This is a genomic window from Acidiphilium iwatense (genome assembly GCF_021556475.1).
Taxonomy (GTDB): domain Bacteria; phylum Pseudomonadota; class Alphaproteobacteria; order Acetobacterales; family Acetobacteraceae; genus Acidiphilium; species Acidiphilium iwatense.
Genome location: NZ_JAKGBZ010000002.1, coordinates 1 through 180,607, shown reverse-complemented (window position 1 = coordinate 180,607; position 180,607 = coordinate 1). Strand labels below are relative to the sequence as shown.

Annotated in this window: 175 protein-coding genes, 3 tRNA genes and 2 pseudogenes; 124 read left to right on the top strand and 56 right to left on the bottom strand. The window is 65.5% G+C overall.

Annotated features, from left to right (window positions below):
* Positions 1 to 122, top strand: a 122-nt coding sequence (locus L2A60_RS02350) for a transposase (RefSeq protein WP_329603548.1), incomplete at its 5' end; no start/stop codon positions are given.
* Positions 123 to 545: 423 nt separating this feature from the next.
* Here L2A60_RS02350 and L2A60_RS02345 read toward each other — a convergent pair.
* A complete protein-coding gene (locus L2A60_RS02345; protein ID WP_235702758.1) occupies positions 546 to 2,318 on the bottom strand; it encodes an aminopeptidase P family protein in 1,773 nt (590 codons plus the stop codon).
* A gap of 30 nt (positions 2,319 to 2,348) precedes the next feature.
* Here L2A60_RS02345 and L2A60_RS02340 point away from each other — a divergent pair, with 30 nt between their 5' ends.
* Positions 2,349 to 2,753: a DUF1127 domain-containing protein gene (locus tag L2A60_RS02340; RefSeq protein WP_235702757.1), complete on the top strand. Its 405-nt coding sequence runs from the start codon at positions 2,349 to 2,351 to the stop codon at positions 2,751 to 2,753.
* A 41-nt stretch (positions 2,754 to 2,794) separates the two neighbouring features.
* On the opposite strand, the gene L2A60_RS02335 is transcribed toward L2A60_RS02340, so the two are convergent.
* From L2A60_RS02335 to metF, 3 genes are read right to left on the bottom strand one after another with little or no spacing between them, the layout of a single operon-like run.
* Positions 2,795 to 3,703, bottom strand: coding sequence for a 50S ribosomal protein L11 methyltransferase (locus L2A60_RS02335; protein ID WP_235702756.1), 909 nt, complete (start codon positions 3,701 to 3,703; stop codon positions 2,795 to 2,797).
* Positions 3,703 to 5,883, bottom strand: coding sequence for an ATP-dependent helicase (locus L2A60_RS02330; protein ID WP_235702755.1), 2,181 nt, complete (start codon positions 5,881 to 5,883; stop codon positions 3,703 to 3,705). Before L2A60_RS02330 ends, L2A60_RS02335 begins: the two co-directional genes overlap by 1 nt.
* On the bottom strand, positions 5,880 to 6,812 hold the full coding sequence (gene metF, locus L2A60_RS02325; RefSeq protein WP_235702754.1) for a methylenetetrahydrofolate reductase [NAD(P)H]: 933 nt from the start codon (positions 6,810 to 6,812) through the stop codon (positions 5,880 to 5,882). Before metF ends, L2A60_RS02330 begins: the two co-directional genes overlap by 4 nt.
* A 409-nt stretch (positions 6,813 to 7,221) precedes the next feature.
* Between metF and L2A60_RS02320 the strand changes: the two genes are divergently transcribed.
* The 8 genes from L2A60_RS02320 to L2A60_RS02285 all read left to right on the top strand — a co-directional run bounded on the left by L2A60_RS02320 (position 7,222) and on the right by L2A60_RS02285 (position 15,831).
* The gene (locus L2A60_RS02320) at positions 7,222 to 8,031 is read left to right on the top strand and encodes an MlaA family lipoprotein (protein ID WP_235702753.1); all 810 of its coding nucleotides are present in this window, start codon (positions 7,222 to 7,224) and stop codon (positions 8,029 to 8,031) included.
* Between the two features lie 13 nt (positions 8,032 to 8,044).
* Positions 8,045 to 8,668 carry an MlaC/ttg2D family ABC transporter substrate-binding protein gene (locus tag L2A60_RS02315; protein ID WP_235702752.1) on the top strand — a complete coding sequence of 208 codons (624 nt, stop codon included), beginning with the start codon at positions 8,045 to 8,047 and terminating at the stop codon, positions 8,666 to 8,668.
* A 257-nt stretch (positions 8,669 to 8,925) separates the two neighbouring features.
* Complete coding sequence (gene rimP, locus L2A60_RS02310) at positions 8,926 to 9,450, top strand: ribosome maturation factor RimP (protein ID WP_235702751.1); 525 nt, start codon at positions 8,926 to 8,928, stop codon at positions 9,448 to 9,450.
* 35 nt (positions 9,451 to 9,485) lie between these two features.
* A complete protein-coding gene (gene nusA / locus L2A60_RS02305) occupies positions 9,486 to 11,000 on the top strand; it encodes a transcription termination factor NusA (protein WP_235702766.1) in 1,515 nt (504 codons plus the stop codon).
* Positions 10,927 to 11,679 (top strand): RNA-binding protein, encoded by a 753-nt coding sequence (locus L2A60_RS02300; protein WP_235702750.1) that lies wholly within the window; start codon positions 10,927 to 10,929, stop codon positions 11,677 to 11,679. Before nusA ends, L2A60_RS02300 begins: the two co-directional genes overlap by 74 nt.
* Before the next feature lie 113 nt (positions 11,680 to 11,792).
* The gene (gene infB / locus L2A60_RS02295; protein WP_235702749.1) at positions 11,793 to 14,450 is read left to right on the top strand and encodes a translation initiation factor IF-2; all 2,658 of its coding nucleotides are present in this window, start codon (positions 11,793 to 11,795) and stop codon (positions 14,448 to 14,450) included.
* Positions 14,420 to 14,866 (top strand): 30S ribosome-binding factor RbfA, encoded by a 447-nt coding sequence (gene rbfA, locus L2A60_RS02290; protein ID WP_235702748.1) that lies wholly within the window; start codon positions 14,420 to 14,422, stop codon positions 14,864 to 14,866. Before infB ends, rbfA begins: the two co-directional genes overlap by 31 nt.
* Positions 14,867 to 14,868: 2 nt before the next feature.
* The gene (locus L2A60_RS02285; protein ID WP_235702747.1) at positions 14,869 to 15,831 is read left to right on the top strand and encodes an L-threonylcarbamoyladenylate synthase; all 963 of its coding nucleotides are present in this window, start codon (positions 14,869 to 14,871) and stop codon (positions 15,829 to 15,831) included.
* A 67-nt stretch (positions 15,832 to 15,898) separates the two neighbouring features.
* Here the strand turns inward: L2A60_RS02285 and L2A60_RS02280 are convergent, their stop codons facing one another.
* On the bottom strand, positions 15,899 to 16,747 hold the full coding sequence (locus L2A60_RS02280; protein ID WP_235702746.1) for a LysR substrate-binding domain-containing protein: 849 nt from the start codon (positions 16,745 to 16,747) through the stop codon (positions 15,899 to 15,901).
* A gap of 88 nt (positions 16,748 to 16,835) precedes the next feature.
* On the opposite strand from L2A60_RS02280, the gene L2A60_RS02275 reads away from it, so the two are divergent.
* Positions 16,836 to 17,768 (top strand): EamA family transporter, encoded by a 933-nt coding sequence (locus L2A60_RS02275; protein ID WP_235702745.1) that lies wholly within the window; start codon positions 16,836 to 16,838, stop codon positions 17,766 to 17,768.
* Between the two features lie 142 nt (positions 17,769 to 17,910).
* Here L2A60_RS02275 and L2A60_RS02270 read toward each other — a convergent pair.
* The 7 genes and pseudogenes from L2A60_RS02270 to dusB all read right to left on the bottom strand — a co-directional run.
* Positions 17,911 to 18,078: pseudogene (locus L2A60_RS02270) on the bottom strand (helix-turn-helix domain-containing protein); the annotation flags it as partial.
* Positions 18,079 to 18,124: 46 nt separating this feature from the next.
* Positions 18,125 to 18,493 carry a VOC family protein gene (locus L2A60_RS02265; protein WP_235702744.1) on the bottom strand — a complete coding sequence of 123 codons (369 nt, stop codon included), beginning with the start codon at positions 18,491 to 18,493 and terminating at the stop codon, positions 18,125 to 18,127.
* Positions 18,486 to 19,883 (bottom strand): nitrogen assimilation response regulator NtrX, encoded by a 1,398-nt coding sequence (gene ntrX, locus L2A60_RS02260; protein WP_235702743.1) that lies wholly within the window; start codon positions 19,881 to 19,883, stop codon positions 18,486 to 18,488. The genes L2A60_RS02265 and ntrX overlap by 8 nt, the downstream gene beginning before the upstream one ends.
* Positions 19,876 to 22,092, bottom strand: coding sequence for a sensor histidine kinase NtrY-like (locus L2A60_RS02255; RefSeq protein WP_235702742.1), 2,217 nt, complete (start codon positions 22,090 to 22,092; stop codon positions 19,876 to 19,878). Before L2A60_RS02255 ends, ntrX begins: the two co-directional genes overlap by 8 nt.
* A 21-nt stretch (positions 22,093 to 22,113) precedes the next feature.
* On the bottom strand, positions 22,114 to 23,577 hold the full coding sequence (ntrC, locus tag L2A60_RS02250) for a nitrogen regulation protein NR(I) (protein WP_235702741.1): 1,464 nt from the start codon (positions 23,575 to 23,577) through the stop codon (positions 22,114 to 22,116).
* Positions 23,574 to 24,725: a two-component system sensor histidine kinase NtrB gene (locus L2A60_RS02245; protein WP_235702740.1), complete on the bottom strand. Its 1,152-nt coding sequence runs from the start codon at positions 24,723 to 24,725 to the stop codon at positions 23,574 to 23,576. Before L2A60_RS02245 ends, ntrC begins: the two co-directional genes overlap by 4 nt.
* The gene (dusB, locus tag L2A60_RS02240; protein ID WP_235702739.1) at positions 24,722 to 25,771 is read right to left on the bottom strand and encodes a tRNA dihydrouridine synthase DusB; all 1,050 of its coding nucleotides are present in this window, start codon (positions 25,769 to 25,771) and stop codon (positions 24,722 to 24,724) included. Before dusB ends, L2A60_RS02245 begins: the two co-directional genes overlap by 4 nt.
* A gap of 119 nt (positions 25,772 to 25,890) precedes the next feature.
* Between dusB and ispF the strand changes: the two are divergent.
* The 3 genes and pseudogenes from ispF to L2A60_RS02225 all read left to right on the top strand — a co-directional run.
* Positions 25,891 to 26,376 (top strand): annotated as a pseudogene (gene ispF / locus L2A60_RS02235) (2-C-methyl-D-erythritol 2,4-cyclodiphosphate synthase); the annotation flags it as partial.
* A 67-nt stretch (positions 26,377 to 26,443) separates the two neighbouring features.
* Positions 26,444 to 26,716 carry a type II toxin-antitoxin system Phd/YefM family antitoxin gene (locus L2A60_RS02230; RefSeq protein WP_235702737.1) on the top strand — a complete coding sequence of 91 codons (273 nt, stop codon included), beginning with the start codon at positions 26,444 to 26,446 and terminating at the stop codon, positions 26,714 to 26,716.
* Positions 26,713 to 27,150, top strand: coding sequence for a type II toxin-antitoxin system VapC family toxin (locus L2A60_RS02225; protein WP_235702736.1), 438 nt, complete (start codon positions 26,713 to 26,715; stop codon positions 27,148 to 27,150). Before L2A60_RS02230 ends, L2A60_RS02225 begins: the two co-directional genes overlap by 4 nt.
* A 34-nt stretch (positions 27,151 to 27,184) precedes the next feature.
* Here the strand turns inward: L2A60_RS02225 and L2A60_RS02220 are convergent, their stop codons facing one another.
* The gene (locus L2A60_RS02220) at positions 27,185 to 27,631 is read right to left on the bottom strand and encodes an SRPBCC family protein (protein WP_235702735.1); all 447 of its coding nucleotides are present in this window, start codon (positions 27,629 to 27,631) and stop codon (positions 27,185 to 27,187) included.
* Positions 27,624 to 27,977 carry an ArsR/SmtB family transcription factor gene (locus L2A60_RS02215; RefSeq protein WP_235702734.1) on the bottom strand — a complete coding sequence of 118 codons (354 nt, stop codon included), beginning with the start codon at positions 27,975 to 27,977 and terminating at the stop codon, positions 27,624 to 27,626. Before L2A60_RS02215 ends, L2A60_RS02220 begins: the two co-directional genes overlap by 8 nt.
* A 183-nt stretch (positions 27,978 to 28,160) precedes the next feature.
* On the opposite strand from L2A60_RS02215, the gene L2A60_RS02210 reads away from it, so the two are divergent.
* The 3 genes from L2A60_RS02210 to L2A60_RS02200 all read left to right on the top strand — a co-directional run bounded on the left by L2A60_RS02210 (position 28,161) and on the right by L2A60_RS02200 (position 31,620).
* On the top strand, positions 28,161 to 29,618 hold the full coding sequence (locus L2A60_RS02210) for an NADP-dependent isocitrate dehydrogenase (protein ID WP_235702733.1): 1,458 nt from the start codon (positions 28,161 to 28,163) through the stop codon (positions 29,616 to 29,618).
* A 223-nt stretch (positions 29,619 to 29,841) separates the two neighbouring features.
* Positions 29,842 to 30,045, top strand: coding sequence for a hypothetical protein (locus L2A60_RS02205; RefSeq protein WP_235702732.1), 204 nt, complete (start codon positions 29,842 to 29,844; stop codon positions 30,043 to 30,045).
* Between the two features lie 285 nt (positions 30,046 to 30,330).
* Positions 30,331 to 31,620 (top strand): MFS transporter, encoded by a 1,290-nt coding sequence (locus L2A60_RS02200; protein WP_235702731.1) that lies wholly within the window; start codon positions 30,331 to 30,333, stop codon positions 31,618 to 31,620.
* Here the strand turns inward: L2A60_RS02200 and gshB are convergent.
* The 3 genes from gshB to L2A60_RS02185 are packed head-to-tail and all read right to left on the bottom strand — an operon-like array spanning position 31,559 to position 33,374.
* A complete protein-coding gene (gene gshB, locus L2A60_RS02195) occupies positions 31,559 to 32,506 on the bottom strand; it encodes a glutathione synthase (protein ID WP_235702730.1) in 948 nt (315 codons plus the stop codon). The genes L2A60_RS02200 and gshB overlap by 62 nt on opposite strands.
* Positions 32,507 to 32,539: 33 nt before the next feature.
* On the bottom strand, positions 32,540 to 32,890 hold the full coding sequence (locus tag L2A60_RS02190) for a hypothetical protein (RefSeq protein ID WP_235702729.1): 351 nt from the start codon (positions 32,888 to 32,890) through the stop codon (positions 32,540 to 32,542).
* Between the two features lie 28 nt (positions 32,891 to 32,918).
* Positions 32,919 to 33,374 carry a bactofilin family protein gene (locus L2A60_RS02185; protein ID WP_316044761.1) on the bottom strand — a complete coding sequence of 152 codons (456 nt, stop codon included), beginning with the start codon at positions 33,372 to 33,374 and terminating at the stop codon, positions 32,919 to 32,921.
* Between the two features lie 400 nt (positions 33,375 to 33,774).
* Between L2A60_RS02185 and L2A60_RS02180 the strand changes: the two genes are divergently transcribed.
* The 9 genes from L2A60_RS02180 (at position 33,775) to hpf (ending at position 42,753) form a co-directional block, all read left to right on the top strand.
* Complete coding sequence (locus L2A60_RS02180) at positions 33,775 to 34,755, top strand: adenosine kinase (protein WP_235702728.1); 981 nt, start codon at positions 33,775 to 33,777, stop codon at positions 34,753 to 34,755.
* A gap of 193 nt (positions 34,756 to 34,948) precedes the next feature.
* Positions 34,949 to 35,134, top strand: a complete 186-nt coding sequence (locus tag L2A60_RS02175) for a Flp family type IVb pilin (RefSeq protein WP_235702727.1) — start codon at positions 34,949 to 34,951, stop codon at positions 35,132 to 35,134.
* Between the two features lie 51 nt (positions 35,135 to 35,185).
* Positions 35,186 to 36,013, top strand: coding sequence for a Flp pilus assembly protein CpaB (cpaB, locus tag L2A60_RS02170; RefSeq protein WP_235702726.1), 828 nt, complete (start codon positions 35,186 to 35,188; stop codon positions 36,011 to 36,013).
* Positions 36,014 to 36,047: 34 nt separating this feature from the next.
* Positions 36,048 to 37,250: an AAA family ATPase gene (locus L2A60_RS02165; protein ID WP_235702725.1), complete on the top strand. Its 1,203-nt coding sequence runs from the start codon at positions 36,048 to 36,050 to the stop codon at positions 37,248 to 37,250.
* Complete coding sequence (locus L2A60_RS02160) at positions 37,250 to 38,602, top strand: CpaF family protein (protein ID WP_268920091.1); 1,353 nt, start codon at positions 37,250 to 37,252, stop codon at positions 38,600 to 38,602. Before L2A60_RS02165 ends, L2A60_RS02160 begins: the two co-directional genes overlap by 1 nt.
* Positions 38,599 to 39,555, top strand: coding sequence for a type II secretion system F family protein (locus L2A60_RS02155; protein ID WP_235702723.1), 957 nt, complete (start codon positions 38,599 to 38,601; stop codon positions 39,553 to 39,555). The genes L2A60_RS02160 and L2A60_RS02155 overlap by 4 nt, the downstream gene beginning before the upstream one ends.
* A 10-nt stretch (positions 39,556 to 39,565) precedes the next feature.
* Positions 39,566 to 40,483, top strand: a complete 918-nt coding sequence (locus L2A60_RS02150) for a type II secretion system F family protein (protein WP_235702722.1) — start codon at positions 39,566 to 39,568, stop codon at positions 40,481 to 40,483.
* A 98-nt stretch (positions 40,484 to 40,581) separates the two neighbouring features.
* Positions 40,582 to 42,129 carry an RNA polymerase factor sigma-54 gene (gene rpoN / locus L2A60_RS02145; protein WP_235702721.1) on the top strand — a complete coding sequence of 516 codons (1,548 nt, stop codon included), beginning with the start codon at positions 40,582 to 40,584 and terminating at the stop codon, positions 42,127 to 42,129.
* Positions 42,130 to 42,147: 18 nt separating this feature from the next.
* Positions 42,148 to 42,753: a ribosome hibernation-promoting factor, HPF/YfiA family gene (gene hpf / locus L2A60_RS02140; RefSeq protein WP_235702720.1), complete on the top strand. Its 606-nt coding sequence runs from the start codon at positions 42,148 to 42,150 to the stop codon at positions 42,751 to 42,753.
* A 3-nt stretch (positions 42,754 to 42,756) separates the two neighbouring features.
* Here the strand turns inward: hpf and L2A60_RS02135 are convergent, their stop codons facing one another.
* The 4 genes from L2A60_RS02135 to L2A60_RS02120 are packed head-to-tail and all read right to left on the bottom strand — an operon-like array spanning position 42,757 to position 48,226.
* Entirely contained in the window at positions 42,757 to 45,144 is a 2,388-nt protein-coding gene (locus L2A60_RS02135) for a 1-deoxy-D-xylulose-5-phosphate synthase N-terminal domain-containing protein (protein WP_235702719.1), read from the bottom strand.
* A gap of 56 nt (positions 45,145 to 45,200) precedes the next feature.
* Positions 45,201 to 47,534: a penicillin acylase family protein gene (locus L2A60_RS02130; RefSeq protein ID WP_235702718.1), complete on the bottom strand. Its 2,334-nt coding sequence runs from the start codon at positions 47,532 to 47,534 to the stop codon at positions 45,201 to 45,203.
* On the bottom strand, positions 47,515 to 47,928 hold the full coding sequence (locus L2A60_RS02125; protein ID WP_235702717.1) for an EVE domain-containing protein: 414 nt from the start codon (positions 47,926 to 47,928) through the stop codon (positions 47,515 to 47,517). Before L2A60_RS02125 ends, L2A60_RS02130 begins: the two co-directional genes overlap by 20 nt.
* 4 nt (positions 47,929 to 47,932) lie before the next feature.
* Positions 47,933 to 48,226, bottom strand: coding sequence for a YciI family protein (locus tag L2A60_RS02120; RefSeq protein ID WP_235702716.1), 294 nt, complete (start codon positions 48,224 to 48,226; stop codon positions 47,933 to 47,935).
* A 301-nt stretch (positions 48,227 to 48,527) separates the two neighbouring features.
* On the opposite strand from L2A60_RS02120, the gene L2A60_RS02115 reads away from it, so the two are divergent.
* The 10 genes from L2A60_RS02115 to L2A60_RS02070 all read left to right on the top strand — a co-directional run bounded on the left by L2A60_RS02115 (position 48,528) and on the right by L2A60_RS02070 (position 56,636).
* Positions 48,528 to 49,340 carry a heme ABC transporter permease gene (locus L2A60_RS02115; protein ID WP_235702715.1) on the top strand — a complete coding sequence of 271 codons (813 nt, stop codon included), beginning with the start codon at positions 48,528 to 48,530 and terminating at the stop codon, positions 49,338 to 49,340.
* Entirely contained in the window at positions 49,337 to 49,486 is a 150-nt protein-coding gene (gene ccmD, locus L2A60_RS02110; RefSeq protein ID WP_235702714.1) for a heme exporter protein CcmD, read from the top strand. Before L2A60_RS02115 ends, ccmD begins: the two co-directional genes overlap by 4 nt.
* Positions 49,483 to 50,004: a cytochrome c maturation protein CcmE gene (gene ccmE / locus L2A60_RS02105; protein WP_235702713.1), complete on the top strand. Its 522-nt coding sequence runs from the start codon at positions 49,483 to 49,485 to the stop codon at positions 50,002 to 50,004. Before ccmD ends, ccmE begins: the two co-directional genes overlap by 4 nt.
* The gene (locus L2A60_RS02100) at positions 50,001 to 51,974 is read left to right on the top strand and encodes a heme lyase CcmF/NrfE family subunit (protein ID WP_235702712.1); all 1,974 of its coding nucleotides are present in this window, start codon (positions 50,001 to 50,003) and stop codon (positions 51,972 to 51,974) included. The genes ccmE and L2A60_RS02100 overlap by 4 nt, the downstream gene beginning before the upstream one ends.
* Positions 51,975 to 51,982: 8 nt before the next feature.
* Entirely contained in the window at positions 51,983 to 52,546 is a 564-nt protein-coding gene (locus L2A60_RS02095) for a DsbE family thiol:disulfide interchange protein (RefSeq protein ID WP_235702711.1), read from the top strand.
* A gap of 9 nt (positions 52,547 to 52,555) precedes the next feature.
* Positions 52,556 to 53,023, top strand: a complete 468-nt coding sequence (locus tag L2A60_RS02090) for a cytochrome c-type biogenesis protein (RefSeq protein ID WP_235702710.1) — start codon at positions 52,556 to 52,558, stop codon at positions 53,021 to 53,023.
* Positions 53,020 to 53,787 carry a c-type cytochrome biogenesis protein CcmI gene (ccmI, locus tag L2A60_RS02085; protein ID WP_235702709.1) on the top strand — a complete coding sequence of 256 codons (768 nt, stop codon included), beginning with the start codon at positions 53,020 to 53,022 and terminating at the stop codon, positions 53,785 to 53,787. The genes L2A60_RS02090 and ccmI overlap by 4 nt, the downstream gene beginning before the upstream one ends.
* Complete coding sequence (locus L2A60_RS02080) at positions 53,784 to 53,933, top strand: DUF1674 domain-containing protein (protein WP_235702708.1); 150 nt, start codon at positions 53,784 to 53,786, stop codon at positions 53,931 to 53,933. The genes ccmI and L2A60_RS02080 overlap by 4 nt, the downstream gene beginning before the upstream one ends.
* Before the next feature lie 30 nt (positions 53,934 to 53,963).
* A complete protein-coding gene (locus L2A60_RS02075) occupies positions 53,964 to 54,740 on the top strand; it encodes an MBL fold metallo-hydrolase (RefSeq protein WP_235702707.1) in 777 nt (258 codons plus the stop codon).
* A gap of 276 nt (positions 54,741 to 55,016) precedes the next feature.
* Complete coding sequence (locus L2A60_RS02070; RefSeq protein ID WP_235702706.1) at positions 55,017 to 56,636, top strand: GMC family oxidoreductase; 1,620 nt, start codon at positions 55,017 to 55,019, stop codon at positions 56,634 to 56,636.
* Positions 56,637 to 56,642: 6 nt separating this feature from the next.
* Here the strand turns inward: L2A60_RS02070 and tldD are convergent, their stop codons facing one another.
* From tldD to L2A60_RS02035, 7 genes are all read right to left on the bottom strand, one after another.
* Positions 56,643 to 58,079, bottom strand: a complete 1,437-nt coding sequence (gene tldD / locus L2A60_RS02065; RefSeq protein ID WP_235702705.1) for a metalloprotease TldD — start codon at positions 58,077 to 58,079, stop codon at positions 56,643 to 56,645.
* On the bottom strand, positions 58,079 to 59,143 hold the full coding sequence (locus L2A60_RS02060; protein ID WP_235702704.1) for a COX15/CtaA family protein: 1,065 nt from the start codon (positions 59,141 to 59,143) through the stop codon (positions 58,079 to 58,081). The genes tldD and L2A60_RS02060 overlap by 1 nt, the downstream gene beginning before the upstream one ends.
* Positions 59,140 to 60,243: a COX15/CtaA family protein gene (locus L2A60_RS02055; RefSeq protein ID WP_235702703.1), complete on the bottom strand. Its 1,104-nt coding sequence runs from the start codon at positions 60,241 to 60,243 to the stop codon at positions 59,140 to 59,142. The genes L2A60_RS02060 and L2A60_RS02055 overlap by 4 nt, the downstream gene beginning before the upstream one ends.
* A 244-nt stretch (positions 60,244 to 60,487) precedes the next feature.
* On the bottom strand, positions 60,488 to 61,531 hold the full coding sequence (locus L2A60_RS02050; RefSeq protein ID WP_235702702.1) for a winged helix DNA-binding domain-containing protein: 1,044 nt from the start codon (positions 61,529 to 61,531) through the stop codon (positions 60,488 to 60,490).
* An 85-nt stretch (positions 61,532 to 61,616) separates the two neighbouring features.
* Complete coding sequence (locus tag L2A60_RS02045; RefSeq protein WP_235702701.1) at positions 61,617 to 62,348, bottom strand: SDR family oxidoreductase; 732 nt, start codon at positions 62,346 to 62,348, stop codon at positions 61,617 to 61,619.
* Positions 62,349 to 62,358: 10 nt separating this feature from the next.
* Positions 62,359 to 63,789 (bottom strand): NAD-dependent succinate-semialdehyde dehydrogenase, encoded by a 1,431-nt coding sequence (locus L2A60_RS02040; RefSeq protein WP_235702700.1) that lies wholly within the window; start codon positions 63,787 to 63,789, stop codon positions 62,359 to 62,361.
* Positions 63,790 to 63,818: 29 nt separating this feature from the next.
* Positions 63,819 to 65,144, bottom strand: coding sequence for an aspartate aminotransferase family protein (locus L2A60_RS02035; protein WP_235702699.1), 1,326 nt, complete (start codon positions 65,142 to 65,144; stop codon positions 63,819 to 63,821).
* A gap of 238 nt (positions 65,145 to 65,382) precedes the next feature.
* Between L2A60_RS02035 and L2A60_RS02030 the strand changes: the two genes are divergently transcribed.
* From L2A60_RS02030 to gltX, 7 genes are all read left to right on the top strand, one after another.
* Positions 65,383 to 66,051 carry an MT-A70 family methyltransferase gene (locus tag L2A60_RS02030; RefSeq protein ID WP_235702698.1) on the top strand — a complete coding sequence of 223 codons (669 nt, stop codon included), beginning with the start codon at positions 65,383 to 65,385 and terminating at the stop codon, positions 66,049 to 66,051.
* Between the two features lie 18 nt (positions 66,052 to 66,069).
* The gene (locus L2A60_RS02025) at positions 66,070 to 66,813 is read left to right on the top strand and encodes a BglII/BstYI family type II restriction endonuclease (RefSeq protein ID WP_235702697.1); all 744 of its coding nucleotides are present in this window, start codon (positions 66,070 to 66,072) and stop codon (positions 66,811 to 66,813) included.
* 84 nt (positions 66,814 to 66,897) lie between these two features.
* Positions 66,898 to 67,743, top strand: coding sequence for a fumarylacetoacetate hydrolase family protein (locus L2A60_RS02020; RefSeq protein ID WP_235702696.1), 846 nt, complete (start codon positions 66,898 to 66,900; stop codon positions 67,741 to 67,743).
* A 65-nt stretch (positions 67,744 to 67,808) separates the two neighbouring features.
* On the top strand, positions 67,809 to 68,252 hold the full coding sequence (locus tag L2A60_RS02015; RefSeq protein ID WP_235702695.1) for a hypothetical protein: 444 nt from the start codon (positions 67,809 to 67,811) through the stop codon (positions 68,250 to 68,252).
* 2 nt (positions 68,253 to 68,254) lie between these two features.
* Entirely contained in the window at positions 68,255 to 69,349 is a 1,095-nt protein-coding gene (locus L2A60_RS02010; RefSeq protein ID WP_235702694.1) for a quinone-dependent dihydroorotate dehydrogenase, read from the top strand.
* Positions 69,346 to 70,173: a TIGR01459 family HAD-type hydrolase gene (locus tag L2A60_RS02005; protein WP_235702693.1), complete on the top strand. Its 828-nt coding sequence runs from the start codon at positions 69,346 to 69,348 to the stop codon at positions 70,171 to 70,173. The genes L2A60_RS02010 and L2A60_RS02005 overlap by 4 nt, the downstream gene beginning before the upstream one ends.
* A gap of 39 nt (positions 70,174 to 70,212) precedes the next feature.
* On the top strand, positions 70,213 to 71,610 hold the full coding sequence (gene gltX, locus L2A60_RS02000) for a glutamate--tRNA ligase (RefSeq protein ID WP_235702692.1): 1,398 nt from the start codon (positions 70,213 to 70,215) through the stop codon (positions 71,608 to 71,610).
* Here the strand turns inward: gltX and L2A60_RS01995 are convergent.
* A complete protein-coding gene (locus L2A60_RS01995; protein ID WP_235702691.1) occupies positions 71,600 to 72,580 on the bottom strand; it encodes an aldo/keto reductase in 981 nt (326 codons plus the stop codon). The genes gltX and L2A60_RS01995 overlap by 11 nt on opposite strands.
* Positions 72,581 to 72,813: 233 nt before the next feature.
* On the opposite strand from L2A60_RS01995, the gene rplK reads away from it, so the two are divergent.
* The 37 genes from rplK (at position 72,814) to L2A60_RS01810 (ending at position 101,321) form a co-directional block, all read left to right on the top strand.
* Positions 72,814 to 73,248, top strand: coding sequence for a 50S ribosomal protein L11 (rplK, locus tag L2A60_RS01990; protein WP_235702690.1), 435 nt, complete (start codon positions 72,814 to 72,816; stop codon positions 73,246 to 73,248).
* A gap of 2 nt (positions 73,249 to 73,250) precedes the next feature.
* Entirely contained in the window at positions 73,251 to 73,943 is a 693-nt protein-coding gene (rplA, locus tag L2A60_RS01985; RefSeq protein ID WP_235702689.1) for a 50S ribosomal protein L1, read from the top strand.
* A gap of 325 nt (positions 73,944 to 74,268) precedes the next feature.
* The gene (rplJ, locus tag L2A60_RS01980; protein ID WP_235702688.1) at positions 74,269 to 74,787 is read left to right on the top strand and encodes a 50S ribosomal protein L10; all 519 of its coding nucleotides are present in this window, start codon (positions 74,269 to 74,271) and stop codon (positions 74,785 to 74,787) included.
* Positions 74,788 to 74,863: 76 nt separating this feature from the next.
* Positions 74,864 to 75,241, top strand: coding sequence for a 50S ribosomal protein L7/L12 (gene rplL / locus L2A60_RS01975; protein ID WP_235702687.1), 378 nt, complete (start codon positions 74,864 to 74,866; stop codon positions 75,239 to 75,241).
* Positions 75,242 to 75,468: 227 nt separating this feature from the next.
* On the top strand, positions 75,469 to 79,650 hold the full coding sequence (gene rpoB, locus L2A60_RS01970; protein ID WP_407932502.1) for a DNA-directed RNA polymerase subunit beta: 4,182 nt from the start codon (positions 75,469 to 75,471) through the stop codon (positions 79,648 to 79,650).
* Between the two features lie 82 nt (positions 79,651 to 79,732).
* Positions 79,733 to 83,899 carry a DNA-directed RNA polymerase subunit beta' gene (rpoC, locus tag L2A60_RS01965; RefSeq protein ID WP_235702685.1) on the top strand — a complete coding sequence of 1,389 codons (4,167 nt, stop codon included), beginning with the start codon at positions 79,733 to 79,735 and terminating at the stop codon, positions 83,897 to 83,899.
* 412 nt (positions 83,900 to 84,311) lie between these two features.
* Positions 84,312 to 84,683: a 30S ribosomal protein S12 gene (gene rpsL, locus L2A60_RS01960; RefSeq protein ID WP_235702684.1), complete on the top strand. Its 372-nt coding sequence runs from the start codon at positions 84,312 to 84,314 to the stop codon at positions 84,681 to 84,683.
* Positions 84,684 to 84,694: 11 nt separating this feature from the next.
* Positions 84,695 to 85,171, top strand: a complete 477-nt coding sequence (gene rpsG / locus L2A60_RS01955) for a 30S ribosomal protein S7 (RefSeq protein ID WP_235702683.1) — start codon at positions 84,695 to 84,697, stop codon at positions 85,169 to 85,171.
* Between the two features lie 65 nt (positions 85,172 to 85,236).
* Entirely contained in the window at positions 85,237 to 86,424 is a 1,188-nt protein-coding gene (gene tuf / locus L2A60_RS01950) for an elongation factor Tu (RefSeq protein ID WP_235702682.1), read from the top strand.
* Between the two features lie 72 nt (positions 86,425 to 86,496).
* Positions 86,497 to 86,805, top strand: a complete 309-nt coding sequence (gene rpsJ / locus L2A60_RS01945) for a 30S ribosomal protein S10 (RefSeq protein ID WP_235702681.1) — start codon at positions 86,497 to 86,499, stop codon at positions 86,803 to 86,805.
* A gap of 15 nt (positions 86,806 to 86,820) precedes the next feature.
* On the top strand, positions 86,821 to 87,495 hold the full coding sequence (rplC, locus tag L2A60_RS01940) for a 50S ribosomal protein L3 (RefSeq protein ID WP_235702680.1): 675 nt from the start codon (positions 86,821 to 86,823) through the stop codon (positions 87,493 to 87,495).
* A 10-nt stretch (positions 87,496 to 87,505) separates the two neighbouring features.
* A complete protein-coding gene (gene rplD / locus L2A60_RS01935) occupies positions 87,506 to 88,165 on the top strand; it encodes a 50S ribosomal protein L4 (protein WP_235702679.1) in 660 nt (219 codons plus the stop codon).
* Between the two features lie 41 nt (positions 88,166 to 88,206).
* Complete coding sequence (locus L2A60_RS01930; protein ID WP_235702764.1) at positions 88,207 to 88,503, top strand: 50S ribosomal protein L23; 297 nt, start codon at positions 88,207 to 88,209, stop codon at positions 88,501 to 88,503.
* A gap of 14 nt (positions 88,504 to 88,517) precedes the next feature.
* Positions 88,518 to 89,351, top strand: a complete 834-nt coding sequence (gene rplB, locus L2A60_RS01925) for a 50S ribosomal protein L2 (RefSeq protein WP_235702678.1) — start codon at positions 88,518 to 88,520, stop codon at positions 89,349 to 89,351.
* A gap of 3 nt (positions 89,352 to 89,354) precedes the next feature.
* On the top strand, positions 89,355 to 89,633 hold the full coding sequence (gene rpsS, locus L2A60_RS01920) for a 30S ribosomal protein S19 (protein ID WP_235702677.1): 279 nt from the start codon (positions 89,355 to 89,357) through the stop codon (positions 89,631 to 89,633).
* 1 nt (position 89,634) lies between these two features.
* Positions 89,635 to 90,108 carry a 50S ribosomal protein L22 gene (gene rplV / locus L2A60_RS01915; protein ID WP_235702676.1) on the top strand — a complete coding sequence of 158 codons (474 nt, stop codon included), beginning with the start codon at positions 89,635 to 89,637 and terminating at the stop codon, positions 90,106 to 90,108.
* Entirely contained in the window at positions 90,108 to 90,785 is a 678-nt protein-coding gene (rpsC, locus tag L2A60_RS01910; protein WP_235702675.1) for a 30S ribosomal protein S3, read from the top strand. Before rplV ends, rpsC begins: the two co-directional genes overlap by 1 nt.
* Before the next feature lie 17 nt (positions 90,786 to 90,802).
* Entirely contained in the window at positions 90,803 to 91,219 is a 417-nt protein-coding gene (gene rplP, locus L2A60_RS01905; RefSeq protein ID WP_235702674.1) for a 50S ribosomal protein L16, read from the top strand.
* 1 nt (position 91,220) lies between these two features.
* A complete protein-coding gene (gene rpmC, locus L2A60_RS01900; protein WP_235702673.1) occupies positions 91,221 to 91,427 on the top strand; it encodes a 50S ribosomal protein L29 in 207 nt (68 codons plus the stop codon).
* 13 nt (positions 91,428 to 91,440) lie between these two features.
* Positions 91,441 to 91,719: a 30S ribosomal protein S17 gene (gene rpsQ / locus L2A60_RS01895; protein ID WP_235702672.1), complete on the top strand. Its 279-nt coding sequence runs from the start codon at positions 91,441 to 91,443 to the stop codon at positions 91,717 to 91,719.
* Position 91,720: 1 nt separating this feature from the next.
* A complete protein-coding gene (rplN, locus tag L2A60_RS01890; protein ID WP_235702671.1) occupies positions 91,721 to 92,089 on the top strand; it encodes a 50S ribosomal protein L14 in 369 nt (122 codons plus the stop codon).
* A 2-nt stretch (positions 92,090 to 92,091) separates the two neighbouring features.
* Positions 92,092 to 92,412, top strand: coding sequence for a 50S ribosomal protein L24 (gene rplX / locus L2A60_RS01885; RefSeq protein ID WP_235702670.1), 321 nt, complete (start codon positions 92,092 to 92,094; stop codon positions 92,410 to 92,412).
* A 10-nt stretch (positions 92,413 to 92,422) separates the two neighbouring features.
* Positions 92,423 to 92,980 (top strand): 50S ribosomal protein L5, encoded by a 558-nt coding sequence (gene rplE, locus L2A60_RS01880; RefSeq protein ID WP_235702669.1) that lies wholly within the window; start codon positions 92,423 to 92,425, stop codon positions 92,978 to 92,980.
* A 77-nt stretch (positions 92,981 to 93,057) separates the two neighbouring features.
* Positions 93,058 to 93,363, top strand: coding sequence for a 30S ribosomal protein S14 (gene rpsN / locus L2A60_RS01875; protein ID WP_235702668.1), 306 nt, complete (start codon positions 93,058 to 93,060; stop codon positions 93,361 to 93,363).
* Between the two features lie 12 nt (positions 93,364 to 93,375).
* Complete coding sequence (rpsH, locus tag L2A60_RS01870) at positions 93,376 to 93,774, top strand: 30S ribosomal protein S8 (RefSeq protein ID WP_235702667.1); 399 nt, start codon at positions 93,376 to 93,378, stop codon at positions 93,772 to 93,774.
* 12 nt (positions 93,775 to 93,786) lie between these two features.
* Positions 93,787 to 94,320 (top strand): 50S ribosomal protein L6, encoded by a 534-nt coding sequence (gene rplF, locus L2A60_RS01865; RefSeq protein ID WP_235702666.1) that lies wholly within the window; start codon positions 93,787 to 93,789, stop codon positions 94,318 to 94,320.
* On the top strand, positions 94,320 to 94,682 hold the full coding sequence (gene rplR / locus L2A60_RS01860) for a 50S ribosomal protein L18 (protein WP_235702665.1): 363 nt from the start codon (positions 94,320 to 94,322) through the stop codon (positions 94,680 to 94,682). Before rplF ends, rplR begins: the two co-directional genes overlap by 1 nt.
* 10 nt (positions 94,683 to 94,692) lie before the next feature.
* A complete protein-coding gene (gene rpsE / locus L2A60_RS01855; RefSeq protein ID WP_235702664.1) occupies positions 94,693 to 95,265 on the top strand; it encodes a 30S ribosomal protein S5 in 573 nt (190 codons plus the stop codon).
* The gene (gene rpmD, locus L2A60_RS01850; protein WP_235702663.1) at positions 95,258 to 95,464 is read left to right on the top strand and encodes a 50S ribosomal protein L30; all 207 of its coding nucleotides are present in this window, start codon (positions 95,258 to 95,260) and stop codon (positions 95,462 to 95,464) included. The genes rpsE and rpmD overlap by 8 nt, the downstream gene beginning before the upstream one ends.
* Positions 95,465 to 95,950, top strand: a complete 486-nt coding sequence (rplO, locus tag L2A60_RS01845; RefSeq protein WP_235702662.1) for a 50S ribosomal protein L15 — start codon at positions 95,465 to 95,467, stop codon at positions 95,948 to 95,950. It abuts the gene before it with no gap.
* A gap of 135 nt (positions 95,951 to 96,085) precedes the next feature.
* A complete protein-coding gene (gene secY, locus L2A60_RS01840; RefSeq protein WP_235702661.1) occupies positions 96,086 to 97,435 on the top strand; it encodes a preprotein translocase subunit SecY in 1,350 nt (449 codons plus the stop codon).
* A complete protein-coding gene (locus L2A60_RS01835; RefSeq protein ID WP_235702660.1) occupies positions 97,432 to 98,115 on the top strand; it encodes an adenylate kinase in 684 nt (227 codons plus the stop codon). Before secY ends, L2A60_RS01835 begins: the two co-directional genes overlap by 4 nt.
* A 225-nt stretch (positions 98,116 to 98,340) precedes the next feature.
* Complete coding sequence (rpsM, locus tag L2A60_RS01830; protein WP_235702763.1) at positions 98,341 to 98,718, top strand: 30S ribosomal protein S13; 378 nt, start codon at positions 98,341 to 98,343, stop codon at positions 98,716 to 98,718.
* 101 nt (positions 98,719 to 98,819) lie between these two features.
* The gene (gene rpsK / locus L2A60_RS01825) at positions 98,820 to 99,212 is read left to right on the top strand and encodes a 30S ribosomal protein S11 (RefSeq protein WP_235702659.1); all 393 of its coding nucleotides are present in this window, start codon (positions 98,820 to 98,822) and stop codon (positions 99,210 to 99,212) included.
* 123 nt (positions 99,213 to 99,335) lie between these two features.
* Complete coding sequence (locus L2A60_RS01820) at positions 99,336 to 100,355, top strand: DNA-directed RNA polymerase subunit alpha (RefSeq protein WP_235702762.1); 1,020 nt, start codon at positions 99,336 to 99,338, stop codon at positions 100,353 to 100,355.
* Between the two features lie 56 nt (positions 100,356 to 100,411).
* Complete coding sequence (rplQ, locus tag L2A60_RS01815; RefSeq protein WP_235702658.1) at positions 100,412 to 100,849, top strand: 50S ribosomal protein L17; 438 nt, start codon at positions 100,412 to 100,414, stop codon at positions 100,847 to 100,849.
* 91 nt (positions 100,850 to 100,940) lie between these two features.
* Positions 100,941 to 101,321 carry a hypothetical protein gene (locus tag L2A60_RS01810; protein WP_235702657.1) on the top strand — a complete coding sequence of 127 codons (381 nt, stop codon included), beginning with the start codon at positions 100,941 to 100,943 and terminating at the stop codon, positions 101,319 to 101,321.
* A 304-nt stretch (positions 101,322 to 101,625) separates the two neighbouring features.
* On the opposite strand, the gene L2A60_RS01805 is transcribed toward L2A60_RS01810, so the two are convergent.
* Positions 101,626 to 101,701: transfer RNA gene (locus L2A60_RS01805), tRNA-Ala, on the bottom strand.
* 86 nt (positions 101,702 to 101,787) lie between these two features.
* Here L2A60_RS01805 and L2A60_RS01800 point away from each other — a divergent pair.
* Positions 101,788 to 101,862: transfer RNA gene (locus L2A60_RS01800), tRNA-Thr, on the top strand.
* A 1-nt stretch (position 101,863) separates the two neighbouring features.
* Here the strand turns inward: L2A60_RS01800 and L2A60_RS01795 are convergent.
* Complete coding sequence (locus L2A60_RS01795) at positions 101,864 to 102,661, bottom strand: IclR family transcriptional regulator (protein WP_235702656.1); 798 nt, start codon at positions 102,659 to 102,661, stop codon at positions 101,864 to 101,866.
* Positions 102,662 to 102,878: 217 nt separating this feature from the next.
* Between L2A60_RS01795 and L2A60_RS01790 the strand changes: the two genes are divergently transcribed.
* The 11 genes from L2A60_RS01790 (at position 102,879) to L2A60_RS01740 (ending at position 115,157) form a co-directional block, all read left to right on the top strand.
* Complete coding sequence (locus L2A60_RS01790; RefSeq protein ID WP_235702655.1) at positions 102,879 to 104,606, top strand: acyl-CoA dehydrogenase family protein; 1,728 nt, start codon at positions 102,879 to 102,881, stop codon at positions 104,604 to 104,606.
* Between the two features lie 76 nt (positions 104,607 to 104,682).
* On the top strand, positions 104,683 to 106,053 hold the full coding sequence (locus L2A60_RS01785) for an MFS transporter (protein ID WP_235702654.1): 1,371 nt from the start codon (positions 104,683 to 104,685) through the stop codon (positions 106,051 to 106,053).
* A gap of 109 nt (positions 106,054 to 106,162) precedes the next feature.
* Positions 106,163 to 106,543, top strand: a complete 381-nt coding sequence (locus L2A60_RS01780) for a Zn-ribbon domain-containing OB-fold protein (RefSeq protein ID WP_235702653.1) — start codon at positions 106,163 to 106,165, stop codon at positions 106,541 to 106,543.
* On the top strand, positions 106,544 to 107,701 hold the full coding sequence (locus L2A60_RS01775) for a thiolase (RefSeq protein ID WP_235702652.1): 1,158 nt from the start codon (positions 106,544 to 106,546) through the stop codon (positions 107,699 to 107,701).
* The gene (locus L2A60_RS01770) at positions 107,698 to 109,800 is read left to right on the top strand and encodes an acetate--CoA ligase family protein (protein WP_235702651.1); all 2,103 of its coding nucleotides are present in this window, start codon (positions 107,698 to 107,700) and stop codon (positions 109,798 to 109,800) included. The genes L2A60_RS01775 and L2A60_RS01770 overlap by 4 nt, the downstream gene beginning before the upstream one ends.
* Complete coding sequence (locus L2A60_RS01765; RefSeq protein WP_235702650.1) at positions 109,797 to 110,675, top strand: MaoC/PaaZ C-terminal domain-containing protein; 879 nt, start codon at positions 109,797 to 109,799, stop codon at positions 110,673 to 110,675. Before L2A60_RS01770 ends, L2A60_RS01765 begins: the two co-directional genes overlap by 4 nt.
* Entirely contained in the window at positions 110,672 to 111,742 is a 1,071-nt protein-coding gene (locus L2A60_RS01760; protein WP_235702649.1) for an acyl-CoA dehydrogenase family protein, read from the top strand. Before L2A60_RS01765 ends, L2A60_RS01760 begins: the two co-directional genes overlap by 4 nt.
* Entirely contained in the window at positions 111,735 to 112,880 is a 1,146-nt protein-coding gene (locus L2A60_RS01755; protein ID WP_235702648.1) for an acyl-CoA dehydrogenase family protein, read from the top strand. The genes L2A60_RS01760 and L2A60_RS01755 overlap by 8 nt, the downstream gene beginning before the upstream one ends.
* A 26-nt stretch (positions 112,881 to 112,906) precedes the next feature.
* Entirely contained in the window at positions 112,907 to 113,830 is a 924-nt protein-coding gene (locus L2A60_RS01750) for an SDR family NAD(P)-dependent oxidoreductase (RefSeq protein ID WP_456237160.1), read from the top strand.
* A gap of 186 nt (positions 113,831 to 114,016) precedes the next feature.
* Positions 114,017 to 114,289 carry a hypothetical protein gene (locus L2A60_RS01745; protein ID WP_235702647.1) on the top strand — a complete coding sequence of 91 codons (273 nt, stop codon included), beginning with the start codon at positions 114,017 to 114,019 and terminating at the stop codon, positions 114,287 to 114,289.
* Positions 114,290 to 114,383: 94 nt separating this feature from the next.
* Complete coding sequence (locus L2A60_RS01740) at positions 114,384 to 115,157, top strand: ferredoxin--NADP reductase (protein WP_235702646.1); 774 nt, start codon at positions 114,384 to 114,386, stop codon at positions 115,155 to 115,157.
* Positions 115,158 to 115,168: 11 nt separating this feature from the next.
* Here L2A60_RS01740 and L2A60_RS01735 read toward each other — a convergent pair whose 3' ends face one another.
* On the bottom strand, positions 115,169 to 116,524 hold the full coding sequence (locus tag L2A60_RS01735; protein ID WP_235702645.1) for an NAD(P)H-dependent oxidoreductase: 1,356 nt from the start codon (positions 116,522 to 116,524) through the stop codon (positions 115,169 to 115,171).
* A 6-nt stretch (positions 116,525 to 116,530) separates the two neighbouring features.
* The gene (locus tag L2A60_RS01730) at positions 116,531 to 117,331 is read right to left on the bottom strand and encodes a phytanoyl-CoA dioxygenase family protein (protein ID WP_235702644.1); all 801 of its coding nucleotides are present in this window, start codon (positions 117,329 to 117,331) and stop codon (positions 116,531 to 116,533) included.
* Positions 117,332 to 117,419: 88 nt separating this feature from the next.
* On the opposite strand from L2A60_RS01730, the gene L2A60_RS01725 reads away from it, so the two are divergent.
* Together L2A60_RS01725 and selD are read left to right on the top strand one after the other, a co-directional pair.
* Positions 117,420 to 118,793, top strand: a complete 1,374-nt coding sequence (locus tag L2A60_RS01725) for an FAD-containing oxidoreductase (RefSeq protein ID WP_235702643.1) — start codon at positions 117,420 to 117,422, stop codon at positions 118,791 to 118,793.
* A gap of 35 nt (positions 118,794 to 118,828) precedes the next feature.
* On the top strand, positions 118,829 to 121,096 hold the full coding sequence (selD, locus tag L2A60_RS01720; RefSeq protein WP_235702642.1) for a selenide, water dikinase SelD: 2,268 nt from the start codon (positions 118,829 to 118,831) through the stop codon (positions 121,094 to 121,096).
* On the opposite strand, the gene senB is transcribed toward selD, so the two are convergent.
* Positions 121,080 to 122,042, bottom strand: coding sequence for a selenoneine biosynthesis selenosugar synthase SenB (senB, locus tag L2A60_RS01715; protein ID WP_235702641.1), 963 nt, complete (start codon positions 122,040 to 122,042; stop codon positions 121,080 to 121,082). The genes selD and senB overlap by 17 nt on opposite strands.
* A 36-nt stretch (positions 122,043 to 122,078) precedes the next feature.
* Between senB and senA the strand changes: the two genes are divergently transcribed.
* Entirely contained in the window at positions 122,079 to 123,386 is a 1,308-nt protein-coding gene (senA, locus tag L2A60_RS01710) for a selenoneine synthase SenA (RefSeq protein WP_235702640.1), read from the top strand.
* A 7-nt stretch (positions 123,387 to 123,393) separates the two neighbouring features.
* On the opposite strand, the gene L2A60_RS01705 is transcribed toward senA, so the two are convergent.
* Both L2A60_RS01705 and L2A60_RS01700 read right to left on the bottom strand, forming a co-directional pair.
* Positions 123,394 to 124,077, bottom strand: a complete 684-nt coding sequence (locus tag L2A60_RS01705) for a hypothetical protein (protein ID WP_235702639.1) — start codon at positions 124,075 to 124,077, stop codon at positions 123,394 to 123,396.
* Positions 124,074 to 125,468 (bottom strand): selenium-binding family protein, encoded by a 1,395-nt coding sequence (locus L2A60_RS01700; RefSeq protein WP_235702638.1) that lies wholly within the window; start codon positions 125,466 to 125,468, stop codon positions 124,074 to 124,076. Before L2A60_RS01700 ends, L2A60_RS01705 begins: the two co-directional genes overlap by 4 nt.
* A gap of 270 nt (positions 125,469 to 125,738) precedes the next feature.
* On the opposite strand from L2A60_RS01700, the gene L2A60_RS01695 reads away from it, so the two are divergent.
* The 3 genes from L2A60_RS01695 (at position 125,739) to L2A60_RS01685 (ending at position 128,113) form a co-directional block, all read left to right on the top strand.
* On the top strand, positions 125,739 to 126,620 hold the full coding sequence (locus L2A60_RS01695; RefSeq protein ID WP_235702637.1) for an ABC transporter permease: 882 nt from the start codon (positions 125,739 to 125,741) through the stop codon (positions 126,618 to 126,620).
* 4 nt (positions 126,621 to 126,624) lie between these two features.
* Entirely contained in the window at positions 126,625 to 127,422 is a 798-nt protein-coding gene (locus L2A60_RS01690; RefSeq protein WP_235702636.1) for an ABC transporter ATP-binding protein, read from the top strand.
* A gap of 217 nt (positions 127,423 to 127,639) precedes the next feature.
* Positions 127,640 to 128,113 (top strand): M20/M25/M40 family metallo-hydrolase, encoded by a 474-nt coding sequence (locus tag L2A60_RS01685; protein WP_235702635.1) that lies wholly within the window; start codon positions 127,640 to 127,642, stop codon positions 128,111 to 128,113.
* Between the two features lie 118 nt (positions 128,114 to 128,231).
* On the opposite strand, the gene L2A60_RS01680 is transcribed toward L2A60_RS01685, so the two are convergent.
* A complete protein-coding gene (locus L2A60_RS01680; RefSeq protein WP_235702634.1) occupies positions 128,232 to 129,650 on the bottom strand; it encodes a hypothetical protein in 1,419 nt (472 codons plus the stop codon).
* 434 nt (positions 129,651 to 130,084) lie between these two features.
* On the opposite strand from L2A60_RS01680, the gene L2A60_RS01675 reads away from it, so the two are divergent.
* Complete coding sequence (locus tag L2A60_RS01675; protein ID WP_235702633.1) at positions 130,085 to 131,287, top strand: ROK family transcriptional regulator; 1,203 nt, start codon at positions 130,085 to 130,087, stop codon at positions 131,285 to 131,287.
* A gap of 426 nt (positions 131,288 to 131,713) precedes the next feature.
* Here L2A60_RS01675 and hpnE read toward each other — a convergent pair whose 3' ends face one another.
* The 5 genes from hpnE to hpnA are packed head-to-tail and all read right to left on the bottom strand — an operon-like array spanning position 131,714 to position 136,848.
* Positions 131,714 to 132,949: a hydroxysqualene dehydroxylase HpnE gene (gene hpnE / locus L2A60_RS01670; protein WP_235702760.1), complete on the bottom strand. Its 1,236-nt coding sequence runs from the start codon at positions 132,947 to 132,949 to the stop codon at positions 131,714 to 131,716.
* On the bottom strand, positions 132,949 to 133,818 hold the full coding sequence (hpnD, locus tag L2A60_RS01665) for a presqualene diphosphate synthase HpnD (protein ID WP_235702632.1): 870 nt from the start codon (positions 133,816 to 133,818) through the stop codon (positions 132,949 to 132,951). Before hpnD ends, hpnE begins: the two co-directional genes overlap by 1 nt.
* A complete protein-coding gene (gene hpnC / locus L2A60_RS01660; protein WP_235702631.1) occupies positions 133,818 to 134,663 on the bottom strand; it encodes a squalene synthase HpnC in 846 nt (281 codons plus the stop codon). Before hpnC ends, hpnD begins: the two co-directional genes overlap by 1 nt.
* Positions 134,660 to 135,784 (bottom strand): glycosyltransferase, encoded by a 1,125-nt coding sequence (locus tag L2A60_RS01655; RefSeq protein WP_235702630.1) that lies wholly within the window; start codon positions 135,782 to 135,784, stop codon positions 134,660 to 134,662. Before L2A60_RS01655 ends, hpnC begins: the two co-directional genes overlap by 4 nt.
* Complete coding sequence (gene hpnA, locus L2A60_RS01650) at positions 135,781 to 136,848, bottom strand: hopanoid-associated sugar epimerase (protein ID WP_235702629.1); 1,068 nt, start codon at positions 136,846 to 136,848, stop codon at positions 135,781 to 135,783. The genes L2A60_RS01655 and hpnA overlap by 4 nt, the downstream gene beginning before the upstream one ends.
* A 345-nt stretch (positions 136,849 to 137,193) precedes the next feature.
* Here hpnA and L2A60_RS01645 point away from each other — a divergent pair, with 345 nt between their 5' ends.
* From L2A60_RS01645 to L2A60_RS01635, 3 genes are all read left to right on the top strand, one after another.
* Entirely contained in the window at positions 137,194 to 138,183 is a 990-nt protein-coding gene (locus tag L2A60_RS01645) for a flippase-like domain-containing protein (protein ID WP_235702628.1), read from the top strand.
* A gap of 72 nt (positions 138,184 to 138,255) precedes the next feature.
* On the top strand, positions 138,256 to 138,513 hold the full coding sequence (locus tag L2A60_RS01640) for a GlsB/YeaQ/YmgE family stress response membrane protein (protein WP_235702627.1): 258 nt from the start codon (positions 138,256 to 138,258) through the stop codon (positions 138,511 to 138,513).
* A 41-nt stretch (positions 138,514 to 138,554) separates the two neighbouring features.
* Positions 138,555 to 139,724, top strand: coding sequence for an acyltransferase family protein (locus tag L2A60_RS01635; protein ID WP_235702626.1), 1,170 nt, complete (start codon positions 138,555 to 138,557; stop codon positions 139,722 to 139,724).
* On the opposite strand, the gene L2A60_RS01630 is transcribed toward L2A60_RS01635, so the two are convergent.
* The 4 genes from L2A60_RS01630 to hemC are packed head-to-tail and all read right to left on the bottom strand — an operon-like array spanning position 139,669 to position 143,498.
* Complete coding sequence (locus L2A60_RS01630) at positions 139,669 to 140,877, bottom strand: heme biosynthesis HemY N-terminal domain-containing protein (protein WP_235702625.1); 1,209 nt, start codon at positions 140,875 to 140,877, stop codon at positions 139,669 to 139,671. The two genes, L2A60_RS01635 and L2A60_RS01630, sit on opposite strands and share 56 nt — an antisense overlap.
* A complete protein-coding gene (locus tag L2A60_RS01625; RefSeq protein ID WP_235702624.1) occupies positions 140,877 to 141,794 on the bottom strand; it encodes a COG4223 family protein in 918 nt (305 codons plus the stop codon). Before L2A60_RS01625 ends, L2A60_RS01630 begins: the two co-directional genes overlap by 1 nt.
* Positions 141,791 to 142,492 (bottom strand): uroporphyrinogen-III synthase, encoded by a 702-nt coding sequence (locus L2A60_RS01620; protein WP_235702623.1) that lies wholly within the window; start codon positions 142,490 to 142,492, stop codon positions 141,791 to 141,793. The genes L2A60_RS01625 and L2A60_RS01620 overlap by 4 nt, the downstream gene beginning before the upstream one ends.
* The gene (gene hemC / locus L2A60_RS01615; protein WP_235702622.1) at positions 142,485 to 143,498 is read right to left on the bottom strand and encodes a hydroxymethylbilane synthase; all 1,014 of its coding nucleotides are present in this window, start codon (positions 143,496 to 143,498) and stop codon (positions 142,485 to 142,487) included. The genes L2A60_RS01620 and hemC overlap by 8 nt, the downstream gene beginning before the upstream one ends.
* A gap of 23 nt (positions 143,499 to 143,521) precedes the next feature.
* On the opposite strand from hemC, the gene tsaD reads away from it, so the two are divergent.
* The 4 genes from tsaD (at position 143,522) to glgA (ending at position 150,112) form a co-directional block, all read left to right on the top strand.
* Positions 143,522 to 144,595 carry a tRNA (adenosine(37)-N6)-threonylcarbamoyltransferase complex transferase subunit TsaD gene (gene tsaD, locus L2A60_RS01610; protein WP_235702621.1) on the top strand — a complete coding sequence of 358 codons (1,074 nt, stop codon included), beginning with the start codon at positions 143,522 to 143,524 and terminating at the stop codon, positions 144,593 to 144,595.
* Entirely contained in the window at positions 144,502 to 147,180 is a 2,679-nt protein-coding gene (locus tag L2A60_RS01605; protein ID WP_235702620.1) for a glycogen/starch/alpha-glucan phosphorylase, read from the top strand. The genes tsaD and L2A60_RS01605 overlap by 94 nt, the downstream gene beginning before the upstream one ends.
* A 220-nt stretch (positions 147,181 to 147,400) precedes the next feature.
* On the top strand, positions 147,401 to 148,672 hold the full coding sequence (gene glgC / locus L2A60_RS01600; protein ID WP_235702619.1) for a glucose-1-phosphate adenylyltransferase: 1,272 nt from the start codon (positions 147,401 to 147,403) through the stop codon (positions 148,670 to 148,672).
* Between the two features lie 3 nt (positions 148,673 to 148,675).
* On the top strand, positions 148,676 to 150,112 hold the full coding sequence (gene glgA / locus L2A60_RS01595) for a glycogen synthase GlgA (protein WP_235702618.1): 1,437 nt from the start codon (positions 148,676 to 148,678) through the stop codon (positions 150,110 to 150,112).
* 7 nt (positions 150,113 to 150,119) lie between these two features.
* Here glgA and L2A60_RS01590 read toward each other — a convergent pair whose 3' ends face one another.
* From L2A60_RS01590 to L2A60_RS01570, 5 genes are all read right to left on the bottom strand, one after another.
* Positions 150,120 to 153,212: an efflux RND transporter permease subunit gene (locus tag L2A60_RS01590; RefSeq protein ID WP_235702617.1), complete on the bottom strand. Its 3,093-nt coding sequence runs from the start codon at positions 153,210 to 153,212 to the stop codon at positions 150,120 to 150,122.
* Positions 153,213 to 153,214: 2 nt separating this feature from the next.
* Positions 153,215 to 156,421: an efflux RND transporter permease subunit gene (locus tag L2A60_RS01585; protein WP_235702616.1), complete on the bottom strand. Its 3,207-nt coding sequence runs from the start codon at positions 156,419 to 156,421 to the stop codon at positions 153,215 to 153,217.
* Positions 156,418 to 157,581 carry an efflux RND transporter periplasmic adaptor subunit gene (locus tag L2A60_RS01580; protein ID WP_235702615.1) on the bottom strand — a complete coding sequence of 388 codons (1,164 nt, stop codon included), beginning with the start codon at positions 157,579 to 157,581 and terminating at the stop codon, positions 156,418 to 156,420. The genes L2A60_RS01585 and L2A60_RS01580 overlap by 4 nt, the downstream gene beginning before the upstream one ends.
* Before the next feature lie 2 nt (positions 157,582 to 157,583).
* A complete protein-coding gene (locus L2A60_RS01575) occupies positions 157,584 to 159,062 on the bottom strand; it encodes an efflux transporter outer membrane subunit (RefSeq protein ID WP_235702614.1) in 1,479 nt (492 codons plus the stop codon).
* Positions 159,063 to 159,142: 80 nt separating this feature from the next.
* Positions 159,143 to 159,697 carry a histidine phosphatase family protein gene (locus L2A60_RS01570; protein WP_235702613.1) on the bottom strand — a complete coding sequence of 185 codons (555 nt, stop codon included), beginning with the start codon at positions 159,695 to 159,697 and terminating at the stop codon, positions 159,143 to 159,145.
* A gap of 118 nt (positions 159,698 to 159,815) precedes the next feature.
* Here L2A60_RS01570 and L2A60_RS01565 point away from each other — a divergent pair, with 118 nt between their 5' ends.
* The 12 genes from L2A60_RS01565 (at position 159,816) to L2A60_RS01510 (ending at position 171,708) form a co-directional block, all read left to right on the top strand.
* Positions 159,816 to 160,496 carry a Tim44/TimA family putative adaptor protein gene (locus L2A60_RS01565; protein ID WP_316044759.1) on the top strand — a complete coding sequence of 227 codons (681 nt, stop codon included), beginning with the start codon at positions 159,816 to 159,818 and terminating at the stop codon, positions 160,494 to 160,496.
* Between the two features lie 74 nt (positions 160,497 to 160,570).
* Complete coding sequence (gene mltA, locus L2A60_RS01560; protein ID WP_235702612.1) at positions 160,571 to 161,716, top strand: murein transglycosylase A; 1,146 nt, start codon at positions 160,571 to 160,573, stop codon at positions 161,714 to 161,716.
* Positions 161,713 to 162,507, top strand: coding sequence for a (Fe-S)-binding protein (locus L2A60_RS01555; RefSeq protein WP_235702611.1), 795 nt, complete (start codon positions 161,713 to 161,715; stop codon positions 162,505 to 162,507). The genes mltA and L2A60_RS01555 overlap by 4 nt, the downstream gene beginning before the upstream one ends.
* 8 nt (positions 162,508 to 162,515) lie before the next feature.
* Positions 162,516 to 164,423, top strand: coding sequence for a potassium transporter Kup (locus L2A60_RS01550; protein ID WP_235702610.1), 1,908 nt, complete (start codon positions 162,516 to 162,518; stop codon positions 164,421 to 164,423).
* Positions 164,424 to 164,428: 5 nt separating this feature from the next.
* The gene (locus L2A60_RS01545; protein ID WP_235702609.1) at positions 164,429 to 164,920 is read left to right on the top strand and encodes a hypothetical protein; all 492 of its coding nucleotides are present in this window, start codon (positions 164,429 to 164,431) and stop codon (positions 164,918 to 164,920) included.
* Positions 164,908 to 165,252, top strand: coding sequence for a hypothetical protein (locus L2A60_RS01540; RefSeq protein WP_235702608.1), 345 nt, complete (start codon positions 164,908 to 164,910; stop codon positions 165,250 to 165,252). Before L2A60_RS01545 ends, L2A60_RS01540 begins: the two co-directional genes overlap by 13 nt.
* Before the next feature lie 48 nt (positions 165,253 to 165,300).
* On the top strand, positions 165,301 to 167,859 hold the full coding sequence (locus L2A60_RS01535) for a bifunctional acetate--CoA ligase family protein/GNAT family N-acetyltransferase (protein WP_235702607.1): 2,559 nt from the start codon (positions 165,301 to 165,303) through the stop codon (positions 167,857 to 167,859).
* 71 nt (positions 167,860 to 167,930) lie between these two features.
* Positions 167,931 to 168,815 (top strand): DMT family transporter, encoded by an 885-nt coding sequence (locus tag L2A60_RS01530; RefSeq protein WP_235702606.1) that lies wholly within the window; start codon positions 167,931 to 167,933, stop codon positions 168,813 to 168,815.
* Between the two features lie 179 nt (positions 168,816 to 168,994).
* A complete protein-coding gene (rpsF, locus tag L2A60_RS01525) occupies positions 168,995 to 169,471 on the top strand; it encodes a 30S ribosomal protein S6 (protein WP_235702605.1) in 477 nt (158 codons plus the stop codon).
* 2 nt (positions 169,472 to 169,473) lie between these two features.
* Positions 169,474 to 169,761, top strand: coding sequence for a 30S ribosomal protein S18 (rpsR, locus tag L2A60_RS01520; RefSeq protein WP_235702604.1), 288 nt, complete (start codon positions 169,474 to 169,476; stop codon positions 169,759 to 169,761).
* 12 nt (positions 169,762 to 169,773) lie between these two features.
* Positions 169,774 to 170,331 (top strand): 50S ribosomal protein L9, encoded by a 558-nt coding sequence (gene rplI, locus L2A60_RS01515; protein ID WP_235702603.1) that lies wholly within the window; start codon positions 169,774 to 169,776, stop codon positions 170,329 to 170,331.
* A gap of 147 nt (positions 170,332 to 170,478) precedes the next feature.
* Positions 170,479 to 171,708: an SAM-dependent methyltransferase gene (locus tag L2A60_RS01510; RefSeq protein WP_235702602.1), complete on the top strand. Its 1,230-nt coding sequence runs from the start codon at positions 170,479 to 170,481 to the stop codon at positions 171,706 to 171,708.
* Between the two features lie 9 nt (positions 171,709 to 171,717).
* Here the strand turns inward: L2A60_RS01510 and murA are convergent, their stop codons facing one another.
* The 3 genes from murA to L2A60_RS01495 are packed head-to-tail and all read right to left on the bottom strand — an operon-like array spanning position 171,718 to position 173,705.
* A complete protein-coding gene (gene murA, locus L2A60_RS01505) occupies positions 171,718 to 172,974 on the bottom strand; it encodes a UDP-N-acetylglucosamine 1-carboxyvinyltransferase (RefSeq protein WP_235702601.1) in 1,257 nt (418 codons plus the stop codon).
* An 18-nt stretch (positions 172,975 to 172,992) separates the two neighbouring features.
* The gene (gene dcd, locus L2A60_RS01500; protein WP_235702600.1) at positions 172,993 to 173,547 is read right to left on the bottom strand and encodes a dCTP deaminase; all 555 of its coding nucleotides are present in this window, start codon (positions 173,545 to 173,547) and stop codon (positions 172,993 to 172,995) included.
* Positions 173,538 to 173,705: a hypothetical protein gene (locus L2A60_RS01495; RefSeq protein WP_235702599.1), complete on the bottom strand. Its 168-nt coding sequence runs from the start codon at positions 173,703 to 173,705 to the stop codon at positions 173,538 to 173,540. The genes dcd and L2A60_RS01495 overlap by 10 nt, the downstream gene beginning before the upstream one ends.
* A gap of 91 nt (positions 173,706 to 173,796) precedes the next feature.
* On the opposite strand from L2A60_RS01495, the gene L2A60_RS01490 reads away from it, so the two are divergent.
* The 3 genes from L2A60_RS01490 to L2A60_RS01480 all read left to right on the top strand — a co-directional run bounded on the left by L2A60_RS01490 (position 173,797) and on the right by L2A60_RS01480 (position 174,702).
* A tRNA-Thr gene (locus L2A60_RS01490) sits at positions 173,797 to 173,871 on the top strand.
* A gap of 157 nt (positions 173,872 to 174,028) precedes the next feature.
* On the top strand, positions 174,029 to 174,355 hold the full coding sequence (locus L2A60_RS01485) for a transposase (RefSeq protein ID WP_235702598.1): 327 nt from the start codon (positions 174,029 to 174,031) through the stop codon (positions 174,353 to 174,355).
* Positions 174,319 to 174,702 carry a hypothetical protein gene (locus L2A60_RS01480; RefSeq protein WP_235702597.1) on the top strand — a complete coding sequence of 128 codons (384 nt, stop codon included), beginning with the start codon at positions 174,319 to 174,321 and terminating at the stop codon, positions 174,700 to 174,702. Before L2A60_RS01485 ends, L2A60_RS01480 begins: the two co-directional genes overlap by 37 nt.
* 72 nt (positions 174,703 to 174,774) lie before the next feature.
* Here the strand turns inward: L2A60_RS01480 and L2A60_RS01475 are convergent, their stop codons facing one another.
* A complete protein-coding gene (locus tag L2A60_RS01475) occupies positions 174,775 to 175,509 on the bottom strand; it encodes a hypothetical protein (RefSeq protein WP_235702596.1) in 735 nt (244 codons plus the stop codon).
* A gap of 239 nt (positions 175,510 to 175,748) precedes the next feature.
* Here L2A60_RS01475 and L2A60_RS01470 point away from each other — a divergent pair, with 239 nt between their 5' ends.
* The 3 genes from L2A60_RS01470 (at position 175,749) to L2A60_RS01460 (ending at position 178,542) form a co-directional block, all read left to right on the top strand.
* Positions 175,749 to 176,687 carry an SMP-30/gluconolactonase/LRE family protein gene (locus L2A60_RS01470; RefSeq protein WP_235702595.1) on the top strand — a complete coding sequence of 313 codons (939 nt, stop codon included), beginning with the start codon at positions 175,749 to 175,751 and terminating at the stop codon, positions 176,685 to 176,687.
* Positions 176,688 to 176,931: 244 nt separating this feature from the next.
* Positions 176,932 to 178,113, top strand: a complete 1,182-nt coding sequence (locus tag L2A60_RS01465; protein WP_235702594.1) for a sigma-54 interaction domain-containing protein — start codon at positions 176,932 to 176,934, stop codon at positions 178,111 to 178,113.
* A 66-nt stretch (positions 178,114 to 178,179) separates the two neighbouring features.
* A complete protein-coding gene (locus L2A60_RS01460; RefSeq protein WP_235702593.1) occupies positions 178,180 to 178,542 on the top strand; it encodes a hypothetical protein in 363 nt (120 codons plus the stop codon).
* A 220-nt stretch (positions 178,543 to 178,762) separates the two neighbouring features.
* Here the strand turns inward: L2A60_RS01460 and L2A60_RS01455 are convergent, their stop codons facing one another.
* A complete protein-coding gene (locus L2A60_RS01455; RefSeq protein ID WP_235702592.1) occupies positions 178,763 to 180,049 on the bottom strand; it encodes a hypothetical protein in 1,287 nt (428 codons plus the stop codon).
* Between the last annotated feature and the right edge of the window lie 558 nt (positions 180,050 to 180,607).

The following is a 180,607-nucleotide window of genomic DNA, read 5'->3' as shown; positions in this document are numbered from 1 at the left end:
TGATCGAGAACTTCTTTGCCAAACTCAAGCAATTCCGCGCCATTGCAACGCGCTACGACAAAACCGCCAGAAACTTCCTCGCAGGCGTCCACCTCACCGCCACCGCTATCTGGCTTAATTGACGACACACCCTAGGTCTGATGACTACGCAAGATCATCATTCTTGTGCGGAATTTTTGATTTTCGCGCCAGACCCGCCCCGTAGGCCGCAGGTGGGTCTTTTCGGTGCAGAAGTCCGGTGCGCCACCGTCAGCCGTCGGGGGTTTCCGGGCGGACATCCGCGATCCAGCGCGCTAGAGCGTGATCGGTTCATGTCGATCACGCTCTACTCATATTTTGGCGAGCAAGTTGGCCGGTTCTGATTGAACGGAATGGTTCAATCAGAACCTACCTTGCTCTAGATGCCCTCTGAGGCCCGGCATGGTCCGGGGACGGCGGACGGAGACCGGAACTCCTCATCTTCATAGGTCCCGGCAGCCCAAGGCATGCGGCGCCGGTCACGGCAGGACGCTCGGCAACCTTACCCCGGAAGCATTTTCGAAAAATCAAACCGAAGCGGCCTCCATTCTCGCGCAGGCCTTTGCGAGCCAGGCCCGCGTTTCGGCATCGACCAGCGGTCCGACGGTTTCCAGAACGCGCGCGTGATAGGCATTCAGCCAGGCGATCGCGGCGGGATCGAGCAGCGGGGCAAGGATCAGCCGCGTGTCGAACGGCGCGAGGGTCAGGGTCTCGAATTCCAGAAAACGCTTCTTCGCGCCGACCGGCGATTCGGTGACCAAGAGCAGGTTTTCCAGCCTGATCCCGTAGGCGCCGGCCTCGTAATAGCCCGGCTCGTCGGACAGGATCATGCCCGGCGCCAGCGGCACCGGCCTGGCGAGCCGGTGGAAGCTGACCGGCCCTTCATGGACCGAGAGATAGGAGCCGACGCCGTGGCCGGTGCCATGGTCGAAATCGAGCCCGGCTTCCCAGAGCGGCGCGCGGGCCAGCGCATCGAGCAGCGGGCCGGTGGTGCCTTCGGGAAACCGCGCGCGGGCCAGCGCGATATGCCCGGCCAGGACGCGGGTGAAGCGGTCCCTGACCGCATCGGGCGGCGCGCCGGGGCCGGTCCAGATGGTGCGGGTGATATCGGTCGTGCCGTCGAGATACTGGCCGCCGCTGTCGATCAGATAGACCTCGTTGGCGCTGATCGCCCGGTTGCTCGCGTCGTCCGCGCTGTAATGGATGATCGCGCCATGTTCGCCGGCACCCGAAATCGCGCTGAAACTCTCGGCGCGGAATTCGGCCGCCTCGCCGCGAAACCGGCGCAACGCGGCGGCGGCGGACAGTTCGGTGAGGCCGCCCGCCGGAGCGGCGTTGTCGAACCAGGCAAGGAAGCGGCACATCGCGGCCCCGTCGCGCAGATGCGCCGCCCTGGCGCCTTCCCGCTCCACGCCGTTCTTGGTCGCGCGCGGCAGAACGCAGGGGTCGTCGCCCGAGACGGTGATCGCTCCGGCATCGTCCAGCATCTGGGTGAAGCGGATCGGCGCGGTCGCGGGGTCGAGCCGGACCCGCTTGCCGCGCAAGCTCGCGAGGGTCTGCGCCATCCCGGCGCGCGGGACGATGGCGACCGAATTGCCGAGATGGGCTTGGGTTTCCGGCGGGATTTTGGCGGGGTCGATGAACAGCACCGCCGAGGAATCGCGCCGGAGCAGGGCGAACGCCAGGGCGAGCGGCGTATGCGGCAGATCGGCGCCGCGCAGGTTGAGCAGCCAGGCGGCGGCGTGCGGGTCGGTCAGCAGCACCGCATCCGCGCCATCCTTGCTGATCGCCTCGGCGATGCGGGCGCGCTTGGACGATGCGGTTTCACCGGCGAATTCGACTTTGTGCGGTACCGCGGGTGCCGCGGGCGGTGCCGGCCGGCCGGCCCAGAACGCGTCGATCGGGTTGTCCACCGGCACCATGGCCAGCCCGGCCTCGGTATATTTCGTCACGCTATTGGCGCTCATCAGCCAGGGGTCGTAGCCGATCCGCGCGCCGGGAGCGGCGGCCTTGAGCCAGTCCTGCGGCGGGGTTTCGGTGATGTGCAGGCGTTCCCACACCGCGCCGTCGGTCTGCTCGGCGAGTTGCAGCGTGTAGCGCCCGTCGGAAAACACCGCGGCGCGCCCGGCCAGCACGATGGCGAGCCCGGCGCTGCCGGTGAAGCCGGTCAGCCAGGCCAGGCGCGCCGCCGAATCGGGCACGGATTCGCCGAGAAATTCGTCGTTGCGGGGCTGGATGAAACCGTCCAGCCCTTGTGCGCGCAGCGCGCCACGCAAGGAGGAGATGCGCGATTTAATCATGACTTAACCAATTTCCCTATATTTTTTTGCATGGCTGACACGGAAAACTCTCGCTCCACAAACAGCGCCCGGAGGCCTATGTTGCACTGCGAAACGACGATGACGATCGGCAACGACGAAATGCCGGCGCCTCGTTTCGACCCTAAACCGAAGGTGAAGATCATGGCTACCATCACACGTCAAACCACGCTGGGTTCCCCGATCGCCGACGCGATCGCCTCGCAGGATGCCGCGATCGACGCGGCGCTGCGCGACAGCCTCAACCGCACGGTCGCGCTGTTCGACCGCGTGCGCTCGGCGCTCGCCGAACGCCGCGCCCGGCGCGTTGCCTATCGCGAGCTTTCCGAGCTGAACGATCGCGAACTGGCCGATCTGGGCATCGCCCGCGCGGATATCCACAACGTCGTGCGCGGCAAGTTTCCCGCCCGCGTGTAAAGTCTTCCGGCTGGCCTCATGACAAAACCCGGATCGGGCGCTCATGCGTCCGTCCGGGTTTTTGTTTGTCCCCGCCCCGGTTTTTCGAGAACGAGGGTGGTCCATGCGCCCTCGCGGATGCGCGTCTTGAGCACCAGACCGTGCCGCCGGTGCGCGGATAGTACCCAGCGTGCCTGGCTCTCCAGCAAGCCGGCGAGGATGGCGATGCCGCGCGGCGCGAGACTGGCCGCAAGCTGGTGCGCCATCGCCGCCAGCGGCCGGGCCAGGATATTCGCGAACACCAGATCATAGGGCGCGTGCCGCGCGAGCGCGGGGCTGGTCCAGCCATCGGCGCGGGCGGCGCGGAACAGCGGAGCGACGCCGTTCCGCGCCGCGTTGGCCGAAGCGACGCGCACTGCCCGAGCGTCGATATCGGTGGCCAGAACGTGCCGCCTCCAGAGTTTCGCCCCGGCGATGCCGAGCACCCCCGAGCCGGTGCCGAGATCGAGAATTTTCGCCGGTTTTCGTGCCTTGGCGACGCGTTCCAGGGCGCGCAGGCAGCCGCGCGTCGAACCATGCTCGCCGGTGCCGAACGCAAGCCCGGCATCGAGGATCATGGTGATCCGGCCGGCAAGCGGCCGGGTTGCGATGTGAGTGCCGCGAATCGCGAAACGCGCGCCGATGCGCTGTTCCGGGAAATCCTGGACGTTGCGGGCAAGCCATCCGCCGGCGGCAACCCGAACCCGTTCGATCGCCGGCGTAACTCCGCTGGCGGCTTCGGCGAGGATCAGGGCGGCGGCGAGGTCGTCGTCCGCCTCGCCGATTTCCCGCAACCCCTCGATCATCCAGAGGCCGGTGGCCTCATCGAGAAAAAACCCGACGGTCGCGCAGCAGGAGGATAAGGCCGCCTCGAAGGCTTCCAGGCCCGATTCCGGCACGGTGACCGCGATGCGCTCGATGTATTCAGTCATTATGCGCGCTCGACGAATCGGTCGAGCACGCGCTTTTCCCCGGCGCTGTCGAATTCAATGTCGAGCCGGTCATCATCGGTGTCGAGCACGATACCGTAGCCGAATTTCTGGTGGAACACGCGGGTTCCCGGCGCGATCTTGTCGGCGCGCGGCGGCCTTGCCTGGGTGTTCCATTCATCGGCGCCGCGCCGGGCGAGCAGCGGGGTCGCGGCGGCGAAAACCGGCGGCGCCGCAAGACGCTGCTCGCGCGCAAGCGCGGCCGAGCCGCCCACGGAGATACTGTCTTCCGGCAATTCCTCGATGAAGCGGGACGGCACGCTGGATTGCCAGTTGGCGTAGATGCGCCGGTTCGCGCAATGCGAAATGATCGCCCGCTGCCGCGCCCGCGTGATGCCGACATAGGCGAGCCGGCGTTCCTCCTCCAGCGATTTCGCACCGCCTTCGTCGAGCGATCGCTGATTGGGAAACACGCCTTCCTCCCAGCCGGGCAGGAACACGGTGTCGAATTCGAGACCCTTGGCGGCGTGCAGGGTCATCAGAAACACCTTGTCGTCATCGGCCTCGTTATCGTTGTCCATCACCAGGGCGACATGGTCGAGAAAGCCTTCGAGCGTCTCGAAATCGGCGAGAGCGCGGACCAGTTCCTTGAGGTTTTCCAGCCGCCCCGCCGCGTCGGGCGATTTCTGGTCCTGCCACATCGCGACATAGCCGCTTTCGTCGAGCAGCGTGGCCAGTGCGGTGACATGGCCGTCGCGGCGGAGGGTTTCGCGCCAGGCGGCGAATCCGGCGAGCAGGTCGCGCAGCCCATCCCGAGCCCGGCCGCGCAACGTGCCCGCGGCGGCGATGCGCGCGGCGGCCTCGGCGAGCGGCACGCCGTCCGCGCGGCTGCGTTCGTGGATCGTCCGCAAAGCGGTGTCGCCCAGGCCGCGTTTCGGCACGTTGACGATCCGCTCGAAGGCGAGGTCGTCGGCCGGTTGCGCGAGCACGCGCAGATAGGCGATGGCGTCGCGGATTTCGGCGCGTTCGTAGAATCGCAACCCCCCGACGATGCGATACGGCATCCCGATCGCGATGAACCGCTCCTCGAAGGCGCGGGTCTGGAATCCGGCGCGCACCAGCACCGCGCATTCGGCCAGTTTATGCGCGTCGCGGCGCAGCGCCTCGATCCGGCCGGCGACGAATCGGGACTCCTCGTCCGAATCCCAGAAGCCGAGCACCTCGACCCGCTCACCCTCGGCATCGTTGCGGCCGGGATGCAGGGTTTTGCCCAGCCGCCCCTCGTTATGGGCGATCAGGCCCGATGCGGCGGCGAGAATCGGCGCGGTCGAACGGTAATTCGCCTCCAGCCGTACGATTTTCGCGCCGGGAAAATCCGTCTCGAAGCGGAGGATGTTCTCGATCTCGGCGCCGCGCCAGGAATAGATGCTCTGGTCGTCGTCGCCCACGCAGCAGATATTCTTGTGCGCCTGGGCGAGCAGGCGCAGCCAGTAATACTGGACGAGATTGGTATCCTGATACTCGTCGACCAGGATATAGCGGAACCGGCGATGATAATCCGCCAGCACCTCGGGATCGCGCTTCAGCAGGTCGGTCGCGAGCAGCAGGAGATCGCCGAAATCCATCGCATTCAGGGCGCGGAGGCGGTCCTGATAGGCGGCATAGAGATCGCGCGCCGATTCCGCGCCCCAGTCGATATCCTGATCGCCGGGCACCGAATCGGGCAGCAGCGCGCGATCCTTCCAGCGCTGGATGGTGCTCATCAGCCCTTGCGGGGTGAAGCGCCTGGTGTCCATCCGGCGCGCTTCCATCACCTGTTTCAGCAGGCGCAACTGGTCGTCGGGGTCGAGGATGGAGAAATTGGACGTCCGATCGACCCGTTCGGCATGGCGGCGCAGCATTCGCGCGGCGAGCGCATGGAACGTGCCGAGCCAAAGCCCCTCGGCGGGCTGGCCGAGCAGGGATGCGACCCGCTCGCGCATCTCGCGCGCCGCCTTGTTGGTGAAGGTGACCGCGAGGATCTGGCTGGGAAAGGCGCGGCGCGTGAGCAGGATATGGGCGAAGCGGGTGGTCAGCACGCGGGTCTTGCCGGTGCCCGCGCCGGCCAGCACCAGAACCGGGCCGTCGGTCGCTTCGACGGCTTCGCGCTGGGCAGCGTTCAGGCGGTCGAGATACGCGCTCACGAAGCCGGTTTCACCCCGAGAATCCGGGCGATCGCATAGGTCAGATCGGCGCGGTTCAGCGTGTAGAAATGGAATTCGTCGATGCCGTTGGCCTGCAGCGTGCGGACCTGCTCGGCGGCGATGCTGGCCGCGACCATCCGGCGGGTCTCGGCATCGTCGTCCAGCCCGGCGAACATCTCGCCCATCCAGGCCGGCACCGACGTGCCGCCCATTTCGCTCATCCGCTTGGCCTGGGCGAAATTGGAGACCGGCATGATCCCCGGAATGATCGGCGCGGTGACGCCGGCGGCCAGGGCGCGATCGAGAAAGTCGAGGTAATGCCCGGTTTCGAAAAACACCTGGGTGATCGCCCGGTTGGCCCCGGCATCGAGCTTGCGCTTCAGATTGTCGAGATCGGCCTCGGGGTTCGCGGCTTGCGGATGGGTTTCGGGATAGGCGGCGACCGAAATGTCGAAATCGCCGACGCGCTTGAGCCCGGCGACCAGATTGGCGGCATAGGCATAGCCTTCGGGATGCGGTTCGTAGTCGCCGCCGCCGGGCGGATCGCCGCGCAGGGCGACGATGTGGCGCACCCCGGCCTCCCAATAGCGGCGGGCGACCGCATCGACCTCGTCGCGCGACGCTCCGACGCAGGTGAGGTGGGCTGCCGGGATCAGCGCGGTTTCCCGCACCAGGCGCAGAACGGTCGCGTGGGTGCGCTCCTGGGTCGATCCGCCGGCGCCATAGGTGACCGAGACGAAGCGCGGACCGAGCGGTTCCAGCCGGCGGATGCAGGACCAGAGCTGGGTTTCCAGCGCCTCGGTTTTCGGCGGAAAGAACTCGAAGGAAACCGCCGGCGCCGGCGCGCGCGGGCCCCGCGCCGGCAGGGGCGCGATGCGCGGGCCGGACAGCCAGCGTTCCAGGGCGGCGCGGGGCGGATCGTGACTCATCGGGGCGAACCCTCCTCCTAGCGTTCCGTTTCGGAAATTCGTTTGCATTGCCCGATAGCGTTCCACGAATTTCCGAAACGATAGAACACCAGGAAAATCAAAATCTTCCAGTGTGGCCCGTGATTCCGAAATTCCTAAAATCGCCGCCGCGAGCGGATAGGAATTTCAGAATCGCCACACCAGGATGTCGTGGCAGCAACAGCCGGGCGTTGCAAGGCCGATGCCAGGATGGGAGGCTCATGCCTGATCGCGCGGGCCATCCAGTTGATCGTGCCCGCCCTTGCGCTACATAGCGTCTCGGTAACTGGCCTATCATCGGGTCAGGCGCGGCGGAAGCTGCGCGGAACGAACGCGGGGAGCCGCGCAAAATCGAAGGCGGCTCCGTTCCCGGTGCCGATGAAGGAGGCCCATGGGCATCGCGATCAGATCGATACTCCCGGTTCTTGCGGCGGCCGGCCTGCTCGCCGGGTGTGCGACGCCGCCGCCGAGGAGCAATCAGGCGGCGTACCAGGCATACCAGCAGCAGAACGACCCGTTGAAGCCGATGAACAAGGTTTTCTACCGCTTCAACAATACGCTCGACACCTATGTGCTGAAGCCGGTGGCGCTCGGCTATATCGACGTGACCACGCCGGGGGTCCGCCGGCATGTCTCGGATTTCATGAGCAACATGCAGGCGCCGGCCCAGCTTCTCTACTTCATGGCGTCCGGCAAGCCGCGCGACGCCGGCACTACGCTGGTTCGCTTCCTGGTCAATTCCACCGTGGGCATCGGCGGGATTTTCGACCCCGCCGCCACGCTCGGCTATCGTCACGTCTATACCGATCTCGGCCTGACCCTGGCGGGCTACGGCGTGCCGGCGGGTCCGTATCTCTATCTGCCGCTGTTCGGGCCGTCCGGCGTGCGCGACGCGACCAATATTCCGGCGGATTTCGTGATGACGCCGACCTTCCCCCCGCCGCCCTCGACCGGGCTGAGCATCTTCAACTATTCCAGCGCCGGCCTCAACGTCGTGAATACCCGCGCTCAGCTGCACGGCACGATTTCGAACGTCAAGGCGACCGCGCTCGATCCTTATGCCACATTTCGGAGCCTTTATCGCCAACATCGTGCCGCACAACTCAAGACAATCAACCGGCGCGATGTCGTGACCCCGCCGGCCTGGTATCCGGCCTCGGTGCGGGCACGGATGAAGCATCAGGAATACGGTCAACAGTAGAAAGGATTACTCTATGGCTGCCTATTTCCGCCGCGTTCTGCTCGGCGCCTTCGCCCTGCTGCCCGCCCTGGCGGTCACTCCGGCCGCACGGGCCGCGGCGCCCAGCGCGCCCTCCGCCCAGCATTTCATCAAGCAATCGGGCGACAAGCTCGTCTCGATCATCAACGGACCCGGATCGACCGGCCAGAAAGCGGCCGATCTGCGCAATCTGGTGAACAACATCGTCGCGGTCGATCAGATCGGCAAATTCGTGCTCGGACGCTACTGGCGCGTCGCGACGCCGAGCCAGCGCAGCGAATACATGAATTTGTACCATCAATTGCTGGCCTACAACATCACCACCCAGATCCGCGCCTATAAGGGCGTGACCTTCACGGTCGGGCGGACGCAGACCGGCCCGCAAGGCGAGATGGTGAGCACCGTGGTCACACGGCAGGGGCAGTCGCCCGCTCATGTGCAATGGGTGGTCGACGAGGTGGGCGGTGCGCCCAAGATCGTCGACGTGGTGGTCGAGGGCACCTCGCTGCGCGTCACCGAACGCTCCGACTATGCCAGCGTGATCAACGATCACGGCGGCCAGGTCACCGCCCTGCTCGAGGCGATGAAGCAGCAGCTTCACAAGATGCAGGCCGGATAGGAAATTCTACTCCGGCGGCGATCTGGTGGCGTTCTGCTGTGCTCCGGTGCTCGCACAACACCGCCATCTCGCTCGCCGGAGCGAATTTCCAGATCGAATTTGATTGAACGCCGGTTCGATTTCGGCATCGCTCTTGATCCGGGGCGGCGCCGGGTCTATATCCTCGAAAAATCACATTCTCCAACCTTTACGGAGGTGGCCTCAACGGGCCGCCTTTTTTGTTTGTCCAGCCTGTTCGTCTGTCCGAGACCCGATCCGTGAACGATACAAGACCGCTTCATACCGGCCTCGAAGGCCGCATCGCCGATCTGATCGCCCCTGGGCTCGAATCGATCGGCTATGAACTCGTCCGCATCGCGGTGATCGGCAAGCAGCGCCCGACCGTGCAGATCATGGCCGACCGTGCCGACGACGCGCCGTTCACCCTCGACGATTGCGAGCGGATCAGCCACCTCGTCTCCGCCGTGCTCGACGTGGACGACCCGATCGCCGGCGCCTGGACCCTGGAAGTCAGCTCCGCCGGGATCGACCGGCCGCTGACCCGGGTAAAGGACTGGAACCGCTTTGCCGGGCATCTCGCGAAGATCGAGCTTGACGCGCCGATCGCCCTGGGCCGAAAGCGGATCACCGGAATCGTGCTGGGCGCGGACGAGAGGGTCGCACGGGTGAAGCTTGATACCGGCGAGACCGTCGAATTGCCGCACGCCGATATCAGGCGCGCCAAGCTGGTGCTGACCGAGGATCTGATCAAGGCGGCGGAAACGCCGCCCCCTGCCAATTGATGCTTCGCCAACCGACGAAAAAGAGCGAGATGACCATGGATACCGCGATTGCCCGCCCCGAGTTGCTGCTGGTTGCCGACGCCGTAGCCCGCGAGAAGCAGATCGACCGCGAGGAGGTGCTCGAGGCGATGGAGCAGGCCATCCAGAAGGCCGGCCGCGCGAAATACGGCCACGAGAAGGACATCCGCGCCACCATCGACCGCAAGACCGGCGATGTCCGCCTGTCGCGCTGGACCGAGGCGGTCGAGACGGTGGAGAACGAGGAAACTCAGATCCCGCTGCATATCGCGAAGAAGTTCAAGCCGGATATCGAGCTCGGCGGCCATCTGGTCGATCCGCTGCCGCCGATCGATTTCGGCCGGATCGCGGCGCAGACCGCCAAGCAGGTGATCGTGCAGCGGGTGCGCGAGTATGAGCGCAAGCGCCAGTACGACGAGTTCAAGGACCGGATCGGCGAGATCATCACAGGCACGGTCAAGCGCACCGAATACGGCAACCTCATGGTCGATCTCGGCCGCGCCGAGGCGCTGCTGCGTCGCGACGAGACGATTCCGCGCGAGAATCTGCACAATGGCGACCGGGTCCGCGCCTTCATCTATGACGTGCGCGAGGAGCCGCGAGGGCCGCAACTGTTCCTTTCGCGCACCCATCCGGGCTTTCTCGCCAAACTGTTCGCGCAGGAAGTGCCGGAGATTTACGAGGGCATCATCGAGATCAAGGCGGTCGCGCGCGATCCCGGATCGCGCGCGAAAATGGCGGTGATCTCGCGCGATTCCTCGATCGATCCGGTCGGCGCCTGCGTCGGCATGCGCGGCTCGCGGGTGCAGGCGGTGGTCGCCGAGCTGCAGGGCGAGAAGATCGACATCATTCCCTGGAGCCCGAATCCGGCGACTTTCGTGGTGAACGCGCTCGCCCCGGCCGAGGTTACCAAGGTCGTGCTCGACGAGGAGGCCGGCAAGGTCGAGGTGGTGGTGCCCGATGCGCAGCTTTCGCTGGCGATCGGCCGGCGCGGGCAGAATGTGCGCCTCGCCTCGCAACTGACGCGCTGGGATATCGATATCCTCACCGAAGCCGAGGAGAGCGAGCGCCGCCAGGAGGAATTCCGCCGGCGCAGCTACCTGTTCGTCGAGGCGCTGGACGTGGATGACGTGATCGCCGGACTGCTGGTGACCGAAGGATTTGAAGGAATCGAGGATTTGGCATCGACACCGATTGAAGAACTCGCCGAGATCGAAGGTTTCGACGAGGGCATTGCCACCGAACTGCATCGCCGCGCGGAAGTAGCGATCGAGAAGCGCGCGACCGAAATGGAAGAGCGCCGCCAGGCGCTCGGCGTTTCCGACGAATTGACCGCGGTGGACGGCCTGACGGCGCCCATGCTGGTTGCCCTTGGCGAAGCCGGAGTGAAGACGCTCGACGATCTCGCCGATCTCGCCAGCGACGAGTTGATCGAGATCGTGGGCAAGGACGCGCTGGATGAGGATGCGGCGAACGCGATCATCATGGCCGCGCGGGCCCATTGGTTCGAAGGAGACGAAAACGCTGGCTGACGCGCCGCCGCAGGATATCGCCCCCGAACCGGATGACGAGGCGGCCGATCACACCGGCCCGCAACGGCGCTGCCTGGTCACGCGCGAGCGCCGGGCACGCGAGACGATGCTGCGCTTCGTCGCGGGGCCGGACGATTCCCTGGTCTTCGACGTGGTTGCAACGCTGCCCGGTCGCGGCATGTGGTTGAGTGCAAGCCGCGATGTGATAGAGATGGCGATGAAACGCGGCGTGTTCGCCAGGGTGGCCGGCAGGCGCCTGATGGTGCCGGAACGGCTCGCCGACCGGGTGCAGAGCGTGCTGGAAAACCGGATCGTCGAATTGCTGGGGCTTGCGCGGCGCGCTGGCGCCGCGACCGGCGGTTTCGAAAAGGTCAAGGAATGGCTTGGCTCCGGCCGATGTGCGTTGCTGGTTGAGGCGGCGGATGGCAGCGTGTCCGAGCAGGCTCGTTTGCGTCAGCACCATGCGGTGCCGGTCGTGCACCCGCTGACGGCGGCTCGGCTCGGTGCCGCCTTCGGCCGCGAGAGGATGATGCATGTGGCGATCGGGGCGGGAAAGCTCGCCGGCATGATCGCGACCGAAGCCGAGCGATGCGCAGGAATCGCCGGCGGGGCCGGCGGTACCGGCGCACCCGTTGCCAGTGCGGCCCGGAGCGGGCAGAGAGAGGCCGGCTCGGGCTGAGCGCACCGCGGATGGCGGCGCGATCGGCTTCGGCGGCACGGGTATCGCTGCGGCGATAATGGCTACGGCTAGGACTGCGACTAAGAAACGGACTTGGATACGGACCGGATTATATGAGCGACGACAACGATCAGGGCGAAACCAAAGGGCGGCTCTCGCTGCGGCCGGCGAGCCGCGGCGAACTGGGGCGCACCGTCGATGCCGGTTCGGTGCGGCAGAGCTTCAGCCATGGGCGATCGAAAGTCGTTCAGGTCGAGGTCCGCAAAAAGCGCGGTGGCGCTCCGGCGGCCGCTCCCGAAACCGCCGCCCGTCCGGCGGCGGCATCCTCGCGCGGCGCCGGTCAGGCCGCAACGCCGCCGCGCAGCCTCACCGCGACCGAACAGGCCGCGCGTCAGCGTGCCGTTGCCGAACAGCAGCGCGAGGCGGCGAAACGCGAGGCGGAGCGTCGCGAGCAGGAAAAGATTTCGATCCTTTCCGCCGCCGAAGAGGCCCGTCGTCGTGCGGAGGAGGAAACTCGCGCCGCCGAAGAGGAAGCCCGCCGGCGCATCGAGGAAGAATCCCGTAAACGTGAAGAGGAAGCGGCGCGCGAGCAGGCCGCGATCACGGTCGAGCCCGCGCCGGAATCGGCGCCGCCGGCATCGTCCTCGGCGCCACGCCGGACCGAAGCGCCGGGATCTGTCCCGCCGCGCCGTCCTTCTGCCCCGGCAGCGCCTGGCCCTGCTCTGGAAACCCTGCGGCTCAAGACCGGTCGTGCGGGGGGACGTGAGGATGACGAGGAAGCCCCGCGTGTCGCCCGCCGCCCCGGCGGCGGTGCGGTCCCGGCCCGCAAGCCTGCGGCGCCCGCGCCGAAAAAGACGGTGGATGATCGCCGTCGCGGCGGTGCGCGCATCGACGTTCAGGCCGCGCTCTCGGGCGAGGATGAGCGTGTCCGCTCGCTCGCCTCGGTGCGCCGTCAGCGCGATCGCGAGCGCCGCCAGGCCGAGCTGGAAATGCTGCGCTCCGATCAGGTGCGCGTGGTGCGCGAGGTGATCCTGCCCGAGACGATCACGGTTCAGGAACTCGCGAACCGCATGGCCGCGCGGGTGCCCGAGGTGGTGAAATCGCTGATGAAGCTCGGCGTGATGGCCACCGCGACCCAGACGATCGACGCCGATACGGCGGAACTCGTGGTCGGCGAATTCGGCCATAAATCCAAGCGAGTGTCCGAAGCCGATATCGAGATCGGTCTCGAAGGCGTGCAGGACCGGCCCGAGGACCTGACGCCGCGCCCGCCGGTGGTGACCATCATGGGCCATGTCGACCACGGCAAGACCAGTTTGCTGGATGCGCTGCGCGCAACCAACGTCGCGGGTGGCGAAGCCGGCGGGATTACCCAGCACATCGGCGCCTATCAGGTCACGCTCGAATCCGGTGCGAAAATGACCTTCATCGACACGCCGGGCCATGAGGCGTTCACCGCGATGCGTGCCCGCGGCGCCTCGGTGACCGACATCGTCGTGCTGGTCGTCGCCGCCGATGACGGAGTGATGCCGCAGACGATCGAGGCGATCCGCCACGCCAAGGCGGCGAACGCGCCGATCATCGTGGCGATCAACAAAATCGACAGGCCGGACGCCAATCCCACAAGGGTGCGCACCGAGCTGCTGCAATACGACATCGCCGTCGAGGAAATGGGCGGCGAGACCCAGGATGTCGAAGTCTCGGCGCTCAAGCGCGAGGGACTGGATCGGTTGCAGGAAGCGATTTTGCTCCAGGCCGAGCTTCTCGACCTGAAGGCAAACACGAATCGAAGCGCCGAAGGTGCGGTCATCGAAGCGCGGCTCGATCGCGGACGCGGCCCGGTCGCCACCGTTCTGGTACAAAACGGCACGCTGCGCCAGGGCGACATGGTGGTCGCCGGCACCGAGCAGGGCCGCGTGCGCGCGATGCTCGACGATCAGGGCAAGCCGGTTATCGCCGCCGGTCCGTCGGTTCCGGTGGAAATCCTCGGCCTGTCCGGCGTGCCGTCCGCCGGCGAAGCCTTCGTCGTCGTCGAGGACGAAGGCAGGGCGCGCGAGATCGCCGAGTTCCGTCAGCGCAGACAGCGCGACAGCAGCGCCGCCGCGGGTGCCGCGGCGCGCGGCACGCTCGACCAGATGCTGGCGCGGATTCAAGCAGGGGAGCAGAAAGAGGTCGCCGTGCTCATCAAGGCCGATGTGCAGGGCAGCGCCGAGGCGATCCAGGCGACAGTGCAGAAACTCGGCAACGATGAAGTGCGCGTCCGCGTGCTGCTCGCCGGCGTCGGCCAGATTACCGAAAGCGACATCCAGCTCGCCCGCGCGTCCAGCGCGGTGGTGATCGCGTTCAACGTGCGCGCCAACGCCCAGGCCCGTCAGCTCGCGACCCGCGAAGCCGTCGATATCCGCTACTACAGCATCATCTATCAGGTCGCCGACGATATCGAGACGCTGGTGAAGGGCAAGCTCGCTCCGGTGCATCGCGAGAAGTTCCTCGGCTACGCGGAAATCCGCCAGGTGTTCAACATCACCAAGACCGGCAAGGTGGCTGGCTGTTACGTCACCGAAGGGCTGGTCAGGCGCGGCGCGGGCGTGCGCCTGCTGCGCGACGGGGTGGTGGTGCATCAGGGCGAACTGGCGCAGCTCAAGCGCTTCAAGGACGATGTGCGCGAAGTGGCGCGCGGTTATGAATGCGGCCTGTCCTTTGCCGGATTCGGTGACATTCGCGAAGGCGACGTGGTGGAATGCTACGAGACCGAAGTCGTTCCGGCGTAAGCCGTGCCGCTTTAGGCGGCAAGGCGGATCAGGGCCCGTCGCAGCGCCAGCGCCGGGTGGCGGAGGATATCCGCCACCGGCTGGCGGAGCTGTTCGCGCGCACCGAATTCCGCGACCCCGACCTTGCCGGCGTGCGCCTCACCGTGGCCGAGGTGCGGATGAGCCCGGACCTCAAGCACGCCACCGTGTTCGTCTCCCACCTCGGCCATGCCGATGTCGATCGTCTGCTACCGGCGCTGAAGCGGGTTTCGCCGTTCCTGCGCGGCGCGGTGGGCCAGGGAATGCGGACGAAATTCGTTCCCGACCTGCATTTCCAGCCGGATCACGCGCTGGATGTCGCGACCCGGATCAACGAGATCCTGCATTCGCCGGATGTCGTGCGCGATCTCGGCACGTCCGAAAAGCCGGACAAATAGGCATGACCGAGACGCTGCCCGACGATGCCGCCGGCATCGCGCGGGCGGCTGCTCTGCTCCGTGCGGGAAGTTTGGTCGCTTTCGCGACCGAGACCGTCTATGGGCTGGGCGCCGATGCCACCAACGGCGAAGCGGTCGCGGCGATTTTTGTCGCCAAGGGCAGGCCGCGTTTCAACCCGCTGATCTGCCATTACCCCGATGCCGAAGTGGCCTTCGCCGATACGGTGGCGGATGAGCGGGCGCGCAGCCTCGCCGAAACATTCTGGCCCGGCCCGCTGACCCTGGTTCTGCCGCGCCGGGAGTCCTCGCGGATTTCCAGCCTCGCCTCCGCCGGATTACCGAGCCTCGCGGTGCGGGTGCCGGGACATGCGCGCGCGCGCGCGTTGCTCACCGCCGTGGGACGGCCAGTCGCGGCACCCTCGGCCAACCGTTCGGGCCGGATCAGCCCGACCCGTGCGGTTCATGTGCTTGCCGGGCTGGATGGCCGGATCGCCGCCGTGCTGGATTCGGGACCGGCTTCGGTCGGGCTCGAATCGACGATTCTCGATCTGACCGGCGAGGTTGCGGTTCTGCTCAGGCCGGGCGGCACGCCGGTCGAGGCGCTGGAGGCGGCGATCGGGCCGGTGAAGCGACGGGAAGCCGATGCCGCGATCACCGCTCCCGGCATGATGGCATCGCACTACGCGTCGCGCCTTCCGCTGCGGCTCGATGCCGCCGCGCCGGAACCGGATGAAGCCTGGCTCGGTTTCGGCGCGGCTCAGCCCGAAGCAAGCCTCATGGTTAATCTTTCGTCATCGGGCGATCTGACCGAGGCCGCCGCCAATCTGTTCGGCGCGCTGCATCAACTCGACGCCGAGGGAACCGCGCGCGGCCTGACCCGCATCGCCGTCGCTCCGATCCCCCATCACGGGCTCGGCCTCGCCATTAACGACCGCCTGGCGCGCGCGGCGGCGCCGCGAGCGTAACGCCGGCTTTCAATCCAAGCGGGATGTTGCCACCGAGCAAAAATCAAGAATTTAAGGTCACGCCGGGTTACGCAAGCTGCTTCAGCATGCCCTCGACAGCGTTCGTAAGAACGTCCCCTTCACTTTCCGGCCGGCGTGCCAACCCGATTTCAATATCGGTTAGCGCCGGGAGAGACTGGGAAACGGGCGCACTGACGACGCCTTGTGCCATGGCCGTCGGCAGCAGTGTGGTGACGCCCAGGCCCGCGCGCACGGCGGCATGGATGGCGGTGAGGCTGCCGCTCTCAAAAGCAATCCGCCAACATCGCCCTGCTACGCTCAGAGCCGAGAAAGCAAGGCTACGCCATCGGCACGGCTCGGAGAACATGACCAATGGCAGAGGGTCGATCGTCGCGTCGAAATTTTCCGCCGCCGCCCAAAGCAACGGAACGCGAACGCTCCAGCGCGGCGGGCGTTCGAGGAATTCGGCATCACACAGGGCAAGCTGGATTCGGCCACTATCGAGCGCTGTCCGCGTCTCCGAGCCGAGCAATGCGACCAATTCCAGCGTCGTGTCTGGGTGCAGGCGTCCGAAATCGGCGAACGCCGCCGGCAGAGACGTTCCCGTGAAATCCTCCAGGATGCCGACGCTGCACCGTCCCGAAAGTTTGGCGCGCGGAACGCCGGCCAAGGCTTCACCTGAAAGTGCGAGTATCCGCTCGGCGTAGGGGAGCAATGCGGCACCTGCCGCAGTCAGCGAAACACCCGTCGCCGCGCGCTGAAGAAGTGCCTCGCCGACAATATCTTCCAACCGGCGAAGTTGCTGGCTTAGTGCCGGTTGAGTGCGCCCGAGCGCATGTGCGGCACGGCTGATACTGCCGAGGCGCGTACAGACGAGGAAATTCCTGAGCAATCCGGTATCGAGGTCTATGGCCATAATGAAAACTTATAGGAGGCAGTAAATTTTAGCCAGATCCTTTTGGACGCATCATCTGATATGCCTCACCACTTCCTCAGGGGTGAAGATGATGGCGTTTCAGCTACGCAGACAATCGAACCGACTGACAGGCTCGGGACTCGCTTTAGGCTCGATGCTCAGCGTTCAGTTCGGCGCCGCCATCGCAGTGCCGGTGATGATTACGCACGGCTCGTTCGGTATCACGGCCATGCGATTGGCCTGCGCCGCCGTCGTCATGCTCATGCTGGCCCAGCCGAAAATCTTCCGCTTCGATCGGCGGCAATGGATCGGCACCATCGCACTTGGTGTTACCATGGCATGGATGACTTTGACCTATTTCGAGGCCGTGATCCGCATCCCGCTCGGCCCGGCGACAACCATCGACTTTCTCGGTCCACTGGCCGTCGCCGCGACTGCGCTCAAAGGCTGGTCGAGGCTTGCGCTGCCACTACTCGCGGCGGTCGGGGTCCTGGCAATAACTTATGGCGATAAGGGTTGGCTGCTCGACCCGACCGGTATGCTGTTCGCGCTCGGCGCCGGGTTTGGTTGGGGCGCCTATATCGTGCTGACCCGGCATGTCGGCCGGCTCTTTTCGGAGCAAGAGGGGCTCTGCCTGTCGCTCGTTGTGGCGGCGCTGATAGCCTTGCCGTTAGCGTTTGCCATCGAGCCGTCCGAGCTGTCGCTTGGGCAGCTTCCGGCTGCCGCGGGGCTGGCTTTACTGATGCCGCTGATCCCCTTCTCGTTCGAGATGATGGCGTTGCGGCGAATGGACATGGGCGCGTTCAGTATCCTGATGAGCCTGGAGCCGGCGATTGGGGCTGTCTTCGGATTTCTGATTCTCGGTCAGATGCTATCGATCCGACAGATCTCCGGGATTCTGGCAGTCATTATTGCAAGTATCGGAGCAGTGTACTTAACAACGATCAAGACAGCAGGCGTGGCGATCCATGAATTAGAGCCGAAACTAACATTGTCTAATTCGAAAGCTGACCACAGTTAGGTTCATAATTAACAAAAAAATGCACCACAAGGGGGGCAAGGAAACAAGCATTTATCGGTTGCATACCCATGGTACGAACATCCCCCATACATCTCCGACATTCAAGCCGACCCGTTACAAACCTTGCGTTCCGCTCATCGAATCACCCACTCCCTACCCGATCCTCCGCACCGATCCCCAACTGCTTGAGCTTGCGGTGCAGCGCGCTGCGCTCCATGCCGACGAAATTCGCGGTGCGGCTGATATTGCCGCCGAAACGCAGTAATTGCGCCTGCAAATATTGTGTTTCGAACACGTCGCGCGCCTGGCGCGCACGGCGGTGCCGCGTCGGTAAGGGAGCATTGTGTTTACCTCGATCATGCCGAACGATGGCAGACCGCTTCGATATTGTGACCATCCGGGTCGAGAACGAAAGCCCCATAATAATGCGGGTGATAATGCCGGCGCAGGCCGGGTTTGCCGTTGTCGCGGCCTCCTGCTTCGAGTGCTGTCGCATGAAATCGATCAACACTCGCGCGGTCCACGACCATGAACGCCACGTGGACACCCGTGATCGTTTCCGTCTTGAGGTCGATCCAGAAGAACGCCTTTCCATCGGCGCCATAGCCGGCAAATTCGTCTCTTTCGGCATAAAGACGCTCAATGCCGACGATTTTCAGGGCGGCGTCATAGAATGCTGTTGAGCGATCCATGTCGCTGACGCCGATCGTTACATGATCAAGCATTCCCCACCCGATCCTCGGCGCCGATGCCCAACTGCTTGAGCTTGCGGTGCAGCGCGCTGCGCTCCATGCCGACGAAATTCGCGGTGCGGCTGATATTGCCGCCGAAACGCAGTAATTGCGCCTGCAAATATTGTGTTTCGAACACGTCGCGCGCCTCGCGCAACGGCAAGGCCATGATGTCGGCCAGCGGGTCGATCGCCAGGGCGCGGGGCGCGTGGGCGCCGATCTCGACCGGCAGATGCTCCGCACGGAACGGCTCGCCAGCCTCGCCCGGATGCATGATCATCAGCCAGTCCATCACGTTGCGCAACTGGCGCACGTTGCCGGGCCAGTCATGCACCTGAAGCGCGGCCAGCGCCTCGGACGACAGCACGCGCGGCGGCAGGCCGGAGGTATCGGCGGCGCGCTTGAGGAAATGCGCCGCGAGTTCGGGGATATCCTCGCGCCGTTCGCGCAGGCTGGGCACCCGCAGCGGCACCACGGCGAGCCGGTAATACAGATCCTGGCGGAATTTTCCGTTTGCGATCGCGGCTTGAAGGTCGCGCGCCGAACTCGCGATGATCCGCAGATCCACCTTGACGCGATGGCTGCCGCCGATGCGCTCGAAACTCTGATCCTGCAGCACGCGCACGATCTTGCCCTGGGTTTCCAGCGGCATGTCGGCGATCTCGTCGAGCAGCAGGGTGCCGCCATTGGCGCGCTCCAATATGCCCGCGCGGCGCGGCTGCGCGCCCGCATCGGCGCCCGCCTCGGTGCCGAACAATTCCACCTCGACGCGCTCGGGCGCCAGAATCGCGCAGTTCAGCACCATGAACGGGTTGTCGGCGCGCTTGGATTGCGCGTGGATCATCCGCGCGACGACTTCCTTGCCCGCGCCGGCCGCACCGGAGAGCAGCACCCGCGAGCCGGTGGGTGCCACCTTCTCGATGGCGTGGCGCAGCGCGTGAATCGCGGCGCTGGAACCGGTCAGGCTGGAATCGGCGCCGATGCGCAGGCGCAGTTCGGCGTTCTCGGCGGCGAGCCTTGCCGCTTCCAGCGCGCGCTGGACGATCAGCAGCAGGCGGTCGGACTTGAACGGCTTCTCGATGAAATCATAGGCGCCGTGCTGGATCGCGTTCACCGCCATCTCGATCGTGCCGTGACCGGAGATCATCACCACCGGCATATCCGGCGCTTCGGCCTTCATCACGTCGAGAATGCCGAGCCCGTCGAGCGGCGAGTTCTGCAGCCACACGTCGAGCACGACGAGCGAAGGCCGGCGGTCGCGGAACGCGGCGATCGCCTCGTCGGACGATCCGACGTTGCGCGTCGTATACCCTTCGTCCCGCAGGATCGCTTCGATCAGCAGCCGGATATCCGGCTCGTCGTCGACTATCAGGATCTCAGACATCGTTCTCCTGTTCGCTCGGCAAGGTCAGCGTCACGATCGCGCCCGGTCCGTCCTCGCGATCGGTCAGTTCAAGTCCACCATGGTGATCTTCCATGATCTTGCGCACGATGGCGAGCCCAAGCCCGGTGCCTTTCGATTTATGGGTTATATAGGGCTCCACCAGCCGGGCGCGATCATGGTCCGGCAGGCCGATGCCATCGTCGATCACCGCGATACGCCGCGTCCCGCCGTTGCTGGTGATCTGGAGCGTTACATGTCCGCCTGGGTCGCCAGGGCGCATCCCGATCGAATCGGCGGCGTTCTGCAGCAGATTGGTCAGGGCCTGACCGATCAGCCTTGCGTCGCAGGGCGCGCGCGGCGCCGGATCGGGGCATTCCACCCGCCAGTCGATGCCCGGATGCGCGCTGCGCTGCAAAATCACCGCCTCGCGCGCGATGCGTCCCAGATCCTCGGATTTGATGATCGGCTGAGGCATCCGCGCGAAGGCGGAGAACTCGTCCACCATGCGGCCAATATCGCCGACATGGCGGACGATGGTGTCGGCGCACTGGGTGAAACTTTCGCGATCGGTGGTGATTTCGCGGGCGAAGCGCCGCTTCATCCGCTCGGCGGAAAGCTGAATCGGGGTGAGCGGGTTCTTGATCTCGTGGGCGATGCGCCGCGCCACATCGGCCCAGGCGGCCTTGCGTTGCGCCGATTGCAGTTCGGTGATGTCGTCGAACGTCACGACGAAGCCGGTAGCCCGTTCGCCCTTCAGATCGGCCCCGATGCGCACCAGGAACACGCGTTTCGCGTTGGCCGTGCCATGTTCGATTTCGCCGGTCGCGGGTTTTTCCGGGTGGTTCTGTGCCTGCTCGACCAAGGGTGCGAAGTCCGGCAACAGATCGACCAGTCGCTTGCCGAGATGGGCGAGCAGATCGAGGTTGAGCAGGATCGAGGCGGTGCGGTTGGGCAGTTCGATCCGCCCCTTGAGGTCGAGTCCGATGACCCCTGCCGAAACCCCGGCAAGCACGGTTTCGGTGAAGCGACGCCGTTCGTCGAGCTGGCCGTAGGCGCTCATCAGCTCGGTGCGCTGCTCGGCGATCTGCCCGGTCATGCGGTTGAAGGCGCGCGACAATCCGGCGACATCGTCGCCACTGTCGCCTTCCGGTACCCGCACCAGGTAATCGCCGCCCCGTACCCGCTCCGCCGCCTCGATCAGATAGCTGATCGGACGGGCGATCTGGTTGGCGAACACCAGCCCGATCAGCGATGCGCCGGACAGCACCAGAAGGGCGACGGTTGCGAAAATCAGCGCGAAAAACACCTCGAACTGCGCGCGGTGATGCTCCAGCCGGTTATATTCGGCGAGCGCCTGGCGGGTGCGGTCGACATGGGCGAGAATCGAGGGATCGATCGGCCGTTCGACCATCAGCATCAGGGTCGGCGTGGCGTCGAGCTGCACCACCGCGCGCTCCAGGGTCGAGTTCGGCGCGCTCCACACCGCGACCTGATGTTTCTCGGCATCCGCGATCTTGTCTTCCGGCGGCAACGTTACGCCCGCTCCCGCGAATAATCCGGCGGAGGCCACCACCTTGTTGGTCAGGGGCTCGAAAATCGCCGACTGGGTCAGCCCGTGAAGCGCGGTCTGCGCGACCAGCAGATTGAGAAACCCCTGGTTGAAGAAATTCTGGGGGTCGCCGTAGAAAATCGGCCCGTTCTGATTGAGATCGTTGGCGATCGCCAGCGCGTCGAGCCGGATGCTGTTCTTCTTCGCGTCGAGATAGCCCACCGCGACCTGCTGGCTTTCCGCGAGTGCTGTGCGCACCCGCTGATTGAACCAGGCCTGGATGCCGAGATTGAAGAACACGGCGGCGAAAATCGCGACCAGGATCGCCGGTATCGCGGCGACCCCGCCGAACAGCAGCACGAGGCGCACATGCAGCCGCGCGCCCGCCGCGCCGCGCCGGCTTTCCATCACCACGCGGGTGACCCGCGCCACCAGCACCGTGATGAGCAGGAGCAGGATCGCGATATCGCCGATCGCCAGTCCGAATGCCGAGCCCGAATGGAGTTCGAGTTTGATGCCGCCCGCGAGATAGGCGAAGCTGCCGATGCCGAGCAGCAAGGCCAGGGCCGCGAGAACCAGCGTGGAGACGCGGCCGAGCAGAACGTCCAGCAATCCCGCCCGGATCGGCGACTGCACTGGATTGTTCAGCTCTTGGGTCATCCGGTCCAAACGACGATTCCTTCAGCCGACCCGGCGCGAGACGCCGATATCGTGCTCGCGGATCTTCTTGCGCAGCGTGTTGCGGTTCAGTCCGAGCAGCGCGGCCGCGCGGATCTGGTTGCCGCGCGTCTCGGCGAGCACGAGGCGGATCAAGGGTTCCTCGAAGGCGGCGAGCACACGGTCATACAGCACGCCATCCTCGCCCTTGTCGCGCGCCTCGCCCATCAGCCGGGCGACATGGCGTTCGATCGCCCGCTCGATCGCCTGTGGCGTGTCGGGTGCGGGTTCGGTGCCGTGCGGCGCCGCATCGTCGATGATCGCGCGGTCGGCGAGTTCGGCCTCGACGATCTCATCGGTGATCACCGATTGCGGCACCAAGGCCGCGAAGCGGCGCATCAGGTTCTCCAGCTCGCGCACATTGCCCGGCCAGCGATAGGATGCGAGCCGCGCCACCGCTTCGGGCGTGAGTGTCTTGCCCGGCAGGCCCTCGCTTTGCGCGCGCGCGAGGAAATGGCTGGCGAGGAGCGCGATATCGCCCGGCCGCTCGCGCAACGGCGGCAGGCGGATCGGCACCACGTTGAGCCGGTAGAACAGGTCCTCGCGGAACTGGCCGGAGCGGATCAGCACGCGCAAATCCCGGTGCGTCGCGGCGACGATGCGCGCATTGGCACGAATCGGCTGGCGGCCGCCGACGGTGGTGAACTCGCCTTCCTGCAGCACGCGCAGCAGCCGCGTCTGCGCCTCGGGCGGCATGTCGCCGATTTCGTCGAGGAACAGCGTGCCGCCCGCCGCCTGCTCGAACCGCCCGACATGCCGGTTGGTCGCCCCGGTGAAGGCGCCGCGCTCATGGCCGAACAGCTCGCTCTCGATCAGTTCGCGCGGGATCGCCGCCATGTTGATCGCGACGAACGGGCCTTGCCGCCTGCGCCCGTAATCGTGCAGCGCGCGCGCGACCAGTTCCTTGCCGGAGCCGGATTCGCCGGTGATCATCACGGTCAGATCGGTGGTGGTGAGCCGGGCGATCACCCGGTAGATTTCCTGCATCGCGCCCGAGCGGCCGATCAGCGGCAGATTGTCCTCGGGCGATTGTTCCGGCGCCGCCGGGGTCTGCATCGCCGGCTGCTTCAGCGCGCGATCGACGATGCCGAGCAATTCGCCGAGATCGAAGGGTTTGGGTAGATATTCGAAGGCGCCGCGCTGGGTCGATTGCACGGCGGTCAGGATGGTCGATTGCGCGCTCATCACCAGGACCGGCAATTCGGGCCGGATGCGCTTGATGCGCGGCACAAGGTCGAGCCCGTTTTCGTCGGGCATCAGCACGTCGGTAATCACCAGATCACCCTCGCCATCCTCGACCCAGCGCCAGAGCGTGGCCGCCGAGGAGGTCGTGCGCACCTGATAGCCCGAACGGCCGAGCGCTTGAGTCAATACCGTTCGAATCGAACGATCGTCGTCGGCGATCAGGATGGTGGGCAGGGTGGTCATGCGCGGTCACTCTCCGTCTGATCCTCGAAGGGCGGCAGATGGATACGAAATTCGGTACGGCCGGGCCGGCTGTCCACGTTGATCAATCCTCCATGATCGGCGACGATTTTGGCGACCAACGCGAGACCGAGCCCGCTGCCCGCCGCCTTGGTGCTGACGAAGGGTTCGAACAAATGACGCCTGATATCCTCGGGGATGCCCGCGCCGTTGTCGCGCACCGCAATGAAAATCGGCAGGTTCGGCTGGCTCCGTGCCGGCGAGGCCGCCAGCCGCACGCCATGCTGAAATCCCGTAAGGAGTTGAATCTCGCCGTCCTGCCGTTCGGTTTCGGAGACCGCCTCGGCGGCGTTCTTGATCAGGTTGAGCAGGAGCTGAACGAGCTGGTCGCGATTGCCGAGCACCGGCGGCAGCGAGGGATCGTAGGTTTCGACGAAACGGATGCGCGCGGCGAATCCCTGCTGCGCGAGTTTGCGGACATGCTCGAGCACGCGATGGATGTTCACCGCGTGCAGATCGAGCTTCTTGTCGCCGAACATTTCCATCCGTTCGACCAGGTTGCGGATGCGGTCGACCTCGTCGCGAATCAGCACGGCGAGTTCGCGGTCCTCGGCGGCGGCGTTGGTCTCCAGCAGTTGCGCGGCGCCGCGAATGCCCGAGAGCGGGTTTTTCACCTCGTGGGCGAGCACCGCCGCCATGCCGGTGATGCTGCGCGCCGCATTGCGCGCGGAAAGCTGCTGGTCGAGCGCACGGGCGGCGGAACTGTCCTGCAGCGTCACCACCAGATGCCCCGGCGCTTCGGCGATCGGAGCGGCCTGAAGCGAGACGCCGCGCCGCGCGAGGCGGTGGCTTTCGATCGCAAGGTCATGCTCCGCGATCGTCGCACCGTCGCGCCGCGCCCGGTCGAGAACCATGAAAATCGGATGATCGGCGGGCAGGATGTCGTGCAGCGGCTTGCCGCAAAGAAACGATGCCGAGGAGCCGAACAATTCCTCCGCGGCGTAATTGACGAACAGGAAACGGTCGTCGGCGTCGAGTTCGATCACCGCGAGCGGCAGGGCGTCGAGCAGCCTTCCGGCTTCGGCAGGCGCTTCGGATCGCCGGGCGATGGCCGGTGCGCGGCGGCGAAATGCACCGCGCAGGCCGCTCATGCCGCCTCCCGCAACGGGGCTTGATGCGCCATGACCCGCTCATACAATCCGGCAATCAGCGATTCGACGGCTTCGGCCTCGTCCAGCCGGTTGACCGCGGCGCGGAACTCCGCGGCACCTGGCAGCCCGCGCGCATACCAGCCGATATGCTTGCGGGCGACCCGCAGCCCGGCGTGTTCGCCGTAATGCGCGCGCATCGCGCGGTAGTGTTCCAGCAGAATGCCGTGCTGGGTGGCGAGATCCGGCGCCGGAATACGCCGCCCCGTGGTCAGGTAGCTTCCGACCTGGGCCGGGAACCACGGCCGTCCATAGGCGCCGCGCCCGATCATCACCCCATCCGCACCGGAGCGCGCCAGCGCCTCCGCCGCCTGATCCTCGGTGGTGATGTCGCCATTGGCGATGATCGGAATCGAAACCGCGTTCTTCACGTCCGCGATGAAATCCCAATCCGCGATGCCCTCGTAAAATTGCTGGCGGGTGCGGCCATGCACCGTGACCATGGCGATGCCCGACTCCTCGGCGATTTGCGCGAGGCGCGGCGCGTTCAGGCTCTGGCGGTCCCAGCCCATGCGCATTTTCAAGGTCACCGGCACATCGACGGCGCGCACCGTCGCTGTCAGGATGCGCGCGGCCTGTATCTCGTCGCGCATCAGCGCCGAGCCGGCCATCTGGCCGACCGCCACTTTCTTGACCGGGCAGCCGAAATTGATGTCGATCAGGTCGGCGCCGCGATCGACCGCGAGCCGCGCCGCCTCGGCCATCGCCTCGGGTTCGCAGCCGGCGAGCTGCACCGAGGACGGCCCGCCGCCACTCACGACTTCGGCCATGCGCAGCGTTGCCGCGTTTTCGTGGATCATCGCCCAGGACGCGATCATCTCGGAAACCACCAGCCCCGCGCCCATGCGCCTGACCAGCCGGCGGAACGGCAGGTCGGTCACGCCGGACATCGGCGCGAGGATCACCGGCACGTCGATGGTCACGGCGCCGCGCGGCGCGCGCAGGACGATCGGCTTGAGTTGCGGGATGGATTGCTGGTCCGTGCTCATGATTTAAGCACTACAGGCGCGGGCATTGACGCGCAATCGTTCAATCGCCAAAGCCGCCTGCATTACGCGCATTACCGGAGACACGCATGGACCTGAAATCGCTCATCGCCACCGGCGCGCTGCCGCGGGTCGGCACGGGCTTCGACGTTCACGCGCTGGCGGAAGGCCGCAAGCTCATCCTGTGTGGCGTCGAGATTCCGCACGACAAGGGGCTCGCCGGCCATTCGGACGCCGATGTCGGCATTCATGCCCTGTGCGACGCGCTCTACGGCGCGATGGCCGAGGGCGATATCGGCCGGCATTTCCCACCCGGCGAGGCGACCTGGAAAGACGCCGATTCCGCGCGATTCCTGCGCCACGCGGCGGGGCTGGTCGCGCATAAGGGCGGCGCGATCGCGAACGCCGACGTCACCCTCATCTGCGAGCGGCCGAAAATCACCCCTCATGCCCCCGAAATGCGCGCGCGTCTCGCGGAGCTGATGGGGATTCCGATCGACCGGGTTTCGGTGAAGGCGACCACCAGCGAGCGCCTCGGCTTCACCGGGCGCGGCGAGGGCATCGCCGCCCAGGCGGCCGCGATGGTGCTCCTGCCGCTCGGCTCTTGATGGCACTTGCATTATTTATGACCATATGATATGACTAGTCATATAACATGACTGTATGAGACTATTCATGATCGACACCCAGACGATCGGCGCCGCCGAATTCAAGGCCAAATGCCTCGACATCCTGGATCGGCTGGCCAGCCATGAGCTTGAGCGCGTCACCATTACCAAGCGCGGGCGCATCGTCGCCGTCCTGACCCCGCCTGACGACGATGTCGCGGCAGTACGCGGATTGCATGGCTTCATGCGCGGTTCGGTCGTCATACCATCCGGTTTCGACCTCACCGCGCCGGTCGCGGATGAAGATTTCATTGCCGCTCGGGGCGACCTGCACGGATGAACGGCGCCACGCCCGGCGTTCTGCTGGACACCTGCGCTTTGATCTGGCTCGCCAACGGGGATGCCATCGCCGATGCCGCACGAGACGCGATCATCGCGGCGGGCATCGACGGCGCCATCCATGTCTCGCCGGCCTCCGCCTGGGAAATCGGCATGCTCAGCCGGTCAAGACCGGGACGGGACGCGCCGTTGCAGTTCCTGCCCGACCCGAAAACCTGGTTTACCCGACTCATGGCGGGGCCGGGTATCCGCGACGCGCCGATCACGCCGGACATCGCGATCGACGCTTCGTATCTGCCGGGCGAGCCGCATGGCGATCCGGGCGACCGGCTGATCATCGCGACCGCGCGCCATCTGGGCGTACCCATCGTGACGCGCGACCGCAAAATCATCGCCTATGCCGAAGCTGGATTCGTCAACGTCGTGGCGTGCTGATCTGCATTCGCCATGTGAATCGGGGCACGGACACTCAGGCACCCGCCTTCGCCAGGAAGGCAGCGAGTTTGTCGAACGAGCCGCCCTCGCCACTCCTGGCGCGGTTATAGCCCTCGCGGAGGTCGCCGCTCTGGAATCCGGTCTGCCGCAGGGTCATCAGCGTGCCGTCGCCATCCGGCCGGAAGGCCACGCTGATCAGGGTTTCCTGGTTGTTGTAATTGCCGGCCCAGGTGAAAACCAGCCGTTCCGGCCGGACCATTTCCCGATAGGTTCCGCCGATTTCGATGATCCTGCCGTCCGGCATGGTCATGCGGACCGCGTAATTGCCGCCGACCCGCGGCTCTATCCGGGTTACGGTGCAGGTCGCGCCGAACGGCGGCAGCCATTCGCCCCATGCCCCGGTCAGCCAGGCATCGTATACCCGGCCCGGCGGTGCCGCGAAGCGGCGAGACAGTTCGAGGGACAGGTTCGGGTCAGCCATCGTGTTTGTCGACATCGTGTCCATGGTCGTCTCCTTCGGTTTGTTTGAGGTGGTCGTCGCGCCGGTCGAACGCTTCGCTCCAGAAGCGGCGATAGAAATCGAGCCATTCGCTCGCACCCTTGAGGGAGCGGGGATCGAGTCTGCAGCGCCGGTGCTGGCCGTCCTTTTCGCGCACGATGAGCGAGGCGTGTTCCAGCACGCGCAGATGGCGCGAAATGGCGGGCAGCGAGATGCTGAACGGCGCCGCCAACTCCCCCACGGTTGTCTCGCCCAAGGCGAGGCGGGACAGGATGGCCCGGCGGGTCGGGTCGGCGAGGGCGGCGAATGTGGTGTCGAGATTCATCATTTAACGTATTAGTTAAATAACTAATCGGTTAAGTCAAGAAGTTTTTTGCCATTCCCGAACCCGGCATCGACCATGACATGGCGGGGTAGCGGGGGCGGGGTAGCGGGGGCGGGGTGGCGGGCGCGGTGGCGCGTGTCGCATTGGCGGCGTATAGGGCGCGGAAACAGAAACGGGGATCGATCGATGAGTGCCACGCCTGCCAGCAAAACCCGCGTCACCGCCCTGCCGGGCGACGGCATCGGCCCCGAGGTGTTCGAGGCGACGCGGCGCATTTTCGAGGCGGCGAACGCGCCGATCGAGTGGGAGATGGCCGAGGCGGGCGCTGCCGTGTTCAAGAAGGGCATCGCTTCCGGCGCGCCGCGCGAAACTCTCGACAGTATCGCCAAAAACCGCCTCGCCCTGAAAGGCCCGCTCGAAACCCCGGTCGGCTACGGCGAAAAATCGGCCAACGTTACCCTGCGCAAGCATTTCGAGCTCTATGCCAATATCCGCCCGGTGCGCGAGCTGCCGGGCATCAGGACGCCGTTCACCGGGCGCGGCATCGACATGGTGATCGTCCGGGAAAACGTCGAAGACGTCTATGCCGGCATCGAGCACATGCAGACACCCGATGTCGCGCAATGCCTCAAGCTGATGACCCGCCCCGGCTGCGAGCGCATCATCCGCGCCGCCTTCGGCCTCGCCATCGCCGAGGATCGCAAGAAAGTCACCTGCGCCACCAAGGCGAACATCATGAAGCTTACCGAGGGCATGATGAAGCGCGTCTTCGAGCAGGTCGGCCCGGACTACCCGGACATCGCGCGCGACCACATCATCATCGACAATTGCGCGCACCAACTGGTGATCGCGCCCGAGCAGTTCGACGTGATCGTGACCTCGAACATGAACGGCGACATCATTTCCGACCTCGCCGCCGGGCTGGTGGGCGGCCTCGGCATCGCGCCGTCGGCGAATCTGGGCGATCACGCGGCGATTTTCGAGGCGGTTCACGGCTCCGCGCCGCAAATCGCCGGCAAGGGGCTCGCCAACCCGACGGCCCTCTTATCGGCGGCGATCATGATGCTGCGCCATATCGGTGCGTTCGAGACCGCCGCGACCATCGAGCAGGCCCTGTTCATCACCCTGGCCGAGGGGCAGAATCTGACCGGCGATCTCTCGCCGCGCGGCCACGGTGTGGGTACCGACAAATTCGTCGGCCAGGTGATCGCGAATCTGGGGCGCGCCAGCAATCAGCCCTCGCGCGACTATCACCCGCTCAGCCTCACGCCCTGGCCGAACCTCACCGCCCATACCGAGCCGAAAACCCGTGAGCTGCTCGGCGTGGACGTGTTCATCGAAAGCGACCTTTCCGCCGCCGAGCTGGGCGCTTCCCTGACCCAGCTTGCCGAAGGCAGCGCGCTGAAGCTCGATTCCATCTCGAATCGCGGCGTGCAGGTCTGGCCCTCCACCGGCGGGCAGACCTTCCTGGTCGATCATTTCGACTGCCGCTTCATGCTGAAGGAACCGGCGCAGGGCAACGGGCCGCAGGGGATCTCCGATCTCGTCAAAGCGATCGGGCAGGAACATTCCTGGATGCATGTCGAGAAACTGCAGCGTTTCGACGGCAAGGACGCCTTCGAGCGGCCCCAGGGCGAAGCATGATTCGAAGTATCGGGCGATTGTTTTCTGTAATCAGAAAATATAAATAATAATTTATAGCACTTAATCAGGTTGTTTTTGAATTATTTTGACCAATCTGTAGGAACGCAGATAATTGTGACGAGACAATATCTGACCCTGTCACGCATTATTTGTAGTTTTTCGGAGCCGCATTGCGCCGAATTACCGCGCGATCTGCGCGGAAACCCTTATAAAGGATATCAAAATGGCCGAAACCAGTCACCAGAACGCAGCAAAATCACACGAAGATGCGGCCAAGGCCCATCACACCGCCGCAGAACACCAGGGCAAGGGTGATCACAAGGCGTCGCTCGAGCATTCGCAGAAGGCCCTCACCCAATCCGAGATGGCGCACAAGCACTCGACCGAAGCCCACCAGAAGACCAGTCAGCACGCCAAGGCGGCCTGATCCCGCGACGCGCCTGACCGCCCATTCAGTCAGGCTTCGTGCGAAAAGACGATCGGAGAACGATCCGGGGATTGCCTCGGGTCGTTTTTTTGCGTTTTCGGCGGCTGGGTTCCCGTCGAAACCCTCATCGATCCGCAAAGCCATGAAATTGCTCGCCCAAACAAGGACCAGAGCGTGATCGGCTGAAAATCATCGCGCTCTATTGTGTCTCGATATGCGGCGTGAAGCGTCGATCGCAAACGACATCAGCTTGGCGCGATCGGTCCGAACTCCCATGTCCATCGCATGGAGGCGGTCTCGAACGATGCGCGTGCCGCCGGCGGCACGCTGCGCGAGACCGCGCCGCGCAAGGCGCCGCCCGGCTTCGCCGCGGTCAATTTCTTCCTCGCCGATGTCGCCGGCGGCCTTGGTCCGTTCCTGCCCACCTGGTTCGCCGAGGCGCTGCACTGGTCCCCCGAGGGCATCGGCCTGCTGATGACGCTGGGCGGCGTGTTCGGTCTTGCATTCAACACGCCGGGCGGCGCGCTGGTGGACCGGCTTGGCCGGCCGAAGCTGATGGTGATGGCCGGGTCGGCGCTGATCCTGCTCGGGGTCGCGACCATGGTGATCGGCCATGCCTTGCCGTTCGTGGTGGCCGGCGAAATCATCCAGGCGGTGGGCGCCGCCGTTGTAGGGCCGGCGATGGCGGCGGCGACGCTCGGTTATGTCGGAAGACAGCATTTTCCCAGCCAGCAGGGGCGGAATGCGGCCTGGAGCAATGCCGGCAACGTCTCCGCCGCCCTGCTGGTCTTCCTCGGCGCGAAGCGGTTCGGAGCGAACATGCCGCTGCTGGTTCTGGCCGGCATGGCGACGCTCACCCTGGTTGCGCTGATGCTGCTCAGGCCGCCATCCGGCGCGATTGCCCGCATGGGGCTTGCCGCCGGGAGCAAGCCGATGGGCTGGCGCGATTTCGTGCGTCAGCGGCCGATATTCATCTTTGCCCTCACCCTGATGTTCTTCCATCTCGGCAATGCCGCGATGCTGCCGCTGCTCGGGCTGCGCCTCGCCCATTTCGGCGGCCAGGGTGCTGCCGGCAACGCGACGCGCTGGATGTCGATCTGCGTGATCGTTTCGCAGATCGCGATGATCGCGGTGGCCCTCGTGGTTGGCCGGCTCGCCGAGCGCTACGGGCGCATCCCTTTGCTGATCGGCGCCTGTGCGATCCTGCCGGTCCGCGCCGGGATCGCGGCGTTCGGCATCGCACCGGTCTGGCTGTTCCCGATCGAGATCCTCGATGCGATGGGGGCAGGGACGCTCGGCGTGATAACCCCGCCGCTCGCCGCCGATCTGTCCTGGGGATCGGGCCGCACCCAGACCGTGCTCGGTTTCGTAATGACGGTGCAGGGGATCGGCGCTTCGCTGTCCAACGCGCTGGGCGGCACGCTGATCGGGCTGATCGGCTGGAAACTCGCCTTTCTCGGCCTTGGTATCCCGCCGCTGATCGCCCTTGGTCTGGCGTTCACGCTCCGGCGTATCACGCTGACCGTTTCGCCTCGATCCGGTCCCACATCGCCTGTTCCAGATGCACGCCGGTGAAACGCGCGATCTGCTGGATGCCGGTGGGCGAGGTCACGTTGATCTCGGTGAGATACTCCCCGATCACGTCGATGCCGGTGAACAGCAGCCCGCGCTCCTTCAGAACCGGGCCGATGCGCGCGCAGATCTCGCGGTCCCGCGCGGTCAGTTCGGTCGGCTGCGCGACGCCCCCGGCATGCATGTTCGAACGCGCATCGCCCTCGACCGGCACCCGGTTGATCGCGCCCATGGCCTCGCCGTCGATCAGGATGATCCGCTTGTCGCCCGCGCGCACGGCGGGTTCGTAGCGCTGCACCATCAGCGGCTCGCGCGAGATGCCGAAATGCAGATCGAGCAGCGCGCCCAGATTCTCGTCATTCGGCTGGATGCGGAAAATTCCCGCGCCGCCGTTGCCGAACAGCGGCTTGACGATGATGTCCTGGTAGCGCGCGCGGAAATCGCGGATCGCCTGCCGGTTCCAGGCGATCAGCGTGGGCGGCATCAGATCGGGGAATTCCATGACCAGCAGTTTCTCCGGCGCGTTGCGCACCGAAGCCGGGTCGTTCACCACCAGAGTCCTGGGATGGATGTGTTCGAGCAGATGGGTCGCGGTGATATAGCCCATGTCGAACGGCGGGTCCTGACGCATCAGCACCACGTCCATGGTCGAGAGATCGACGATTTCAGGCTCGCCGATCGTGTAATGAGTGCCCGGCTCGCGCCGCACCGAAACCGGCCGCACCCGCGCGCGCAGCACGCCGGCTTCCAGCCACATATCGCGCACCAGATAATGCCAGAGGCGATGGCCGCGCTTTTGCGCTTCCAGCATGAGCGCGAAGCTGGAATCGCCGTCGATATCGATGCTGTCCATCGGGTCCATCTGGACCGCGACCCGCAAACCGCTCATGCCCACTCCATCCTGCTTCGGCTCGCTCCTCTATCAGGAGGCGCGGTTCTGTTCCAGGCTGGCAAGGCAGGAGGCTTGGGATATCCCGCGCGGCATCGGTCTCGCGGTCGCGACTTCCGGCTGGCCGGCACTGCTCGGATAGAAAATGACGTCGAGCCGGCAGACCCGCGAATCGTAAAGCCAGACCTGGGCCGGCCCGTCGATCCGCCGCAAGGCGGGCGCGCCGAGTTCGGCTTGCAGGCTGGACGGCGTGGCGCCCACCAGGGTCGCCGGGGCGGCCGATCCGGCGTTTGCGGCCGTACGGGGCGCGGGAGTGGCGGCGCATCCCGCCAGCGCCAGCGGCACCGAGGCCATCAGCCACCAAATTGGGCGTGTCCGCTTCACGGTTCGCCGATCCGGCGTCCGATTTCCGTCAGTCGGTCTTGGCGCCGCTATCGGTGATCATTTCGATCCGGCCGGTGATCTGGCCGCCATCCTCGACCTGCAGGCGCTTGCAGCGGGCGGTGCCGAGCACCTTGCCGGTTCCGCGCACGATCAGCGCGTGGCGCGCGGTCAACGTGCCGTCGATCGTGCCGGCGATCTCGGCCTCCTCGACCTCGACCTCGCCCTTGAACACGCCGCCCTGGGCGATCGCGAGCTCGGTCGCATTGATCATCGTGGCTTCGACGGTGCCTTCGACCACCAGGCGTTCGGCGTCCTGCACCACGCCCTGCACGCTGATGCCCCGGCCGACGACCAGGGTACGGCGCTCGGCGGCTTCCGGCGCACGAGTGCCGGTGGGACGGAAAGCAGCGCCGGGCAGCGGCGAGGCCGGCTGGGTCGCCGGCGCGGGTTGCGGCTGGGTCGGAGCGAAGGGGGAACGGGCCATGGGCGTCTCCTTTTCGGTAGGCGTAATGTCGGCGGATCGCGGGCTCGGAGATGGCGTCGCGGGGCGGAATGGCGGCATGCTGAGCCCGTCATCCGAAGCCTGCTGAGACGATTGCGTGCCGGTTTCCTGCGAATCCTGGTCATGTTTCGGGTCGGATTGCTGGTCGTCGCGTTTCAGGAACTTGATCACGGAACCTCCACTCGCATCGCGGTCTCGGCAGCTAGCACGCACGGCGCGCGCCGGACAATGACCGGGCGGCCAAAAAACCCGAGTTTTCCCCAAGGTTCCGCAATCCGATCGATTATCCGCGCGGCAATGCACCGGCCATGTCTTGGCCGATACTTGGTGCGGGCCGCCGGGGATGTTAGGCGGACGTGACCATCCATCACAGGAGACGGCGATGACCGCAACGCGGCTCGATCTGATCGGTATCGGCAATGCGATCGTCGATGTTCTGGCCCGCACCGACGATGCGTTTCTCGATCGGCACGATATGCGCAAAGGGTCCATGGCGCTGATCGATGCCGGGATGGCGGAGCGTCTCTATGCGGCGATGCCGGCCGGGCAGGAAGCCTCCGGCGGTTCGGTCGCCAATAGCTGTGCGGTGGCGGCCGGTCTCGGCGCGCGGGTCGCCTTTCTCGGCAAGGTGGCGGACGACCAGCTCGGCGCCGTGTTCGCGCACGACATGCGGGCGATGGGCGTATATTACCCCACCGAACCGCTCGCCGGCGGCGATCCCACCGCGCGCTGCCTGATTTTGGTGACCCCGGACGGCCAGCGCACCATGAACACCTATCTCGGCGCGGGCGGCGCGTTCGGCCCGGACGATCTCGACGCCGGGGCGATCCGCTCGGCGGCGATCCTCTATCTCGAAGGCTATCTGTTCGACCCCCCGGCGGCGCAGGAAGCGTTTCGCGAGGCGGCGCGCATCGCCCGCGCGGCGGGTCGCCTTGTCGCCTTGTCGCTCTCCGATCCGTTCTGCGTCGACCGCCACCGCGCCGGGTTTCTCGACCTGATCGCGGAGGGCGTGGATATATTGTTCGCCAATGAAGCGGAAATCCGTGCCCTGTTCGAACGGAACGATTTCGAGAGCGCGGCTGATGCGGCGGCACGATCGGTGCCGCTCGCGGCGCTGACGCGAAGCGAGATGGGCAGCGTGATCGTCGAAGGGGTGACCCGCCATCGCGCCGATGCGGTCCTCACCGACGTCGTCGACACCACCGGCGCGGGCGATGCCTATGCGGCGGGATTCATGGTCGCCCTGTCGCGCGGCGAGAGTCTTCCCGCCTGCGCCGCACTGGCAAGCCGCACCGCCTCGGCCGCGATCGCGCGGATCGGCGCGCGGCCGGATGCGGCAACTCTCGCGGCGCTGATGCGATAAAGCCTCGCCGCCATCGAATCGGCGTGGCCCGTTAACGATTTGGCAAGATTCTTCTGCTGATATGCAGGCCTGAAAACCGGCTTCGCGGCCTTCTCAATTGAAGCCGCGCAGCCGCCGGGAAAATCCCGGCGCCATGCCATTCATCATCGTCGCGCTTCGGGCGCCAGCCTCGCGGCGTGCAGGAGAATCGACCATGCTCGACTATGCGAAAACCTGGCTCGCCGTACGCGGGATTTCTCTCGTCAACGACAAGCGCGGCGTGACCGCGCTGGAATATGGGCTGATCGCGGCGCTGATCGCCGCCGCGATCGTTACTGCCGTTTCCACCCTCGGAACCGATCTGAGTACGTTGTTTACCAACCTCAGCACGCATCTCTGATTACGCACGAGCGGGGCGAGAAATTATCGTTCCTCATCGAGGCAAACACTCATGCTTTTGCGAGTCTCTTTATTCTGTCTATTGGCGATCGGTCTCGCGGGTTTCGGCACGGTGGCCTGGCTGGATCTGCATCCGGCCAGGCCGCACGAAGCGGCGCCGCATAAAATCCTGCTTCTTGCGACCGCGCATGCGCTGCGCGCGGGCAGCCTGATCCAGCCGGCCGATTTCACCGCCCTGGTCGAGCACGGCGCCAGGGCGCCGCTCGGCACCGTGCCCGATACGCCGTTCAACCGTTCGTCCTATACCGGCGCCATGGTGCGCCATCCGCTCGGCGCCGATGCGCCGATCGTGGCGGGCGACGTGATCCGCCCCGGCGATCACGGCTTTCTCGCCGCCGTCCTGCAACCCGGTATGCGCGCCGTCTCGGTCGGGGTCGATGCGGTCACCGGCACCGCCGGGCTGATCTGGCCGGGCGATCACGTCGATCTTCTGCTCACCCAGCAGCTCAGCGCGCCCAATCTGCCGCCCGCGAAAAGCGTTGCCGCCGAAACCGTCCTGTCCGATGTGCGGGTCATCGCGATCGATCAGCGCCTGGTTCAGGGTGCCGACGCGAAAACCCGGCCGCGCGCTCTCGCGCGCACCGTCACGCTCGAAGTCACGCCAGACCAGGCCGAGCGCGTCGCCGTCGCCGCCCATCTCGGTCCGCTGTCGCTGATCGTCCGGCCGACCGATGCGGCAAAGCTGCCGCGTCCCGCACCGCCGCCGGTCTATAGCGGTCAGGTTTCCCCCGCGCTTGCCGCGGTCAGCGCGCCGATGGCGGCCGACAGCGTCACCGTGTTTCAGGGACCGGCGCGGCAGACCGAGTTCACTCCGCGATGAGTCGTCCCGGCGGCAAAATCCTGCGGGATCGTTCATGAACGTTCCGCCAAATCAGGTGTTGGATGTGTCGCATTTCTCATGCCCGTCCGGCGCGCATCCGGGACGGTCCGGTTTTGCGGGTTTCGTCGGCGATGCCGACACTGTCCACATTCTGAGGACGGTGTTCGGCCCCGCATTCCCGGCCGGGCTCGAATTGCACCGGCTTTCGTTCCGGGAGACGGTCGGTCATCTGCGCCGGGTCGAAACGCCGGCGACCATCCTGGTCGATATTTCAGGAGAGGACCAGCCGCTCACCGCGATGCTTCAGCTTGAGAGCGTGGTCGATCCGGGGACCAGGGTGCTGGTGATCGGCGATAACCGCAGCGTCAGTTTCTACCGCACGCTCACCCGGAATCTCGGTGTCAAGGAGTATCTTCCGAAACCGCTCGATGCCGCGGCGGTGGCGCGGGAATTTCTGCCCTGGGCGGCCGGTGGAATTCCTGAAATCGACTCCGCCCGCGGCGGTGCGATGATTGCCATTTGCGGCACGCGCGGCGGCATCGGCGTGACGACGCTTGCCGCCAATCTTGCCTGGTTGGTCGGGGCGGAGACGCGCCGACATACCATCCTGCTCGACGCCGACCTGCATCGCGGCAGCGGTGCGCTGGCGATGAACGTGCCGCCGAGTACCGGCCTCAGAACCGCGATCGAGGCGCCGGACCGGATCGATCCGCTGTTGATCGAGCGCGCCGCCCATCCCGCGGCCGAACGCCTGCATGTGCTGGCGGCCGAGGAACCATTGACCGAGAAATTCCCCTATCGGCCGGGCGGCGGAAGGGCGCTTTCGGCTGCCTTGCGCCAGCGCTACAATTTCGTGATCGCCGATATTCCGGCGCGTCCTTTCGGTTTTGCCGCCGAGATTCTCGCGCTTGCGCAACAGCGTGTCCTGGTCGTCGACGCCACATCCCAGAGCCTTGCCCATGCGTGGCGCTGGCTCGGCCGTCCGCCGGGACCGATGCAGGCGACCCGGCCCATTCTCGTCCTCAACCGCTACCAGCGGCAGCGCCAGATGATGCCGAGCCGGATCGAGGCTTTGCTGAAGACGGAGATTGCCGTGGTCGTACCCGATATCGCCCAGGCGGCGTCACGCGCCGCCGATCTTGGCGAGGTCATCGTGACCAGGAAAGGCAAGTTCCGCGACGCGCTGATCGAACTCGCGCATGTGGTTGGCGCGGGTGCCGCCACGGTTGGCGTGTGATGGACGCATCGCCGGTATTCGGCCGCCGCTCGACCACCCAGCCATTCGACGGGTCGATCGGCTCAGGCAAAATCCAGGCGGGCGTCCGGCAAAAAGACGTCGATCTGATCCGCGCGCTTTGTCTTTCGAAAATCGACGCGTCGGTGATCGCATCTCTGTCGCAGTCGCGGCTGCTCCATACGGTCGAGGTTCTGCTCGCCGAACTGGCAACCGAACACCGGATTCAGTTCAACGGCCGCGAGCAGCGCCAGATTGCGGCGGAACTGGTCGACGACATGCTGGGCCTCGGCCCGCTGGAGCCCTTGCTGGAAGACGACACGATCACCGACATCATGGTGAACGGCCCCGAGAAGGTGTTTGCCGAGCGCAGCGGCAAGCTGGACCAGTTGCAAGTGCGATTCCGCGACTCCGCGCATCTTGCCAATATCTGCCAGCGTATTGCCGCCTCGGTCGGGCGGCGGGTCGACGAATCGAGCCCGATGGTCGACGCAAGGTTGAAGGACGGCTCGCGCGTCAACATCGTGCTGCCGCCGCTCGCGCTCGACGGCCCCTGTTTGTCGATTCGCAAATTCGCGAAAAAGCCGATCAGTTTCGCGCGGCTGATCGAATACGGCTCGCTCACGCCGCCGATCGCGCGCATTCTGGAAATCGCCGCGCGGTGCCGGCTCAACGTGGTGATTTCCGGCGGGACCGGCTCCGGCAAGACCACCTTGATGAACGCGATGAGCAGTTTCATCGACCCGGCGGAGCGGGTCGTCACGGTGGAGGACGCCGCCGAATTGCAGCTTCAGCAGCCCCATGTGGTCCGGCTGGAAACCAGGCCGCTCAATCTCGAAGGCAAGGGCGAAATCAATCAGCGCGACCTGTTGCGCAACGCGCTGCGCATGCGGCCGGACCGGATCATCATCGGCGAGGTGCGCGGACCGGAAGCGTTCGACATGCTCCAGGCGATGAACACCGGGCATGACGGCTCGATGTCCACGATTCATGCGAACAATACGCGCGATGCGCTGGCGCGGATCGAAAACATGGTTCAGATGGCCAGCATGGGCCTGTCGCTGCGGGCCATCCGCATGCAGGTCGTCTCCGCGGTCAACCTGATCGTTCAGGTCGAACGTCAGCGCGATGGCGGGCGGCGCGTCGTGCAGCTGACCGAAATGTCGGGAATCGAGGGCGAAACTCCGCTGCTGAACGACATCTTCAAATACGAAATGCAGGGCGAGGACGCGACGGGGCGGCTGCTCGGCCGCTATATCGTCTCGCGCATGCGGTCGAGCTTCCACGAACGCCTGACCTATTTCGGCCTGTTGCGATCCTGGTCGGCCGCTCTCGAAGAGGCATGCGGCGCATGACCGATCTGCCGGTCCTTCTGGCATTGAGCCTGATCATGACGATCGGCCTGGTTTTTCTGGCCGTCAATGTCGTCCATGCCGACCGGCACGAGCGCCGGATGGGTTTGCGGCTCAGCCGCGTCACCACCGGCCTGATCGTCCAGGACACCGACCGGAAGCCGGAATCCGCCAAGATTCTGGAACGATTTCACCGCCCGTTCGACCTGGCGTTGAGCTGCATCGGAATCGACCGGAAACGGGCGCTGGATTATCCGGCGCCCTGGTGGGCGATCCTGATCGGCGTGGGTGCTGCCGGGCGCGCGGTTGCGTTCCTGGCGTCGATGATGTTCGGCGGCATCGGCACCGCGCTCTGGCCGCTCGCGACCATCATGATCGCGCGCTTCGTTTTCGGCTCCATCCATGCGCGCCGGTCCTCGGTCCTGCTGAACCAGTTTCCCGACGTGCTGGCGACCATCGTGCGCTGCGTCCGGGTCGGAATTCCGGTGCAGGAGGCGCTGCGCATCATCGCCCGCGACATGCCCAGGCCGACCGCGGTGGAATTTGCCCATATCGCGGATCAGGTCTCGATCGGGACGCCGCTCGATCAGGCGCTGAAGGAACTCGCCGGACGGTCCAGACTGCCCGAATACGGCTTCTTCGCGACGGCGCTCAGCCTGCAGGCGCGGTCCGGCGGCGGTCTCGCGCAGACGCTGGAAACTTTGGCCGAAGTGATTCGCAAGCGGGTTGCGATGAAGGCGCGAGGCTACGCGCTTGCCGCCGAGGCACGCACCAGCGCCATGATCCTCGGTGCCATCCCGATCGTCGCCGGGCTCGGGATCGAGTTGCTCCAGCCGAAATACATGGCCGTCCTGTTCATCAGTCGCAAAGGGCGCTTCATCTTCGGCGCGGCGGTCGGCATGTTGATGATGGGCACGCTGACCATGCGCACGATCATTCGCCGCAGCCTCAGTTAGGCATCCAGCAATGAACGCGCTCTATATCGGCGTGCCGGCCTTCTTCCTGGTGGTTTCGGTCATCGCCTTCCTGATGCTGAAACTGGTGATCGAGGAGGAGAAGCTCGCGCGCCGGATTGGCCGGGCGGCGGGGATTTCGGCGCTTGCCGACGATAAATCGACTCTACAGCCTCTGCATATCCGGGTCGTCACCGGGCTCGGCTTCGCGGTGGCCCGCAGCGGTCTGCTGAGCACCAGAACCCTCGCCGAGCTGCACCACACATTGCGGATGGCCGGCATCCGCGACCAGGGCGCACTTGGCTTTTTTGTCGGCGCGAAACTCCTTACCCTCATCGTGCTGCCATGCGTCACGCTGGGTTTCGCGCGCCTGTCCGGCATGGTTGAACTGCCGGAACTGGTTCTTGCCTGCGGCGGTGCGGTCGTCGGCCTGCTTGCGCCTGACATGATCATCCAGCGGCGGCGCAAACGCTTCATCAAGCGCGTCGAAGCCGGGCTTGCCGATGCGCTCGATCTGATGGTGATCTGCGCGGATGCCGGGCTCAGCCTCGAAGCCGGGCTCGTCCGCGTCGCGCAGGAGGTGCGGCAATCGCACGATGCGGTTTCTCAGGAACTGACGATCACCGCGAACGAGATGCGCATCGGAACCAATATCCGCGATGCCTTGACCGCGCTGGGCGCGCGCACCGGGCTCGATAGTCTCAAACGCCTCGGTTCGACCTTGATTCAAACGATCCAATACGGCACGCCGCTGACCCAGGCGCTCAGGATTCTGTCCGCCGAGCTCCGCCAGGAGCAGCTCACCCGGTTCGAGGAGCGCGCGGCCCGATTGCCGGTGCTCCTGACCGTGCCGATGATCGTTTTCATCCTGCCCTGCGTGTTTCTGGTGGTTGGCGGCCCGGCAATCCTCAAGGTGATGGCCGTGTTCTGACGTTGGGCAAACATCGCGCCGGCGAATTTATGCAAAAAGCGCACCAAATCGTGCCGTGGCGTATTCCGTCTGTTTGAATTGCTTGGTATGATCCATGCATGGCACTTGGACCGCGTCTCGATCTAAGGCAGACCCAGTCGCTGGTGATGACCCCGCAATTGCGGCAGGCCATCCAGCTTCTCCAATTCACCAATGTCGAAGTCAATCAGTTCATCGAGGACGAGCTGCTGAAAAATCCGCTGATCGAACGCGCGGACTCGGAATCCGATGCCACCGCCCCGCTCGCTGCCGCGTCCGACGGCATGGCGATCGCCCAGATGGAAGCCGCCCCCATCCCCGCCTCCGAATACGGCGCGAACGGGCTGGTTACGGTCGATGCCGACGCGCCGGGCGCGCAGACTCCGCTCGATACCGATTTCTCCAATGTCTATGATTTCGGCGGAACCTCCGATGGCGGCGGCCGGGATTCCGGCATCGGCTTCGAAGATGACGACGGGATCGGCCAGATCGCCGATCGCCCGCCCGATCTGCGCGAACATCTCGAACAGCAGGCACGGCTTGCCTTCCCCGATCCCGCGCAGCGCCGGATCGCGGCGGCGCTGATCATGGCGCTCGACCCCTCCGGCCGGCTCGCCGATACGCCGGAGGCGATCGCCGTGGCGCTCGGCATCGGGTTCGAGGTTCTGGAGCCGGTCCGGCAGGTGATGCTGCGGTTCGATCCCACCGGCGTGTTCGCGCGCGACCTCGCCGAGTGCCTCGCGATCCAGCTCGCCGAGCGCAACCGGCTCGACCCCGCGATGGATGCCCTGCTTGCCCATCTCGACCTGCTGGCCCGGCGCGATCATCGGGCCCTGATGGAGATATGCGGCGTCGATGCCGAAGATCTGCGCGACATGATCGCGGAGCTGAAGCGTCTGAACCCTAAACCCGGCGCGGGGTTCGACGCGTCGCCGATCACCCCGCTCATTCCCGACGTGCTGATGCGCCCGGCGCCGGACGGCGACTACATGCTCGAACTCAACCCGGAAACCATGCCGCGCGTGCTGATCCGGCGCGGATTTCACGCCCGCATGGCGGCCAAGGCGTCGCGCGAGACCAGGCAATTCCTCTCCGACCGCATCCAAAGCGCCAACTGGCTGGTGCGCGCGCTGGAATCCCGCGCCGAGACGATCCTGCGGGTCGCCGGCGAAATCGTCCAGCATCAGGGCGCGTTCTTCCGCTTCGGGATCGGGTTTCTCAAACCGCTGACTTTGCGTGAGGTGGCCGCGGCACTCGACATCCACGAAAGCACGGTCAGCCGGGTGACCTCGAACAAGGTGATCGCGACCCCGCGCGGCGTTTTCGAAATGAAGTTCTTCTTCACCACGGCTCTTGCCGGCGCGAACGGGGAGAGCCACAGCGCCGAAGCGGTGCGCCACCGCATCGCCGCGCTGATCGAGGCCGAGCCGCCCGCCGCGATTCTATCCGACGATGCTCTGGCCAAATTGTTACAGAAGGAAGGCATAGACATTGCCCGCCGAACTGTGGCCAAATACCGCGAGGCGCTGCGTATTCCCGGCTCGGCGCAGCGCAAGCGGGACAAGGCGCTCGGCATCGCCGAGCCGCTATCCCCTTCGCCTCCGCTGCGAGCCGGCAACACTGGCTAACAAGAAGGATCACTGGTGATGCAGATCACGGTCTCCGGCAAGCAAGTCGATCTATCGGATGCCTTGCGCGTCCATGTTGCCAACCATCTCGATACGATCGCCACCAAGTACTTCGACTATGCGCTGGAAGCGAACGTCACCTTCAGCCGGGCGCGCAGTTTTTTCACCTGCGACATCAATGTCCATGCCGCGCGCGGGCTGACCCTGCGCGGCGAGGGCGAAGCGGCCGACGCCCATGCCGCGTTCGACGATGCGGCCGAACATATCGCCAAGCGGCTGCGCCGCTATCGCCGCCGGGTGAACGAGCACGCCCGCGAAATCGCCGGTCGCGACCGGCCGGAAGCGGCACGCCAATATGTGCTGCAGGAGGTTTATGAGCGGGACGACAAGCCGGCCGTCAACGGTGCCGGCAGCACCGAGCCGGATACCGGCCCGCACGCCGCGGTGGTCGCCGAAACCCCGACCGAAATCGCCTTCCTCTCGGTCAGCGAAGCGGTGATGCGCATGGATCTCGCCGATCAGCCGGTGCTGATGTTCCGCAACTCCGCCAACCGGGCGCTCAACGTGATCTACCGGCGCAGCGACGGCCATATCGGCTGGATCGATTCCAGCACGACGAGCTGAGATTCAGTCAAGCTCAAGCAGAGCCTCCGCACAGGCATTCAGGATCGCGTCGGTATCGATGCCATAGGCGCGATAGAGATCGGGAATGTCGCCCGACTGGCCGAAATGGTTCGGCCCCAGCGTATAGGCGCGCTGCCCGCGCACCCCGCCGAGCCAGGCATGGGTGCTCGGGTGGCCATCCAGCACCGAAACCAGGGCGGCATCGGCGGCGAGCGGGGCGAGCAGACGCTCGATATGCGCGGATGCCCGCGCATCGCCGGACCGGCGGGCGAGCTGCGCATCCCGCCACGCGGCGAACAGCCGGTCCGGGCTGGTCAGCGCCATCAGCCCCGCATCGGGTTCGTCCTCGATCAGCGCCGCAAACGCCGCTTCGGCCTCCGGCGCGACCGCACCCTGATACAATATCGCGATGCGGGCACCTTGCTTGGGGTGCACCACCCAATGCGCGCCGGCGATCACCGATGCCTCGTCCAGCGTGCGCTCGGGCTGGGCCAGCAGCCGGGTCGACAGGCGCAGCCAGACCGAGGAGCCTTCCGGCCGCTGCATCCAATCGAGCCCGTGGCGCAGCAGGATCGCGAGTTCGTCGGAATAGGCGGGCTCGTAGGCCGCGATGCGGTCCTGCACCATGCCGAGCAGCGGCGTGTTGGTCGATTGGTGCTGGCCGCCCTCGGGCGCCAGCGTGATCCCCGAAGGGGTCGCGACCAGCAGGAACCGCGCATCCTGATAGCAGCCGTAGACCAGCGCGTCGTGGCCCCGATTGACGAACGGGTCGTATACGGTGCCGATCGGCAGCAGCCGCGCGCCCTGCATCGGTGCGGCCAGTCCGGCGGCGGCGAGCAGCAGAAACAGGTTCTGCTCGGCGATCCCGAGTTCGATGTGCTGGCCGTCCGGGCTCATGCCCCAGCGCTGCGCGGAGGCGAGCTTGGAATCGCGGAACACGTCGTTGCGGGTGTGCCGGTCGAACACGCCGCGCCGGTTCACCCAGGGGCCGAGATTGGTCGAAACCGTCACATCCGGGCTCATGGTGACGATATGTTTCGCGAGTTCCGCGCAGTCGCCCTTGCCCCGGCCGATTTCCGAGAGAAGCTCCCCGAACCCGCCCTGGGTCGACATACGCCGCCCGGCGAACGGCGCGTGCGGCAATTGCGCCGGCACGTTCACGAGTGGCGCTTCAAGGGTACGCCCATGCGGCGCCAGCCGCCCGGCAAAGGGCACCGAGGCGACGAAGCGGCGCAGCCGGTCGGGCTCGTCGATCCCCTCGAACGCGTCCCATTCATGGCCGTCGCGCACCCGCATCACGCTGCGGAACGCGCCCATCTGGTCCTCGGTCATCAGCCCGGAATGATTATCCTTGTGGCCGGCGAACGGCAGGCCGGCGCCCTTGGTGGTATAGGCCAGGAAACAGGTCGGCTGGTCAGACAGCGCGGCGGTCTCGAACGCTTCGATCAGGGTCGGCAGATCGTGCCCGGCGAGGTTGGTCATCAGCGTGGCCAGGGCGTCGTCGTCCAGCCGGTCGATGATCGCGCGCACCCCGCGCGAGCGGCCGAGATCGGCGACCAGCGCCTGGCGCCACGCCGCACCGCCCTGGAAGGTCAGCGCGGAATACAGGCTGTTCGGGCAATCGTCGATCCAGGCGCGTAACGCGGCACCGCCCGGCTGGCGAAACGCCGTCTCCAGCGCCTTGCCGTATTTCAGGCTCATCACGTTCCAGCCCATGTCGCGGAACAGGCCCTCGAACCGGCCGAACAGCCGGTCCGGCATCACCGAATCGAGGCTCTGGCGATTGTAATCGACCACCCACCACACGTCGCGGACATCGTGCTTCCAGCCTTCGAGCAAGGCTTCGTAGATATTGCCCTCGTCGAGTTCGGCGTCCCCGGCGATCGCGACGTGCCGCGCCGGCGACCGGCTCGGGTCGGTCATGCCGTGGGCGCGCAGATAATCCTGGATCAGCGAGGCAAACGAGGTGATCGCCACGCCAAGCCCGACCGACCCGGTGGAGAAATCGATCTCCGGGCCGTCCTTGGCGCGCGAGGGGTAGGCCTGCGCCCCGCCGAACTGGCGGAGCCCCATCATTTTTTCCACGGTCTGGCGGCCGAACAGGAAATTGATCGCGTGCAGCACCGGGGCGGCGTGCGGCTTGACCGCAACGCGATCCTGCGGGCGCAGCATATGGAAATACAGCGCCGTCATGATCGACACCACCGACGCGCAGGACGCCTGATGCCCGCCCACTTTCAGCCCGTCGCGATTGGGGCGGATGTGGTTGGCGTGGTGGATCGTCCAGGACGACAGCCACAGCAGCTTGCGCTCGATCTGGCGCAACGACGCGTAGTCCACCGCCTGCCGCGCTCCGCTATCGGCCGCAAACCCGGCCAGTATCTCGTCCATTTCCGGTTCCCGTCCTGTCGCTACCATTATAGCGCGAGCTGGCCGATCCGCGCCACCTAGGGAATCAAGGTCATGGTTCCGCGCACCTGAAGCGGTTTCGCCGGCAGGGCGATGGTCCGCCCGTCGCGCCACGGTTTCAGGAAATCCCGCGCCTCGGGGCTGAAGATATCGCCGGACTGGCCGGGCGTCATGATGAACCGGCTGCGGTCGAGATCCGCCAGATCATACACCCCGCGATAGCTCGGCCCCTGCACCGCGATCCAACTATTCGGCGCGGGCACCGAACGGTCCACGGTGCTGCCATCGCCCGGTACCGCGATCGACGGCGAGATATACCGCCCGATCAAAGGCAGCTGACCGAGCAGCATGTCGGGAAACACCGCGCGATGCGGGCCGGCCCAGCGCCAGCGCTTAGGATCGCCGCCGTAATGCTTCGCCAGCGCGGCCATCGCGCGATCCGCCGATTGCGCCAGAAGCGTCCCGCAATCGCCGCCGCACCAGTTTTTCGCGACGCGCCGTGCGGTCAGCAGGGCCTGCACGAACTGCATATGCGCCGGCCCGGCGAGGGCGAGCGGCACATGGTTGCGCGCCAGCACATCGTGACGGAACGCGCGCAGCCAGGCATTGAAAATCAGCGGCTGCGGCATGCGCCGGCGCATCGTGCCGTTCCAGCCATGCAGCAAATTCACGGCGCGCCGCGCGAGTGTGGTGTTCGGGCGGATCGCGTCGAGCACCGGCAGAAGCTGCTGTGCATAGGCGCTGACCACATCATGCTGAATCGCGACGAACTCCGCCACGGTCAGCGTGCGATGCCGCGCAAGCGCCGCGCGGATCGCGGCCGACCGCCAGTCGCCGAACTGATCCGCGCCCATATCGACTGGAAAACCCTTCGGCGCGACCTGCTCATTGGTGTTGACCAGCACGTTGCTCGGCGGCGCGATGATGCGCGGCAGCGCCTTGCCGCAGGCGAGCCCGATCCATTGGTCGGAGGATTTGCCGCCGTCGAGCGGCCACGCGCCGTCCCCCGCGCCGCGGAGCGGCACGCAGCCGGTCACGATCAGCCCGATGCGCCGGCGGCTCGCGACCAGAAGATTTTCGACCGGCGTGGTGATCGCGGCCGCCGCGTCCTCGGCGTCGTGCAGCGAGGGTGCCGCGTCGAGCCGCATCAGCCCGTCCGCCGCCCGATCGTCATGCGTCAGGTTGGCCGCCTTGAGCGCGAGGGCGGTATGCTTGCGCAGGCCGACCACCGGCCCGTCGATCGTCGTGCGCACCACGAACGGCACCGGTTTATGGCCGGCAACCTTGATCGTCTCCCGCTCGATGCCGAACGCGAGCACCCCGCTCGGGCCTTGATAGTGGGTCTTGCCCACCCGCCTGAAGGCGAAAATATCCTGCACCGCCGCGCCGTTATTGGTGAAGGTCCAGGCGATACGGCGGTTATGGCCGAACACCAGGAACGGCGCGCCCGGCGCGGTCGCCCCGGCCAGGGTTTCATCGCCGGCATCGATCCGCGCGAGATACCACAGCCCGGGGAACTGGAACCCGAGATGCGGATCGCCGGCCAGCAGCGGCGCGCCGGTCGCCGAGCGGGGGCCGGCGACCGCCCATTCGTTCGATGCGGTGCGCGGCCCGGTGAACGGCGTCGGGAATCGCGGGATCGCCGCCAATGCCGCCAACGCCGCCCGCGCCTCGCCCGGTGCGTGGTCAAGGCGCGCCGTGTCAGGGGGCGGCGGGCTCACTTTCGGCCAGAGCTGGCCGATTTTCGCGCGCGGCATGTGGCGCGACAGCGCCAGCCGCTCCAGCTCAACCGTCGCGTTTCCCGAAAGCTCGTCGGCGAGCAATTCGCCCCACAGCAGCGAATCCCGCACCCGCCAGGGCCGGGGTTTGCCGTAGATCAGGAACTCCCAGGCGCTCAGCCGGCCGCGCTGCGCGATCCAGGCATTCACTCCGCGCGCATAAGCGGCGAGCAGCGACCGTGCCTTGGGGCTCAAATGCCGCTCGGACGCGATCGCCGCCGCCTCGAACCCCATCGTGCGCATATGTTCGTCGACGCCGAGCGTTCTTTTGCCGAACCATGCGGACAGCCGCCCCTCGGCCGCACGCCGCAACAACTCCATCTGGAACAGCCGCGCGCGGGCATGGAGATAGCCGAGCGCCTCGGCGGCATCGTCGGTATCGGCGGCGCGGATGAACGGCACGCCGCGCGGCCCGAAGGTGACGGTGACGGGCGCCGTCAATCCTGGCAGGCGGAACCGGCCACTCTGGCCAGGCATCGTCACCAGGATCAGCGTGCCCGCGGCCAAGACCGCGGCGATGAGCAGCGTGACCACGGCAAGAACGGCGAATTTCACCACGCGGCGCAAGGAGCCGTTACCCTGCGGCCAAACCAAGCGCGCAGATATGGCGCCAATGTTCGGCGCCGATCGGGCAGACCGACAGGCGCGACAGGCGGATCAGGGCGATGCCGTCGAGCGCGGGATCGGCCTTGATCTCGGCCAGGGTGACCGGCCGCGGGATCGGCGCCACGGCTTTCATGTCCACGGCCACCCAGTCGCCGGTCTCCGCGGTCGGGTCGGGATAGGCTTCGCGCACCACCTCGACGATGCCGACGATCTCTTTGCCGGTGTTGGAATGGTAGAAGAACGCCCGATCGCCCCGGCGCATCGCCCTGAGATTGAGCTTCGCCGTGTGATTGCGCACCCCGGTCCAGGGTTCGACGCCGTTCGCCACCTGCTGGTCCCAGGAAAACGCCTCCGGCTCGGATTTGACCAGCCAGTATTGCATCGGGTTACGCCGTGACCCTGCCGTCGCGCACCACGGTGCGGAAAGCGCGGATTTCGGTCCGGCCGAACAGATTGGCGCGGCTATAGGGGTCGTTCGCGATCAGCGCCTCGGCGGCTGCGCGGTCCGGCGCCTCATAGACGATCATCGAGCCGCACGGATCGCCGGCATCGTCGATCAGCGGTCCGCCGAACACGATGCTCCCGGCGATTTCGGTCAGATAGGCGAGATGATCGGGGCGGATCTGCTTGCGCAGCGCGAGGCCGCCGTCGCGGTCATGGGCGATCAGGATGAACTGCATGGCGAAACTCCCTGTCGAGGCGATGAGCCCTGTTCTGCCACGACCATGGAATACATCACAATGCCAAGATGTGATCGGAATGCCTTGTTTCGCGCGGAAGACAGGGGATGGCAAAGCACGGGCGTTGTATTAAACCACCAGGGTGTGTCCCCAATGGCGGTGTGGCCGCGACCGGGGGCTTTTGGCCGCTGGCCAGGAGAGAGGAGTGAAGTGATCTTGCCGATCATGAGCGACGAACGACACAGCCAGCGGCCAAAAGCCCCCGGTCGCGGCCACACCGCCATTGGGGACACACCCTAGAATGGAACGGACAGGCACCTCGGATTATCCAGGGCAGATAGCAGCGGGTTCGATCGGCGTGCCGCAATCGAAGGCCGGTGCGTGGCTGCATCGCTTCGCCAATCCGGGCAGGTTCCAGCGGCTGATCCAGCCGATCCTGCCGTGGCTTGCCGCCGCCGCCTTCGTCGTCACCGTCACCGGCCTGGTCTGGGGATTTGCCTTCGCGCCGGCCGACTGGCAGCAGGGTATCGCCTCGCGCATCATGTATGTGCATGTGCCGGCGGCCTGGGTCGCGATGAACGGCTATGCGGCGCTGGCCATCTGCTCGCTGCTCTCGATCGTCTGGCGTCATCCGCTGGCGGACATCGCCGCCAAGGAAATCGGCCCCGTCGGTGCGGGATTCACCCTTCTGTGCCTGATTTCGGGCTCGCTCTGGGGCAGGCCGGAATGGGGCACCTACTGGGTGTGGGATGCGCGGCTGACCTCGGTGCTGATTCTGCTTTTCCTCTATCTCGGGCACATGGCGCTGATCCGCGCCTTCGACAACCCGCAGCACGGCTATCGGGCGGCGGCGATCCTGGGGCTGGTGGGGGCGATCAACCTGCCGATCATCGTGTTCAGCGTGTATTGGTGGAACACGCTGCATCAGGGCAACACGATCTCGATCACCGGGCCGTCGAAGATCTACGTGACCATGCTCTACCCGCTGCTAGTCAGCGCCATCGGCTTCTATCTGGCCTTCCTCGCGATGGTGCTGGCGCGGATTTCGAGCGCGATCATGGAAAACCGGGCGCGCTCCCTGCTGCTCGCCCGCGCCGAACGGGGCGGCGCATGATCAGGGACGCGATGCCCTTCGTCGCCGGCAGCTACGGCGCGGCGCTGCTGGTTCTCGGCTTTCTCGCCCTCTCGGCCCTGCTGCGCTATCGCGGCGCGCGCCGGCGTCTGGCGGCGGTCGAGCCGCGCCGGAGCGGAAATCCATGATGAGCCGGAAGAAGCGGCGGTTGTGGATCGTGGTCGCCTGCGGCATCGGGCTGTCGAGCGCCGTCGCGCTGATGCTGGTCGCGTTCCGCTCCAGCCTGTCGTTTTTTCTCTCGCCGCAGCAGGTTCTCGCCAAGCGTCCCGCGCCCGGCATGGTATTCCGCCTCGGCGGGATCGTGCAGGCGGGGACCGTGGTCATGGGCACACGCGACGGCAAGCCCTATACCACTTTCCGCATCACCGACGGTCAGACCGCGATTCCGGTGGTGTTCACCGGCGTTCTGCCGGGGCTGTTCCGCCAGGGTCAGGGCGTGGTGACGATCGGTGCGATGACGCGGGGCGACCGCGAATTCGTCGCGAGCACGGTGCTCGCCAAGCATGGGGCGAGCTACATGCCGCGCGATGTCGAAATGGCGCTGCGCAAGGCCGGCAAATGGAATCCGAAATTCGGGCCGCCGCCGAATGCCGCCGCCTGGGACGATAAATCGCCCCGCGCCATCGAGGCGGACAGCAAGGGATGATTCCGACCCTCGGTCATTTCGCACTGGCACTGGCGCTGGCGATCGCCGCGGCGCAGGCGGTGATCGGGCTGTTCGGGCCGATGTTGCGCGACCGGATTCTGCTCCGCGCCGCGCCTGCCCTGGCGATCGCTCAGTTTCTGATGCTCGGCGCGGCCTTCGCCGCCCTCGTGTGGGCCGGCGTGGTGTCGGATTTCACGGTGCGCAACGTCGCCGAGTTCTCCAGCAGCACCACGCCGTTGTTTTACCGGATCACCGGAACCTGGGGCAACCACGACGGCTCGATGCTGCTCTGGTGCCTGATCCTCTCGCTCTGCGGCGCGACCGTCGGCGTGTTCGGCACCAATATTCCGTCCAGCCTGCGCTCGCGCGTGCTGGGTGTGCTCGGGCTGGTTTCGGGCGGGTTCCTGCTGTTCACGCTGACCGTGTCCGATCCGTTCCGGCGCATCTGGCCGCCGCCGCTGCATGGCGCCGGGGTCAACCCGATCCTGCAGGATCCTGGTTTGGCGGTGCACCCGCCGATCCTCTACACCGGCTATGTCGGCTTCTCGATCGCCTTCGCCTTCGCGGTCGCCGCGCTGATCGAAGGAAGGGTCGATGCCGCCTGGGGGCGCTGGGTGCGGCCCTGGACCTTGGTATCCTGGGTGTTTCTGACCGCCGGCATCTGTTTCGGCTCGCTCTGGTCCTATTACACGCTGGGCTGGGGCGGATTCTGGTTCTGGGACCCGGTGGAGAACGTCGCTTTGCTGCCCTGGCTGACCGGCACGGCGCTGATCCATTCGGCGATCGTGGTGGAAAAGCGCGAGGCGCTGAAAACCTGGAGCGTCCTGCTCGCGATCGCGACGTTTTCGCTCAGCCTGTGCGGCACCTTCCTGGTGCGCTCGGGCCTGCTCAATTCGGTTCATGCCTTTGCCGCCTCGCCCAATCAGGGGCTGTTCATCCTGGTTCTGCTGGCGCTGACCATCGGCGGCTCGCTGCTGCTGTTCGCGTTCCGTGCGCCCGGCCTTGCCGCGACCGGGGTGTTCGCGCCGGTCTCGCGCGAAGGCGCGCTGATCCTGAACAATATATTCCTGTGCGTCATCGCGGCGGTGGTGTTCACCGGCACGATGTATCCGCCTTTCGTCGATCTGCTGTTCGGGCTGCAATTGTCGGTCGGCGCGCCGTTCTACGACCAGGCGGTGCTGCCGCTGACAGCGCCCTTGATCCTGGCGATGGCGGTGGGGCCGATGCTGCCCTGGAAGCGCGGCGCGATCGGGCCGGCCCTGGCGAAAATATGGTATGGCGCGGTCTTGGCCCTGATCGTTTTCGCGTTCGTCCTGTTCAGGGGCCATGCGATCGCGGCACTCGGGCTCGCGGGTGCCGCCTGGGTGATCGTCGGCGCGCTGGTCGATCTCGCGGAGCGGGTGCGGCTGTTCCGGGTGCCGCCCGGCCAGTCCTTCGCCCGGCTGTTCACCCTCCCGCGCGCGCAGGTCGGCGCCGCGCTCGGCCATCTCGGCTTCGGTGTCACGGTGCTCGGAATCGCGGGAATGACGCTCCGGGTGCATACCGTCACGGTGCTGCATCCGGGCCAGTCGGTCGATCTCGGCGGCTATCGCTGGACGCTGGACAGGATCAGCCCGGCACAGGGGCCGAATTATCAGGCACGGCGGGCGACGATCACCGTCACCCGCCATGGCAGGCTGGTGATGACGATGCGGCCGGAACGGCGGTTCTTCACCGCGCAGAAGGTCAAGACGGTGGCTGCCGCGATCCGCACCAACGGCGTGCGCAACATGTTCGCGACTTTCGCCGGCGAGGATAATTCCGGCGGCGGCGAGTTCCGCTTCAACGTGCATCCCTTCGCGCCGGAGATCTGGCTCGGCGGGCTGATCATGGCGCTGGGTGGGGCGATTTCGCTGAGCGACCGGCGATTCCGCGTCGGCGCGCCGGTGCGGAGCAAGCTGCGCAAGCCGGCCGGTTCGGCGACGGTCTGAGCGATCCGATGGATACGCCACGCGTTTCGCGCCGATTGATGCTCGGCATTCCGCTCGCCGCAGTGGCCGCGGGCGGGATCGGGTTCTACGCATTGCTGGAGCGGATGCGCAGCGGCGCCTACAACCCGCAGGAATTCAACAACCCGCTGGTCGGTCACGAAGTGCCGGATTTCACCCTGCCGGGGGTCGATGGCAACCAGGGCTTCGACCGGGCGGCGCTGATCGCACGGAAGCGGCCGGTTCTGGTCAATTTCTTCGCCTCCTGGTGCATCCCCTGCGTGGGCGAGGCGCCCTATCTGCGCGCGATCGCGAAATCCGGGCTGGATATCTGGGGCATCGCCTATCAGGACAAGCCCGGACCGCTCGCGCTGTATCTAGCCAAATACGGCAATCCGTATCGGCGGATCGCCAGCGATCTGAGCGGACGGGTCGCGATCAACTGGGGGGTCTACGGTGTGCCGGAGAGCTTCCTGATCGCCCCCGGCGGCATGGTGCGCTGGCATATCGCCGGGCCGCTGGTGCCCGAGATCATCGAAAGTCAGCTCAAGCCCGCTTTGCGCCGGCTGTCGTGACCTGATCCGATGAAACGCGTCCTGATCCTGTGCTTCCTCGGCCTCGCGGTCACCTTCGCCATCGCGGCGGCCGATACGCCGGTGACGATCCTGCGCGACGGGGTGACGCTGACGATCGCGCAGGAAAAACGCGCCGAGCATATCGGCAACAAATTGCGCTGCCTGGTGTGCCAGAACGAGACGGTGGAGAACTCGCAGGCCGGCCTTGCCAAGCAGTTCCGGGGGATCATTCGCCGGCGGGTGGTGCGTGGCGAGACCAATACGCAGATCGTCGATTTCATGGTGCATCGCTATGGAATTTTCGTGTTGCTCAAGCCGCCGCTGATCCCGCTGACCTGGCTGCTGTGGTTCTCGCCGGTGATCGCGTTGCTGGCGGGACTCATGGTGGTGCTGATCGCGCGCCGCCGCCGCGCGCCGCCGTCGCTGCCGGGGCTGAGTGAAGCGGAACGCGACCGGCTGAAGGACATTCTCTCTTGATCTGGTTCTGGATGGCGGTTCTCGCCTTGGTCGCGGTGGCGCCGATCGTGGTGGTGTGGGTGCGGCGCGGACAGATCCGCTACCGGCGGGACACCGCGCTCGCGCTGCATCGCTCGCAGCTCGACGAGATCGCGCGGGAACGCGACGAGGGGCGGCTGCCGGACTCGGAATATCAAGGCGCGCGGCTGGAAGTGGAGCGCCGGCTGCTGGCGGCGGATGCGCTGCCCGAGCCAGAGGCGAATCGCAGCGCGCGCGGCCTGCTGATCGCCGTGGTGGCGCTGATCCCCGTCGGTGCACTCGCCCTGTTCCTGCCGGGCAGCCTGCCGATGGTGCCGTCCGAGCCGCACGCGGCCGTGGTGCGCGCGGAATCGGCGGCGCGCAAGCAGGACGACGCGCTGATCGCCAGGCTGGAACGGAAACTTGCCGAAATCCCGCCGAACACCGCACGGGCGCGCCAGGGTTACCTGCTTCTCGGTCAGGTGCTGGTGACGCAGCACAAACTTGCCGCCGCCGCCAAGGCCTGGACCATCGCGCTCGATCAGAAATTCGACCCGACCCTCGCCGCCGAAACCGCCGAGGCGGAGACCGAAGCGGCCGGCCATGTGACGCCCAACGCGGCGCATCTGTTCCATCGGGCGCTGGATCGCGCGCCGGCAAACGCGCCGTGGCGCAAGCTCGCGGAACAGCGACTGCGCGAGGCGGCGGTGACGCTGCCGGCGAAACCCTTGCCGAAACCAGCGCCGGACGCCACATCCAGCCCATGACCGAGACAGACAAAACCGATGCTCCCGTTGCAAAAACCGATTCGGAGGAGCAAAAAACCTGGCCGAAAGAGATCGGCGGCCCGAAAGGCCCCGAGCCGACGCGCTACGGCGACTGGGAACGCAACGGCCGCTGTTCGGATTTTTGATTTCCTGCTTCAGCCGGAGAGACTATGCCGATGAGCCTGTTGCCCGTGGCGCTGACGCTGATCGGCGGCCCCACCGTATTGATCGAGATCGGGGATGTCCGGCTTCTCACCGATCCTACGTTCGATGAGCCGGGACGCTACACATTACCACATGTCACGCTGGAAAAACTGGCGGGGCCGGGCCTCGCGGCGGCGGAACTCGGCCGGATCGACGCGGTTCTGCTCAGCCACGACCAGCATGCCGACAATCTCGACAATGCCGGCCGCGCCTTGCTCGGCGCGGTTCCCGCCGTGTTCACCACGCTTGCCGGCGCCGGGCGGCTCGGCGGTGTGGCGCAAGGGCTCGCGCCGTGGCAAACCGTCGAGCTCGCCGGTACGAACGGCCGGCCGATCCACATCACGGCAACCCCGGCGCGGCATGGTCCCGCCGGAATCGAGCCGCTTTCCGGCGATGTCACCGGATTCCTGATCGGTTTCGATCAGCCGGGCGATGCGATCTACGTCACCGGCGATACCGTCTGGTACGACGGCGTTGCCGAGGTCGCGCGCCGCTACCGGCCGCGCCTCGTCATCCTGTTCGCCGGTTCCGCCAAGACGCGCGGCTCGTTTCATCTGACCATGGACAGCAACGACGCGATCGAGACCGCCCATGCCTTCCCGAATGCACGGATCGTCGCCGTTCATACCGATGGCTGGGCGCATTTCACCGAAAGCCGGGAGGAACTCGAACGTGCCTTCGCGGCACTCGGCCTCGCGGAGCGGCTGGTGCCCCTGAAAACCGGCTCGGCGATCGGGTTGCAATTGTGAAACGACCGGCGGGTAGTGCCCCCGTTTGATATTTCGGACCTGGTGGCAATTTGTTCGTACTGCGTCCAGCGCCTTCGATCATCTCGCGGGGGCAGCTTCAGCTCTGAAGCTAGCCGAAACAATGAGATGCGCAAAGCGGCGCGTCGGCCGGGTGATCGCGTAACCGTGATATTGCCCGAAATTTGAATTTTCAGACAGTCCATATTGCCGCAAACGTCAATAAATGGTTCTATTAGAGATAATACCCGCCATGACGGGAAAATTGGGAGGAATACGATGTCCGAGTTCGATTACGTCATCGTGGGTGCGGGTTCGGCGGGTGCGGTGCTCGCGAACCGGCTATCGGCCGATCCGGGCGACCGGGTCTGCCTGCTCGAAGCGGGCAAGGCCGACAAATCGCTGATGATCGACACGCCGCTCGGCATCGTCGGGCTGCTCGGGACGAAGACCTATAACTGGTATTTCAACACCGAGAAGCAGGCGCAACTCAACGGCCGCAGGCTCTATTGGCCGCGCGGTAAGACGCTGGGTGGATCGTCGTCGATCAACGCGATGATCTATATGCGCGGCGCGCCGGCGGATTACGATGGGTGGGAAGCGCAGGGCAATCCGGGCTGGGGATGGTCGAGCCTGTTGCCGATCTTCAAGGCGCTTGAGCGCAACGAGCGGGGCGCCGATGAGTATCACGGCGCCGATGGCGAACTGAACGTCGCCGATCTGCGCAATCCGAACGGGCTGGGGCCGGTGTTCATCCAGGCCGCGATCGAGGCCGGCCTGCCGCGCAACCCCGATTTCAACGGCGCGCGGCAGGAAGGTGCCGGCGCCTACCAGGTGACGCAGAAGGACGGCAAGCGATTTTCATCCGCGCGCGCCTATCTGGATGCGATCAAGGCGCGGCCGAACCTCACCATCAGGACCGAGGCGCGGGCGCTGCGCGTGCTGATGGACGGCAACCGGGCGATCGGCGTCGAGATCAAAACGCCGCAGGGCACCGAGCGGGTGATGGCGCGGCGCGAGGTGGTCCTGGCCGGCGGCGCGATCAACTCGCCGCATCTGCTGCTGCTCTCGGGGATCGGGCCGCGCGCGGAGATCGCCCGCGCCGGCATCCAGCTCTGCCATGAGTTACCGGGGGTGGGGCGGAACCTGCAGGATCATCTGGATTACGCCATCCTGGTGCGTGACCGGACCAAGCAGGCGGTGGGAGTCGGGCCGGGGATGCTGCCGCGCCTGGTGCGCGCCTTCTTCGAGTTTCGCGGCAAGGGCTCGGGCATGTTCGCCTCCAACGCCGCCGAGGCGGGCGGTTTCGCGAAACTGACGCCGGAGAGCGAGGTCCCGGAAATCCAGTTTCATTTTCTGCCCACCATGTTGCGCGACCATGGCCGCAAGCCGACTCTGGGCTACGGCATGACCCTGCATGTCTGCCAGTTGCGGCCGAAAAGCCGGGGATATATCGGGCTGAAATCCGCCGATCCGCTGGCCGATCCGCTGATCGACCCGAATTATCTGTCGCACGATGACGATGTCGCCGAACTGCTCGGGGGCGTGAAGCTGGGGCGGCGGATCATGGCGGCACCGTCAATGGCGGGGATTTCCGGCGGCGAGGTGGAACCGGGCCCGCGCAATGTCAGCGATGCTGCGGTCATCGCCTCGATCCGCGCCCAGGCCGAGACGATCTACCACCCGGTCGGCACCTGCAAGATGGGCAGCGACCCGATGGCCGTGGTCGATGACCGGCTGCGGGTGCATGGCGTGGCGGGGCTGCGGGTGGCGGATGCCTCGATCATGCCGACCGTCATCAGCGGCAACACCAACGCGCCGGCCATGGTGATCGGCGAAAAAGCGGCGCGGATGATCCTGGCCGATCGCAACGCGCCCGCGCAAGTTGCTGCGGAATAACGGGGCTTAGGCCGCCGTGCCGCCGACGGTCAGGCCGGAGATTTTGATCGTCGGCTGACCGACGCCGACCGGCACGCCCTGGCCGTTCTTGCCGCAGGTGCCGATGCCGGGGTCGAGTTCGAGATCGGCGCCGATCATCTCCACTTTGGTCAGCGCGTCCGGCCCGTTGCCGATCAGCGTGGCCCCCTTCACCGGCGCGCCGATCCTGCCGTCTTCGATCAGGTAGGCTTCCGAGGCCGAGAACACGAATTTGCCCGAGGTGATATCGACCTGGCCGCCGCCGAAATTGGCGGCGTAGAGCCCGCGCTTGATCGAGCGGATCATGTCGTCGCGCGAGGCGTCGCCGGCGAGCATGATGGTGTTGGTCATGCGCGGCATCGGCAGATGGGCGTAGGATTGGCGGCGGCCGTTGCCGGTGGCGCGCATGCTCATCAGCCGGGCGTTCTGGCGGTCCTGGATGTAGCCGGTGAGAATGCCGTCCTCGATCAGCACGGTGCGGTTGGTGGGCGTGCCTTCGTCATCGACGGTGAGCGAACCGCGCCGGTCGGGGATGGTGCCGTCGTCGATGACGGTGACGCCTTTGGAGCCCACCCGCTTGCCCAGCAGCCCGGCGAAGGCGGAGGTTTTCTTGCGGTTGAAGTCGCCTTCCAGCCCATGGCCGATCGCCTCGTGCAGCAGAATGCCGGGCCAGCCGGCGCCGAGCACCACCGGCATCTCGCCGGCGGGCGCGGCAATGCTTTCAAGGTTGAGCGCGGCGTTGCGGATCGCCTTGTCGACCGCAGCGCGCCAGAACTCCGGCGCGGTGACGCTGGAATAGGTCTCGCGGCCGCCGGCGCCGTGACCACCGGATTCGCGCCGCCCGTTCTGCTCCATCACCACCGAGACATGCAGCACCACCAGCGGCCGGATATCGGCGGCGCGCACCCCGTCGGCGCGGAGAATTTCCACCACCTGCCACTCGCCGGCGAGGCTCGCCATCACCTGAACCACGCGGGAATCGGCACCCCGCGCATAGGCGTCGATCTCACCGAGCAGGGCGGCGCGGGCGGCGAACGGCATTTCGGCGAGCGGGTTCAGTGCCGTGTAGAGCGGCCGGGACGCCGTTGCCGGCCCGACCGAGACCAGCCCGGTTTCGCCCGGCCGGGCATCCTGCAATGTCGCGACCGCGCGGGCCAGTGCCGCATCCGAGATTTCGCCGGCATGGGCGTAGATCGCCGCCTCGCCGGTTACCGAGCGCAGGCCGAAGCCGCGCCGGCTGTCGAAGCTGGCATTGCGGATGCGGCCATCATCCAGGCTGACGATTTCGGATTCGCGGTATTCGAGGAACAATTCGCCGTCATCGGCCGGGTCGAGCACCGGGGCGATGGCGCGGCGCGCTTCCAGCACATCCAGCCCCTCGTTGTGGTGGAACAGCCGGTCGGCGGTGGCGAGTGCTTCGGACATTATTCAGCGGCCTTCATGGCGAGGGTTTCGGCGCGGATGGCGGTGGCACCGCGCAGCGCGTGGCGGCAGGCGACGCAGGCGGCGAGCAGCAGAACGGCGTTGAGTTCGTGGAGATAGCCGATCGAACCCATGCCGGAGAGCAGCGCTGTCATGCCCAGTATATATTGCAGCGAGACCAGCCCCGCCAGGAGCAGGAACAGATCGCGCGCTTTGGGGCCGAGCGATGCGCGCAGGCCCATGACCGCCGCGACCACCACGACCAGGGTGGTGATGGTCGCAGCGATCCGGTGATCGAACTGCACCGTGGATTTATTGGCAAGAAAATTCAGCCAGAGCGGATGCAGTTTCAGTGCGTGCGGCGGCAGGGCATGGCCGTCCATCAACGGAAAGGTGTTGAACACCTTGTTCGCATGGGTCGCCGCGACCAGCGCGCCGAGCCCGATCGTCGCGATGATCAGCACGATCGAGGCGGTCAGCAGGGCGCGCAGCACCGTGTGCCCGGCGATCGGCGCCGGTTCGGGGTTGCGGATGGTCAGCGCGGTCCATAGCATCGCGGTGAAAATCAGCATCGCCACGATAAGGTGGGGCGCCAGAAACAGCGGTGAGGGGTGCAGGACGCCACCATAGCGCCCCTGATAGGTCATCAGCCAGCCCATCACCGCTTCGCCGGCCCCGGCGGCGAACAGCAACCCGAGCCACAGCGCGAGCCGGCTGGAGATTCTGCTCCGCCACCAGAAAACCGCGAGCGGAACGATGAACACCAGCGCCATCAGCCGTCCCCAGTCGCGGTCGAGCAGCATCGGCCAGGCGAGGGATTTGAACTGGGCGAGGGTCATGGTGGGATGCAGCGCCTGGAATTGCGGCGTTGCCTGATAGAGCGCGAACAGGCGTTCCCAGGCGCGATGGGTCAGCGGCGGCACGAAACCCATCACCGGCTGCCAGAGCTGGACCGAAAATCCGGCGCCGATGGTGCGCACATGACCGCCGCCGACGACCATGCCGAAAATCATGACGCAGATCAGCAGCAGCCAGTTGCCGACAAGGCGGTCGGGCCTGGCGTTCATGCTGAGCGGCGTCCCCGCAGCTCGAAATACGCCCATACCGCGGCCGCCAGCAGCAGAACGGCGTTCATCTGATGCACGATGCCGATATCCAGGATCTTCGAAACCAGCGTGGTCACGCCCAGAATATACTGCACGATCAGAAGGCCGCCCATCACCAGGAACGCATCGCGGGCGCGCGGCGGCAGATCGGCGCGGATCGCCGCGACCACGGCGGCGATGACCACCAGCGCCGCCACGGTGCCGAGCAGCCGGTGATCCCACTGCGCCGCAGCCTTGTTCAGGACCCAGTTGCGCCAGAACGGGTGGAGCGTTGCGTAACCGGGCGGAATCCAGCGCCCCTGCATCAGCGGGAACGTGTTGTCGATGGTGTAGGCGTGGGTGCCGGAGAGGAACGTGCCGGCGACGATCGCGATGCAGATCGCCACGATCGAGGCGATCGCGAAGCCGCGCGCCGTGCGGTATTTCGCGGCTTCGGCAGGCGGCAGGCGTTCGGACTCGGGCCTGAGCACGACGAGGCCGGAGCAGAAAACGGCGATCGCCAGCGCGGTCGCGAAGCAGTAATGGATCGACAGGCGCCAGACCGAAACCTCGGTCATGCCGGGGTGAAAGCCCGAGGCGACCATCCACCAGCCGATCAGCCCCTGAATGCCGCCGAGGACGAACAGGAGCAGAAGCCACGGGCGCAGGCGGCGTTCCAGCCTTCCGGTCCACCAGAACCAGACGAGCGGGATTCCAAAATCGAGGCCGAGCAGGCGGCCCCATAGGCGATGAATCCATTCCGGCCAGAAAATCGCCTTGAACCCGGCGAGGTCCATGTGGCTGTTGAGCAGTTGGTATTGCGGGATAGTCTTGTAGAGAGCGAACATGCGCTCCCACGCCGCATGGGTCAGCGGCGGGATGATGCCGGAAACCGGCTGCCACGCCATGATCGACAGCCCGGCATTGTCGTTCTGCACATAGGCGCCGATCCCGAACATCTCGACGATCAGGGCGAAACTGACGAACAGCCACGCGGCCACCAGCCGGCGGTTTTCCGGCGATGCGGCGCGCGCGGCCCGGCTCTGGTTCATGGCGATACCGGCGGCGGTCTGCGACGCCATCGAGTGGTCCTTCGGTGGTGAAACGGGCTGCCCCGGATTTGCACCCGATCGGCGGATTGTAAACCCGGATCGTGTCGATGGCGTTGGATCGGTGCGACGGTTGCCCGGCGGCGCGGTCACTGAACTGGACCCTGCAGTGAGGACCAGCCCCGGGTGGAATTAAGGTGGAAGCCGCGCCGCCTCCTGGTCCGGCCAAATGGAGCTTTCGATATTATCAGGATGCGGGATGGAGATCGCGATTTGATCAAGCAGCGGCCGCATTGATTTGGATCGCGATTGGGAGGCCGTGCAGCCGGCCGAGCGGCGCGGCGGCGGTTTCGATGTCGGTAGCGTGTTTGGCGAGCGATGATGCGAACGGCGTGATTGTGATATTCAAGCGTTTGCCGCGCGGTTTCGCTTCCCAGGTGCCGGCGGCGCGGCCATCGATCAGAATGGTCGCCGCGACCCAGCCGGCTTTTCGATAGATCAGTGTCTGGTGCGGCTCATCGACCAGATGGGATTTGACGGAACAGCCCAGCACATAGGGATCGAACGCCGGGAGCAGACTCACCCGGCTTGCTGGCGCGATGGTCGCGAGGTCGTCGAGGTCTTCTCGTCGGGCGATCGTCGGCCGGTCATAGACCGTGATGTCGATCAGGTCGTCGGCGAGATCGTGGCCGGCCTGTTTGGCTTCGCCGGACGGGATGCCGGCCCAGCGCGCGAAACCCTGGATGGTGGCGGGGCCGTAGGCGCGGAGATAGCGGTCGAGCAGGCATCGGCGCGCTTCCGGGCCGGGCGGGCGTTTTGGCAATGGGCTGGCTTTGAACCATGTGTCGGTTCGGACGAAGCTGATGTCGCGGTCTTTGGTTGGTCCGAAGCAGATCGCGCCCTCCAGCGCGGCCTGTTTGACGATGCCGCCCCAGCCGTGGTCGATCCAGGCGCGTGCTTGATCGCCGACCAGCGCGACCACCCGATCCGCGAGGTCTTTCCGGGTGAGCGGGCCGGTTTCGAGCGCCTTGCACACCGCATCGCTGGCGCGGGTGATCTGATCCGGTGTCAGCCCATAGGTGCCGAGCCAGCGATGCAGTTCGCGGAGTCCGGCCGGGCCGATCGCGGCGCTGTAGAGCGGCAGATCGGCGGACGGGATGATATGCACCGTTCCGCGCATCAGCCAGGTTCGGGCCAGGGTTCCGCTGGTTTCCAGCGCTTTGGTGAGGGTGCCGGATTGGAGGTTTGTGGTTCTGACCGACGCGGCTTGTTCGGCGGCTGAGGGGATTTGCGCCTGGAGGCCGCAGATGTCCCCGATCATTGCGGGGAGTTGGTCGGCGGAAACGGGGTCAATCAGATGATGCCGCCGCAGGCGAAACGCGACGGCCTGTTTTATAGTGACCGCCTCAGCCACGACCCAACAGCGGCATGGTCAACGGCAAAATCGTTGCATCCAACAAATTGATGCCGGGCGGGAGGGTCGCCATCAGCACGGCGGCGCGGGCGACCTGATCGGCGGGCATGAGCCCTTCCTCGCGCCGTGTCGCCTCCTGATCCGGCCAGATGGAACTTTCGGTGTTGCCGGGATGCAGGATGGAGACCGCGATGCCGTGCATCCGGCCATCGAGGGCCAGCGCTCGGGTCATGCCCTCGAGGGCGAATTTCGAGGTGGTGTAGGGCACCGAATTGCGGCGCGGCACGCGGGCCGAGACCGAGCCGATATTGATGATCCGGCCCGATTTCTGCGCCTTCATGATGCGGAAGGCGCGTTGGGCGCAGCGAAACGCGGCGGTGACGTTGACCGCGATGACCGCCTCGAAATCCGCCATCGGCAGGTCTTCGGTGCGGGTGTGGGTGGCGCGGCCGGCATTGTTGACCAGAATGTCCAATCGTCCGCCGAAGCGGGCTTCGGCGGCGGCAAACAACCGTTCGACATCGGGTTCGCGGGTGATGTCCGCGGTGAAAATCGAGACGGTTTCGCTGCCGATCGCGCGCGCGGCTTCGGCGAGTTTCGCCTCGTCGCGCCCGCAGATGATGACCGAAGCGCCCTCGGCGGCGAGCCCAGCGGCGATCGCGCGGCCGATGCCGCTGGCGCCGCCGGTGACGATCGCCGTCTTGCCGGCGAGGGCGCTGCTCACGAAGCCCCTGTCACGAAGCCTGGGTGACGAACTTGGTGGCGAGGTATGAGTCGATCGCCTCCGCGCCGCCTTCCCAGCCATAGCCGCTATCCTTCATCCCACCGAACGGGGTTTCGGGCAGAGCGAGGCCGTGATGGTTGATCGAGACCATGCCGCTCTCGATCCGGTGGCCCAGAGCGGTGACGGTTTTGGTCGAGCGTGTATAGGCATAGGCCGCGAGGCCGAAATCGAGCCGGTTGGCCTCGGCGATCGCATCGTCGAAGGAGGCGAAACGGTTGACCAGCGCGAGCGGGCCGAACGGCTCCTCGTTCATCGCGCGGGCGGTGACCGGCACGTCGGTCATCACCGTGGGCTGGAAGAAATACCCTTTGTTGCCGATCCGCTCGCCGCCGGCGGCGACTTTGGCACCGTGCTGCCTGGCGTCGGCGATGAAGCCCTCGATGGCGGGGATGCGGCGCTCGTTGGCGAGTGGGCCCATGGTGGTGCCGGCTTCGAGCCCGTCGCCGACCTTGATTTTGGCGACAGCACCGAGGAAGCGCTCCATGAACCCGTCATAGACGCTGTCCTGGACCAGGAACCGCGTGGGCGCGACGCAGACCTGCCCGGCGTTGCGGAACTTGTTGGCGGCGAGGATTTTCGCGGCGGCGTCGAGATCGGCGTCCTCGAACACGATGGCGGGGGCGTGGCCGCCAAGCTCCATGGTGGCGCGCTTCATGTGCTTGCCGGCCAGTGAGGCGAGGTGCTTGCCCACCACGGTCGAGCCGGTGAAGGAGATTTTGCGGACCGAATGATGCGGGATGAGATATTCCGAAATCTCGGCCGGCACGCCGTAGACGAGGTTGAGCACGCCGGCGGGCAGCCCGGCATCGGCGAAGGCGCGCACCAGTTCGGCGCAGGAGCCGGGGGTTTCCTCGGGGCCTTTCAGAATCACCGCGCAGCCGGCGGCGATGGCGGCGGAAACCTTGCGTACCGCCTGATTGAGCGGGAAGTTCCACGGCGTGAAGGCGGCGACGATGCCGACCGGCTCCTTGACGACGAGCTGATAGACGCCGTCGGCACGGGCCGGAATGACCCGGCCATAGGTGCGCGGGGCCTCCTCGGCGAACCAGTCGATCACGTCGGCGGCGAGCAGGGTTTCGCCCTTCGCCTCGGGGAGCGGTTTGCCCTGTTCCATGGTCATGGTGCGGGCGATGGTGTCGGCACGCTCGCGGATCAGATTGGCGGCCTTGCGCATGATTTTCGCGCGGGCCTGCGGGCTGGTCTTGCGCCAAGCGACGAAGCCGGTCTCGGCGGCGGCAATCGCGGCGTCGAGATCGGCGCGCTCGGCATGGGCGGCGGTGCCGATTTTTTCCTCGGTTGCCGGGTTGAGGACATCGAGCGTGCGGCCCGATTTCGCGCCGGTCCATTCGCCGCCGATATGCAGCATCACATCCTGGTACATTTTTGATCCTGTCCGTAAGGTCTTGTCGTTCAGACCGTCTTTAGCACGCCGCGCAGGAGCGCAAACATCTGGTCAAGCTCGTCCTCGGTGGTGATGAACAGCGGCGCGAACACCACCGTATCGCCGGCGACGCGGATCACCAAGCCCTGCTCGAAGCAGCGGCGCAGCACGGCGAAGCCGCGCTTGCCGGCCGACCCGTCGACCGCGAGGTCGACGGCGCCCAGCAATCCGTAGCCGCGCGTGTCGGTGACGATCGGGATATCGGCGAGCGAGGCGATGCGTTCAAGGAATTTCGGGGTGAGCGCGGCGGCGCGGGCGAACAGGTCCTCGTCGCGGTAGAGCTTCAGCGTGGCGAGGGCCGCGGCGCAGGCGACCGGATGGGCGGAATAGGTGTAGCCGTGGAAAAATTCGACGGCGTCGGGCCCGGCGGCGTCGAGGATGGCCTGCTGGATGTCCTCGCGCACCGCGATCGCCGCCATCGGGATATTGCCGTTGGTGATCGCCTTGGCCATGGTCAGGATGTCGGGGGTGACACCGAACGCATCGGCGGCGAAGGCGTGGCCCGTTCTGCCAAAACCGCAGATCACCTCGTCGAAGATCAGCAGGATGCCGTGTTTGTCGCAGATCGCGCGGAGCCGTTCGAGATAGCCCTTCGGCGGGACCAGAACGCCGGTCGACCCCGCGATCGGCTCGACGATGCAGGCGGCGATGGTGTCGGCGCCATGCAGATCGACCAGGCGCTGCAGATCGTCGGCGAGGTCGATGCCGCCGTGTTCGCCCTGGCCCATCACGTTGCGGTTTTCCGGGATGTGGGTGTGGCGCATATGGGCGACGCCGGGCAGGCCGAGGCCGAAGGCGTCGCGATTCTTCACCATGCCGCCCACCGACCAGCCGGCGAAATTGACCCCGTGATAGCCGCGCGCCCGGCCGATCAGGCGCTGGCGCTGACCCTGGCCGCGCACCCGATGGTACTGGATCGCGATTTTCAGCGCGGTTTCCACCGCTTCGGAGCCGGAGCCGGCGAAGAACACGCGGTTGAGCCCCTCGGGCAGCATCTGTGCGAGTTCATGGGCGAGGCGAAACGATCCCGGCACGCCGAACTGGAAGGCGGGCGCGTAGTCGAGCTCCTCGAGCTGGCGGGTGACCGCCTCGCGGATTTCGCGGCGGCCATGCCCGGCGGGTGTGGTGTAGAGGCCGGAGACGCCGTCGAGCAGTTGTTCGCCCAGGGTGTTCCAGTAATGGACGCCCTCGGCGCGGGCGATGATGCGCGGCGCCTCCTGGAACTGCTTGTTGGCGGTGAACGGCATCCAGTGATGGATCAGCGGCTCGTTGGAGCGTGATGCGGCCTGGCTCATGATCGGACCCTCCTTGGTTTGAGCAAGCTTAATATTTTAAGCGTATTTTTGGCAAGGCCTGTTTTTTAAGGGCAATTCAACGCAGACTGTCGATTATTCTTATCACTTGGCGCCCGATCTTGTTCGACGGCTGGACCGCGCGCATAGCTCGTCATGTGTCGATCCGGCTATCAGACTGGACCGAATCGTTCAGTATTTGTCACTATTCTTGCGTTCACCAAGGAAGGTTGTTGGCACGATGCCCAGGCAATTCATCCCGGACCCTGCCGCAGATCTTCTCTCGTCCGTCGAGGGACAGCGTTTCGCTACGATTCTGGCCGATCCGCCATGGCAATTCGCCAATCGCACCGGGAAGGTCGCACCCGAGCATCGCCGATTGGCGCGCTACGGGACCATGTCGCTCGACGACATCTGCGCCCTTCCAGTCGCCGAGGTAACGGCTTCGACCGCGCATCTCTATCTCTGGGTGCCGAACGCGCTGCTGCCCGAGGGGTTTAGGGTGATGAGCGCGTGGGGGTTTCAGTACAAGTCTAACATCGTCTGGCACAAAATCCGCAAGGATGGCGGTAGCGACGGGCGGGGTGTGGGGTTCTATTTCCGCAACGTAACCGAGATGGTGCTGTTCGGGACGCGCGGCAAGAATGCGCGCACGCTCGCCGCGGGGCGACGGCAGGTGAACTATCTCGCGACGCGCAAACGCGAACATTCGCGCAAACCCGATGAGATTTACGATATCATCGAGGCGTGCAGCCCGGCCCCGCGCCTCGAACTGTTCGCGCGCGGCGTGCGCCCGAACTGGACTGCGTGGGGCAGCCAAGCGGATGAGGGTTATGCGCCGAGCTGGGAGACCTATGCGCATAATTCGGCGAGCGATCGGCAGTCGGTCTTGCCGTTGGGCGCAGATTAGCATCGGGTCAGCATTGATATGTTCGATCGTTTGAAAGCGCGCGGGTTCGAGATCCATTTCCTGTCCCACGCGGAAGCGATCATGAGCGTGGATTTTCCCAAGGCCGCCCAGGAACTGGAATCGGCTTTGGTCAATGCTTCGATCCCGATAGAGGAGATTATCGCCGGTGGCGGGGGCGAAGCAAAGGGAACCCAACGGCTGCGCAAGGCGCTGGCTGAAAAAGGCTGGGTCAAAACGACTTTCGTGGTCGAAAAGATCATCAACGGCGTTCAGCGGGAAAGCCAGTCCCACGAGGTCGATCACGTCCGGGCATTCGAGTCTGGTGCGCGGATCGCTCTCGAAATCGAGTGGAACAACAAAGATCCATTCTATGATCGTGACCTTGAGAACTTCAAACGGCTGCACGCCGATGGGGCGATTTCGATCGGGGTCATCGTCACGCGCGGGCGGGCGTTGCATGCGGCCATGCATGGTTTTGTAAGACGTTTTCTGGATCGGCACGGAATTGACGATTTCCCCGCATTGGAATCGTTCGATTACGTTCCTACGCCGAAACAGCGCCGCGATATTCAGAGCCGGGTTGGTCGGGCCAACAACCCCATTCCGTTTCGCGCCGCGTTCACGGACAAATTCGTGTCTGACAAATTCGGCGAGGCGACGACGCACTGGAAGAAACTGGAAGATCGAGTTCACCGAGGTGTGGGCAATCCGTGCCCGCTGCTGCTGATCGGTTTGCCACCTTCGATCGTGACGTTCGGTTGAGCGGGGTTTGTGGCCGCGCGGTCTTGGCGGGGGCGGTGTCGCGCCTTAGAAGCATATTATAAATCGGGGACAAGGAGCGACGGCATGAAACTGTTTCGGCATGGTGCGGCGGGGGCCGAGCGTCCGGGTGTGGTCGATGCCAAGGGCGGCTTGCGCGATCTTTCGGCGCATCTCGCGGGGTTCGATGCGGCGGCGTTGTCGGCCGAGGGGTTGGCGCGGATCGCGGCGATCGATCCCGCCGCGCTGCCGATGGTGCCGGACGGGGCGCGGATCGGCGCGCCGGTGCCGCGCCCGGTCAATTTCATCTGCATCGGGCTGAACTATGCGGATCACGCGGCGGAGAGCAATTTGCCGATTCCCGAGGAGCCGATCATTTTTCTCAAGGCGGGCAGCGCCTATTCCGGCCCGTTCGACGACGTGGTGATTCCGCGCGGCTCGAAAGAGACCGACTGGGAGGTGGAACTGGGCGTGGTGATCGGCACGGCGGCGCATTGCGTGACCGAAGCCGACGCGCTCGACCATGTGGCCGGGTATTGCGTGGTGAACGACGTGAGCGAGCGGGAGTACCAGATCAAGCGCGGCGGCACCTGGGACAAGGGCAAGGGCTGCCCGAGTTTCGGCCCGGTGGGGCCGTATCTGGTCACAAGCGACGAGGTGCCCGATCCGCAGAGCCTTGACCTCTGGTGCGAGGTGGACGGCAGGCGGATGCAGGACGGCAATACGCGCACGATGATTTTCGGGGTGCGGACCCTGGTTTCGTATGTCAGCCAGTTCATCGCGCTGCTGCCGGGCGATATCATCGCCACCGGCACGCCTCCGGGCGTGGGCATGGGGATCAAGCCGAACCCGGTGTTTCTGCGGCCCGGCCAGACCATGCGGCTCGGCATTGCCGGGCTCGGCGAGCAGGCGCAGAAGACGATCGGCGGGTGATCACGGGTCGTTGCGGCGGCGGCCTACCCGTTGCGGGCGGCGCACCTCTCGACTAAAGGCGGGTCATGCGCCGTATCCTGATTCCCGCCCTGCTGCTTCCGCTCGCCCTTGCCGGCTGCGCCTTGTTCGGCCGCAAGACCCTCTCGCCCTATGCCAACGCGCCGTCGCTGGTCGATGTCGCGGCGCTGAGCAAATTCAACGGGCAGTTGCCGCTGGTGACGATCCCGCAAGGGGCGCAGAATTGGGCGCCTTCGGTGAAATACGCGGTGGCCGAGGCGCTGAAAATCAACAAGGACGCGAAATTTCGCGTCTATGTGACCGGGCCGGCGGCGGCGATCCCCTCCGTGTCCGAACAGCAGATGGCGAAGCTCGCCCCCGAGGCGGCCGCGGTAGCCGATGCGATCGCCGCCGATGGGGTGCTGCCGGGGAATGTCTCGCTCGGCGCCTCGACCAAGCTGCCGCACGTGCCGACACCCAAGGCGCCGGAAATCGTGGTGTTCGCGAAGTAATCATGAGTCTTTCAGGCTTCGTGTTGCCGTGGCTGCGGCGGCTGGAGCCGGAGACCGCGCACCGCATCGCGATTGCCGGGTTGCGCTTCGGAGTTGCCGGCGGGTGGGACATCGCGCCCGATCCGCGCCTGGCCGTGTCCGCGTTCGGGCGGACCCTGAAAAACCCGATCGGGCTTGCCGCCGGGTTCGACAAGGATGCGGCGGCACTCGCCGGCCTGTCCCGGCTGGGATTCGGGTTCATCGAGGCGGGAACCGCAACACCGCGCGCGCAACCGGGCAATTCCAGGCCGCGGCTGTTCCGGCTTGCCGAGGACGAGGCGCTGATCAACCGCATGGGGTTCAACAATCGCGGGATCGAGGCGTTTTCGCGCAATCTCGCGCGGGCGGCCAATCTTGCCTATCAGGATCGGGCGCGGGTGGCGATCGGTGCGAATCTCGGGATCAACAAGGACGGCGCCGATCCGCTGGTTAATTATCCGGCGCTGGTGCGCGCGGTCGCACCCCATGCCGATTATATCGCGATCAACGTGTCCTCGCCGAATACGCCTGGGCTGCGGGATTTGCAGGCGGCGGACCGGCTGGCGGCGATTCTCGATGCGATCGCGCGCGGCGCCGGAGCGCATCCGCCGCTATTCGTGAAACTGGCGCCCGATCTCGACGAGGCGGCGTTGCCCGAGCTGGTCGCCATGGCGATCGGACGGGGGATTGCCGGGCTGATCGTCAGCAACACCACGCTGGCGCGGCCGGAGAGCCTGCGCGGGGCGGCGCGCGGCGAGGCGGGCGGCTTGTCCGGCGCGCCGCTGTTCGCGCGTTCGACCCGGATGCTCGCACGGGTGCGGCTGCTGGCGGGCGACCGGCTGACGCTGATCGGGGTGGGTGGCGTGGCGACGCCGGAGCAGGCTTTCGCCAAGTTCCGCGCCGGGGCGAGCCTGGTGCAGGTTTACACGAGTTTCGTCTATCAGGGGCCGGCGGTGATCGGGCGGATCGTCACCGGGCTGGGCCGTCTGCTCGATCAATATGGCTGCGCTTCACTGGCCGAGACGATCGGGCGGGATGCCGACCGGCTGTCGGAGCTGGAGCTAGGGCACACCGGATGAGCATCGCCGATATCGCCGCGCGGTATGACGGGTTCATCGTCGATCTCTGGGGCGTGGTGCATGACGGGGTGCGGCCCTATCCGGGCGTGCTCGACTGCCTCGCCCGGCTGCGGGATGCCGGCAAGCGCGTGGCGTTCCTGTCGAACGCGCCGCGCCGGGCCGGCGCGGTGGCGGATGCGCTGGCGGCGATGGGCATCGCGCGCGGCTTCTATGACGGGGTGATGACCAGCGGCGAGGCGGTGCGCGCGGCGCTGATCGCCCGCACCGATCCCGATTTCGCGGGGCTGGGGACGCGGCTGTATCATCTGGGGCCGGAGCGGGACCGCAATCTGTTCGACGACCTGGGATTGGTCGAGGTCGCGCGGCCCGCCGAGGCGGATTTCCTGCTCAATACCGGGCCGGACGACCTGGCGCCGCAAGACGACCCGACGGCGTTCGACGATGTGCTGGCCGAATCGCTGGCGGCGGGGCTGCCGATGGTCTGCGCCAATCCCGATCTCGAAGTGATTCGCGACGGGCGGCGGATCGTCTGCGCCGGCGCACTGGCGGAACGCTACGCCGCGCAAGGCGGGCGGGTGATTCTGCGCGGCAAGCCCGATCCGGCGATCTATCCGCCGACACTGGCACTGCTCGGTACCGATCGCGCGCGGAGCGTCGCGGTCGGCGATTCGCTGCGCACCGATCTCGCCGGCGCCAAGGCGGCGGGCATCGACGGGGTGTTCGTGCTGTCGGGCATTCATACCCTGACCATGGCGCAGGCTTCGGCGGCGGCGGCGGATGAGGGGCTGGCGCCGGTCGCGATCCTGCCGGGTTTCGCCTGGTAGGGGTTTCGTGATAGCGCCCCATCGTGATAGCGGGGGCGCATGACAATCCGCGTCCGTTTCGCTCCGAGCCCGACCGGGATGCTGCATATCGGCGGCGCCCGCACCGCTTTGTTCAACTTCCTGTTCGCGCGGCGCCATGGCGGGCGGTTTCTGCTGCGGGTCGAGGACACCGATCGGGACCGCAGCACGACGGAAGCGACCCAGGTGATCCTGGATGCGCTGGACTGGCTTGGCCTGACGCCGGACGAACCGCCGGTGTTCCAGTCGACCCGCTACGCGCGGCATCGCGAGGTTGCCGAGCAGATGCTGGCGGCGGGGACCGCCTATCGGTGTTTCTGCACCCGCGAGGAACTGGCCGAGATGCGTGCCGCGGCCGAGGCGGAGAAAAAACCGTTCCGCTATGACGGGCGGTGGCGAGATCGCGACCCGGCGGAAGCGCCGCCTGGGGTCGATCCGGTGATCAGGCTGAAGGCGCCGCGCGGCGGCGAGACGGTGGTGCGCGATCTGGTGCAGGGCGAGGTGCGGGTCGCGAATGCTGAACTCGACGACATGATTTTGCTCCGTTCGGACGGCACGCCGACCTATCTGCACGCGGTGGTGGTCGATGACCACGACATGGCGATCAGCCATGTGATCCGGGGCGACGATCATCTGACCAACACGTTCCGGCAGGCGCAGATTTACGACGCGATGGGCTGGGCGCGGCCGGACTTCGCGCATATTCCGCTGATCCATGGGCCGGACGGCGCGAAACTGTCGAAGCGCCACGGTGCCGTGTCGGTGCTGCAATTCCGCGAGGACGGCTATCTGCCGGAGGCGTTGTGCAACTACCTGCTCCGGCTCGGCTGGGGCCATGGCGATGCGGAAATTCTGTCGCGCGACGAGCAGATCGCCCTGTTCGATCTCGACGGGGTGGGGCGCGCGGCGAGCCGGATGGATTACGCCAAGCTGCTGCACGTCGATGCGGTGTGGCTGCGCGCGGCGGAAGACGAGCGGTTGGCGGCGGATGTGGTCGGGCGGATCGCGCGCGATCACGGGCTGGCGGTGAGCACCGGGGCGGCCGGAAGGATCGCCGCGATCATGCCCACGCTGAAGGAGCGGGCGCGGACCCTGGCGGAACTGGCCGAATCGGCGCTGTTCCTGGTGCGCGAGCTGCCTTTGCCGATGACCGAGAAGGCGCTTTTGCTCCTGACCGATGAAGCGAAGGCGGATCTGGCCGCTCTCGCGGCCGAATTGAACGCGACTGATTTTTCGGCCGAGGCGCTGCACGCCGCGATGGCCGGCTTCGCGACGGCAAAAGGGAAAAAGCTCGGGGCGGTGGCGCAGCCCTTGCGCGCGGCGCTGACCGGCAGCACGATCAGCCCGCCGATCGACGCGGTGATGGCATCCCTGGGTCGGGACGCCACCATCGCGCGGATCGAAGCCGTTACAGGCTGACGGCTTTCATCCCGGCTTCCGGGTAGCGGGTGCCGGCGGCGGCGCCGGCGGGCAGGATGCGGTCGATCGCCGCGAAGTCTTCTTTCGTCAGCGTAACATCGACGGCGCCGACGTTCTCGTCGAGATATTTGCGGCGCTTGGTGCCGGGAATCGGCACGATGTCGTCGCCCTGGGCCAGCACCCAGGCGAGGGCGAGCTGGCTCGCGGTGCATTTCTTCGCTGCCGCCAGTTTTTTGACTTCCTCGACCAGTTTCACGTTCTTCGCGAAATTCTCGCCCTGGAAGCGCGGGTTGTTGTGGCGCCAGTCATCGGTTTCGAGGTCTTCGGGTTTGGTGATGGCGCCGGTCAGGAAACCACGGCCGAGCGGCGAATAGGGCACGAAGCCGATGCCGAGTTCGCGCACGGTTTCCAGCAATTCACCTTCCGGGTCGCGCGACCAGAGCGAGTATTCGGTCTGCAGGGCGCTGATCTTATGCACCTTTGCGGCACGGCGAATGGTTTCGGGGGCGGCTTCGGACAGGCCGAGATGTTTGACCTTGCCCGCTTTGACCAGTTCGGCCATCGCGCCGACAGTGTCTTCGATCGGCACGTTGGGATCGACCCGGTGCTGGTAATAGAGGTCGATCGTGTCGATGCCGAGGCGCTTGAGCGAGGCGTCGCAGGCGAATTTCACGTAGGACGGTTTGCCGTTGACGCCGAGGCGTTTGCGGTCCGCGCTGAACTCGTTGCCGAATTTGGTGGCGAGGACGATTTTGCTCCGGTTGGCCTTGACGAAAGGGCTGAGCAGAACCTCGTTATCGCCGAAGCCGTACATGTCGGCGGTGTCGAAGAAGGTGACGCCGCGGTCCAGCGCACGGTCCAGCGTGGCGCGGGCTTCGGCCTCGTCGCGGCCGGAATAGAAATCGGACATGCCCATGCAGCCGAGCCCGATGGCGGAGACGGTCAAGCCGCCCAGGTTGCGGGTTTTCATTTTTTGCTCCTTTAAGGGTTGAGGGCTCAGATGGGGCGTGCGCGGCCGCTCCCCAAGCCCGGCAAATCTGCCATGAGGGGCGGATTGCCGACTCGACAGGCGCGCGCCGGTCTTGTATAGGCGCGGCTTCATCGGAACGCGGGAGGTTGAACCACGGCTGGTTCGGCCGGTTGAACCGCGGTCCATTGGCGTTTCCGGGCTTCGGGATGCCATCGGATCAGGAGTGGCGCCGCATGGCGAAGAAAATCGTCGGCTATATCAAGCTGCAGATCCCGGCGGGCAAGGCGAATCCCTCGCCGCCGGTGGGTCCGGCGCTCGGCCAGCGCGGGCTGAACATCATGCAGTTCTGCAAGGATTTCAATGCCGCGACCCAGGGGATGGAAGTGGGCATGCCGGTGCCGGTGGTGATCACCGCCTATGCCGATCGCAGCTTCACCTTCATCACCAAGACGCCGCCGAACACCTATTTCCTGAAGAAGGCCGCCGGCATCGCCAAGGGTTCGACGACAACAGGCAAGGGTGCGACCGTCGGCAAGGTGACGATGAGCCAGTTGCGCGAAATCGCGGCGACCAAGATGGTTCACATGAACGCCAACGATGTCGACGGCGCGGTGCGCATGCTGATCGGCTCGGCCCGCTCGATGGGTCTTTCGGTCGTGGAGGGCTGATCATGGCGAAGAACAAGCGGCTGACCAAGGCGAGCGAGACCGTCGATCGCAACAAATCCTATGCCCTGACCGACGCGATGGCGCTGGTCAAGCGCAATGCGACCGCGAAATTCGACGAAACGGTCGAGATGTCGCTCAATCTCGGTATCGATCCACGCCATGCCGATCAGATGGTGCGCGGGCTGATTTCACTGCCCAACGGCACCGGCAAGACGCTGCGCGTCGGTGTGTTCGCGCGCGGGCCGAAGGCCGACGAGGCGAAGGCGGCGGGTGCCGACGTGGTGGGTGCCGAGGATCTGGCCGAGCAGGTGCAGAACGGCAATATCGAGTTCGATCGCTGCATCGCGACCCCGGACATGATGGCGCTGGTCGGGCGGCTGGGGAAGATTCTCGGGCCGCGCGGGCTGATGCCGAACCCGAAGCTCGGCACCGTGACCATGGATGTCAAAGGCGCGGTGACCGCGGCGAAATCGGGCCAGGTGGAGTTCCGCGCCGAAAAGGCGGGGATCATCCATGCCGGGATCGGCAAGGCGAGCTTCGAGGCGGACAAGCTGATCGAGAACGCCCGCGCCCTGGTCGATGCGATCCAGAAAGCCAAGCCGGCCGGCGCCAAGGGCACGTATTTGCAGAAAGCGGCGCTGTCCTCGACCATGGGGCCGGGCGTGCGCGTGGATGTGAGCAGCCTTTCGGCTTGAGAAATGCGCCGGAGCCGGCGTCCTGCCCCCGAAATTTTTGTCTGAATTTCGGGGATAAGCAGGCCGCTCAACGGTTTCGGCCATGACGGGATGCGCCGGTTGCATGACCGGCGCCGTCCCGACCTGTCCAAGACGGCGCGCAATCCGGGCGACCGGATTTTAATGGGGCGACCCACGAGCCGGAGACGGGGTGTCGGAGCAGATAGCGCTTCGATGGTTCCGACTTTGAGGACAGGCGAACCGGCGGCCGGGATGGTCCTGGCCGCCATGGGCAACCCGGCGGGGCGCGGTCCAAACGCGCGCTGCCTGACGAGTGGAGACCGACGTGGATCGCGCACAGAAGCGTGAATTCGTCGACCAGCTTGCCGCGGTGTTCGCCGAGACATCGATGATTGTCATCACCCGCAATGACGGGTTGACGGTTGCCGATGTCACGGAGTTGCGCCGGCGCATGCGGGCGGCGGGCGCACAATACAAGGTGGCGAAGAACCGTCTGGCTCACCTCGCTTTGGAAGGGACCCGATTCGACGGAATCGCGCCGCTGCTGAAGGGACCGACCGCGCTTGCGTGGTCGCGCGACCCGGTGGCCGTGGCGAAAACCGCCGTCGAGTTCGCCAAGACCAACGAGAAGTTCGTGCTGGTCGGCGGCGCCTTGGGAACGCAGATGCTCGATGCATCCGGCGTCAAGGCCCTGGCCGAACTGCCGTCGCTCGACGCGCTGCGCGCCAGACTGGTGGGGCTGATTCAGGCCCCCGCCACGCGGATCGCTTGTGTCGTGCAGGCGCCGGCCGGACAGCTCGCGCGGGTCTTCGCGGCCTTTGCCAAGACGGGTGAGGCGGCCTGACGGCCTCGAAATCACGATGCGGGCCGGAGCCGGCTTGCATGGAACCAAATGAACGCTAATATAAGGATACACGAACATGGCTGATCTAGCGAAGCTGGTTGACGAACTCTCCGGCCTCACGGTCCTCGAAGCGGCGGAACTTTCCAAGCTGCTTGAGGAAAAGTGGGGCGTGTCCGCTGCGGCTCCGGTTGCCGTCGCCGCGGCACCGGCCGCCGGTGCGGCTGCCGCGCCGGTTGAGGAACAGACCGAGTTTACCGTCGTGCTGAAGGCCGGCGGCGACAAGAAGATCAATGTGATCAAGGAAATCCGCACGATCACCGGGCTTGGGCTGAAGGAAGCCAAGGACCTGGTCGAGGGCGCGCCGAAGACGGTGAAGGAAGCCGTGAACAAGGACGAGGCGGAAAAGATCAAGAAGGTTTTGGAAGAGCAGGGCGCATCTGTCGAAATCCAGTAATTCGTCCGCGCGTCGCGTTCCCTTCGGGAGCGGGACGTTACGAGCCTGAATATGGCGGGGAGCCTTGCGGCCCCCCGCCTGTTTGCCGTGGCGCCCGAGCATGGGCGGCACCGGCGATGCCGAGGCGGGCCGTTTCCGGCGCGCCGCGGTCTTGATGCCGCCCGGTGGCGGCGTTCGCTTACAGAGTTGAAGGTCGGGGTCTGAGCATGAATGCGATTTCTGGTGGCATGAACAGGATTTCCTTTACGAATCGCAAGCGCATTCGCAAAAGTTTCGGCAAAATTCCCGAAAATACGCCGATGCCCAACCTGATCGACGTGCAGCGGGCGAGCTATGACGCGTTTCTGCAGATGCATGTCTCGCCGGATTCGCGTACCAATTCCGGGCTGCAGGAAGTGTTCAAATCGGTTTTCCCGATCGACGATTTCGCCGGCCGTGGCCGGCTCGAATTCGTCTATTACGAGCTGGAAGAGCCGAAATACGATGTCGAGGAGTGCATCCAGCGCGGCATGACCTATGCGGCGCCGCTGAAGGTGGTGCTGCGCCTGATCGTGTGGGATCTCGACGAGGATACCGGCGCGCGCTCGATCCGCGACATCAAGGAACAGCCCGTCTACATGGGCGACATGCCGCTGATGACCGATAACGGCACCTTCGTGGTGAACGGCACCGAGCGGGTCATCGTCAGCCAGATGCATCGCAGCCCCGGCGTGTTCTTCGACCACGACAAGGGCAAGACCCACGCCTCGGGCAAGTATCTGTTCGCAGCGAGGGTGATTCCGTATCGCGGCTCGTGGCTCGATTTCGAATTCGACGCCAAGGATCTCGTCTATGTGCGCATCGACCGCAAGCGCAAGCTGCCGGTCACCACGCTGCTCTACGCCCTGGAGAGCAGGGCGACCGAGGCGTTGCGCGCGGCGCGCGCGGCCAAGGGCGAGACGCTGGAGATTGCCGAAATCAAGGGCATGGACCCTGAGGAAATTCTCAACACCTTCTACGGCCATGTCGCGTTCACCCGCACCAAGGACGCCGAGGGGGCGACCGCCTGGGCGCGGCCGTTCGAGCCGGAGACGTTCCGGGGCGCCAAGCTGGTCGAGGATCTGATCGACGCCGAGACCGGCGCCGTCGTCGCGAAGGCCGAGGACAAGCTGACCGCGCGCGCCGCCCGCAAGATTGCCGAGACGACCAAGCATGTGCTGGTCAGCCGCGCCGATCTGGTGGGGCGCTTTGTCGCCGAGGATCTGTTCGACCCGAATAGCGGCGAGATTTTCGCCGATGCCGGCGAGGAGATCAGCGAAGCGAAGCTGACCGCCTTCGAGGAAGCCGGGCTCGAGACGATTCCGACGCTCGCGATCGACCAATCGAAGGGACCGTGGATTCGCAACACCCTGGCGGTGGACAAGAATTCCAATCGCGAGGATGCGCTGATCGACATCTACCGCGTCATCCGCCCCGGCGAACCGCCGACCAGCGAGACGGCGGAAGCCTTGTTCCGCGGGTTGTTCTTCGATTCCGAGCGCTACGATCTTTCGGCGGTCGGCCGGGTGAAGATGAATATGCGCCTCGGCATCGAGTGCGACGACACGATGCGGGTGCTGCGCAAGGAGGACATCCTGCGCACGGTCCAGATCATGTGCGAGCTGAAGGACGGGCGCGGCCAGATCGACGATATCGACAATCTCGGCAACCGGCGGGTGCGCTCGGTCGGCGAGCTGATGGAGAACCAGTATCGCATCGGCCTGCTGCGCATGGAGCGGGCGATCCGCGAGCGCATGGGCTCGGTCGATATCGACGGGGTGATGCCGCACGACCTGATCAACGCGAAGCCGGCGGCGGCGGCGGTGCGCGAGTTCTTCGGCAGCTCGCAATTGTCCCAGTTCATGGATCAGACCAACCCGCTGTCGGAAGTGACGCATAAGCGCCGCCTGTCGGCGCTCGGGCCGGGCGGGCTGACCCGCGAGCGCGCCGGCTTCGAGGTGCGCGACGTGCACCCGACCCATTACGGCCGGATCTGCCCGATCGAGACGCCGGAAGGGCCGAATATCGGGCTGATCAACTCGCTCGCGACCTATGCCAAGGTGAACAAATACGGCTTCATCGAGACGCCGTACCGGATGGTGAAGGACGGCAAGGTCCAGAACGAATACAAATATCTGTCGGCGATGGAGGAGGAGAAGCTCACCGTCGCGCAGGCCGATGCGCCGAAGCTTGCCGACGGCACGCTGACCGAGGATCTGGTTTCGGTGCGCCGCAACGGCGATTTCCGGCTGGTCCGCCCGGACGAGGTGACGGCGATCGATGTGTCGCCGAAGCAGCTGGTGTCGGTCGCTGCCGCCTTGATTCCGTTCCTGGAGAATGACGACGCCAACCGCGCGCTGATGGGCTCCAACATGCAGCGCCAGGCGGTGCCGCTGATCAAGTCGGACGCGCCGCTGGTCGGCACCGGCATGGAAGCGGCGGTGGCGCAGGATAGCGGGGCGACCATCGTGGCGCGCCGGGCCGGCGTGGTCGATCAGATCGACGGCGCGCGCATCGTGGTTCGGGCGACCAACGAGGACGGCACGACCAAGGGCGTGGATATCTACCGGCTGCGCAAGTTCATGCGCTCCAACCAGTCGACCTGCATCAATCAGCGGCCGCTGGTGCGGGTGGGCGACCGGGTGGGCGACGGCGACATCATCGCCGACGGCCCCTCGACCGAGCTTGGCGAACTCGCGCTCGGGCGCAACGTGCTCTGCGCGTTCATGCCGTGGAACGGCTACAACTTCGAGGATTCCATCCTGATTTCCGAGCGGGTGGCGCGCGACGACATGTTCACCTCGATCCATATCGACGAATTCGAGGTGATGGCGCGCGACACCAAGCTCGGCCAGGAGGAAATCACCCGCGACATTCCGAACGTGGGTGAGGAGGCCTTGCGCAACCTCGACGAGGCGGGCATCGTCTATGTCGGCGCCGAGGTGAACCCCGGCGACATTCTGGTAGGCAAGGTGACGCCGAAGGGCGAGAGCCCGATGACGCCGGAAGAAAAGCTGCTGCGCGCGATTTTCGGCGAAAAAGCCTCCGATGTGCGCGACACCTCGCTGAAGCTGCCGCCCGGCGTGTCGGGTACGGTGGTCGATGTGCGGGTGTTCAACCGGCGCGGCGTCGATAAGGACGAGCGCGCGCTGGCGATCGAGCGGGCCGAGATCGAACGGCTCGCCAAGGACCGCGACGACGAGCGGGCGATCCAGGAGCGCGCCTTCCTCAACCGGCTGCGCGAGAAGCTGCTCGGCCAGATGGCGGGTTCCGGCTTCAAGGGGGTGAAGTCGGGCAGCGAGATCAACGCGGAACTGCTCGCCGAGATCCCGCGCGGCGCGTGGCGGAACCTGACCGTGCAGGACGACGCGGTGATGGCCGAGATCGAGACGCTGAAGCGCGAGTTCGACGCGGCGGTGCATCGCCTGCAGGCGCGGTTCGAGAGCAAGGTCGAGAAGCTGCAGCGCGGCGACGAAATGCCGCCGGGCGTGATGAAGATGGTCAAGGTCTTCATCGCGGTGAAGCGCAAGCTGCAGCCGGGCGACAAGATGGCTGGACGGCACGGCAACAAGGGCGTGGTGTCGAAAGTGGTGCCGATCGAGGACATGCCGTTCCTGGAGGACGGCACCGCGGTCGATATCGTGCTCAATCCGCTCGGCGTGCCGTCGCGGATGAATGTCGGGCAGATCCTGGAGACGCATCTGGGCTGGGCCTGCGCCAATCTCGGCCGGCAGATCGGCGAGATGGTCGACGAATACCGGCGCAGCGGCGCCGAGCGCGAGCGGCTGCACGCGATGCTCAAGGATGTCTACGGCGAGGAGATCTATCGCGCGCAGATCGCCGGCATGGACGATGCGGAACTTGCCGAATTGTGCGGCAATATCCGCAAGGGCGTGCCGATCGCGACCCCGGTGTTCGACGGCGCGCGCATCCCGGATATCGAGGCGATGCTGGCGAAGGCGGGGCTCGACGTGTCCGGCCAGATGACCGTGTTCGACGGGCGCACCGGCGATCAGTTCGAGCGGAAGGTGACGATCGGCTACATGTACATGCTCAAGCTCGGACACATGGTCGACGACAAGATCCATGCCCGCTCGATCGGACCGTACAGCCTGGTGACCCAGCAGCCGCTGGGCGGCAAGGCGCAGTTCGGCGGCCAGCGCTTCGGCGAAATGGAGGTCTGGGCGCTGGAAGCCTATGGCGCGGCCTACACCTTGCAGGAAATGCTGACGGTGAAGTCCGACGACGTGTCCGGCCGCACCAAGGTCTATGAGGCGATCGTGCGCGAGCAGGATAATTTCGAGGCCGGCGTTCCCGAAAGCTTCAACGTGCTGACCAAGGAACTGAAATCGCTCGGACTGAATGTCGATCTCGACCAGTCGGCCGCATGACGGCCAGGAACTGAACTCAGCGCGGGGTTTGATCATGGCGCGCGGCGGCGATGACGTCGCGGGCTGATGAAAGGGACTATCGATGAATGATTTGATGAAGATTCTCGGCCAGACCGGTCAGGCGGCGACGTTCGACCAGATCAGAATCCAGATCGCCTCGCCCGAGCAGATCCGCTCGTGGTCCTACGGCGAGATCAAGAAGCCAGAGACCATCAACTATCGCACCTTCAAGCCGGAGCGTGACGGGCTGTTCTGCGCGCGCATCTTCGGGCCGATCAAGGACTACGAGTGCCTGTGCGGCAAATACAAGCGGATGAAGTTCCGCGGCATCATCTGCGAGAAATGCGGCGTCGAGGTCACCCTGGCGAAAGTGCGCCGCGAGCGCATGGGGCATATCGAGCTCGCCTCGCCGGTCGCGCATATCTGGTTCCTGAAGTCGCTGCCGAGCCGGATCGCGACCATGGTGGAGATGACGCTGAAGGATCTCGAAAAGGTTCTGTATTTCGAGAGCTACATCGTGCTCGACCCGTACACCTCGGACCTGAAGCGCTATCAGTTGCTGTCCGAGGACGACCTGTACGCCAAGCAGGACGAGTTCGGCGATGACGGGTTCAAGGCGGGGATCGGCGCGGAAGCGATCAAGTCGATTCTGATGCAGGTCGATCTGGAGACCGAGCGCGTCACCATGCGCGCGGATCTGAAGGAGGCCACCTCCGAGGCCAAGCGCAAGAAACTGGTGAAACGGCTCAAGCTGGTCGAGAGCTTCATCGAGTCCGGCACGCGGCCGGAATGGATGATCCTGGACGTGGTTCCGGTGATCCCGCCCGAGTTGCGGCCCCTGGTGCCGCTCGACGGCGGCCGGTTCGCCACCTCGGATCTGAACGATCTCTATCGTCGCGTCATCAACCGCAACAACCGCCTGAAGCGGCTGATCGAATTGCGCGCGCCGGACATCATCGTGCGCAACGAGAAGCGCATGCTGCAGGAATCGGTCGATGCGCTGTTCGATAACGGAAGGCGCGGCCGGGCGATCACCGGCACCAACAAGCGGCCGCTGAAATCGCTGTCGGACATGCTGAAGGGCAAGCAGGGGCGGTTCCGCCAGAACCTGCTGGGCAAGCGCGTCGATTATTCGGGCCGTTCGGTCATCGTGGTCGGGCCGGAGCTGAAGCTGCACCAGTGCGGCCTGCCGAAGAAGATGGCGCTCGAATTGTTCAAGCCGTTCATCTACGCCAAGCTCGAAAAATACGGCCTCGCCACCACGATCAAGGCGGCGAAGCGGATGGTCGAGAAGGAGCGGCCGGAAGTGTGGGACATCCTCGAAGAGGTGATCCGCGAGCATCCGGTGATGCTGAACCGCGCGCCGACCCTGCACCGGCTCGGGATTCAGGCGTTCGAGCCGATCCTGATCGAGGGCAAGGCGATCCAGTTGCATCCGCTGGTCTGCACCGCCTTCAACGCCGATTTCGACGGCGACCAGATGGCGGTTCACGTGCCGCTGTCGATCGAGGCGCAGCTCGAGGCGCGCGTGCTGATGATGAGCACCAACAACATCCTCAATCCGGCGAACGGCAAGCCGATCATCGTGCCGAGCCAGGATATCGTGCTCGGGCTGTATTATCTGTCGCTGGAGAGCCCGCAATTCACCGGCGTCGAGGACAAGGACGCGCCGGCGTTCGGCACGCCGGGCGAGATCGAGCATGCGCTCGCGGTCGGCCGGGTGAAGCTGCACGACAAGATCCGCGCCCGTGTGACGCGGACGCTCGCCGACGGCACGTCGGTCCGCGAGGTCGTCGCGACCACGCCGGGGCGGATGCTGATCGGCCAGTTGCTGCCCAGGCACAAGGATGTGCCGTTCGCGCTGGTCAACAAGCAGCTCACCAAGAAGTCGGTCTCCGACGTGATCGACGCGGTGTATCGCCATTGCGGCCAGAAAGAGGCGGTGATCTTCTGCGACCGGCTGATGGCGCTCGGGTTCACCCAGGCGGCGAAGGCGGGCATTTCGTTCGGCAAGGACGACATGGTCATCCCCGAGGAGAAGCACGCGCTGCTGGAGCAGACCCAGGCCGAGGTCAAGGAGTTCGAGGCGCAGTATCACGACGGTCTGATCACCGCGGGCGAGCGCTACAACAAGGTGGTCGATGCGTGGTCGCGCTGCAACGACGCGGTGGCCGCGGCGATGATGCGCGAGATTTCCAGGCAGGAGCCGGGCAAGCCGACCAACTCGGTGTGGATGATGAGCCATTCCGGCGCGCGCGGGTCGCCGGCGCAGATGCGCCAGCTGGCCGGGATGCGCGGGCTGATGGCCAAGCCGTCCGGCGAGATCATCGAGCAGCCGATCCTGTCGAACTTCAAGGAGGGGCTGACCGTCGCCGAATATTTCAACTCGACCCACGGCGCCCGCAAGGGCCTCGCGGATACCGCGCTGAAGACGGCGAATTCGGGCTATCTCACCAGGCGCCTGGTCGATGTCGCGCAGGACTGCATCGTGGTGACCCATGATTGCGGCACCGAGCGCGGCCTGACCGTGCGCGCGGTGATGGATGGCGGCGAGGTGATTTCCAGCCTGTCCGAACGCGTCCTCGGCCGCACCACGGCCGAGGACATTCTCGATCCGGTGGATCAATCGGTTCTGGTGCCGGCGAATACGCTGATCGAGGAGATCGAGGCCGACCGGATCGAACAGGCGGGTGTCGAAGGGGTGAAAATCCGTTCGGTGCTGACCTGCGAATCGAAGGTCGGCGTCTGCGCCATGTGCTATGGGCGCGATCTGGCGCGCGGCACGCCGGTCAATTCCGGCGAGGCGGTCGGCGTGATCGCGGCGCAGTCGATCGGCGAGCCGGGCACCCAGCTCACCATGCGCACCTTCCATATCGGCGGCGCGGCGCAGCGCGGCGCCGAGCAGTCGAACGTGGAAGCCAGCCATGACGGCACGGTGACGATCAAGAACCGCAACGTGGTGGCCAACAGCGCCGGATCGCCGATCGTGATGAGCCGCAATTGTGAACTCGCGATCGTCGATGCGTCCGGGCGCGAACGCGCGCGGTTCCGGGTGCCTTACGGCGCGCGGCTGATCGCCGATGAAGGCGAGGCGGTGACGCGCGGCCAGAAACTCGCCGAATGGGACCCCTATACCCTGCCGATCATCACCGAGCGCGCGGGCGTGGTGGAGTACGCCGATCTGCTCGAAGGCGTGACCCTGATCGAACGGATCGACGAGGTGACCGGCCTGACCTCGAAAGTCGTGGTCGATTACAAGCAGTCGGCCAAAGGGGCGGATTTGCGGCCGCGCCTGCTGCTCAAGGACGCCAAGGGCGAGATCGTCCGGCTCGCGACTGGAGCGGAGGCGCGATCCTTCCTGCCGCCGGACTCGATCCTGTCGGTCGAGAACGGCACGACGGTGCATGCCGGCGACGTGCTGGCGCGGATGCCGCGCGAAGGCAGCAAGACGCGCGACATCACCGGCGGTCTGCCGCGGGTCGCCGAATTGTTCGAGGCGCGCCGGCCGAAGGATCACGCGATCATCGCGGAAACCGATGGCCGCGTGGAATTCGGCAAGGATTACAAGGCCAAGCGCCGGGTGATCGTGAAAAACGACGAGACCGGCGAGGAAACCGAGTATCTGGTGCCGAAGGGCAAGCACGTTTCGGTGCAGGAGGGCGACTACGTCCATCGGGGCGACCCGCTGGTCGACGGCCCGCGGGTGCCGCACGACATTCTGCGCGTCCTCGGGGTCGAGGCGCTGTCGGAATACCTGGTCAACGAGATCCAGGACGTCTACCGGCTCCAGGGCGTGAAGATCAACGACAAGCATATCGAGGTCGTGGTCCGGCAGATGCTCCAGAAGATCGAGATCACCGAACCGGGCGATACCACCTATCTGGTGGGCGAACTGGTCGACCGGATCGAGTTCGACGACGAGAACGACCGGCGCCTCGCGGCGGACGAGCGGCCGGCCCAGGGGCTGCCGGTGCTGCAGGGCATCACCAAGGCGAGCCTGCAGACGCAGAGCTTCATCTCGGCGGCTTCGTTCCAGGAGACTACCAGGGTGCTGACCGAGGCGGCGACTGCCGGCAAAACCGACAATCTGCTCGGGCTGAAGGAGAACGTGATCGTGGGCAGGCTGATTCCGGCCGGCACCGGCAGCGTGATGAGCCGGCTGCGGGCGATCGCCGCCGGGCGCGACAAGCATACGCTGGCCGAGTCCCGTCCCGCGCTGCCATCGCGCCGCGAGGTCGTCGCCGAGTAGTGCGTCTCGCATAGCTGCGTCACGTTTGGCTCTTGACAGCGGAACGTAGCCTTTTGGCTCGTTCCGCTGCCGACCGCGAATGCGGGCGCGCGTCCGCCCGGCGTTTGAGGGCATATATTGAACGCCGGCGGCCTTGTGTCGCCGGCGTTTTTCTTTGGCGCCGGGGCCCGATCCGGGGCGTGCGGCGCTTGACTTGGGGCAGGGCTGCTCTTAAGGGTGGCGGCCTCAGCGAGGCCTGGGTAACGCCCGGCCGCGCCGTTCATTCAGTCTCACGCTTGCGGCGCCGTCGCCCGGCTTCGGGTCGGCTCAGGTCGCGGGTCTGGGTTTGCCGCAGGCGGAGCACCACTCCGCCCTGCGGTGTTTTTATGAGCGCGCGGCAGGACGGAACCGGCAAGAAGGATCAGGATCGAGCATGCCGACTATCAATCAGTTGATCGCCAAGGGACGCGAAGTCCGGGCCAAGCGCAACAAGGTGCCCGCGCTTGAGGGGTGTCCGCAGAAGCGCGGCGTCTGCACGCGCGTCTATACCACCACGCCGAAGAAGCCGAACTCGGCGCTGCGCAAGGTGGCCAAGGTGCGCCTGACCAACGGATACGAGGTGGTGAGCTACATCCCCGGCGAGGGGCATAATCTGCAGGAGCACTCGGTCGTGCTGATCCGCGGCGGGCGCGTGAAGGACTTGCCGGGCGTGCGCTATCACATTCTGCGCGGCGTGCTCGATACCCAGGGCATCGCCAAGCGCCGTCAGCGCCGGTCGCTGTATGGCGCGAAGCGGCCGAAGTAAGGAGAGATTTCGTGAGCAGACGTCACCGCGCGGTCAAGCGCGAAGTTTTGCCGGACCCGAAATTCGGCGATGTCGTGATCAGCCGGTTCATGAACGTGCTGATGTATGACGGCAAGAAATCGACCGCCGAATCGATCGTCTACGGCGCGCTGGACAGCCTGAAGCGCCGGGGCGGCCAGAATGCCGATCCGGTCCGGCTGTTCCACGAGGCGCTGGACAATGTGAAGCCGGCGATCGAGGTGCGGTCCCGCCGGGTCGGCGGCGCCACCTATCAGGTGCCGGTCGAGGTGCGCACCGAGCGGCGCCAGGCCCTGGCGATCCGCTGGATCATCGAATCGGCGCGCAAGCGCGGCGAGCACACGATGGAGGACCGGCTGTCGAACGAACTGCTCGACGCGGTGAACAATCGCGGCGCGGCGGTGAAGAAGCGCGAAGACACCCACCGCATGGCCGAAGCCAACAAGGCGTTCAGCCACTATCGCTGGTAAAGTTGACCCCTCTGACCCGACGCGGATGACGGCGCGGGGCAGGACACGTTACGGAGAGACCGAACATGGCCAAGGCTAAATTCGAGCGGACCAAGCCGCACTGCAACATCGGCACGATCGGCCACGTCGATCATGGCAAGACGTCGCTCACCGCGGCGATCACCAAGGTGCTGGCGAAGTCGGGCGGGGCGACGTTCCGCGCCTATGACAGCATCGACGCCGCTCCCGAGGAGCGCGCGCGCGGCATCACGATCGCGACCGCGCACGTGGAATACGAGACGGCCAACCGTCACTACGCGCATGTCGATTGCCCCGGCCACGCCGACTACGTGAAGAACATGATCACCGGCGCCGCGCAGATGGACGGCGCGATCCTGGTGGTGTCCGCCGCCGACGGCCCGATGCCGCAGACCCGCGAGCACATCCTGCTCGCCCGTCAGGTCGGCGTGCCGGCGCTGGTCGTCTATCTGAACAAGATGGACATGGCCGACCCCGATCTGGTCGAGCTGGTCGAGATGGAAGTGCGCGACCTGCTCAACAAATACGAGTTTCCGGGCGACGACATCCCGATCATCAAGGGCTCGGCGCTGTGCGCGCTGGAAGACAAGCAGCCGGAGATCGGCGAGCAGTCGGTCATCGAGCTGATGGCGGCGGTGGATGCCTATATCCCGCAGCCGGAGCGTCCGAAGGACAAGCCGTTCCTGATGCCGGTCGAGGACGTGTTCTCGATTTCGGGCCGCGGCACCGTGGTGACCGGCCGTGTCGAGCGCGGCATCGTCAAGGTGGGCGACGAAGTCGAGATCGTCGGTCTGAAGCCGACGGTGAAGACCATCGTGACCGGCGTCGAGATGTTCCGCAAGCTGCTCGATCAGGGCGAAGCGGGCGACAACATCGGCGCTTTGCTCCGTGGAACAAAACGCGAGGATGTCGAGCGCGGCCAGGTGCTCGCCGCACCCGGTTCGATCACGCCGCACACCAATTTCGGCGGCTCGGTCTATATCCTGACCAAGGAGGAGGGTGGCCGTCACACGCCGTTCTTCACCAATTACCGTCCGCAGTTCTATTTCCGCACCACCGACGTGACCGGCGTGGTCACGCTGCCGGAGGGTGTCGAGATGGTGATGCCGGGCGACAACGTGACGGTCAGCGTCGAGCTGATCGCGCCGATCGCCATGGACGAGGGCCTGCGCTTCGCGATCCGCGAGGGCGGCCGGACCGTGGGTTCGGGCGTCGTCGCGAAAGTGACCAAGTAAGCTGACTGACCAATGCTTTGTCCTGGAATTCCTTGAGGAAATTCCAGGAACGGAGCGAACAAGGTTTTGACGATGGACAATCAGAATATCCGCATTCGCCTGAAGGCGTACGATCACCGGGTGCTCGACAACAGCACCAAGGAAATCGTGAACACGGCGAAGCGCACGGGCGCTCAGGTGCGGGGGCCGATTCCGCTGCCGACGCATATCGAGCGGTTCACCGTGAACCGTTCGCCGCATGTCGACAAGAAGAGCCGCGAGCAGTTCGAAATTCGGACCCATCGCCGACTGCTCGACATCGTCGAGCCGACACCGCAGACGGTCGATGCGCTGATGAAGCTCGACCTTGCCGCCGGCGTCGATGTCGAGATCAAGATTTAAGTCTGGAAGAGTGTGATGCGCACCGGAGTGATCGCGAAAAAGCTGGGGATGACCCGGTTGTTCAGGGAAGACGGCACGCATGTGCCGGTGACCGTGCTGCACATGGATGAGGTGCGGGTGGTTGCCGCGAAGCGCGTCGAATCCGATGGCTATGCGGCGGTTCAGCTAGGGTTCGGCCATGCCAAGACCAAGAACGTGTCGAAGCCGATGAAAGGCCATTACGCGAAGGCGAAGGTCGAGCCGGCGATGAAGCTGGTCGAATTCCGCGTCGCCGAGGATGCGGTGCTGGAAGCGGGCCAGGTGGTTTCGCCCGCGCATTTCAGCGTCGGCCAGAAGGTCGATGTTGCCGGCATCAGCAAGGGCAAGGGATTCGCCGGCGGCATGAAGCGCTGGAATTTCGCCGGCCTCGAAGCGTCGCACGGCGTGTCGATCAGCCATCGTAGCCTGGGATCGACGGGTAACCGCCAGGACCCCGGCAAGACCTTCAAGAACAAGAAGATGGCCGGGCATCTCGGGCAGGAACGCATCACCACGCTCAATCTCGAAATCGCGGCGGTCGACGCGGCGCGCGGCCTGATCATGATCAAGGGCGCGGTGCCGGGCGCGAAGGACGGCTATGTGCTGGTGCGCGACGCGATCAAGAAGCCGCGTCCGGCCGATGCGGCCTATCCCGCCGCGCTGAAGGATTGAGGAGAGCGTCATGGAAATCGATATCACCACGCTCGATGCCGGGACCGACGATAAAGGCAAGCTGGGCAAGGCCGACCTGCCGGACGCGTTTTTCGGCGCGAAGCCGCGTGCCGACATCATGGCGCGGGTGGTGCATTGGCAGCTCGCGAAACGCCGCGCCGGCACCCACAAGACCAAGGGCATGGGCGAGGTTCAGGGCACCACGAAGAAACCGTATCGCCAGAAGGGCACCGGCAATGCCCGTCAGGGTTCGCTGCGCGCGCCGCAGTTTCGCACCGGCGGCGTGGTTCACGGGCCGGTGGTGCGCGACCATGGCTATTCGCTGAACAAGAAGGTGCGCCGGCTGGGCCTGATTTCGGCGCTGTCGCAGAAGGCGGCGGAGGGCAAGCTGGTGGTGCTCGACACGGTCGCCGGCGTCACCAAGACCGGTGAGCTGAACGGCAAGATCAAGAAGCTGGGCTGGGGCCGCGCGCTGATCGTCGATGCGGTGGTCGATGACGGATTCGCCAGGGCCAGCCGCAATCTGGTCGGCATCGACGTGCTGCCGGTGGTGGGGGCGAATGTCTACGACATTCTGCGCCACGATATTCTGGCGATCACCACGGCCGGGCTCGAAGGGCTGAAGCGCCGCCTGAACGGCGATGCCGGGCATGAGGAGATCGCGGCATGAGCGAGACCGCAAAAAAGACCGCATCGGCGAAAAAGCCGGCGCTGTCGCGCGAGGCGATGTTCGACATCATTCGCGGGCCGCTGATCACCGAGAAGGCGACGGCTTTGTCCGAGCGCAATCAGGTCGGTTTCAAGGTCGCGATCGACGCGACCAAGCCGGGGATCAAGGCGGCGGTGGAAGGGCTGTTCGGCGTCAAGGTGACCGGCGTGAACACCCTGATCCAGAAGGGCAAGGCGAAGCGCTTCAAGGGGCGTCCGGGCAAGCGCTCGGATGTGAAGAAGGCGTTCGTGACGCTGGCCGAGGGCCAGTCGATCGATTTCACCACGCGGCTGGCGTGAGGCGGGGCTGAACCATGGCACTCAAGCATTTCAAGCCGGTGACGGCGAGCCTGCGCGGCACCGTTCTGGTCGATCGCAGCGAGCTGTGGAAGGGCAAGCCGGTCAAGGGTTTGACCGAGGGCAAGCACTCCACCGGCGGGCGCAACAATCATGGCCGCACGACCAGCTATTTCCGGGGCGGCGGACATAAGCGCACCTATCGCCTGGTCGATTTCAAGCGCCGCAAGTTCGACGTGGCGGCGACAATCGAGCGGCTGGAATACGATCCGAATCGTTCGGCGTTTCTGGCCCTGATCAAATATGCCGACGGCGAGCTGGCCTATATCCTGGCACCGCAGCGCCTGAAGGTGGGCGACCAGGTGGTGTCGGGCGCGCGGGTGGATATCAAGCCGGGCAATGCGATGCCGTTGTCGGCAATCCCGGTCGGCACGATCATCCACAATATCGAGATGAAGCCGGGCGCGGGCGGCAAGATGGCGCGTTCCGCCGGAACCTTCGCCCAGCTGGTCGGCAAGGATCAGGGCTATGCCCAGGTCAAGCTGATGTCCGGCGAGCTGCGCCTGGTGCGCGGCGAATGCATGGCCTCGATCGGGGCGGTGTCGAACCCGGATCATTCGAACCAGCAGCTCGGCAAGGCCGGGCGCAATCGCTGGCTCGGCCGCCGGCCGCATAACCGCGGCGTGTCGATGAACCCGGTCGATCATCCGCTGGGCGGCGGCGAGGGCCGGACCTCGGGCGGCCGTCATCCGGTGACGCCGTGGGGCAAGCCGACCAAGGGATACAAGACGCGCTCGAACAAACGGACGGATGGTCTGATCATCCGGCGCCGCAAGAGCGGAAAGGGCTGATCGATGGCACGCTCGGTTTGGAAAGGCCCGTTCGTGGACGGGTATATGCTCAACAAGGCGGAAGCGTCACGCGCTTCGGGCCGCAACGAGATCATCAAGATCTGGTCGCGCCGCTCGACGATCCTGCCGCAATTCGTCGGCCTGACCTTCGGCGTCTATAACGGCCGGAAGTTTCTGCCGGTTCAGGTCAACGAGAACATGGTGGGCCACAAGTTCGGCGAATTCTCGCCGACCCGCACGTTCACCGGCCACTCGGCCGACAAGAAGGCGAAGCGAGGCTGACATGAGCAAGCCCAATCATCCGCGCATGCTCGCCGAGACCGAGGCCGAGGCGGTGCTGCGCAATATTCGCGTCAGCCCGCGCAAGCTGAACGTGGTCGCGGCATCGATCCGCAACCTGCCGGCCGGACGCGCGATCGCGGCGCTGACCTTCAGCAAGCGGCGCATCGCCCAGGACGTGAAGAAGCTGCTGCAGAGCGCGGTGGCCAACGCGGAGAACAATCATCAGCTCGATGTCGACCGGCTGGTCGTCACCACGGCGGAGGTCGGGCGCGGCATCGTCATGCGCCGGTTCCAGGCGCGCGGCCGCGGCAAGGCGGCGCGGGTGGAGAAATGGTTCAGCCATCTGCGCATCGTCGTCGCCGAGCGCGACATCGTGACGAAGGCGGAGCGGCGTGCGGAGAGCGCGCGGATAAAGGGATCTGCGGCCGGGCGGACCAAGCCGGGTGCGGAGACGAATGAAGGGGCGCAGGCGTAATGGGTCATAAAGTCAATCCGATCGGGCTCAGGCTCGGCATCAACCGCACCTGGGACAGCCGCTGGTTCGCCGGCGCGGATTACGCGAAGTTGCTGCACGACGATCTCGAGCTGCGCGACCATCTGACCAAACGTTTGCACGGCGCGGGCATCTCGAAGGTGCTGATCGAGCGCCCGGCGAAGAAGCCGCGGGTGACGATCTATGCCGCGCGGCCGGGCGTGGTGATCGGCAAGAAGGGCCAGGACATCGACGTTCTGAAAAAAGAATTGTCGGCGATGGCGAAAGCCGATGTGTCGCTGAATATCGTCGAGATCCGCAAGCCCGAGATCGACGCGGTTCTGGTGGCGCAGAACATCGCCCAGCAACTGGAGCGCCGCGTCGCGTTCCGCCGCGCGATGAAGCGCGCCGTTCAGTCGGCGATGCGGCTCGGCGCGCAGGGGATCAGAATCAATTGCGGCGGACGGCTTGGCGGCGCCGAGATCGCGCGGATGGAATGGTATCGCGAAGGGCGGGTGCCGCTGCACACGCTGCGCGCGGATATCGATTTCGGCACGGCGACGGCGAAGACCACCTATGGCACTTGCGGCGTCAAGGTGTGGATCTTCAAGGGCGAGATCATGGCGCATGATCCGCTGGCGCAGGACAAGCGGGCCGCCGAACAGGCGCCGCAGCGCTGAGCGGGAGTTAGGGAACAATGCTGCAACCGAAGCGAACCAAGTTCCGCAAGGCGCATAAGGGCCGTATCCACGGCCTGGCCAAGGGGAACACGCAACTCAATTTCGGCGCCTTCGGCCTGAAGGCGATGGAGCCGGAGCGGATTACCGCGCGCCAGATCGAGGCGGCGCGCCGCGCGATCACCCGCCAGATGAAGCGCGCGGGCCGGGTGTGGATCAGGATCTTCCCGGATGTGCCGGTTTCGACCAAGCCGGCCGAGGTGCGCATGGGCTCGGGCAAGGGCAGCCCGGAATTCTGGGTGGCGCGGGTGCATCCGGGCCGGATCATGTTCGAGATCGACGGCGTTCCCGAGGGAATCGCGCGCGAGGCGCTGACGCTGGGTGCCGCGAAGCTGCCGATCAAGACCAAGATCATCACCCGGATCGGGGAGGCGTGAGATGACCAAGGCGACCGATATCCGGGTCAAGACGCCGGACGAACTCGATGCGATGCTGCTCGACCTGAAGCGCGAGCAGCTCAACCTGCGGTTCCAGCGGGCCACCGGCCAGCAGGAGAATACCAGCCAGGTGCGGAAAATCCGGCGCGATGTCGCGCGGGTGAAGACGATCATGGCGGCGCGCGCGCGCGCCGCCCAGAAGGCTTGAGGGGTTCGATACGATGCCGAAGCGCGTCCTGACCGGGCGGGTCGTGAGTGACAAGATGGACAAGACCGTGACGGTTCTTGTCGAGCGTCGCGTCATGCATCCGCTCTACAAGAAATTCATCCGCCGCTCGAAGAAATACGCGGCGCATGACGAAGCCAATCTGTGCGCGATCGGCGACCTCGTGCGCATCGAGGAATGCCCGCCGATCAGCAAGCGCAAGACCTGGCTGGTGACGGCGCGGAACGGCGAGACGCTGGCCGCAGCGCCGGCCGAAGCGCCGCAGGGGGCCTGACATGATCATCGTCGAATCCAATCTCGATGTCGCCGACAATTCCGGGGCGCGCCGCGTCCAGTGCATCAAGGTGCTGGGCGGATCGAAGCGTCGCACGGCATCGGTCGGCGATGTGATCGTGGTGTCCGTGAAGGATGCGATTCCGCGCGGCAAAGTGAAGAAGGGCGACGTGCATCAGGCCGTCATCGTGCGCACCGCCTATCCGGTGCGGCGCAACGACGGCAGCGTGATCCGCTTCGACCGCAACGCGGCGGTGCTGATCAACAAGCAGATGGAGCCGATCGGCACCCGCATCTTCGGGCCGGTGACGCGCGAATTGCGCGCGCGCAAGTTCATGAAGATCATCAGCCTGGCGCCGGAGGTGCTCTGACCATGGCCGCACGAATCCGTAAGGGCGACACGGTCGTCGTGATCGCGGGCGCGAATAAGGGGCGCCAGGGCGAGGTGCTGCGGGTGCTGCCGGCGGAGAACCGCGCCGTGGTGCAGGGTGTCGCGATCGCGAAGCGGCACACCAAGCCGCGCGGCATGGGCGAGCCGGGCGGCATCGTCCAGAAGGAGATGCCGGTGCATCTTTCGAATATCGCGTTGATCGACCCCGAGACGAAGAAGCCGACCCGCGTCGGTTTCCGCGTGCTCGATGATGGTCGCAAGGTCCGGGTTGCGCGGAAAAGCAACTCCGTGATCGACGGTTGAGGATGAAACGATGAGCGAGGCGAGTGCCAAGACCCGGATGCACCAGCACTATAACGAGGTGGTGCGTGCGGCGTTGCAGAAGGAATTCGGTTACGGCAACGTGATGCAGGTGCCGAAGCTGGAAAAGATCGTGATCAACATGGGCGTCGGCGAAGCCGCCGCCGATCAGAAGAAACTCGACTCGGCGGTTGCCGAACTCGCGCTGATTTCCGGGCAGAAGCCGGTGAAGACCATCGCCAAGAAGGCGATCGCCGGCTTCAAAATTCGGAAAGGCCTGCCGATCGGCTGCAAGGTGACGCTGCGCCAGGCCCGGATGTACGAGTTTCTCGATCGGCTGGTCACCATAGCGCTGCCGCGCGTGCGGGATTTCCGTGGAATTACCGGCAAGGGATTCGACGGGCGCGGCAATTTCGCGATGGGCCTCAAGGAGCAGATCGTGTTCCCAGAGATCGCCTACGACAAGGTCGATACGGTGCGCGGCATGGACATCGTGTTCGTGACCACCGCGAAGAGCGACGCCGAGGCGAAGGCGCTACTCAAGGGGTTCAACCTGCCGTTCGCGAATTGAACGGCGTGGGCGAACGCGTAATCAGTTTCATGGAAAACCGCCGGGTCATGCCGGCAGGTTCCGGAGGGTAACAGACGATGGCAAAGACCTCTCAGGTCAATCGGAATAATCGGCGGGCGAAGCTGGCGGCGCGCGATCAGGGCAAGCGCGCGGCGCTGAAGGCGATCGTGATGGATCGCAGCCTGCCGGTCGAGGATCGGTTCGACGCGACGCTGAAACTCGCTCGGCTGCCGCGCAACGGCGCGAAAGTGCGGGTGCGGCTGCGCTGCGAGCTGACCGGCCGTTCGCGCGGCAATTACCGCAAGTTCAAGCTGTGCCGCATTGCGTTGCGCGACTTGGCCAGTGCCGGGCAGATCCCCGGCATGGTCAAGGCGAGCTGGTAAGGGGGCAAAGCCATGTCGATGTCCGATCCGTTGGGTGACATGCTCACCCGTATCCGCAATGCCCAGCGCGCCCGCCAGACGGTGTGCGTCGCTCCGGCGTCGCATTTGCGCGCCAACGTGCTCGACGTGCTGAAGCGCGAAGGGTTCATCCGCGGTTTCTCGAAGGAGGAATTGCGCCCCGGTGTCGCGCAGTTGCGCATCGAGCTGAAATACAGCGAGGGTGAGCCGGTGATCAAGGAAATCACCCGGATTTCGCGACCTGGCCGCCGGGTCTATTCCAAGATCCGCGAGTTGCCGCGCGTTTATGCCGGACTCGGGATTTCGATCCTGTCCACGCCGCGCGGCGTGATGAGCGATGTCGAAGCGCGCGCTGCCAATGTCGGCGGCGAAGTGCTCTGCCGCGTCTTCTGAGGAGGCAGCATCATGTCACGCGTTGGTAAATATCCGGTTATGCTCCCGCAGGGTGTGGCGATCACGATCGTCGACGGCATTCTGACCGCGAAAGGCAGGCTCGGCGAGCTGGCGGTTCCGGTGTCCGACAAGGTCGAGACGAAGGTCGAGGACGGCAAGCTCTCGGTCACGCCGAAATCGAAAGAGGCGGCGTCCCGCATGATGTGGGGCACTACCCGCGCCATCGTCGCCAACATGGTTCACGGCGTGTCGCAGGGCTACGCCAAGACCATGGAAATCACCGGCACGGGTTTCCGCGCCTCGGTGCAGGGCGGCAACCTGGTGATGAATCTGGGGTTCTCGCACGATGTGGTGTATCCGGTGCCGAAGGGCATCAAGATCACCTGCGAGAAGCCGACCACGATCAAGGTCGAGGGCATCGACAAGCGTCTCGTCGGTCAGGTCGCGGCCGAGATCCGCGCGTTCCGGCCGCCCGAACCCTATAAGGGCAAGGGCGTGAAGTTCGAGGGCGAGGCGATCCGGCGTAAGGAAGGCAAGAAGAAGTAATGAGCGCTGTTCAGGACAAAGAGGCGCGGCGCCGGCAACGGCTGCGCTATCAGTTGCGCCAGAAATCCGGCGGCAGGCCCCGGCTTTCGGTGTTTCGTTCGGGCAAGCACATCTATGCCCAGATCATCGACGATGCGGCCGGGCGCACGCTCGCCGCGGCATCCTCGCTCGATGCCGGGCTGCGCGTGGAGTTGCGCACCGGCGCGGACCGGGTGGCGGCCGCGGCGGTCGGCAAGCTCGTCGCGGAGCGCGCAAAGGCGGCCGGGATCACCCAGGTCGTGTTCGATCGCGGCGCTTATATGTATCATGGCCGGGTGAAAGCCCTGGCCGAAGCCGCTCGCGAGAGCGGTTTGGACTTCTGAGGAGCATTGCATGGCACGGGAATCGAGAGAAGGCCGGGGCCGCGAGCGCGAGCGCGAACGGGATCGTGATGGCGACGAGCTGATCGACAAGCTGGTTACCATCAATCGCGTCGCCAAAGTGGTCAAAGGCGGTCGGCGCTTCGCCTTCGCGGCCCTCGTCGTGGTGGGCGACCAGAAGGGCCGGGTCGGCTTCGGCGCCGGCAAGGCCAAGGAAGTACCCGAGGCGATCCGCAAGGCGACGGAACGTGCCAAGCGCGGCATGGTCCGGGTGCCGATGAAGGAAGGCCGCACGCTGCATCACGACGTCGAGGGACGCTACGGCGCGGGGCATGTCGTGCTGCGCTCGGCGCCGGCCGGCACCGGGATCATCGCCGGCGGACCGATGCGCGCGGTGTTCGAGACGCTCGGGATCGGCGACGTGGTGGCGAAATCGCTCGGCAGCCGCAACCCGCACAACATGGTCAAGGCGACGGTTGCCGCGCTGACCAATTGCGCGAGCCCGCGCAGCGTGGCGACAAGGCGCGGCAAGAAGGTCGCCGATCTGTTCGGCAAGCGCGAGAAGGAGGCGACCGTCGATGCCTGAAACAACGAAGGACGCGGTCAGGCGGGTCAAGATCACCCAGACCGGATCGGCGATCGGCCGCAAGCCGGGCCAGAAGGAAACCCTGGTCGGGCTCGGACTGCGCCACATGCATGCAAGCCGCGAAATGGCGGCGACGCCGGAGACGCTCGGCCGGATCAAGAAGGTCGCGCATCTCCTGAAGGTCGAGGAGCTGGCGTAAATGAAACTCAATGAATTGCGCGACAATGCGGGTGCGCGGCCGAAGTCCAAGCGGCTCGGGCGCGGCATCGGCTCGGGCAAGGGCAAGACATCGGGCAAAGGCGTCAAGGGCCAGAAGGCGCGCGAGGGCGTGGCGCTGAACGGCTTCGAGGGTGGTCAGCTCCCGATCTATCGCCGGCTGCCGAAGCGCGGCTTCACCAACATCAACCGCCGCGAATACGCGCCGCTCAATATCGGCACGCTGGCGGCCCTGATCGATGCCGGCAAGCTCGATGCCGGCAAACCGATCACCGAAGCGATCCTGCGCGAGGCCGGCGTGTTCGGCGGCCCGAAAGTTTCGGGCGTTCGCCTGCTCGGCCGGGGTGAGATCGGCGCGAAGGTCGAGATCGAGGTGTCCGGCGCGTCGGCCTCGGCGATCGCGGCGATCGAGCAGGCGGGCGGTTCGGTGAAGACACTGGTTGCCAAGGCCGGACAGGACGCCGCTTAACCGCTCTTGCCGTCGCACGCATGGTTGCGGCAGAATGCATATGACGAACGGCGCCATCTGGTCGTGAGTTTTCACAGGCCGGGCGCCGTTCGCTTTTTCGGGGTCGGTTCGCGACCCGTCTGATGAGGGATATCCATGGCGTCCGCCGCTGAGCAGCTTGCATCGAGCCTGAACCTGGAGACGCTGTCCAAGGCGACCGATCTGAAAAAACGGATCTGGTTCACCCTCGGGGCGCTGATCGTGTTCCGGCTTGGCACCTACATCCCGATCCCCGGCGTCGATGCGGTGGTGATGGAGCATATGCTCGCGCAGAACGGCGGCGGCGTGCTCGGCATGTTCAACATGTTCACCGGCGGCGCGCTGGGGCGGATGACCGTGTTCGCGCTGAACATCATGCCCTATATCTCGGCGTCGATCATCATGCAGTTGATGCAGGCGGCGGTGCCCTCGCTGGAGACGCTGAAAAAGGAAGGCCAGTCCGGCCAGCAGAAGCTCAACCAGTATACCCGCTATCTGACCGTGCTGATCGCGCTGATGCAGTCCTACGGCATCGCGATCGGACTGGAACATATCAGGAGTTCGGTCGGCCCCGCCGTGCTCGACCCCGGCGCGTTCTTCCTGATCACCACGGTGATCACGCTGACCGGAGGCACGGTGTTCCTGATGTGGCTCGGCGAACAGATCACCTCGCGCGGGATCGGCAACGGGTCGAGCCTGATCATTTTCTCGGGCATCGTCGCGGCGTTTCCGGGGGCGATCGCGAGCGTGCTGCAGCTTGGCGCGACCGGCGGATTGTCCACCGGCTTCGTGATCGGGTTTTTCGTGCTGGCCCTGGTGGTCGTCGCCTTCGTGGTGTTCATGGAGCGCGCGCAGCGCCGGGTGCTGATCCAGTATCCGAAGCGCCAGGTCGGCAACCGGATGTTCGGCGGCGATGCATCGCATCTGCCGATGAAGGTGAATACCTCGGGGGTGATCCCGCCGATTTTCGCAAGCTCGCTGCTGCTGATTCCGGCGACGATCATCGGCTTCAGCCACGGCACCGGACCGGGCTGGCTGCAGTTTCTCGCGCGCGAACTGTCCAACGGCCAGCCGGGCTACATGCTTCTTTATGCCGCCCTGATCGTTTTCTTCTCGTATTTCTATACCGCCGTTGTGTTCAATCCCGAGGAAACCGCGGACAATCTCAAGAAATACGGGGGGTTTGTGCCCGGTATCCGGCCCGGAGCGAACACCGCGAAATATTTTGACACGGTGCTGACCCGGCTGACCACGATCGGCGCGGTGTATCTGGTGATCGTGTGTCTGATCCCGCAATTCCTGATCGGCCAGTTCGATCTTGCCGCCGGCTATTATTTCGGCGGCACCTCGCTGCTGATCGTGGTGTCGGTGACGATGGACACGGTCGCGCAAATCCAGTCTCATCTTCTGGCACATCAATATGAAGGCCTGATCCGAAAGGGCCGTGGGAGAGCGCGAACGCGATGAAGATCATTCTGTTGGGACCACCGGGTGCCGGCAAGGGCACGCAGGCGAAGATCCTGCAGGATCGGTATCGCGCGGCGCAGATCGCCACCGGCGACATGCTGCGCGCCGAGGTGAAGGCGGGCACGCCGCTGGGGCGCGAAGCGAAGGCGGTGATGGAGGCGGGACAGCTCGTCTCCGACGACCTGATTATCGAAATGCTGCGCAACCGGCTGGCCCGACCCGATTGCCGGCATGGCTTCATTCTCGACGGATTTCCGCGCACGGTGCCGCAGGCGGAGGCGCTGGATGCGATGCTGGCGGAGAAGCAACTCGGTCTCGACGCGGTCATCCTGCTGAAGGTCGACGAGGACATGCTGGTCGAGCGGATCGCCGGGCGGTTTTCCTGCGCGCATTGCGGCGCCGGCTATCACCGGAGGTTCCACCCGCCGGCGAAGCCGGGAGTTTGCGACAAATGCGGCGGCCATGAGTTCGTGCATCGGGCGGACGACAACGAAGCCACGGTGAAGCGGCGCTTCGCCGCCTATAACGAGCAGACGGCGCCGATCCTGCCGTATTACAAGGCGAAAGGACGGCTTTATGCGGTCGACGGCATGGCGGAACTCGACGAGGTGACCGAGGCGATCGAGGCGGCGCTGCGCCAGGCCGGGGTCGCCGAGCCCGAAGCCGCCACCGCCGGCTGAAACCGGCGGTCGTGCGGGCGGGACCGGCGGTTTCACGAAAAATTGATGTCCGTCGATTGACTCAACCGTCCCCCGGCGATAATGAACGCCATCAGCGGCGCTCCCTTGCGGGGCGCCGCGCTTTATTCAGGCCGAGGTTTGGCGGCTACGCCGCGTGAAACCCAAGCCGTTCATCGACGCAAAAGTCCGAGCGGCATTGCCGCCGGAGACCGAGGAGCAGCAAGCGTGGCGCGTATTGCCGGCGTAAACATCCCTTCGAACAAGCGCGTGCTGATCAGCCTGCGCTATATCTATGGTATCGGGCCCACCAAGGCGCAGAGTATCTGCGCCACGCTCGGCATTGCCGACGACAAGCGCGTCAATCAGCTCTCCGACGACGAGATCCTGAAAATCCGCGAACTGATCGACCGGGATTACCGGGTCGAGGGCGATCTGCGCCGCGAAGTCGCGATGAACATCAAGCGGCTGGTCGATCTCGGCTGCTATCGCGGCCTGCGTCACCGCAAGGGGCTGCCGGTGCGCGGCCAGCGCACCCACACCAACGCCCGCACCCGCAAGGGCAAGGCGGTGGCGATCGCCGGCAAGAAGAAGGTCACGAAGTAGCCCTTCGGCCCGTGCTCGACGCATGGGCGCAACACGGATGACGGATTGATCCGGCCCGGCTTCGCAGTGCCGGCCGGATCGCGAGAAAGACAGGATATTTCATGGCCAAACCAGCCGCCACGCGCCCCCGCCGCAAGGAACGCAAGAACATCAGCTCGGGCGTCGCGCATGTGCTCGCGAGCTTCAACAACACGATGGTGACGATCACCGACGCGCAGGGCAACGCGATCTCGTGGTCGTCGGCTGGCAGCCAGGGCTTCAAGGGCAGCCGGAAATCGACGCCCTATGCGGCGCAGGTCGCCGCCGAGGATGCCGGGCGAAAGGCGCGCGAGCATGGCATGGAGACCTTGGAAATCGAGGTCAGCGGTCCCGGTTCGGGCCGCGAGAGCGCGTTGCGGGCGTTGCAGACGATCGGGTTCTCGATCACCGCGATCCGCGATCTGACGCCGATTCCGCATAACGGATGCCGCCCACGCAAACGGCGCCGCGTTTGATTCAGGACCGATCGACCTGATCGCGCTCGGTTGTCGCGGCCAGGTGGATGAGGTTACGGGTTTTCGGAAGGTAGGGGCGATGCTGTCGTCCGACCGGAGGGGTTGATGTTGAAAGATACGCATTTGGCGATGCAGCGGAACTGGCAGTTGCTGCGCAAGCCGGAAAAGCTGGATATCGAGCCGGGCGCCGACGACATGCGTGCCGCCACGATCATCGCCGAGCCGCTGGAGCGCGGCTTCGGCGTGACGCTCGGCAACGCGCTGCGCCGGATTCTGCTCTCCTCGTTGCATGGCGCCGCGGTGACGTCGGTGAGGATCGACGGGGTTCTGCACGAATTCTCCTCGATCGCCGGCGTGCGCGAGGACGTGACGGACATCGTCCTGAACATCAAGCAGATCGCGGTGCGGATGCACGGCGACGGGCCGAAACGGATGACGCTGACGGCGAAGGGGCCGGGCGAAGTCACCGCGGGGCAGATCCAGGTTGGCCATGATATCGAGATCATGAACCCCGATCTGGTGCTGTGCACGCTGGACGACGGTGCGACCCTGGGCATGGAATTCACCGTCGATGTCGGGCGCGGTTACGTGGCGGCGTCGGCGAACCGCCCGGAAGATGCGCCGATCGGGCTGATCCCGGTCGATGCGATCTATTCCCCGGTGCGGCGGGTTTCCTACCGGATCGAGCCGACCCGCGTGGGTCAGGTGACCGACTATGACCGGCTGATCCTTCAGGTGGAGACCAACGGGGCGGTTACGCCCGAGGATGCGGTGGCGCTGGCCGCCCGCATCCTGCAGGACCAACTTGGCATGTTCATCAATTTCGAGGAGCCGCAGCGACTGCGCTCGGAAGAGCCGCGCCCGGAACTGCCGTTCAATCCGAATCTGCTGCGCAAGGTCGACGAACTCGAATTGTCGGTCCGGTCGGCCAATTGCCTGAAGAACGACAATATCGTCTATATCGGCGATCTGGTGCAGAAATCCGAGCAGGAGATGCTGCGCACGCCGAATTTCGGCCGCAAATCGCTGAACGAGATCAAGGAAGTGCTCACCGCCATGGGGCTCAGCCTCGGGATGTCGGTGCCTGACTGGCCGCCCGAGAATATCGAGGATCTGATCAAGCGGTCCGACCAGCCGTTCTGATCGCGCTTTCGCCTTTGTCGTTGGTTTCGACTTTTTTCTGATCTGGAGTAACCCAAATGCGTCACGGTGTTGCAGGACGTAAACTCGGTGTCACCACGTCCCACCGCGCTGCCATGTTCCGCAACATGGCGGTGGCCCTGCTGAAGCACGAGCAGATCACCACCACCCTGCCGAAGGCCAAGGAGCTCCGGCCGGTCGCGGAGAAACTCATCACTCTGGGCAAGCGCGGCGGGCTGCATGCGCGCCGTCAGGCCCACGCGATGCTGCGCGACGACGTGATCGTGAGCAAATTGTTCGCCACCCTGGCCGAGCGTTACAAGGCGCGGCAGGGCGGCTATACCCGCGTGCTCAAGGCTGGAATGCGCTACGGCGACGCCGCCGATATGGCGGTGATTGAACTGGTCGAGCGCGATCCAGCGGCTAAGGGGCAGGATAGCGGGCCGAAGCCGGAAGCCAAGGAAGGTGAGGGTGAGGCGGCCGATCAGGCCGCCTGACCATCTCACGAACGCTTGAGGTTAGCGAAAGGCGCGGCTCCGGCTGCGCCTTTTTCGTTGCAATCCATGCGCGCCGCGTTATCGTCACGGCATGACAAAACTGACATTCTTCGGCCTGCCGGCCGCCCTTCTTCTCGCCGCCTGCTCCTCGGGGATGGGCGGCGCCCCCACAACCGCCAGTGCCGCCAAGGCCGACAATGCCACGTTTTTGTCGGGGCTGAAGCCGGCCTCCCGCCAGACCGTGCTCTATTGTCAGAGCCAGTTGCAGAAAAAGCTGGGCGGCACGGTGTATGTCGTCGCGGCGCCGAGCCTGCAAAGCGGCGATATCACGGCGAATTCGTCGACCAATTCGATCAGCAATCACGTGCAGGTGGTTTATGATCGGGTGGATAATGGTGCCGTCACCTCCGCCGCACAGGAATGCCATTTGCCATCCTCCAACCTGGTGGTCCGGCCGAGTAGCGGCGACTGACCTGCCCACATATCCGATTGTCCTTCGGCGCCGATCCGCGTAATTTTGTTGTAAAGTTCTATCGTTTCGGAAATTCGTTTGCATTGCCCGATAGCGTGCTATGAATTTCCGAAACGGAACACTTGGCAATACGGCATTTGATGGCATCGCGGAGCGATCCAGCACAGCCGTTTAATTGCGCGCCCAAACAAAGAGTTGAGTGTGATGAGCTTAAACTCGTCACACTGTGCCTGCTCACCGGGTCCGCCGGGGGGCAATGACAAATGCCCTGTATACAAGAGGGGGTAAAAATCATTGATTTAATTGGTGGAGCCAAGCGGAATCGAACCGCCGACCTCCTGAATGCCATTCAGGCGCTCTCCCAACTGAGCTATGGCCCCACCGGCAATGGCGGGCGTATAAACCGGGTTGGCCGGGCCTGCAAGGGGTGGAACCGGGAGGCTGTCGTGATAAGAAGCGACCTGATGCCGGGTTAGCACAGCGGTAGTGCAGCGGTTTTGTAAACCGAAGGCCGGGGGTTCAAATCCCTCACCCGGCACCACCTACGATTGCAGCATTCCGGCGATGCGAGAGACGGACGGGTAGAGCGACGCGCTGGTGATGGTGGCGACCTCGTGGAGATCGGCGCCGAGCCGCACAAGGATTTCGTGCCCGTGCTGGTCCGCGATGGTGATGCCGCTGAGGCCGAAGCGCGGCTGCCCGGTCTCGTCGGTAACGATCGACGCCACCGTCTGCAGGCCGCGATAGAGCTGGCCGTCGTCGATCGCCCAGCCGTCGATCCCGGCGCGGGCGATATCGGCCCGGTAGCTTTCGAAGGTCGGCGGGTTCTGCCAGCGGAGCGTGGCGAAGCGCCGCCGCAATTCGGCTACCGGCAGGTCGAGCGCCGCGGCGACGCAGCGCCCGACGGCGCCGACCAGCGCGGGCAGACGCAGCCCGAGGCGCATCTCGACACGCACCGCCGTTTCGCTATGCGCGCGGTCGATCAGGGCGATATGGCCGTCCTCGCTGATGCGCCACAGGACCAGGAGCATGTCGTAATTGAGCGCGAGCCGTTCCAGCTCCGGCCGGATCAGCTCGGCATGGCGCAGCCCGACCAGCCCGGTGGCGAGTTCCGCCACCGCCATCCCGAGCGTGTAGGTCTTGTCGCCGTCCCGGAACGCGACGAAGCGCGCGCGCGCCAGGGTTCGCAGGATATTGAAGCAGGTGCTCGGATTGATGCCGGTCTCGCGCGCGATGGCGGCGACGCCGAGCGGAGTCGTCGTTGCCGCCAGATGGCGGAGAATGCGGATCGCGTGGACGACTGCGCCAACTTCGCCCTGCACTTTGTTTTCCGACTTCATTCTTGATTCCGATTGACATTCTTTATGGAGAAGGATATGAGCCGTTTTCAGGTGAAATGCAATGGATTTTCGCCGCTGCGCGGCCATCACGGGCAGATCGTCCCTGGCAGGTCATCGCCATCGGACCTGCTCGCGAACCGGTCGGAACGCGGCATCCCATGGTGGGGGAACCGGGTGGGAAGCCGGCGATATTCGGCCTTGGCAAGGAGATTGGCGCATGGATCATCCGATGACGCTACCCCAGGCGGGACATGACAACGTTCCCGATGCCAGCGGGATCAATCTCTATCGCAGTGATCCGGTCTTCTCCGGCCTGCTCAGGCTCTATCTCGGGGAAGACCGGTTTTCGGCGCTTGAGCCGACGCTGATCGATCTCGGCCAGCGCGCCTCCGACGAGCTCGACCAATGGGCTCTGACCGCCGACAAAAACCCGCCGGTTCTGCGGCATCGCACCCGCCGGGGCGAGGCGATCCAGAGCATCGTCAAGCATCCGAGCTACACGGCGCTTGAACGCGTTGCGTTCGGCGAGCTGGGGCTTGCCGGCATGAGCCATCGCGGCGAGCGAATTCCTTCGCTGGTCAAATATGCGCTGACCTTTCTTTTCGTCCAGGCTGAGTTCGGACTTTGCTGCCCACTCAGCATGACCGACTCGCTGGCCCGGACCCTGCGCCGTTTCGGTTCGGAAGAACTGGTCCGGCGCTATCTGCCCTTTCTGATTTCGCGCGATTCGGACACCGCTTTTCAGGGCGCGATGTTCATGACCGAGCAGGCCGCCGGCTCCGATGTCGCCCGGATCGCGACGCGCGCCGTGCGCGAAGGCGGGGAATGGCGCCTTTACGGCGAAAAATGGTTTTGCTCTAACCCCGATGCGGATCTCGCGATGGTTCTGGCGCGGCCCGAGGGTGCCGCCGACGGCATTGCCGGGATCGCGCTGTTCCTGATGCCGAAGGTGCTGGAGGGCGGCGCGCGGAATTCCTACCGGATCGTCCGTCTCAAGGACAAGCTCGGCAGCCGTTCGATGGCAAGCGGCGAAATCGTGCTCGATGGCGCCTTGGCCTATCTGATTGGCGAGGTCGGTCGCGGGTTTCATCAGATGGCGGACATGATCAACATGTCACGCCTGTCCAATGGCGTTCGCGCCGCCGGGCTGATGCGGCGCGCCGCGACCGAGGCATTGCATGTCGCACGCGAGCGGCACGCTTTCGGCCAGAAGCTGGCCGACATGACGCTGATGCTCCGGCAGCTGACGAAAATCCTGCTGCCGGCCGAGCAAGCGCGCTCGATGTTCATGCATACCGCGCGCTGCCTCGATCGCGCCGATGCCGGCGATGCCGAGGCCGCCAAGTTGGTCCGCATTCTCACCCCGTTGATCAAGTTCCGGGCCTGCCGCGACGCGCGCCGGGTGACCGGTGATGCGATGGAAGTCCGTGGTGGGGTCGGCTACATCGAGGAATGGTCCGATCCGAGGCTGGTGCGCGATTCGCATCTCGGATCGATCTGGGAAGGCACCAGCAACATCGTAGCGCTCGATATCGCGCGCGCCGCCCGCCGCGAAGCCTGCCTCGAGCCGCTCTCGGCCTATCTGGCCAGGCTGCTCGACGAGGCGGCGCTGCCGGAGCCAAGTGACGCGCTGATGCGGCGCCTGATCGGCAAAACCATCGGTGCCGTCACCAGGGTTGCCGAGCGCCAGGATACGGAGCGGGTCCGCCAGGCCGGCAGCGCCCTGTACCATCTCTGCAGCGCCGTCTTCATGGCCTGGGAAGCCGCGCGGATGGCGCCGGATTTCCAGCGCCTCGCCCTCGGCCACCTGGTCGTCCGGCACCGGCTGATGCCATTCGACCCGCTCGCACTGGAGGACAGAGGGCCCGATGCGGAGGCGCTGCGCGCCATCGTCGAGGCGCGGACGATGCCGATCGAGGAGGCGATGCGATTCTGTCCAGAATAGGACAGACGGTTTCCAGGTAACAACCTGTTCGGGGCCGCAAGCAGAAGCAGAACCATTTTGCCGCAAAGGGAGATAAATGAACAGTGCGACCATGACTCATGCCGATGAGGACCGCGCGGCGGAAATCGGCGCCAGGATCGACCGGCTGCCGGCCTGGGGGCTGACGCTTGCTGGGAAAGCAGTGTTTGCCGCGGCATATTTCTTCTCGTTCTACGACATCATCGCGATCGGCGCGACATTGCCGAATATCGCGCATGCGCTGCACCTGAGCGGCGCGGAAGAGGCGCTGCCGCTGACGACGAGTTTGATCGGCTACATCATCGGGGCCGTCATCCTGGGGCATCTCGCGGATTCGTGGGGCCGGCGCAACACCCTGCTGGTGACGATGCTTCTGCTCGCCGCATCCTCCGTGCTGTGCGGCCTGTCCTGGAACATCGCGTCGCTTGCGGTGTTCAGGCTGTTCAGCGGCATGGGCATCGGGGCGCAGATTTCGCTGAGTGCGACGATGATCAACGAATTATCGCCGAGTGCACAGCGCGGACGTAACATTCAGCGCAACATCATCGCCGGCGGTATCGGCGATGCGGTGACGCCGTTCGTCGCGATGGCGTTGCTGTCCGCCGGCGAGATCGGCTGGCGGCTGGTGCTCGGATTCGGCGTGCTGGCCTTGATTCCCGCCGCATTGCTCTACTTTCTGCCGGAATCGCCACGCTGGCTGGCCGCCAAGGGATGCTACGGCGAGGCGCAACGGATCGTTGCGGGGATGGAGGCGGTGCTGCGCGCGCGGGGCATGACGATCGCGAGCATTCCTCCGGTGGCCGAGGCGGTGCTGCCGGCAAGTGCCATGTCGGTTCGATTCCTCGATCTGTTCCGGCCGCCTTATCTGTCGCGCGTTCTGGTGGTCACGACCTACTGGACCCTGTTCTATGTCGCGACCTATGCGTTTCTCGGATTCGGCACGGTTCTTCTCGACAAGATGACGATTCAACAGCCGCACGGGCTGCTCTACACCGCCCTGGGCGATCTCGCGTTTCCGGTCGGCGCGGCCCTGCCGCTGCTTCTGCTCGATCGGGTTCCGCGGCGCTATCTGCTCGGCCTGTCGAGCATCACCTACACCATCGGGCTTGCGGTTCTTGCGACCAGCCGGAGCGGTACCGCCATGGTGATCGGCGCCCTGCTCGTCGCGCTGAACATCCTGTTCAATGCGGGCGTGGGCTACATCTATACGTCGGAGATATTTCCGACCCGGATTCGCGCATCGGCCATGGGCATCGCCGATGGCGGCGGCCATATCGGCGGCATGATCGCGCCTTACGTCGTGCTGGCGGCGATGGCGGGCTGGGGTGCGCGCGGCGTCTTCGGATTGCTCGCCGGGCTCATGGTCGTCTGCGCCATCCTGATCGTCACCCTGGGGGTGCGCCGGACCGGCGAATTGCCTTCGATATAGAAACACAAAATTCCCTATGGAGATTGTCATTCTTCAATGAGAATTATAGGCCAATCGAAGATCAGGAAAATCGGCTTCACGCCGGAACTTCATCGGGATCGGGGGATGGATGACCAGCACAGCCGCCAGCGATAACGGGCCCGAGGCACAGTATCGGGAGCATCTGCGTGCCGGTCGGTTCATGATCCAGCGCAGCCGGTCCACAGGACGTTATATATTCTATCCGCGCGTTGCCGTGCCGGAAACCGGCGAGACCGATCTTGCCTGGGTGGCGGCGGCCGGAACCGGCATTGTCCATGCCATCACCGTCAATCGCGGCCGGGACGAAAGCTACAATGTCGCGCTCGTCGAACTGGATGAAGGTCCACGCCTGATGAGCCGGATCGACGGCGTCGAGAGCGTCGCGATCGGCACCAGGGTGATGGCCCGGATCGTTGCCGAGGGCGACGAGCCGTTCGTGGTGTTCGATGTGCTCAAGGAGCCGGAATAAATGGCGCATGCATTGCGCGGACGTAGTGCCGTCGTCGGGATCGGAACCGCCGGGCTGGGCGAGGCGCCGGGCCGCACCGCCATGGAACTGCTTGCCCAAGCGTCGCTGGCGGCGATCGCCGATGCCGGCCTCAGCCTCGCGGATATCGACGGCATTTTCGCCGCGACCAGCAGTCACGCGTTCCCGACGCTGTCGGTCGCCGAATATCTCGGACTCCGCCCGCGATTTTTCGACGGCACCAATATCGGCGGCGCATCCTTCGAGATGCATCTTCTGCAGGCGGCGCTCGCGCTCGATGCCGGGCTGTGTGATGTGGCGCTGATCTGCTACGGGTCGAATCAGCGCACCGCCAGCGGCCGCCTGGTGTCGATGAGCGAAACCCAATGGCACGAGGCGCCGTACCGGCCGCGCCACCCGATCACTGCCTATGCGCTCGCGGCGAGCCGGCACATGCACCTATACGGCACCACGCGCGCGATGCTGGCGGAGGTCGCGGTCGCCGCGCGGCAATGGGCGAACTGGAATCCCGATGCGTTTGCGCGCGGCAAGCTGTCGCGCGAAGACGTGCTGTCGAGCCGGATGATCAGCGATCCGCTGACCAAATATGATTGCTGCCTCGTCACCGATGGCGGCGGCGCCTGCGTGATGGTCCGCGCCGACCGCGCCCGCGACCTGAAGCGAAAGCCGGCCTTCCTGCTCGGTGCCGCCGGAGCGCATTCGCATCGCTCGATCGCGCAGATGCGCGATCTGACCGTCACCGCGGCGGCGGAAAGCGGTCCGCGCGCGTTCGAGATGGCCGGTCTCGCGCTTGGCGATGTCGATCTGGTCATGCTCTACGATGCGTTCACCATCAACACGATCCTGTTCCTTGAAGATCTCGGCTTCTGTCCGAAAGGTGAGGGCGGGCGCTTCGTCCAGGACGGCGCGATCGCGCCGGGCGGGCGCCTCGCGGTGAATACCAATGGCGGCGGACTCTCCTGCGTGCATCCCGGCATGTACGGCATGTTTCTGATTATCGAGGCCGTCACCCAGTTGCGCGGCGATGCCGGTGAACGGCAGCTTCCGCGCTGCGAGGTTGCATTGTGCCATGGCAATGGCGGCACTTTGTCGAGCCAAGTAACGGCGCTGCTCGGCAGCGCCGCAACGGTGACGCAATGAATCGGGATATCGGGCTCGATGCGCTGCTCGCGCCGGGCTCGGTCGCGATCATCGGGGCATCCACCGATCCAACACGGATCGGCGGAAGGCCGATCGCCTATATGCGCGATGCCGGCTTCCAGGGCGCGATCCTGCCGGTCAATCCGAACCGGACGGAAATCCAGGGGCTGCCGGCCTATCCCTCGGTCGCGAGCATGCCGTGCGTGCCCGACGTCGCGATCGTCGCCGTCCCTGGCGCGGCGGCGGAGCAGGCGGTGGCCGATCTCGGTGCGCGCGGCGTGAAGGCGGCGATCGTGTTTGCCGCCGGCTTCGCCGAGACCGGCGCGGATGGCGCGGCGGCGCAGGATCGTCTCCTGGCCGCGGCGCGGGTTCACGGCATGCGGCTGCTCGGCCCCAACGTCCTCGGCCTGTTCAACGCGCGCATCGGGTTTTACGGAATATTTTCCGCCAGTCTCGAAACCGGATATCCGCTGCCCGGCCGTATCGGCATCGTCAGCCAGTCGGGTGCCTATGGCACACATGTTTTCGCCGCCGCGCGGGACCGGCGGATCGGCGCGCCGATCTGCGTGACCACCGGAAACGAGGCGGACGTGACGGTTGGCGAAGTGATCGGCTGGATGGTCCGCGACCCGGACACCGACGTCATCGCCGTCTATGCCGAAGGCATCCGCTGCTCGGCCAGCTTCATGGCTGCGCTGGAGGCGGCGCGGCTTGCGCACAAGCCTGTGGTGGTCATGAAGGTCGGGCGAAGCGAGCGCGGGCAGGCGGCCGCGCGGTCCCACACGGCATCGATCGCGGGGAACGACGCGGTGACCGACGCCGTGCTGGCGGAGTTCGGTGCGGTGCGTGCGCGCAACACCGAGGAGATGCTGGACATCGCCTATCTCGCGACGCGCCGTATCTACCCCATGCGCAATACGCTCGGCATGATTACGGTCAGCGGTGGCGCCGGCGTGCTGGTCAGCGATGCGGCGGAGACCCTGGAGCTGGAGATGCCCCTGATGCCGCCGGAGACCCAGGCACGCCTCAAAACCCTGCTGCCGTTCGCGGCACCGGCGAACCCGGTCGATTGCACGGCGCATGTGTTCAACGACATGTCATTGGTCGGCCAGTTCACTGAAGCCATGGTGGACGAGGGCGGCTACAGTTCCGTGCTCGCGTTTTTCACCCATACCGGCGGCGCGCAGTCTATCGCGCCGCGGCTGCGCGCCGAACTGAGCCGGGTCCGCGACCGTCATCCCGACCGGCTCTATATTCTTTCGGTTCTCGCGTCGCCCGAACTGGTCGCGCAATACGAGGCGGACGGCTTCGCGGTTTTCGAGGACCCGACCCGCGCGACGGTCGCGATTCATGCGATGGGCCGCTTCGGCGCCGCCTTCGCGCGCGGTCCGGGCAGCAAGCTGCCTGCGGTTCCCGCAATCGACTTGCCGGATCGCTCGCCGGACGAAGCCGGAGCCAAGCGGCTGCTCGCGGCAATCGGCATCGAAGCGGCGCCGGAACAAAGCTGTGCAAGCGCCGAAGCGGCGGTTGCCGCGGCGGCGGCGCTCGGCTTTCCGGTGGTGATGAAGATTTTGTCCCCCGATATTCAGCACAAATCCGAAATCGGCGGCGTGCTGCTCGATATCAGTGACGCAGCCGAAGTGCGGGCCGGCTATGCCACGCTGCTGGCGCGCGCGAAGGCGGCGGCGCCGTCCGCGCGGATCGACGGCGTCCTGGTGGCGAAGCAGTTGCGCGGCGGCGTGGAATGCATCCTCGGCATTCATCGCGATCCGGTCTTCGGCCCGGTCGCGATGTTCGGCCTGGGCGGTATTTTCGTCGAAATCCTGCGCGATGTCGCGTTTCGCCGCTGCCCGTTCGGCGAGGCGGAGGCGATGGACATGATTAGCGGTATTCGTGGTGCACCGCTCCTGCTTGGCGCGCGCGGCAGGCCGCCCGCCGATCTCGGTGCGCTGGGCCGGATGCTGTCCCGGCTGTCGGTTTTCGCGCACCGGGCCGGACCGCGCCTGCTGTCGGTTGAGCTCAACCCCGTGCTCGCGATGCCGGATAGTGGCGGGGCCTACGCGCTCGATGCCGTTCTGGAGCTGGAGGCACCGCCATGACGATCAATCCCGACCACCTTCTGAATTTCCCGATCCCGGATGTCCGGCAGCGCCTGACACGGCGGGACACGATTCTCTACGCGCTCTCGGTAGGGCTCGGGCAGGACCCGCTCGACGCGCGGCAGCTCGACTTCGTCGATCAGCACCGGACGTTGCGCGTTTTGCCGTCGATGCCTGTCGTGCTCGGCCATCCCGGCTTCTGGCTGCTCGACCCGCGTACCGGCGTGGACGCCGTGCGGGTGGTGCACGGCGAGCAGAGCGTGGAAATTCTCCGGCCGCTGCCGGTGGAGGGCGAGGTCATCGGCCGCACCCGCATCACCGGGCTGGTGGACAAGGGCGCGGGGCGCGGCGCGCTGCTCTATTCGGAGAAACAGGTGATCGACGCCGCCAGCGGTGATGTGCTGGCGCTAACGCGCAGCACCACCTTCCTGCGCGGCGATGGGGGATTTGGCGGTCCGTCCGGCCCCGTGCGCCCGGCGCATCCGATGCCGGAGGGCGCGCCCGAATTCGTCGTGGACCTGCCGACCCGGCCGGAGCAGGCGCTCCTTTACCGCCTGAATGGCGATGACAATCCGCTGCATGCCGATCCCACCTTTGCGGAGCAAGCAGGGTTTCCGCGCCCGATCCTGCATGGGTTGTGCACGCTTGGCGTCGTCGCCCATGCGCTGCTGCGCGTTCTGGGGGATTACGACACCACCGCTTTCCGCAGCCTCGATCTGCGGTTTTCCGCACCGGTGCTGCCGGGCGAGACGATTCGCACCGAAATCTGGCGGGACGGTTCCTTCCGAGCCCGCGTCCTGGAACGCGACGAGATCGTGGTGAACAACGGACACGCCGTGTTCGAGCGCGCGCCGGACGGAGGGCCGAAACGGTGAGCGTGGCGGCCGACCGGTCGGAAAACCTGCGGATGATCCGCGACAGCGCCGGGGCGGTGGTGCCGCCGGGCGATCTCCGCCGGGTGCGGGCGCTGCGCTCCGGCGCGCCTGGCATCGATCGGGATGTCTGGCGGGAGATGTGCGCGATGGGCTGGCCGGGGCTGCGCCTGCCGGAAGCGGAAGGCGGCTCGGGGCTCGGGATGGCTGAATTCTGCGCCCTGGTTGAGGAGCTTGGGCGCGGGCTGGTCCCTGAGCCGCTGATCCAGGGCGCGTTTGCGGCCCGGCTGCTGCGGGGCGAAGCGCTGGAAGCGCTGCTCGCCGGGGAGCGGATCGTGCTGCCGGCCTGGCAGGAACGCGCCGGCGCGATCGCCGCCGGGCGGGATGCCGCGCTGCGCGACGGGCGCGTCACCGGCCGCAAGCTGTTCGTGCCGATGGCAAGCTGTGCCGATGCCTTCCTGGTTACGACACATGATGGCCTCGCGCTGGTGCGCGCCGACGCGCCCGGCGTTTCGCTTGAGATCGCCGGAACCCAGGATGGCGGGCATTTCGGCACGCTCTCGCTCGACGATGCGCCGGCCGAGGCGGTCGCGGCTGCGACGGAAGACGCGGTGGACGAGGCGCTGGACGAGGCGGCCCTGGCGCTCGCCGCCTATCTGCTCGGCGCGATGGAGCGGAGTTTCGCGCTGACTCTCGACTATTTGTGCACGCGCCGGCAATTCGGCCGGCCGATCGGCAGTTTTCAGGCGCTGCAGCACCGCGCGGCGGATCTCGGCATTCAGATCGCCCTCACGCGTGCCAGCGTCGAGAGCGCCGCCGCGACGCTTGATTCCGCCGGCCCGGCCGCGCCACGCGCGGCTGCTGTCTCGCGGGCCAAGGCCCGTGCGGCCACGGCATCGATGCTGGTGACGCGCCAGGCGATCCAGTTGCATGGCGCGATCGGCTACACCGACGAGGCCGATATCGGTCTCTATCTGCGCAAGGCGATGGTGCTGGCCAATCTGCACGGCAGCGCCGCCGAGCACCGCGCACGCTATGCGCGCCTTCTGCCGGAGACGGACCATGACTGACTTGAACGCGCTCGACGACGAGGATTTCCGACTCGCGGTGCGGCGCTGGCTCCGCGAAGCCTATCCGCCGGAGCTGCGCAACCCGCCAAAGCGCCTGCACTGGCGGGACAACAAGGTCTGGTATCTGAAGCTCGCGGAGAAAGGATGGCTGGCGCCGGGCTGGCCGCGCGAACATGGCGGCATGGGGCTTTCGGCCGCGAAACAGCTCATCATGCTCGACGAATATGAACGCCACGGCGTCGCGCGCACCAACGACCACGGCATCGTCATGCTCGGCCCGCTGCTCATCCGCTACGGCACCGAAGCGCAGAAGAGCCGGTTCCTGCCGAAAATTCTGTCGGGCGAGCATATCTGGTGCCAGGGCTATAGTGAGCCGAATGCCGGTTCCGACCTCGCCAGCGTCGCGACCACGGCGGTGCGGGAGGGCGAGGACTGGGTGCTGAACGGGCAGAAAACCTGGACCACGCTGGCCAACGACGCAAACTGGATCTTTGTTCTCGCGCGCACCGACCGCGCCGCGAAGAAGCAGGAGGGCATCAGCTTTTTCCTGGTCCCGATGGATGCGCCGGGCGTTACCGTGCGACCGATTGTCAATCTCGACCTGCACGACGAGTTCTGCGAGGTGTTTTTCGACACCGTGCGCGTGCCGCACGACAATCTCGTCGGCGCGGTGAACCAGGGCTGGACCATGGCCAAGGCGCTGCTCGGCTTCGAGCGGGTCATGATCGGCTCGCCGAAGCAGTCGGCCTATGCGCTCGGGCGGTTGCGCCTGCTGGCGCAGCGCATGGGGGGCTGGGACGATCCCGTCTTCCAGGACCGCTATACCGGCCTGCGGCTCGACCTCGCCGATCATACATCGCTTTACGAAACCTATTTGGAGATCCTGCGGCGCGGCGAGATGCCGGGGGCCGATGCTTCCATGCTCAAATTGCATCAGAGCGAGCTTTATCAGCGGATCACCGACACGATGCTGGAGATCGCCGCCGAGAATGCGGGGCTACTGGAGCCGATGGAGGGCAACCGCGATCTCAACCCCGCCGGCCTGTTCCTGCAGGCGCGTCCGGTGACGATCTACGGCGGATCGAACGAGATTCAGCGCAACATCCTGGCCCGGACCGTGCTGGGGCTGCCGGGCTGACCGCCCGGATACGGAAAAAAGGAAACATGATGCAGGCAGAGCGGATGTTGGATGGCAAGGTCGCGATCGTCACCGGCGCGGGCGGCGGCATTGGCCGCGAGATCGCCCTGGCCATGGCGCTGGCGGGCGCCTCGGTGCTCATCGCCGATATCGGCGTGTCGCTGACCGGCGCGGGCGGATCGGGAACCCCGGCCGAACAGACCAAGCAGATCATCGAGCAGCGCGGCGGTGCCGCAGCGATCTGCGCCGAAAGCGTCGGCGAATGGCACTCGGCGCAGCGCATCGTGCAGGCGGCGCTGGATGCGTTCGGCCGTATCGACATCGTGGTCAACAATGCTGGCATCCTGCGCGACGCGATTTTCCATAAAATGGCGCCGGAAGACTGGCTCGCGGTGATCAACGTCCATCTGAACGGCAGTTTCTTCGTCAGCCGCGCCGCCGCCGAGCATTTCCGGCGCCAGGAATCGGGCGCCTACGTGCATATGACCAGCACCTCCGGTCTGGTCGGCAATTTCGGGCAGGCGAATTATTCGGCGGCCAAGCTCGGCATCGTCGCCTTGTCGAAATCGATCGCGCTCGACATGCAGCGCTACAAGGTGCGCTCCAACTGCATCGCGCCCTTCGCCTGGAGCCGGATGACCGACTCGATTCCGGCCGCAACGCCGGAACAGAAGGCGCGGGTGGCGAAGCTGCGGCAGATGACGCCCGACAAGAACGCCCCGCTCGCCGTGTTCCTGGCCTCGGAGGCCGCGCGCGACGTGACCGGCCAGGTTTTCGCGGCAAGACACAACGAGATTCTGCTGATGAGCCAGAGCCGGCCGATCCGCTCGGTGCATCGCGGCGAAGGCTGGACCCCGAAGCTGATCGCCGAACACGCCTATCCGGCCCTGCGCGCCTCGCTGCCGCCGCTCGACCGCAGCCCGGACGTGTTCAGCTGGGACCCGGTCTGACCACGATTTCGTCAGTCTGATACACGGGCTCGACTTTACCCCGGCCATTCACGTTAAGGCATATCTGGTATACCATATTCATTATACCTTACGGCTCGACACTCCTTAAATACACGAAGCTTCCAGGAGTTCTTCATCATAGGCCCCCAAATTGGGAATCCTCTGATTTGGCAAAAGGAATAGACCATGAAGACACGATCGATGTTGACAAGCGTTGCGGCGTTTTCGGTTCTGATGACGTGTTCGGCGTTCGCCGCGACCGTGACCCAGGGTCCGGCCCAGAATCCCTCTTACAATTCAAAGTCAAACCATTCGATGGCGCAGCAGGGTGAGCGCCACCAAACCACTCAGCCTTTGTCGACGCCGGGGACGGGGCAGCACCAGAGCATCAACTCGCCTTACAGCTCAAAGCCAAGCCATTCGATGACTCAGCAGGGCGAACGCAACCAGAACAATTGATCGCCCGCCCCCGACCGCCGGACGGCATATCTGTTCTGTTCGGAACGCGCCCCAGCGATAAGGCAATATTTCCCATCTATGCTAAGGGGCAATCATGGCCGAGCAGCAAACCGAATCCGTCATCAGCGTGCGCCACTGGAGCGACACGCTGTTCAGTTTTTCGACCACGCGCGATCCGGGCTTCCGGTTTCGCAGCGGGCAGTTCACCATGGTCGGGCTGGAAGCCGAAGGGCGCAGGATATCGCGCGCCTACAGCATGGCGAGCGCGCATTACGACGATAGTCTGGAATTCTTCAGCATCAAGGTGCCGAACGGCCCGCTGACCTCGCGGCTGGCGCAGATCAAGCCGGGCGACCCGATCCTGATCGGGCGCAAACCCACCGGAACCCTGGTGCTCGATGGGCTGACGCCGGGAAGGCGGCTGTTCCTGCTCGCGACCGGCACCGGCCTCGCGCCGTTCCTCAGCATCATCCGCGACCCGGAAACCTACGACCAGTTCGAGACCGTGATCCTGATGCACGGGGTCCGGCATATCGGCGACCTCGCCTATCGGGACTTCATCGCCGAGGATTTGCCGTGCCACGAATTTCTCGGCGAGCAGATCCGTGAGCACCTGATCTATATCCCGACGGTCACCCGCGAGGCGTTCGCCACCACCGGGCGGATCACCGCGCTGCTCGAATCGGGCGCCGCCCTCGCGGCGCGCGGTTTGGCGCCGATCGCGCCGGCGCAGGACCGGGTCATGCTGTGCGGCAGTCCGGCCTTTCTCGCCGACATGACCGGATTCCTCGACAGCCGGGATTTCGTCGAAGGCAGCCTGGCGCGGCCGGGCCAGTATGTGATCGAGAAAGCCTTCGTCGAGAAATAGGGGATAGCGCCTTATACCATTGCGGGTACGACGGTGCCGCCGTGATGCGCGCCGGCGAAGCGGCGCTCCATGCAGCGCCGTGCGTCGATCGCGGTTCGCGATGCCGCGTCATGAGCCGGCAGGTCCACATCGGCCCAGCGCACGGTTTCACCCGCCGCGACATCGCGAAGCAGGCGGGCGTGATGGGCAAGCCCGATCGGCAGCGCGGCCGCCTGCAAACTTGCCTCTGCCGGCATCAGCCGTCCCCAGACCGTATAACCACCTTCGCCATCCAGCGTCTCGCCCGCGCGCAGCGGCCGTTTGGCGATCGCGGCCACGTCGCCCAAAAAACCGCGCGGCTGGCCGGTCGGTTCGCCGCGCAAGGCGGCGGACAGGACGGAAATATTCAATTCCAGACCGATCAGATGATAGGGCTTGTACATCGCCGCGTAGCGGCCTGACGCATCCGTCTTGAGGCCGTATTGCCGAAAACACGCGGCGGCGTAGTCGTTCGGCGCTTCCAGGACCACATACACGCCCCAGCGCAGGTCGCGGAACACCGGCCTGCCGTCGCGCTCCAGCGACGAGACCACTTCCACCATGCCGGCGCGATCGAGCACGCCGCCCGCACTTCGGGGGCGCAGGATATGCGGCAGATCATCCACCCCGCAGGGCGGAAACCCCAGCCCGGCATCCGGCACGTCAAGCCCAGTGGCATTGGCGATCGCCGCCATCTCGATCGCCGATTTGGTGCCGTCGAGGAAGGAGTTGAACATCCGCGCGTTCATTCCGGCGTCACGAGCTTCATTTTCGGTCAGCCCGTAATGCTCCCACACGGTCGCGGGCGTGACAGTATGGTAGAACGGCAGATATTTGGTGCCCTTGCCCGCCGCGACGACCCGGAATCCGCAGGCTCGCGCCCAATCGACCAGTTCGGCGGTCAGCGCCGGCTGATCGCCATAGGCCAGCGAATAGACCACGCAAGCGCGCCGCGCCTCCTCCGCGAGCAGCGGTCCGGCGAGCGCATCCGCCTCGACATTCACCATCACCACATGCTTGCCGCAGGCCATGGCGGCGCGCGCGTGAACGATGCCGAACGCCGGGTTGCCTGTCGCCTCCACCACGATTTCGGCATCCGCTCGGGCGATCGCCGCCAATGCATCGTCGGTGAAATCGGTCGCTTCGATGGATTCATCCGGCCATCCGACGCCAAGGCACGCCGCGCGCGCCCGATCGGGGTCGAGATCGGCAATGGCGGCGATTTCCAGCCCCGGCGTGTGCGGCGCCTGGGCCAGGAACATCGCGCCGAATTTTCCGGCGCCGATCAGCACCACACGCACCGGCTTTTCGGCCGCGACGCGCTGCGCCAGCAGATGATGCAGGTTCACCGCGCGCTATTCCGCCGCCGCCTGAAACCCTTGCGCCATGCGCCCGAGCGCATCGTCCGCCACCGGCTCGATCGGTGCGAAATCCCGATGCGCGATGAAGCTCGGGCGGGTCGGCGTGCGAATGAAGTTGGAGACGGCGTTGAGCGTCAGATACACGATCCGGCGCGGATAGGGCGTGATATTGCCGGCCGAGCCATGCACCAGATTGCCATGGAACATCAGCACGCCACCCGGCTTGCCGGTGGGGGCCACAATGCCGCCCTGGGCGACCAGACGCGTCACCGTCTCGTTGTCCAGCGTCCATAACGGATAGGATGTGGTTTCGACATCGTGCGTCGCCTCCAGATCGCCGGCTAGATGGCTGCGCGGCACCAGAAGCAGCGGACCGTTGATCGGCATCACCTCGTCGAGAAACACCGAGATGTTCATCGCCTTCGGCTCGGGCATCCCGTCGTCGCGCTTCCAGGTGCCGTAATCCTGGTGCCATTGCCACACCTCGCCGGTGAAGGCCGCCTTCGCGTTGATCTTGAACTGATGCATGTAGAGGCGTTCGCCGAAAATCCGCTCGACCGGGCGGATTAGCCGCGGATGCGCACCCAGCAGCCGGAACGCCTCGTTATAGGTGTGCGCGGCGAAGGCGGTGCGCGGCGCGCCGTTTTTTTCGCGCCACACTTCCGGGCGCTGCTGGGCATAGATCGCCTCGGCTTCGCGCTTGAGCAGGGCGACTTCGCCGGCATCGAACAATTCGGGCAGGAACAGCCAGCCTTGTTCGTTGAAATCGTCGATCTGCTCCTGGCTCAGGTGCATGGTTCCTCCACAGGGTTTTTGGAATTCCGAAACCTGCGCCCGTGCCGTCCCCCCTGTCAAACACCCCGGCGTTGCCCATCTCTGCCGCATGAGCAGGAGTTTCGACGCCATCATCATCGGCGCTGGCCAGGCCGGACCGCCGCTCGCCAGCCGCCTCACCTCATCCGGCATGACCGTCGCCCTGATCGAGCGCAAGCTGTTCGGCGGTACCTGCGTCAATACCGGCTGCACCCCGACCAAGACGCTCATCGCCAGCGCCTATGCCGCTCACCTGGCACGCCGCGCCGCCGATTTCGGCGTGACGCTCGGCGGTTCGGTCGAAATCGACATGGCGGCGGTCAAAGCCCGGAAAGACGCGGTTTCGGGCACGTCACGCCAGAACGTCGAAACATGGCTAAGGGGCATGGAGCGGTGCACCGTCTATCAAGATCATGCACGCTTTGAATCGCTCCGTGAGATCCGCGTGGGCGATGAGCGGATCACCGCCGCGCGCATTTTCATTAATGCGGGCGCGCGTGCCGCCATCCCGGACATGCCGGGCCTCGATCGGGTGAACTATCTCACCAACACCACCATCCTGGAACTCGACGAGGCACCGCGCCATCTGGTGATCGTCGGGGGCAGTTATATCGGGCTGGAATTCGCCCAGATGTATCGCCGCTTCGGCAGCGCGGTCACGATCATCGAGAAGGGCCCGCGCCTGATCGCCCGCGACGACGAGGACGTGTCCGACGCAGTGAAAGACATCCTCGAAGCTGAAGGAATTGCCGTCCGCCTCGATGCCGACTGCATCAGCTTCGCGCCGCGCGGCACCGACATCGCCGCCGGCGTGAACTGCACATCCGGCGCGCCGGAAATCGTGGGCTCCCACGTGCTGCTGGCGGTCGGGCGGCGTCCGAACACCGACGATCTCGGCCTGGATCAGGCGGGCGTCGCACTGGACGAGCGCGGCTATATCGTGGTGGACGACCAGTTGCGCACCAGCGTGCCGGGCATCTGGGCGCTCGGCGATTGCAACGGCCGGGGCGCCTTCACCCACACCGCCTATAATGATTTCGAGATCGTCGCGGCCAATTTGCTCGACAATGATGCGCGCCGGGTCAGCGACCGGATCACTGCCTACGCGCTCTATATCGACCCGCCGCTCGGGCGGGTCGGCATGACCGAAGCCGAAGCCCGCAAGGCCGGGCGCAAAATCCGCGTCGGCACGCGGCCGATGACCAGGATCGCGCGCGCCATCGAGAAAGGCGAAACCCAGGGGTTCATGAAAATCGTGGTCGATGCCGAAACCGACGCCATTCTGGGTGCCGCGATCCTCGGCGTCGGCGGCGACGAGGCGATCCACGGCGTGCTGGGCATCATGACCGCCAAGGCGCCATCCGCCACCCTGCGGCGCTCGATGCCGATCCATCCCACCGTGTCGGAACTGATCCCGACAATGCTGGGAGACCTCCGGCCGTAGACGGCGGTTCCGCCAGACGATAACAAACCACCGTCATGCAGAGCGGCGATGCGGCGATCCTCAAGGACCTTGTGCTGATCGGCGGCGGCCACAGCCATGTCGCGGTGCTGAAGCGCTTCGGCATGAACAAACTGGCGGGCGTGCGCCTGACATTGATCAGCCAGGACGCCCAGACACCCTATTCCGGCATGCTGCCGGGCCTGATCGCCGGGCATTATGCCTTCGACGAGGCGCATATCGATCTCGGCCCGCTTTGCCGGTTCGCGGGGGCGCGTTTCTATCAGGACGAGGTAACGGGGCTCGACCTTGAAGGTCGAGTGGTTCTGTGCCGCAACCGGCCGCCGGTCCGGTTCGACGTTCTCTCGATCAACATCGGTTCGACACCGCGCACCGCCGACGTGCCGGGCGCCGCCGGCAATGTGGTGCCGGTCAAGCCGATCAGCCGGTTCATCGCCCAGTGGGAGGCGCTGCGCGAGCGGGTTCTGGTAACCCGCGATCGGGTGCGCATCGGCGTGGTGGGCACCGGCGCCGGCGGGGTTGAAATATTATTGGCGACCCAACATCGGCTGCGCGCATTGCTGGCGGAAGGCGGGCGGCCGGACGATCATCTGGATTATTATCTTTTCGGCAATGCGGACGAGATTCTTCCGGGCCATAATGCGGGCGCACGGCGGAGTTTCGAGCGCGTGCTGCGGGAACGGAACGTCCAGGTGCTGACCGGACAGGCGATCACCGAGGTTGCATCGGGACGGCTGCGCCGGGCGAACGGCGAAACCTATGATCTGGACGAGATCTTGTGGGTGACGAGCGCGGGCGCGGCGCCCTGGCTGCGCGCATCGGGCCTGAGCCTCGATGCTCAGGGCTTCATCGAAGTGAACGAAACCCTGGAATCGGTCTCGCATCCCGGCGTGTTCGCCGCCGGGGACATTGCCGCGGTGATCCGGCATCCCCGGCCGAAATCCGGCGTGTTCGCGGTGCGCCAGGGCGCGCCGCTGGCGCTCAATCTGCGCCGCTCGCTGCTCGGGCGGACGCTCCGCCCGTTTCGCCCGCAACGCCGGTTCCTCAGCCTGATTTCCACCGGCGATCGATACGCCGTCGCCTCGCGCGGCCGATGGTCACGCGAAGGGCGGTCGATGTGGCAATGGAAGGACTGGATCGACCGGCGCTTCATGCGCAAATTTTCCGAACTGCCGGACATGGCGGTGGCCAAGCCACCTGAATTTGCCACCGGGCTCGCCGATGCCGCGGCACTCGGCGAGATCTCGGCCATCGCCATGCGCTGTGGCGGGTGTGGTGCCAAGGTGGGTAGCACGGTGCTCAGCCGGGTGCTCGGCCAGTTGAGCCCGATCGGCCGGCCCGACATCCTGATCGGGCTCGACGCGCCCGACGACGCCGCCGTGGTCGAAGTGCCGCCGGGCAAAATGATGATCCACACGGTCGATTATTTCCGCGCCTTCGTCGATGATCCGTATATTTTCGGGAAAGTGGCGGCCAATCACAGCCTGGGCGATATTTTCGCGATGGGCGGCGAGCCGCAATCGGCGCTCGCCATCGTCACGGTGTCCTATGGGTTGGAGGCGCAGGTCGAGGATCAGTTGTTCCAGCTCATGTCCGGGGCGATCGAGGTACTGAACGCAGCGGATTGCGCACTGGTCGGCGGCCATACCAGCGAAGGCGCCGAACTCAGTCTCGGCTTTGCCGTAAACGGTCTGGCCGACCGCGCGCGGTTGATGCGCAAGGGCGGAATGCGGCCGGGCGACCGCTTGATCCTGACCAAGCCGCTTGGCACCGGGACGCTGTTCGCGGCGGATATGCGAATGAAGGCCAAGGGGCGCTGGATCGACGATGCGCTGGTCAGCATGGTCCAGTCCAACCGCGCGGGTGCGGCTTGTCTGCACCACCATGGGGCGACGTCCTGCACCGACGTGACCGGCTTTGGGCTGCTTGGTCATCTGATCGAGATGACCAGGCCATCATCGGTCGATGTCACGCTCGATCTTGCGTCCCTGCCGTTCCTCGACGGCGCGCTGGACACGGTGCGGATGGGCATTTTCAGCTCTCTCCAGCCGCAGAATGTCCGGCTGCGCCGCGCGATCCGCGACATCGAAACCGCCTCGGCGGATGAGCGGTTTCCGCTCATTTTCGATCCGCAAACCGCGGGCGGCCTTCTGGCGAGCGTTCCGGCCGAGCAGGCGGAGGCGTGCCTCGCCGAACTCGGAACCCTCGGCTACGATCGCGCCGCCATCATCGGCACCGTCATGCCGCAGGGCGACGCCCTCGAACCGATCACGCTTTGCCGGTGAGTTGCGCGAGGAGCGTTTGCCAGGATGCGCGTTCCCGCGCGGGGTCGAACAAAGGTACGCGCGCGCCGCACCGGGCGCGGAGATCGTCGAGAAAGCCCGGATCGCTCTCGGCACGGCGCAATAATCCAGTCAACGCCGCCGTGTCGCCAACCGGAAAGTAGCCCGGATAGTCGCCGCCGAGCAGCCCGACCGAGCCGGCAATCCGCGACGCGATTACCGGCACCCCGGCGACCAGCGCCTCGGAGACGACATTGGCGCCGCCCTCCATCACCGAACTCAACACCATCAGCTTGGCGCGGGCGAGCGCGCGACGGACCGCCCAGCCCGGCACCTCACCGCGCCAGACATAGCGCCGGTTGACCGTCATTTCCGCGCGCGCCGCCTCGGCCCAGTCCGCATCATGCGCCATGCCGAGGTGGACGATGCGGATACGTGAGGACTCCGGCAGCGCGCGGGCGGCGAGGGCGGTGCGCATCGGGTCCTTTTCCGCGCGCAGATGACCGATCACCAGAACCTCGAAAACCCCCCGCAGCGGCGGCAGGCGGCGGGATAGTGGCGGGACCGACTGATAAATTATTCTGACCTTCGACCGAAACCGGGCGGGGATTGCGTCGGCGACCAGATCGTGCAGCCCGACCAGCGCATCCGCCATCGCCATCGAACCCAGCGTGGTTTCGGGATCGCTTTGCTGAAAGCGGTAGATATCGGTCCCGGTCAGCGCCACCACCAGCTTGCGATCGGGATACCGCGCCCGGAACGCGCCGATGCTGTCGGCACTGCGCCACGCATGGAGCGCGATCATCAGGTCCGCGTTCTCGCCCGCATAGGCGGTGCTTACGGTCACGCGCGCGCCCATCCCGCGCAGAATGTGCGCCCAACGCATCGCTGTGGTCCGGTTGCCGGTGCGCGCGTGTTGGCGGGCCGGCGTGATCAGGCTAATCTTCATCGATCGCTCGGACAAAGAGACGCCCAAAGAGACGCTATGACCGATCCTGTCCCCACCGCTCACCTCATCGATTGCCTTGTGGACGCCCGTGCCCGCACGCTCGAACTGGTGCACGGGCTCAACGCCGACCAGCTTAAGGGACCGCCACTCGACATCGTCAATCCGCTACTCTGGGAGATCGGCCACCTCGCCTGGTTTCACGAGCATTTCGCGCTGCGGACCCTGGGCGACCGCACGCAGCGCCTCGATGCCGCCGATGCGCTCTACAACTCCTCGACCGTCCCGCACGACATACGGTGGGATCTGCCGCTGCCCACGCTTCAGGGCACGCTCGATTACCTGGCGCGGGTGCTGGATGCGATGGTCAACCGGCTGAACGGCGGCGCCGCCAGTGCGGAGGAAGCGTATCTTTATCTTCTGACAACTTATCATGAGGACATGCACGGCGAGGCGTTCACCTATTCGCGCCAGACGCTTGGCTACAAGGCGCCCGAATTCGCGACCCTTGCGGCCGGTCCGCCCACCGACATCGATGCCGGACTGCTCGACGGCGACGTCGCGGTGGCGGGCGGCAGTTTTTCTCTCGGCGCGGCGCCCGGCGCAGACTTCGTGTTCGACAACGAAAAATGGGCGCATCCGGTGACCGTGGAGCCGTTCCGCATCGGCTGCGCGCCGGTCACCAACGCCCAATTCCTGGAATTCGTGGCCGATGACGGCTATCGACGCCGCGCCTTATGGAGCGATGCGGGCTGGCGCTGGCGCGAAGCGGCCGAGGCTGATCATCCGCTCTACTGGGTCGCGCAGCAAGATGGCTGGAGCGAGCGGCAGTTCGATCGCACGATCGGCCTTCTTCCGCACCGGCCGGTCATCCATGTCAATTGGCATGAGGCGGAGGCGTGGTGCAACTGGGCCGGGCGGCGGCTGCCGCACGAAGCCGAATGGGAGGCTGCCGCCGCGACCGAACCCGGCGCCGGGGGGTTCGCCCCACGCAAGCGCCGCTATCCCTGGGGCGACGCGGCGCCCGGCCCGCGCCACGCCAATCTCGACGGGCGTGTGCTCGGCACCGTCGATGTCGCGGCGCATCCCGAGGGCGACAGCGCATGGGGGTGTCGCCAGATGCTCGGCAATGTCTGGGAGTGGACGGCGACATCGTTCGCGCCTTATCCGGGCTTCGCTCCCGACATCTACGAGGATTATTCGGCGCCGTGGTTCGGCTCGCGCAAGGTTCTGCGCGGCGGCGCCTGGGCGACCCGCGGCCGGATGATCGCCAACACCTATCGCAATTTCTTCACCCCGGAGCGGCGCGACATCATGGCCGGATTTCGGAGCTGCGCGCGAGACTGATCTCACCTCACCCCATCGTCAGGCCCATGATTCCCATCAGGATGAACATCACCGCCCAGCCGAGATCGAGGTTGACCCAGTACCGCGTGATCGCGCGCAGTCCGAACCGGCGGACCACCGCGATCGCGACCGCCGATCCGGTCAGAAACAGCGGGACGGCCATCGCCGCACTCACCGCCAGCGCGATCAGGACGGCGCCGAAAATCGGGGCGACGGTGGATGGTGCGGCCACCCACGCGCTCACCAGGATCAGGTTGATCAGCATCGGCGCCATCATCACCGGCGAGCCGCAATGGGTGAGCCCCATGCAGAACGCCCACCGCACCGGCCGGTCCGGGCTGATCCGGGCGAGGAATTTCGGATGGCGCGGCCGCAGGATTTTATAGAGGCCGAAGCCGATCAGTCCGAAACCGGCCAGCGACCCCGCCTGCATCAGCGTCATCATCGATAGCCGGTCCGCGAGCAGCACGGCGATGACGACCGAGACCGGCGCCAGCAACACGATCATCGACAGGAAATGCCCGAACGCGAGCGCCGCGGTGCTCAGCAGGATCGCCCGCGTCGAGTTCGTTTCCAGCCCGCGCGCCACCGCGCGCAGCCAGCCGACCGGCGGATTGACCCCCTGATACACCCCCATCCCGATCGCCATCAGCCAGGGCAGGGCCTGGTTCATCATCGAAACCCCGCTCATGCGGAGGCGAAACAGAAGCTCTCGGTCGAACAATCGCCGCCTTCGAGCCGCACCTGATGCGCGCCATAGCCGGCGCCGAACTCGATCCTGAAATTCGGATCGAGCCTGAAGCCGCCGGCAGCGTCGGCATGGCACATCACCATCTGCCCCGGCACGCCGCGCGGATAGAACTGGGTATCCCACGTGCTGTACAGCGAATTGGTGAAATAGACCCGCTTGCCGTCGCGGCTGATCTCGACCATCTGCGGGCCGCCGTGGAACGCCGCGCCCGAGGGGTGTTCGGTGTTTGCCGCGATGCCGCCGAGCTTCACCGTCCCCGCCAGTTTCGGCGCCATCGGATCGCTCACGTCATATTGGCGCAACTCGCCGGTTCCCCAGCACGCCACATAGAGAAACCGATCGTCCAGCGAGAGATCGATATCGGTGATCAGCGGCGGCACAGCGGCGAACGGCTTCAGCAGCTCGGGCAGCAGCGCCGGGTCGGCCGGCTGCGGCGGAACGATCGCGGTCTTTTTCGCGTGGAACTTGCCGCCCTCGCGCCACCAGGTCCAGATCGAGCCTTCCAGATTGGTGTTGTCGATCACCACGCCGAGAAACCCGTAATCCTTGGTCGGTTCGTGCGCCGGCCGGATTTCGAGCGCCATCTGATGGTTGGCGCCGAGATCGATGCTCTGGATGTGCCGGCGGCCGCGCAGATCCCAGAAATGCAGCTTGTGGCCGTATTTTCCGCCCATCAGCGCTTCCGGCACCACGCCGTTCTCGAACAGCGGCGGCAGCGCCCATTCGCTCGAGACCATGTAGTCGTGCGGCATGTTCCACCAGAAATCGTAATGGGCAAACTGGTCGCCACGGTCGATTTCCCACTGCCCGCGAATCTCGAAACTGTCGCAATCGAGAATGAAGACGCCCGCCGGACTTTCATCGCCGTTGACGCCCTTGCCGCCGAGCGTGCTGATATAGACCCCCTCCGGCCCGCAATGCACCGTGTGCGGCCGGGAATAGCCGGTCTTGCGCCTGACCTCGTCCGGCTCGATCACCTTGACGATTTTCGGCGCGCGCGGGTCCGGCTTGGTGTCGATGATGTAGATGCGCGACGAGCGTATCCCCGGTACCACCAGATAGCGCCGTTCGCTGAACGCATGACCGCTGGTCGGGCACAGGGACGCGCTGCAGGCACTCCACCCGTAATGATGCAGTTCGTCGCCGATATGGGGCAGCACCAGCGTGTTGAGCATAGTGCCGAACCGGGACGATGCGGGGTCGAGATCGACCACCGCCAGCGCATCGGCCGCGTTCTTGTCCTTGCTCAGCAAGGCGACGTAGCCGATGGTTTCGCGCGCCGCCTCCATCGCCAGCTTCGCCGACGGATAGAAGGTCGGATCGGGCCTCATTTGAACCATACTGCTCATATCCGCGTTCCCCCGGTGTTATCCATGCTTTTGTAGCCGTGAATCCTCGGGCCGGGGAAGCTATTTCCACCGGACAGGGCTGCCGGGCGCGGCGCAGCCACCATATCGCGTTCATGAACATATGGTCAGATGTCGGTCATGGCTCTTTTTATCGTCCGACTCTATGGGTAGAACCCGCGGGCTGTGCATATTCAACGGGTTGGCCGATCGGATGCGCGGCGCACCAATTCAAGGACGTGATCAGACGTGACCATGAGTGATCTACCGGCGACCGAGCGCGCGATCCGGGCGTCGGAAACCCAGCCTTTGTTCACCCTCTCGGCGGATCGCGGCTGGATTCAGCGGTTCCAGCTCGCCGGCACCGATCTGCGGGGCGGCGTGAAGCTGTGGCGCCTCGCCTGGTCGCTGGCGTTTTCGGATATCAGGCTGCGCTATCGCGGCTCCGCGCTGGGGCCGTTCTGGCTCACTTTGTCAACCGCGATCATGATCGGGGCGATGGCGTTTCTCTACGCCGACCTGTTTCACACCGATATCCATACCTATCTCCCCTATCTGACCGTCTCGATTATCCTGTGGAACTATCTGAACATGCTGGTCTCCGACGGCTGCACCTGTTTCAGCCAGGTAGAGTCCATGATCCGGGGGATACGGATGCCGTTCACGGTTCATGCCGCGCGCAGCGTGATCCGCAACACCATCATTCTGGCCCACAACATCATCGTGGTGGTCGCCGTGTTCGCGATCATGGGCGTGTCCATGTCGCTCTATTCGCTGTGGGCGATTCCCGGCTTCCTGCTCTGGCTGATCGACGCCTTCGCGATGTCCATCCTGTTCGGCGCCTTCTGCGCCCGGTTCCGCGACGTGCCGCAGATCATCATGTCGGTCATGCAGATCGCGTTTTTCGTCACCCCGATCATGTGGTATGCTAGCCTGCTGGAAAAGCACCCGGAAGGCGAATTATTGATCCGATTCAACCCGTTCTATTATCTTCTCGAAATTGTTCGCGGGCCGCTGCTTGGTACCCCGATGACGCTCGATATGGTCTGGAAGGCGTTGATCGTCTCCGGCGTGCTGATCCTGGTCGCGACGGTTGGTTTCGCCCGTACCCGCGGCCGCATCGCATACTGGGTCTAGCCTGATGACCTATCTCACCGCCTTTGGTCTGTCGGTGGCGTTTCCGCTCTACCACAGCGACAACCGCTCGCTGAAGAAAACCGTTCTGGGCCGCGCCTCGGGCCGGTTCGCCAAGGACGACCGGCAACGCCTGGTCGTGCAGGCGCTGCGGGATATTTCCTTCACCATGCGCTCGGGCGACCGGCTCGGGCTCGTCGGCTCGAACGGTTCCGGCAAGACCACCCTGCTGCGGACGCTGTCCGGCATCTATCAGCCCGCTTCCGGGTCGCTGTCGATGGAAGGGCGGCTGACCTCCCTGCTCGATCCCGGCCAGGGAATGAATCTCGATCTGACGGGCTGGGAAAATATCCGGCTGCGCGGCTATTTCCTGGGCATGGGGAAAGCCGACATCGCCCGGCTGGAAGCCGATGTCGAGGATTTCTCCGAGCTTGGCCAGTTTCTCGACCTGCCGGTGCGCAATTATTCCTCAGGCATGGTCGTGCGGCTGGCTTTCGCGATGGCGACCGCCGTGCATCCCGAAATCCTGATCATGGACGAATGGATTCTGGCCGGCGACGCCGGGTTCATGGACAAGGCCAAACACCGGGTCGAGGCGATGGTGCGCCACGCGGATATTCTGGTGCTCGCCAGCCATCAGGCCGGGATTCTGGCGCAATGGTGCTCGCGCCTGATCTGGCTGGATCAGGGGCGCGTCCGCGCCGAGGGCAGCCCGATGGAGGTCCTGGCGCAATATCTGCCGCCGCAGCAATTCGAGGAAATCGAGAAAACCAAAAGCCTGCTTGCGACGAACCCCGTATTCTGACGTCGCGCGGCTCGCGTCGCCTTTCGGCGGATTAAACCAGATTTCCCTGACGAAGCAGCGCCAGGGCCTTGGCAGGCCAGAGCGCAGGCGTCGACGGCACCGGCTTTTCCCGGCACATTGGCGAGAGCGCGTGGAGCCGGATCGAAGATATCGCCGCGCGTGCCGAAGTCAGCCCGGCCGGTGTCGTCCGCGCGGTCAAATCCTGGCGCTTCAGGCCATGTCGGATCGAAACAGCGGCACGACGGCGAGCGTCGGATTGATCGAGGGGGGCACGCGGCGGAATGTCGTACCGGCCTATGCTCGCGCCGGGATCGACGTTCGCGGGGCGACCCAACCGGAGATGAACCGCATCACGCGGGCGGTTCTGGGCCTCGCGGCACGGAATCCGAAAGCGCGGCTGAAAATTGCCGGAGGAACCAACCGGCCGCCGATGGAACGCACGCCGCAGATCGCGGCATTGTTCGAAAAAGCACAAGAAATTGCCAAGGAACTTGACATCGATTTGCGCGAGGCTTTCGTCGGTGGTGGCAGCGACGGAAACTTCTGTGCCGCTCTGGGTGTTCCCGTGCTGGATGGCATCGGGGCGGTTGGCGGCGGTGCCCATGCGCGAACCGAACACGTCGTCATGGCGGAAATTCCGCGCCGCACCACACTTCTGGCGGCGCTGATCGAGGGGTTTCGACTGCAATAAAGACGATCCAGCCACCTCCGCTTCCGACCGAACCATTCCGTTCAACCAGAATTGGCCAATTTGCCTGTCAAACCAAAGGAGAGCGTGGCCGGCTAAAGCCGGTCACGCTCTCCCGACATCAGAACCGGTACTTGAAGTAGAAGCGGTTGCTGAAATACGGATTGTGATACGGCCCGATATCGCCACGATTTTCGGCGACCTCGATATCCGTGTCGTCCTCGACATAGAGCCCCTTCAGAATCGACGACAGATCGTAGGAGGCGCCGACCTGCAAGGCCCAGAGCTTCTGGTTCGATATCGGAGTCCCGACCGGGAACCCGTAAGGACCATTGTAGGAATAGGTGGAACCGCCAAAACCGTAGCGGGCGACGTAACGGATGTAATTGGCGCTGAGACCCAGCTTGTTGTTCAGAAAGCCGAATTTCGACGTGATGCCGTAGGCATAGCCAGGTCCGAGATCCTCAAGGCCGGCTTGCATCGTGTCGGTGAAGTCGGTGCCGGTGAGGTCGTTATAGGGATGCACCAGGCCGCCATGCCGGTAGGAGTTGTAGTTGACCGGGCTGTAATCGCCGACCAGCGCGACCGTGTCGTTTCCGAACGACATTCCGAGCTTGCCGCCATAGATATGGGCATCGACCGAGTTGGCGTTACCGTCGGTGAACTGGAAAACGCCGTCGCCTGACGAATTGCCTTCGGAGACGATCTGCACCGCGCCGAGGACCGAGGTGTTCGGCGAGATCGGATGGGTCACGTCCGCTTCGCCGTAGAAGAGCTGGGCGAAGTGGTAGAAATCGTAATACCAGCCCTGGACGGTGATATGGTTGCCCTGAAAATCGTCCTGGAAGAGCGCGCCGAGCGTGATGAAGCCGTTGGTCGGCGCACTCGTGTAGCGGTTGCCGGAAATGAAGCTGCTGCTGTAGCGGCTGTCGTAATTGAACATCCGTGCGGCGAATATGCTGAACTTCGCGTCGCTGCCGCTCAGTTGCAGAGGGCCGGCATCGACGCCTCCGCTCTTGCCGCCGATGACATCGACCTTGCCCGCCACACCCATGAAGGCGCGGGGGTTGAAGGTATAGTAGTCCGGGTTGGCCCAGGGCGTGTTGATCAGCTGCCGGCCGAAGCGGATCTCCACCGTGTCGTTCTGATATTGCAGATAGGCCTGACGGAAGGACTGGATGCTGTGGTAATTGCCTGTCAGCTCCGTGGAACCGCGCAAATTATTGTAGATGCCGAGCGACTGGGCCGTATAACCGCCGAGTCCGACGCTGAAACCCTCGAACGAGCCGGTATGCGCGACGAGATGGCCGCCGACCGCGAAGGCATGATTATCCTTGGACGAATGGCCATGGTTGAGATAGTCGAAGTTGAGAGCCCCGACCATGCCTGAGAACGTGGTCTGCTGGAGAGCGGATTCCAGGCTTTGAGCGCTCGCCGCCGGTGCCAGGAACATGGTCGATACCATGAGCGCCGCGGCAAAGCCGAATGTACGCGTAACGCCGCCGGGCAGGCGGCGGGAGCGCTGTTGTGTTTTCAGCATTCTAGTCTCCCAGATTGAACGAGATTTACCTTCTCTTGTTCGGTTGATGTCAAGTTTAACGTGCTGTTATCACTGTGTCGGCGATCCTGGTTCCTTTTGTTAGAAATGCGATTGCCGCGATGACGACTCCGCCCGGCGCGAGGGTAGAACGGCCTCTCGGCACGATCGGCGCATGATAACGTGCGCCCAACGCCTGAACGCGGCCCCATATCGTCGGCGGCAAAAGGGACGGCGAGACAAAGTTCCTGCCTCACTCTTGGGTTTCCTTTTCCAGTCGGTTTGCACAGCGAGATTGGAATGGCCCGCTTGCGCGAATTATTTTTACTCTTTAATAAACCCATAAAGAGGAGCGTGATTGGTGTCAATACGAAATCGTGCTGGCAAGGCCGCGGCCGCCGGAGTAACATGGCAAACATGATGATCAGGGGCCCGGCATGACCAAGCCGCGCGTCAATTCCGCATTGATCCGGCGCATCAATACCGGAAGGCTGTTCCACATCATTCGCCAGAATGCCGGGATTTCGCAGCAGCAACTCTCGCACGTCTCGGGAATCGATCCGGCGACCATCTCGATCATCATCAACAATCTCGAAGCCGCGGGTATCGTGCGCCGGGTGATCGACGCGCCCACCGGCCGCGCCGGCCGTCCGACCTCCGCGCTGAGCATCGATGCGCGCGCCGGCTATCTTGCCGGCATCGGCATCGAACCCGACGCGATCCGCATCGTTCTCGCCACGATCGACGGCGCGCGCTGCGCCGATCTCATCGTTCCCGGCAGCCTCGATCCTGAAGCGGCGCGCGAAGCGGCGCGTGCCGGGCTTGCTAGCGCGCTGCGCATGGTTCGTGCGCGGCGCAGTACGCTTCTCGGGGTCGGCATCGCGCTGCCGGGCCTGGTTTCGCTCGACGGTCAGGTGGTGTTCGCACCCAATCTCGGCTGGCGCGATCTCGATTTCGCCGCAGGTCTGCGGCAGAGCCTGAAATGCCCGATCCGGCTGGAGAACGACGTGAAGGCCGCGGCGCTTGCCGAGCATCTGTTCGGCGCGAGCCGCGACATCACCGATTTCGTCTACGTGATGGGCCGGTCGGGCATCGGCGGCGGGCTTCATCTCATGGGTGAACTCTATCGCGGCCCGCACGGGCTTGCCGGCGAGATCGGCCATATGAAGATCGTGCCGGGCGGCAGGCTTTGCGGCTGCGGCGGGCATGGCTGCTTCGAGGCCTATGCCTCCGAGCGCGCGATTCTGGCGGAACTTGCCGCGCAGGGCCACCCCGCGCGGGATGTCGATGCGGTTCTGGCCGCCTGCCGCGATGGCGACAAGACCGTCCTTGCGGTGCTCGCCGAAGCGGGCGCGCATCTCGGCCTCGGCCTCGCCAATCTCATCAACATCATGAGTCCGCGCCGTGTCGTGCTCGGCGGCAGCCTGGCCAGGCTGGCGCCGTTCCTGCTGCCGGCCGCCGCACGGGCACTGGACGAGAACGCCTTGGCGGCGATCCGGCACGATGTCGAACTCGTGGTTTCGGTGATGGGCGACCACGCCGCGCCGATGGGGGGTATCGCGCTGGCGCTGCAACAATTTCTCGACGATCCTCCGGTCCGGCTTGGCCATCCGCGCGAATCCGGGCGACGGACGAAATAGCGTTCCGCCCGCATGCCCATCGGCCAATAACCGCCCGTATTCGAAGCCGCCCAATATGGTTCCCCCGGTTTGGCCGCCGGCCGCATCCGCGACCGAACGATCCAAGTTGCGATTTTTATTTGCAATTTTGTTGCAAAATCACGCCGCCCCGCAGCAGGGTCAAGCATGTTTTTCGGAACAATCGGGATGGGTCTGAAAAGATCTTCAGGTGTTGCAAATTTACAAAGAGCTAAGGCGCCGTGCAGCCGAACAAACCGCGCTTCACATGCCGCGCAAGATCGACCCGGCCTCGTTCGGAATTTCAATTCTTTATTTTTCGTATTTTAGAATAATAAATCCATCAACCCTGTCAAGGGGAAGTGACGCGACGATGGCCTTGCCGCTCTTGCTCTGGCGGCGCGGGCAGACGCCTGGGAAAATCCAAAATTAAGCGAAGGTGGCTGCGGTCTCGCCCGAGCGAACAGCACCCTCGATCGTCGCGGGCAGGCCGGTCGCGGTGTAATCTCCGGCGAGGACGAGGTTTTTGAACCGTGTCGCCGCATCGGGGCGGCGTGCGAGCTGTTCGGGCGTTGCCGCGAATGTCGCGCGCTTTTCCTTGACCACCCGATAGGGCGGAACGGTGCGCGGCAGGCCGAACGCCCGCCGCAGATCGGACCAGACTTCGAGCGCGAGGGCGTCGGAATCGGTGTCGATGCGGTCATTGGCCGCGCTGATCGTGACCGAAACGACCTCGGTCTTCTCGAAAACCCATTCCGCCGCCCCGCCGAGCAGCCCGTAGAACCCGGCCTCGCCGGCATCGATCCCGGCGCGGAAATGCAGATTCAGGATCGCCTCGAACGCGTCCGGCACGGTCAGGCCGGCCAGCAGGTCGGCGGCAACCCAAGGGGGGGTTGCCAGCACGACGCGTTCATCAGGTGCGATGATCTCGTCCATGTTCGGCCCGACCAGACCGGTGACATGGGCGTCGGAGACCGTCATCCCGGCAATGCGGGTGCCGAAGCGCAGTTCGGTGCCCCGCTCGCGGAGATAGGCGAGGGCGGGATCGACGAAGCTTTCCGAAAGGCCGATTTTCGGAAAGCGCGGCATCGACGCCCTGCCACCGCGCCTGAGGCTTTCGGCAATGACCGCGGCGAGCGGGGCCGCAGCGGCGATCCTGGGCTTGGTGTTGAGGGCGGCGATCGCCAGCGGCTCGAGCAGATTGTCGTAGAGCGGGTCGAGATCGCCGAGCAGGGCGGCAACGGTGTCGTCGGCCCGTGCGCGATCGAGACGGCGCAGCGCGAGATAGTCGCGCGCTTTGGTATTCGGCACCCGCCAGGATTTGCGCAGCACCCACCAGGGCAGCCGGCCGCGATTGAGCCGCAGCGTCCAGGCCGCGCCGGAGACGAGATCGATGAAGGGAAAGACCGGCCGGTTCGGCCCGGTGAGGCTGTCCGCCGCGCCGATCCGTGCGAGATAGGCCATGGTCGCGTGATTGCCGGAGAGCAGCAGATGGTTGCCGTTGTCGATCCGGCAGCCGAGGCTCGCATCCTCATAGGAGCGGCAGCGCCCGCCAGCCCATTTCGCCGCCTCGTACAGAACCACCCGTGTTCCACGGCTGGCAAGCGACGTCGCGGCGGCGAGTCCGGCCATGCCCGCGCCGATCACATGGACCCGCCCGGCCATCATGACCCGCGATCGGCGAGGAGCAGAAGCTGCGCGGCGAGCGCCACCTTGCGCCAGAGAGGCAGGCGCGGCCGGCGCTCCGGGTGGGCGAACCGGTCGCGGCGCATTGCCGCAAGCAGGGGACGATAGGCCGCCGCCATCATCCGGGCCGGGCGCATCGCACGCGCATCGCACAGGCGCATCGCCACCTCGGCTTCAGCGTAATGGCTTTCGGCCTGCGCCGCGATCGTGGCGAGAATGCGCTTCAGGCCGGGTGCCTGCAGGATGGTGGCGGGATCGGCGGCCACGCCTTCCTGGTCCAGTGCCTCGCGCGGCATATAGAGCCGGCCGCGCGCCGCATCCTCGGCGACGTCGCGCAGAATATTGGTGAGCTGAAGCGCGCGGCCGAGATGATGCGCGACCCGATCCCCGGTTGCCGACGCCTCGCCGAACACCCGGACCGAAAGCCGCCCGACCGCCGAGGCGACGCGATCGCAATAAAGATCGAGCAACGCTGCGTCGGGAGCGACGATCGGCGTGCCGGCATCCATTTCCATGCCGTCGATGATCGCGTGAAAATCCTCCCGCCGCAGCGCGTAGCGCAGCGAGGCCCAGCACAGCACGCGAGTGACCGGATCGTCCGCGCCGCCGGCGTGCAGCGCGTCGATCCGGGCGCGCCAGTCGTCCAGCCCCCGGCGTTTGGCGGCGAATGGTGCGTCCGCGTCGGCAATGTCGTCCACCGCGCGGCAGAAGGCGTAAATACCGTACATGGCGGTGCGGCGCTGTGCGGGCAGCACCGCCATGCCCCGGTAGAACGAGGTGCCGGCCGCGCGCGTCGCGGCGGCGACCGCACGCGCATCGTCCTCCATGGTCGGGACCGTCGCGAGCATCAGGCGAACCGGGGCAGCGATGCGAGAATCGCGCCGATCGCATCCGGCGTGCGCAGCCTCACCCGCGCGGCCAGCGGGTCGCCGCGCCGCAACCGTGCGTGGAGCCGCCGTGCGAGGCCGCAGATGATCGCGGTTTCCACCCGAAGCCGGCGCGCGCGCACCAAGCCGGGCAGGGCGCGTGCCTGATCGTTGAGCAGCGCGGTTTCCGCCAGCATTGCGTCGAACACGCGGCGCAGGCCGGGGCCGGTTTTCGGCGCGCGCACGTCTTCGGCTGTCGCCCCCTCGCGCGCGAGCCAGGCGCCGGGTAGGTAGGAGCGGTCGAGTTCTGCAAAATCCTTGGCGCAATCCTGAAGGTGGTTCATCACTTGCAGACTGGCGCAAAGCGCGTCCGAAGCAGGCCAGGTCGCCTCGCTCTCGCCATGCAGGTCAAGCACGTAGCGCCCGACCGGGGCCGCCGAGTAGCGGCAATAGTCCATCAGTTCGCCCCAATCGGCATAGCGGCGTTTCACCGCGTCCTGGCGGAAGGCGATCAGCAATTCACGGGCATGAACCGCCGATACCCCGGTTTGCGCAAGACTGGTGCGCAGCCGCGCCGCCGAGGGCGAACCTTCGGCCGCCGCTCCGGTCAGCACCGCCTCCATCGCGTCGAGTCGGGCGATTTTTTGCGCGGACGCAAGGTCCGGGTGGTCGGCAATGTCGTCCGCATTGCGGGCGAATGCGTAATAGGCGTGGACATGGCGGCGCAGATCCGCCCGGATCAGCCAGGAGCCGACCGGGAAATTCTCGTCGCCCCGGTCCTTGCCCGACCAGGTTTCGACGTTCGGCGCGGCGAGATCGGCACTCATGGTCCCGCTCCGTAGTCGCGGCGTTTCCATTGTGCGCCGGTGCCGCGCCAATGGCGCAGGGCGGAGGCGAGCGTCGCTTCCATATAGACCAGCGCAATACCCGGAAGCGCGAGACTCCAGAAACCGGAAACCCCATAGCGCCTGAGTGTCGGCCGATAGGACAATACGGCAAGCAGGTAGGCGACGAGGCCGAGGACAAAGCTCCAGCCGCCGCCGAAAATCACCGCGAGCGGCGGCACCAGCCAGACCAGGGCGAGGCCGATCAGGGTCAACGCCAGTAGCGCGGCGGAATAGCGCAACTGGGTGAAGGCGGTACGGGCGATCATCGCGCGAGTATCGGCGAGGTGCGGATAGGGGCGGATCGAGCGGGCGAGGCCGGAATGGCCAAGGAAAATCGCGCCGCCGCGCTTCACCAGGCGCGCCAATGTCACATCGTCGATCAGCGCGCCGCGCATCGCGGCGATGCCGCCGATCCGCTCGAGCGCCGCGCGCCGAATCAGCACGGTGCCACCCGCCGCCGCCGCGGTGGCGGACAGCGGATCGTTCACCCGCGCGAACGGATAGAGCATCTGGAAGAAATAGACGAAAGCCGGAATCAAGGCGCGCTCGGCCCGGCTTTCGCAATTGAGCCGCACCATTTCCGAGACCATGTCGAGTCTCGCGCCGCGCTCCGGCGTTCCCATGCGCGCCACCAGGGTCGCGAGATGGCGCGGATCGTGAGTGATGTCGGCATCGGTGAACAGGAGCAGTTCCGCGCCACTCCGTGCGACGCCCTGATCCAGCGCCCAGAGCTTGCCGGACCAGCCGGCCGGTTTCGTTGCACCGGAAACCAGCAGAAACCGTGGATCGCTTCCGGCGGCTTCGGCCGCACGGACGGCGGTGCCGTCGGTGCTGCCGTCATCGACCAGGATGACCCGGAACGGCGCCGGATAATCCTGCGCCAGAAGCGACGCGATCGCCGCACCGATGGTCTCCACCTCGTCGCGCGCGGGAATCACGATATCGACGGCAGGAGCGGTAACCGGCCGCGCCGGCAGCAGCTCGGGGCCGCTGTGCCAGAAATGCCCGTGCAGAAAATAGAGATACAGCCAGATCAGAGTGGCGATCGCGGCGAGGATCATGCGGCGGGCACCACGGCCGGGTCGAAGGCGAGGCTCGCAAGCTTGCCGCGCCGGCAGAAATCGGCCAGCGCGTCGCGCACCGCCTGTTCCGCCGGGCGCGGCGCGTAGCCGAGTTCGCGCATCGCCTTGGCCGAGCTGTAGAACATCCGCCGGCGCGCCATGGTCAGCATGTCGCGCGTCATCAGCGGTTCGTGGCGGGAAATCCGCGCCCAGGCTTCCATCAGCGCGGCGATCGGCATCAGCGGACCGATCGGCAGCTTGATGCGCGGCGGCGAGCGGCCGGCGAGCCGGGTGATCATCCGGCCGATCTCGGAGAGCATCAGGTTTTCGCCGCCGAGAATGTAGCTCTCGCCGGAGCGGCCATGTTCGAGGGCCAGAATATGGCCCTCGGCAACGTCATCGACGTGGACGATGTTCATTCCGGTCTCGACATAGGCCGGCATATGGCCGCGCGCGGCGTCCAGCACCATGCGCCCGGTCGGCGTCGGTCTGATGTCGCCGGGGCCGACGGGTGCCGAGGGATTGACGATCACCACGTCCAGCCCATTGGCGGCGAGAAGCCGCACCGCCAGCTCTGCCTCGTATTTCGATTTTTTATAGGGACCGACATGATCCTCCGGCGCGTTCGGCGTGGCCTCGTCGGCCGGGCTGCCATCCTGGGTGAGACCGAGTGCCGCGACGCTGCTGGTATAGACCGCACGCTCCACGCGCGCCGCCTGCGCCGCGCGGAGCAGGGCGAGGGTGCCGTCGATATTGACCCGCCGCATCGCGGCGGGGTCGGGAACGAACAGCCGGTAATCGGCGGCGACATGGAAGACGTAGCGGCAGCCGGCGGTGGCGCGGGCGAGCGAATCGGGGTCGGTCAGATCGCCGATAATGCGCTCGCCCGGCAGACCGGCAAGATTGGCGAGATCGCTCGACGGCCGGTGCAGGATGCGCAGCCTATGCCCACGCCGCGCGAGGGTGCGGGCCACGGCGGCGCCGATGAAGCCGGTCGCTCCGGTCACCAGGGTCGGGCGCGGGTCTGGCGCAGGATCGGGATTGCTGCTTCGCTCGCTCGTCATGCGGTGCCGTTCGGATGCCTCGGATAGCGTCCTAGTGTGGTGGTTCTGAAATTCCTAATATGCTTGGGGCAGTGATTTTAGGAATTTCAGAACGATAAACCACACTAGAATCAAATGCTTACTAGTGTCCTGCTCGATTCGGAAGTTCGTTTGTGCTGGCCGAGGTGTCTTACGAACTTCCGAATCGAGCAGGACACTAATGGCAAATCCGCGACGCTGCAAAATCGCCCGTATCGGACCGCGCGGGGATTTGGTAAGGGATGCGCCGTTACACGGAGAGACGATTTGATACGAAAGGCATCGCGCGGGGGGCGATCCGAATATGGAGAGCAGGCACGGGCGTTGATGCGCCGCCTCGGCGTCTGGCCGGCGGCCTTCGCGCTGCTCGGCCTTGCCCTGTTCACCGGCACCATCGCGTGGCTTGGCTGGGACGGCATCATGCGCGCGCTGGAGCGGGTGAGCATCGGCGGATTCGCGATCTATTTCGGCGTGCAACTGGTCATCATGGCGGGCCTCGCCGGCGCGTGGCGGTTGCTGCTGCGGCATCGGCGCGGCGGGCGCTTCGCCCTGCTCTACTGGGGGCGGCTGGTTCGCGATGCGGCGGGCGAATTCCTGCCATTCTCCCATGTCGGCGGCTTTATCCTGGGCGGCCGGGCCATCGCGCTCGGCGGCGTCACCTTCGCGGACGCAGCCGCCTCGACCCTTGCCGACGTGACGGTGGAATTCCTCGCCGAATTGGTGTTCATCGCGGTGGGTCTCGTCCTGCTCGTCGGCCTTGCGCCCAAGAGCACATTACTCGTCCCGGTCACCCTTGGCCTCGTGGTCGCGATGTTCGGCGCGGCGGGGTTTCTGTTCGTCCAGAAGGGCGGCGCGCGGGTGTTTCGCGGCCTTGCCATGCGCATCGCCGGGCGGTCGGCGGAGTCCGCCTCGATCCGCATGGAACGGTTGCAGGCGGCGCTCGATGCGATCTACGCGCGCCCCGCGCGGATGCTCGGCGCCGGGGCGCTCCATCTGGTCTGCTGGTTCGGCACCGGGGTTGCCTCCTACGTGGCGTTTCATGCGCTTGGTGCGGATATCAGCCTGACCGACGCGCTGGCGATCGAGGCGCTGCTGCATGCGATCCTGGCGGCAGGGTTCTTCGTGCCGGGCCGGATCGGCGTGCAGGAGGCGGCCTACACGCTGCTCGGCTCGGTGTTCGGGATTCCGCCGGATATCGCGCTGTCGGTCTCGCTGCTGCGCCGGGCACGGGATCTGATCATCGCCGTGCCGGTACTGCTGGTCTGGCAGGGAATCGAGGCGCGGCGGCTGCAGCCGGTTTCGAGCGATCTCGGCTGACATTCTTGCATCGCATCGCCGGGATGCCAAAATTATCGGTTAGGAAAAGTTCACAATTGCGGAGTTCGCGTCATGGGGTTGCTCGCCATCATCGTGCTGGGACTGATCGCGGGCTGGATCGCCAGTCTGATCGTCGATAACGCCGGCAAGGGACCAGTGCTGGATATGGTGCTGGGCATCGTCGGCGCGCTGGTGGGCGGGGAGATTTTTTCTCTGCTCGGCGCCGCGCCGATCACCGGGTTCAACCTCTACAGCCTGTTCGTCGCGGTGATCGGCTCCGTGGTGGTGCTGGTGATCTACCACGCGGTCATGGGCCGCCGCAGACTCTGATTTAGCTTCAATACAATCTGGAGTTGTGATAACCGCGTGTCGTGACGGCACGTGGCCATGGCACATTTCCCGAAGCGCCGATCGGGCGGCTGACCCGGCTCGATGGGCTGCGCGGCGTTCTCGCCGTTTATGTCATGCTCGGTCATGCCGCTCCGTTCATCCGCTGGCCGCCGGGTGTCGGTCCATTCATCGAGGCAGTGGTCGGCCACGGCATGGCGGCGGTCGATCTGTTCTTCGCGCTTTCGGGTCTGGTGATCGTGCAATCCATGGCGCGGTTCGAAGGGCGGACGGCACCCTTCTTCGCCGCGCGGGCGCGGCGGCTTTTGCCGATCTATCTCGTGGTGCTCGCGGCGTCGATCCCGATTCTCACCGCGGGATCGCCCTTCGCCTTGCTGCCCTGGCTGCATCCGGGCGACGCGGCGCACCAGATCTGGGAGGTGGGTCTGCCGCACCCGCTCGCCGCGCATATCGCGCTCCATCTCGCCCTGATCCAGGGCGCACTCCCCCGCGCGATGCTGCCCGATGCCGAATTTTCGCTGCTCGGCCCGGCCTGGAGCCTTTCGACCGAATGGCAATTCTACGCGCTCATCGCCCTGCTGATGACCCGTATCGGCAACGATCGGCGCGGTCTTGCCCGCCTGACGGTCATATTTCTCGCTTTGGCGCTTGCCGGGCGGGCCTATGCCGGCTTGGCACCGCCATCTTGGCAATTCGGCCGGGCCTTCCTGCCCAATCAGGCGGCTTATTTCGCGCTCGGCATCGCCGCCGCGCGGCTCTGGCGCGGTTCAGACGGGACGCGGCTGTTCCTCGTCGTCCTGGCGGTCGCCATGGGACTCGGCCTCAGCCATAGCACGGGTTCGGGCGCGATCGGCAAGGCGCTGCCGCCGCTGACCTGGGCACTCGCCATCGTTGCCCAGCGCGCTCCGGCAAACCGGCTCATCCGCCCGTTTGCGCGCGTGCTTGGCCATCCGGTTCTGCTCTGGCTGGGGGCGATTTCCTATCCGCTCTATCTGGTCAACGAGCCGGTGCAGCGCACACTGGCATTGCTGTTCGGCGGTGCCGATCCGGCGCAATTCGCCCTGCTCTGGGGTGGGCTCGCGCTCGCGGTGCCGATCGGCCTTGCGGCCTTGTTGCACCATGCGGTCGAGCGCCGCTTTATGCGGCAGCGCCGCCGTTCACTCCAGGCGGCGGCGCCGGCAGCCGCGCCGTGACGCCGATGGCCGGTTGAGCCTTGACCCAGGTGAGGCTGCCGATCATGCCGCATTTGCGGCAGGTCGCCTGCCATTCCTCGTGCGGCGTTTCGCAGGCGGCACAGACCCAGCCGATCCCCGCGGCGTCCGCCGCCAGCATCTCGTGACGCTTCGCCTCGCCTTCGAGACCGGCGGCTTTCGCGGTGCGGGCGAGCAGTGCCTCGCTTTCCGGGTGGCCCGGATTGGCGCTGGCGAGTTTATGCGCGGCGCGGGCGCGCTCCAAAGGCGCGGTGATGCGGGCGAGCCACGCGGTTGCCAGATCGGGATGCGGCGCCGCTTTCCAGCCGCGCAGCAGGGCACGTTTCGCCCGCCAGGGATGGCCCGCGCGCTCATGGGACTGGAACAGCGCGAGATAAGCGGGCGCGAGGCCGGGTGCGGCGCGCACCGCCTCCTTCGCCCAGTCGATCGCGAGGCGCGCGGTTTCGGCGTCGCGCGACGCCATGATCGCGAGGGCGGCGTGCTCCGGCTTGCCGGTGGCGAGCCGTGCCGCCTCGGCGAATCGTCCCTGGCCCATCGCAAGTTGAACCCGCCGGTCGCGCAGCCAGGCCGAGTTGGGATAGGCGCCGGCGGCTTGGCGGGCCTGAGCTTCGGCTTCGGCCAGGGTCGCGGCGTCGGCCAGATTCTGGGTCCGGTGATGCAGCAGCCCGCGCCAGCCGAGGAACCCCGCATCCTTGTGGCGGGCGAGGGCGGTGAAATGCGCGTCCGCGATCGCATGGTCGCCGTCGCGCCGTGCGGTTTCGCCGGCCACATAGAGAGTGAGCGGCGCATCCGGCGCGTGGCGCTGGGCGATTCGGGCATGGCTGCCGGCGGCCCGCACATCCCCCGCCGCGAGCGCCGAAAGCGCCCGCAGCGAAGCGGAATCGGCGGCGTTGCGCCAGGCCAGCGCACGGCGTGCGGCGAGCCGGCCCGGCGCGCGGACCAGCGCGCGGATGATCGCCAGAATGAGCATGACGATGCCGGCCAGGACCACCAGGAGAATAATCGCCACCGGCGTCGAGGCGGTGGCGCTGTAGCCGCCGAAATCGAGCGTGACATGGCCGGGCAGCGTGGCGACATACCAGGCAATGCCGAGCAGGACGATCGCGACGATCGCGAAGCGGAAGGCGCGGAGCATCAGGAATGATCCGCCATGTCGGCCAGGGCCGCGCGCGCAGCGAGCAAATGCGTCGCCTGTCTGGTCCAGGGCGTCATCGCCGATTGCGCGCCCGGGGGCAGCGTCTTCAAGCTGGCGAGCGCGGCGGCGAGATCGTCATTGCCGAGATCGCGCTGCGCCGCCGCGAGAATGCCCTGCGCACGGCTGCCGACCAGAACCTTGCCGCCGTGGCGAACGGTGACCAGGCTCTCGACCCGGAAGCGCAGTTTTTGCCAGAATCCGCCATCGGCCGCGACGCTGCCGCCGGCCCGCACGGCCTTGCGCGCATAGGCGGGGAAGGATGATTTCAGCGCCCCGAGAGTCGGCGGTTTCGCGTTCGCATAGCGGACAAGCGCTTCCGGCGCGTTCGGGATCGGCCCGAGCGCGTCGCCGTTCTGCAGGGCAAGGCTCGCCTGGGCGATGCGCGCGAGCGTTTGCGCCTTGGCCACCAGTTTCGGCAGGCTGGCGGCGTTGCTCTGCAAGGTCACCACGGCGGCATGATCGGCAACGGTCGTGGTTGAAAGCGCGGCAAGGCCCGCCTGCATGGCGGCGAGCCTGGTGTCGAGCGCGGCAGGAATCTGGTTTTCGGCAATCGCTTTCGGCGGCGCCGCCTTGGGTTGCGGGCGAGCGGCCAGTTCGGCGAGCCGCCGATCAAACGACGTCACCTTGGATTGCAGCGCGTTGACCTGCGACTCCAGCGTGGCGATCCGGCGGGTCTGGTTTGGCATTCCCGATTGCGCGCGGAACAGGAACGTTTCACCGCCGGCGAGCAGCACGGCGACGATCACGCCGGCGGTGACCAGAAAGGTTGTGCGCCACGAGCGCCGCGCCGTCGCGGCCGGCTCGGAGGGGCGTTCCGGCAATGCCGGCTCGGGGGACGAAGTGTCGTGCTCGCTCATGATAATATCGCTAGCATGTGATCCTGATCCGGTGAAACCGCCGCGCGCACCGCGCGGAACGGCAGGCGCGCGAGCGCCGCCGCCGCCGCGGGGCTGATCGCGATGCCGACGGCGTCCCGGAGTGCGGCCTCAAGCCCTTCACGCTCGACGAGTGCCGCGAAATGCCGCGCGGTCGCCGGCGAAAACACCATCACCCGGTCGATCGCCCGCGCCGACAACGCGGCGATCGCGGCTTCCGGCAGGGTTTCGGCCGGCCGGGTGCGATACACCACACGGCGGCTCACCCTGAAGCCGGATGCGCGCAAAGAGACCGCGAGATCGCGGCTCTGACCGGCACCGCAGGGCAACAGCAGCGCCGCGCCGGACGGCATCCGGGTTTCGACCAGCGCAGCAAGCTCGCGGGCGGTGCCTGAAGCGCTCGCCACCTGAATGAAGCCCGTCGCCATGGCGCGAGCGGCGGTCGCGTCGCCCACCGCGAACAGGGGCAGATGGTGCAGCTCACGCGGCAGGCCGGGCAGCGCCTGAGCACTCGCCACCACGATCGCATCGCAGGAAGCCGGCAGTGCCGCGGGCAGCGTCTCGATGTCGAGGCAGGGAGCCAGCACCGGCACATGGCCGCGCGCACGCAGGGCGGCGGCGGTTGCCGAGCCGCCCGGCTCCGGCCTGGTGATCAGGACGGTGAGGGGGGCTTCAGTCAAGAAAGATATCGGCGGGGCTGTCGCGCCGCAGCGAGGCACCAAGCTCGGTGCCCAGCCGTGCCGCGTCGGAAACCGGCGCGATCTCGCTGCGCTTGAGCAGGAAACTGCCGTCGGCGCGGGCGGTCAGGCCGGTCAGATGCAGCGTGCCATCGGGCAGCAGCCGCGCATGGCCGCCGATCGGGGTGCGGCAGGAGCCGTCGAGCGCCGCAAGCAGTGCGCGCTCGGCGGTCGACACCGCCTTCGCTTCGGGGTCTTCGATCGCCGCGAGCAGGTCGCCGAGGGCGTGATCTTCCGCGCGCACGGTGATGCCGACGATACCCTGGCCGGCCGAGGGCACCATGGCCTCGGGGTCGAGCGCCGCGGCGATCTCATGCTCGAAGCCGAGTCGCCGCAGCCCGGCAAGGGCGAGCAGCGTACCGTCCAGCGTGCCGTTGCGCGTGGCGTCGAGCCTGGTGCGGACATTGCCGCGCAGCAGGCTGATCCGCAGATCGGGCCGCGCATGCAGCAATTGCGCCTGCCGGCGGACCGAGGAGGTGCCGATGCGCGCCCGCGCCGGCAGGGCAGCCCAGATGTCGGCTGCCCCGCGATCGGCGCGATCGACGATATCGTGCCGGATCGCGAGAATCAGCGCGTCGCGCGCATCCTCGCGCTTCATGGTGCAGGCGAGGATGATGCCCTCGGGCAGTGTGGTTTCCAGATCCTTGAGGCTATGGACCGCGAAATCGATCCGTCGTGCCAGCAGCGCCTCGTGGATTTCCTTGGCGAACAACCCCTTGCCGCCGATCTCGGCCAGCCTCCGGTCCTGCACCCGGTCGCCGGTGGTGCTGATGATCTCGGGGGCAAAAGCCTCCGGCGCATAGCCGAGCGCCGGGCAGACCGCGCGCAGCTCGGCGAGGAACAGCTCGGTCTGGCGCCGGGCGAGCGGCGAGCCCCGCGTGCCCACCCGCAATGGCAGCTTCCCGCTATGCGGCGCCACTTTCGGCGCCGGCGTCCTTTCCTGGTCCATCGGCGATGCTTAAAAGCATCGTCATGGAAAGAAAAGCCGCGATCCCTGGCGCGCCCGGCGCCGCCGCGCTGATTCTCGGCATCGAGACCTCCTGCGACGAGACCGCCTGCGCGGTGCTCGACGGGAGCGGGGCGATCCGCGCCGAAAAACTGGCCAGCCAGATCGCCGATCACGCGCCGTTCGGCGGCGTGGTGCCGGAAATCGCGGCGCGCGCCCATCTCGACATTCTGCCGGCGATGGTGGGCGCGGCCTTGCGCGAAGCGGGAGTGAGCGCCGGAAATCTCGCGGCGATCGCGGCGACCGCCGGACCGGGGCTGATCGGCGGCCTGATCGTGGGGGCGAATTTTGCCAAGGGCATGGCGATCGCCACCGGCGCGCCGTTTTTCGCGATCAACCATCTGGAAGCCCATGCGCTGACCGCGCGGCTGCCCGGTCTCGACGTATCGGTGCCGGAATTCCCCTATTTGCTGCTGCTGGTCTCCGGTGGCCATACCGCCCTGATCGCGGTGGAGGGGGTTGGACGATATTGCCGGCTCGGCACCACTCTGGACGACGCGGCGGGCGAAGCCTTCGACAAGGTCGCCAAGCTGCTCGGCCTGCCCTATCCGGGCGGACCGGCACTGGAACGTCTCGCCGCCGAGGGCGATGCCGCGCGATTCGCCCTGCCGCGCCCGATGCTCGGCCGGCCGGGCTGCGATTTCTCGTTCTCGGGGCTGAAGACGGCGGTGGCGCAGCGCGTCGCCGCCACGCCGCCGGGGGCGCTTTCGCGATCCTTCGCCGCCGATCTCGCCGCATCGTTCCAGCGCGCGGTGGTCGAGGCGATGGCCGACCGGCTGGGTCGCGCGCTCGCGATGATGCCCGGCTGCACGGCGGTGGTTGTCGCCGGCGGAGTCGCGGCCAATGGCGCGATCCGCTCGGCTCTGGCCAATGTCGCGGCCCGCGACGGGCGCAGCCTGATCGCACCGCCGCTGCGGCTTTGCACCGATAACGCGGTGATGGTCGCATGGGCGGCGATCGAGCGGATGCGCGCCGGTTCGCCGTCCGATCCGCTTGCCGCACCGTGCCGGCCGCGCTGGATGCTGAATTGCGCGGCGTAAAGTTGCGTTGCAGCGAAGCCGGGTTTCATGTCAGTCTGACCGCCAAGAATGAAAAGGCTGCCCTGATGAACGATACACCGACACAGGACCGGCCGGACCAGACTCGTCGCGACACGAAACCCCTGGCCGCCGTTCCGCCGCCGCTGCCGCCGATCCGCTCGGCGCAGGATTGGCGCGACGCCATCGTCGCCAAGCTGATCTACGGTGTCGGCAAGAATGTTTTCACCGCGAGCGAACGCGACTGGTTCGTCGCTCTTGCCTTCGCGCTGCGCGATCGGGTGGTGGAGCGCTGGATCGCGAGCACCAATGCGATTTACGAGCGCGGCCATAAGCGGGTCTATTATCTTTCCCTCGAATTCCTGATCGGCCGGCTGCTGTTCGACACGCTGACCAATCTCGGCATGGTCGATATCACCCGTGCCGCCCTCGCCGATCTCGGCGTCGATCTCGATCGCGTGCGCGAGACGGAGCCCGATGCGGCGCTGGGCAATGGCGGGCTCGGCCGGCTTGCCGCTTGCTTCATGGAGAGCATGGCCACGCTCGCGATTCCCGGCTATGGCTATGGAATTCGTTACGATAACGGGTTATTTCGTCAGGCGATCCATGAGGGGCGGCAGCACGAATTTCCCGAGGATTGGCTCTCGGTCGGCAACCCCTGGGAATTCGAACGCCCGGAAATCGCCTATGACATCGCATTCGGCGGCCGTGTCGAGGCGGTGCGCGACGATGAAGGCGAGATCAGCCATGTCTGGCATCCAGGCGAAGTGGTGCGCGCGGTTGCCTATGACACGCCGGTGGTGGGCTGGCGCGGCCGGCACGTGAATTCGCTGCGGCTGTGGTCGGCCCGAGCGGTCGATCCGCTGCAGCTCGATACGTTCAATCTGGGCGATTATGTCGGCGCCTTGGCGCAGGATGTGCGGGCCCAATCGATCTCGCGCGTGCTCTACCCGTCGGACGCAACGCCGGCCGGCCAGGAGCTGCGGTTGCGCCAGGAATATTTCTTCGCTTCCGCGACATTGCAGGACATGCTGCGCCGGCATTTGCGCCATTACGGCGATTTGCGCATCCTGCCTGAGAAAGTCGCGATCCAGCTCAACGACACTCACCCCTCGATCGCGATTCCCGAACTGATCCGATTGCTGGTCGATGTGCATGGATTGCTGTGGGACGAGGCGTGGGAGATCGCCCAGGGCACGTTTTCCTACACCAACCACACACTGCTTCCCGAGGCTTTGGAAGCTTGGCCGGTGCCGCTGATGGAGCGGCTGCTGCCGCGCCATATGCAGATCATCTATCTGCTCAATGCAGAGCATCTTGAGCGCGCGCGGGCACGGGAAGACGTTACCGACGGCAGCCTCGCCACGCTGTCGCTGATCGATGAAAGCCACGGCAGGCGTGTGCGCATGGGCACGCTCGCCTTCATCGGCTCGCATCGGGTCAACGGCGTTTCGGCCCTGCACACCGAGCTGATGCGCGGCACGGTCTTTCGCGAGCTGCACGGAATGTTTCCCGACCGCATCGCCAACGTCACCAACGGGATCACCTTCCGGCGCTGGTTGTTCGAGGCGAATCCCGGTCTGATGCGCTTGCTGGTCGAGGCCCTCGGCGAGCAGGTCTGCGACGATCCCGCCGAACTCGCGGGCTTGCGCGATCTCGCACAGGATGCCGGGTTTCGCGGCCGGTTCGCCGCCTGCCGGCGCGACAACAAAGTGCGGCTCGCCCGCTGGGTGCGCGACCATCTGCGGGTGAAGCTCGACCCGGACGCGCTGTTCGATGTCCACATCAAGCGCATTCACGAATATAAGCGGCAATTGCTGAACATTCTGGAAACCATCGCGCTCTACGATGCGATCCGCGCGCGGCCGACCGCGCATTTTGTGCCGAGGGTGAAAATCTTCGCGGGCAAGGCGGCGGCGAGCTATCATCAGGCCAAGCTGATCATCAAGCTGATCAACGACGTGGCGCGCGCGATCAACAGCGACCCCACGGTGCGCGGGCTGCTGAAGGTCGTGTTCCTGCCGAATTTCAATGTCAGCCTCGCCGAAATGATCATTCCCGCCGCTGATCTCTCGGAACAGATTTCGACCGCCGGGATGGAAGCCTCCGGCACCGGCAACATGAAATTCGCACTGAACGGCGCGCCGATCATCGGCACGCTCGATGGCGCCAATGTCGAGATCCGCGACCATGTCGGCGCCGACAACATGTTCATCTTCGGTCTCACCGCCGAGGAGGTCGCGGCGCGCAAGGCCGAAGGCTGGCGGCCGGCGGAGGCGATCGCGGCATCGCCCGCGCTCGGCGAGGTGATTGACGCGATCGAGTCCGGTGTATTTTCGCCGGGCGACGCGGCGCGGTTCCATCCGATCGCGCGGGAACTGCGCGGCGAAGATCGTTTTCTGGTGACCGCCGATTTCGATTCATATGCGCAGGCGCAACGCGCGGTCGATCGGCTCTGGCTCGATCAGGAGGCCTGGTGGCGCATGTCGATCAACAATACCGCCGGCATGGCATATTTTTCGTCGGATCGCGCGATCGCCGACTATGCCCGCGACATCTGGCGCACGACCAGCCTGGAGACCACATGATGCGCTAGTGTGGCGGTTCTGAAATTCCTAATATGCTTGTGGCAGCGATTTTAGGAATTTCAGAACCATAAACCACACTAGAATCAAATGCTTACTAGTGTCCTGCTCGATTCGGAAGTTCGTAAGACACCTCGGCCAGCACAAACGAACTTCCGAATCGGGACACTAGTGTGGCGGTTCTGAAGTTCCTACGCCGCGCAATCAGGGGAGCGAACGAAAAATGGCCAGAGAAAACGGATTGACCAAGCCGCTCTCGCGCAACGCGATGGCCTATGTGCTGGCGGGCGGCCGCGGTTCGCGATTGTACGATCTGACCGACAAGCGGGCGAAGCCGGCGGTGCATTTCGGCGGCAAGTGGCGGATCATCGATTTCGCCCTGTCCAACGCGCTGAATTCCGGCATCCATCATATCGGCGTCGCGACGCAATACAAGGCCCACAGCCTGATCCGGCATTTGCAGCTCGGCTGGACCTTCTTTCGCCGCGAGCGCAACGAGAGTTTCGACATATTGCCGGCGAGCCAGCGCGTATCGGAAGAAAAATGGTATCTCGGCACCGCCGACGCGGTATATCAGAACATCGAGATCATCGAGAGCACCGGCCCGCAATACATCATCATCCTCGCCGGCGATCATATCTATAAAATGGATTACGAAGTGCTGCTGCAGCAGCATGTCGCGCAGAAAGCTGATGTGACAATCGCCTGCGTCGAAGTACCGCTGGCGGAAGCGAGCGGTTTCGGCGTGATGCATATCGACGAGAACGACCGAATCATCGGATTTCTGGAAAAGCCGGCCAATCCACCGCCGATGCCCAGCCGTCCTGATCTCGCCCTTGCGAGCATGGGGATCTATGTGTTCGACACCAAATTCCTGATCGAGGAATTGCGGCGCGATGCCGCGAGCACCGCTTCCCAGCATGATTTCGGCCGCGACATCATCCCGCATCTGGTGCGTCACGGCCGCGCCTTCGCTCATCATTTCTCGCGATCCTGCGTGCGGTCGAGCAAGGAGGCCGAGCCGTATTGGCGCGATGTCGGCACGATCGATGCCTATTGGGAGGCGAATATCGACCTCACCGATTTCATCCCGGCCCTCGATATCTACGACCGGGGCTGGCCGATCTGGACCTATACCGAAGGCACGCCGCCGGCGAAATTCATCCATGACGAAGAAGGCAGGCGCGGCCTCGCGGTTTCATCGCTGGTGTGCGGCGGCTGCGTGGTTTCGGGCGCGGCGCTCCGGCGCTCGCTGTTGTTTACCGGCGTGCGGGTGAACTCGTTTTCGCAGATCACGGCAGCGGTGATCCTGCCGGATGCCGATATCGGCCGGCACGCGCGGCTGACCAATGTGGTGATCGATCGCGGCGTGCGGATTCCCGAAGGCATGGTGGTGGGCGAGGATCCGGAAGACGATGCGCGGCGATTCCGCCGCACCGAAAAAGGCGTGTGCCTGATCACCCAGACGATGATCAGCCGGCTGGAAAACACCTGAAGCATGAAGGTTCTTTCGGTCGGGTCGGAACTCTACCCGCTGGTCAAGACCGGCGGACTGGCCGACGTGATGGGCGCGCTGCCGGCGGCGCTGGCGCCCGAGGGAATCGCGATGCGCGCACTGATCCCCGGCTATCCCTCGGTGCTGGCCGGGCTGACGAAAACCCAGCCCGCACTCGACATCCCCGCTCTGTTCGGCGGCGATGCACGCATCATCTCGGCGGAATCGCAGGGTTTGCCGCTCTTCGTGCTCGATGCGCCGCATCTGTTCGCCCGGCCGGGCAATCCCTATCTCGGCCCGGACGGGATGGACTGGCCCGATAACGCGCAGCGTTTCGCGGCCCTCTGCCGGGCGGCGGCGATGATCGCGCAAGGTACTGTCGCCGGTTTCGCCCCGGACGTTGTCCATGCGCATGACTGGCAGGCGGGATTGCTGCCCGCCTATCTGCGGTTCGGCGAGCGTCCGGCGCCGCCCACGGTGATGACGGTTCACAACCTCGCCTATCAGGGGCAATTTCCGGCTTATCTGCTCGGCACACTCGGCCTGCCCGCGCGCGCCTTCACCATCGACGGGGTCGAGCATTACGGCGCGATCGGATTCCTCAAGGCCGGAATGCAACTCGCCGATGCGATCACCACGGTCTCGCCGAGCTATGCGGCGGAAATCGCAACCCCCGAAGGCGGCATGGGGTTGGATGGGCTGATCCGCGCGCGCGCGTCCGCGATGCACGGAATCCTGAACGGTCTGGATACCGCGGTGTGGAATCCCGCCACCGATGCCGCGCTCGCGGTACAATTCACATCCCGCACCCTCGCCGGACGCGCCGCCAACAAACAAGCGTTGCAGGCGCGCATGGGACTCGATCAGGACAAGGCAGTGTTGCTGTTCGGCCTGGTCAGCCGGCTGGCATCGCAAAAAGGCATCGACCTCGTGATCGAAACTCTTCCGGTTATCGACGCGTTGGGGGCGCAACTCGTGGTGCTGGGTGCTGGCGATCCATCCATCGAACGCGCGCTGCGCGCGGCGGTGGTGATGCGGCCGGGCCGGGTTGCCGCGACGATCGGCTTCGAGGAAGCGCTCGCCCATCTGATCCAGAGCGGTGCCGATGCGATTCTGGTGCCGTCGCGCTTCGAGCCATGCGGGCTCACGCAACTTTCCGCGCAACGCTATGGCGCGATCCCGGTCGTCGCGCGGGTGGGCGGATTGGCCGACACGGTGATCGACGCGAACGAGGTCGGTCTCACCGCCGGCGTCGCGACCGGCGTTCAGTTCGCGCCGGTCGCCGCCGACGCGCTGGCCCTGGGGCTGCGCCGCACCGCCGCGCTCTTTGCGGACAAGCCGGCCTGGCGGCGGATGCAGCGCAACGCCATGGCGCTCGATGTATCCTGGACACAGCCGGCACGCCGCTATGCGGCATTATACCGATCACTCGTGAACTAACAAATAGTCATTCGGCGGGCATCGTCGCGATGCGCCGCGCGCGGCGCTTGCCGAAGCCGGCGAGCGCCAGATAGATCACCGGCGTGGTATAGAGGGTGAGCGCCTGGCAGACGAGAAGGCCGCCGATCACCGCGACGCCGAGCGGCCGGCGCAACTGATAGCCGGTGCCAACCGCGAAGGCCAACGGCAAGGCACCAAGCATGGCGGCGATCGTCGTCATCATGATCGGCCGGAACCGCTCCAGACAGGCGGCGCGAATTGCCTCCTGCGGCGACATATCGCCGCGCCGTTCGGCATCGAGCGCGAAATCGACCAGCATGATGCCGTTCTTCTTCACGATGCCCATGAGCAGGAAAATACCGATCACGCCGATCACCGACATCGGAATGCCGGTGATCAAAAGCGCCAGTAGCGCGCCGACGCCGGCCGAGGGCAGGGTGGAGAGAATCGTCAGCGGCTGGGTCAGGCTTTCATAGAGCACGCCGAGCACGATATAGATCGCGATCAGCGCTGCAAGAATCAGGATCGGTTCCTGGTCGATCGATTTCAGGAAATACTTGGCGTTGCCGCCGAACTGGATTTTGACGTCGGCGGGCAAGGGCATCGTGGCGATCGCCTGCTTCACGTCGGTGATCGAGGTGCCGAGCGAAACACCCTTGCCGACATTGAAACTGATCGTGCCGGCCGGAATGCCGTTCACATGAGTGACCGAAAGCGGCGCGGTACTGCGGATGACGGTGATGAGCTGGCGTAGCGGCACCGGTCCCTTGGTGCCGCTGACAAAAATGCGGTCGAGCTGGCTCGGCGCGCGATCGAGCGCTGCGGGCACCTTCATCACCACGGCATACTGGTTCTGCGCCTGATAGATTCGCGAAACCTGGCGCTGCGCATAGGCATTGGCAAGCGCCGCATCGATCGCCGCGACCGACACGCCGAGCCGCGAGGCAGCGTTGCGGTTGATCTCGATCATGATCTCGGTCTGCGCCTTGTCCTGGTCGGTCGAGATGTTGTTGATCGATTTCAGCGTGCGCAATTTCGCCTCGATGTCGCGGGTGACGTGATCCAGCTCGGACAGCGACGGGTCGAGCACCGAAAAACTATATTCGCCGCCATTCGACTGGCCGCCGATGAAAATATCCTGCGCAACCTGCATCTGGGTGGTGATGCCTGGAATTGTGTCGAGCTTTGCGTTCAATTGCCGGATTACCGTTTGCGCGGAAACGGTTCGCTGCGACAGCGGCTTGAGCCCGATGAACATATGGCCGCGATTGGCGGTGGAGAAGCCGTTGGCGACTCCCACACGCGAGCTGATCGTCGCGACCGCTTGGTTTGCTAAAATAACGTGCACGACCCGCGCCTGCAGGCGCTGCATCCGGTCGAACGAGACATCCGGGGCCGCGATGGTTTGGCCGAGAATGAGTCCGGTATCCTCCTCCGGGATGAACGTCTTGGGTACCTTGACGTAGAGAAATATCGTGAGAACCAGGGTGATCGCGAAAGAGGCGAGCATCAGCCAGCGATGCGCGAGCGCCCAGTCGAGGCTGCGCGCATAGGCAGCGAGGCCGTTGCGGTAGAGCCGGTCGATCCCGCGCGCGAGGCGCGACTGCCGGCCGATTTTCGGCGTGCGGCCCATGAAATGGGCACAGATCATCGGCGTGACGGTCAGCGAGACGATCCCGGAAATGATGATCGCAACCGAAAGCGTCATCGCGAATTCATAGAACAGGCTGCCGATGATACCGCCCATCAAGGTGAGCGGCAGGAACACCACGACCAGCGAGACGGTGATCGAGAAAACGGTGAAGCCGATCTGGCGCGCGCCGACCAGTGCCGCCTCGATGCCGGTCAAACCGCGCTCGTGCTGGGCGACGATGTTCTCGATCATCACGATCGCATCGTCCACCACGAAGCCGACCGAAATCGTCAGGGCGAGCAGCGAGAAATTGTCGAGCGAAAAGCCGAGCGCCCACATCGCGGCGATGGTTCCGGCGAGCGAGAGCGGCACGGTCACGCCGGCGGCAATGGTCGGCGTCAGCCGGCGCATGAACAGCGTGACCACGGCAAGCACGAGCAGAATGGTGATAAGCAGCGTAAGCTGAATGTCTGCGACACTGGCGCGGATTGTCGTGGTCCGGTCGGTGAGGATCGAAAGATGGATTCCCGGTGGCAGCCATTTGCGAATATCGGGAAGAAGTCGCTTGATCCCTTCGACGGTCTTGATCACGTTGGCCTGCGCGGTCTTGGTGATCGCGACGACGATACCGGGCTGATCGCCATCGGTCGCGGCCAACTGGGTATTGGCGATGCTGTCGACCACCGAGGCGACAGCGGACAGGCGCAGCAGCGCGCCGTTCTTCGCCTTCAGCACGATGCGTCGGTATTGCGCGGCGTCGTGCAACTGCCCGTTGATCGCGATGATGCGCGCGCGGCGCTTGCCCTGCAGAACGCCGAGCGGAGCGATGTCGTTCGCGCTGCGCACCGCGTTGTACACATCGGTCGCGGTAAGTCCGGCCGCGGCAAGCGCCCGCGGGTTCAGCCGAATGCGCACCGCCGGCGAGCCGCCACCATAGAGATTGACCTGGGCGACGCCCTTCACCTGCGAAAGCCGCTGCACCAGAATGGTGTCCGCGGTGTCGTAGATCGCGCCCAGGCTCATGGTTTTCGAGGTGAGCGACATGGTCAGAACCGGCCGCGAGGCGGGGTTGAACTCCTTGTAGAAAGGCCGGCTCGGCATCGCCGAGGGCAGGTTGGGCAGGGCGGCGTTGATCGCCGCCTGCACGTCGTGCGCATCGGCGTTGATGTCGGTGCCGGTGTCGAACAGCATGACCACGGAGGTCGAGCCGGTCGAACTCACCGAATGCACGTCATCCACGCCCGGAATGGTGCCGAGCGTATGTTCCAGCGGCGCCGCGACGGTGCTCGCCATGATCGAAGGGTCGGCTCCCGGCTCCGAGGCGAACACCACGATGGCGGGGATCGGGATGCTGGGCACGGCGGCAACCGGCAGCAGGCGGTAGGCAAGGCCGCCGGCGAGCAGAATGCCGAGAGCGAGCAGGGTGGTGCCGATCGGCCGCTTGATGAAGATGGCCGAGAAGCTCATCGCTATTCCGCCGGCGCCGGCTGGCTCAGGCGGCGCGCGCTCGGGCGCAGCCGGTCCATCGCGAGATAGATGACGGGCGTGGTGAACAGGGTCAGCAACTGGCTGACCAGCAGCCCGCCGATGATGGTGATGCCGAGCGGCGCGCGCAGCTCCGATCCCGCGCCGCCTTCAAGCACCAGCGGAATTGCGCCGAACAGTGCCGCCATCGTTGTCATCATGATCGGGCGAAAGCGCAAAATCGCCGCTTCGGTGATCGCCGCTTCAGGCGTGACCCCGCGCGTGCGCTCCGCCTCGATCGCGAAATCGACCATGATGATGCCGTTCTTTTTCACGATGCCCATGAGCAGCACGATGCCGACGAGTGCCACGAGCGTGAACTCGGTGCCGGTCAGCATCAGGGCAAGCAGCGCGCCGATACCGGCGGACGGTAAGGTGGACAGAATCGTGACGGGATGGATCGTGCTTTCATAGAGCACGCCGAGCACGATGTAGATCACCACCAGAGCGGCCGCGATCAGCCAGGGTTCCTCGGCGAGCGAGGATTGGAACTCCGCGGCGGCACCCGAAAAGGTGCCCGTGATGGAATTCGGCACGCCGAGCTTTTGCTCCGCCTTCTGAATTGCGGCCTCGGCCGCGCCCAGCGATGCGCCGTTCGCGAGGTTGAAGCTGAGCGTGACCGAGGGGAACTGGTCTTCGCGGGTGATCGCGAGGGGGCCGTATTTCCGCTCGATTTTCGCGATCTCAAGCAGCGGCACCTGCGCCGGCACGCTGCTCGCGTTAGTCGTACTTGTCGTCGTGCTCGCGGCGCCGGTGGTGGTCGTGCTGCTACCGCTCACCGCACCGCCGGGACCGAGCGCCGTCGTGCTTGTGCTGGCGGCAAGGCTGCCGGTGGAAAGAAAAATATGCGCGAGTGCCTCGGGCGAGGTCGCATAGGAGGGATCGACGCCGAGCACCACGCGATACTGGGCATTCTGGGTATAGATGGTGGAAACCTGCCGCTGGCCGAACGCGTCATGAAGCGTGTTCTCGATCGTCGCCATGCTGATGCCGAGCCGTGCGGCAGCGGCACGATCGACATCGATATAGGTCTGCAGACCCTGGTTCTGCTGATCGCTCGCAAGATCGGTGATCTGTGGCAACTTCCCAAGTTCGGCCTGGATTTTCCGCGCCCAGAGATCGAGTTCGACCTGGTTGGTGTCGGTCAGCGTGTACTGGTATTGCGTGGGCGAGACGCGCGATGAGAGCGTGATGTCCTGCACCGGCTGCATGTAGAAATGCAAACCGGGAATGGTGGCGAGCGAGGCCTGCAACTGGCGCATCACCGTGGCGATCCCGGCGCGCTGGCCGAACGGTTTGAGCGTGATGGTCAGCCGGCCGGTGTTCGGCGTCGGATTGGTCAGACCCGAACCGAGTTGGGATATCACGCCGGCAACCGCCTTGTTGTGCCGGATCGCGGCGATCGCCTGGTTCTGAATTTTTTGCATCGCATCGAGCGAAATGCTCTGCGCCCCCTCGGTCACCGCGACGATCGCGCCGGTATCTTCCTGCGGTAGCAGCGCTTTCGGCACCACGGCGAACAGAATGATGGTGATCGCCACGGTCGCGGCGAAAACAGCCAGCATCAGGCGCTGATGGGCAAGGCTCCAGTCGAGCCCGCGCCGATAACGTTCCCGCACGGCGACGAGCGATGCTTCAGCACTGCGAGCGATCCGCCCTGGCCGCTCGGATGCCGCCGGGCGCAGCAGCCGCGCGCTCATCATCGGCGTCAGTGTCAGTGAAATCACCGCCGAGATCACCACGGCCACGGCCAGCGTGACCGCGAATTCCGAGAACAGCCTGCCGATCACGCCGGGCATGAACAGCAGTGGAATGAACACAGCGACCAGCGAGACGGTAAGCGAGACGATGGTGAAACCGATCTGCTGCGCCCCGAGATAGGCTGCGCGCAATGGAGTTTCGCCATTCTCGATGAAGCGGACGATGTTTTCGATCATCACGATGGCATCGTCGACCACGAATCCCGACGCGACGGTGAGCGCCATCAGCGAGAGATTGTCGAGCTGATAGCCAAGCGCGCTCATCACCGCGAAAGTGGCGATGATCGAAAGCGGCAGCGCCACCGCGGGAATCAGCACCGCGCGGGGGTTGGGCAGGAACAGAAAAATCACCAGTACGACCAGAAGCGCTGCGGTGATCAGGGTAATCTGCACGTCGCGCACCGAGGCCTTGATCGTGCCGGTGCGGTTGGCGGCAACCGTCAAGTCGATTCCGGGCGGCAGGGTCGTTTGCAGCGATTCCAGGGCCGATTGAACCCGTTGCACGGTACTGACGATGTTGGCCCCCGGCTCGCGCTGGATATCGAGCACGACCGCCGGCGTTCCATTGTAGCTCGCCAGCTCCTGGTTGTTTTCCAGCCCCTCGGTGACCGATCCCACCGCCGACAGACGCACCGGCGCCTTGTTCTGATAGGCGACGATGACGTTGCGGTACTCCGCTGCCGAAGTGATCTGGTCGTTGGCGCCCAGCGTGTAGGATTGATCGAGCCCGTTGAACGCGCCTTTCGCGCCGGTCTGGTTCGCATTGGAAATCGCATTGCGCACATCCTCGAGCGAAATGCCGTAAGCGGCGAGGCGCGCGGGATTGACGTCGATCCTGATCGCCTTGCGCATCCCGCCTTCGATGGTCACCCGTCCGACCCCGCTGATCTCGGAAAGCTTTGGCAATATCTCAGTCTGTGCGGCATTGGCGATGGCGTAGAGCGGTACCGTCTTCGAGGTCAGTGCAAGGCTGATGATCGGCGCATCGGCCGGGTTCACCTTGGTGTAGGTGGGCGGATATTGCAGATTGGGCGGCAGCGTGCCGGACGCCGCGTTGATCGCCGCCTGCACGTCCTGCGATGCGGTGTCGAGCGAAACGCTGAGCTGGAATCGCAGCGTGATCGCGCTGGTGCCCTGGCTGGAAATCGAACTCATCGCGGCGAGCCCGGCGATTTCGCCGAACTGACGCTCCAGCGGCGCGGTGATCAGCTTCGAGACGGTATCCGGCGAGGCGCCGGGCAGCTTGGTGACGACCTGAATGGTCGGAAAATCGACCTGCGGCAGGGAGGAGACCGGCAGGGAGCGGTAGCCCAATATGCCGAGCAGAAGAATGGCGATCGCGAGCAGCGAGGTTGCGACCGGCCGCGCGATGAACGGGGCCGAGATGTTCACGGCGCACCCGCCTTGGGCGGCGCCACGATGGTCACCTTCGAGCCGGCCTTGAGCCGTGAATTACCTTCGGTGACCACCTGATCGCCGCCGGCGAGCCCCTTGGCGACCACCACGACCGACTGGTTTTCATAATCGATGGTTATCGGCTGATCGGTCACGGTCGCGGGGTCCTTGGCGTTCGCGGAGGGTTTGACCAGGAACACGAAACTGCCGTTCGGCCCCTGCTGTACCGCGACCGGCGGCACCGTCACGGCGTGGCCGATGGTTTGCACCAGGGTGCGCACATTGACATAGGAACCCGGCCAGAGCTCCAGCTTGGGGTTGGGGAATTTGCCTTTCAGGGTGAGCGTCCCGGTATTCGCGTTGACCGTGTTGTCGAGCACCGAGAGAACGCCGTGGTCGAGCACCGGCGCGGTCACCGGGTTGCCCTCTGCGGTGGCGATCAGATGCACCGCTCCCGCGTCCATCGCGCGGCGGATCTGCGGCAGATCCTGCTGGGGCAGGCTGAACTGCACCGAAATCGGCTGCAGCGTGTTGATCACCACGATCCCGCCGGTGATGTTGGGATTGACGATATTGCCGGCATTCACCTGGAGAATTCCGGTCAGGCCGGAAATCGGCGCGCGGATTTTCGTGTAGGCGAGGTTGATCTTGTCGGTCTCGATCGTCGCTTCGTCCTGCTTGACCAGCGCGCGATCCTCCGCCGCGGTCGCCTCGGCGGTGGCCGCCTGCTGCTTCGACGTATAGTTCCGTGCGACCAGCGACGCATATTGCCGCGCTTGCAATTCCGCATTGGCGAGGCTTGCCTGGTCCTGAGCCAGCTTGGCCTCGGCCAGGGCGAGCGACGCCTTATAAGGCGCCGGGTCGATCTCGGCGATCAACTGACCCTGCTTCACGAACTGTCCTTCGTGGAACAGAACCTTTTCGAGCGGTCCGGTGATCATCGGCTGCACCGTCACGGTGCGATAGGCAACCACCGTGCCGAGCGCATCGAGATAGACGGGCACGTCCCGCACCGAGGCTTTTGCAACGGTGACCGGAATCGTCTGGGACTTCGTGGATTTCGGCTTGGCCGGCCCGCCGAACAGCCGGACCAGCACGATCGCGATCACCACGATCACGATCACCAGAACGATAGTCCGTCCGCGTCGTTTCGCCATCGCTATTGCACCTCGTCCTTGGGCAGTATCCAGCCGCCGCCCATCGCCTTGTAGAGATTGACCGCCGCATCCAGCCGGGTCAGCCGCGCCTGCTCCAGCGTGTTTTCGTCGGACAGCAGCGTCTGTTCGGCGTTCAGCACGGTGCTGATATCGACCACTCCGGCCTGCAACTGCGCCTTCGCACCGTCAAGCGCCGCTCGCGCCCGCTCCACCGCGATGCGCTGCAGCCGCTCCTGGCGCGTCGCGAAATGCAGGGCGGTCATCGCGGTCTCGACATCGGTAAACGCCTGCACCACCGCCTGTTCGTATTTCGCCACATCCTCGCGATAGGTCGCGCGATCGACATTCAGCGTGCCCTCGAGCGCGCCGCCCTCGAAAATCGGCTGGCTCAGCGATGTCGCGGCCGAAAGCAGCATCGAACCGGGCGCGAACAGCGTGTTCAGCGCCGTGCTCTGCCAGCCCGCCGAGCCGGTCAGCGAGATCGACGGGAAAAACGACGCGATCGCACCGCGCACATTGGCGTTCGCCCCGATCAGCGTGGCCTCCGCTTCGGCGATATCGGGCCGGCGGGTCAGCAACTGCGCGGGCAGGCCGGGGCGGATGCGCGGCACATGGATCGCGCTCAGCGTGCCGCCGTGGATGCGCAGGAATTCCGGCGCCCTGCCGGTGAGAATGCCGAGCCCGATCGCCTGCTGGCGCATCTCGGAGGTGATGTTGGGAATGTTCGCCCGCTCCGAGGCGACCAGCGCCGCCTGTTGCGCGACCGACGGCGCATCGACCACCCCGGCCCTGAATTCGGCGCGGAGCTGGTCGAGCAGGCCCTGGGCCGCGGCGAGGTTGCGTTTGGCGATTCCGAGTTCGTCCTGATAGGCGAGGGTCTGGAAATAGGTGGTGGCGACCGCGGCCTCCTCGGTCAGCGCCACGGTCGCGGCGTTGAACTGCGCGGCGGCGGCGTTCGCCTGGGCGGCGCGCAGCGCGTCGTAATTCTTGCCCCAGAAATCGAGCTGGTAGGAGGCCTGGAACGCGGCGGTGAAATGCCGGCTGTCGATGTTCTTCCTGGTGCCGACGCCGCCGAAACTGGAAAAATTCGACGCCGAGGACGCCCCCGCCGCGCTGGCGCCGGCCTGCTGGAAATTGCCGCTGCCGGTCGCGGTGATGCTCGGCAGCAGCGGCGCGCCGGAGATCTCGATCTGGGCATTCGCCGCCTCGAGCTGGTCGATCGCCTCGCGCACCGAGAAATTATGGGTCTTCGCGGCGGCGACGAGCCGGTCTAACTCCGGCGATCCGAAATATCGCCACCAGCCGGGCTTGGGCCAGGCGGGCGGCGCCGCGGCGGGCGACACGAAGCCGGTCGGCACCGCGAGCTTCGGCGCATGGAACGAGGGCCCGACCACGCAGCCGGCAAGCGTCAGGGTGCTGACGAGCGATGCGGCCAGCCGAATCCGCGTCACCGGGTAGTCATCCTTGCCGGCGCTCCTCATTCCTGCCGCTCGTCATAACGGGCCGTCATAGCGGCCGATTGTAACAGCCGCATTGCACGATGGCGCGAAATACGGAAGCGTCACGGGGTCCAGCGCAGCGCGCCGGGCGGGGCGCTTGTGGGATCGTAGCCGATCCACTGCCCGTTCATCAGCGACTGGCCGGTCAGCGCCAGAATGAACGCCCAGTGACTCACCACGATCGTCTCGCGCTGGTCGGGCCGCGCCGCCATCATGGCGCGGAACCGGGCGGCGCGGTCGATCACCGAAGCTTCCTCCTCGCGGCCTTCCGGCCACCAGCGGTCCGGCAGATGCGCGAAATCGTGATCGGGAAACGATTCCGCCAGCACCGCGGGCGCGCTGCCGATATCGCAGGCGAAGGCGTAGCGCTCGCGGATCAGCAGCTCGATCTCGACAGTCAGGTCGCGGCTGGCGATGAACGGCGCCGCCGTCTGCAATGCACGCGTATAGGGCGAGACGATCAGCCGAGTCAGTTTCGTATCCGCCAGCGCCCGTGCGGCCGCCTCGGCCTGGGTGCGGCCCTCCGGCGTCAGATGCGGATCCTCGATGCCGGGGTCGCGGCGGGTCGCGGAAAAATGCAGGTTGAATTCGCTCTGGCCGTGGCGAAGCAGGATCATGCGGCAGCGATACCGCGCGGCGTGCACCCCGGCAAACCGGGCGGAGCTGCCGCGCGGTGGTTGCGGTGCGGGCTGGCTCGGCCTATCACCTCACTTGGACTTTCCTACCGGATATAGGTTGCCGTCGGACATGCATGCCGGATTTCCCATCGATATCATTCTGCTCGCCCTGGTGGCCGGGTTTCTCGTGCTGCGCCTGCGCAGCGTGCTCGGCAAACGCACCGGCTACGAGCGGCCGCCTTTGCCGGACCAGCAGAGCGTCGGGCTGCGCGGCCCCACGGCTCCGGTCATCGATGGAATCGCCGAGCCGGTGCGCCCCAAGCCCGGCCGGCCAATTCCGCCGCCGCACACCGAATTGGGCCAGGCGCTGGCGCGGATTGCCGCCGCCGATCGCGGCTTCGATCCGGTGCGTTTCCTTGACGGCGCGGAAGCCGCATTCCGCCGCATCGTCACCGCCTTCGCCGCCGGCGACCTGACGACGCTGCGCAACCTTCTCACGCCCAGCGTGTTCGCCACCTTCGAGCACGCCATCGCGATGCGGACCGAAGCGGGCGAAACCCAGCAGACCGACATCAAGCAGATCGTGGAAGCGACGATCGACGAAGCGGAAACCTTGGGCGATCATGCGATCATCGTGGTGCGGTTCGTCTCCGATCAGGAGAATTTCACCCGCGACCGCCAGGGCCAGCTCGTTGCCGGAACCGAGGCGGTGACCGAAATCGTCGATCTGTGGAGCTTCGAGCACACCATCAACGCGAGCGATCCGGTCTGGCGGCTCGCGGCGGCGCGCAGCGGCTGAGACCCATGCCCGGTTTTTTGTCGAGGCGGGCTCGCCTCCGCGCCGCGCTGCTGCCTGTGCTGCTCGCCGGTTGCATGATGAAGGCCCCGAATACCGGGGTCGTCGCACCCGGCGCGGCGGGGCTGAGCCCGGTCGCCTTCACCGCACTGCCGGGCTGGAGCCCGGCTATCGCCCAGACCGGGCTGGCCAGCTTCGTGCGCTCCTGCCGCGCGCTCGCCGTGATGCCGGAAGACCAGACCCTCGGTGGCGACGGCGTCGCGGCGCGCCTCGCCGGCAAGGCGGGGCTGTGGCGCGGCGTCTGTGCAGCCGCCCGCGCGGTTTCCCCCGGCGATCCCGCGGCGGCGCAGACCTTCTTTCAAACCTATTTCGTGCCCTACGAGGCGGCGGGCCCGACCCGGTTTTCCGGCTATTTCGAGCCGGTCTACGCGGGATCGGAGATCCGGCTGCGCGGCTACGCCATCCCGCTCTACGGCAAGCCGCGCAACCTCGTCCGCGCCAATCTCGGCGTGTTCCGCGACAGCACCGGGCATCAGCGCATCGTCGGACGCCTGCGCTACGGCAAGCTGGTGCCGTTCTACAGCCGCGCGCGCATCGAACGCGGCGCGATCGCCCGCGAGGCGCATGTGGTCGCCTGGCTGCGCGATCCGGTGGATACCTATATGGTCCAGGTTCAGGGTTCGGCCCGTCTGCGCCTGCCGGATGGAACCCTGATCGATCTCGGATTCGACGGCACCAACGGCCGGGCCTATACCCCGATCGGTAAGCTGATGGTTCAGAAGGGCTATCTCCAGGCCAATGACGTGTCGATCCAATCGATCAGCGCCTGGTTGCGCGCTCACCCGGCCGAGGCGTCCACACTGATGGACGCCAACAAGAATTACGTGTTCATGAAACGCGTCCGGGATGTGCCGGACGGTCTGGGTGCGCCTGGCGCGCTCGGCGTGCCGCTGACCCCGGAAGGCTCGATCGCGGTCGATGAAAAGGCGATTCCCCTTGGTGCGCCGGTCTTCGTCGCCGCCAACACGATGGACCGGCTGATGACCGCGCAGGATATCGATGTCGGCGCCAAGGGCGCTGCCGGTGCCCAGATCTTCTTCGGCATCGGCCGCAATGCCGCGACCCTCGCCGGAGCGACGGACGACACCGGCCGGCTGTTCGTGCTGCTGCCGCGGCCGATCGCATCGGCTTCGGCCACATCCGCCGGTGGGCCAACCTCATGAGTGAGGCCGTCAACCCGAAGCCGCGCGTCGCTTTGTTCGTCACCTGCCTCGCCGATCTCTATCGCCCGAGCGTGGGCTTCGCCGCGATCAAGCTGCTGGAAGCCGCGGGCTGCACGGTTGAGGTGCCCAGGGCGCAGACCTGCTGCGGCCAGCCAGCCTACAATTCCGGTGACCGGGCCACCGCCCGCGCGCTCGCCGAAGGGTTGATCGCGTCCTTCTCGGCCTATGACTACATCGTCGCCCCCTCGGGTTCCTGTGCGGGAATGCTGCGCCGGCACATGCCCGGCCTGTTCGATCAGGATCCCGATCTGCGCGGCCGCGTCGAGTCGCTGGCGGCGAAATGCTGGGAGCTGACCAGTTTCCTGACCGACGTGATGCGCTTCGAAGGTTTGCCGGTCCGGCTCGACGCGACCGCGACCTACCACGATTCCTGTGCCGGCCTGCGCGAACTGGGGGTGAAGGCGCAGCCGCGCGCCCTGCTCGCCAAGGTCGAAGGGCTCACGATGGTCGAAATGGCCGAACCCGAAATCTGCTGCGGTTTCGGCGGCACGTTCTGCGTCAAATACCCGGACATCTCGGCGCGCATGGCGGGCGACAAGGTGGCCGACGCGGCAGCGACAGGTGCTGACCTGCTGCTCGCGGGCGATCTCGGCTGCCTGCTCAACATGGCGGGCAAGCTCTCGCGCGAGGCCAGAACCGCCGGGGCGCGGCCCGTCGCGGTGCGCCACGTCGTCGAGGTTCTGGCCGGAATGCATCACGATCTGCCGCCGATCGGCATGGCGCGCGACTGAACGCCCTCATGTCCGAAGCCAGTTCATCCGAAACCAGCTCGATCGCAACCAGCCAGACCGAAAAGCTCAAGCTCGCGGCTTTGGTCGGCGTGCTCGGTGTGGTCTATGGCGATATCGGTACCTCGCCGCTCTATTCGTTGCAGGCCTGTCTCGGTTACGTCACCAAGGGCGGCCTCAAGACCATCGACGTGCTCGGCCTGCTGTCGCTGATCTTCTGGGCGCTGATCGTCACCGTCACGCTGAAATACGTCACCTTCGTGATGCGCGCCGACAATAACGGCGAGGGTGGGGTTCTGGCGCTGATGGCCCTGGCGCAGCGGGTCGCCCGCACCTCGCGCACGCGCTACGTGCTGATGCTGGTCGGCATCGTCGGCGCCGGGCTGTTCCTGGGCGATGGCGTGATCACCCCGGCGATTTCGGTGCTCTCGGCGGTCGAGGGACTCGGCGTTGCCTCGCCGGCGTTCAACCGACTGGTGCTGCCGATCGCGGTCGCCGTTATCGTCGGGCTGTTCCTGGTGCAGCGGCGCGGCACCGGCGCGGTGGGCAAATTGTTCGGGCCGATCATGACGGTCTGGTTCATCACGATCGGCGGTTTCGGCCTCTATCGCATCGTGCTCGACCCGAAAGTGCTGCGCGCCCTGGTACCGAGCTACGGCATCCATTTCATCGTCCGGCACGAGTTCCTCGCCTTCATCGCACTTGGCGCCGTCGTGCTGGCGGTGACCGGGGCGGAAGCGCTCTACGCCGATATGAGCCATTTCGGCCGCAGACCGATCCGCCTGACCTGGATGTTCTTCGTGCTGCCCGCGCTGGTGCTGAATTATTTCGGCCAGGGCGCGCTGGTCATCGCCGATCCGAAAGCGGCCTCGAATCCGTTCTATCTGACGATGCCGCACGCGCTGCTGATCCCGATGGTGATTCTCTCGACCATCGCCACCATCATCGCGAGCCAGTCGGTGATTTCCGGCGCCTTCACCGTCGGCAGCCAATGCGTGCAGCTCGGCCTGCTGCCGCGCATGGAAGTCCGCCACACCAGCCTGACCGAGGAAGGTCAGATCTACGTGCCGCAGATGAATATCGCCCTCGCGATCGGCGTGCTCGTCCTGGTGCTCGGGTTCCGCTCCTCGAACGCCCTGGCCTCCGCCTACGGCATCGCGGTGACCGGCACGTTCCTCTGCACCAATATCCTCGCGGCCCTGGTGTTCCATCGCCATTTCAACTGGTCGCGCTGGAAAACCATCCTGATCTGGGGCGCGTTCTTCACGATCGACGCGGCGTTCTTCAGCGCGAACATCCTGAAAATCGTGGAAGGCGGCTGGGTGCCGCTCGCCATCGGCCTGTCGATCGTGGTGCTGATGACCACGTGGCGGCGCGGGCGGGGCCTGCTGTTCGCCCGCTGGCAGCAGGACAGCCTGCCGCTCGCCTCGTTTCTCGGCCGCCTGCCGCAGTCGCGCATCGTGCGGGTGCCGGGCATCGCGGTGTTCCTGACCGGCAACCCGGAATACACCCCGGCCTCGCTGCTGCATAACCTCAAGCACAACAAGGTGCTGCACGAGACCGTGTTCTTCGTCACCGTACGCAATCTCGACGTGCCGATCGCCGCCCCCGAGGACCGGATTCGCTGCGAGGAACTCGCCTCTGGCATCTACCGGGTCGGCATCGGCTACGGGTTCATGGACAGCCCCAATCTGCCGCGCTCGCTCGAATTGCTGCGCGAACAGGGGCTGCCGTTCAACCCGATGCAGACCAGCTATTTCCTCGGCCGCGAGACGGTGGTGCCGGCCATGGTGCCGAAGCTCGGGCTGATCCGCCGGACGATTTTTCTGTTTATGCTGCGCAACGCGATCTCGGCGACCGAATTCTTTCAGATCCCGTCCGACCGGGTCGTGGAACTCGGCGTTCGCGTCGCCATCTGACCGATATGGCGCAACCCTTTCCTCGCGCCGTCGCCGAGGACGGCACCGAACTGCATCTCGTCCCCATCCAGCCGCCGCGCCTGCCCAGGGTCGCCAAGCGCGACCTGGAACGGGCCTGGGAAGCGGCGCACGACGCCGCACAGGCCGGCCATGACGGTCCGTGCCGGGGTTTCCGCTTCGCCGGCGGCCCGGATGTCCTGCTCCGCGACCGCGATGCCCGCGCCTGGGCCGCCTCGGTCGACCGGATCGCCGATCTTTCGACCGCGCACGGCGTCTCGGTCTGCCTGCGCCTGCTTGGCCTCGTCGCGCTGATCGCCGATGCCGCCTGGATCGCCCGATTCGTGACGATCCGGCGCGACGGCGCCGCGCTCGATGGCGCCCTGCTCGCCGCCGCCGCGCGCACCCGCTTGACCGAGGATGGCGATCTCGATGAGATGGAATTGCGCGCCATGCTCGACCGCAGCGTTCATAAGGAATCCGTCTCATGCTCCGCCTGACCCTGATGATGACGGCTGTGGCCCTCCCGCTCGCTTCGTGCAGTTTCGGGACGCCGCCGGCGGAATCCGCCGCCGACCGGGCCGATCTCGCCGCCTGCACCCAGCGGGCCGATCAGATCAACGCCGCGCGCCACTACGCCTATCTGTCGCGCACCGACCAGTTCGCCACGCCGTTCGCCGGTACTCCGAATCCGCGCTATCTGAGCAACAAGCTCGCCCAGATCCATGACCGGCAGGACCGGATCAATCGCTGCGTGAACGATTCCAACCCGGCCTATACCGGCTCGGGCGCCGCCCTGCCGGAACCGACGATCATCGGCCCGGCGCCGTAATCGGCCGACCCGCCCTTATCCCCGCAAACGCAGGTATAAGGCGCAGACATGAAACCCGTCGGCTATTCCCCGGTCAATCGTTTCGACCCGGAGGCGCTGTTCCGGCCCAAAACCGTTGTTCTCTCCGGCGGTGCAACCGCGCTTGGCGCAAGGCTGCGCGAAACCCTCGCTTCGGCGCCGTTCGAAGGCGGGATCGCCGAGACTATCGGCAAAACACCGTCGATCGACCTCGCGCTGATCGCCGATCCGCCGGAGCGCGTTCCGGCGATTCTCGCCCGGTTGTCGGGAAAGCTGCGCGGCGCCGCGATCGTCTATTCCGATCCGCCGGGCTTGCGCGCCGCCGCGATCGCCGCCCGCGTGCGGGTAATCGGCCCGCATTCCTTCGGCCTTGCGGTGCCGGGACTCGGCCTCAACGCGCTGCTTGCGCATATCGCCCCGAAACCGGGCAGGGTGGCCCTGCTCGGCCAGTCGCCCGCGCTCGCCCGTGCGGTGATCGATTGGGCGGAACCCAACGGCATCGGATTTTCCCATATCGTCGGGATCGGCGGCAACGCGGATATCGGCTTCGGCCGGGTGCTCGACCATCTGGCGCGCGACCCCGGCACCGGGCCGATCCTGCTGGAAATCGCCGGGCTGCGCGATCCGCGGCTGTTCCTCTCGGCGGCGCGGGCCGCCGCGCGGCTGCGGCCCATCGTCGCCCTGGCGCCCGGCGCGCGGCTCGCCGATCCGAGTTTTACCGCGCTGGCCGCGTTCGAGGCGGCCTTGGCCCGCGCGGGCGTGCTGCTTACCACCAGCCTCGGCGAGTTTTTCGCCGCCGCCGAAACCCTCACCAGGGCGCGCCCGGCGCGTGGCGATCGCCTTGCCATTCTCGGCAACAGCCGGGGCGGCTGCCTGCTCGCCGCCGATGCCGCCCTGGCGGCGGGAGTTGCGCTCGCCACCCTCGCGCCCGAAACCCGCCGCGTCCTGGGCATGATGATCGGCGCCGAACCCGCGCCGGACGCGCCGATCGCCCTGCCGGGCGCACCCGGCACTAAACTCGCCGATATCGCCGCCATGCTCGCCGCGGCGCCGGAGGTCGGTGGCGTTCTGGTCATCCATGCGCCTTCGGGCCCGGCGGACGACGCGGCGATCGCCGGGCTGATCGCCTGCGCCGGCGCGATCAAGGCACCGCTGCTCGCCGCCATTCCGGGCGAAACCACCGGCACCGCACAGCGACTCCGGCTGGCGGAAGCCGGCGTCGCCGCCTTCGCAACGCCCGAGGACGCGGTCAGCGGCTTCGCCGATCTGCTGCGCCACCGGCGGATCAGGGCGGCGGCACGCGAATTGCCGCAATCGGCGGTGCTCGACATGGCGCCCGACCGTGAATCGGTTGCCGCCGTCCTGGCGAGCGCCCGCGCCGAGGACCGCGCCACGCTGACCCAGGCGGAAGCCTTCGCCGTTCTGCGCGCCTACGGGATCGAGGTTCTGGACTCCCGGATCGCCGCGACCCAGGACGAGGTGGCCGAAGCCGCCGCGGCAATCGGGTTTCCGGTGGTGGTCAAGCTGTCGCATCCCGATCTCGCAACAGCCCGGCCCGAGGGCAGCGTCGCGCTCGACCTGCCGGATGCCGCCTCGGCGCGGGCGGCGGCGGGCATGATCACCGCGCGCCTGCGCAGCCGCGGCGAATGGCCGGAGGATGCGAATTTCCTGGTCCAGCGCCAAATCCGCCGCGCGCGCGAACTGCGCATCCGCGTCGCCGAACATATCATCGTCGGTCCGACCATCGGCTTCGGCCCCGGTGGTGGCGATCTCGGCGAAGTCGGACGCCTCGCGGTGGATCTGCCGCCGCTCAACCTCGCCCTCGCGAACGCGCTGGTCGAACGCGCCGGCGCCGCGTCGATTCTGCGGCTCGCGCGCGGGCTGGGCGAGGCGCATCGCGGCGCGGTCGAGGCGACCCTGGTGCGGGTCAGCCAGTTGATCGTCGATTGGCCGGATATCGCGGCCCTCGATATCGACCCGCTGTTCGCGACTGAACACGGAGCATCGGCGGCCAGCGCGCGCATCACCCTGCGTCCCGCCGGCGAGCGCCGCGCGGAGCTGGTGATCGCACCCTACCCGGCGGAACTCGCCGAGGCGGTCGAGCTGCGCGGCAAACGTTTCCTGATTCGCCCGATTCGCCCAGAAGACGCCGAAGCGCATCACCGCCTGTTCGAGCGGCTGACACCAGCAGATGTCCGGTTCCGCTTCTTCTCGGCGGTGCGCGCCCTGACCCCGGAACAGGTGGTGCGGATGACCGAGGTGGATTACGGGCGCGAGATCGCGCTGATCGGCGTCGATCAGGCGACCGGCGAGACCGCCGGCGTCGCCCGCCTGGTGCGCTCGGACACCGATGGCACGGAAGGCGAATTCGCCGTGCTGGTCGAGAATGCGGCGAAAGGGGTGGGGCTCGGCTCGGCGCTGATGCACCGGCTGATCGTCTGGGCGCGCCGCGAAGGTGTCGCCGAAATCGTCGGTCAGGTGCTGGCCGCCAACACGCCGATGCTCGCCTTCGTCCGCAAGCTCGGATTTGCCGTGCGCCGGCTGCCTGGCGAGGACGATGTGGTGGAGGTGCGGCTCCCGCTCGCCTGATCGGCCCGGACCCGGCCAGCCTTGCGTCGGCATGGGTTGCTCTGCCCCGCGCGATCGCGTTGATAAGCGCCATGAGCGAGATCACCCGCCCGCGCGCCGGATCGATGCGTCTGCCATCCCCTGTGCTGGTGCTGGTGCTGGTAACCATGCTCTGGGGCGGCACGTTCCTCGTCACCCGCATTGCGCTGCATTTCGTCGGGCCGTTCGGCTTCGTCGGGCTGCGCTTCGCCGTTGCCGCCATCGCGGTCGCGCTCGCGGTGCGGCCGCACCCGGCCAGTTTTCAGCGTCGGGAACTCGTCGGCGGGGTGGTGATCGGGGTTATCCTGTTCCTCGGCTACGGGTTACAGGCCGACGGGCTGCGCACCGTGGCGAGCGGGGAGTCCGCTTTCCTCACCGCGCTCTACGTGCCGATGGTGCCGATGCTGGAATTCCTGCTGTTCCGTCGCAAACCGGGACTCGCCGCTCTCGTCGGGCTGATCCTCGCCTTCGCGGGCCTGGTCCTGATCTCGGGGGTCACGCCGTCCAATCTGGCGCTCGGCGCTGGCGCAATTCTCACCCTGGGCGGCGCGCTCGCCGCCGCGGTCGAGATCGTGCTGATCGGACGATTTTCCACGCACACCGATCCGCGCCGCATCGCTCTGGTCCAGCTCACCACCGTCGCGGTCCTGGCGCTCGCCACCGAACTCGTACGCGGCGGGCGCATCCTCACCACGGCACCCTTCGCGATCGGTGCCGTCCTCGGTCTTGGTCTGGTCACCGCCTTCATCATGGTCGCGCAGAACTGGGCGCAGCGCAGCGTGCCCGCGAATCGCGCAACCCTGATCTATGCGATGGAGCCGGTCTGGGCCGGGCTGATCGGCGCCGCCTTCGGCGAGATGTTCGCGGCTGCGCAGGTTTTCGGCGGCGCGATGATCGTGGGGAGCGTCGTGCTGAGCCAATGGCGCAGCGCGCGATGACATAATTGCTGAGCCAATGGCGCGGCTGTGCCGCCTGAACCCGCCTTGCTCCCGCCACGCCTTTGTGTCACATGCGCCGTTCTCCTGCCGTGTGCGTGGCATCGCACGCGGCTATGCCCGTTTCCATGGGGGAAATTGGTGCTTTGCACCGGGGCTGAAGCAACCCATAGGGGGTATCAATGCCGCTTTATGAATGCGTGCTCATCGCACGCAGCGAAGTCACGCAACAGCAGGTCGACGCCATCGCCGACGGCGTGACCGCCCAGCTCGAAGGCGAGGGCGGTGCCGTCAAGAAGCGCGAATACTGGGGTCTGCGCAATCTTGCCTATCGCATCAAAAAGAACCGCAAGGGCCATTATGTCCTGCTCGGGCTCGATGCCGAACCCGCATCGGTCAACGAAATGGAGCGCCAGCTCGGCCTCAACGAGGACATTCTGCGCTTCATGACCCTGCGCGTCGAGGAAATCGACGAGGCACCGTCCGCGCCGCTGTCCCGCCGGGGTGACGATCGCGACCGTGAGCGCGGTTTCCGCGGGCCCAAGCCCGCCGGACGGTTCGACAGCGGCCGCCGTCGCGGCCCTGAGGACCGCGAGGAGTTCCGTGCCCGCGACGAGTTCCGCACCGATCGCGACGACGATCTGGTCGAGGAGGATTGATCATGTCGGACACGACCCCCGATAACAGCGATGTCAATCCTGCTGCCCGCCGCGCCGCCGTCGGCGCCCGTCGCCCGTTCTATCGCCGGCGCAAATCCTGCCCGTTCTCCGGTCCCAACGCGCCAAAAATCGACTATAAGGACGTTCGCCTGCTGTCGCGCTTCCTGTCCGAACGCGGCAAGATCGTCCCCAGCCGGATCACCGCCGTCTCGGCGAAAAAGCAGCGCGAACTCGCGCGCGCCATCAAGCGCGCCCGGTTTCTCGCTTTGCTGCCCTACGTGGTCGATTGAGGAGCACGCATCATGGCAAACGTTGAACTGATTCTGCTCCAGCGCGTGGAAAAACTCGGCCAGATGGGCGAGATCGTGAAGGTCAGGCCCGGCTACGCCCGCAATTTCCTGCTCCCGCAGGCCAAGGCGGTGCGCGCCACCAAGAACAACCGCGAGCGGTTCGAGCGCGAGCGCGTCCAGCTCGAGGCGCAGAACCTCAAGCGCCGCGAGGAAGCCGAACGGATCGCCGAGCGCGTCCATGGACTCTCGGTCGTCCTGATCCGTCAGGCGAGCGATGCCGGTTCGCTCTACGGCTCGGTCACCGCGCGCGACATCGCCGATGGTTGCGCCGCTTCGGGCCTGACGATCGAACGCAGCCAAGTGTTGCTCGAACACCCGATCAAAACGCTCGGGCTCACTCAGGTCCGGGTCGCCCTGCATCCCGAGGTGGTCATGAAGGTGACGGTCAACGTCGCCCGCAGCCCCGAGGAAGCCGAGAAACAGGCACGCGGCGAGGCCATCACCCGCGACGAGGACGCCGAGGACGAACCCGAGGCGTTCGACGAGACGGAGACGGCCGAACAAGCCTGATTCTCTACGTCTCATCCAAAGCCATGCACCGGCCGAAAGGCCGGTGCTTTCGTTTTGGACAGCACCTATACCGTTCTGACCTCTTTTTCTGACCGCACGACCTCCCTAAATAATGCGGAAGGTTAACCTTCCGGCAAGGGGTCGATCATGCGCGCGATGTTGGACAAGCTTCTCAAACGACTGGTTGTCCAGGGTGAATTCGACGTGATCTGGCCCGATGGCACCGCCAGCCACTATGCCGGCGCGCCAGGCCCCTCTGCCACCATCGCCATCCGTGACCCGGCGATCATCCGGCGCCTGGCGCTGGAACCCGGTATGGCGTTCGGCGAATGCTATATGGATGAAACGCTGACCCCGGTCGATTGCTCGATTTACGACGTGCTCCACGTCCTGCTCGCCAGTGTCGAACTGGTCGAGAAACGCATCCCGATGCTGCGGCTGCAAGCGGCGGTCCATCGAATGGCCCGCCCGCTGGTCCAGATGAACACCGCGCGCAAAGCCCGCCGCAACGTCGCCCATCACTACGATCTGAATGGCCGGCTGTATTCCCTGTTCCTCGATCGGGACCGGCAATATTCCTGCGGCTATTTCCCGCGCGGCGACGAAACCCTCGATGAAGCCCAGGCCGCCAAGAAACGCCACATCGCCGCCAAGCTCCTGCTCGACCGGCCCGATCTCACCGTCCTCGACATCGGCTGCGGCTGGGGCGGCATGGCCCTCACCCTTGCCCGCGACTACGGCGCCCGCGTCACCGGCATCACCCTCTCGGCCGAACAGCTCACCGAAGCCCGCTCGCGCGCCCAAGCCGAAGGCCTCGCCGACCGCGTACGCTTCGAACTGCTCGACTACCGCGCGATGGACCAGCAATTCGACCGCATCGTCTCGGTCGGCATGTTCGAGCATGTCGGCCTGCCGAACTATCCGGCCTTCTTCGAAACCATCAAGCGCTGCCTCAAACCCGACGGCGTCACTTTGCTCCACGCGATCGGCCGGTTCGACGGGCCGGCCGCAACCAGCACCTGGCTCGCCAAATACATCTTCCCCGGCGGCTACTCGCCCGCGCTGTCCGAGGTGTTCGCCCCCCTCGAACGCTCCGGCCTGCGCAGCACCGATATCGAAATCCTGCGCCTGCACTACGCGAAAACTCTCGCTCATTGGCGCAAACGCTTCGCCGCCAACCGCGACACCATCGCCTCCCTCTACGACGAACGGTTCTGCCGGATGTTCGAGTTCTACCTCGCCGGCTCGGAGCTGGCCTTCCGGGTGCAGGACCACATGGTGTTCCAGATCCAGCTCGCCCGCAAACAAGACGCCGCCCCACTCACCCGCGATTACATGATCGACGCCGAGCGCGCATCTCGCCGGCAGACCGCATAAAGCTGGGTTTCACCCCGCGATGCGTTCGATGTCCGCACCGCAGGCGGCGAGTTTGCGTTCCACGGCTTCGTAGCCGCGATCGAGGTGATAGACGCGGTTGACGATGGTTTCGCCCTTCGCCGCGAGCCCCGCCAGCACCAGCGAGAACGAGGCGCGCAGATCTGTCGCCATCACCGGCGCGCCGGACAGGGCGGGCACCCCGCGCACGATGGCCGAGGCGCCGTGGACGTTGATGCGCGCGCCCATGCGGTTGAGTTCCGGCACGTGCATGAAGCGGTTTTCGAAAATGGTTTCGGTGATCATCGAGGCGCCTTCGGCGACCGCCATGAGGGTCATGAACTGCGCCTGCATATCGGTGGCGAAGCCGGGGAAGGGTTCGGTCATCACGTCAGTGCCGTGCAGCCCGTTGCGCCGGCTGACCTGGATTCCCTCCGTGGTTTCGCTGACATCGACGCCCGCTTCAGACAGGGTGACAAGCACGGCGCCGAGATCAGCCGGGCGCGCGCCGCGAAGAAAAATGGCGCCGCCGGTGATCGCGGCGGCACAGGCATAGGTGCCGGTTTCGATCCGGTCCGGCAGAATGGCGTGGTTTGCGCCATGGAGCGATTTCACGCCGAGAATGCTCAGCCGATCGGTGCCGATGCCGGTGATGCTGGCGCCCATGGCGTTCAGGCAGGTGGCGAGGTCGCCGATTTCCGGCTCCCGCGCGGCGTTGATCAGCGTGGTTTCACCCTCCGCCAGGGTCGCCGTGAGCATCAAGTGTTCGGTCGCCCCGACCGACACGAACGGGAAGGTGATCTCCGCGCCGTGCAGCCCATGCGGCGCGGTCGCGTCGATATAGCCGCCATCGAGCCGGATCGCGGCGCCCATCGCTTCCAGACCCTTGAGGTGCAGATCGACAGGGCGGGTGCCGATCGCACAGCCGCCGGGTAGCGACACCCGCGCCTCGCGGGTTCGCGCCAAAAGCGGGCCGAGCACGAGAATAGAAGCACGCATTTTGCGCACGATGTCATAGGGCGCTTCGGTATTGGTGATCGCACCACCCACCGAGAGCCGGCGCGGCGTGGGCCGATCGACCACGATGCCGTGCTGGGCGAGCAGTTGCGCCATGGTCTCGACATCCGCGAGGTTCGGCACGTTATCCAGGATCAGCCGCTTGTCGGTGAGCAGCCCGGCGACCATCAGCTTGAGCGCCGCGTTCTTGGCCCCCGAAATGTCGATGGTGCCTTCGAGCGGCCGGCCGCCCCTGATCCGAATTCTATCCATGATATGCGGTCTTCGGCCTTACAGTTTGGGGAGCGAAACGCCACGCTGGCGCATGTATTTGCCCGCCTTGTCGGCGTAGCTGACCTCGCACGGGCCGGCACCTTGCAGGAACAGGAACTGGCAGATGCCTTCGTTGGCGTAAATCTTGGCGGGCAGGGGGGTGGTATTGGAAATCTCGATCGTCACCTGACCTTCCCATTCCGGCTCCAGCGGGGTGACGTTCACGATGATGCCACACCGCGCATAGGTCGATTTGCCCAGGCAGATCACCAGAATATCGCGCGGGATGCGGAAATATTCGATCGTATGGGCCAGCGCGAAGGAATTGGGCGGAATGATGCAGACCGGTCCGGTCCGATCGACGAAACTGGTCGGCGAGAAATCCTTGGGATCGACCACCGCCGAATCGACATTGGTGAAAATCTTGAAATCGTCGGCAACCCGCGCGTCATAGCCGTAGGACGACAGCCCGTAGGAGATCACCCCGGCGCGCTTCTGGGTCTCGACGAAGGGGTCGATCATCCCGAAGTCACGCGCCTGCTCCCGGATCCACCGATCGGGCATTACCGGCATGATTTTGCCGGGCTTTCCGGTTTCGGCGCCTCGGCCCGCGCGCGGTTTTGCGCCTTGCGTTTCGCGAGATTCGCCCGCAGCGCCTCGGCCTCGCGGTCGCGCCGCGCCGCGGCCGCCACCTTGGCGTCCTGGGTTCGGTGGGGGGATTTGCCGTCCATGGCCGGACAAAGCTTCTTTGCTCGTGCCGCGTCAAGAGGGGTCACGCTTGCACGGCCCAATCCCATTGGATATACCCGCGCGGCACTCGGCGCTGTCATAGCTCAGGGGTAGAGCACCTCATTGGTAATGAGGAGGTCGAGGGTTCAATTCCCTCTGACAGCACCACTGTTTTCAAGGACTTGCATGATCCGTCCTGGATTAATTTTTGGATTTAGTCCGTGAATTAGGTGTTTGATCCCGGACTTTAATGGTGCGATATTTTCCCGATGTATGGCAGCCGGCGGTTGCAGGTTGAACCGGACTCCGTCGAAAGGAGACGGAGATGAAGAAGATCCGGTTCAGCGAGGAACAGATCATTCGGTGTCCTGAGGGAGCACCGGGCGAGGATTCCCACTGCGGAGCTATGCCGCAAGCACAGATCTCGGACGCGACCTTCTACAACTGGCGTAACCGCTATGGCGTCACGGAAGTGTCGGGCGCCCGGCGGCTGAAGAGCCTCGAGGAGGAGAACCGCAAGCTCAAGGTCCCGCTGCACAAAATCGCCGACGGCCGGCCACAAAATTGCCGCGCTTGCGCGTGCATTGGAATGCGGACCTCGAACGGAGGAAGATCATGGACAAAAAGACAGTTGGTTTGCTTGGCGCAATAGCAGGACTCGCCGCGGTCAATTCCGCGCAGGCCTCCACGGCCCATGCGCCGGATTTACGCAGCGCGTTCGACGCATCGTCCTACGCTGATCTGCTGGAACCGATTCCGAATGCCGCCGCCATGCTCAGGGCGGAAGATGCCGCGCGCGCCGATCAAAAAACGGTGGCGCCGGCGCAGGATGTCGAGTTGGCGCAAGCCTATCTGCAATTCCAGTACGGTCCGCCGCCGCCTTACTCCAGCCCCTATCCGTATCCCTATTCCTATCCCTACCCCTATTACCACCACCACCACCACCACCACCACCATCATCACCATCACCATCATCACCACGGCTACTACCAGGGGTAGCAAGGCGACGGGCGGCCGATCCCAGGGATAGGGGGGGGTGGCGTCGGTGACATGTGGCGATGCACCGGGGAATCAGGCGCTCCGCTTTTTTGCCTTTTCCCTGGCGGCCCGCAGCAGGCGGCGATAGGTCGCATCGAACACGGTGTTAGTCGACGAGAGCCAACGGGAATCCCGTCCCAGCGTCTCCCGGCTGGCGTGGATCCGCCGCCCGCGCAATTCGCGTTCGGCGGCTTCGTCTTCCGCCATCGGCGCCAATTCGAAATCGCACGAACCCGGTAAGAACAGCAATTGCATGAAGGGCTCGCCCGGCCTGAAGATGTGCGTGCGCCCCTCGGGCGGTGCCTTGAACACGACGAAGGAGATCATCGGCCACCAACTCGTGTGCAGCAATGCGGGAACGGCGATCGGCACGTCATCAGCGTCGCTCGTGTAAAAGCGTGGGTGCGGTTCGGTGCGCACCGCGATATCCTCATCAGCATCGAGATCGAGGAGAAGCTGATAGGTATAGTAATTTTCACCAAAAGACCGGAATGGCGGCCACTGGATGCCGGTTGCGGGGTCTGGGCCGAAATCCCCCTCAAGCACAATGCGCCCGCCGCGTTTGGATACATGCAACTCGTTATCGTACGGATAGATGAGTTCCATGCCGTATTGCGCCCCTTCGACGAACGGCATGCAGTGCCAGGCCTGTTCGTGCGAACCGTCACGGCGCGGCTGCGGCTCGCCTGCCCAGCCGGGGACCTCGAGCTTGGTCCGGCGAGGCGCCAAGCGCGGTTCGAACAACCGATATTTGACCATGATCACCATGAATTCTCCAACCCCCCATCGCCTTCGCAAGGCGTTCTATTCACATCCGGTGCGGATCATCAATGCCGACAGGATGGCGATATTTTGGCAGCCAGGTTCGGGCGTGGTTTTTGCTCGCGCTCCGCATAGAGGCAGTACCGATTGGATACTCAAGTCCATCTTTCGGCCGAAATGTGGCCTCTTTTCGCGATACGGATCGGCGTCTATGAATCGGCGAACGACAAATGGGAGGCCGTTTCATGTGGCAGCAAGCCGAGCGTTACCCCGATCCGGCGATTGAGATACTTCAGCCCTCCTTCGCGAAGTATCGGCTTTTCAGCGCATCGGTCGAGCGGCTGGCAAGCGGGATGCGCTGGGCCGAGGGGCCGGTATGGTTCGGCGACGGCCGGTATCTGCTGTGGAGCGACATTCCGAACGACCGGATGATGCGATGGGACGAGGCAAGCGGGCAGGTGTGCGTGTTTCGCCAGCCCTCCGGCTATGCCAACGGCAATACGCGCGACCGTGAGGGGCGGCTGGTCACCTGCGAGCATGGCGGGCGGCGGGTGGTCCGCACCGAGTATGACGGGCGGATCACCGTGCTGCTCGATCGCTTCGAGGGCAAGCGCCTCAATTCACCGAACGATGTCGTCGTGAAATCGGACGGCAGCATCTGGTTCACCGACCCGCCGTTCGGATTGCTGTCGAACTACGAGGGCGCGATCGCCGAGCCGGAAATCGGTGCGAACGTGTACCGGATCGACGGACGCACCGGAGCGGCGACGATTGTGGCCGCCGACGTTCTGGGACCGAACGGGCTGGCGTTTTCGCCCGATGAGAGCCTGCTCTACATCGTGGAATCGCGCGGCGTGCCGAACCGCAAGATCCGGGCGTTCGACGTGGTGGATGGGGTGAAGCTCGCGAACGGACGGGTATTCGTCGATGCCGGGCCGGGCACGCCGGACGGCATACGCTGCGATATCGACGGCAATGTTTGGGCCGGCTGGGGCATGGGCACGCCGGAGCTGGACGGGGTGGTCGTGTTCGATCCGGCGGGCGAGGCGATCGGCCGGATCGCATTGCCGGAGCGCTGCGCCAATATCTGTTTCGGGGGTGCGAAGCGCAACCGGCTGTTCATGGCGGCGAGCCATTCGGTCTATGCGCTGTATGTGAATACCCAGGGTGCCGCGGGAGGATAGCTAACGAGGTTCGGTTTTGTGGTGAGCGCAATCTCGAAGCGATATGGTCAGGATTTCTGCACTGATTTCTTTTTGCTTCGCTCGCAAGCAGTGATGTCTGGATATGGTTTGTTCACGCGCCAAGATTGCAGTCTCAAAATTAATCTCTAGTAAAAGTACGTTGATTTTGTCAGCGTGTTTGTATACTTATCAAATACTGCTTCGTTTGAGAGAATTCCTTTTCCAGAACAGGTGAGGAAATTCCGTGATTTCACAAAAGTCATTGAAAATCATCGGCGGCGGGCGGTTTTCTCATAACGTAAGTGAACCGTCCAGGAATCATGTCGAGCCGGGGGGGCGGAATGACGCCGACGGCAACGGTATTTTGCACGACCGGTCTCGATCTGTCGCCGATGCGGCAAAGCTCGCCACGGCCCTTGCAGCACCCAGGGAAGATCGGTTTGTCGTCGGCACGAGTCCGGCGATGCGCAAGCTGTTCGTGACGATTCGCAAATTCGCGTGCGCGGATGCGCCGGTCCTCATCGTCGGCGAAACCGGCACGGGAAAGGAACTGGTCGCGAACGCGATCCACCAGAAATCAACCAGGGCGAGCGGACCGTTCAAGGCGGTGAATTGTGCGGCGATTCCGCCGACGCTGATCGCCTCGGAATTGTTCGGCTACGAAAAAGGCGCGTTCACCGGCGCGGTCGGCCGCAAGACGGGCATTGTCGAGGCCGCCAAGGGCGGCACCTTGTTTCTTGACGAAATCGGCCATCTGCCAAGCGATCTGCAAGGCTACATGCTGCGTTTTCTGCAGGAAAAGACGATTCAGCGGGTCGGCGGGATCAGTCAGATTCCGGTCGATGTTCGGATCATCGCCGCGAGCAACGTGAACTTCGACGATGTCATCGCGGTCGGAGCGTTTCGCGCCGACCTGTTCTACCGGCTCAATGTCCTCACGGTTCATCTGCCGCCGCTCCGTGAGCGGCCCGAGGACATCGAATTGCTCGCCCGGTTCTTTCTCGGCCGGTTTGCGGCGGAAGCCGGAAAAACCCTGACGGGATTTGCGCCCCAGGCAATCGAGCGGCTATGTTCGCATTGCTGGCCCGGAAATGTCCGGGAATTGATGGCCTGTATTCAGCGCGCGGTCGTCATTACCGATGCCGACAGGATCGCGGTCGACGATCTCGATCTGTCGGACCACCCGTCGGCGATGCCAAAGCAAGTGATCGCGCCCCGCGTGCCGAAGCGCAGGCAGAATGCAGGAACTCAGCGCGAAGCGCTGATCGATGCGATCGACCGATGTGGCGGCAATCTGACGCAGGTGGCTGCGGCGCTCGGAATTACGCGGGTCTCGATATACCGGATGGTCAGAAAGTTCGGCTTGGTCGATCGCGTTGCCGCAAGTCGCCAGGAGGGGCATGCGCCACCGGAGGCCGGGCCATGAAACCGCTTGCTCCAGATCGTCAGGCAATCCACAATCGCATTCACTTATCGTTGGCATGAGGCAATCGTGATCGAGACAATGCGTTCCACAGTGGTTTTCTCAGCGGGTTGCAGGCGCCGATGGAGCATCGCGGCTGGCCTGATCGCGATTCTCGCGCTGCCGCCAACGGCTTTTGCCCGGTCGCCCGGTTACGGAGCGAACGGGCCGCCCACCCAGCCGGCAACCGTCAAGGTTCTCAGCTTCGAGCTTGTGCCGCTCTCGGCCAATCAACTGCAAAGCGAGGCGGGCAGGGGCATACCCAGCGAGGTGCCGGGCACCGTGGTGCCGAAACCAGGCAACGGAACCATAAAACTTTGGGACGAAGTTCCGACCGTGAGGGTGATCACGACCCAGGCGTCGGAGACGTTGACCATCAACCTGGCGCGCTGAAGCGGGTTTTTGTCGGATTCGGCATAAATCCCGTCCGCGCGCCATTGTTGGCCATGCCGCGCGAAGCGTAGATTCGCACGCGCGGATGAAGCTGTCCGGTCTATGCGGATCGCTGGATTGCTTCGATCGTTGCACGATCTCGCAATGACGATTCTTGCCGTCGGAATTTGGCATGACTCGCGGCACCCCGAAACGGCGGATCGAAAATCCGCTGCCGGGATCAGGGCCGGAACCGGATTGGCACCTCGAAAAGAACCTTCGCGACCGGGCTGTTCGGCCCGACGCCGATCCCCGCACCGATATTGAGGGTGATGTTCTTGGTCAGCGTGAGCCCCACCCCGAAATTGAACGTGCCGAAATCGAACGACGAACCAGCGATGCCCACGCCATTCTCCGTCGCGGGCCATACATGTTCCTGCTGGTAGCTGAACGTCATCGAGGTCCGGTTGTTCACGGCGAAGCCGACGCCGAACGTTCCCGAGAGGTAGTTGCCGGGACCGATCGTGGCCGGCGTCGAAGGCCCGCCGCCGCGATTCGCGATTCGCACCCCGCGCGCGAAATTGACCCCGTAGAGAATATTGGCGAACAGGACCGCTGGCGATGTCGGGATCAGAATCGTCATGTTCGGTTCCAGCGTATAGAAGCCGGTTCCGGTCGGTAGTTTCTTCTCGATTCCGGCAATGTAGATCCCGTTCGGATCTTTGGTCGTATAGATCGGAACCGAGAACGGGCTGGTGCCCGTGGTCGTCTTGAACAGGAGATTGCCGATCAGGATCGGCCAGCCATTATTGCCGCTGTTGATCTGGTAGCTTCCGCCGACCACGACGTCGCCAAGGCTGAAAGCGTTCGCGCCGGGCGAAAACACCTGGGCACTCGGCCCGAGCGGCTGCGTCGTGGTCGAACCCGTCGCGTAGACCAGGGGGACCCGGAGATTCAGCTCCAGCCGATTGGTGACGCCGTAGCGGAATGTCATCGCCGTGGTCGCGTAGTTCGCCTGGACGCGCTGGACATTGATGTTGCCGAAGGTAATGCCGGGGATTATCGTGAAACCGCTGATATTGACCTGGTTCTCGTTGTAGTAGTCGTACTCGAAGGACGGATCGACGACCAGATCGCCTTTCGGCGTCAGCACGCCGCCCGTGCTGGAAAGCTCCTGCGCGGTTTGCAGCACCCGCCGCGCTTCCTGCTTCCTCGGGCTCGGCCCGGTAATCGGCGCGGCTTCCGGTGCGCTTGCCGCCGAAGCTTGTGCGGCACTGGTTCCGGTTTGTGTGGCCGCCGGTTCGGGCGCGTTGGCCGCCGTGCCGGTGCCGGTGCCGCGCAGCTTGCCGAGTTCGGTGTCGAGCAAGTTCTGCTCGTCGTTGAGCCGCAGGCTCTGAAGGCGCAACTCCCGTTGCTGTTCCTTGATCTGCGCTTGCTGCTTCAGGATTTCGGCACGCAGCCTCGCCGCTTCCTGTGGCGTAATCGACTGCCCGGCGGTTTGCGTGTCGGACTGGGCATGGGCCGACACGGACAGTCCGGCGAGGCAGATCGTTCCGAAAAGTGCCGCGTGCCATAAGCGGAAAGATTGCCGCGCGAGGTTTCCGTTTCCCGGAAGCGCGATGCTTTCCGCAGTACTCGGGCGACATTCGGTGAGCATTCTGTTCCTCCCCGCAAAATTGGTGCAGCGAACAGCGTTCCGGTCGTGCATCAAGGCACTAACATTTTTGTGCCGATTAAAAACACGCTATCATATTCACTTATCCGATCACAAGTTTTTATAATGCTTGCCTGCAATGAATTCCGAATGGGCGGACAGGAATTCGCAACATGTGACTTATCGGCCACGCGCGCTTCGAGCGGCCCGCGGATCGGTTCCTGCCCTCATGGCGCACAAACCCACCCGCCGGCGCATGTCGGCGAGCCGATTACGTCGTTGTTCCTGCCCCGCGCACCACCACACTAGTACCCTCCGTCATTGATTTTGCGGCGGACCTTCGATTCGATGACTCCGCAACGACGGAGATGGTTCGTGACCGCGAAACAAAGTGCCGTAAAGAAGTATGTGGTGAAGCTCAGCCTCGAAGAG

What these genes read in the sequence shown, in the direction of transcription:
- L2A60_RS02345 (WP_235702758.1), bottom strand. Translation starts at nt 2,318, where the DNA reads ATGATTAAATCGCGCATCTCCTCCTTGCGTGGCGCGCTGCGCGCACAA.
- L2A60_RS02340 (WP_235702757.1), top strand. Translation starts at nt 2,349, where the DNA reads ATGGCTGACACGGAAAACTCTCGCTCCACAAACAGCGCCCGGAGGCCT.
- L2A60_RS02335 (WP_235702756.1), bottom strand. Translation starts at nt 3,703, where the DNA reads ATGACTGAATACATCGAGCGCATCGCGGTCACCGTGCCGGAATCGGGC.
- metF (WP_235702754.1), bottom strand. Translation starts at nt 6,812, where the DNA reads ATGAGTCACGATCCGCCCCGCGCCGCCCTGGAACGCTGGCTGTCCGGC.
- L2A60_RS02320 (WP_235702753.1), top strand. Translation starts at nt 7,222, where the DNA reads ATGGGCATCGCGATCAGATCGATACTCCCGGTTCTTGCGGCGGCCGGC.
- L2A60_RS02315 (WP_235702752.1), top strand. Translation starts at nt 8,045, where the DNA reads ATGGCTGCCTATTTCCGCCGCGTTCTGCTCGGCGCCTTCGCCCTGCTG.
- nusA (WP_235702766.1), top strand. Translation starts at nt 9,486, where the DNA reads ATGGATACCGCGATTGCCCGCCCCGAGTTGCTGCTGGTTGCCGACGCC.
- L2A60_RS02300 (WP_235702750.1), top strand. Translation starts at nt 10,927, where the DNA reads ATGAGGATGCGGCGAACGCGATCATCATGGCCGCGCGGGCCCATTGGT.
- infB (WP_235702749.1), top strand. Translation starts at nt 11,793, where the DNA reads ATGAGCGACGACAACGATCAGGGCGAAACCAAAGGGCGGCTCTCGCTG.
- rbfA (WP_235702748.1), top strand. Translation starts at nt 14,420, where the DNA reads ATGCTACGAGACCGAAGTCGTTCCGGCGTAAGCCGTGCCGCTTTAGGC.
- L2A60_RS02285 (WP_235702747.1), top strand. Translation starts at nt 14,869, where the DNA reads ATGACCGAGACGCTGCCCGACGATGCCGCCGGCATCGCGCGGGCGGCT.
- L2A60_RS02280 (WP_235702746.1), bottom strand. Translation starts at nt 16,747, where the DNA reads ATGGCCATAGACCTCGATACCGGATTGCTCAGGAATTTCCTCGTCTGT.
- L2A60_RS02275 (WP_235702745.1), top strand. Translation starts at nt 16,836, where the DNA reads ATGATGGCGTTTCAGCTACGCAGACAATCGAACCGACTGACAGGCTCG.
- L2A60_RS02265 (WP_235702744.1), bottom strand. Translation starts at nt 18,493, where the DNA reads ATGCTTGATCATGTAACGATCGGCGTCAGCGACATGGATCGCTCAACA.
- ntrX (WP_235702743.1), bottom strand. Translation starts at nt 19,883, where the DNA reads ATGTCTGAGATCCTGATAGTCGACGACGAGCCGGATATCCGGCTGCTG.
- L2A60_RS02255 (WP_235702742.1), bottom strand. Translation starts at nt 22,092, where the DNA reads ATGACCCAAGAGCTGAACAATCCAGTGCAGTCGCCGATCCGGGCGGGA.
- ntrC (WP_235702741.1), bottom strand. Translation starts at nt 23,577, where the DNA reads ATGACCACCCTGCCCACCATCCTGATCGCCGACGACGATCGTTCGATT.
- L2A60_RS02245 (WP_235702740.1), bottom strand. Translation starts at nt 24,725, where the DNA reads ATGAGCGGCCTGCGCGGTGCATTTCGCCGCCGCGCACCGGCCATCGCC.
- dusB (WP_235702739.1), bottom strand. Translation starts at nt 25,771, where the DNA reads ATGAGCACGGACCAGCAATCCATCCCGCAACTCAAGCCGATCGTCCTG.
- L2A60_RS02230 (WP_235702737.1), top strand. Translation starts at nt 26,444, where the DNA reads ATGATCGACACCCAGACGATCGGCGCCGCCGAATTCAAGGCCAAATGC.
- L2A60_RS02225 (WP_235702736.1), top strand. Translation starts at nt 26,713, where the DNA reads ATGAACGGCGCCACGCCCGGCGTTCTGCTGGACACCTGCGCTTTGATC.
- L2A60_RS02220 (WP_235702735.1), bottom strand. Translation starts at nt 27,631, where the DNA reads ATGGCTGACCCGAACCTGTCCCTCGAACTGTCTCGCCGCTTCGCGGCA.
- L2A60_RS02215 (WP_235702734.1), bottom strand. Translation starts at nt 27,977, where the DNA reads ATGATGAATCTCGACACCACATTCGCCGCCCTCGCCGACCCGACCCGC.
- L2A60_RS02210 (WP_235702733.1), top strand. Translation starts at nt 28,161, where the DNA reads ATGAGTGCCACGCCTGCCAGCAAAACCCGCGTCACCGCCCTGCCGGGC.
- L2A60_RS02205 (WP_235702732.1), top strand. Translation starts at nt 29,842, where the DNA reads ATGGCCGAAACCAGTCACCAGAACGCAGCAAAATCACACGAAGATGCG.
- L2A60_RS02200 (WP_235702731.1), top strand. Translation starts at nt 30,331, where the DNA reads ATGGAGGCGGTCTCGAACGATGCGCGTGCCGCCGGCGGCACGCTGCGC.
- gshB (WP_235702730.1), bottom strand. Translation starts at nt 32,506, where the DNA reads ATGAGCGGTTTGCGGGTCGCGGTCCAGATGGACCCGATGGACAGCATC.
- L2A60_RS02185 (WP_316044761.1), bottom strand. Translation starts at nt 33,374, where the DNA reads ATGGCCCGTTCCCCCTTCGCTCCGACCCAGCCGCAACCCGCGCCGGCG.
- L2A60_RS02180 (WP_235702728.1), top strand. Translation starts at nt 33,775, where the DNA reads ATGACCGCAACGCGGCTCGATCTGATCGGTATCGGCAATGCGATCGTC.
- L2A60_RS02175 (WP_235702727.1), top strand. Translation starts at nt 34,949, where the DNA reads ATGCTCGACTATGCGAAAACCTGGCTCGCCGTACGCGGGATTTCTCTC.
- cpaB (WP_235702726.1), top strand. Translation starts at nt 35,186, where the DNA reads ATGCTTTTGCGAGTCTCTTTATTCTGTCTATTGGCGATCGGTCTCGCG.
- L2A60_RS02165 (WP_235702725.1), top strand. Translation starts at nt 36,048, where the DNA reads ATGAACGTTCCGCCAAATCAGGTGTTGGATGTGTCGCATTTCTCATGC.
- L2A60_RS02160 (WP_268920091.1), top strand. Translation starts at nt 37,250, where the DNA reads ATGGACGCATCGCCGGTATTCGGCCGCCGCTCGACCACCCAGCCATTC.
- L2A60_RS02155 (WP_235702723.1), top strand. Translation starts at nt 38,599, where the DNA reads ATGACCGATCTGCCGGTCCTTCTGGCATTGAGCCTGATCATGACGATC.
- L2A60_RS02150 (WP_235702722.1), top strand. Translation starts at nt 39,566, where the DNA reads ATGAACGCGCTCTATATCGGCGTGCCGGCCTTCTTCCTGGTGGTTTCG.
- rpoN (WP_235702721.1), top strand. Translation starts at nt 40,582, where the DNA reads ATGGCACTTGGACCGCGTCTCGATCTAAGGCAGACCCAGTCGCTGGTG.
- hpf (WP_235702720.1), top strand. Translation starts at nt 42,148, where the DNA reads ATGCAGATCACGGTCTCCGGCAAGCAAGTCGATCTATCGGATGCCTTG.
- L2A60_RS02135 (WP_235702719.1), bottom strand. Translation starts at nt 45,144, where the DNA reads ATGGACGAGATACTGGCCGGGTTTGCGGCCGATAGCGGAGCGCGGCAG.
- L2A60_RS02125 (WP_235702717.1), bottom strand. Translation starts at nt 47,928, where the DNA reads ATGCAATACTGGCTGGTCAAATCCGAGCCGGAGGCGTTTTCCTGGGAC.
- L2A60_RS02120 (WP_235702716.1), bottom strand. Translation starts at nt 48,226, where the DNA reads ATGCAGTTCATCCTGATCGCCCATGACCGCGACGGCGGCCTCGCGCTG.
- L2A60_RS02115 (WP_235702715.1), top strand. Translation starts at nt 48,528, where the DNA reads ATGGAACGGACAGGCACCTCGGATTATCCAGGGCAGATAGCAGCGGGT.
- ccmD (WP_235702714.1), top strand. Translation starts at nt 49,337, where the DNA reads ATGATCAGGGACGCGATGCCCTTCGTCGCCGGCAGCTACGGCGCGGCG.
- ccmE (WP_235702713.1), top strand. Translation starts at nt 49,483, where the DNA reads ATGATGAGCCGGAAGAAGCGGCGGTTGTGGATCGTGGTCGCCTGCGGC.
- L2A60_RS02100 (WP_235702712.1), top strand. Translation starts at nt 50,001, where the DNA reads ATGATTCCGACCCTCGGTCATTTCGCACTGGCACTGGCGCTGGCGATC.
- L2A60_RS02095 (WP_235702711.1), top strand. Translation starts at nt 51,983, where the DNA reads ATGGATACGCCACGCGTTTCGCGCCGATTGATGCTCGGCATTCCGCTC.
- L2A60_RS02090 (WP_235702710.1), top strand. Translation starts at nt 52,556, where the DNA reads ATGAAACGCGTCCTGATCCTGTGCTTCCTCGGCCTCGCGGTCACCTTC.
- L2A60_RS02080 (WP_235702708.1), top strand. Translation starts at nt 53,784, where the DNA reads ATGACCGAGACAGACAAAACCGATGCTCCCGTTGCAAAAACCGATTCG.
- L2A60_RS02075 (WP_235702707.1), top strand. Translation starts at nt 53,964, where the DNA reads ATGAGCCTGTTGCCCGTGGCGCTGACGCTGATCGGCGGCCCCACCGTA.
- L2A60_RS02070 (WP_235702706.1), top strand. Translation starts at nt 55,017, where the DNA reads ATGTCCGAGTTCGATTACGTCATCGTGGGTGCGGGTTCGGCGGGTGCG.
- tldD (WP_235702705.1), bottom strand. Translation starts at nt 58,079, where the DNA reads ATGTCCGAAGCACTCGCCACCGCCGACCGGCTGTTCCACCACAACGAG.
- L2A60_RS02060 (WP_235702704.1), bottom strand. Translation starts at nt 59,143, where the DNA reads ATGAACGCCAGGCCCGACCGCCTTGTCGGCAACTGGCTGCTGCTGATC.
- L2A60_RS02055 (WP_235702703.1), bottom strand. Translation starts at nt 60,243, where the DNA reads ATGGCGTCGCAGACCGCCGCCGGTATCGCCATGAACCAGAGCCGGGCC.
- L2A60_RS02050 (WP_235702702.1), bottom strand. Translation starts at nt 61,531, where the DNA reads ATGATCGGGGACATCTGCGGCCTCCAGGCGCAAATCCCCTCAGCCGCC.
- L2A60_RS02040 (WP_235702700.1), bottom strand. Translation starts at nt 63,789, where the DNA reads ATGTACCAGGATGTGATGCTGCATATCGGCGGCGAATGGACCGGCGCG.
- L2A60_RS02035 (WP_235702699.1), bottom strand. Translation starts at nt 65,144, where the DNA reads ATGAGCCAGGCCGCATCACGCTCCAACGAGCCGCTGATCCATCACTGG.
- L2A60_RS02030 (WP_235702698.1), top strand. Translation starts at nt 65,383, where the DNA reads ATGCCCAGGCAATTCATCCCGGACCCTGCCGCAGATCTTCTCTCGTCC.
- L2A60_RS02025 (WP_235702697.1), top strand. Translation starts at nt 66,070, where the DNA reads ATGTTCGATCGTTTGAAAGCGCGCGGGTTCGAGATCCATTTCCTGTCC.
- L2A60_RS02020 (WP_235702696.1), top strand. Translation starts at nt 66,898, where the DNA reads ATGAAACTGTTTCGGCATGGTGCGGCGGGGGCCGAGCGTCCGGGTGTG.
- L2A60_RS02015 (WP_235702695.1), top strand. Translation starts at nt 67,809, where the DNA reads ATGCGCCGTATCCTGATTCCCGCCCTGCTGCTTCCGCTCGCCCTTGCC.
- L2A60_RS02010 (WP_235702694.1), top strand. Translation starts at nt 68,255, where the DNA reads ATGAGTCTTTCAGGCTTCGTGTTGCCGTGGCTGCGGCGGCTGGAGCCG.
- L2A60_RS02005 (WP_235702693.1), top strand. Translation starts at nt 69,346, where the DNA reads ATGAGCATCGCCGATATCGCCGCGCGGTATGACGGGTTCATCGTCGAT.
- gltX (WP_235702692.1), top strand. Translation starts at nt 70,213, where the DNA reads ATGACAATCCGCGTCCGTTTCGCTCCGAGCCCGACCGGGATGCTGCAT.
- L2A60_RS01995 (WP_235702691.1), bottom strand. Translation starts at nt 72,580, where the DNA reads ATGAAAACCCGCAACCTGGGCGGCTTGACCGTCTCCGCCATCGGGCTC.
- rplK (WP_235702690.1), top strand. Translation starts at nt 72,814, where the DNA reads ATGGCGAAGAAAATCGTCGGCTATATCAAGCTGCAGATCCCGGCGGGC.
- rplA (WP_235702689.1), top strand. Translation starts at nt 73,251, where the DNA reads ATGGCGAAGAACAAGCGGCTGACCAAGGCGAGCGAGACCGTCGATCGC.
- rplL (WP_235702687.1), top strand. Translation starts at nt 74,864, where the DNA reads ATGGCTGATCTAGCGAAGCTGGTTGACGAACTCTCCGGCCTCACGGTC.
- rpoB (WP_407932502.1), top strand. Translation starts at nt 75,469, where the DNA reads ATGAACAGGATTTCCTTTACGAATCGCAAGCGCATTCGCAAAAGTTTC.
- rpoC (WP_235702685.1), top strand. Translation starts at nt 79,733, where the DNA reads ATGAATGATTTGATGAAGATTCTCGGCCAGACCGGTCAGGCGGCGACG.
- rpsL (WP_235702684.1), top strand. Translation starts at nt 84,312, where the DNA reads ATGCCGACTATCAATCAGTTGATCGCCAAGGGACGCGAAGTCCGGGCC.
- tuf (WP_235702682.1), top strand. Translation starts at nt 85,237, where the DNA reads ATGGCCAAGGCTAAATTCGAGCGGACCAAGCCGCACTGCAACATCGGC.
- rpsJ (WP_235702681.1), top strand. Translation starts at nt 86,497, where the DNA reads ATGGACAATCAGAATATCCGCATTCGCCTGAAGGCGTACGATCACCGG.
- rplC (WP_235702680.1), top strand. Translation starts at nt 86,821, where the DNA reads ATGCGCACCGGAGTGATCGCGAAAAAGCTGGGGATGACCCGGTTGTTC.
- rplD (WP_235702679.1), top strand. Translation starts at nt 87,506, where the DNA reads ATGGAAATCGATATCACCACGCTCGATGCCGGGACCGACGATAAAGGC.
- rplB (WP_235702678.1), top strand. Translation starts at nt 88,518, where the DNA reads ATGGCACTCAAGCATTTCAAGCCGGTGACGGCGAGCCTGCGCGGCACC.
- rpsS (WP_235702677.1), top strand. Translation starts at nt 89,355, where the DNA reads ATGGCACGCTCGGTTTGGAAAGGCCCGTTCGTGGACGGGTATATGCTC.
- rplV (WP_235702676.1), top strand. Translation starts at nt 89,635, where the DNA reads ATGAGCAAGCCCAATCATCCGCGCATGCTCGCCGAGACCGAGGCCGAG.
- rpsC (WP_235702675.1), top strand. Translation starts at nt 90,108, where the DNA reads ATGGGTCATAAAGTCAATCCGATCGGGCTCAGGCTCGGCATCAACCGC.
- rplP (WP_235702674.1), top strand. Translation starts at nt 90,803, where the DNA reads ATGCTGCAACCGAAGCGAACCAAGTTCCGCAAGGCGCATAAGGGCCGT.
- rpmC (WP_235702673.1), top strand. Translation starts at nt 91,221, where the DNA reads ATGACCAAGGCGACCGATATCCGGGTCAAGACGCCGGACGAACTCGAT.
- rpsQ (WP_235702672.1), top strand. Translation starts at nt 91,441, where the DNA reads ATGCCGAAGCGCGTCCTGACCGGGCGGGTCGTGAGTGACAAGATGGAC.
- rplN (WP_235702671.1), top strand. Translation starts at nt 91,721, where the DNA reads ATGATCATCGTCGAATCCAATCTCGATGTCGCCGACAATTCCGGGGCG.
- rplX (WP_235702670.1), top strand. Translation starts at nt 92,092, where the DNA reads ATGGCCGCACGAATCCGTAAGGGCGACACGGTCGTCGTGATCGCGGGC.
- rplE (WP_235702669.1), top strand. Translation starts at nt 92,423, where the DNA reads ATGAGCGAGGCGAGTGCCAAGACCCGGATGCACCAGCACTATAACGAG.
- rpsN (WP_235702668.1), top strand. Translation starts at nt 93,058, where the DNA reads ATGGCAAAGACCTCTCAGGTCAATCGGAATAATCGGCGGGCGAAGCTG.
- rpsH (WP_235702667.1), top strand. Translation starts at nt 93,376, where the DNA reads ATGTCGATGTCCGATCCGTTGGGTGACATGCTCACCCGTATCCGCAAT.
- rplF (WP_235702666.1), top strand. Translation starts at nt 93,787, where the DNA reads ATGTCACGCGTTGGTAAATATCCGGTTATGCTCCCGCAGGGTGTGGCG.
- rplR (WP_235702665.1), top strand. Translation starts at nt 94,320, where the DNA reads ATGAGCGCTGTTCAGGACAAAGAGGCGCGGCGCCGGCAACGGCTGCGC.
- rpsE (WP_235702664.1), top strand. Translation starts at nt 94,693, where the DNA reads ATGGCACGGGAATCGAGAGAAGGCCGGGGCCGCGAGCGCGAGCGCGAA.
- rpmD (WP_235702663.1), top strand. Translation starts at nt 95,258, where the DNA reads ATGCCTGAAACAACGAAGGACGCGGTCAGGCGGGTCAAGATCACCCAG.
- rplO (WP_235702662.1), top strand. Translation starts at nt 95,465, where the DNA reads ATGAAACTCAATGAATTGCGCGACAATGCGGGTGCGCGGCCGAAGTCC.
- secY (WP_235702661.1), top strand. Translation starts at nt 96,086, where the DNA reads ATGGCGTCCGCCGCTGAGCAGCTTGCATCGAGCCTGAACCTGGAGACG.
- L2A60_RS01835 (WP_235702660.1), top strand. Translation starts at nt 97,432, where the DNA reads ATGAAGATCATTCTGTTGGGACCACCGGGTGCCGGCAAGGGCACGCAG.
- rpsK (WP_235702659.1), top strand. Translation starts at nt 98,820, where the DNA reads ATGGCCAAACCAGCCGCCACGCGCCCCCGCCGCAAGGAACGCAAGAAC.
- rplQ (WP_235702658.1), top strand. Translation starts at nt 100,412, where the DNA reads ATGCGTCACGGTGTTGCAGGACGTAAACTCGGTGTCACCACGTCCCAC.
- L2A60_RS01810 (WP_235702657.1), top strand. Translation starts at nt 100,941, where the DNA reads ATGACAAAACTGACATTCTTCGGCCTGCCGGCCGCCCTTCTTCTCGCC.
- L2A60_RS01795 (WP_235702656.1), bottom strand. Translation starts at nt 102,661, where the DNA reads ATGAAGTCGGAAAACAAAGTGCAGGGCGAAGTTGGCGCAGTCGTCCAC.
- L2A60_RS01790 (WP_235702655.1), top strand. Translation starts at nt 102,879, where the DNA reads ATGGATCATCCGATGACGCTACCCCAGGCGGGACATGACAACGTTCCC.
- L2A60_RS01785 (WP_235702654.1), top strand. Translation starts at nt 104,683, where the DNA reads ATGAACAGTGCGACCATGACTCATGCCGATGAGGACCGCGCGGCGGAA.
- L2A60_RS01780 (WP_235702653.1), top strand. Translation starts at nt 106,163, where the DNA reads ATGACCAGCACAGCCGCCAGCGATAACGGGCCCGAGGCACAGTATCGG.
- L2A60_RS01775 (WP_235702652.1), top strand. Translation starts at nt 106,544, where the DNA reads ATGGCGCATGCATTGCGCGGACGTAGTGCCGTCGTCGGGATCGGAACC.
- L2A60_RS01770 (WP_235702651.1), top strand. Translation starts at nt 107,698, where the DNA reads ATGAATCGGGATATCGGGCTCGATGCGCTGCTCGCGCCGGGCTCGGTC.
- L2A60_RS01765 (WP_235702650.1), top strand. Translation starts at nt 109,797, where the DNA reads ATGACGATCAATCCCGACCACCTTCTGAATTTCCCGATCCCGGATGTC.
- L2A60_RS01755 (WP_235702648.1), top strand. Translation starts at nt 111,735, where the DNA reads ATGACTGACTTGAACGCGCTCGACGACGAGGATTTCCGACTCGCGGTG.
- L2A60_RS01750 (WP_456237160.1), top strand. Translation starts at nt 112,907, where the DNA reads ATGATGCAGGCAGAGCGGATGTTGGATGGCAAGGTCGCGATCGTCACC.
- L2A60_RS01745 (WP_235702647.1), top strand. Translation starts at nt 114,017, where the DNA reads ATGAAGACACGATCGATGTTGACAAGCGTTGCGGCGTTTTCGGTTCTG.
- L2A60_RS01740 (WP_235702646.1), top strand. Translation starts at nt 114,384, where the DNA reads ATGGCCGAGCAGCAAACCGAATCCGTCATCAGCGTGCGCCACTGGAGC.
- L2A60_RS01730 (WP_235702644.1), bottom strand. Translation starts at nt 117,331, where the DNA reads ATGCACCTGAGCCAGGAGCAGATCGACGATTTCAACGAACAAGGCTGG.
- L2A60_RS01725 (WP_235702643.1), top strand. Translation starts at nt 117,420, where the DNA reads ATGAGCAGGAGTTTCGACGCCATCATCATCGGCGCTGGCCAGGCCGGA.
- selD (WP_235702642.1), top strand. Translation starts at nt 118,829, where the DNA reads ATGCAGAGCGGCGATGCGGCGATCCTCAAGGACCTTGTGCTGATCGGC.
- senB (WP_235702641.1), bottom strand. Translation starts at nt 122,042, where the DNA reads ATGAAGATTAGCCTGATCACGCCGGCCCGCCAACACGCGCGCACCGGC.
- senA (WP_235702640.1), top strand. Translation starts at nt 122,079, where the DNA reads ATGACCGATCCTGTCCCCACCGCTCACCTCATCGATTGCCTTGTGGAC.
- L2A60_RS01705 (WP_235702639.1), bottom strand. Translation starts at nt 124,077, where the DNA reads ATGAGCGGGGTTTCGATGATGAACCAGGCCCTGCCCTGGCTGATGGCG.
- L2A60_RS01700 (WP_235702638.1), bottom strand. Translation starts at nt 125,468, where the DNA reads ATGAGGCCCGATCCGACCTTCTATCCGTCGGCGAAGCTGGCGATGGAG.
- L2A60_RS01695 (WP_235702637.1), top strand. Translation starts at nt 125,739, where the DNA reads ATGAGTGATCTACCGGCGACCGAGCGCGCGATCCGGGCGTCGGAAACC.
- L2A60_RS01690 (WP_235702636.1), top strand. Translation starts at nt 126,625, where the DNA reads ATGACCTATCTCACCGCCTTTGGTCTGTCGGTGGCGTTTCCGCTCTAC.
- L2A60_RS01685 (WP_235702635.1), top strand. Translation starts at nt 127,640, where the DNA reads ATGTCGGATCGAAACAGCGGCACGACGGCGAGCGTCGGATTGATCGAG.
- L2A60_RS01680 (WP_235702634.1), bottom strand. Translation starts at nt 129,650, where the DNA reads ATGCTGAAAACACAACAGCGCTCCCGCCGCCTGCCCGGCGGCGTTACG.
- L2A60_RS01675 (WP_235702633.1), top strand. Translation starts at nt 130,085, where the DNA reads ATGACCAAGCCGCGCGTCAATTCCGCATTGATCCGGCGCATCAATACC.
- hpnE (WP_235702760.1), bottom strand. Translation starts at nt 132,949, where the DNA reads ATGGCCGGGCGGGTCCATGTGATCGGCGCGGGCATGGCCGGACTCGCC.
- hpnD (WP_235702632.1), bottom strand. Translation starts at nt 133,818, where the DNA reads ATGCTCGCGACGGTCCCGACCATGGAGGACGATGCGCGTGCGGTCGCC.
- hpnC (WP_235702631.1), bottom strand. Translation starts at nt 134,663, where the DNA reads ATGAGTGCCGATCTCGCCGCGCCGAACGTCGAAACCTGGTCGGGCAAG.
- L2A60_RS01655 (WP_235702630.1), bottom strand. Translation starts at nt 135,784, where the DNA reads ATGATCCTCGCCGCGATCGCCACTCTGATCTGGCTGTATCTCTATTTT.
- hpnA (WP_235702629.1), bottom strand. Translation starts at nt 136,848, where the DNA reads ATGACGAGCGAGCGAAGCAGCAATCCCGATCCTGCGCCAGACCCGCGC.
- L2A60_RS01645 (WP_235702628.1), top strand. Translation starts at nt 137,194, where the DNA reads ATGCGCCGCCTCGGCGTCTGGCCGGCGGCCTTCGCGCTGCTCGGCCTT.
- L2A60_RS01640 (WP_235702627.1), top strand. Translation starts at nt 138,256, where the DNA reads ATGGGGTTGCTCGCCATCATCGTGCTGGGACTGATCGCGGGCTGGATC.
- L2A60_RS01630 (WP_235702625.1), bottom strand. Translation starts at nt 140,877, where the DNA reads ATGCTCCGCGCCTTCCGCTTCGCGATCGTCGCGATCGTCCTGCTCGGC.
- L2A60_RS01625 (WP_235702624.1), bottom strand. Translation starts at nt 141,794, where the DNA reads ATGAGCGAGCACGACACTTCGTCCCCCGAGCCGGCATTGCCGGAACGC.
- hemC (WP_235702622.1), bottom strand. Translation starts at nt 143,498, where the DNA reads ATGGACCAGGAAAGGACGCCGGCGCCGAAAGTGGCGCCGCATAGCGGG.
- tsaD (WP_235702621.1), top strand. Translation starts at nt 143,522, where the DNA reads ATGGAAAGAAAAGCCGCGATCCCTGGCGCGCCCGGCGCCGCCGCGCTG.
- L2A60_RS01605 (WP_235702620.1), top strand. Translation starts at nt 144,502, where the DNA reads ATGGGCGGCGATCGAGCGGATGCGCGCCGGTTCGCCGTCCGATCCGCT.
- glgC (WP_235702619.1), top strand. Translation starts at nt 147,401, where the DNA reads ATGGCCAGAGAAAACGGATTGACCAAGCCGCTCTCGCGCAACGCGATG.
- glgA (WP_235702618.1), top strand. Translation starts at nt 148,676, where the DNA reads ATGAAGGTTCTTTCGGTCGGGTCGGAACTCTACCCGCTGGTCAAGACC.
- L2A60_RS01590 (WP_235702617.1), bottom strand. Translation starts at nt 153,212, where the DNA reads ATGAGCTTCTCGGCCATCTTCATCAAGCGGCCGATCGGCACCACCCTG.
- L2A60_RS01580 (WP_235702615.1), bottom strand. Translation starts at nt 157,581, where the DNA reads ATGGCGAAACGACGCGGACGGACTATCGTTCTGGTGATCGTGATCGTG.
- L2A60_RS01575 (WP_235702614.1), bottom strand. Translation starts at nt 159,062, where the DNA reads ATGAGGAGCGCCGGCAAGGATGACTACCCGGTGACGCGGATTCGGCTG.
- L2A60_RS01570 (WP_235702613.1), bottom strand. Translation starts at nt 159,697, where the DNA reads ATGATCCTGCTTCGCCACGGCCAGAGCGAATTCAACCTGCATTTTTCC.
- mltA (WP_235702612.1), top strand. Translation starts at nt 160,571, where the DNA reads ATGATGAAGGCCCCGAATACCGGGGTCGTCGCACCCGGCGCGGCGGGG.
- L2A60_RS01555 (WP_235702611.1), top strand. Translation starts at nt 161,713, where the DNA reads ATGAGTGAGGCCGTCAACCCGAAGCCGCGCGTCGCTTTGTTCGTCACC.
- L2A60_RS01550 (WP_235702610.1), top strand. Translation starts at nt 162,516, where the DNA reads ATGTCCGAAGCCAGTTCATCCGAAACCAGCTCGATCGCAACCAGCCAG.
- L2A60_RS01545 (WP_235702609.1), top strand. Translation starts at nt 164,429, where the DNA reads ATGGCGCAACCCTTTCCTCGCGCCGTCGCCGAGGACGGCACCGAACTG.
- L2A60_RS01540 (WP_235702608.1), top strand. Translation starts at nt 164,908, where the DNA reads ATGCTCCGCCTGACCCTGATGATGACGGCTGTGGCCCTCCCGCTCGCT.
- L2A60_RS01535 (WP_235702607.1), top strand. Translation starts at nt 165,301, where the DNA reads ATGAAACCCGTCGGCTATTCCCCGGTCAATCGTTTCGACCCGGAGGCG.
- L2A60_RS01530 (WP_235702606.1), top strand. Translation starts at nt 167,931, where the DNA reads ATGAGCGAGATCACCCGCCCGCGCGCCGGATCGATGCGTCTGCCATCC.
- rpsF (WP_235702605.1), top strand. Translation starts at nt 168,995, where the DNA reads ATGCCGCTTTATGAATGCGTGCTCATCGCACGCAGCGAAGTCACGCAA.
- rpsR (WP_235702604.1), top strand. Translation starts at nt 169,474, where the DNA reads ATGTCGGACACGACCCCCGATAACAGCGATGTCAATCCTGCTGCCCGC.
- rplI (WP_235702603.1), top strand. Translation starts at nt 169,774, where the DNA reads ATGGCAAACGTTGAACTGATTCTGCTCCAGCGCGTGGAAAAACTCGGC.
- L2A60_RS01510 (WP_235702602.1), top strand. Translation starts at nt 170,479, where the DNA reads ATGCGCGCGATGTTGGACAAGCTTCTCAAACGACTGGTTGTCCAGGGT.
- murA (WP_235702601.1), bottom strand. Translation starts at nt 172,974, where the DNA reads ATGGATAGAATTCGGATCAGGGGCGGCCGGCCGCTCGAAGGCACCATC.
- dcd (WP_235702600.1), bottom strand. Translation starts at nt 173,547, where the DNA reads ATGCCGGTAATGCCCGATCGGTGGATCCGGGAGCAGGCGCGTGACTTC.
- L2A60_RS01495 (WP_235702599.1), bottom strand. Translation starts at nt 173,705, where the DNA reads ATGGACGGCAAATCCCCCCACCGAACCCAGGACGCCAAGGTGGCGGCC.
- L2A60_RS01485 (WP_235702598.1), top strand. Translation starts at nt 174,029, where the DNA reads ATGAAGAAGATCCGGTTCAGCGAGGAACAGATCATTCGGTGTCCTGAG.
- L2A60_RS01480 (WP_235702597.1), top strand. Translation starts at nt 174,319, where the DNA reads ATGGACAAAAAGACAGTTGGTTTGCTTGGCGCAATAGCAGGACTCGCC.
- L2A60_RS01475 (WP_235702596.1), bottom strand. Translation starts at nt 175,509, where the DNA reads ATGGTGATCATGGTCAAATATCGGTTGTTCGAACCGCGCTTGGCGCCT.
- L2A60_RS01470 (WP_235702595.1), top strand. Translation starts at nt 175,749, where the DNA reads ATGTGGCAGCAAGCCGAGCGTTACCCCGATCCGGCGATTGAGATACTT.